Here is a 225,004-nt window from a genome sequence, read left to right on the forward strand (position 1 = left end):
GCTTCGGCTTCGGCTTCGGCTTCGGCTTCGGCTTCGGCTTCGGCTTCGGCTTCGGCTTCGGCTTCGGCTTCGGCTTCGGCTTCGGCTTCGGCTTCGGAAAGGGCGTCTTCTACGGGTGCGGCGGCGTCAAGCGACGCCTCTTCCCGCTGCGATGTGAATGCAACCGTTTCCTCGGTTTTGGGGTCCTCTACCGGCTTTTGTTCGGATTTTTTCTTACGAGCCACCGCAGTATTCCCCTTATCGAATCCAATTTCACAAGAATAACAGGCTCGTCTAAGTTAGTCGGTGGTCTCGCTGCCCTCAACCCGCATCGCGTGTTTCACAAGCTTTTTAACTGCTTTCCGCATTTTCCTGGGCGTCGGCTCTTTGGCAATCTTCAGCCGGGCGTAGTCCAGTGAATTAAGGGGTTCGGCGGTCGCCTGACTGATTGCAGCCAGCCACAAGGGCGCCGATCCGGTCCAAATATCGGCAAATTGTCGCGCCGTTCTGGGCGAAAACAAAGGCGCGATCACCGGCAAATTGCCATCTGCAGCAGCCCTTGCCTGCGGTGTCAACGGTAACAGGCGTTGCTGATACACCGCCTGCTCGCGCACGGTCAGGCCCGACTCGGTCAGGCGGGCGGCGACATCGCCCCGGCTATGCTCACCCCGCAAATGCAGCAGCGGGCTTTCGGGCCTGAGCTTCAGCAGGTTCGCCACCAACTCCTCTGCGGTGGCCCCGACCATCTGCGCATCCCACCCCGCACCCTGGGCCGTGCCCGTGGTGGCGGGGCCCACGCAAAATGCCGGCATGTCCCGCGACAGGTTCATCGACATGGCAGCATTCACGCCGTTGGCCGAGGTAAAGATCAATCCACGCACGCCAGTGGTATCAATGCTGATCGGCAGAGGATTGATTTCCAGGATCGGGGAATAGATGACCTCAACCCGCGATCTGGTGCGGGTTGGCAGCTGCGCGACAAACCGTTCCGAGGCCGCACGCGGGCGAGTCATCAACAAATACAACGGTCGGCGCCTTCCGCCTTGGGATTGTTTGCATCCGCGCAGGGTGATACCCCGCATGTCAATCATGGTGTAACGGATCAGGCCAATGGTGCAAACACTTACCGTCCTCGGGTTGGAAAGCAGCTGTGACGACACAGCCGCCGCCGTGGTGCGCCAAACCCAAGGGTCGGGGGCCGAGGTGCTGGCCTCGGTCGTCTATGGCCAGACCGAATTGCACAGCGCCTATGGTGGCGTCGTGCCCGAGATTGCCGCCCGCGCGCATGCTGAAAAGCTGGACACATGTGTGGTGCAGGCGCTGCAGGATGCGGCTCTGACATTGGGCGAAATCGATGCGATTGCGGTCACTGCCGGGCCCGGCCTGATCGGCGGCGTGATGTCTGGCGTCATGTGCGCCAAGGGGATCAGCGCCGCGACCGGCCTGCCTCTGATCGGGGTGAACCATCTGGCGGGGCATGCGTTAACGCCACGCCTGACCGATGGGATCGCCTTTCCCTATCTGATGCTGTTGGTGTCGGGCGGCCATTGCCAATACCTGATTGCCCATGGACCGGAACGGTTCACCCGCCTGGGCGGCACGATCGATGACGCTCCGGGTGAGGCATTTGACAAAACCGCCCGTCTGCTGGGCTTGCCGCAGCCCGGCGGCCCGTCGGTCGAGGCCGAGGCGAAGGGCGGCGACCCGGAGCGATTCCGCTTTCCCCGCCCGCTGTTGGATCGACCTGGATGCGATCTGTCCTTTTCGGGATTGAAGACGGCGCTGATGCGGATGCGTGATCAAGTTGTTGCTGAAAAAGGCGGCCTGACCCGTCAGGACCGCGCCGATCTTTGCGCCGGGTTTCAGCAGGCCATCGTCGACACGCTGGCCGTGAAAACCCGCCGTGCGATTGATCGATATCTGGACGAAAACCCCTCGGACCCGGTGATCGCCGTGGCCGGGGGTGTTGCGGCCAATACTGCGATTCGTTCCGCGTTAGAGACTGTTTGTGCGGAAAAGGGTACTCGTTTCACCGCGCCACCCCTGGCGCTGTGCACCGACAACGCGGCCATGATCGCCTATGCGGGGATGGAGCGGTTTCGCGCCGGTGCCCGCGACGGTCTGGACCTGACCGCCCGCCCCCGCTGGCCCCTGGACCAGACCAGCCCCGCCATGCTGGGCGGCGGCAAAAAAGGGGCCAAGGCATGAGCGTTTCTGTCCTTGGGTCCGGCGCATTTGGCACCGCGCTGGCGATCTCGCTGGCTGGAAATGGGCCGGTCGCACTGTGGGCGCGGAATGCAGAACAGGCACAGTTGATGCAAAACATGCGCGAGAACGCCGCGCGCCTGCCGAATATGCCCCTGCCGGACGGAATCACGGTGACCTCTGACATCGCGCAAGCGGCGGAAAATGAGACACTGCTGATCTCAGTTCCTATGCAGAAACTGCGCGGGGCGCTGACCGATCATGCCGATGTGCTGGCCGGGAAAACGCTGGTTGCCTGCTGCAAAGGGATTGAGCTGTCAACGGGGCTGGGGCCGATCTCGGTCATCCGGCAGACCATTCCTGACGCGCGCCCGGCGCTGCTAACCGGGCCCAGCTTTGCCGATGACATTGCGCGCGGGCTACCCACAGCGCTGACGTTGGCCTGCGCCGATGACGCGCACGGGCTTCAGCACGATCTGACAACGGCCAACCTGCGCCTTTATCGCACCACCGATGTGATCGGGGCTGAACTGGGGGGCGCGTTGAAAAACGTTATGGCCATTGCTTGCGGTGCGGCCATTGGCGCGGGGTTGGGTGACAGCGCCCGCGCGGCCCTGATGACCCGCGGATTTGCCGAGATGCAGCGCTTTGCCCTGATGCGCGGGGCGCAGCCCGAAACGTTGATGGGGCTATCGGGGCTGGGCGATCTGGTGCTGACTTGTTCATCTGAGCTGTCGCGAAATTATCGTTTTGGCCTGAGTTTGGGTCTGAATCGGGACTTTGACACCACAACGACCGTCGAAGGCGTCGCCACCGCGCGCGCCATGGCCGACATCGCCAAGGCCGAAGGGCTGGACATGCCCATCAGCGCCACCGTCGCCGACCTGAGCCACGGCGCATACAGCGTCGCGCAAGCCATCGAAACCCTGCTCAACCGACCCCTGAAGGAGGAATAACATGCTCATCGCCCTCATCGCCCGTGACAAGGACGGCGCGCTGCAAACTCGGCTGGACAACCGCGCCGACCATCTGGCCTATATTGAGGAAACCGGCGTTGTTGCGCAGGCGGGTCCGCTGTTGGACGGCGACGCCATGATCGGCTCGCTGATCATCCTTGAAGTCGAGGACATAGCCGCCGCCCAAACCTGGGCCGACAATGATCCCTATGCCAAGGCAGGTCTGTTCCAGTCCGTCGACCTGATCGCGTGGAAAAAGGTCATCGGCTGATGGCATATTGGCTGTTCAAATCCGAACCCTCAACCTGGAGCTGGGACCAGCAGGTGGCCAAGGGGGATGCGGGCGAAGAATGGGACGGCGTGCGCAACTATCAGGCGCGCAACTTCATGCGTCAGATGGCCATTGGTGATCGCGGGTTCTTTTACCATTCGCAAAAAGACAAGGCGATCGTGGGCATTGTCGAGGTCTGCGCCGAGGCGCATCCTGACAGCACCACCGATGATGACCGCTGGGACTGCGTGGACATCAAGGCGGTGCGGGCGTTCTCAAAACCCGTCACGCTGGATCAGATCAAGGCCGATGAACGGTTGGCCGAGATGGCGCTGGTCAGAAACTCTCGCCTGTCTGTGCAACCGGTTGGCGACGCCGAATGGCAGGTGATCTGCGCTTTGGGCGAAACTGATCCTGAATAAAAAGGGAAGGTTCCGACGGATGCAGAACCTTCCCTACCCCCGCGTGCTCCCAACTCACCACACGCGTATGGAAATCTCTGGTTCTGACCGTCCTGGTCACACTGTGACACTAAGCGAAATCTGGCCAGCACTTCAAATGCCAAGTGCTTAAAATTGAAAACGCCCGCGTAGGGAGCGCGGGCGTTTTATACCGGGCTCAGCCGTAGACCGATTCTTTGCCGAAATGTTTGGTCAGCATGTAATAGACCACGGCGCGATACTTGTTGCGTTCGGACATACCATAGGTTTCCAGAACCGATTGGATCGCTTCATCCAGTGCCGGACCGTCGGACAGACCCAGTTTCTTGATCAGAAAGTTGTTCTTGACGGTCTCAAGTTCTCCTTCCTGCGTGGCTGCAACGGTGGACGCGTCGGCATCATAAATCGCCGGGCCACAGCCGATGGTGACCTTGGTCAGCAGGTCCATATCGGCGTCCATCCCGCATTTTTCTTTCAGATCTTCTGCATATTTGGCGATCAGCTCGTCGCGTTTACCCATAAAATACACTCCAATAGTGCAGCCCAGGCTGCGTTTGTCCAAACCTTCAAAAAGGTGCAGGCAGGTTAGTCACATGCAGACATTCAACAAAGGGAAAAATCCCGAATTTTCCCACTAAGCGGATTTCCGTGCGTCAGGCCGGGGTTGAAACGCGAGGCTGGCCAGTTCGGAAAACGCCCTGACTTTGCGTCCGGGCGTCGCGTTGCCTGCATGCACAAATGAAATCGGCGCGTCCGGGGATCGCAAGATACCGGGCATGATTTCGCACAGAGTGCCGTTCTCCAACTCACGCTGAACCGCCAGCCTTGATTTGACCGCCAGACCCAGACCCTGCACCGCCGCCTCGGTCAACATGTCCGAGTTTGACACGGCGATACCACGCGGGATGGAAAATTGCGCTGTCCGATTTGGCCCATCCCGCAAATCAATCCGGGTTTGCCAGGGCAGGCAGGCCCAGCGCATCAGCCGCAGATCCTCAACCGATGCAGGGCGGCCATGTTTTTCACAAAAAGACGGGGCGGCGCAGATGATGCGGTCATTGTCGCTCAGCTTGCGGGCGCGCAGGGTGCTGTCGGCCATCTGCCCCACCCGAATGGCGCAGTCGATCCCTTCATCCACCAGCGAAACATAGCGGTCCACGGCCAGAAACTCGACCGAGAGGTCCGGGTAACGGGTCTGAAACCCATCCATCAGCGGCATCACAAAGCGTGATAGTATCCACGGCGACAGCGTGACCCGCAAATGCCCCCGCACGGCACCTGTACCACTGCCAGCGTCCAGTTCGGCCTCGCGCAGGTCGGCCAGAACCGGTTCGATCCGATCCAGAAAGATCACCCCTTCGTTGGTCAGCTGCACCTTGCGGCTGTTGCGGTGGAAGAGTTTGAGGTTCAACACCTCTTCCAGCTTGGTGATACGGTGACTGACGGTGGCGGCAGAAATACCCAGCGCCTTGGCCGCCGATCCAACCCCACCGGTTTTTGCGACCGAGACAAAAGTCAGCAGATCATTCATGTGATACATTCGAAAAATCCTAACACTGGTTTCAGAATTGAGCCAGTTATCGTGAAAAATTTCAAATGGTATCTGCTCTGAGATTGCCAGAGGAGGACCTGATGAAATCGCTTTACGCAGCCACATGCGCGCTTGCGCTGGCCCTGCCCGCCGCGGCGGCCGAGTTGGAAACCTATCTTGAGTTCGAAAAGGCCATGCCTCCGGGCAATCTGGCCATTGGCCCGGATGGGCGCATGTTCATGTCGGTGCACGAATTCTATGGCCCCGAATTGCGGGTGGTTGAGGTCATGCCCGATGGGTCCACCAAGCCTTACCCAACCGAAGACTGGGCGCGCGCGCCCAACGATGATGCGGACGGGCTGAACGGTGTTCTGGGTCTGCGGGCCGACCGCGATGGCATTCTGTGGATGCTGGACGGTCAGGGCGAAAACCAGACCGGGCGCGTTGTCGGTTGGGACACCAATACCGAGACGCTGCATGCGATCCACTACATCGGTGCGCCCGTTGCGCGCCCGACCTCGTTCCTGAACGATCTGGCCGTGGATCGCGATCACGGGGCCATCTACATCTCGGATACGGGCGACGGTCAGAACTCGGCCATCATCGTTGTCGATCTGGAGACAGGACGCGCCCGGCGGGTTCTGGAAGGCTCAAAATATACGATTCCAGAAGATACACCGATGGTCATCGACGGGCGCGAAATCACGCTGGGCGGCAATCCGGCCAAGATCGGCATCAACCCGATCACCGTCGATCCGACCAATACATGGGTCTATTTCGCCCCGATGACGGCCAGCGCGATGTATCGCATCCCCACCGCCGCGCTGCTGGATGAAAGCCTGTCAGATGCCGATCTTGAGGCAAAGGTTGAACGCTATGGCGACAAGCCAATCTCGGATGGTTCGACCGTGGATACCGGCGGCAATGTCTATATCACCGCGATGACGGACAATGCGCTGGGTGTCACCAAGCCGGATGGCAGCTATGAAGTGTTGTTCCAGTCGGATGATGAATTGCCGTGGCCGGACGGGTTCTCGATCGGTGCGGATGGGTATGTCTACGCCACAATTAACGAGTTGCACCGCTCTCCCGTTCTGAACAAAGGCGAGGATGCTTCAAAGGGCATCTACAAGATCGTCCGGTTCAAATCTCTGTCTGACGCCGTCAGCGGACGCTAAGCGACCCCCCGGCCCTGTTGATGCGGGGTCGGGATACCTATCGGCAATAGCCCCAACCGGGCCCTTGCAGATGGAAATGATCCGCGTGCAGGCGGTTGAAATTCGGGCCCAGCACAACGCGGAACCAGTCGCAGGCCCCCTGCCCGATCTGGTGCAGAAAATCCGCCTCGGGCCCCGACGTGGACCAATCCCGCAACAGGCTGAGCGCGCGCCCATCGGCCAGCTGCACACCTATAATGTCAATCGAATCTGCCGTTGCATGGCTGCTCCAACCGCTATTTGCGCCCTGCGTGGTGCGCATGCGGCGGCAGTTATAGCTGCCCAGATGCCGCAGAGCACTGACTTCGGTGCCCAATACCTCGCGCGCGGCGGGTTGGACCACATGGTTTTCCCACATGACCAAACGCAGTGCCGTGGTGCAGCGGGTCTCAACCCCCCGCAGATTGGCGCGGACCAGCCCGGACAGCAGACCGCGCCCGGCAATGCCGCAGTTCTGGTCAACCACCAGATCATCCATCTGCGAAAACGCGGCACCTGCCTCCGACAGCGTTGCCCGGCACAGCCCCTCATCCGCCAGTGCGCGGTTCAGTTGATACGCAGTGACAGGGGTAACCGGCGCGGTCACGGACAGGTCCCGCAATGGGTTCCAGTGGTCAGGGACCGGAGAGTTCGAGTGCGACAACAGCAGATACCCGCCAGACCCAACAAGAAATAGAAATACGATGATTGAAAAGAAAGACGCCGCCAGTTGCGTGAACCGGCGGCGTCCTGAACGTTTGGTCATACCCGTTCCGCAATCAATAGCGGTAATGCTCGGGCTTATAAGGGCCTTCGGGTTTCACGCCGATATAGGCCGCCTGTTCGTTGTCCATCTTGGTCAGCTTCACGCCGATGCGGTCCAGATGCAGGCGGGCAACCTTTTCATCCAGATGCTTGGGCAGGATGTAGACGTCGTTTTCGTACTCGTCACCCTTGGTGAACAGCTCGATCTGCGCCAGAACCTGGTTGGTGAAGGACGCCGACATCACAAACGACGGGTGGCCGGTGGCGTTGCCGAGGTTCAGCAGACGGCCCTCGGACAGCAGGATCAGACGGTTGCCCGAGGGCATCTCGATCATGTCCACCTGTTCCTTGATGTTGGTCCATTTGTGGTTCTTCAGGCTGGCCACCTGAATTTCATTGTCGAAGTGACCGATATTGCCGACGATGGCCATGTCCTTCATCTCGCGCATATGCTCGATGCGGATCACGTCCTTGTTGCCGGTGGTGGTGATGAACACGTCCGCCGTGGCAACTTCGTCTTCCAGCAGAGTGACCTCGAACCCGTCCATGGCCGCTTGCAGCGCGCAGATCGGGTCAACTTCGGTCACTTTCACACGGGCACCGGCACCGGCCAGCGACGCAGCCGAGCCTTTGCCAACATCGCCATAACCGCAGACCACGGCAACCTTACCGGCCAGCATGGTGTCGGTGGCGCGGCGGATACCGTCGACCAGCGATTCCTTGCAGCCGTATTTGTTGTCAAACTTCGACTTGGTGACGCTGTCATTCACGTTGATCGCGGGGAACGGCAGGTGGCCTTCTTTAACCAACTGATACAGACGGTTCACACCGGTGGTGGTTTCCTCAGAGACGCCTTTGATCTGATCACGCATCTTGGTGAACCAGCCGGGGCTTGCCGCCATCCGCTTGGCGATCTGCTTCTTGATCACCTCTTCCTCTTCCGAGCCCGGAACGGGGATGATGTCCTCGCCCGCTTCGGCGCGCGCGCCCAGCAGGATGTACAGCGTTGCGTCGCCGCCATCGTCCAGGATCATGTTCGGGCCTTCGTCGAACAGGAAGGATTTGTCCAGGTAATCCCAATGCTCTTCCAGCGTCTGGCCCTTGATGGCGAAGACGGGAATGCCAGCCTCTGCAATCGCGGCGGCAGCGTGGTCCTGGGTTGAGAAGATGTTGCACGACGCCCAGCGCACATCCGCGCCAAGCGCAACCAGCGTTTCGATCAGAACGGCAGTCTGGATGGTCATGTGCAGCGAGCCGACGATGCGCGCCCCTGCCAGCGGCTTGCTTTCACCGTATTCTGCGCGCAGGGACATCAGCCCCGGCATCTCGGTTTCGGCAATATCCAGTTCCTTGCGGCCGAAACCGGCCAATGAAATGTCTTTGACGATATAGTCCCCGGCCATCAGGTACTCCATTCCGGTAAATCTTGGTCCGGGTTGCCCCTAACATCCCTTTGGGGACGTGGCAACGCAGATGGCCGGAAACGGGATTTTATGCCGCCCTTCTTAGCTAGGCGTGCCTTCTACCTTGATCTTGGGGATCGCTTCGAAAAAATCGGTGCCAACGGCAACGATACAACTCAGGCCGTTCGCATGGGTCACCAAAACGGTATAGCTTCCCGTTTCCTCAGAGGTCCAAACCTCCATCACCGATTGTCCGCTGCGCGATTTCTGCAATCCACCAAATGCCAGCTGTTCCGAGTAGCTTTCCTGCAATTTGGCGATCACATGTTCACGCTGCGCACATTTCTGCTGCTGAGCAAAAGCCGGAGGGGCAGTGGCGGCCATTCCAAAGGCCAGGGCAATTCCAAACAAACGCTTGAACATAGCAAGCTCCTTTCGATACGCGTTACGTTCCGAGAGGGGCACACCGGGAGGAGCATGCGCCCCCCTCAGCACTTGATGTCGGTATCACCGCGCCCTTGTTCAAAGCACGAATGCTCAAGAAAAAGTTGGCAGCCGGTGATCTTGACGGGTAAACCATATCACAAAATCGCGGCACAATCGCGGCTGTTGAAACGGGGCATGGCATAATGGCAACACAAACCAGAGCATGGCAAAGGATGCTGTCTGGCCGAAGGCTGGACTTGCTGGACCCCACCCCCGTGGACATCGAAATCGAAGATATTGCGCATGGTTTGGCCTTTGTAGCCCGCTGGAACGGCCAGACGGCAGGGGATTTCGCCTATTCCGTGGCCGAACATTCCTTGCTGGTCGAAGAACTGTTCGGCCGCATCGCCCCCAAAGCGCCGGTCAAATGGCGCCTGGCCGCTTTGTTACACGACGCCCCCGAATACGTGATCGGAGATATGATCTCTCCGGTCAAATCCGCCGTGGGCCCGGACTATGGCGCGTTGGATGATCGGTTGGCGGCGGCAATCCACATCCGGTTTGGCTTGCCAGCTGCGGTGCCGAAAACGATCAAACGTCAGATCAAAAAGGCCGACAGGATCAGCGCCTGGATGGAGGCCACCCAGATCGCGGGCTTTTCCGAGGCCGAGGCGTCCAAGTTCTTTGGCCGTCCGGACAAGGCCGTGATGGAGGGGTTGAACATCGTGTTACGCCCACCGGTCGAGGTTCGGCGGGCGTATACAGAAAGGCACGCGGCCCTATTGGCCGAGCTTTAGCCGAAGACGTAGAAACACAGCTTGTTGCCGTCCAGATCACGGGCGTAGGCCCCATAGAAAACGTCGGGAACGCGCTGACCGGGCTCACCCTCGTCTGAGGCACCCAGGCTGATCGCTTTTTCATACATTGCCTGCGCGTGTTCTTTCGAGTCGGCTGCAAAAGCCACCATCGTGCCATTGCCCGGCGCGCAAGCCTCGCCATCATAGGGTTCGCACACCGCCAGCATCGGGGCGTTCGGCTGATTTCCGATAAACGCAATACGTCCCGCATCCAGCGTCACCTTGGCATCCCGGTCCGACAGCAGATCCGTATAGAATTTCTTGGCGCGCTCCATATCCGACACGCCGATGGTCACATAGCCGATCATTTTGGGGTTCCTGTCTTGTTAAGGGCTTTTACGTGGCAAACAGTTGGGTTCTTGATGCAGAGGTGCAAGTCACGAAGCTGTGACATGAGACAAACGGATGTGTATCTAAAAGACGCTCGAAATCAGCAAATAAAATCCTGCCAGGATCAAGACCATCAGCGTTAGCAAGCCCCAAAGACGATATGCAAATTTAAGACGGTCGGCTTGTAGCTCTATGACATTCACAACCTGCAATGACGGCCGCTGGCGTTCGTGTTTCACCAGGCTGGTAAAGAGAGCGCTCATCCCGTGGAAAACACCGACAACACAAAGGGCAGCACACAACATCAATCCGAACGCACTTGCCGCCACGCCGACAAATGTCCACGGTTTGTCAAACGCGTTGAACACCGTCACGGAAACAGAAGCCAAGCCGAACAGAGCGGTCAAACACCAAACCAAGGCGCCTACGCGCTCTAACGCTGTTTCCGGAGACGATTTGGCGAGAAATTGTAGCACCGTCGCTAGCGACTATTTTTCACCGCGGGCTGCGTTTCGCCAAAATCCGCTGCAAGGTCCGGCGGTGCATGTTCAGCCTGCGGGCGGTCTCGGATACGTTCCGGTCGCACAACTCATACACCCGCTGGATATGCTCCCAGCGCACGCGGTCGGCGCTCATGGGGTTTTCCGGCGGAGGGGGCAGTTCGTCGCCCTTCGCCAGCAGCGCATTGGTGATGTCGGTGGCGTCGGCGGGTTTCGATAGGTAATCCGTTGCGCCGATTTTGACAGCAGCCACAGCGGTGGCGATGGCGCCATATCCGGTCAGAACCACAACCCGGCTGTCGGGGCGCTTTTCTCGCAGTACTTCGACCACATCCAGCCCATTTCCATCCTCAAGCCGCAAGTCAACCACGGCATAGGCAGGCGGGCGGGCGATGCTGATGGCGCGGCCCGCGGCGACGGACCCGGCTGTTTCAACCTCGAACCCGCGTTTTTCCATGGCTTTGGCCAGACGTCTCAGAAACGGCTCGTCATCATCTACCAGAAGCAGGGATTTATCCGCGCCGATAACCAGGTCCGAGCTGTCCGCCATTGTCTGTTCTTTCTGCTATTTCACGCCTTTGGCCTGACATGAGTAATAGCAGCGCCATGCCAAAGGTCAAATCTGTCATAGCTTGTCGAGGAAACACCCAACCTTGTCCGCCATCTGCTGGGCGGTGTCATTGCGGTTGAAGAATTCGATGAACCCCTGCTCGGGTGTCACGAGATAGGTAAAGGTGGAATGATCCACCAGGTAATACTCGTCGCTTTTGTCATGGGCCTTGTAATAGGTCTTGTAGGCCTGGCTGGCGGCCTTGACCTGCTCGGGCGAGCCGGTTAGCGCGATGGTCTTGCCACCCAGGTTGAAGGCGTAATCGTCCACCACCTCGGGCGTGTCGCGATCCGGGTCGATTGAGATGAACAGGGGCGTGACAGACTGTCCGCCCTCGGCCAGAATATCCACCGCCTCGGCGTTGCGCGACATGTCGAACGGGCAGACATCGGGGCAGAACGTGTAGCCGAAATAGACCAGCGTGGGTTCGGTGATCACGTCTTTGTCGGTCACCGTCTCACCCTTGCCGTTGATCAGCTCAAACGGGCCGCCAATGGCTGCAGTGCCGCCTGCGATCTGGGATGACCGGCATTGTGCAAACTGATCGTCGGACCCCGCGCCGCGTGTCAGCAGCCACATGGCCCCCACACCAATGGCCAGAGCAACTGCAGCAAGAATAGCGTAGAGACGGACCATCACATCAATCCTGATATCAGAGGGGTTGTTGATCGTTTCGGCCGGGACACCTATCAAGATAGACAGCCGATGCAACAGGACATAGTGGATCGATGGCCAATTCCAATATCACATTTTGGCGCGGGCAGGAACGTAGCAGCTGGATCAGGCTGCGCACGCTGATCCTGTTGCGCTGGGTGGCCATTATTGGCCAGTTCACAGCAATCACCGTGGCGCAGCAATATTTTCACGTTCAGCTGGAACTGGCGCTGTGTTACCTGGCCATCGGCGTCTCGGTAATGGGGAACATGACGGCCATTTTGCTGTTTCCACAGAACAAGCGTCTGACCGAGTTCGAGAATTTTCTGATGGTGCTGTTCGACCTGACTCAGCTGGCCATACTGCTGTATCTGACCGGCGGCCTGAACAACCCGTTTGCCCTTCTGCTGCTGGGTCCGGTAACGATCTCGGCGAATGTCATGAGCACGCGGTCAACCCTGATTGTCGGAGCGGTTGCGATTGTGTTGACGACCCTGTTGGCCGAATTCCATCTGCCTTTGCGCACTGACGCCGGACAGGCACTGGACATTCCCGAGTTGCTGCTGTTCGGCAACTGGGCTGCGATCATCATCGCGATTGTGTTCATTGGCGCTTATTCCCACCGGGTCAGTTCCGAAGTGCAATCCATGTCCGAGGCGTTGGCGGCCACCCATATGGCCCTGGCCCGCGAACAGAAGCTGACCGATCTGGGTGGCGTCGTCGCTGCCGCTGCGCATGAGCTTGGCACACCGCTGGCCACGATCAAACTGACCAGCTCCGAGCTGATAGAAGAGCTTGACGACCGCCCCGACCTGAAAGAGGACGCGGCCCTGATCCGCGAACAGGCCAATCGGTGCCGCGACATTCTGCGCGATATGGGCCGGGCCGGCAAAGACGACCTGCATCTGCGGCAGGCCCCTCTGTCCACGGTTATTCACGAGGCGGCCGAACCTCATATCCATCGCGGCAAGACCGTCCATTTTGCCGAAGGGCCTGCCGGGGATGGCGATGTGCAACAACCCTCGATCCTGCGCAAGCCCGAGATCATTCACGGGCTGCGCAACCTGATCCAGAACGCAGTGGATTTCGCCCGCGCCAATGTCTGGGTCGAGGCCGAATGGACCACCGATCAGATCATCATCAAAATCATGGATGACGGGCGCGGTTATCCGGCCCATATGATCGGCCGGATCGGCGATCCATTCATGCGCCGTCGCCGTGCCGAAAAAGACCAAAAAGCCCGCCCGGAATATGAAGGGATGGGGCTGGGGCTGTTCATCGCAAAGACCCTGCTGGAACGCAGCGGTGCCGATCTGAATTTTGCCAACGGGTCGGACCCCTATCAGAACCTGTGCGAAAACCCTGAACGCCGGGGTGCTATTGTGCTGGTGACATGGCCACGCAACCTGGTGGACGCCCAGACCGGAGATACCCCCGTCCCGTCAGGGGAAAACCAGCGTATTCTGGTCTGATCTGCTCAGGTGCGGGTTAAGACACCGTTAACCATTAAGGCGCATAAATCCTGACCATAACACAGGTACCGAGGATCGCATGGTCGACTGGATTATTCTGGCCGCAATCAGCCTGGTCTCAGCCAGTCTGGCGGTGCAATGGCTGTTGCCCCGCCGCAGACACAGGGGTGATGATTTCGGTTTATCCGCCCCGGCATCCCTGCATGATGCGGTCTTTCTGTTCGACGATGACCGGCTGATCAGCCACTCCGACATTGCGCTGGAAGGATTTGAATCTGTCCGCAACTGGACGGATTTGCGCCGCCTGCTGCAGCGCGACTTTCCCTCGTTTCCCGAGGGCCCTGATCATATCCGGCGTGAGGGGACACTGATCATTCCGGCCATCGACTGCACTGTCGAGCGGGACGTTCTGTGCGAATGGATCGATGGTATCGTCCGTGTGCAATTGCGCCAAAGCTGCCACGCACCGGGCTCAGCCCGGCTTGAGGCGCAGGACCCGATCCGCCTTGCGATGGAACAAGCGCCCTATCCCGTCTGGATGCTGGATCACCAAAGCAATGTCAGGTGGTGCAACGCGGCCTATGTCTCATTGGTGAGAAAGGTACGCGGACAGGACACTGATCTGACTGCCCCGCTGTTCACCGGCGCGGATGGCGACGCCAGATTGGGAACAAAGACCCGCATCTCGATTACGTCTGAAAACAGCGATAACAAGCTGTGGTTCGATCTGAATCTGGTGGAACATCCCGAAGGCCACCTGTGCTATGCGGTTGATATAAATGCAATTGTCGCAGCAGAAACAGCCCAGCGCAAATTCGTGCAAACCATGACGAAAACCTTTGCGCAATTGTCCATCGGGCTGGCGATATTCGACCGGAACCGGCAATTGGCTTTGTTCAACCCGGCGCTGATCGACCTGACCACCCTGCCCCCGGACTTCCTCAGCTGCCGCCCAAGCCTGTCCAGTTTCTTTGACCGGCTGCGCGATCAGCACATGATGCCCGAGCCCAAGAACTATCGCAGTTGGCGCAGCCAGATGAATGATCTGCTGGAGGCGGCCGAAGACGGAAATTATCAGGAAACCTGGTCGCTGCCATCCGGGTCCGTCTATTCGGTCAGCGGACGCCCGCATCCCGACGGGGCCGTGGCCTTTTTGTTCGAAGACATCACCGCCGAGATTACCCTGACGCGCCGGTTCCGGTCAGAGATGGACCTGATGCAATCGGTGCTGGACAAGCTGGCCGATGCCATTGCCGTCTTTGGCGATGATGGAACGCTCGCCTTTACCAACCACGCCTATCAAAAGCTGTGGGGCGACAGCGACGAGACCGGGTTTGAACCTGAATCGGTGCTGGATGTGACACGGCGCTGGAGGGAACGCTGCGCCGCAACGCCCATGCTGGGCGAGGTGCGCGATTTTGTCGAAATGCGCGACAACCGGGCAGAATGGTCAGGCCATCTTACAATGCGCGACGGCACCGACCTGACCTGCATTGTCAGCCCTATGCAGAACGGCGCGACGATTGTGCGTTTTAATGTCAACGACATTGAGTCGATACAACAGATCAGCGCCTGAACCGGGTTGCAGCCGACCGGGGCTAAGGCCATTGTGGCGCCATGACGCTGCACACCCGTTCTATCACTCTGACGTCGCCCGAAGACACTGCTGATTTGGCCACCCGGTTCGGGGCCGAATTGCGCCCCGGCGACGTGATTTTGCTTGAGGGTGAGATCGGCAGCGGCAAGACCCATTTCGCCCGCAGCCTGATCCAATCCTTGATGCCCGTGCCCGAAGACGTGCCATCGCCCACCTATACGCTGGTACAAGCTTATGACACGCCAGAGGCCGAGATCTGGCATTGCGACCTCTATCGTCTGAGCGCGGTGGAAGAGATCGAAGAACTGGGCCTGTCCGAGGCATTCGAGACCGCCATTTGCCTGATCGAATGGCCGGACAAGCTGGGGCCGTTGACACCGGACACCTCACTGAAGATGAGCCTGAAAGCAGACCCTAACACAATGGAAACACGCCATTTGACGCTGTCCTGGTCCGATCCGAAATGGACCCAGAAACTGGAGCGCGCCGCATGACAAACCGGACCGTGCTGGCCCAAGCCCTGATTGCACAGACACCCTGGGCCAATGCAGGCCGCGCGCCTTTGGCCGGTGATGCCTCGAACCGTCGGTATGAGCGTTTGACTGACCCGGAAACCGGGCGCACGGCGGTTTTGATGGATTCCCCGCCGGGCAAGGCCGAACCGGTCGCGGCATTTGTCCGCATGGCGCATCATCTGCGTTCGGTCGGTCTCAGCGCACCCGAGGTTTATGCCGAGGATACGGAAAACGGGTTCCTTCTGTTGGAAGATCTGGGCGACGACCTTTTTGCCCGTGTCCTGAAACGCGACCCAAAGGCCGAAAGACAGCTGTATGAGGCGGCGACGGACGTTCTGATTGCACTGCACAAGGCACCGATCCTGTCCTTGCCTGCCTATGACTCAGCAATGATGAGCGAGCTGGCGGCGCTGTCCTTCACCAAATACGCGCAGGCGGTTCAGGGGCAGCACGACGTGGATGCCCGAGAGCGGTTTGAGCACCGGTTTTCGGATATTCTGCATCAGGAAACCTCGGGCCCCAAAGTGGTGATCCAGCGCGATTACCATGCCGAGAACATGATCTGGCTGCCGGACCGCGCCGGGATCAAACGCGTGGGCTTGCTGGATTTCCAAACGGCCATGCTGGGCCATCCGGCCTATGATCTGGTGTCGATGCTGCAGGATGTGCGCCGCGATGTCTCAGCCGGGACCGAGATGCAGATGGTCAACCGCTATATCGCTGCAACCGGGGTGAATGATCACGACTTCCGCACCGCCTATGCGGTGTTGGGCGCACAGCGGAACTTGCGGATTCTGGGTGTGTTTGCCCGGTTGGCGACAGAATACGGCAAGCCGCATTATATCGATCTGGTTCCGGCCACATGGGCACATCTGATGCGCGATCTGGACCACCCCGCGCTGGTGGGTGTCGCGGATCTGCTGCGCGATGCCCTTCCCGCACCGACCCCGGACAATCTGGACAGGCTCAGACAGGCATGACCCAACACCCTGACGCCGTAATGCTGTTCGCCGCAGGGTTCGGCACCCGCATGGGCGCACTGACCAAAACCCGCCCCAAACCGCTGATTGAGGTTTCGGGTCGCCCCCTGATCGACCACGCGCTGGATTTGGTGGACGATCTGGACCCGGCGCGGGTGGTGGCCAACCTGCACTATCTGCCCGATCAGCTTGAGGCGCATCTGTCCCCCAAAGGCGTGCTGCTGTCCCGTGAAGACCCCGAGATCCTAGAGACCGGCGGTGGGCTACGCGCAGCTTTGCCTTTGTTAGGGTCTGATCCGGTTTTTACACTGAACACCGATGCGATCTGGTCTGGCCCGAACCCTCTGACCCTTTTGCGCAAGGCATGGAACCCCGACCGAATGGACGCCTTGCTGATGTGTATACCCACCGCGCAGACCATCGGGCACACGGGACAGGGCGATTTCACCGCCGATGCCAAAGGGCGCATCACCCGTGGCGGTGACCTGATCTATGGCGGGGCGCAAATCCTGAAAACCGACGGGTTGTTGGCCATTCCGGATAAGGCGTTTTCGCTAAACAAACTATGGGATCAGATACATAGCCGCGGCCGCCTGTTTGCCGCCATCTACCCCGGTCGCTGGTGCGATGTGGGCCGTCCCGAAGGGATCGCGCTGGCCGAAGGGCTGATCGCGGATGTTTAGGCCCGGCGCCACCCCTCGTGTCTTTGCCGTCCCGCCCGGCTCGGATTTCCCCAAAACGCTGGTTGAGGGGCTGCGCCAGCGCAGCGCTGCACACCCGCCCGAGGCTTTGGCGCAGGTGCAACTTGTGGTGAACACCCGCCGCATGGCCCGCCGCGTGCGCGATCTGTTTGATCAGGGTCCGGCCTGCCTGTTGCCGCGGCTTTCGCTGGTGACCGATCTGGGCGACAGCGTCGATCTGGCGCAAATTCCACCCGCGATCCCGGCCCTGCGGCGCAGGCTGGAACTGACGCAGCTGATTGCCAAGCTATTGGAACAACAGCCCGATCTGGCGGCGCGGTCCTCGCTGTTTGATCTCTCCGACAGCCTTGCCGCCCTGATTGATGAGATGCAGGGCGAAGGCGTCTCGCCCGATGCGATCCGGCAGTTGGACGTCAGCGACATGTCGGGCCATTGGGCCCGCGCGCAGGCGTTTATCGGAATTGCCGATCACTTTGTCGACTCGGGGCCCGATGCGCTGGACGCACAGGCGCGACAGAGGCGGGTGGTTGAAAACCTGATTGAGCGCTGGCAGGAAACCCCTCCGCAGCACCCGGTGATCCTTGCGGGTTCAACCGGGTCGCGGGGCACCACCCTGATGCTGATGGAGGCCGTCGCCCGCCTGCCCCAAGGCGCACTGATCCTGCCCGGGTACGATTTCGATCAGCCTGATGCCGTCTGGCAGCGTCTGGATGAAGCGCTGACCTCGGAAGATCACCCGCAATACCGGTTCCGCAAGCTGATGACCCGGTTGGGGATGGACCCCGGACAGGTAGAGCCCTGGACCGGTGACCCGGCCCCTTCACCCGCGCGTAACCGGCTGATTTCACTTGCATTACGCCCTGCCCCAATCACCGACGCGTGGATGTCCGAAGGCCCGCAGCTAACCAATCTGGACGGTGCCACCCAGGACCTGACACTGGTTGAGGCGCAATCGCCGCGGGCCGAGGCACTGGCCATCGCCCTGCGTCTGCGCGAGGCGGCGGAAACCGGCCAGACCGCCGCGCTGATCACGCCCGATCGGATGCTCACCCGTCAGGTCGGCGCCGCGCTGGACCGTTGGAACATCCTGCCCGATGACAGCGCGGGCCTGCCGCTGCAACTGTCTCCGCCGGGCCGGTTCCTGCGCCACGTGGCGGGGCTGTTTACCAAACGGCTTGAGGGTGAGGCGCTGCTGACCCTGCTGAAACACCCTCTGTGCCATGGTGGTGACGACCGGGGGGCGCATCTGCTGCACGCCCGCGATTTGGAACTGGATTTGCGGCGGCATGGCCCACCATTCCCCGACAGCGCCAGCCTGACCGCCTCCGCCATCCGAAAGGAGGTGCCCGAGGGCTGGGTGCGCTGGCTGATCACCCATTTCTGCGATCAGCAGATCACGGGGGACTTGCCTCTGTTCGATTGGGTCACACGTCTGCGCAATCTGGCCGAGGCGATCTCGACCGGCAGCGCAGGCGAAATCAATCCGCTTTGGGACAAGAACGCAGGCCAAAAGGCGTTGTCTGTCCTGACCACGCTGGAGGATGAGGCGCAGCATGGCGGCCCCATGACCGCCCGCGATTTCGCCGACCTGCTGGGCGCGCTTCTGGCGGGCGAAGAGGTCCGCGACCGTGACGCGCCGCATCCGCATATCATGATCTGGGGCACGCTTGAGGCGCGGGTGCAGGGTGCCGATCTGTTGATTCTGGGTGGTCTGAACGAGGGCAGCTGGCCCGAGGCCGCCGCGCCTGACCCTTGGCTGAACCGGCAAATGCGCGACAAGGCCGGGCTGCTGCTGCCCGAACGCCGCATCGGTCTGTCGGCCCATGACTTTCAACAAGCCGTCGGCGCGCCCGAGGTTTGGCTGACCCGCGCGACCCGGTCCGATGACGCCGAAACGGTGCCATCGCGCTGGCTGAACCGCTTGACGAACCTGCTGCAGGGCTTGCCGGGGCAGGGTGGTCGTGACGCCCTCTCGGCCATGCGCAGCCGGGGTCAGACCTATCTGCGCTGGTCCGAACAGCTTGAGGCCGCACCCCGCATTGACCCTGCGCCGCGCCCATCGCCGCGTCCGCCTGTCGCGTCGCGCCCGCGTCGCCTCAGCGTGACCGAGATCAAACGCCTGATCCGCGATCCTTACGCGATTTACGCAAAACATGTGCTGAAGCTGCGGCCACTGGACCCGTTGGTTCAGGCCCCGGATGCGTTGCTGCGCGGGATCGTCATCCATGAAATCCTTGAACATTTCGTCAAGGACAGCGTATTGGACAGCGCCTTGCTGACCCGCGAAAACTTTCTGAAACGGGCCGAAACCCTATTGGATCAGCATGTCGCCTGGCCCACCGCGCGCAAGCTGTGGCTGGCGCGGCTCGAACGGATCGCGGATGATTTCCTGGTCGCCGAAACCGCCCGACGCGGGGATGGCGGGCCGGTGGCGTTCGAGGCCGCAATGAAACTGGTGCTGTCACCGCTGGATTTCACCATCGCGGGACGGGCTGACCGGATTGATCACAACAGCCGGGGCGCTTTGCGGATCGTGGATTACAAAACCGGCACCCCTCCGACAGAATCCCAACAGGCCAAGTTCGACAAACAATTGCTGATCGAGGCTGCAATGGCCGAGCAAGGGGCCATCGAAGGGATTGACCCGATTGCGGTGGCCGAGGCCATTTTTGTCGGCATGGGCGGTACCTATAAAGAGGTCGCAGCCCCCCTGGCCAAAGAACCGCCCGACAAGGTTCTGGCCGAGTTGAAAGAGCTGATTTCTGCCTATTTAGAGCCTGATCAGGGCTTCACATCCCGCCGGATGCTGCACAAAGACACGGACATTGGCGACTACGATCACCTCGCCCGGTTTGGTGAGTGGGACCGTACAGACGCATCCGACCCCGAGGTGTTGAAATGACCGCCCGCAATGATGCGACCGAGCGGCAGGTGCAAGCCGCGCGCCCCGATGCCTCAACCTGGTTGGCGGCCAATGCGGGGTCCGGCAAAACCCGCGTTCTGACCGACCGGGTGGCGCGTCTGCTGCTGGGTGGCGTGCAGCCGCAGCATATCCTGTGCCTGACCTACACCAAAGCCGCCGCCAGCGAGATGCAGAACCGCCTGTTCAAACGGCTGGGCGAATGGGCGATGTTGGGCGACGATGCACTGCTGGCGCAGCTGACCGATCTGGGCGTGCCGGGTGTGATCGACCCCGAGCGTCTGGCGCAGGCGCGCACCCTGTTTGCCCGCGCGATTGAGACGCCGGGCGGCTTGAAGATCCAAACGATCCATTCCTTCTGCGCCTCGCTTCTGCGGCGCTTTCCGCTTGAGGCCGGGGTCAGCCCGCAATTCTCGGAAATGGAGGACCGCGCCGCCGCCCTGTTGCGCGAGGAAATCGTTGAGGATTTTGCCGACGGGCCTCAGGCCGGTTTGATCGAAGACGTTGCGCGGTTCGTCACCGATACCGGGTTCGACAACCTGACGACCGCCATCACGCATAAACGCAACCTGTTTGCGCAGCCGCTGGACTGGCCCGATCTGCTGCAACGGTTCGACTTGCCTGACGGGTTTGACGAAGACGCGCTGAAAGCCCGCGTGTTTCTGGGGGGTGAGGTCGACCTGATCCGCGCGATCCTGCCTGCGCTGACGGAAAGCGGCGGCAACAACGCCAAGGCGGCTGCGAAACTGGCTGCGTTTTCTGAAGCGAGGATCAGTAGCCTGCCCCTTTTGGAAAGCGTGTTCCTGACCGGCAAAGCGGCAAAAGAACCCTTTACCGCCAAGATCAACAGCTTTCCGACCAAAGCTCTGCGCGAAGGGGCGCTGGCCGGGCAGATGCCTCAGCTTGAGGCGCTGATGTTGCGCATCGAGGCCGCGCGTGAGCAGCGATTGGCGCTGGTCGCAGCGCGTAAGACGCATGTCTTGCACCGCTTTGCCGCGGCCTTCCTGCCGGAATATGAGCGGCGCAAACAGCTGCGCGGATGGCTGGATTTCGACGACCTGATCCTGCGCGCGCGGCAGGTGCTGAACGACCCGGCGGTGGCCGAATGGGTGCTGTACCGGCTGGATGGCGGCATCGATCATATTCTGGTTGATGAGGCGCAAGACACCAGCCCCGACCAATGGGATGTGGTCGAAAAACTGGCGCAGGAATTCACCAGCGGGGAAGGGGCCCGATCCGGGGTTGAGCGCACGATCTTTGTGGTCGGTGACAAGAAACAGTCGATCTATTCCTTTCAGGGCGCAGACCCGGCGGCCTTTGACCGGATGCAGCAGGAATTTGGGCGCAGGCTGGCGGAATCAGGCTCTAAACTGTGGGATTCGACGCTGGAATACTCGTTCCGATCCTCCAGCGCGATCCTGTCTCTGGTGGATATTCTGTTCGAAAACCGGGCTGAGGCCGGGTTCCACAAGGACAGCCAGCACCGCGCGTTCAAATCCGATCTGCCCGGTCGCGTCGATCTGTGGCCGGTCGTTGAAAAGGTTGAAGACGACGAGGACGGTGACTGGACCGATCCCGTCGATCGCCCCGGCGCGCGGCATCACACTGTTATTCTGGCCGAGAAGGTGGCGCACTCGATCAAAGACATGATCGACCGTGGTGAGACGATCCCCGAGGATGACGATAGACCCGGTACTTTCGTCCGACGAAGGGTGCAGCCGGGGGATTTTCTGATCCTCGTGCAGCGCCGGTCCGACCTGTTTGCCGAGATCATCCGTGCCTGCAAAGCCCTGCGCCTGCCCATTGCCGGGGCAGACCGTCTGAAAGTGGGCGCGGAACTAGCGGTTAAAGACCTTGCCGCGCTGCTGAGCTTTTTGGCCACACCCGAAGACAGCCTGTCGCTGGCCACCGTTCTGAAATCACCGCTGTTTGGCTGGACGGAACAGCAATTGTTTGATCTGGCGCATCGCCGGCAGGAGCAATTCCTGTGGGCCGCACTGCGCAGCCGGGCCGACGAATTCCCCGAAACACTGGACATCCTGAACGATCTGCGCGGCCAGATCGACTTTCTGCGCCCCTATGACCTGATCGAACGCATCCTGACCCGACATGATGGGCGGCGCAAATTGCTGGGCCGTCTGGGGGCTGAGGCTGAGGACGGGATCAACGCGCTGCTGTCTCAGGCACTGGCCTATGAGCGCACGGACATACCCAGCCTGACCGGGTTTCTGGTGTGGATGCAGACCGACGATCTGGAAATCAAACGCCAGATGAGCGGTGTCGGTAACATGATCCGGGTGATGACGGTGCATGGATCGAAAGGGTTGGAAGCGCCGATTGTGATCCTGCCGGATACGGGCAAACGGCAGGCTCCGCGCGATGCTGAGATCATGGTGGGTGAGGGGACACCGCTGTGGAAAGTACCTGCTGATGCCTCACCCGCGCTGATCGCCCAAGCCCGGACCGAGGCACGCGCGCGGGAAGAGAATGAGCGGCTTCGATTGCTTTATGTGGCTCTGACACGGGCGGAAAAGTGGTTAATTGTGGGTGCTGCAGGGGATGTCGGCAAGGACGGAACCAGCTGGTATCAGATGGTTGAGGCCGCGATGGCGCGGGCAGGGGCCGTTCAGTTGCCGGACGAAGACACCCGGCGCTTGTCGCATGCGGATTGGGATGCCCTGCCACTGGTTGAGCATAGCGAGGCTGAGGTGACTGAGGTCCCGCTGCCAGACCATTTCCAAACGCCCGCTGCTGTACCCGACACCGCGCCTGAAACGCTCAGCCCGTCTGATCTGGGCGGGGCGAAGGCGCTGCCGGGGGATACCGGTCAGGATGAGGAGGCCGCCAAGCTGCGCGGCACACGCCTGCACCTTCTTTTGGAACACCTGCCCGCAGTCGCGCGGGACCAATGGCCCCAGCTCTGCGCCCGCGTTCTGCCGGATATGCAGGAACCCGAACGGCAGGGCCTGCTGGCCGAGGCGCAGACCGTGCTGACCGCCGATCACCTGCAACCCGTTTTCGCCGCAGGCACGCTGGCCGAGGTTCCGGTCACAGCCGACCTCAATGGGCGGCGTATGCATGGGATCATCGACCGGCTGATTGTGTCTGAAACCGACGTACAAATCATTGATTTCAAATCAAATGCAACGGTGCCCGATCGCCCCGAAACCTGCCCCGAAGGTCTGTTGCGTCAGATGGGGGCCTATGCGCAGGCACTGGCGCAGATTTACCCGGGGCGTAAGGTTCGCACAGGGATATTGTGGACCCGAAACGCCGACCTCATGTGGTTGCCACACGATCTTGTGACGGACGCGCTGGCCCGAACCCAGATACCTTGACCTTGCACCGGACCGCCCCTACGTTCTGTTCCCGAGTTAGCCCCATTCAGGAGACAGAATATGTCGACCGTAGCAGTAACCGACGATACCTTTGACGCCGAAGTCAAGAATTCCGACATCCCCGTTGTTGTCGACTTCTGGGCCGAATGGTGTGGCCCCTGTAAGCAGATTGGCCCCGCTCTGGAAGAGCTGGCCGCTGAATACGGCGACAAGGTGAAAATCGCCAAGGTGGACGTGGACAGCAACCCGAACTCGGCCGCGGCCATGGGTGTGCGCGGTATCCCGGCGCTGTTCATCTTCAAGGACGGTCAGGTTGTTTCGAACCGCGCAGGTGCCGCCCCCAAGGCAGCGCTGCAAAGCTGGATCGACGAATCCATCTGATCCGCCCGGATCACCGAATACCAAAGGCGTCCGATTCCGGGCGCCTTTTTTGTCGAATTGCTTGGATCGGTAATTTATCCAAAAACTATTTGACAGACAACTAAACATGGAGTCTAAAAGTAATTGCAAATCCTGATTCGCAACGCGTTTCAGAAAAAGGGCGTCACGTCAATATTTGATGTGGCGCCTTTATTGTTTTTTTGAATATGTGCCAAATATCCCCGTTTTTGATCAAACACCACAACATATTGTGGCCTAACCAAAATGTCTGTTGACTCGCGGAATATGGCACAATTATGTTCATGGTGCCTGCAAGCATTGTAGGTGGAGACGTGTTGCGAATCAGGATTTGCACCCTTGTGACACGTCTCCTCACTTAAATTAAGGAGACTGGTCATGAGCTATCATGCCACAAGAAAACCTATTGGAACAACCGCGCGGACAGGGGAGAAGTGCCCAGAAAGCGGCGTGTGGAAATCAATGGACTCGCCATCGACTACTGCACCTATCGCTAAAGGCAACGTGATGCCTCCGCATAACCGCAAGGCAGTTACCTGGAAGCTTATCCAGCACGCGTAAATCGCTCCAAGAGACAAAGGCGTCCGCTTTCGGGCGCCTTTTTTGATGTGAGTGTCAGACCAAAAAGAAAAAGCCGCTCGAACGAGCGGCTCATCTTTTGCGGTGGTTCCGATAGTTGGATCAGACCTTGTTGATGTCCGCGCGGCACAGACCGATATCATCCAGTTGATGATCAGACAGTTCGGACAACAGGGCGCGTGTCTTGCGGGTTTCATTCCACTCAGCCGCTTTTTCAAAAGCTGCGGTGAACGCGTCCACTACATGCAGGATGGTAGCTGCTCCGAGTGGCGCATGGATATTTGCGGTGGTTGCCATTTGCGCATTCCTTAAAACTGAAACAGCCGACCCTTCGTCGGTTGCAGGTCTCATTTAGAACCAAGGGCTGAGTCCCACAATTGCTAGTCCAACAGACCCGATCTGCGATTCCTGCATATCTTTTAAGCAGTTTGTGAACTGTTGCGCTGACCCCCGGTCCGGCCCATATAGGGTGCCAGCGAAGAACGGAGGCCCCCATGGCAGACAGCGATTTTCCCGGTTGGCACGGCACAACGATCATTGGCGTCAAAAAGGGCGGCCAGGTGGTGATTGCCGGCGACGGACAGGTCAGCCTGGGCCAGACCGTGATCAAAGGCACCGCCCGCAAGGTGCGCCGCCTGTCGCCCGGCGGGTTCGAAGTGGTCGCAGGCTTTGCCGGATCGACAGCGGACGCCTTCACCCTGCTGGAACGGTTGGAGGCCAAGCTTGAGGCCACGCCCGGCCAGTTGGCCCGCGCCTCGGTCGAATTGGCCAAGGACTGGCGGACGGATAAATACCTGCAAAAGCTTGAGGCGATGCTGATCGTCACCGACGGCACCGATCTGCTGGTGATCACCGGCGCAGGCGATGTGCTGGAACCCGAACACAACGTGGCCGCCATCGGCTCGGGTGGCAATTTCGCCCTGGCCGCCGCCCGCGCGATGATGGACAGCGACAAGCCCGCCGAAACCGTGGCGCGTGAGGCGATGGCGATTGCGGCCGATATCTGCGTCTATACCAACGGCAATCTGACGGTTGAGAGCATATCAGGCTAGCAACGCTTTTATCTCTTTGCCTTTCCAACGCAATTGCATCCCGATCAGTCCCAGTATCGCCGCAAGGATGACGATGTAATAGGGCACGCGGATGTCGATGCTCATCAACCCGCCTCCGATCAGGGACATCACACCGCCCGCAAGGCAGAACACGGCTGTGGTCACCCCCATGACCCAGCCCTGATCGGTTTCACTGACCGCGGATGAGAACAGGCCCAGCAGGGTCGGGTAAGACACGCCGAAGAAGAAGTAGAAAAAGAAAACGGGGACGTAGCTCAGCACCCCGCTGGGGCTGAAGGCAAAGCCGAATCCGCAGATCACCATGACCACCAGCGAGGCAAAGATGATCTGATGCTTGCTGAACCTTTCCTGCGCCGGTTTCACAAGGAATGTGCTGGAAAAGGCCAGCGCAAAACCGATCACCACCATCGCCATGCTGCCGCCGATGACCCCGTAGCCCCAGGCGCTGGTCAGGAAATTGTCGACGAACACGTAGAAGGTGACATTGGCGATCATGAACAACGCGTAAACCGGCAGGATTTTCAACACCATCGGATGTGACCGCACCGCGATCAGGCTGTCGGTGATGTCGCGGGGGCGGAACACAAACGCGGCCCGCTCGGACCGGGTATCTTTAAAGAAAACCATCACCATGAAAATGGCGACCAGTACCAGAACGAAGGCCCCGTAAAACGGTGTTTTCAACGTGGCGAAACTGCCCAGCAGGTTGGCGTCGGACAAGATCGCGCCAATCAGGGGTCCACCAACGAGGCCAAAGCTGACGCCGGTAATGATATAGCCCATGTTGCGGTCGCGGTCGGCATCATCGGTGCTGCCGTCAATCATCGCCGCTTGCGCAATGGGTTGATTGCCTGCGGTGAATCCCGTGATCGACCGGCCAACAATCAGCAGCAACAGACTGTTGATATACAGCGCCGCGATTGTCAGCGCATAGCCGACCAGCGCCCCGCCCAGACAAATCAGCAGGGCATTCTTGCGCCCAATCGAATCTGACACTTTCGAGACATAGACCACCCCCAGAAACCAGGACAAAAAGAAGCACCCGATCACCAGACCGTAGTACAGATGCCGCGTGCCCATGCCTGTACTTTCTGGCAGAAACCCGGATTTTGTCTCCATGATCAACGAATTGATAATGGGAAAAACCAGACCCTGACCCAACAGGTCGACGAACACCACAAACAGCAGAGTGATCTTGGCTAATTTTGTCATGTCCGCGCTCCTGACCCTCAAAGCGTTGAAAACACTGTACCAGAGGGCACGCGTTTCACCTATGGAAAGCATTTGCAAACCGGATGGGGCATTGCTAACCAACGTGGCCGCTGTTGTTTTCACTCTCGCGGTGACTACCTAAGCCGAACCGCTGATCGAAAGGACCCAACCCGTGACCGACCTGACCCCGCGCGAGATTGTCTCGGAACTGGACCGTTTCATTATCGGTCAGAAGGATGCAAAACGCGCCGTTGCCGTCGCGCTGCGCAATCGCTGGCGGCGCAAGCAGCTGGCAGACGATATCCGCGATGAGGTCTATCCCAAAAACATCCTGATGATCGGCCCCACCGGTGTCGGCAAAACCGAGATCAGCCGCCGTCTGGCGAAACTGGCCCGCGCGCCCTTTGTCAAGGTTGAGGCCACCAAGTTTACCGAGGTCGGTTACGTTGGTCGTGACGTGGAACAGATCGTGCGCGATCTGGCCGATGCAGCAATTATCCAGACCCGCGAATATATGCGCGAGGACGTTAAGGCGCGCGCGCATCAAGCCGCTGAGGATCGGGTGATCCAAGCTATCGCGGGCGAGGACGCCCGTGAAGGCACACGCGAGATGTTCCGCAAAAAGCTGAAAGCCGGAGAGTTGGACGACACGGTGATCGAACTGGAACTGGCCGACACTTCAAACCCGATGCCGATGTTTGACATGCCCGGCCAGCCCGGCAGCCAGATGGGGATGATGAATCTGGGTGATATCTTCGGCAAGGCGTTCGGCGGGCGGACCGTCAAGAAACGCATGACCGTGGCCGAAAGCTATGACGCGCTGATCGGGGAAGAGGCGGACAAGCTGCTGGATGACGAAACGGTCAACCGCGTAGCGCTGGAGTCGGTCGAACAGAACGGCATCGTCTTTCTGGATGAGATCGACAAGGTCTGCGCAAGATCCGATGCGCGTGGCGGCGATGTCAGCCGCGAAGGGGTGCAGCGCGACCTGCTGCCCCTGATCGAGGGCACTACCGTCAGCACCAAGCATGGCCCGGTCAAAACCGACCATATCCTGTTCATCGCCAGCGGAGCGTTCCACATCGCCAAGCCCTCGGACCTGTTGCCGGAACTGCAGGGGCGTCTACCGATACGGGTAGAGCTGCGCGCCCTGACCGAAGAGGATTTCGTGCGCATCCTGACCGAGACCGACAATGCCCTGACCCGCCAGTACACCGCGCTGATGGGAACAGAAGAGGTCACGGTCAGCTTTACGGATGACGGCATCGCAGCCCTTGCCAAGATCGCGGCGGATGTGAACCAAAGCGTCGAAAACATCGGCGCGCGGCGGCTTTACACCGTGATGGAGCGCGTGTTCGAAGAGCTCTCGTTCACCGCGCCCGATCAGGCCGGGGCGGACATTACCGTCAACGCGCAATTCGTTGACGACAATCTAGGCGAACTGACCAAATCCACTGACCTGAGCCGTTACGTTCTGTAACACGGGCCAGCTGGTTTTTGCCGCTACTTGCCCCGAACATCTCTGGACGTGGGGCCAGAAATCGATAGCTTGGCGCAAAATCATTCATAGGTGTTTTGTGCTGCGCTATTTGATCGTTTTGATCCTGTCCCTGTCTGTGTCGGCCTGCGTCGACCGGACAATCACGGAAACCGTGCCGTCGGCTGTAAATATCGGTACGCCGATCACCGTGTTCGCCAGCACGACCCGCGCGCGCGAGGCGGATGGAGCCTATGGATTCCAGCGCGGTGACTCTCTGCAATTTTTAGAGACGCAGGTCTCGATCCCGCCGTCGCACACGCCCGGAACCCTCAGGTTTTCCTATGCGGATCCCGACCCGCAGAAGGAATTTGTTCTGGCAGACATCCAGCAGCTAAGTGGCCCTCAGGGACTGCAAGAGCATCTGCGCGGGCAGGATGACGTGACCATCTTTGTGCACGGCTATAACTCGACCCAGACGGAAACCATTTTCCGTGCCGCGCAGCTGTCGCATGACATCGGGCTGCCCGGATCGATCCTGGTGTATTCCTGGCCCAGCCGGGCAACCGGATATGGCTATGCCTACGATCTGGACAGTATGCTTTTTGCCCGCGACGGGCTGGAGCAAACCATCCGCGAGCTGAAATCCATGGGGGTCAAACGCGTGGTTCTAGTGGCGCATTCGATGGGCGGCGCCCTGTCGATGGAGATGATGCGACAGGCCGAGTTGCAACAGCCGGGTTGGTCCAACAGGAATATCGAAGGCGTGGTGCTGATCTCACCTGATCTGGATGTGGATTTGTTCCGATCACAGATGAAACGGATTGACACGCCGCCCGATCCATTTGTGGTCATGGTGTCGCAGAAAGACAAAATCCTGAATATCTCGGCCCGCCTGCGCGGCACAGCCGAGGGCGAAAGGCTGGGCAATATCAGCTCGGTCGATGATCTGGCCGAGTTTCCGATCAATGTACTTGATACCACGGCTTTTAACAGCGACGCGGAATCTTCACATTTCGTGGCTGCGACCTCGCCGGCCTTGTTGGCGATCTTGGGTTCGGTCCGGCGGGTCACGGGCACGTTCGGGTCCGACGAGCGGCGTGGAATCGATGTTCTTGTCCCACCGAGTCAGCGCAACCCTGATGGCGCGACCGAAATTGTGCTGACCGAAACAGGGGACGCCGAGGTGATTAAACCATAGCCGCCGGGTCTACCGGGTCCGCCGCAGATAGACGTAATAGGCGCCGTCGCCACCATGGCTGATATGAGCGGGCGTCACCTGCAGCACCGCCTGCGCCAACGGCGGGATCGACAGCCAATGTGGCACCTGATTGCGCAACACCCCGCGCGGGGTGGGGATGGGGCCGGGTTCGTCACGATCCTTACCCTTGCCCGTCACCACAAGGACCAGCCGCTTGCCCTGCGCCTGCGCGGTCAACACGAACCGGATCAGGGTGGGGTGGGCCGTGTCCACGCGCATGCCATGCAGGTCCAGCTTGCCCTCGGGTTTCAGCTTGCCGCGCTTCATCCGCCCGAACGCCTTGGTGTCCATCTGCACCGGGCTGGCACGCATCCGGTCCGTGACCGAGGGCTGCAAACCATGCCGCGCCGGTTTGGTGGGCGCGGTTTGCCCAACTTCGAACCCCTCAAGCCGGAATTTCGGAGTTTTTGTTGGCTTGGGTTTGGGCAGGGTGGTCGGATGCACCGACTGCGGCAGTTCAGGGTGCATGCGTTCGGCTTGTTTGGCGACCTTGCGCCACAGCTCGATCTCTTCTTCGGTCAGTTTGCGCCGGGTCATCAGAACTCATCCGGGATCAGGGCATAGGCGCGCTGGATCGGCAACAAAAGAACCATCCGGCCCGGGTCTTTCAAACGTCCGGCAGCCTGACCTGCCGCATCGCCGGTGCCAAAGAAAATATCCGCCCGTTGCGCCCCCTTGATGGCGGACCCCGTGTCCTGTGCGATCATCAACCGGCGCATCGGGTCCTTGCCGTCTTTCTCAACCCAAACCGGGGCACCCAACGGTGTATAGGCCGGATCGGCCGCAATGCTGCGCATGGTGGTGACGGACCGGTTCATTGCACCCAACGGTCCGAACTCGGGCGCAACGCGGGAAACTTCGCGAAAGAACACGTAAGAGGGGTTGTGAAACAACAGCTCTGCCCCGGCTTCGGGGTTCTTGCGCACCCATGACTTGATCATCTGGGCACTGACCTGATGGGCCGCCAACGCGCCCTGACGGATCAGCTCGGACCCGATCGAGCGATAGGGGTGCCCGTTCGCCCCGCCATAGCCCACCCGCAAGGCCCCGCCATCGGGCAGCCGAATACGGCCCGAGCCCTGGATTTGCAGAAAGAACAGCTCAACCGGGTCATCGACCCAGGCGATCTCAAGTCCGCGCCCGGTCATCGCATCACCCGTCAGGATATCGCGACGGCTGAGCCATGGCCCCTCGGCCCGTGCCTCGGGTGGCATTTTATAAATTGGGTATTTGTAGCGGTCCGTCCGCGTGCGCGAACCATCCAGTTCCGGTTCGAAATAGCCGGTAAACAGCGCATCCTTGCCGTCCTGAACCAGAACCGGGCGAAAGAACAGCTCAAAGAAAGACCGGGCGGCATCGGGTTCATAAGTCCGCGCCACACCACACAGGGCGCGCCAATCCGGGTCGTCCAGATCCCCGCAGGTGTTCAAAAAAACCGAAAGGGCCGCCCCGTGATCATCGGCGGCCCAGCCCTCAAGGTCGTCAAAGGTCAGGATGGATCGCGTCGCCTCGGCATTGGCAGAGGTTGCCATCACAGCCCCCAGCAAAAGCGACCGAAGCGCGCCAATCATGCGTCCGTGGCAACAAGCAGCCAGTTCGGATCGTCACTGCCCATGACACGGGCAAAGGTCCAGCTGTCCTTTTGGCGTTTGACGGTGTTCGGGTTGCCTTCGATGATGTCGCCGCCGCGATCGCGCACGACCGAGGTCAGCTCACCAACAAACCGCATGGTGATCTCGGCCTGGTTGGTGTCCTTGTCGAACTTCGCATCCGCCACCGTGGTTTCACGAACACCGATGAACTCGGCCTCAATGGTCAGGCCCTGATCTTCGCGGTCTGCGACGACAGAGACAAAGGTGTCGAACACCTCTTCCGACAGGAAAGGCTGGATTTCATCCAGGTTCCCTTTTTCGAACCCCATGACGATCATCTCGTAAGCACCGCGCGCGCCCTGCACGAATTCGCTGACCGAAAAGCTGGGCTCAACCCGTTTCATCGCCGCCAGGGTCTGCGCCTGTTCGCTGTCTTCGGCGACATGGTCGGTGATGTCATGATCCGGGCCGCCATCGATCACCTCAAACCCGCGGCGGGCGTTCTGAGTATCGGGCTGCTGCTGAACGGGAGGTTTTTCAAAACCTTCACGCGTCCCCAGCACGCTTTTCAAGCGCAGGATCAGGAAAACGGCAATTCCGGCCAGGACCAGCAACTGGATCATCGGTTCGTTCATTTCATCCTCTTTTCAGACCGTGGCTTTGTATACACGGCCTCTTGCCACTATGTAGGTGACAGTTTGTGGCAAGTCCACCGCCCGGTCCCCGTTAAAGGATAACGCAAATGTATCTGTTCTTGGCATTTTTGTTGGTGCCCATCATCGAGATCGCCCTGTTCATCCAGGTTGGTGGTCTGATTGGCCTGTGGCCAACGCTGGCAATTGTGGTTCTCACAGCCATTATGGGCACTGCATTGGTCAGGACACAAGGTCGCATGGCGCTGGCCAACCTGCAGCGATCCTTTGCCGAACTGGACGATCCGACCGAACCCCTGGCGCATGGGGCCATGATCCTGCTTTCGGGTGTGTTGCTGCTGACGCCGGGCTTTTTCACAGATGCCATTGGTTTTGCTTTGCTTATCCCCGGCATCCGCGTCGCGGTGTTCCGCTATCTGAAATCCAGGGCCACCATCACCGGGTTTCAAATGGGTACCGGCGCGCAGTTTCGCACCGGACCGCAATCCTATGACGATGACGTGATCGACGGAGAATTTACCGAGGTCCGCCCCAATCGCGACCCCTCAAAGCCCTCCAAATGGGTCGAAGGCCCGTGACCTGCATTGAGGTACCGCGCCCAACTTGCTAAGCAATGGCAAATTTCATTTTTGGAGTAGATCCATGGCCGAAGAAAACGCTGCGGAAAACACCGCAGCCCAAGCAGCCCCGCAGGTTCAAATGCGCGTTCTGGGACAATTCATTCGTGATATGTCCTTTGAAAACGTGATGGCACAAAAAGGTGTGTCCGGTGATGTTCAGCCCGAAATCGCAGTTCAGGTGAACCTGGACGCGAAAAAACGCCCGGTCGAGCATCAGTACGAGGTTGCCGTCAAACTGAACCTCAAATCCAAAGCCAAGGGCATGGAAGACGTCCTATTCCTGTGCGAGATCGACTATTGTGGTCTGTTCCACATCGAAGGTGTGGCCGATGACCAGCTGCACCCGTTCCTGATGATCGAATGCCCGCGCATGTTGTTCCCGTTCCTGCGCCGCATCGTCAGCGACATCACCCGCGACGGTGGCTATCCGCCGGTCAACCTGGACAATATCGATTTCGTCGGTCTCTATCGCAACGAATTGTTGCGCCGCCAGGCCGAAGCCCAAAAAGCCGAAGCCTAAGGGCTTTGACGACCCGCGCCGGGACAGGTCTCAGGCGCGGGTCCACAGGGCGTTTTCGCCCAGTTTCTCAACAAATGCCTCATGCGCTGCGCGTTCATCCTCGGTGATTTTCGATGCAAGAGGTGTCGGACGCGCCGTGGGACGCCAGTCATCCTGACCGCCTGCGCCCGATGACGCGGATGTGGACAGGCCGAAATCCGGCTGCCGCCCGCCGATCAGTTCCAGATAAACCTCGGCCAGAATTTCCGAATCGAGCAAGGCCCCGTGCAGCGTCCGGTTCGAGTTGTCGATATTGAACCGCCGGCACAACGCATCCAGTGACGCGGGCGAGCCGGGAAAACGTTTGCGCGCAATGGCCAGCGTATCCAGTGCCTGATCCATGGGAATCTGCGGCAGACCCAACCATCTGAGTTCCGCATTCAGGAATTTCATATCGAAGGAGGCGTTGTGGATCACCAGCTTGGAATCCTGAATAAAATCCAGAAAGCCCTGACCGACCTTGGCAAAAACAGGTTTGTCCTTCAGCGTCACCTCACCCTTTTCCGGCGGGCGCGGGTTGTCCAACAGGTCCGGGCCGATTCCATGCACGCCGAACGCCTCTTCGGGCATGGACCGTTCGGGGTTGATATAGACGTGATAGGTCTCACCGGTGGCCACGTGGTTCCACAATTCGACCGCGCCGATTTCGACAATCCGGTCGCCGCTTTCGGGATCAAACCCCGTGGTTTCGGTATCAAGTACAATCTCACGCATCTGCCATCCCCGCCCGTATCTGCCTGACCACATCCTGCACCTGCGCGCGGGCATGGTCCAGCGTATCCGTCACGATCACAAAATCCGACCGCGCGCATTTCTCGTCATTCGGCATTTGCTTGGCGCGGATCTGTTCGAACTGTGCCTCGGTCATCGTACCCCGCGCCATCACGCGGCGTTTTTGTTCCCCAGCCGTTGCCGACACACAGGCAACCGCGTCCATCGCCGCGTCCCCGCCCGTTTCAAAGAGCAGAGGGATGTCGAACACCAGAATATCCGCCGTCGCCGTCTCACGAAACGCAGCACGGTCCGCCGCCACCAATGGGTGCACGATCGCTTCGATCTGTTTCAACGCCTGCGGGTCTTGCGCGATGATCCGTTTCAGCGCGTCGCGGCTGACGGCCCCGTCGACAATCGCATCGGGAAAGAGGGCGCGCATGGGTTCAACAGCGGCCCCACCCCTTGTATAGAGCCTATGCACAGCCGCATCCGCATCCCACAGCGCACAGCCTTCGGCGACGAACATCTGCGCCGCGGTGCTTTTGCCCATCCCGATTGAGCCCGTCAGACCCAGCGCAAAGCTCATCCCAATACCGCCGCGCGCAGATCATCCGTGACCTCGGGACGCACACCGAACCAGCGTTCAAATCCGGGCACCGCCTGATGCAACAGCATGTCCAACCCGTTGACGGTGGTACAGCCTGCCTGTTCGGCCACCTGCAGCAGCTGCGTTTTCAACGGCGCATAGATCAGGTCGGTCACAACCGTGCCGGGCTGCAACCCATCCAGCGGCACCCGCAATTCCGGCTGCCCCTGCATTCCCAGTGACGTCGTGTTGACCACCAGTTCAGCCTGATCGACCACATTCCCGGCCCGCACCCAGTCAACCACGGTGATGCGGTCACCAAACTCCTGTTGCAGATGATCCGCGCGGGACCGGGTTCGGTTGGTCAGCAGAATCTGGGGCACGCCCGCCTCAATCAACGCCTGCAACACGGCGCGCGCCGCACCGCCCGCACCAAACACCACCGCAGGACCATCCGTTGGCACCCAATCCGGCGCGCCAGAATGCAGATTCTGCATGAATCCGTAGCCGTCGGTGTTATCCGCATGGATCGACCCGTCATCCTGAAACACCAGCGTATTCGCCGCCCCGATCTTTTTCGCCCGGTCCGAGACATGATCCGAGATGCGCAAAGCGGCCTCTTTATGCGGGACAGTCACATTGGTGCCGACAAACCCGGCCTTGGGCAGGGTGCGCAGAACGGTTTCCAGATCTTCCGGGGCCACATCCATCGGAACGTAATGCCCGGCCAGCCCATAGGTTTTCAGCCAATGCCCATGCAATTGCGGCGATTTGGAATGCGCAATCGGGTGCCCGACCACTCCGGCCAGAGGAATACGGTTCTTGCTCATTGATCGATCACCCCTTTGACGGCCAGATAATTCAGCAATTCCAACAGGGGCATACCCAAGACATTAAAATAGTCGCCGTCAATGGTGGCGAACAGGCGGACGCCTTCCTCTTCCAGCTTATAAGCGCCCACCGCGTGCCGGATGCTGTCCCAATTGCGGGTCACATAATCGCGCAGATACGCGTCCGAGCTGGCCCGCATCCGTAGACGCACCTGACCGACATGACGCCAGATCGGCTCACCGTCCTGATAGATCACCGCAGCCGACAGCAGCATATGCCGCTTGCCCCGCATCGCCTTGAGCTGCGCCAGCGCGTCTTCGGGCGTTTCGGGTTTCGACAGCAGCTGCCCGTCGAAATCCAGCACCTGATCACACCCCAACACCATCGCGCCTGGGGATTTATCGCTGATCTTGCGCGCCTTCATCTCGGCCAGGGCATCGGCAATGTCACGAGGCGCTGCGCCCTCGGCCAGCAGCGCGCGCTTCATGGTATCCTCGTCCACGCGCGCCACCTGAACGGAAAACGGCACGCCTGCGTTTTCCAGCAACTGTGCGCGGATGGATGAGCCTGAGGCCAGGATGATGGGGACAGACATGTGGACAACCCCGTGTGCAAATCGTTGAGCGTTCCTGAACGGTTTGTATGGTTTTCAGATTGACACGCAACCCCGGGATTTTCGCGCAAAACTTCCCTGAGTCGCTCAAACGCTGTCCATCCGGGACAAGGATAAGTCGGAAAGGTGGGAAAACCGCGATCTCCACAGATACCCCAAGATTTGTCCCCAGAGGTATTCAGGAATTCACAAAATAAGTATTTGTTTTATATATGAAATTTATCCCACTCACAGAATCACTCTTCCCACGCCTGAAAAAGTCCACCTGGGGAAAACACATGTGTAAAAAAGTAATCCACGGATTTTGTTCACCCTACAAAACCATCTTCCTTTTTCTTTTCTTATTTTTTTATTAGGGAGAGTTCCGAGCAACGCCCGGAGCCAGCATGACCGATCTTCTTTTCACGATTTACCCATGGGTGAAGTCCGTTCACATCATGGCCGTGATCTCATGGATGGCCGGCCTGTTCTATTTACCGCGTCTGTTCGTCTATCACGTCGAAAAAGCCCAAAGCGTCGATGGGGCTGAGACCATTTTCTATGAAATGGAAGAAAAGCTGCTGCGGGTAATCATGCGCCCGGCAATGATCGTCGCATGGGCATGTGGTCTGATCATGGTGTTCACGCCGGGCATCGTCGGATGGGATTTTGCGTGGCCCTGGGTCAAGGGGGCGGGCGTGATTGCCATGACCTGGTTCCATCATTGGCTAATGGCACGGCGCAAAGACTTCTTTGAGGGGCAAAATAAGCTCACTGGGCGGCAGTATCGCATGATGAACGAGGTTCCGACCATTCTGATGGTTGCCATCGTTCTGGCGGTCGTTCTGAAGTTCTAGGCACTTTACGTTTTCAGAAAGAAATAAGAATCGAAACGCGCGTTCGAGCGTAGCGAGAGGCAGCGTGTTTCGATGTCGATGAAACGTAAAGTGCTTTGAGGGGCGGTTTGACTCTGACGGCTGCGGCGCTTATGTAGGTGGCAACACGCCCGTCCGGGCGGCGTATCTTCCGTACTGAAATTCCACTTCGTGCCGCGCTGTCTGCGGTGAAGGTATATATCATGACAACTGAAGCTTTGAATCTGGCCGATCTGAAAGCCAAAAGCCCCAAAGACCTTTTGGCGATGGCCGAAGAGCTGGAAATCGAAAACGCCTCGACCATGCGCAAGGGCGAGATGATGTTCCAGATTCTGCGCGAACGCGCGGATGAAGGCTGGACCGTCGGTGGCGATGGTGTGCTTGAGGTTCTGCAGGACGGGTTTGGGTTCCTGCGCTCGCCCGAGGCGAACTACCTGCCGGGCCCGGATGACATTTATGTTTCGCCCGACATGATCCGTCTGCATTCGTTGCGCACCGGGGATACGGTCGAAGGTGAGATCAAGGCACCGGACGATAACGAGCGTTACTTTGCGCTGACCAAAGTCACGATGATCAACTTCGAGAATCCTGAGAAGGCCAAGCACAAGATTCTGTTCGACAACCTGACGCCTCTGTACCCCGATGAGCGTCTGAAGATGGAGATCGAGGATCCGACCATCAAGGACAAATCGGCACGCGTGATCGATCTGGTTGCGCCCATCGGTAAAGGCCAGCGGTCGCTGATCGTGGCACCGCCGCGGACGGGTAAGACGGTGATCCTGCAGAACATCGCGCATTCGATCGAACAGAACCACCCCGAATGCTATCTGATCGTCCTGCTGATCGATGAACGCCCGGAAGAGGTGACGGACATGCAGCGTTCGGTGAAGGGTGAGGTTGTGTCCTCGACCTTTGACGAACCGGCGACGCGCCACGTGGCTGTGTCGGAAATGGTGATCGAAAAGGCCAAGCGTTTGGTGGAACATAAGCGAGATGTTGTTATCCTTCTCGACTCGATCACAAGACTTGGTAGGGCCTTTAACACTGTGGTGCCATCCTCAGGCAAAGTTCTGACCGGTGGTGTGGACGCGAACGCGCTGCAACGGCCCAAGCGATTCTTTGGTGCGGCGCGGAATATCGAAGAGGGTGGTTCGTTGACCATCATCGCGACTGCTCTGATCGATACCGGCAGCCGGATGGACGAGGTGATCTTTGAAGAATTCAAGGGCACCGGTAACTCGGAAATCGTTCTGGATCGCAAGATTGCGGACAAACGCGTGTTCCCGGCCATCGACATCCTCAAGTCTGGTACACGAAAAGAGGACCTGCTGGTCGACAAGGGTGATCTGGCCAAGACCTTTGTTCTGCGCCGCATCCTCAACCCGATGGGCACCACCGACGCGATCGAGTTCCTGCTGTCCAAGCTAAAGCAGACCAAGACGAACGGTGAGTTCTTCGATTCGATGAACACCTGACACAGGTCTTAATCCAGGCGAGGCCTTCGAATGGATACGATATTCGCCTTGGCCAGCGCGCAAGGCAAAGCCGGGGTGGCGGTCATCCGCCTCTCGGGTCCTTTGGCGCATTCCGCTGCGGTCCAGCTGACCGGTAGCCCGCTGCCGCCACGTGGCATGCGGGTTCGGTCCTTGCATGCGGCCGACGGATCACGGTTGGATGATGGGCTTGTTCTGACGTTCGAAGCCCCGGCCAGCTTTACCGGTGAGCACGTGGCCGAGTTGCAAATCCACGGAAGTACGGCTTCGGTCAATGCCGTGATGCGGTGCCTATCCGAAACGGAAGGGTTGCGTCTGGCCGAGCCCGGGGAATTCACGCGTCGCGCGCTTGAGAATGGCAAGATGGATTTGACTCAGATCGAGGGCCTGGCCGATCTCATCGATGCTGAAACTGAAGCGCAGCGCAAACAGGCGCAGACCATTCTGGCTGGAGAGCTTGGTGGATTGGCCGAACGCTGGCGTCGTGATCTGATCCGCGCGGCATCCCTGTTAGAAGCGGTGATCGATTTTGCCGATGAAGAGGTTCCGACTGACGTGACGCCCGAAGTGCGCCAATTGGTGACGGGCGTGATGCGGGACCTGCAACACCAGGCAGAAGGTGTGAAAATTGCAGAGCGCATCCGAAACGGGTTCGAGGTTGCCATCGTGGGTTTGCCAAACGCCGGCAAGTCAACTTTGCTGAACGCTTTGGCAGGGCGTGAGGCGGCTATCACCTCCGAATATGCCGGAACGACCCGCGATGTGATCGAGGTTCGTATGGATCTTGGCGGCCTGCCAGTTACTTTGCTGGACACTGCCGGTTTGCGCAAGACCGAGGATCACGTTGAAAGCCTTGGGATCGAACTGGCCCGCAAACGCGCTGATGCAGCAGACTTGCGTGTGTTTCTGACGGAAGACCCTTTGGAATTGGGTGTTCAGATGCAGGACGGGGATATTCAATTGTTGCCGAAAGCCGACCTTCGCGAAGATGTTGAAGGTGGGATTTCTGGTAAAACGGGGCAAGGAATTGATCGCCTGATCAACCACATATCGCGTGTTCTGGGCGAACGATCCACTAGCCATGGTATTGCAACACGCGAAAGGCATCGTGTTTCGTTGATCGATGCGCGGAATGCGCTGAACACCGCCATGACAGTTCTGGAATCGGGTCCAGACCTGTATGATATCGCAGCCGAAGAACTGCGCACGGCGATCCGCGCCCTTGAAACTCTGGTCGGCAGAATAGGTGTAGAGGATCTGTTGGATGAGATTTTCTCTAGCTTCTGCCTTGGTAAGTAAGGAGTGTTTCACGTGAAACATTCAGATTTCGATGTAGTGGTCATTGGGGCTGGACATGCGGGCACCGAGGCCGCGCATGCCGCCGCGCGGATGGGAGTTGCCACGGCTTTGGTCACGCTGTCCGCATCAGATATCGGGGTGATGTCCTGTAACCCGGCCATTGGGGGATTGGGAAAAGGCCATTTGGTCCGCGAGATCGATGCGCTGGATGGTGTTATGGGGCGCGTTGCGGATCGCGCGGGTATCCAGTTCCGTTTGCTCAATCGTCGTAAAGGTCCCGCGGTGCAAGGACCCAGAACCCAAGCTGACCGCGCTTTGTATCGCGCTGCAATGCAAAGTGAGACCGAGAAACAAGAAAACCTCTCGGTGATCACCGGCGAGGTTACTGATTTCCTGATGGATCAAGACCGCGTCGCAGGCGTTGAACTGGCGGACGGGTCTGAGATCCGCGCAAGGGCAGTTATTCTGACATCCGGGACCTTCCTGCGCGGGGTGATCCATATCGGAGATGTGTCGCGTCCTGGTGGTCGGATGGGCGATCGTCCCTCGGTTAAGCTGGCCGAACGGCTTGATAGTTTTGCGTTGCCTTTGGGGCGTTTGAAAACGGGGACACCACCGCGGCTTGATGGCCGCACAATTGATTGGAACGACCTGGAACGTCAGGACGGAGATGACGATCCAACGCTCTTTTCCTTCCTGTCGACAGAGGTTGTGGCCCCTCAGATTTCCTGTGGCATAACGCATACCAACGCGCGGACACATGAAATCATCGAACAGAACCTGTCTCGGTCTGCAATGTATGGCGGTCATATAGATGGGGTGGGACCGCGATATTGTCCTTCAATCGAGGATAAAATTGTCCGCTTTGCGGAAAAGGACTCCCATCAGATTTTCCTGGAACCAGAAGGGGTCAATGACCATACCATCTACCCCAATGGAATTTCGACTTCCTTGCCTCAAGATGTTCAAGAGGCGTACGTCCAGTCGATCAAAGGGCTGGAAAAGGCAGAAATTTTACAACCGGGTTACGCGATTGAATATGACTACGTCGATCCTCGTGTCCTGACGTCGTCGCTGTCTCTTCCAAGTGCTCCGGCACTATATCTTGCTGGCCAGATTAACGGAACCACAGGATATGAGGAGGCAGCGGCCCAAGGGCTTGTTGCGGGTTTGAACGCAGCGCTTGCGGTTCAGGGCCGTGATCCTGCCCACTTTACGCGAGCAGACAGCTATATCGGCGTGATGATCGATGATTTGACCACCCGCGGGGTTGCAGAGCCATACCGCATGTTTACTTCAAGGGCTGAGTTCCGCCTGTCTCTCAGGGCAGACAACGCAGATCAGCGCCTGACGCCTCTGGGGATTGATCTGGGTTGCGTTGGGCAGCGTCGTGAAACCGTTTTTCTAGCTAAAATGGGGAAGCTGGCGACCGCCAAATCCCATCTGACCGAAAAGACCCACACTCCGAAAGAGATCCGCGCGGTTGGAATAAGCGTCAATCAGGACGGAAATCGCCGGGACGGTATGGCGCTATTGGCCTTTCCGGACGTTTCCTTCAGTGACCTGATTCCTCTTCTTCCAAACCTGGCAGATGTCGAAAGTGACATAAGACTGCAAGTAGAGCGGGATGCTTTGTACGCCAACTATATCGAGCGCCAGAAAAAAGACGTCGAAGCGATGAAACGTGACGAATCCTATGAGATTCCGCAGGATTTCGACTATTCAACGCTAGAAGGTCTGTCATCTGAAATGAAACAAAAGCTGTCACTTGCGCGGCCGCAAAACATTGCTCAGGCCGGGCGTGTTGAGGGTGTAACCCCGGCGGCTTTGACCTTGCTTCTTGCAAAATTGCGACGAGAGCAAAAGGTGCGCAAGGCATGAACTCCGGTGTTTTTGAGAGTTTGGATGTTTCACGTGAAACATTTGATCGGCTCACGACGTATGTGGAATTGGTGAAACGCTGGAACCCGAGGATAAACCTGGTTTCGCGCAACAGTTTGAACGATATCTGGAACCGCCACATATTGGATTCTGTACAGGTTTATCGTTGCGCAGCTACCTTCGATAGCTGGGTTGATCTTGGCAGCGGAGGCGGCTTTCCCGGTATGGTTTGCGCGATATTGGCCATCGAAGACGCCCCGTATGCGCAGTTTACCTTTGTTGAAAGCGATCAGCGTAAGTCTGCATTTCTCAGGAACGTTGCGCGCGAATGTGGTGCGCGATGCACTATTATCTCCAGACGAATCGAGCAGGTGGAGCCTTTGGGCGCGGATATCCTTTCGGCGCGCGCCCTTGCTGATCTTAAGACGCTTTTGTCATTTTCCAGCAGGCACTTAGCTGAAAATGGAACCGCCCTGTTGCCAAAAGGTGCAAGCTGGAAAAAAGAGCTGGATGAAGCGCGGGAAGAATGGAATTTTGAATGCGAGCCGATTACAAGTTTAACTGAACCCCAAGCAGTTATCCTAAGGATCAAAGGAGTATCGCGTGGTTGATCTGTCTCGTCCCTCAGGGCCCCGGATAATTGCGGTTGCCAATCAAAAGGGTGGGGTGGGTAAGACAACAACAGCGATCAATCTGGCTGCGGCACTGGCTGAGGCAGGAAGCAGGGTTTTGGTTGTTGACCTGGATCCACAGGGGAATGCCTCGACGGGGTTGGGTGTCGAAGACCGAGACTGGACGACATATGATCTGATCCTTGACGACGCGCCGCTTGAAGCCGTGGTGCAAGAGACTGAGATCGACGGCTTGTTTGTTATACCAGCCACGGTTGATCTGAGCTCGGCGGATATTGAGCTTATTTCAAACGAAAAGCGCAGCTATTTGCTGCATGATGCACTACGCCAGACGGCAATCGACCAATTTGACCTTGAATTTGTGCTGATCGATTGCCCGCCGTCTCTGAATTTGCTGACCGTAAACGCTATGGTTGCTGCGCATTCGGTGCTGGTCCCGCTGCAAAGTGAGTTTTTCGCTCTGGAAGGTTTGTCGCAACTCATGCTGACGATTCGAGAGGTTCGCCAGACGGCGAATCCCGACCTTAGAATCGAAGGTATTGTGTTGACCATGTATGACAACCGCAACAACTTGTCCCGTCAGGTCGAAAAGGATGCGCGTGACAATCTGGGTGAGATGGTATTTAAGACGAAAATACCCAGAAATGTGCGGGTCAGTGAGGCGCCGTCTTACGCTTTGCCGGTTCTGCAATATGACTCGGGGTCGTTGGGGGCGATGGCATATCGGCATCTGGCGCGGGAAGTGATTTATAAAAACAAGAATATTGCCGCTTGACCGGCAATGAGGAGGGCACCGTGGTGGCCAAAAAATCAAAACCAAGAGGGTTGGGTCGCGGTCTATCCGCGTTGATGGCGGATGTAACGCAGGAGTCCGAGGGGATAATCCCTTCGCAACCGCGTCGTCCGGACATGAAGGTTCCGATTGAAAAACTGCGCGCCAATCCCAATCAGCCGCGCCGGACCTTTTTGCCCCAGCAGTTGGACGAACTTGCTGCCTCGGTTAAAGAAAAAGGCATTATCCAGCCTTTGATCGTTCGAGAAATCTCGGGTGGCGACTACGAAATCGTTGCTGGTGAGCGGCGGTGGCGTGCAGCACAGATGGCGCAGCTGCACGAAATCCCGGTTATCGTTCGGGAATTCGACGACACCGAGGTTTTGGAAGTCGCGATTATCGAAAACATCCAGCGCGCGGATCTGAATGCCGTGGAAGAGGCTGCCGGTTACAAGCAGTTGATGGACCGGTTCGGGCACACGCAAGAGAAACTGGCCGAAGCTCTGGGCAAAAGCCGCAGCCATATTGCCAATCTGCTGCGGTTGTTGTCGCTGCCGATGGATGTCCAGACATTGGTGATCGAAGGAAAGCTGTCGGCAGGGCATGCGCGCGCGTTGATTACGGCGGAAAACCCGTCTGAACTGGCGAAGATCGTTGTGCGCGATGGTCTTTCGGTTCGTGCGACCGAGGCATTGGTCAAGAAACAGCAGGCTGATCCGGTTAAATCGGCGCCAAAGTCCAGAAATCTGGATGCGGGCAAGGATGCAGACACGCGCGCGCTTGAAAAAGACCTTTCGGCTATTCTGGCGATGAAGGTTGTGATTAACCACAAACCAGGAACGGAAACCGGGCAGGTGGTTCTGACCTATGAAAACCTGGATCAACTCGACGATCTGTGTGCCAAGCTCAGCCGTTAGGGCGAGTCCAGATAAAGATCATCACCGCGCCTAATACCAACGCCTGAATGATCAGAACATGGGACGGCAAACCCAGTACCAAAGACAACGCAAACACGGCGGCGACCGAGACGGTAGCCGCCTTTTTTGCGCCCGGTCGGATCGCGCCATGGGTCTGCCAGTCAACGATCATCGGGCCGAAGGTGCGATGGGTGATCAACCAATTGTGCAGACGGGATGAGGATCGGGCAAAGAAAAACGCGGCCAGCAGCAGGAATGGCACCGTCGGCAACAGGGGTAACACAATACCCACCACCGCCAAACCGACGCAGATCAATCCAAGAGCGGCCCAGATATATTGCATCGTCTAATCCAGCAACTCTCGGATCACCGCATTCAGAACGGCGCGCCCGTCCTTTGTGGCGATCAGCCTGCCACCGGTTTGCTGCACCATCCCGATCTCCCCTAACTCAGCCAGTTTGTTTGCGGGAAGGGGATGATCGGCTAAGGCATTGAATCTATCAATATCTAGTCCTTCGACAATCCGTAGCCCCATCATCAGGTATTCTTTTGTCTGATCTTGCGTACTAAGCGCCGACCGCTCTTTTTCTCCGGCCCCTGTGCTAACAGCATTTAACCACGCTGTTGGCGACAGGTAGGTTTCTGTCGCCAGTTTGCGTCCGTTCAGGGTGACGCGGCCATGTGCGCCGGGCCCGATGCCGACATAGTCGCCATAGCGCCAATAGATCAGATTGTGCTGAGATTCTGCCCCGGGCCGCGCGTGGTTTGAGACCTCATAGGCGGGCAGGCCGTGCGCCTCGCAGATCTCTTGTGTGGTCAGATACATGTCGGCGGCGTGGTCATCCTCGGGCAGGCCGCGTAGTTTTCCGATGGCATAGCGGTCGCCAAAGGCGGTGCCTTCCTCGATGGTCAGTTGGTAGAGCGACAGGTGGTCTACGGCCATCGAAAGGGCCTCGGTCAGTTCCGCCTGCCAATCCGCGGGCGTTTGGTGTTGGCGGGCGTAGATCAGGTCAAAGCTGACGCGATCAAAGCAAGAGCGGGCGATATCGAACGCGGCGCGGGCCTCGGCAACGGTATGAATGCGACCCAGGCGGCGCAGGTCTTCGTCATTCAGCGCCTGCACCCCCATGGAAATCCGGTTGACCCCGGCATCGCGATAGGCGGCAAAGCGCCCGGCCTCGACCGAGCCGGGATTGGCTTCAAGCGTGATTTCCATGTCATTGGCCGGTCGCCACAGCGCGCGGGCCTCGTCAATGACAGCAGCAACGGTTGCGGGCTCCATCAGGGACGGGGTGCCGCCACCAAAGAAGATCGTGTTCAACACCCGATCCGGGGTTTCCGCGGCTGAGCGCCGCAATTCGCTCAGATAAGCGCTAAGCCATTGTTTTTGATCTATATTACGAGAAACATGGCTGTTGAAATCGCAATAGGGGCATTTGGCCTCGCAAAAGGGCCAATGCACGTACAGGCCAAAGCCCCAGTTGCGCCAATCATCCGCCAAAGCAGCCTTTCACGAACATCTCCACCGCGCGGCCGCGATGGCTGATCTTGTTCTTTTCCCAGCGATCCATCTCGGCAAAGGTAATGTCATAGCCGTCGGGGACAAACATCGGGTCATAGCCAAACCCGCCTTCGCCGCGAATGGGCCAGACCAGATGGCCGGGGGCGATGCCTTCGAACACCTCGTCATGACCGTCGGGCCAGGCCAGCACCAGAGTGCTGCGGAATTGTGCTGTGCGCGGGTGCGGGGCGTTCTTGGCCTCCAGCTCAGTATGCGCGCGGGTCATGGCCATCAGGAAATCGCGGCCATTGCCGGTTTCGGCCCAATCGGCGGTGTAAACACCCGGCGCGCCGTCCAGCGCATCGATGGTGATCCCGGAATCGTCCGACAGGGCAGGCAGGCCGGTCGCCTTGGCTGCGGCATGTGCCTTGATCCGGGCGTTGCCGACAAAGGTATCCTCGGTTTCTTCCGGTTCGGGCAGGTTCATTTCGCCCGCGCCAATCACGGTCACACCAAAGGGCTCAAGCAGATGCGCCATCTCCTCGAGCTTGCCTTTGTTATGCGTGGCGAACAGCAGCCTGTCGCTGTCGAACTTACGGGTCATGCGGTCGCAGCCTTTTGCGCGGCGGCCAGTTCGCCCACGCCTTTTTCGGCCAGATCCATCAGCTGATCCATCTGCGCGCGGCTAAAGACCGAGCCTTCGGCGCTCATCTGCACTTCGATCAGCTTGCCCGATCCGGTCATGATGAAGTTGCCGTCCACGCCGGCCTCGCTGTCCTCGGGGTAGTCCAGATCCAGAACCGGCTGACCGGCATAGATACCACAAGACACGGCAGCCACCGGATCGACCAGAGGATCGGAGATCACATCGCCCGCTTTCATCAACTTGTTCACCGCCAGACGCAGCGCAACCCAACCGCCGGTGATCGAGGCGCAGCGGGTGCCGCCATCGGCCTGAATCACATCGCAGTCGACGGTGATCTGACGTTCACCCAAGGCAACGCGGTCCACACCGGCGCGCAGGGCGCGGCCGATCAGGCGTTGGATTTCCACGGTGCGGCCGCCTTGTTTGCCGCTGGCGGCCTCACGCCGCATCCGGGTGTTGGTGGCGCGGGGCAGCATGCCGTATTCGGCGGTGACCCAACCCAGGCCGGAACCTTTGATAAAGGGCGGTACGCGATCCTCGATCGTGGCGGTGCACAGCACATGGGTGTCGCCCATCTTGATCAGGCAGGAACCTTCGGCATGTTTGGTAAAGCCCGTCTCGATTGAAACGGCGCGCATTTCGTTTAGATCACGTCCTGAGGGTCGCATGGAAAATCCTTTGTTGGCTGGGTTGGGGATAACTCTCAGTGGCGTTACGATGCAACCCCGATTGACCTTTCATTTGCCTGCGATTTAATGACGACCCAGCAGGGGGCCGCCGATGAGCGAAGCAAGCAAAATTCTGAATGAGATGAACGACCGCTCACGCGAAGTGTTCCGGCTGATCGTCGAAAGCTATTTGGAAAGCGGTGAGCCGGTGGGCAGCCGCACCCTGACCCGCACCCTGTCAGAGAAAGTCAGCGCCGCAACCGTGCGCAATGTGATGCAGGATCTGGAGTTTCTGGGCCTGCTCGACAGCCCTCATGTATCAGCGGGCCGGATTCCCACGCAGCAAGGGCTGCGGATGTTTGTCGACGGGCTGCTTGAGGTCGGTGATCTGGGCGCGGATGATCGGCAGAAGCTGGACCAGACATTAGGCTCTAACGCAGGCGATGTGGGGGGGATGCTGGATCGTGTGGGATCGGCTTTATCACACGTGACACAAGGCGCCTCGCTGGTTCTGACGCCCAAGCACGAGGCCGAGATCAAGCATATCGAGTTCGTCTCGCTGGGCCATGACCGTGCGTTGGTGGTTTTGGTGTTCTCGGACGGTCACGTGGAGAACCGACTGTTCTCACCTCCGCCGGGGCAAACGCCCAGTTCCATGCGCGAGGCAGCGAATTTTCTGAACGCACTGATCGAAGGCCGGACGCTGAGCGAAGTGCGTCGTCAGATGCTGACCCAAATCGATGCCCGCAAGCAAGAGATCGATGTGCTGGCGCGGGAAATGGTCGAAAGTGGCATGGCGGCTTGGGACGGAGACGGGGAAGACTCGGCCCGTTTGATCGTGCGCGGACGGGCGAATCTGTTGAATGAACCGGGTCAGGCCGAAGAGTTGGACCGAATCCGCACCCTGTTTGACGATCTGGAACGCAAACGTGACATCGCCGAATTTCTGGAATTGACCGAAGAAGGCGAGGGTGTGCGCATTTTTATCGGGTCTGAGAACAAACTTTTCTCACTTTCGGGTTCCTCTTTGGTGGTGTCTCCATATATGAACGCTGATCGTAAGATAATCGGTGCGGTTGGGGTCATCGGACCCACACGTCTGAACTATGGGCGGATCGTACCGATCGTGGATTATACGGCGCAACTGGTCGGCAAGCTGATATCCGACCGGAGCTAGAGGGTAAGAGATGGCAGAGCCCAAGAACGAAGATTTTCTGGACGATATCGCAGCCGCTGAGGCCGAAGAACTGGCGGAAGAGATCGCGGAATTCAGCGATGAAGCGCTGGAGCTGGATGAACTGCGTGCCGAGCGGGACGATTACAAAGACAAATTCATGCGCGCGCTGGCGGATGCCGAAAACGCGCGCAAGCGCGGCGATAAGGCGCGTCGGGATGCGGAACAGTATGGTGGCTCGAAACTGGCCCGTGACATGCTGCCGGTTTACGACAACATGAAACGTGCGCTTGAGGCGGCCACCGACGAACAGAAAGAAGTGGCTGCCGGTCTGCTTGAAGGTGTTGAGCTGACCATGCGTGCGCTGAAGGATGTGTTTCAGAAACACGGGATCGAGGTGATTACCCCGGAAGTGGGGGATCGCTTTGACCCGAATGTGCATGAGGCGATGTTTGAGGCCCCGGTGCCCGGTACGCGCGCAGGGGACATCATTCAGGTCTCGGCCGAAGGGTTCATGCTGCATGACCGTTTGCTGCGCCCGGCACAGGTTGGCGTATCGTCGACGCCTGCGAGCTGATTGGCCTCTGCGAGGCCAAGCCTCCGGCGGCCGTATTTTGAACAAGAAGAAGGGGCGGTCAGTTTTTGGCCGCCTCTTTCAGTTTGTAGATCAGGTCGAGCGCGTCGCGGGGGCTGAGCTCATCCGGCAGGATGTCGTCCAGCATGTCCGTGACAGGGGAGGTTTTTGGCGCTGGGGGCGGAGGCGGCGGTGCGGCGGAGAACAGTGGCAGGTCGTCGATCAGCGCCTTTTGCTTGCCGCCTTCGCGTTCGGTTTTCTCTAGTTGATCCAGCACTACGCGGGCGCGATCGACGACCGAGGCCGGGAGGCCCGCCAATTGCGCGACCTGAACGCCATAGGACCGGTCGGCAGCACCCTTGTGGACCTCGTGCAGGAAAATGACCTCACCTTCCCATTCCTTGACGGCGACAGTGGCATTGTCGACGCCTGTCAGTTTCCCGGCCAGTGCGGTGAGTTCGTGGTAATGCGTTGCGAAAAGGGCGCGGCATTGGTTTGCGGCGTGCAGGTGTTCCAGCGTGGCCCAGGCGATGGAGAGGCCGTCATAGGTGGCTGTTCCGCGCCCGATTTCGTCCAGAATGACAAGCGCACGGTCGTCGGCCTGGTTCAGAATAGCGGCGGTTTCGACCATTTCTACCATGAAGGTCGAGCGGCCACGCGCCAGATCGTCCGAGGCTCCGACACGGCTGAACAGCTGGCTGACAACGCCGATATGAGTCTGTTCGGCGGGGACGTAGCTGCCCATTTGTGCCAGCAGTGCAATCAGGGCGTTTTGGCGCAGGAATGTGGATTTACCGGCCATGTTGGGACCGGTCAGCAGCCAGACCGCGGCACCCTGATCGGCGCTGAGGTCGCAGTCATTGGCGATGAAGGCATCACCCGATTGCTGGCGCAGCGCGTGTTCAACGACCGGGTGGCGACCGCCTTGGATATTGAAGGCGCGCGAGCTGTCGACCTGGGGGCGGCACCAGTTTTCACCGCGCGCAAGATCGGCAAGTGCTGTGGTGAGATCCAGTTCTGCCAGCCCGCGGGCAGCTTGGTTCAGGCGGGCGGCGAGGGCGAGAACCTCGTCAGATAGCCTTTGATAGAGCCGCTTTTCGATCTCCAATGCCAGATTTCCGGCGTTCAGGATGCGGGTTTCGATCTCGGACAGTTCGACCGTGGTGAACCGTACCTGATTGGCGGTGGTCTGGCGGTGGATATAGGTCTCACTGAACGGTGGGTTCAGCATCTTCTCGGCATGGGTGGCCGTGGTTTCGATGAAATAGCCCAGCACGTTGTTGTGCTTGATCTTCAACGAGGTGATGCCGGTATGTTCCGCGTATTTCTGTTGAAAGCCTGCGATGACGGATCGGCCCTCGTCGCGCAGGGTGCGGGCCTCGTCCAGTTCCGCGTCAAACCCGGGCGCGATGAAGCCACCGTCGCGGGCCAGAAGGGGTGGTTCGGCCACAAGCGCCTCGTCCAGCAGGTTTAGCAGGTTGTCAAAGCCAACGAGGTTTTGCAGGGCGGTCGCCAGCAGAACCGGCAGGTCCTGACCCTCGCAGAGTTCGGCGATTGCGGCGGCCTGGGTCAGCCCGTTGCGGATGGCGGCCAGATCGCGCGGGCCGCCACGTTCCAGGGACAGGCGGGACAGGGCGCGGTCCAGATCGGGGGTTTTGCGCAGGGCCTCGCGCAGATCCGAGGCGATCAGGCTGTCTTCAGCGGCGAAATTCACCGCATCCAGTCGGGCGTGGATCACATCCAGATTGCGTGAGGGGCTGGAAAGGCGTTGTTCCAGCAGGCGGGCGCCCCCCGGTGTTACGGTGCGGTCAATCACCGACAGCAATGATCCGGCGCGGCCCCCGGACAGGGATCGGGTCAGTTCCAGGTTGCGGCGCGTGGCGGCGTCGATCTGCACCACGCGATCCTCGGATTCCTTCAAAGGCGTCTGCAGCAGGGGCAATTTGCCTTTCTGCGTGATCTCAAGATAGTCGATCAATGCGCCCATGGCGGACACTTCGGCCCGGCCAAAGGACCCGAACGCATCCAAAGCGCCCACGTGAAACAACCCGCAGATGCGTTTTTCCGCCGCCGTGCTGTCGAAACTGGCGCGCCCGATGGGGGTCAGCGAAATACCCAGATCGCGGGTGGTTTCGTTCAGTTCCCGCTCCGCCCCGTCGGCCACGATCAGCTCGGACGGGGCCAGCCGCGCCAGTTCCGGGCTGAGCCGAACGGATGTCAAAGGCATCACGTGAAACGCGCCGGTGGAAATATCGGCCCAGGCCAATGCGGCCTCATCCCGAACCTCGGCATAGGCGGCCAGAAAGTTGTGGCGGCGGGCCTCAAGCAGGGCGTCCTCGGTCAGTGTGCCGGGGGTGACCAGACGCACAACATCGCGCCGAACCACTGATTTAGAGCCTCTTTTCTTCGCCTCAGCCGGGCTTTCCATCTGTTCGCACACGGCCACGCGGAACCCTTTGCGGATCAGGGTCAGCAGATATCCCTCGGCGGCATGGACGGGGACGCCGCACATGGGGATGTCCTCGCCATTGTGTTTGCCGCGCTTGGTCAGGGCGATGTCCAGCGCCTCGGCCGCGTTGACGGCGTCCTCGAAAAACATCTCGTAGAAATCGCCCATGCGGTAAAACAGCAGCGCGTCGGCATGGGCGTCTTTGATTTCGAGATATTGCGCCATCATCGGCGTGACTGTGGACAAGGCTGTTCCCTTCTGGCGTATTCCGGCGCGACCTTACAAATCCGGCGGCTGCGACGAAAGGCGAAATCTATTGTCGTTGAGGCTGAGGCGGGCCTAGGCTAAGACGCTAAGGCCCCAACTTGCAAAGAAACGACATATTCCATGCCCAAAACGAAGATCACCAAAGAAGAAGCGCTGGCCTTTCACCTGGACCCGACCCCCGGCAAGTGGGAGGTGCAGGCCACCGTCCCGATGACCACCCAGCGCGATCTGTCGCTGGCCTATAGCCCCGGTGTGGCGGTTCCCTGCGAGGCCATCGCTGAGGCGCCCGAAACAGCCTATGACTATACCAACAAGGGCAATCTGGTTGCGGTGATTTCGAACGGGACGGCGGTTCTGGGTCTTGGCAATCTGGGCGCGCTGGGGTCGAAACCGGTGATGGAGGGGAAATCCGTCCTGTTCAAGCGGTTCGCGGATGTGAATTCGATCGATATTGAACTGGATACCGAAGACCCGGACGAATTCTGCCGCGCTGTGCGTCTGATGGGGCCGACCTTTGGTGGGATCAACCTTGAGGACATCAAAGCGCCCGAATGTTTCATCATCGAACAGCGCCTGAAGGAAGAGATGGACATTCCCGTCTTTCACGATGACCAACATGGCACGGCGGTGATCTGTGCGGCGGGGCTGCTGAACGCGCTGCATATCTCGGGCAAGAAGATCGAGGATGTGAAGATCGTTCTGAACGGCGCAGGGGCTGCCGGGATCGCCTGTATCGAATTGCTGAAATCGATGGGCGCGCGGCATGAGAACTGCATCGTGTGCGACACCAAGGGCGTGATCTATCAGGGCCGCACCGAAGGGATGAACCAGTGGAAATCGGCGCACGCGATCACCACCGAATTGCGCACGCTGGAAGATGCCATGAAGGGCGCGGACGTGTTCCTGGGTGTCTCGGTCAAAGGGGCGGTGACGCAGGATATGGTGGCCAGCATGGCCGACAACCCGGTGATTTTTGCCATGGCGAACCCCGATCCCGAGATTACGCCGGAAGAGGCACATGAGGTGCGTGTGGATGCCATCGTCGCCACCGGGCGCAGCGACTATCCCAATCAGGTGAATAACGTTCTGGGCTTCCCCTACCTGTTCCGCGGCGCTTTGGATATTCACGCCCGCGCGATCAATGATGAGATGAAGATCGCCTGTGCCCATGCGCTGGCCAATCTGGCGCGCGAGGATGTGCCGGATGAGGTCGCCATGGCCTATGGCAAATCGCTGACCTTCGGGCGCGATTACATTATTCCCACGCCGTTCGATCCGCGCCTGATCCACCGCATTCCGCCCGCCGTTGCCAAGGCCGGGATGGATACCGGGGCTGCGCGGCGTCCAATCATCGACATGGACGCCTATGAGCTGAGCCTGAAATCCCGCATGGACCCGACCGCCAGCATCCTGCGCGGTCTGAACGCCCGCGCCCGCGCGGCGCAAAGCCGGATGATCTTTGCCGAAGGCGACGATCCGCGCGTATTGCGTGCGGCGGTGACCTATCAGCGCTCGGGCTTTGGTAAGGCGCTGGTTGTCGGTCGCTCGGAAGAGGTAAAGCAAAAGCTGGAAGAGGCCGGTCTGGGCGATGCCGTGCGCGAGCTTGAGGTGGTGAACGCCGCCAGAACCACGCATCTGGATGCCTACAAGGACTTTCTCTATCAGCGGCTTCAGCGCAAAGGGTTTGATCGCAAGGATATTCACCGGCTGGCGGCGCGGGACCGGCACGTGTTTTCATCCCTGATGCTGGCACATGGGCATGGCGATGGTCTGGTGACCGGGGCCACACGCAAATCGGCGCATGTGCTGGACCGGATCAACCATGTGTTTGATGCGGATGCGACGCATGGGGCTGCTGGTGTGACAGCCTTGTTGCACAAGGGGCGGATCGTGCTGATCGGGGACACCCTTGTGCATGAATGGCCCGACGAAAACGATTTGGCCAATATCGCAGAACGTTCCGCCGCCGTGGCCCGCCATATGGGGCTTGAGCCACGTGTGGCCTTTGTCAGTTTCTCGACCTTCGGCTATCCGGTGTCGGAACGGGCCGAAAAGATGCACCGTGCGCCTGCGGTTCTGGACCAGCGCGGCGTGGATTTCGAATACGAAGGCGAAATGACCGTCGATGTTGCCCTGAACGTGGATCAGCAGGCCAGCTATCCGTTCCAGCGTCTGACCGGTCCCGCGAATATCCTGATCGTTCCGGCGCGCCATTCGGCGTCGATTTCCACCAAGCTGATGCAGGAAATGGGCGGAGCGACTGTGATTGGCCCGATCCTGTCGGGCATCGACAAGCCGATTCAGATCTGTTCGACCGTGTCGACGGCGAATGACATTCTGAACATGGCGATCCTCGCCTCCTGCGATATTTCGGGCAAACCATGACGATCTGGAATCTCGGCTCGATCAATGCGGACATGATCTATGACGTGCCGCATCTGCCCGGACCGGGTGAGACGCTTTCGGCCAATCGTCTGGATCGGTTTCTTGGGGGCAAAGGCGCGAATATGTCTGTCGCCGCCGCCCGTGCCGGTGCGCGGATTGCGCATATCGGGGCCGTGGGTGCAGATGGGCTGTGGGCGCGGGATCGGTTGACGGAATATGGCGTGGACACGCGCCATATCGCGCAGGTGGACGTACCCACGGGTCATGCGATTATCGCGGTGGATGCCAAGGGTGAGAACAATATCATCCTGTTTCAGGGTTCGAACCACGCGATCTCGGACGATCAATTGGGGCAAGCCCTGTCATCCGCGTCGCAGGGCGATCTGCTGGTGATGCAGAACGAAACCAACCTTCAGGTCGAGGCTGCCCGCATGGGGCGCAAGATGGGCCTGACCGTCTGTTACGCCGCCGCCCCGTTTCAGGCCGACTCTGTGCAGGCCGTTCTGCCCTATCTGGATTTCCTGATCCTGAACGAGGTTGAGGCCGAACAGCTGCATCAGGCCACGGGCCAATCGGTGAGCGATCTGGACATTGCGCATGTCATCGTCACGCTGGGCGCAAAGGGCGCGCGCTACTACCATGGGGGGGAGGTATCCGAGTTTGCCGCCCATAAGGTGCAGGCCGTGGATACGACGGGCGCGGGCGATACGTTCACCGGTTATGTTTTGGCTTGGATGGATCGTGGGATGCCGATGGCGCAGGCGATCCTGCAAGCAAATCGTGCCGCGGCCTTGATGGTCACGCGGCACGGGACTGCTGATGTGATCCCCGACCTCAAAGAGGTGCACGAGGCGCGGTTCAGTTAAGAGCCGACAAAAGGTGCGTCGCCGCCCCACAGCTGCTTGACGCGCGCGTCGCGGCCGCAGGCATTGCGATAGGCTTTATAGGCGTTCTTCTGACGCTTGGGACCAAAGCGGGTGAAGACCAGCTTTTCGCCCTTGTAATAGTCCTGGTGATATTCCTCGGCCGGATAAAACGCCCCTTCCTGCAGGATTGGGGTGACCACGGTCTGCCCAAGGGCGCGCTGGGCATCAGCCTTTGCTGCCTCGGCCAGGGCCTTTTCCCCAGCGTTAGAGACGAAAATCGCCGTGCGATAGCTGTTTCCCCGGTCGCAGAACTGACCGCCTGCATCCGTGGGATCGACCGAACGGAAAAACATGCTCAGCAGGGTTTCACGGGAAACGCGGGCCGGGTCAAAGGTGATCTGGACGGCCTCATAGTGGCCGGTGCCACCCTTGGACACCTGATCATAGGTGGGGTTGGCTGCCTTGCCGCCGGTGAAACCGGACACGGCACCAATCACGCCGGGTACGGATTCGAAATCGGATTCGACACACCAGAAACAGCCTCCGGCAACCGTCAGGGTCTCGGGTCCGGCGGCGGGCGCGGGGGCCGCGCGCAGCAGCGCCGCGATGGTGATCAAAGCAAAAAGAAGCGTCGGTTTGACGTAGTCGAGATAAGCGATGCGTGTCATGGCAGGTCTCCTTCTGAGATCAGGCTGCCTTGTCTTTTCCCCCGGCGCAATCGCCTGACATGGTTTGTCACGGGGTGGTGAGACGAGTTTATCCCAACAGCTGACCCAGCTTCATCGCCACACCCATATTTCCCGAAATCTTGAGCTTACCCAACGCAACCCCGGTCATCGGGTTCAGCTTGCCGGTCAGCAGTTTCGTCAGATTGTCCTGCGAAATGCGGATGGTGCAATCCGCGTCCTGATCCTGTGTGGTGGCCTGATTATTGGCCAGAACGATGACCCCGTCATCGCCGCAATCGAATTTCAGCGAGCCGTCAAAGCTTTTGCCGTTCAGACCCTTTTGAATGCCGTCCGCGATGTCCTGCAACATGGTGTTCCTCCTCAGTTGACCTTTGGGTAAAGGCAACCGGGCGGGGCGGGCAAGGGTGACCCAACTGGAACTGACGCAGAGATGAAAAACCCCGGCGTTGCGGGCCGGGGTTTTTTAGAATGCTATCGCGTTACTTCGACAACCGCTTGTCACGCGCCGCCAGCAGTTTCAGGCGCAGCGCGTTCAGTTGGATAAAGCCCGCCGCGTCTTTCTGATCATAAGCGCCGGCGTCTTCCTCAAAGGTCACGTGTGCCTCGGAATAGAGCGAGTGATCCGACCAGCGGCCCACGGTCGAGGCCAGACCTTTGTACAGTTTCACACGGACGGTGCCGGTGACATGTTCTTGCGAGCGGTCGATGGCGGCCTGCAGCATCTCACGTTCGGGCGAGTACCAGAAGCCGTTATAGATCAGCTCGGCATATTGCGGCATCAGCTGGTCTTTCAGATGCATCGCGCCGCGGTCCATGGTGATGGATTCGATCCCACGGTGTGCTTCCAGCAGGATGGTGCCGCCGGGGGTCTCATAAATGCCGCGCGACTTCATACCGACGAACCGGCCTTCGACCAGATCCAGACGGCCAATGCCGTGCTTGCCGCCATATTCGTTCAATTTGGTCAGGATGGTCGCGGGGCTCATCGCCTCGCCATTGATGCTGACCGCGTCGCCTTTTTCGAAACCGATCTCGATGAATTCGGGCGTGTTCGGCGCGTCTTCGGGGTGGACGGTGCGCTGATAGACGTAATCCGGCGCCATATCGGCGGGGTCTTCCAGAACCTTACCCTCGGACGAGGTGTGCAAAAGGTTCGCATCGACCGAGAACGGCGCCTCACCACGTTTGTCCTTGGCGATCGGGATCTGGTTCTGTTCGGCAAATTCCAGCAGCTTGGTGCGGCTGGTCAGGTCCCATTCACGCCAGGGCGCAATGACCTTGATGTCGGGGTTCAGGGCGTAGGCCGCCAGTTCGAACCGAACCTGATCGTTGCCCTTGCCGGTCGCGCCGTGGGACACGGCATCGGCACCGGTGGCCTCGGCAATCTCAACCAAACGTTTCGAGATCAGCGGGCGCGCGATGGAGGTGCCCAGCAGGTACAGCCCCTCATACTGCGCATTTGCACGGAACATGGGGAAGACGAAATCGCGGACAAATTCCTCGCGGATGTCCTCGATATAGATGTTTTCGGGTTTGATCCCCAGCAGCTCGGCCTTTTTACGGGCGGGTTCCAGTTCCTCACCCTGACCCAGATCGGCGGTGAAGGTGACAACCTCACAGCCATATTCGGTCTGCAACCATTTCAGAATGATCGAGGTATCAAGGCCACCGGAATAGGCCAGAACAACTTTCTTGGGCGCGGACATCTGACTTCCCCTTATGCGTAGAACGCTTGGCCCCTAGCGGGTTTTGAAAGCGGGGGCAAGTTATCTGCGTTGACGCTGGGCGGGAATTGCGGTGAAACAGGCTCAAAGAGAACAATGATTGGTTGAAGGGGCAGTTTTTCAATGTTGGGCTGGCAGATTTTTGTTCATTCCGTGCGGATGGTGTTTGGAAACCTCAAGCAGGTGCTTCAGATCACAACGGGCCCTGCACTGGTTGCAACTGCGGTGATCATTGCGGCGTTTTTTGTTCTGGATATTCCGCTGGACGAACTGGGCGCGCAGACCGGAGATTTACCGTCCACAGCCTCAACCGGATCGATTGTTCTGTTTGTGATCTGCCTGATCATTGTTGGCTTTGTGACTACGTTCTGGATCGCTGTGTCCTGGCACCGCTTTATTCTGCTTGAGGAATACCCCCGCGGCATTTTCCCGACCTTCCGGTTCGACAGAATCCTAGCCTATTTCGGACGGCTTCTGTTGCTTGGGCTATTGATGGGACTTGCCTTTATACCAATCAGTCTTGTTGTTTCGATAATCGGCGGCGTATTGGCATTGGCGATTGCCGCGGTTTACGCCATCTTTTTGGTCGCTTGCTTTTACCGACTGTCCATCATTCTGCCGGCGGCAGCCATTGGAAACCCGCTGTCTTTCAGCGGCGCCTGGAGCAACACCGAGGGCACAACCGGGGCTATCTTAACGCTGCTGGTCGTGAACTTTCTGTTTCAGTTTGTGATACAACTGATCTTTACGGCACTTGCCTTTATCCCGGTATTGGGCATTTTGCTGACCTTGTTCTTTGGAACCCTGGTTCTGCCTCTGGTCAATGTCAGCATCCTGACCACGATGTTCGGCGTATTTGTCGAAAAACGCGAACTCAACTGATGCGTACACAGATGTATTCCTTGCTCTTTTAGTCAGGATCGGCCAGTGAACGGGTCATGACTGATTTCATGACCCGTGCCCGCGCTGCCGAACAGGCGATGCGCTCTGTGTTTCCGGCAACGCCGTTGCAGCGGAATGCCCATCTGTCTGATCGGTATGGGGCTGACATCTGGCTCAAACGCGAAGACCTCAGCCCGGTGCGGTCGTATAAAATCCGCGGTGCGTTCAATGCCATGCGCAAGCAGCAGGGTCAGGACCTGTTCGTTTGCGCCAGCGCGGGCAACCATGCGCAGGGTGTGGCCTTCATGTGCAGGCATCTGGGCGTGAAGGGCGTGATCTTCATGCCAGTCACCACACCGCAGCAGAAAATCCAGAAAACCCGCATCTTTGGTGGCGACAATATCGAAATCCATCTGACCGGAGACTATTTCGATGACACCTTGGCCGCTGCCCAAGCCTGGTGCGCACAGCAGGGCGGGCATTTCCTGTCGCCTTTTGACGATGAGGATGTGATCGAAGGTCAGGCATCACTGGCGGTTGAGATCGAAGAACAGCTGGGCAAACTGCCCGACCACGTGATCCTGCCGGTGGGCGGGGGCGGCATGTCCTCGGGTGTGGCGACGTGGTTCGGGGATCGTACCCATTGCCTGTTTGTCGAACCAAAAGGCGGCGCCTGCCTGCATGCGGCAATGGCGGCGGGGCATCCGGTGGCGCTGGATCATATCGACAATTTCGTCGATGGCGCTGCGGTTGGAAAGATTGGTGCGAAACCGTTTGAGCTGCTCAAGGATCGCCATCTGTCGGACGTGCATGTCCTGTCCGAGGATCGCATCTGCACCACGATGATTGAGATGCTGAATGTCGAAGGCATCGTGCTGGAGCCCGCAGGTGCGTTGGCGATTGAGGCGCTGGGCGACATCCAAAGCTTTATCCGTGGCAAGACTGTGGTTTGCCTTACATCGGGCGGCAATTTCGATTTCGAACGCCTGCCCGAGGTCAAGGAACGGGCGCAGCGCTATTCGGGCGTCAAGAAATACTTCATCCTGCGCCTGCCGCAGCGCCCCGGTGCGCTGAAGGAGTTTCTGGGCATTCTCGGCCCCGAGGATGACATCGCCCGGTTCGAATACATGAAGAAATCGGCGCGCAATTTCGGCTCGGTCCTGATCGGGATTGAAACCCGCAAGCCCGAGAATTTTGCCCGCCTGTTTGCCCATCTGGACGAGGCCGGGTTTACCTATACTGACATAACCGAAGATGAGACGCTGGCGCAGTTCGTGATCTAAGCCAGATTTGTACCTTTTTCGGCCAGAAACACGGTGCGGGATTCGTCATAGATTTGCAGCAGGGCGGTCAGATCAACCTCGGCCGCCTGTCCTGCAGCGGCGTGGCGTTCCGCATCCTGACACAGTTTGGAAAACCGGTCGAACCCAAGGCTGAGTGCGCTGCCTTTCAGAAAGTGCATGTTCTGCTCGAACTCAAGACGGTTGGTATCGCCGTGTACCCTGTCGATGGTTTCCTGCACTTCGTCCAGAAAAATCTCAACCACCTCGTCGAACTCGCTGGCACCAACCTCATCCCTGAGCTGTCTGACCCTGGACCAGTCGATCATGTTCGGTGCCTCCACAGATATCGCGATGTGACTTGCATAGGCCGCGCTCGGTAAAGGTCGGGTTAAACCACGACAAAAGACGCCTTCACGGGATGTTAAACCGCTGCGCGCTAGGGTCGCTGCGATCAGAAAACGTCGCAGTGCAGAGGGTACAGGTGACACAGGGCAGTCAGGCAGAGGCCAGGTCCGATCTGGATTTTGGTGCGATCCAAAAGGTGCTGGTCGTCGATGACAGCCGCCTGCAAAGACGGATTCTGGTGGCCTCGCTGAAAAAGTGGGGTTTTGAGGTGCTTGAAGCTGACACTGGCGAGGCTGCGATCGAAATCTGTGCTGACAATCCGCCGGATCTGGTGGTCAGCGATTGGGTCATGCCGGGGATGAGCGGGCTGGAATTCTGCCGCGCGTTCCGGGCCATGGACAGCGACCAATACAGTTATTTTATCCTTTTGACCTCAAAAAGCGAAAAGCAGGAGGTGGCCAAGGGCCTTGACGCCGGTGCCGACGATTTCCTGATCAAACCACTTGAGGCCGATGAGCTGCGCGCGCGCATTTCGGCAGGCGCGCGGATTCTGGATATGCAGCGCGAACTGTCCGAGAAAAACCGCATGATCGAAACCGCGCTGAAGGAATTGCGCGTGGCGCATGATGCCATCGACAAGGATTTGATTCAGGCGCGCAAGATTCAGGAATCGCTGGTGCCGGAACTGACGCGCGACTTTGGAAAATCCCGCATAAGTCTGTTACTGAAGCCCTGCGGTCACATTGGCGGCGATCTGGTGGGGATGTTTTCCCCCGGGGTGAACCGGGTTGGCTTTTACAGCATCGATGTGTCGGGCCACGGCATCACCTCGGCCATGATGACGGCGCGTCTTGGGGGGTATCTATCCAGCAGCCACTTTGATCAGAACGTGGCCATGGAAAAGCGGTTCGACAAGTTCTATGCGCTGTTGCCGCCGGAACAGGTGGCGGAGATGCTCAACTGTCGCCTGATGGCCGACGCCGGCGTCGAAGAGTATTTCACGATGGTCTACGCCATTATCGACCTGCGCAACGGGCATCTGAAAATGGTGCAGGCCGGGCATCCGCATCCTCTGGTGTTGCGCTGCGATGGCCGGACCGAGTTTCTGGGCGAGGGCGGGCTGCCCATTGGGTTGTTGCCGGATGTCTCGTTTCAACGGATCGAAACCTATCTGAAACCCGGTGACCGGCTGTTGATGTATTCCGACGGATTCACCGAATGCAGCCTTGCGGGCGGTGGGTTGCTTGAGGAGGACGGCCTGCGCCAGATGGCCATTGATTGCGCGCCGGGCCGCCACGGGACTGAGTTTCTGGATGATATGTTCTGGCGCCTGACCCAGGCCATGGCCCCCGGTACGGGCATGGATGACGACGTTTCAGCCGTGTTCTTCGAGTATAACGGGACTTAAAGTCCGTTCAGGTGCCGCGTTGCAAAATGCCGGTCACCCGCATTGCCCAACATCTCGACCGCATCGGCGGAATGCATCCAGATCGCATCGTGAAACGGCTCGGACGGGGGGCCAAGACGGCGTATGGGGCGGGCGCGGTAGATCAGGCAGACCTTTTCGGCCCACAGGTCGTATTCCGGCATGAAGGTAAACCGCCGAAACGCACCGATCCGCTGCGGGTCGGCAATGGACCAGCCGGTTTCTTCGAACACTTCGCGATGCAAGGCGGTGATCGGCGATTCTCCGGGATCGATCCCGCCGCCGGGCAGTTGCAGGTCGGGTCCGGGTTGGGTCTGGCAGGTCAGCAACAGGTGCCAGCCGCGCGGCAGCAAAGCATAAACGCCCACACGCCTGATGTATTTCCGACCCTTTTGCGGGGTTTCACCGAACCGCCTTATCATGTATGGCCCCTTACAACCCGAAGTCTTCGACCTATATGCTGGCGGTATGCCAATCTGTGGCGTGTAAGGAAACCCCATGTCTCTTGGAACCAAAATCGCGTGGGACGACACCGTCCTGCCCTTTCAACTTGATCTGTCGGATATGCGCGGCCGCGTGGCCCGTCTGGATGGTGTGCTGGACGGCATCCTGAAACAGCACGACTATCCCGAAAAGGTCGAGGCGCTGGTGGCCGAGATGGCCCTGCTGACCGCGCTGATCGGGCAAACGATTTCGCTGCGCTGGAAACTGTCGCTGCAGGTTCAGTCCAAAGGCCCGGTGCGGATGATCGCAACCGACTATTACGCTCCTACGCAAGAGGGCGAACCGGCCCGCATCCGCGCCTATGCCAGCTTTGACCGCGAACGCCTGACCGATGGTGCGCCGTTTGATCAGGTGGGCGAAGGCTATTTCGCCATCATGATCGATCAGGGTGAGGGCACGCAGCCCTATCAGGGGATCACCCCGCTGGCCGGAGGGTCGATCAGCGCCTGTGCCGAGGCGTATTTTGCCCAGTCCGAACAGCTGCCCACGCGCTTTTCGCTGAGCTTCGGCAAATCGACCGAGCCGGGTGTCGGTGAACACTGGCGTGCGGGTGGGATCATGTTGCAGCACATGCCCAAAGCTTCGCCCTTTGCTGCAACCAGCGAGGGCACTGGCGACATTTTGACCGCCGATGATCTGGTCGATGGCGACGAAGGTGAAAACTGGGGCCGCGTCAACATCCTGTTGGATACGGTTGAGGATCTGGAGCTGATCGGGCCGTCCATTGCGCCGACCGATCTGCTGGTCCGTCTGTTTCACGAGGAACAGCCACGGGTCTATGACGCGCAGCCCGTGCAGTTCGGCTGTACCTGTTCCGAGGACCGTGTGCGTCAAAGCCTGTCGATCTATTCGGCGAGGGACATCGAAAAGATGACTACGCCCGAGGGCGACGTGACCGCCGATTGTCAGTTCTGCGGCGCGCATTACGTGCTGGATCCCAGCACCGTGGGTTTCGATGCGGATAACGCCTGACCCAACTGAACAGCTGCGGGCGGCACTTGACCGCCCGGGCCGCGGGTCCAGCGATTTTGACCTGAACCCAGACACTAAACTGCCGGAAAACCGCAAGCTGCGCCCGGCAGGGGTGCTGGTGCCGATCTTAACCACTAGCGAGACGCCGCGTGTGATACTGACCAAACGGTCCTCGGCTTTGAAACATCACCCTGGCCAGATCGCCTTTCCCGGCGGCAAGCAGGATGAGGGCGACGCCGATGTCACCGCCACCGCCCTGCGCGAGGCGCAGGAAGAGATTGGCCTGCCACCCGACCTGCCCGAGGTTCTGGGGCATCTGCCGACCCATGAAACCGTCACTTCGTTCAACGTGACCCCGGTTGTGGCGATCCTGCGTGCGCCGTTTCAGGTGATCCCGGAACCCGGCGAAGTGGATGAGGTCTTTTCGGTTCCGCTTGCACATGTGCTTGATCCTGCGAATTATATCGTTGAATCGCGCCGCTGGCGGGGTCAGAAAAGATATTATTACACAGTGCCGTTCGGTCCTTATTACATCTGGGGCGCGACGGCCCGGATGTTGCGGGGACTGGCCGCACAGGTGAGTGAATGACGCAAATTACAGAAGCCTGGATCACCGATCCGGCCACACAAAAGGTCTGCGCAGCCTTGACCGAAGCCGGGGCGCAGGCGCTGTTTGTGGGCGGCTGCGTGCGCAACGCCCTGCTGGGCGCGCCGGTCTCGGACATTGACATTGCCACCGATGCCCATCCTGAACGGGTAATGGAATTGGCGCAGGCAGCGGACCTCAAGGCCATTCCCACGGGGATCGAACATGGCACCATCACCGTGGTCAGCAACGGTGCCCCGCATGAGATCACAACCTTTCGCCGCGATGTGGAAACCGATGGCCGCCGCGCGGTTGTGGCTTTCTCTGACAAGGTGGAAGAGGACGCAGCGCGCCGCGATTTCACCATGAACGCGATTTACGCCCGGCCCGACGGGTCTGTTCTGGACCCGCTGAACGGTCTGCCCGACCTGCAGGCGCGACGCGTGCGGTTCATTGGCACGGCTGAAAACCGCATTCGCGAAGACTACCTGCGCTCATTGCGGTATTTCCGGTTTCATGCGTGGTATGGCGATGCCGAGGCCGGGTTCGACCCGGATGCGCTGGCGGCGATTGCGGCCAATCTGGATGGTTTGGTGCAGCTGTCACGCGAACGGGTGGGGGCTGAGTTGTTGAAACTGCTGGGCGCACCGGATCCCGCGCCCTCGGTCGCGGCCATGCGGCAGGCGGGGGTTCTGGCGCAGGTTCTGCCGGGGGCCGAGGACCGGTCACTGGCGCCTCTGGTCGCGCTGGAGGATCAGGCCGGGGTTGCGCCCGATCCGATCCGCCGCTTGGCGTCGATCGCCACGCCCGAGCATGCCAAGACCCTGCGCCTCAGCAAGGCACAATTGCAACGCCTGACCCGGATGCGGGATGAGGCCACGGGCACCGCCACCATCGCCGAGCTGGGTTTCCGCTATGGTGAAGAGGGCGGAATGCACGAAACTCTGCTGCGCTGCGCCCTGCTGGAACAGCCCTGGTCGGAACAGATGCGCCAGGACCTGCGCACCGGCGCTGCGGCGGATTTCCCGGTGCAGGCCACCGACCTGATCCCCGATTTCACCGGCCCCGCGCTGGGCAGAAAACTGGCCGAGCTTGAGGCCCGCTGGATCGCCTCGGGCTTTTCCCTGAACCGCGACGATCTGCTGAGCCCTTGATGCGAAGTCTCAAAAGGGGATGACAAAACCATTTCTTTGTGGTTACGTGCGCCTATCCAATGAACGGAGGGATGCGAATGTATTACGGGATCTGGTTCGGCTAAAGCTGGAACACGTTGACCCGTAGGGGTGGTGTTCTGGCGCCATCTTTCTTCGCATGACTAATTCTCTGCTCAATCGGAGCACTCTCCATGTTTCGCTATTTCGAAAACCTCGTTGACCCTTTTGTCGCCTATAAGGAAACCGACACGCCGCCGACGCGGCTGTGGCCCTTTATGCTGGACTATTCCCAGCCCTTTAAGCTGGTGTTCTTTTGGGCGGCGCTGATTTCCGTCGTCGTCGCGGCGGTTGAAGTCGGGCTGATCTACTATATGGGCCGGGTTGTTGACCTGTTGTCAGGCTCGCCTGCCGAGGTCTGGCAGGACCACGGGACCGAGCTGATCCTGGTGGCGGTGTTCGTATTGTTGCTGCGGCCACTGTTGCATGTGATCGACGTGCTGCTGCTGAACAACACGATTCTGCCGAACTTTGGCACCCTGATCCGGTGGCGGGCGCATAAACATGTGCTGCGCCAGTCTGTGGGCTGGTTCGAGAATGACTTTGCCGGTCGCATCGCCAACCGCATCATGCAAACGCCGCCCGCTGCGGGTGAGGCAGTGTTTCAGGTGTTCGACGCGATTTCATTCTCGCTGGCGTATTTGATCGGCGCGGCGATCCTGCTGATGGCGGCGGATCCGCGCCTGCTGTTGCCCCTGCTGATCTGGTTCGCGCTGTATGCGCTGCTGGTGCGCTGGACGGTGGCACGGGTTGGTCCCGCGTCGCAGGCGGCATCCGATGCGCGATCCGCTGTGACGGGCCGCGTGGTGGACAGCTATACCAACATCCATTCCGTCAAAATGTTCGCCCATGACGCGCAAGAGCTGGACTATGCCCGCGAAGCGATTGAGGAAACGCGCCGCACCTTTCAGATCGAGATGCGGATTTTCACCATCATGGACGCCGTTCTGGTCACGCTGAACGGTCTGCTGATCGTGGGTGTGGTCGGCTGGGCCATCGCCCTGTGGATGCAGGGCAGTGCCTCGGTTGGTGTGGTTGCGGCGGCCACCGCGTTGACCTTGCGGTTGAATGCCATGACCGGGTGGATCATGTGGGCACTGACCAGTTTCTTCCGTCAGCTTGGCGTCGTGGCCGAGGGGATGGAGACGATTGCCCAGCCCATCGATCTGCTGGACGCGGCGGATGCCAAGCCTTTGCAGCTGGCCAAGGGACAGATCGATATTCAGGATCTGTCGCATCACTACGGGCGCAAGACGGGTGGTCTGGATCACATCAACCTGACGATCAAACCCGGTGAGAAAATCGGTTTGATCGGGCGATCCGGTGCGGGGAAATCGACCCTAGTAAAGCTACTTTTGCGGTTTTACGACGTGGAACAGGGCGCGATCCTGATCGACGGTCAGAACATCGCCCATGTCAAGCAGGACAGTTTGCGCAGCCACATCGGCATGGTTCAGCAGGACAGTGCGCTGCTGCATCGGTCGGTGCGCGACAACATCCTGTATGCTCGTCCCGATGCCTCTGAGGACCAGATGATCGCCGCCGCCAAACAGGCTGAGGCGCATGAGTTCATCCTAGACCTGCAAGATCCGCAGGGGCGCACCGGGTATGATGCGCATGTGGGCGAACGCGGCGTCAAGCTGTCGGGCGGCCAGCGGCAGCGGGTGACGCTGGCGCGGGTGATCCTGAAAAACGCTCCGATCCTCCTCTTGGATGAGGCGACATCCGCCCTAGATTCCGAGGTCGAAGCGTCAATTCAGGAAACTCTTTACGGCATGATGCAAGGTAAAACCGTGATCGCCATTGCGCACCGCCTCAGCACGATTGCGCAAATGGACCGCATTCTGGTCATGGATGGCGGTCGGATTGTGGAACAGGGCGGCCATGCCGAACTTCTGTCCCAAGGCGGGCTTTACGCGCAGTTCTGGGCGCGGCAATCTGGGGGCTTCCTGAACCCGGAGGCCGCAGAATGAGGGTTGCTGACCTCATAAACCCGTTCAAAAATGTTGAAACGCCCCCGCCACAGACGCTGGGGGCGTTTATTCGCTGGGCCTTGTCGGGCGCCTGGCCAATGCTGTTTGTCGCGGCGTCCTTCTCGGCCTTTGCTGGCGCGATGGAGGCGGGCACGGCCTGGATTTTGGGCTTTGTCATCGACATCGCGACCTCCAGCGGCCCCGAGGCGTTTTTGTCGGGCGATAATCTGTGGATGATCCTTGGTGCGGTGGCGTTTTTCATGCTGATACGCCCTGTGCTGTTCGGCCTGTCCTCGCTGTCGAACAATTACATCGTGATGCCCAACATCGCGCCGCTGGTTTTGGCCAAGCTGAACCGCTGGACGCTGGGCCAGTCGGTCACCTATTTCGACGATGATTTTGCCGGGCGGATCGCGCAAAAGCAGATGCAGACGTCAAACGCGATGTCCTCGGTCGTGTCCGAAGTGATCAGCGCCATTGTGTTTGCGCTGGCCTCGTTGGTGGGGTCTTTGCTTTTGTTAGGGTCTATTCATCCGCTGGTGATGCTGCCCTTTGCGGCGTGGCTGGTGCTGTATTTCATGCTGGTGCGCTGGTATCTGCCGCGCATCCGCAAACGATCCGCCGCGCGGGCGGGGGCGCGGGCGATGGTGTCCGGTCAGGTGGTGGATACGATCACCAATATCAAAACCGTCAAACTGTTCGCCCATTCCGAATTCGAGGATAGCGCCGCCCGCAATGCCATGGTCGATCTGCGGGAAAGATCGCTGGATTTTGGCCGTCTGTCCGCCAGTTTCCGGTTCATCCTGATGACGTTGGCGGGCGTTTTGCCGGTGCTGCTGCTTGGGGCCACGCTGTGGCTGTGGCAGGCCGGGTCTGCCACTCCGGGCGATGTGGTGGCCGCGGGCGCTGTGTCGATCCGTATCGCGCAGATGACCGGCTGGGTCAGTTTCACGCTGATGGGGCTGTATGCCAATGTGGGTGAGATCGAAAACGGCATGAAAACCCTGACCAACCGCGAACGGGTCGAGGATGCCCCAGATGCAACCGATCTGATCGTGTCCGAAGGCCGCATCCGGTTTGACCATATCAGCTTTGCCTATGGGCGCGATGTGGGCGGGGTGTCCGACGTGGATATGGTGGTTCACCCCGGCGAGAAACTGGGCATTGTGGGCGCGTCGGGTGCGGGGAAATCGACCTTGGTTTCGCTGCTCCTCAGGCTTTATGACAGTGAAAAAGGCGCTATTCGCATCGATGATCAGGATGTCACGCGGGTCCGGCAGGACAGCCTGCGCCGTCAGATCGGCATGGTTACGCAGGAAACCGCTATGTTCAATCGCTCTGCGCGTGAGAATATCCTCTATGGCCGTCCAGATGCCTCTGAGGATGAGATGATCGCAGCCGCGCAAAAGGCCGAAGCGCATGAGTTCATCCTTGGCCTGCAAGACGCCCATGGCCGCAAGGGCTATGACGCGCATCTTGGGGAGCGTGGCGTGAAACTCAGCGGTGGGCAGCGGCAGCGGATTGCCCTGGCGCGCGCCATTCTGAAGGATGCGCCGATTCTGGTGCTGGATGAGGCGACCTCGGCCCTGGATTCCGAGGTCGAAGCCTCGATTCAGACCGCGCTGCACCGGGTGATGCAGGGCAAGACGGTGCTAGCCATCGCGCATCGCCTCTCCACACTCAGCGAGATGGACCGGATCGTCGTGCTGGATCAGGGCCGTATTGTTGAGGCAGGGACCCATGACGCCTTGCTGGAGCAAGGCGGGCTTTATGCCCGGTTCTGGCATCGCCAATCGGGTGGGTTCATTCAGGCCGAGGCGGCAGAATAAGGGACCTTTGCATTTCCGGCCAATGTAGCACCGGAATGCGCGTTCGACCGAAGGGAGAGGCAGCGTATTTCGATCCAATATAGATGCAAAGGACCCATAGGGCTTTTGTTGTGCGCAAAGCCCCGGTATCAGGCCCCTTATGACACAGCAGTACACGATAACCCGCCTTGGTCATCAGGGCGACGGCATTGCCGATGGCCCCGTTTACGCCCCTCGTACCCTGCCGGGTGAGGTGGTCAGCGGCACATTGCTGGGTCAGTTTCTGCAGGACATACGGGTTGAAACCCCATCCGATCAGCGGGTGAAGGCACCGTGTCGCCACTACAAAGCCTGCGGCGGATGTCAGTTGCAGCACGCGGCTGATGATTTCGTCGCTGGCTGGAAAGTCGAGGTGGTGCGCAACGCGCTGGCCGCGCAGGGGCTCGATGCCCCGATGCGGCCCATTCACACCTCGCCCGACCGGTCCCGCCGTCGGGCAACAATTGCGGTGAGGCGGACGAAAAAGGGAACGCTTGCGGGGTTTCATGGCCGGGCTTCGGACACCATCACGGAAATCCCCGATTGCCACCTGCTGCATCCCGATCTGATAGAAGCCATTCCCGTGGCCGAAGCGCTGGCGCTGTTGGGCGGCAGCCGCAAAGGCGTGCTGGCCGTGACGCTGACCCTGTCCGACGCCGGGCTGGATGTGTCGGTCAAAGGCGGCAAGCCGCTGGACGGCCCGTTGGAACTGGCCCTGGCGCAAGCGACCGAGAAACACGGTCTGGCCCGGCTCAGCTGGGAGGGTGAGGTGATCGCCATGCGCCACGCCCCGGTTCAAAGGTTTGGCGCGGCCAATGTGGTGCCACCGCCCGGGGCTTTCCTGCAGGCCACGAAGGACGGAGAACAGGCTCTGTTACAGGCGGTTTTGCAGGCAACGCAGGGCGCAAAGCGGATCGTCGATCTGTTTGCAGGATGCGGAACCTTCTCTCTGCCCCTCGCTGCCGGTGCCGAGGTGCACGCGGTTGAGGGTGAGGCTGCGATGACAGAGGCGCTGGATCAGGGCTGGCGTCGCGCGCAGGGCCTCAAGAAAGTCACGACCGAGGCGCGCGATCTGTTCCGCCGCCCCCTGATGCCGGATGAGATGAAATCCTTTGACGCCGTGGTCATCGACCCACCCCGTGCGGGCGCCGAGGCGCAAATCACCGAACTGGCGCAGGCGCAGCGCCCGGTGATTGCCTATGTTTCCTGCAACCCGGTGACCTTTGCCCGCGATGCAAAAACGCTGGTTAACGCAGGTTACACCCTTGAATGGGTACAGGTGGTGGACCAATTTCGGTGGTCGTCACATACCGAACTTGCCGCACGCTTTGTCTTGGGGCCCGCATCATGAGCAGACAGGAGAAGATCCAAATGGGATTGAGCCACCGCCTCTTGGGCATCATCGAAAATCCCGTTTTTGGCCGGTTTATCACCGGGGTCATCATCTTCAACGCCATTCTGCTGGGCATGGAAACATCGCCCACGATAATGGAGGCTGCAGGCCCCCTGATCGTCACCCTGGACAGCCTTTGCCTTGCGATCTTCGTGGCGGAAATCGCGATGAAACTGGTCGCGACGGGTCGGCGGTTCTTTACCAATGGCTGGAATATCTTTGACTTTATCGTCGTTGGCATCGCGCTGATCCCCAGTGCGGGCGGGCTGTCGGTGCTGCGGGCCTTGCGTATCCTGCGGGTTTTGCGCGTCATCTCGGTGGCACCCCGTCTGCGCCGTGTGGTCGAAGGGTTCATTTCGGCCCTGCCGGGGATGGCCAGCGTGTTCCTGTTGATGGCGATCCTGTTCTACATCGGGGCGGTGATCTCGACCAAGCTGTTCTCAAACAGTTTTCCCGATTGGTTCGGCGATCTGGGCCTGTCGGCCTATACGCTGTTCCAGATCATGACGTTGGAAAGCTGGTCCATGGGCATCGTGCGCCCGGTGATGGAGGTCTATCCTTACGCCTGGCTGTTCTTTGTGCCGTTCATCATGGTTACCACCTTTGCGGTGGTGAACCTGTTGGTGGGTCTGATCGTGAACTCGATGCAGGATGCCCACCACGCCGAGGACGAGGTCAAGACCGACGCTTATCGGGATGAGGTTCTGGAACGGCTGGAAAGCATCGAGCGTCGCCTGACCGAGCAATCACACAGCAAAAAGTGATTTCAGTTTTTTCAGATTCTGGCATAATGCTGAAAAAAAAAGAGCAGGCAGTGAAACTATGGATCGTCGAGCATTTGGATTGGGTGCTGTGGCAACGTTGGGCCTTTCGGCCTGCGCCTCGGCTAACCCTCGTATTCTTACCTATGATGGCCCCGAGGTGACCTCATTGGTCATCAACAAGGGCGCGCGGAAGATGTATCTTCTGCACAACGAAACCATTCTCAAGGAATACAAGGTTGATCTGGGCTTTGCCCCGAACGGGACCAAAACCAAACGTGGGGATGGCCGCACGCCCGAAGGCACCTATCTGATCGACCGCCGCAACCCCAACAGCCGCTATCACCTGTCGCTGGGTATTTCCTATCCGAATTCGCAGGACGTGGCGCAGGCCAAGGCGGCTGGTGTTGATCCGGGGGGCGACATCTTTATCCACGGTCAGCCCAATCGCCGCAAGGAACGCAAGCGCGCGACCAAGACGCCGGACTGGACCGCAGGATGCATCGCCGTCAAAAATGACGAGATGGAAGAGATTTACGCGATGGTTGGCCGGGGAACCCTGATCACGCTGCGCCCGTAATCGGTTTCCAGTCTCCAAACCCAAACTGCATATAGTCGCGCTGGTAGGTGTCTACCGCCAGCGCCTCAAGCTGTGGGTCGTAAATCTCGCCAAGGGCGAAGGGCGCATCCGGGGCGCAAATCCGTGGCGTGGGCGGGGTGACGTGACCCAGGCGCTGCGCCAGTTCAGGCAAGGCTGTTGCGATCTCATCCTCGCGCAGAATCTGGTCGGGCAGCGCAAATGAGGCCATGCCTTCCAAAATCTGCGACTGGCTGGCCCAGACCCCATCCACCCGCACCGGGGTTTGCCCGGCCAGGTTCTGACGCAGAAAGGTCAGAAAGGCCGTAAACGCCTCATAGTGTTGATCTACCGGGTAGTTGTCCTTGCGCAGCTGGCCGGGGATCGGCAGCTTGAACCGGTTGCGCAGCATATTGCGGATTTTCACATAAGCCCCAGGTTCGGTGCTGAGGATTTGAGAGCAAAACGCCGTATGCGCCCGTGCCAGCGGATGCCTTAGAACCGTGAACCTGCGATGCCCCGGATGATCCTGCAGCCAGCGCCGCATCTGTTTGCGGTTTTGGTTGGTGATCAGCCTGTCATGCCCGACCTTGTCCAGATCGGCCAGCCATTGACTGACGGCCCCTTCGACCCCGCCGCGAATGGGCAGATACATCAGCGGCGTTTCAGGGGATGCGATATAAGTCGCCACAGCCGGACCCCGTCTGGGTTCGAAATTCGGGATACGGTGCAGATTGAAACTGTCGATCTGCGCCAGTGCCTGCTCGGCCTCCTCCGGGTTGGTGACTTTGGTTAAAACCGGCTCGGGGTTTTGGGGCTTGATCGTATCGTCGATCGCGGACAGCCGGGATGAGACCCCCAACCAGTCTGCCAGCCCATTCAAAACCCCCAGATTGGTCAGGTCGTCATAAGCGATGTGGAAGGCAGTTTGCCCGGTGGTTTGCAACGTGTTGAGCGCCAGCAGTTGAAAACCCTGCTGCTGGTCCAGGTATCGCTCAAACTCGGGGCCATCAAATTCAATCTGCGCTTCGCGGCGGCGCTTGATGTTTTTTAACTGCCACTGCTTGGTTTCGCGCGCGATCTTGAGCGAGACATAACTGTCCAGCGGATTGCGCGTCAGAATGATCTTGGCGCATCTTGGATCGTTCAAAACACACTCTAACACACGGGGATCATGGCCATCAAAGAAGCGAAATCCATTGATTTCACCGGGGGCGGATTTGATCGCCTGCACGAGCTTCATCGGGTCCTCATCGCGTTCGTCAAGCGTGACGCCCAGCAGATCCTCGGATTTGAGGCGACCTATGAAATGGGGGTTGAATGCCTCACCATGGCTGGTGACACCGTCCAGCGCGTTCAGGTTGAACTCCAACAGGTTTGATCCTGTGCGCATCGCGGCAAGAACGACGAAATAATCGAATTGTGACGCCATGAGGGGTTACTGCACCAGATAAGGTTTCTTGAAGGGACGCACGCGCGGGCCGAACACATCGTCAGCCGGAAAATCGCCCATCAGATAGGGGTGCATCCCCTGGTTTTTCAGGTTTTGCAGGAATTTCCCAAAGCCCGACAGATCAACCATGACCGGCGCTTCGATCAGATTATTGGGGTGACGGGTTCCGATCTCGTCAATGACAGTTTGCAACGGCTCCATCGGGGATTCGACAAACTCTGCCAGCGACCAGATGCGCACCCGGGCTTTGGTCCAGACCGAGTTCAGAACCTCAAGCTGTTTGGTCTCAATCCGTTGCAGGCGCGCGGCCTCAACCCGGATATCGGCAAAGTTCATGTTCGACCGGAACAGCGGAATTGCCCAGGCACCGGTTATGACCGAGATTTGCGCATTCCTGTCGCGGGCCAGGAACCAGTTGATCTTTTGCGTGTCCCACGGCCCGAACTGAAAGCACTGCCGCTCACCCCGTGTGTTCCAGATCAGGTTCGAGACAAAGGCCGTGGGGTTATAGTCGCGCAGAACCGCACAATCGCTGAGCGCGCCGTTGGTGATCGAAACCCCTTGGGCAAATTCAGCACGGGCGGGGCCGAACAGATGCCCATGCACCCGGGCACCTGTGGTTTCCTCCAGCCAGGGCTCAAAACCCTCAAACAATTCGGCAAAGCCCTGAAACACCGAATAGGGGGATGAGGTCAGGCCGTTTTCGCTGCCGTGACGCGGAAACCGGCTTTGCATGTAAAGGCCATCGCGACCTTTGGTGCGCCGCTCAACCGCTTTGGAAAAGACCCGGTCGATTTTTCCGGGATTCGGCTCGGTCGGGTGCATGGCGCTGTTCTGGTCGGTCAAAAAGGCCTGATACAGCCTGTCGGCCTGCGGCCAAATCTTGCGAGCGACGAAACAGTCGGACCGGCGCAGCAATTGCAGGTGGTCGTCGTAAAAGATATGCGGTCGGCCCTGATAGTCGAACTTGGACAGGGTCAGCGACCGGCTTTCGATATGGGTTGAGTACAGCCGGGCAAGGGTTTGGAAATAGCTTTCATCCGGTATCCAGACACGCCGGAAATAGCGGTCATAGGTCTTGCGCTTTGGGTCCTGTAGAATGGCCGACAGGGTTTGACGGGTCAGGCACCACCACTGACTGCCCATATGCGGGATCAGGTCATCCGGAATCTTGCGCCGCATCCCAAGCGCACGCTGTAGTTTTACATAAGCATCAAACAGTTTGCGGCTTCTGCGCCAGGAAAACGGAAAGCGCAGGGTAAAGCGTTCGTGATCTAGCCCGCCAATGGTCCAGCTGACATCTGCAGTCGTAGCGCTCTCGATGAAGTCAACGCGCGGTCGGTCGGCCAGGTATTCGATCAGCTCGCCCACCGGTCGCAATGGCAGACATGCGCCTGAGGACAAGTATACATGGTGGACATCCGGAAACTCGTGCAGCATCTGCTCCGCCGCGGCTTGTGAGGCTGCGACGATACCCCAGCTGCCCCATTCACAGCTATGCCGGTCCGACATCCGGATCAGCGGATCATCCGCGCACGAGGCCGCAAACTCTGCATAAACACGCGCGGGCACTTTGCGATCCACATGGATCACCACCGGACAACCCGAGGCCGTCCAGTGGCGCGCCACCTGCTCGGCCCGGTGCAGCGCTGTGTGCACCAGCATGACGATGCCCAGACTGCTCATGCCCAGTTTCCTTTGGACATCAGGCCCAGAATCTCAAGCTGCCGCCAGTTGATGAATTTCTCGGACTGTTCGCACCAGAACACAGGCTTGTCCTCAAGCCCGTCGGCATAGGCGCGGTACTCGCCGGATCGGCGGTAATGCTGGCGGCGGTGCATTTCCTCGGCGGCCTTGTCGGCCAAAGTGCTGATCAGCTTGGCATGCAGCAAGGCGCCGCTGGCTTTCTCACCGCCCCAATCGTCATAGACCTGATTCAGCCCGCGCGGCAGCAGGGCATGGGTTGAGCTGACATAGACATAGCGCTTGTCCCATTTGACCAGGGGAATCTTGTTAAGTGCGGGCGCCTTTGACGGGGTGTCGCGGAAAAACACCCGTGCGCGCGGTCCGCCCTGAATCCACAGGTTCTTGTAGTCCGGGTTCTTGGTGATCATGTAATTGCCCGCATCGAACCAGCGGGCAATCTGGAAAGGGTCCTGACCCTCGTGATACGGTTCGGCATCCACGGGCCCTTGTGGATACATGTCGATCAGCATGGTGCCGAAACTGCGTACCGCGCATCCATCCAGCCAATCGGTCAGGGCACGGATCGGGCGGGTATCGCAGAAAGGATAGATAAAGAATTCATCCGGATCGACGGTCAGAACCCAGTGCCCATGGGCGTGTTTGCGCAGCAGGTAGTTTGACCAGTCCAGACCAAACGAGGCCTTTTTGTAGCTGGCTTTTGCACACCAGACTGATGCATCAGGCTGGCTGGCCAGATATTCGCGCGAGCCGTCATCGCTGTTGTTGTCGACAAACAGGAAATGGTTCACCCCAAGCTTGCGGTAATAGTCCAGAAAATAGGGCAGGCGGATTTTTTCGTTCCGCAGAACGCTCATCAACAATACGTCGTCGGGTCGGATATCGCCGGTCCTGTCGGACACCGGTTTGAGTTGCCGCCGTTTGTACACGCAGCGCGCAAGACGGCGCTTGCGCCGAAGCCTCATCCGATATGAATCCAACAGGCTCACGCGTCTGCTCTACCTTTTTTGTTACGCGAGCATGCCCGGGGGCTGGACGATCCAGAGTGGTGCCGGGCAATTGCCGATTTATGCCATTTTTACATCTTTGATGGCAACGCCTTTAAAAGTCGTTAGCCAGATATGCTGCTTTTCAGTCAAGTTTCCCCATCAGTCCCATCCGCTGCAGTTGGGCCCAACCCTCATAGCGCACGGATTTTTGCGTCCACATCGTCGGACGGTTTTCGATTGCATCATAGTATGTCGCAAATAGGTCCGGATCATGAAAATGCTGGCGTCGCGCTTTGTCCGCGCTGGATTTTCCAATCACATCGGGCAGGAACTTTGTGTGCAGCAGGACGCCGGATTGGGCATCCTGATCCGGGCCGTCATAGGCCGCGTTCAGGTGTCGGGGCAGGGCGGAATGGCATGAATTCACGTAGGCATATCGCCGCGACCACCGGATCAAAGGGATTTTGTTCAAGGTCGGTGAATGGCGCGGCTGGTCGGCAAAAAATACCCTCTCACGCGCGCCACCCTGTAGCCACAGATTGCCCAGCGGGCTTTGCCGTTGCGCGCGGTAAGGGCCGGGATCGAACCAGCCTAAAACCTCGGTCGGGTCGGTCTCGGGGTCATAGTCCTGCGTTCCCAGCGGCCCTTTGGGATAAAGGTCCAGCATCAGTGCACCAAAACCGATCCGGCCTTGTTGGTCCAATGCTGCGGTCAGGTCTTGCAGGGATCGGGTGTCATGATCGGGATAGATCAGCAACTCATCGGCATCCACCATCAGGGTCCAATGACCGTGGCCATAGCGCATTTGCAACCATGTCAACCAATCCAGCCCAAACCGCGATGCGCGATAGCTGGCGGGCGTCTGCCACAGTGATACATCCGGTTGGTCGCGCAGAAACGCGGCCGTGCCATCATCGCTGGCGTTATCCACCATCAGAAAGTGATCGACGCCCAACCCGCGATAGTGGCGGAAGAACCACGGCAGACGGGTGGTTTCGTTTCGAAGCGTGGTAAAGGCCAGAATGGCACCGGGTTTGATTTGCCCCGTTCGGTCATTCAGGCAGGTCAGCTGATGGCGGCTGCGGAAAGACCGCCACAACAGCCGCCGCCGTTTCAGGCGCAACCGGTATTTTTGTACCCACCCGATGGGGGGAAGAGGGTCGGTTGCGGGGCTTCTCACCGGCGGCTCACTTCTCGTAATTGCCGTTCTGGTGCCAGCGCCAGGCGTCGCCGATCATCGTCTCTAACGTTGATCTTTTTGGCTGCCAGCCCAGCTCTTGCCCGGCGCGGACGGACCCCGACACCAGCTTGGTACAGTCGCCCGCGCGGCGGGGGCCGATGGAATAGGGCACCTCGCGGTTGGTGACGGATTTGGAATGGCCGATGACCTCCATCACCGAAAAGCCCGAGCCAGTGCCCAGATTGAACACGCGGCTGCCTTTGCCTTGTTCCAACCAGTTCAGACCCAGCACATGGGCGTCAACCAGATCGCAGACATGCACATAGTCGCGAATACATGTCCCGTCGGGCGTGTCGTAGTCGGTGCCAAACACGGTCAGCCCGTCGCGCTTGCCGTCAATCGCGTCCAGCATCAGTGGGATCAGGTGCGTCTCGGGGCGGTGGAATTCCCCGACCTCGCCCTCGGGGTCGGCCCCGGCCACGTTGAAATAGCGAAAGATCACATGGTTCAGACCGTAAGCGGCCTGAAAATCACGCAGGATGTCTTCGATAGCTCGTTTCGAAGCGCCATAAGCGTTCAGCGGCTCCTGCGGAGTGTCTTCATCCAGCACCACATTGTCATGCTCGCCATAGGTGGCGCAGGTCGATGAAAAGACAAAGTTCAGGCACCCGGCGGCCACGGCGGCCTCGATCAGAGACAGCGAGCCGGTGACGTTGTTGCTCCAGTATTTTCCCGGTTCGGACATCGCCTCACCCACCTGGCTGAGGGCGGCGAAATGCATCACAGCGGCGGGTTGGTATTTGGCGAAAACCTCATCCAGACGGGCGCGGTCCAGCAGGTCGCCCTGTTCAAAGGGGCCAAATTTCACCGCGTCCTGCCAGCCGGTGATCAGGTTGTCATAGGTCACAGGCGTATAGCCCGCCTGCGCCAGCGCCTTGCAGGCATGCGATCCGATGTATCCGGCACCGCCGGTGACAAGAATGTAAGTCACTTTAACGTCCAACTTTCGAAATCCGGCGCATCCGGTCCACTGGGGGTAAACACGCCGCTAGGAATATTATTCAGTCAAGGCCCATCACGGCCATCATCGCCTCAAGCTTGGGCACGTCCTGCGGGTTGTTCAGCTCCCAGAACTGGCGGCCTTTGGCTTCGACCTCGACGCACAGAACTTTGCGCCCGTTTTCCATGAAACGCAGCTGTTCCAGCCCTTCCAACTGCTCCAACGGGCCGACGGGCCATGTGGGATAGGCAGCCAGCGCATCGGGGCGGTAGGCATAGACGCCGACGTGGTGGAACACGGGGGTGTCGTCATCCGCACCATAGGTTTGCGCCGTATATGGCACGACCTCTTTCGAGAAATACATCGCGCTGTGGTCGGCGGCGAAGACGGCAGTTGTACCGCCGACGCGCCCGTGTTTGCGATCATTCAGCAGACCGTTCAGCGCATCGCCGTCACAGCGTAGAACCGGCGTAGCCACCCCCGCGTCAGGCGCGGCCCGCAGGCCCGCGATCAGGTCTTCGACGAACCAATGCGGCGTCAGAGGCGCGTCGCCCTGCAGGTTGACCACGATGTCATAGCCCGCGCCCAGATTTGCATGGGTTTCGGCGCAGCGTTCGGTGCCGTTCTGGCATGTGTCCGCGGTCATCACGACCTCGGCCCCGAAACCTTCCGACGCCGCGCGGATGCGGTCGTCATCTGTGGCTACAACCACCTTGTCCACGCCTGCGACCGAACAGGCCGCGCGCCACGACCGTTCGATCAGGGTCATCGCTTTGCCACTGGCCCCGGTCAATGGCACCAGAGGCTTGCCCGGATAGCGGGTCGAGGCGTAACGGGCGGGAATGGCGATCAGAACGGACATCAGGCCTCCTTCAACTCAACACCCGGAGCGTAGGCGATAAAGAACGGGTTTGCATATGCGTCTTTGCCGTAGCGCAGCGGCGTGTGGTCATCAAAACGCACGACATCGCCACCTGCACCGGCCAGAACGGCGTGACCAGCGGCCGTATCCCACTCCATAGTGCGGCCCACGCGGGGATACAGATCGGCCTCGCCCGTAGCGACCAGACAGAACTTGAGCGACGAGCCCGCGCTTTTGCTGTCTTTCACCTGATATTTGTTGATGTAGTCCTCGGTCGCCTGATCCCGGTGCGATTTCGACGCCACGATCATCAGCGCCGAATTGTCCGGTTTAGAGACTGATATCGGTGTCACCTCACCCGCTTGTGCCTTGTCCAACGCGCCAGTTTCCTCGACCGATTGACCATCGGCCTGCGTGTAGAACATGCGCCCCTTGGCCGGGGCATAGACCACGCCACGGGTCGGTACACCATTTTCCACCAGCGCGATGTTTACCGTGAAATCGCCGCGGCGGTTGATGAATTCCTTGGTGCCGTCCAGCGGGTCGACGATCAGGAACGTGTCGCCTTTTTCGGAATGCGAAGCGGCCTGTTCCTCGGTCACCAACAGGATGTCGGGGAAAGCGGCGCGCAGCCCGGCTGAAATCAGCGCATCTGCGGCTTCATCCGCTTCGGTCACGGGGCTGGCATCGGATTTGACTTTGACGTCGAAATCATCTGCCTCATAAATCTCCATGATCTTATCCCCCGCTTCCAGGGCCAGACGTCGGATGACAGGGATGAGGGCGTCGTAGGTCACAAAAATGCTCCGTTCCTGTGGTTTGTTGATAGAATATCCTGACGGCCTTATGATGCGCGGGTTACGGATCGGCAAGAAATTCGTGGCAGGATGCAGGCGAAAAAACGGGAAAGACGCTTCGGGTGTATCAGTTTAAGCGAAACCAATCTCTGCTGGGCGGTGCGTTCACAACGCTTGAGCTGATTTTTCACGCGGTTGTTCGAAACATTCGTTCAAGCCACAGCAATGCATTGCTGGCGATTCTGATCAACATTCTTCAGGTTCTGGTCATGGTTGCAGTGTTTTACGCGATCATGTCCTTTATGGGACCGCGTATTTCCCGCGTCCGGGGCGAATTTATCCTGTATTTGCTGTCGGGTGTCTTTCTTTTCCTGATGCACATAAAATCCGTCTCTGCTGTTGCCGGGGTCAGCACAGGTGGCAATCCGATGATGCTGCATTCACCAATGAATATGATGGTGATGTTGTTGGCGACCGCGTTCGCAACCCTATACACACAGATTATGACGGTGTTCATCATCCTCAGCCTGTACAGCGTGATCGTTGCGCCGCTTGAGATACAGGATCCGGGCGGCGCGTTTGGCATGATGATCCTGTCTTGGTTCACCGGATGTTCGGTCGGTATCGTGCTAATGGCCCTGACACCCTGGTTTCCGACTGCGGCCACCATCATCAGTAACATCTATCGCCGCCTGAACATGATCTTTTCGGGTAAGATGTTTTTGGGGAATGCGCTGGGCGGGGCCACGTTGGCGATGTTTGCCTGGAACCCACTGTTCCACATTATTGATCAGTGCCGCGGCTTTGTGTTTCGGAACTACTTTCCGCGAAACTCCAGCTGGGAATATGCGCTATGGGTGGGTCTGGCGCTGTTGCTGATCGGCTTGCTGGGCATTTTCTTTTCACGCCAGCACATCTCTCAAAGCTGGAGCGCGCGGCGCTAGTTTGCCACACGCAGGGTCAGGTTGATCCGTCCGCCTTTTGGCAAAAGCTTGGACGATCCGAACCGGATACGGTCAACACCGTGATAGGTCAGCCGCGCCGGTCCGCCCATGATCACCACATCACCCGAGCTGAGCCAGATCGACTCGGTCTTGCCGCCGCGGGTCTGGTTGCCGATGCGAAACAACGCGTCATCCCCCAGTGAGATTGACAGGACGGGCCAGGAAAAATCGGCCTCATCCTTATCCTGATGCAACCCCATTCGGGCCCCTTCGCCGTAGTAGTTGATCAAACAGCAATCGGGATCGCGTTCCGTGCTGGCAAGGTTGCGCCAAAGGTCCAGGATGGGGGCGGGGATCGCGGGCCACGCCGCGCCTTTGGGATGCTGCGGCTGATACCGATACCCGGCCCGGTCGGTGACCCACCCCAATGCCCCGGCCGAAGTCATCCGTACCGACATTTCCTTGCCCGAAGGCGTGATCGGGCGAAACAGCGGCGCGGTTTTCAGAATCGGACGCAACAGGTCAATCAGACGGGCCTGCGCTGCGCCATCCAGATACGCTTTGTGAATGTCAAACCCGCGTAAATTCAGCCGCGCCATCCAAGATTCCCCGATCCTTGCCAAAACCTTGCCGAAAAAGGCCACAGATTCCCGAAAACCTGCGATTTACAACGCTTGCAGGCCATTCGTCCCGCCCTTATATACGCCGGGACGCGCGACGGTGTAGGGCCCTTGCGCAAATCAGATCGGGGCCGGGTGCCATAACGGGTTCGGACCTCGGACATCGCCTTGAAGAGAAAGGGATTGAACATATGGGAAAAGTAATCGGGATTGATCTCGGGACCACCAACTCGTGCGTGGCCATCATGGACGGCTCGCAGCCGAAGGTCATCGAAAATGCCGAAGGGGCGCGGACCACGCCCTCGATCGTCGCCTTCACCGAAGATGAGCGTCTGGTCGGTCAGCCTGCAAAGCGTCAGGCGGTCACCAACCCCGACAACACGATTTTCGGCGTCAAGCGCCTGATCGGTCGTCGTGTGGATGATGCCGAAGTCGAAAAAGACAAGAAAATGGTGCCGTATGCCATCGTCGATGGCGGCAATGGCGACGCATGGGTTCAGGCCCGTGGCGACAAGTACTCCCCAAGCCAGATCTCGGCCTTCACTCTGGGCAAGATGAAGGAAACCGCCGAGAGCTATCTGGGTGAGGAAGTCACGCAGGCCGTCATCACGGTTCCGGCCTATTTCAACGACGCACAGCGTCAGGCCACCAAAGACGCCGGTAAAATCGCCGGTCTCGAAGTGCTGCGGATCATCAACGAACCGACAGCGGCGGCTCTGGCCTATGGTCTGGACAAAGAAGAAACCCAAACCATCGCGGTTTATGACCTTGGTGGCGGTACTTTCGACGTGACCATTCTGGAAATCGACGACGGTTTGTTCGAGGTCAAATCGACCAACGGCGACACCTTCCTGGGTGGTGAAGACTTTGACATGCGCATCGTCAACTATCTGGCGGATGAGTTCAAAAAAGAACACGGTGTCGATCTGTCTGCGGACAAGATGGCCCTGCAGCGTCTGAAAGAAGCTGCTGAAAAAGCCAAGATCGAGCTGTCCTCGACCTCGCAGACCGAAATCAACCAGCCGTTCATCTCGATGGGCTCGAACGGTCAGCCGCTGCACATGGTCATGAAACTGACCCGTGCCAAGCTGGAATCGCTGGTCTCGGACCTGATCAAGAAGTCGATGAAGCCCTGTGCGGCTGCTCTGAAAGACGCGGGTCTGTCGGCCAGCGACGTGGACGAGGTTGTTCTGGTTGGTGGTATGACCCGGATGCCGAAAGTGATCGAAGAGGTCACCAAATTCTTCGGTAAAGAGCCCCACAAAGGCGTGAACCCGGACGAAGTGGTTGCCATGGGCGCCGCCATTCAGGCCGGCGTTCTGCAAGGCGACGTCAAAGACGTTGTTCTGCTGGACGTGACCCCGCTGTCGCTGGGGATCGAAACGCTGGGTGGCGTGTTCACCCGCCTGATCGACCGCAACACCACCATCCCGACCAAAAAGTCTCAGGTCTTCTCGACCGCCGAGGATAACCAGAACGCCGTGACCATCCGGGTGTTCCAGGGTGAGCGTGAAATGGCCGCGGACAACAAGATCCTGGGTCAGTTCAACCTCGAAGACATCCCGCCCGCACCGCGCGGCATGCCTCAGATCGAGGTGACTTTTGACATCGACGCCAACGGCATTGTCTCGGTTTCGGCCAAGGACAAAGGCACCGGCAAAGAGCAGAAGATCACCATCCAGGCATCGGGCGGTCTGTCGGACGAAGATATCGACAAGATGGTCAAGGACGCCGAGGAAAACGCCGAGGCAGACAAGGAACGCCGCGAGCTGGTGGATGCCAAGAACCAGGCCGAAAGCCTCATCCACTCGACCGAGAAGTCGATGGAAGAGCATGCCGACAAGGTCGATCCGACCACCATCGAAGCGATCGAGCTGGCCATTGCCGCGCTGAAGGATGAGCTGGAAACCGAGAATGCCGACAAGATCAAGTCGGGCATCCAGAACGTGACTGAGGCCGCGATGAAGCTGGGCGAGGCGATCTACAAGTCGCAGTCCGAAGAGGCGGATGACGAACCGGCCGCAGCAGATGCCGCGCCGGGCGATGATGACATTGTCGACGCCGAATTCGAAGATCTGGACGACGACAAACGTAACTAACGGGTAACCGGGCCAATTTGGGCCGGTCCGCTCGCCGGGCCGGCCCGATTACGTTGAGGCAGAAGGAAACACTGATGTCAAAACGCGACTACTATGATGTGCTCGGCGTATCCAAGGGCGCATCAGCGGACGAGATCAAAAAGGGTTTTCGCAAGAAAGCCAAAGAGTTGCATCCTGACCGCAACAAGGACAACCCGGATGCCGAGGCGCAGTTCAAAGAGGCCAATGAGGCCTATGATGTGCTGCGCGATGCGGACAAAAAGGCGGCCTATGACCGCTTTGGCCATGCTGCGTTCGAAAATGGCATGGGCGGCGGTGGCCGTCCCGGCGCTGGATTTGGCCAGGGTGATTTCTCAAGCGCCTTTTCGGACGTGTTTGACGATCTGTTCGGCGATTTCATGGGTGGTCAACGCGGCGGTGCCGGTGGCGGACGTCGCGCCGCGCGTGGCTCGGACCTGCGCTATAACCTGCGTGTGACGCTGGAAGAGGCGTTCTCGGGCCTGCAGAAAACCATCAGCGTACCTGCCGCCGTGGCCTGTTCGGCCTGTGATGGCACGGGTGCCGAAGGCGGCGTTGAGCCTGTTACTTGTCCGACTTGTTCCGGTATGGGCAAGGTCCGCGCGCAGCAGGGATTCTTTACGGTTGAGCGCACCTGCCCGACCTGTTCCGGCCTGGGTCAGATCATCAAGAACCCCTGTAAATCCTGCAACGGTGCGGGCCGCGTGGAAAAAGAACGCGCCCTGTCCGTAAACATTCCCGCCGGTGTCGAAACCGGAACCCGCATTCGCTTGGCGGGTGAGGGTGAGGCCGGAATGCGCGGTGGCCCTCCGGGTGATCTCTATATCTTTGTGGAAGTCTCGGATCACAAACTGTTCGAACGCGACAGCGTGAACCTTTACTGCCGCGTGCCGGTCAGCATGGCCAAAGCAGCATTGGGCGGTTCGATCGAGGTTCCGACCATCGACGGCGGTCGCGGCCGCGTGCAAATCCCGGCCGGCAGCCAGTCAGGTCGCCAGATGCGCCTGCGCGGCAAAGGTATGCCTGCGCTGCGCGGCGGTGGCATTGGCGACATGTTCATCGAACTGGCCGTCGAAACGCCGGTGAACCTGACCAGCCGTCAGAAAGAACTGTTGAAAGAGTTTGATGATCTGGGCGAAGATAACCACCCGGAATCCAAAAGCTTTTTCTCATCCGTCAAATCCTTTTGGGACGGTATGAAGGGCTGAGACGCCGGGTAGGGGGCTCTGCCCCCGCCGCCCTGCGGGCGACTCCCCCGGGATATTTATAGCCAGATGAAACAGGGGATCCGCACTTCATCTGGCTGAAAATATCCCGGAGCGCGAGGCAGAGCCTCGCAAAATCCCCTTGAATATTTTCACTGCGCCTGAGATGGTCCGCCCAACCGTTGGGGTGCCTTGATCAAAGGGCTGAGAGGCGTGAATGCGCTAACCCATCGAACCTGATCCGGGCAATACCGGCGTAGGGAACGGTCTAGCGCGAACAGACGTTTTCCATGCTGCGTTGCCCATTGATGATGGAGCAACGATATGGCGCATATTGCCCTGACTATTGCGGGCTCGGACAGTGGCGGCGGGGCCGGGATACAGGCGGACCTCAAGGCGATGTCTGCCCTGGGTGTCTATGGTGCCAGCGTGATCACCGCCGTAACCGCGCAAAACACGCAGGCTGTGACGGCGGTGCATGGGATACCGCTTGATGTGGTCACGGCCCAGATCGATGCGGTTCTGACCGATCTGAACGTGAACGCGATCAAGATCGGTATGCTGGCAACGCCTGAAATTATCCAAACGGTTGCGGATGCGATTGCCGGGTTTGAAGGGCCTGTCGTGTTGGACCCGGTGATGATCGCCAAGTCGGGCGACGCCTTACTGGCGCAGGAAGCGGTTCAGACATTGCGGGATGTCCTGCTGCCTCGGGCCGCCGTGTTGACCCCCAATCTCCCCGAGGCCGCCTGCCTGTTGGACTGCCGTGTCGCGGAAACACCCGAACAGATGATTGATCAGGGCCTGGCCCTGTGCGCCTTGGGGGCGGGTTCGGTGTTGATGAAAGGCGGCCATGGGCGTGGCGAGATTTGCTATGACCTGTTGATCGAGCCCACAGGGCTGGTCGCTGAATTCACGGCCCCCCGGCGCGCAACGCGAAACACCCACGGCACGGGCTGCACGTTGTCCTCGTCTATTGCGGCAGGACTGGCGCAGGGGCTTGGGTTGGTTGACGCCGTTGGTCAGGCGCATCGCTATCTGCAGGGGGCGATCGCCCGGGCGGATGAGTTGAAGATTGGCAATGGTCACGGGCCGGTTCATCACTTTCATCAGGTTTGGCCTGCGTGACGGTCTGGTCGGTCTTAGGCGCGGGCGTCGCAGGTCTGGCCGTCGCGACCGAGCTGGTGTCTCGGGGCGCGAAGGTACAGGTCTTTGATCCTGCTGGCCCGCCGGGTCCGCATGGGTGCTCGTGGTGGGCCGGGGGCATGCTGGCCCCGTGGTGTGAGTTCGAAAGCGCCGAGGAGCCTGTTTTGCGTCTAGGGCAGACCGCGTTGGAGTGGTGGGCAAGGCACACTTCGGTTCAGCGGCGCGGAACACTGGTTGTGGCCAACCCGCGTGACTTACCCGACCTGCGCCGTTTTGGGCGCCGGACCGAGGGGTTTGGCGAGGTTGAATCCCACGAAATAGCCCAGTTAGAGCCTGATTTGCATGGCTTCACCAAGGCGCTGTATTTCGCAGATGAGGCGCATCTCGACCCGCGTCAGGCGTTGCGGGACCTGTACGCTCACCTGCTGAACCACGGTGTCGAATTTCATCGCAAGCTCGCCCCGGCGCGGCTGGAAAACGCGATTGATTGTCGTGGGCTGCACGCGCGCGAGGTGCTGCACGATCTGCGCGGCGTGAAGGGTGAGATGCTTGTGATCCGCTGCCCCGATGTCTCTCTGACCCGGCCTGTACGTCTGCTCCACCCCAGGATGCCGCTGTACATCGTGCCACGAGGCGAGGGCATCTACATGCTGGGCGCCACGATGATCGAAAGTGAGGACAGCAGCCGCATCACTGCGCGGTCGATGCTGGAATTGCTCAGCGCGGCCTATGCGCTCAACCCCGCATTCGGAGAGGCCGAGGTGCTGGAGATCGGCGTCGATCTGCGCCCGACCTTTCCCGACAACCTGCCGCGTATTCGGCGGCTGGGGCGCACGATCTATGCCAATGGCCTGTACCGCCACGGGTATCTGCTGGCCCCGGCGCTGGCGCAGGGTGTGGCGGATCTGGCGCTGGACAACAAACATTCGGAGATGGTCGATGAAGATCGTGCTTAATGGTGAACCCCAGGAAATTCAGGCTCTAACATTAGCGGAACTGCTGGTGGAACGCGGAGTCTCGGGGCGGGTCGCAACGGCGGTGAACGAAGAATTCGTACCGTCGAGCCTGCGTATTGCCCACAGATTGGCAGATGGCGACCGGGTCGAAATCCTTGCGCCGATGCAGGGGGGCTGAGGATGAAACAGTTTTACGGCACCGAATTGCCTAACCCGCTGATGCTGGGCACGGCGCAATATCCCAGCCCTGCCATTCTGGAACAGGCGTTTCGCGATAGCGGCGCGGGTGTGGCCACCGTCTCACTGCGCCGCGAATCCGGGGCGGGGCAGACATTCTGGCAGATGATCCGCGATCTGGGCGTGTTGGTTCTGCCGAACACCGCCGGGTGCCATACGGTCAAAGAGGCCGTGACCACCGCCCATATGGCGCGAGAAGTGTTCGACACAAAGTGGATCAAGCTGGAGTTGATCGGCCACACGGACAGTCTGCAACCGGATGTGTTCCAACTGGTCGAGGCCGCACGCATTCTGACCGAGGACGGGTTTGAGGTTTTTCCCTACACCACCGACGATCTGATCGTGGGCGAACGTCTGCTGGCGGCTGGGTGTGAGGTGCTGATGCCCTGGGGCGCGCCGATTGGCTCGGGGCGGGGGTTGAACAACGAATACGCTTTGCGCGCCATGCGGGCAGAATTTCCTGATGTGCCGTTGGTGATTGACGCGGGCATTGGTCTGCCCAGCCATGCCGCGCACGCGATGGAGCTGGGCTATGACGCCGTTCTGCTGAACACGGCTGTCGCGCGGGCGGGTGATCCTGTGGCCATGGCGCGGGCCATGATGCAGGCGACCCTTGCCGGGCAACTGGCGCATCAGGCCGACCCGATTGAGGCGCGCGATATGGCCGAGCCCTCGACCCCCGTGATCGGAAAGGCGTTTTTGTCATGAGATTGGATCGGTTCTACCCGATCTTCGATCATTCCGACTGGTTGCGGCGGATGCTGCCCCTTGGGGTCAAGCTGGTGCAGTTGCGGATCAAGGATCAGCCTGACGCGGTGGTGCGCGAACAGATTGCTTTGTCGCGTGATCTGTGCCGCCAGCATGGTGCAGTTCTGGTGGTCAATGACTACTGGCAGGCCGCCATTGAGGCCGGATGCGACTGGATTCATCTGGGGCAAGAAGATTTGGATGAGGCCGATCTGAACGCGATCCGCAAGGCCGGGCTGAAACTGGGCGTCTCAACCCATGATGACGACGAACTGGAACGGGTACTGGCCATGGACCCCGACTATGTGGCGCTGGGTCCGGTCTATCCGACCATTCTGAAAAAGATGAAGTGGGAGCAGCAGGGCCTGCCCCGCGTCACCGAATGGAAGGCGCGCGTGGGCGACATCCCCTTGGTCGGGATCGGCGGCATGAGCGTTGAGCGCGCGCCGGGTGTGTTGCAGGCGGGCGCGGATATCGTCTCGGTCGTGACTGACATCACGCTGAACGCGGACCCCGAATCCCGTGTGCGCGAATGGATTGAGGTCACGCGATGAGCCGTTATGCCCGCCAGACGATCCTGCCCGAACTGGGTGCAGACGGGCAGGGTCGCCTGTCCGCCGCACGTGTACTGGTGGTGGGCGCGGGCGGATTGGCCGCCCCGGTCCTGCCGTTGCTGGCCGGGGCTGGGATCGGGCATCTGACGATCATGGACCGGGATGAGATCGCCCTGTCAAACCTGCACCGGCAGACGTTGTTCACGCCGTCTGACTGTGGCCGCCCAAAGGCCGTGGTCGCGGCTGAACGTTGCCGCGCGTTGAACGATGAGTGCGATATTGTTGCCGAAGAACAGGCTCTAACTAGTGCGAATGTCACTGAATTTGTTCAGCAAGTCGATCTAGTTCTGGATTGCGCCGACAGCTATGCGGCAAGCTATACTCTGTCTGACACCTGCCTTGCCCTTGGCAAACCTTTGATTAGCGCCTCGGTGCTGGGGCTGACCGGCTATGTGGGCGGGTTCTGCGGTGGGGCTCCGTCATTGCGGGCTGTGTTCCCCGACGCGCCGGACAGCGGTGCCAGTTGCGCAACGGCCGGTGTGCTTGGCCCGGTTGTCGGGATCATGGGTGCGATGCAGGCGCAGATGGTGCTGAACTTGATCCTTGGCCTGCAACCCTCGCCCTTGGGTCAGATGGTGCAGTTTGACGCGCGGACCTTTCGCAGCACCACGTTTCGTTTTGATGGCGCCCCGGAGCCTGCACGGCATTTCTCATTCCTGTCTGCTAACCAATTGCGCGCGGACGATGTGATCGTCGAACTCCGCAGCGCAGAGGAAGCGCCTGAACCGATCCATCCCAACGCGCGGCGCACGACTACTGCAAACATCAAAACAGAGCCTAATAAGGATAAAAGGCTAGCACTTTGCTGCGCCACTGGCCTGCGGGCCTGGCGCGCGGCAGAAGAATTGCAACCGGATTGGCCGGGCGAGATTGTCCTCGTCGCGGCCTCAACCTCGTGAACGAAAAGGACCCGCGAGATATGAAGAAACTGATGACAGCCATCGCCCTGCTGGCCGCCGCGCCTGCCTGGGCCGAGGATAAGATGACCGTTCTGCTGGACTGGTTCGTCAACCCCGATCACGGCCCCATCATCGTGGCGCAGGAAAACGGGTATTTCGCGGATGAGGGGCTTGAGGTTGAAATCATCCCGCCTGCCGATCCGTCGGCCCCGCCGCGCCTTGTGGCCGCCGGTCAGGCGGATTTGGCGGTGTCCTATCAGCCCCAGCTGCACCTGAAAATCCACGAAGGCCTGCCCCTGAAACGCGTTGGCACGCTGGTTGCCACGCCTCTGAGCTGCCTGCTGGTGCTTGAGGACGGGCCGATCAAAACACTGGCCGACCTTAAGGACAAAAAGATCGGCTTCTCGGTCGCTGGTGTCGAAGAGGCAGTGCTGTCGGCCATGTTGAACACGCATGGCGTCGCGTTGGATGATATTGAATTGATCAACGTCAACTTTTCGCTCTCGCCTTCTTTGATGAGCGGTCAGGTGGACGCGGTGATCGGGGCCTTCCGGAACTTTGAACTGAACCAGATGGATATCGAAGGTGTCGCGGGCCGCTGCTTCTATATCGAGGAAGAAGGCGTGCCGCCCTATGATGAGCTGATCTATGTGGCGAACCCGGACACGATGGACGCCGACAAAGTGGCGCGTTTTCTGGCCGCGACCGAAAAGGCGACTCAGTTCATCGTGAACAACCCGCAGGAAAGCTGGGAGGTTTTTGCCAGCACCTCTCCCGAGTTGCAGGATGAACTGAACGCCCGCGCCTGGGTCGACACGCTGCCCCGTTTCGCCCTGCGCCCGGCGGGGTTTGATGCCGGTCGCTATGCTCGGTTCGAGGCATTCCTGAAAGACAGTGGCATGATCGACAGCCTGAACCCGGTCAGCGACATCGCCATTGATGTGACCGCGCAATGAGCGGATATGGCAAAGCTTTCGCGCTGATGCGCGACGCGGCGCAGGGGCCGTGGCGGGATTATACCCGCCACGCCTTTGTCCAAGGGTTGGGGGATGGAACCCTCCCGCGCGCCGCGTTCCTGCATTATCTGCGGCAGGATTACGTGTTCCTGATCCATTTCTCGCGGGCCTGGGCGCTGGCGGTGGTGAAATCGGAAACGCATGCGGAAATGCTGACGGCTGTGGGCATGGTGAACGCATTGGTCGCCGAGGAAATGCAGCTGCATATCGGCATTTGCGAAGCGGCCGGGATTTCGCAGGAGGAGTTGTTCGCAACCCCAGAACGGGCCGAAAATCTGGCCTATACGCGGTTCGTGCTTGAGGCCGGGTATAGTGGAGATTTGCTGGACCTTCTGGCGGCCCTGGCACCCTGCGTCATGGGCTATGGTGAGATCGGCGCACGGCTCGCCTCTGAGGCCACATCAGAGACCTATCGCGACTGGATCAACACCTATGCCAGTGATGACTACCAGGGCGCATGTCAGGCGGTTGGAGATCTATTAGATTCGGCTCTAACACGGCGAATTGGGGTTGAATTTGAAGCCTCTACGCGTTGGGACCGTCTATGCCGGACCTTCCGCACAGCAACCGAGCTTGAGGTCAATTTCTGGCAGATGGGCCTGACCCCGTGACGCAAGCGCCTGACCTGACCATCAGCGGTTCAGCCACAATCAACGGCGCACCTTTGTTCGCGCCGTTGACCCTGACCCTTGCGACGGGGCAGTGGACGTGCCTGCTGGGCGGGTCAGGTGTGGGGAAAACCACCGTTCTGCGCCTGATTGCCGGGCTGGAGACGGGCGCAGACTTCAACGGGCAGATCGTCGCCAGTGATGCGCAGCCAGTCCCAAACCGGGTCGCTTACATGGCGCAGGATGACCTGCTGCTGCCTTGGGCGACGGTGGCGCAGAATGTGTCTCTGGGCGCACGTCTGCGGGGCGAAAGACCCGATCTGGTCTGCAGGGACCGTCTGATCGAACGGATGCGGTTGCAGGACCATATGGGCAAGAAACCCGGCGAGCTTTCAGGCGGCCAACGCCAGCGCGTTGCCTTGGCGCGCACGTTAATGGAGGATCGCCCGATTGTTTTGCTGGATGAGCCGTTCTCGGCCCTTGATGCCAGAACACGCGCTGACATGCAGGACCTTGCGGCCGAGGCGCTGGCGGGACGCACCGTCTTGCTGGTGACCCATGACCCGGCCGAGGCCGCGCGGTTGGGCCAATCCATCGTGGTGATGACCGCGCAAGGCTTGACTGCGTGCAATCCACCCTCAGCCCCGGCCCCGCGCCATGTGGATGATCTGGAAACGCTGGAAACGCAGGGCGCGTTGCTGCGTTTGCTGAGAGAGGCGGCATGAAACTTCTTTCGGGCCTTGCAGCGACCGTCTTTGCCGTCGCGCTCTGGCAGGCGATTGTCAGCCTGACGGGCTTGCCCAGGTTCATACTGCCCGGCCCGGCTTTGGTGGCCGAAACATGGTGGCAGAACCGCTGGTTGATTGCCGAACACACATGGATCACGGCGGTCGAGGTGGTGATCGGTCTGGCCGTCGGCACGGTGCTGGGCGTGATCACCGCGTTACAGCTGGCCAATTCGCGGGCCGCGCGGGTGTTGGTGCAGCCCATGCTGGTCTTTACTCAGGCGCTGCCGGTCTTTGCGCTGGCGCCGCTGTTGACGCTGTGGCTGGGCTATGGGTTGTGGTCCAAGGTCGCGATGGCGGTTCTGATCATCTATTTCCCGATCACCTCGTCCTTCTTTGACGGTTTGATGCGCACGCCGCCGGGTTATCTGGACCTTGCCCGCACCATGCAGGCCAGCCCGCGCGCTGTGCTGTGGCATATCCGCATTCCGGCGGCGCTGCCCTCGCTGGCATCCGGGATGCGGCTGGCGGCGGTTTATGCGCCGATCGGGGCGGTGATTGGTGAATGGGTCGGATCGTCCAAAGGACTTGGCTATCTGATGTTGTTGGCCAATGGGCGCGCCAAGACCGATCTGATGTTTGCCGCGATGCTGACCTTGGGGGTATTTTCCATCCTGCTGCATCTGACCATTCGCCGCGCCACGGTGCGCATGGCGGGTGAGGGGCGTTAACCATTCGGAAACCGATTCTGCGTCAGGGTGAGGCCATGACCAAAGACGCCTTTGCCGAAGCCCCCATGCTGTTTGAAACGGATGAAGCGCCCGCGCAGCCGCTGCCGTCTGGTCGATTGCCCTCCTATATCAAAGACCACCGCAAGCGGTTGCGCGAAAGGTTCATGTCCGGCGGGTCTGCCGCGATGCCGGATTATGAGCTGTTGGAGCTGGTCCTGTTCCGATCGATCCCCCGGCAGGATGTGAAACCGTTGGCGCGGGCGCTGATGGACACGTTCGGGGATTTCAACCGGGTGTTGACCGCGCCCGAGGAACGGCTGCGTCAGATCAAGGGCGTGGGCGATACGGTGATCACCGATCTGAAAATCCTTGAAGCCTGCGCCCATCGCATGGCCCGCGCACGGGTGATGCAGCGGCATGTGATCTCGGGCTGGGATGCGTTGCTGGATTACTGTCACACTACCATGGCCCATCGCGAGACCGAGCAGTTCCGGGTGTTCTATCTGGACCGCAAGAACGTATTGATCGCAGATGAAGAACAGGCCAAGGGCACCGTTGATCACGTGCCGGTTTACCCGCGAGAGGTGGCGAAACGGGCGTTGGAGCTGAATGCCTCGGCCCTGATTTTGGTACATAACCACCCCTCGGGCGATCCGACTCCGTCACAATCGGATATCGACATGACCAACCGGATACAGGATGCCTGTCTGGCGCTGGGGCTGACACTGCATGACCATCTGATCATCGGCAAATCAAATGAGCTGAGCTTTCGGTCTGAAGGGTATTTATAGGGGGCGTTGCCCCCTCTTGGCCTTGCAGGCCAATTCACCCCGACCGTATTTTGAACGAGAAGAAGATGGGGTTATTGCACCCAGACCTCGACCCGGCGGTTGATTTTGCGGCCCCATTCGGTGTCGTCACAGGCCATGGGCATTGCCTCGCCAAAGCCGTCGACATCCAGTGCGATACTCTCGGGGATGGCGGTTTCCACGGCGGCCAGAACGGCGTTGCGCACGGTCTTGGCGCGCAGCAGGGAAATCCGCGCGTTTGAGGCGGCGGCCCCGTCACCATCGCTGAACCCTACGAAAAGCAGTTTGCGGGCGTCCAGGGTTCCGGCCTCAAGTTGTTGCGCCAAGTGCAGGATGTTGGAGCGGGATTGCGCATCGGGGCGGGAGGACCCGGCCTCGAACCGGAAGGACAGAGACAGGCGCGACAGGGGGCGTAGGGTGGTGACCATGCGTTGCAATTCGTCCAACCCCACCTCGGACCCGCCAGAGGCGACGGCATTTGCAAACCGGTTGCCCTGCTGGTCGATGGGCAGGGTTTCGGGGGCCTGATCGACAAAGCCTGCGTCACGGATGGCCAATTGCGCCCCGGGGCTTTGGGTATAGGCCAGGAACTGGCGGGCGATCCGGGGCAGCCGGCGGTCGGGCAGGTACAGGAACATGGGCGAGGTCAGGGGGTAATCCTCGGTCTTGATCGATTGCCTGTTGGCGATCAGAGCATGGCCGCAACCCCCCGCCAATGGCAGGGCGCGGGCCGCGCCCGCCTCGGCCTGACTGGCAAAGCCAATGGCAAAAGGGTCATCGGCCACCTTGCGTACCAGATCGCTGCTGCGCACGTGCCGGGTGACCTGGGCTGTCAATGTGGCATTTGCGGGTCTCAGCAAGCGATCCTCGATATCTTGCGCCAGCCCGGTTTCAGCATCCGGAAGATGCAGCGCAATCGGGGCGTCCGGCCCCCCGAGGGCAGACCAATTGTCGATCTCGCCCGACAGCACAAGGACCAGATCGGCCAGCGATATGTGTGGCAAAGGATTGTCCGGGGCCACAACAGGCACGAGGGCATCCAGCGCCACCACCCGAGACCGGCGGGGGTGGTTCAGATCGCCCAGACCAGCTGCGAGGGCGGCGTCATTTTCCGTCGACCGGACCTCACGCATGGCCATGACGATATCGGCTTTATCTGCGATCAGATCGGCAAAGCCACCGCTGGTGGTGCCAATATCAAAGAAAAACCGTCCAAGGGGGCTGGCGCGACCGTTTTGATGCAGCTCGTAGACCGAACCGGTGCTGTCGTGTTCAACTGTCAGCCCCTCATGCCGGGCAAACGCCTTTAGCAACGCAGGCATGACAGTTTCGGCCATTGCGGAGGCGCCGGACAGGCGCAGTTCGGCCACGAAATCCGTCAGGCTGGGGCAGGCCGGACCGTCGCAGGTCACGCCGGAGCCGTCGACCGTCAGCTCACCGAATTGCGTATCGACGCGGTAGAATTCACCATCAAAGCCCAACAGGGTACCTGTCACCTCAACCTTGCCATCATGCGAAGTCAGGGTGATATCCTGCGCCTGCAGGGGTGTTGTGGATACTGCCGTCAACAGTGCAGCGGCGGCCACACGGAAAAATGTCATAGAGGGTCAAGCCTGCCTGCGGTTTTATTTGGCCGCGATTGTCAGGTTTTGAAGCAGATTATTCAACACCAGAAACTCACCTGTTTGCGCGCAATCCGGAAAGCTGATGGTCAGGTCGCGTGATTGCAGGCTGCGATCAGTGCCCAGGTGCAGGGATTGAACGCTGAGGTCACGGCCGCAATTGGCCTGGGTCACCTGCGCTTCGACCGTCAGTTGTATCTGGCCTGATTGGTGAGACTGCGCAATCGGGAAAGAGTATATCTCAAGGTTGCGGGCATCGCTTAACGTGCTGTTCGACAGGCGCACCACGTTGCCCGCGCCGTCGTCGGACCCGGCTGAGACATGACCCGCCTCGCCATAGCTGGCGCCGAATTCCAGGGCATGGATCTGCAGATCGGTCTCACCCTGCCATTGCAGGGCTACGCGGGAATACTGGCTGATGTCGGGGATGTGAGTGGTGGCGACGGTGCCTTTCTGATCCTCGGGTGAAATCAGAAAGATCGCGTATTCCGACAGGGCTGGTATCGTCAGGTCGAGCGTACCGTTTGCGTCTGCCTGTTGCGTGACCGTCAGGCCGCTGTGATGCACATCGATGCGTTGATGGCCATGGCAGGGGGCTTTGACGATCAGACGGGCGCTGCCACCCGGGGCGGCATGGGCACGCGCGCTCAGCTTGCAATCGGTGTGGTCAGAGGGGGCGGACCGATTGGGTGTTAACCTGCGCTGAACCGCCGTACCGTTTGCGTCACTGTCCGGGGCGGGGGTCGCTGAGGTCAGAACAATATCCTCAAGCCCGGGAACGACTGCGTTCGGGTCCGTGGTCGCAACCTCAGTGCCCTGCGTTTTGTCCGACCACGCAGGGATTCCATTCTGCATCAGGTAACCAATAGCCAGCGCGCAAACGACAGTGCCGCCGGTGGTCACGTAGTTCTTTATGACAAACAAGACACCCTCCCCAGTTGAAGGAGCGAGTCGCATATTGATCATGAAACACGGCCAATATGTGGCCGTGGCGGGGACTCAATGTGTCTGATTTGTGCCTGACGTTAGGTCAGGCGACCGTGGCAATGCTTGAATTTTTTGCCCGATCCGCAAGGGCAGCGGTCATTGCGGGACGGGTTGCCCCATGTGTCGGGATCGTTCTCGTCAAAGCCGGGCAGCGGGTCACCCGAAGCTTCGGCCTCGGCCACAGCCTCGGCGCGGTCAGTGGCCTGTTCCACCGACTTTTGCGCCTGCTCTTGCTGCGCCTGCATCTGGGCCAGCATCTCGCGCTGCTCTTCTTCGGTCAGCGGACGCACGCGTGACAATTGCTGAGTCACGGTTTCGCGCAGAGAATCCAGCATGCTTTCGAACAGCTGGAAGCTTTCGTTCTTGTATTCGTTCAGCGGATCGCGCTGGGCGTATCCGCGGAACCCGACGACCGAGCGCAGATGCTCCAGCGTCAGCAGGTGCTCGCGCCATTTGCTGTCGATGGTGTTCAGCAGAACCTGCTTTTCGATGTTGCGCATGTTTTCGGGGCCAAAGGCAGCGGCCTTTTGCGCCATCATCTCATCTGCGGCGTTGACCAGACGCTCACGCACCTGTTCGTCATCCACGCCTTCTTCGGCGGCCCAGTCCTGAACTGGCGCGTCGATGGTCAGCTTGTCCTTGATCGCCTCGTGCAGGCCATCCGTGTCCCACTGATCGGCATAGGATTTGGGCGGCATGTATTCGTCGATCAGATCGTCGATCACCTGTTCGCGCATGTCCGACACGATCTCGGACAGATCATCGGCAGACATGATCTCACGCCGTTGGCTGAACACCACTTTCCGCTGATCGTTCATCACGTCGTCAAATTTCAGGACGTTCTTGCGCATGTCAAAGTTGCGGCCTTCGACCTTGGATTGCGCGCGTTCCAGCGATTTGTTCACCCAGGGGTGGACGATCGCCTCGCCCTCTTTCATGCCCAGCGTAGTCAGGACCTTGTCCAACCGTTCCGAGCCGAAGATACGCATCAGATCGTCTTCGAGGCTGAGGTAGAACACCGTCCGCCCCGGGTCGCCCTGACGGCCCGAGCGGCCGCGCAGCTGGTTGTCGATGCGGCGGCTTTCGTGGCGTTCAGAGGCCATCACATATAGGCCACCGGCGGCCAGCACCTTTTCTTTCTCTTCGGCGTGGTTCGCTTCTTCCGCGGCGCGCAGCTCGGCGGGGTCGGCCTCGGGGTTTTCGGCCAGCGCCTTGAGGACTTTCATCTCGACATTGCCGCCCAGCTGAATGTCGGTGCCGCGACCGGCCATGTTGGTGGCGATGGTCACCGCACCCAGACGGCCCGCATCGGCGACGATCTGCGCCTCTTGCTCATGCTGGCGGGCGTTCAAAACATTGTGTTCGATACCCTCTTTCTGCAGCAAATGGCTCAGCAGTTCGGATTTCTCGATCGAGGTGGTGCCCAGCAGAACCGGCTGACCTTTTTCCTGCGCCTCTTTCGTCTGTTCGATCATCGCACCGTATTTCTCGCCTGCGGTGCGATAGACCTGATCGTCTTCGTCCAGACGCGCGATTGGCTTGTTGGTCGGAACCTCAACCACGCCCAGACCGTAGATTTCGGCAAATTCCTCGGCCTCGGTCAGCGCGGTGCCGGTCATGCCGCCCAACTTGTCATAGAGGCGGAAATAGTTCTGGAAGGTCACGCTGGCCAGCGTCACGTTCTCGGGCTGAATTTGCACGCCTTCCTTGGCCTCGATGGCCTGATGCAGACCTTCGGACATGCGGCGGCCCGGCATCATCCGGCCGGTGAATTCATCGATCAGAATGACGTTGCCGTCGCGGACGATGTAATCCTTGTCGCGCGTGAACAGCTTATGCGCGCGCAGGCCCTGATTGACGTGATGCACCACCGTGGTGCTTTCGGGATCATAGAGCGAATGCCCCTCGGGGATCAGCCCGGCTGCGATCAGCTGCTGTTCCAGAAACTCGTTGCCTTCATCGGTAAAGGTCACGTTGCGCGACTTTTCATCCAGCGTGAAATGATCATCCGCCAGCGTCGGGATCAGCGCATCAATCGCGGTGTACAGGTCCGAGCGGTCCTGAGACGGGCCCGAGATGATCAGCGGCGTCCGCGCCTCGTCGATCAGGATCGAGTCAACCTCGTCCACAATCGCAAAGTTATGATATTTCTGGTAAATCTGATCCAGATCGGCCTTCATGTTGTCGCGCAGATAGTCGAACCCAAGCTCATTGTTGGTGGCATAGGTGACGTCGCAGCCATAGGCAGCCTTCTTTTCGGCATCGGGCTGGCCCGACCAGATCACGCCGGTGGTCATGCCGAGGGCGGCAAACACCTTACCCATCCATTCCGAGTCGCGCTTGGCCAGGTATTCGTTCACCGTGACGACGTGCACGCCCTTGCCGGTCAAGGCGTTCAGATAGGCGGGGAAGGTGGCGACCAGCGTCTTGCCCTCACCCGTTTTCATTTCCGAGATGTTACCCTGATGCAGGAAGGCGCCGCCCATCAGCTGCACGTCAAAGGCGCGCAAACCCAGCGCGCGTTTGGCACCTTCGCGGACGTTGGCAAAGGCCTCGGGCAGCAGGTCGTCCAGGCTTTCGCCGTCCAGCGCGCGTTTGCGCAATTCTTCGGTCTTTTCGATCAGACCTTCGTCAGTGAGCTTTTCGAACTCGGGCTCCATCGCGTTGATCTTGTCGATCAGGGGGCGGGTCGCCTTGATCTTGCGGTCGTTCGGTGTTCCGAACACCTTTTTGGCGAGCGTTCCGAGTCCCAGCATGTTCACTCCAGCGGATCTGTTCTTGTCTTGGTTGCGACAGGCTTGCCCACCTTGCGCGCAACCCATAGATACGGGGGGAGAAAGGCGGCCCTGTCCAAGGCTTCAAAGCGATGTAAGCGGCAGGTTCCAGAGTGTCAACGCTGCGCCCTGTCGCGGCAAACAAATAGGATGATTCCATGCCCAAAGGCCTCACTTTTCTGCCATCGCTGGCGTTTGCTGCCGTGATGGCCCTGCCGCTGGCCGCCGAAACCCAGCCCGATCCAAGTGCTGTTGTCGCCCGTGTGAACGGTGAAGAGATCACGCTGGGTCACGTCATCGCCACCGCTGCGGCGCTGCCGGAGCAATATCAGCAGATCGAGGATGACGTGTTGTACGAGCTGATCCTGGACCAGTTGATTCAGCAGCAGCTTCTGGGTCAGCAGCAGGACGCATTGAACACGCTCAACACGCTGGCCATTGAAAATGAAACCCGGTCGCTGCGCGCGGTGCAGACCGTCAACACCCTGATCGAATCCGAACTGACGGATGAGGTGATTCAGGACGCCTATAACGCAGAATACGCGGATTTCGAAGGTGTGGATGAGTTCAACGCCAGCCATATCCTTGTGGAAACCGAAGATCAGGCCAAAGACCTCAAGGCCCAGCTGGATGATGGCGCCGATTTTGCCACGCTGGCCAAAGAGCATTCGACCGGCCCCTCGGGCCCCAATGGGGGTGAGCTGGGCTGGTTCGGCACTGGCCAGATGGTGCCTGAATTTGAGGCCGCCGTGCTGAGCCTGGAAAAAGGTCAGGTCTCGGACCCGGTCAAAACCCAGTTCGGCTGGCACGTTGTCACCCTGAACGACAAGCGCAAATCCGAGGCCCCCGCGCTGGAGCAGGTGCGCGCCCAGCTGACGCAGACCCTGCAGCAGGACGTCATTCAGGCCCGCATCGATGAACTGACCCAAGCGGCCGAGATCGAACGCCCGACCCCCGAAGGCGTAGGCCCCGAGGCACTGCGTCAGATCGAGCTGATTCAGGAGTAAACCCCGTGGCCACGATTACCAAGGTCTCTCCGCTGGCCCCGGCGGGCTTTCCCGACTTGCCTGCCATAGATGGTGTGCGGTTTGCCACGGTTGAGGCAGGCGTGCGCTATCAGGGTCGCACGGATGTGATGCTGGCGGTGCTGGATCCGGGCACATCTGTGGCGGGTGTGTTCACCCGCTCGGCCACCCGCGCCGCGCCCGTGCTGGATTGTCAGGACAAGATCGGCGGGGCCAGCGATGGCCCGGCGGCCGTTCTGGTCAATTCCGGCAATGCCAACGCGTTCACCGGGCATTACGGGCAGACCTCGGTCGCCGAGGTGACACAGGCCGTGTCCAAAGCCACCGGCGTTCCGGTCGGGCGGGTCTTTACCGCCTCAACCGGCGTGATCGGTGAGCCGCTGCCCCATGACCGGATCGTTTCGCAGCTTGAGACGCTCAAGGCTGGCCTCAGCCGTCACGCCATCGAAGACGCGGCGCGGGCGATCATGACCACCGACACCTTCCCGAAAGGGGCCAGTGCGCAGGTCGAGATTGATGGCAAAACAGTCTCTATTGCGGGGATTGCCAAGGGTTCCGGCATGATCGCGCCGGATATGGCGACGATGCTGGTTTACATCTTCACCGACGCGCAGGTCGAGCAATCGGCGCTGCAGGCGATGCTGGGCGCGCAGACGGATCGCACGTTCAACTGCATCACGGTGGACAGCGATACCTCGACCTCGGACAGCTTGCTTTTGTGTGCTACGGGTGCCTCGGGCGTGGATGCCACCGGAAACGCGGGTTTTGCTCAGGCGCTGGAAACGGTGATGCTGGACCTTGCGCAGCAAGTTGTGCGCGACGGTGAAGGCGCCACGAAGTTCGTAGAAATTCGTGTGACGGGTGCCGCCACGGATGCCGACGCCAAGGTGCATGGTCTGGCGATTGCCAACTCGCCCTTGGTGAAAACCGCGATTGCGGGCGAAGACCCTAACTGGGGCCGCGTGGTTATGGCCATCGGCAAATCAGGGGCGGCTGCGGATCGCGACCTGCTGAGCATTTCTTTCGGCGATATTCTGGTGGCCGAAAAAGGCTGGGTCAGCCCCGATTACCGCGAAGAAGAAGCTGCCGCATACATGAAAGGTCAGAACCTTGTGATCGCAGTCGATCTGGGGCTGGGCGATGGCGCATCCACCGTTTGGACCTGCGACCTGACCCACGGCTATATCGAGATCAACGCGGATTATCGTTCATGAAGACCGTTCTGGTGTCGGCCGTCGCCCTGATCGATGTCGAAGGCCGGGTGTTGCTGGCGCAGCGCCCGGAGGGCAAGTCCATGGCCGGTCTGTGGGAGTTCCCGGGCGGCAAGGTCGAACCCGGCGAAACCCCCGAGGTCGCCCTGATCCGCGAGCTGGAAGAGGAACTGGGCATCAACACCTGGGCCTCCTGCCTTGCACCGCTGACCTTTGCCAGCCACAGCTATGAAGACTTCCACCTGTTGATGCCGCTCTTTGCCTGCCGAAAATGGGAGGGCATTCCGCAGTCCAAAGAAGGACAGGCGCTGAAATGGGTCCGCGCGAATGACCTGCGGAACTATCCGATGCCGGCGGCGGACGTCCCGCTGATCCCGATTTTAAGGGATTGGTTGTAAGTGGACTTTAGATCAAGGGTTTGAGCAGTCCCCGCATTGGTTGCGTCACACGCAAATACCGCCGTAAACAGTGCTGAGGCTTGAAACGCTTGCGCCCTGAGTCTCCCAATGAACACGCCAAACGAATGTGCAAAGAAACCGGGGTTTCTCAAAAACGGCAAAGTTATTGTCTGTATTGACTGCAAATCCCTGGGCCTCCAACCGTGAGGTGAGCTCGTCTTCAGAGATAGGTAGTTGAAATTCGGCTTTTACACGCCGTTCAAACTCTTGCTTTGCTTCTGAAAAGCTGTTGGGCAAGTTTCTTCCGATTTCTGGTGGGATTGGAAGTGGAGGAAACAGCAGTAAGTAACCTGCGCAAATCACCAATGCAAAAAAGAAGAGACCAAGTAGAAGTGCTTTCTTCAACATTAGTAGCTTAGAACTTTCTATAAAATGATAATGGCGCCACGTTGCGTTGTTTTTGTCTATTTAACAAGTGCTTGGTAGTTTTCTACCAACTAGAACAAGCTCTTTTTGGGTATTTGGTATTCGGATGCTGTGTCTCTTTCTCTTCCAAAACAGCCGCCCTTACCCCTGTTACAATTCGTAAGAATTGAGAAAACATCAGGCAAAACTTGACGCTGATCGTGCCTCTGTCTCTTAATCGGGGCATTGGCGTTCGGGCCTGACCCGAACCCGCCATTTCCGGCCCGGGGAGGGGTCGGGTGGGGAGGAGAGAAAGATTGGCTCAGACGCAATCGGGCGCTGAAGGGTTGGACTCCCTTCCGGCGCTGCTACACCGCAATGCGACGCAGTTCGGGGACGCTCCGGCTTATCGGGAAAAGGAATTCGGGATCTGGCAAGGCTGGACCTGGGCGCAAACCGCCGCCGAGGTGCGCAAGCTGGCGCTGGGGTTTCTGGAGATCGGCGTTGAAAAGGGCGACCACATCGCCGTCATAGGCCGCAACCGTCCGGCGCATTACTGGTCGATGGTGGCCGCGCAGATGGTGGGCGCAGTTCCGGTGCCGCTCTATCAGGACTCGGTTGCCGAAGAGATGGCCTATGTTCTGGAACACTGCGGCGCGAAATACGTCGTCTGCGGTGATCAGGAGCAGGTCGATAAGGTCATCGAGATTCAGGAGAACCTGCATCAGGTCAAACACATCCTCTATACCGACAAACGCGGGATGCGGAAATATGACCACAGCCAGATGAACGCGCTGGACGACATCATGGCCGAGGGCAGCGCGGGTCACGCGCGGTTCGATGCCGAGTTGGATAAGCGCATCGCGGCGCTCACTTATGACGATACCTGCGTGATGCTCTATACCTCGGGCACGACCGGAAAGCCCAAGGGTGTGGTGCTGTCGAACCGCAACGTGATCGAAAGCGCCAAGAACTCGGCCGAGTTCGACCATCTGACCCGGAATGAGGACATCCTGTCCTATCTGCCGATGGCCTGGGTGGGCGATTTCATCTTTTCCATCGGTCAGGCTTATTGGTGCGGGTTCTGCGTGAACTGCCCCGAAAGCGCCGACACGATGATGACGGACCTGCGCGAGATCGGGCCGACCTATTTCTTCGCTCCGCCGCGCGTGTTCGAGACCCAGCTGACCAATGTGATGATCCGGATGGAAGATGCGGGCAAGCTGAAGAAGCGCATGTTCCGCCACTTCATGGATCACGCCAAGAAGGTGGGCGGTCTGCTGCTGGACGGAAAACCGGTCGGCGCCATGGACCGGATGAAATACGCGCTGGGCAATATGCTGGTCTATGGGCCGCTCAAGGATACGCTGGGCTATGGCCGCTTCCGTGTTGGCTATACGGCGGGTGAGGCCATCGGGCCCGAGATTTTTGATTTCTACCGCTCGTTGGGCATCAACCTGAAACAGCTATACGGCCAGACCGAGGCGACCGTGTTTATCACCGTGCAGCCCGATGGCGAGGTACGTGCGGATACGGTGGGTGTACCTGCGCCTGCGGTTGAGCTGAAGATCGACGAGAGTGGCGAGATCCACTATCGCTCACCCGGTGTGTTCGTGGAATATTACAACAACCCGGATTCAACCGCTTCGACCAAGGATGCCGAGGGCTGGGTGGCCACGGGCGATGCCGGGTTTATCGAGGAAAACAGCGGCCATCTGCGGATCATCGACCGCGCCAAGGATGTGGGCAAGATGGCGGACGGGTCGATGTTCGCACCCAAATATGTCGAGAACAAGCTGAAATTCTTTCCCGACATTCTTGAGGTCGTGCTGTTCGGCAATGGCAAGGATCGGTGTGTGGCCTTCATCAATATCGACCTGACCGCGGTGGGCAACTGGGCCGAGCGCAACAATGTCGCTTATGGGTCTTATCAGGAACTGACGGCGCATCCGCAGGTATTGGACACCATTCGGTCCCATGTGGAAGAGGTGAACAAGTCTGTTGCTGCGGATGAGATGTTGTCAGGCTGCCAGGTGCACCGGTTTGTCGTGTTGCACAAGGAACTGGATGCGGATGATGGTGAGATGACCCGGACCCGCAAGGTGCGCCGCGGGTTTGTGGAAGAGAAGTTCAGCGACATTATCGCAGCGTTGTATGACGGATCCGAGAGCGTCTCGACCACGACCGAAGTGACTTATGAAGACGGGCGCAAAGGGTCGATCTCGGCCACGCTGCAGATCGTGGACGCACCGGTTGTGCCGGTCACACAGAAGATGGCGGCAGAATGATGGGGTGCCGAGCGCCGCTCGACCTTGCGGTCATCGCCCCGCCCGCCATCCCGTTTTTGTGCAGCTCAGGGAGGGGCTGATGCTGGATAATTCCGAAGGATATGTCACCGAAGACGGCCGTAAGATCGGCGGTGTGGTGATGGAGATGAAGAACATCACCCTGCGCTTTGGTGGTGTGGTGGCGATCAAGGATATTTCGTTCGACATTCGCGAGGGTGAAATCCGCGCCATTATCGGGCCGAACGGGGCGGGTAAGTCCTCGATGCTGAATGTAATCTCTGGGTTTTACGTCCCGCAGGAAGGCGAGGTCTGGTTCCATGGTGCCAAGCGCCCGCCGTTGCGCCCGTATGAGGTGGCGCGGCAGGGGATAGCGCGGACCTTCCAGAACATCGCTTTGTTCGAGGGTATGAGCGTTTTGGACAACGTGATGACCGGTCGGCTGAACTATATGAAGACCAACATATTCCAGCAGGCGTGGTGGAAGGGTAAGGCCGAGGCGGAAGAGGTGGAAAACCGCGAGGCGGTGGAAAAGATCATCGACTTTCTGGAGATTCAACATATCCGCAAAACGCCTGTGTCGCGCCTGCCTTACGGGTTGAAGAAACGGGTTGAACTGGCTCGTGCTCTGGCGGCGGAACCCAAGCTGCTGCTGCTGGATGAGCCGATGGCGGGCATGAATGTCGAAGAGAAAGAGGACATGAGCCGCTTTATCCTCGATGTGAATGATGAGTTTGGCACGACCATCGCATTGATTGAACACGATATGGGCGTGGTGATGGACCTGAGTGACCGGGTTGTCGTGATGGACTACGGCAAGAAGATTGGCGACGGCACACCGGATGAGGTGCGCAGCAATCAGGACGTCATCGACGCCTATCTGGGGGTGAGCCATGACTGATCCAGGCGCAACGCTGAGAAAATTCGTCGAATTTTCTTGTGCCGACCAGACCGAGCGGAGGATGTGCAATGCCTGAACAACTCGTATTTGCGATGGAAGTGATCCTCAACGGTCTGATGGCCGGGGTGTTGTATGCGCTGGTCGCGCTGGGCTTTGTGCTGATTTACAAGGCCTCGGGGATTTTCAATTATGCGCAGGGGGTTATGGCCCTGTTTGCGGCGATGACCCTGGTGGGGATCATGAATGGTCAGGTGCCCTTTTCCCATTTGATCAACGCCACCTTTGGCACTCATATCCACTATTTCGGCTGGAACGTGCCTGCGCTGTTGGCGATTGTTCTGACGATGGCGGTCATGGTCTTGCTGGCATGGGCTGTGCAGCGTTTCGTGATGCGCCATCTGGTGGGGCAAGAGCCGATCATCCTGTTCATGGCAACCATTGGTCTGGCCTACCTGCTTGAGGGCGTGGCCGACCTGATGTGGGGGTCCGAGATCAAGACGCTGGATGTGGGCCTGCCGCAGGGCATCAACCTGTGGATCGATGAAAGCACATTCAACATCTTTGGTTATGGCTTCTTCATCGACAATCTGGACATCGTGGCGACGGTGATTGCGGCGCTGCTGGTGGCTGCGCTGGTCGCGTTCAGCCAGTACACGAAACAGGGCCGTGCGATGCGCGCGGTGGCGGATGATCATCAGGCGGCATTGTCAGTGGGGATCTCACTGAACTTCATCTGGGTGATGGTCTGGTCGGTGGCCGGGTTTGTGGCCTTGGTCGCGGGGATCATGTGGGGCACGAAATCGGGTGTTCAGTTCTCGCTGTCGCTGATCGCGCTCAAGGCACTGCCGGTGCTGATGTTGGGCGGCTTCACCTCGATCCCCGGTGCCATCGTGGGCGGGCTGATCATTGGCGTGGGAGAGAAGCTGTTCGAGTTTGCCATCGGGCCGCTGGTGGGCGGCGCGACCGAGAATTGGTTTGCCTATGTGCTGGCCTTGATCTTTCTGGTGTTCCGGCCTCAGGGGCTGTTCGGCGAGAAAATCATCGAGAGGGTTTAGCGGGCATGACCAAACTCATCGCCATCATCAACGTCATCTCGTGGGCCGGGTTCTGGGCGTTTGGATATATCGCCCTCACCTCGGACGATCTGACTGACGGTCAGCTGACCATCGCCGCGATTCTGGCCTTTGCCGGGCTGATCATGGGCATGCTGGCCTATCTGAAACTGGTCCGCGCGTCCGAGGCGAGCGGATATGCCAAAGGCTCAAACCAACTGGACACTGAGGCCCGGAACCGGGCGCAGGAACAATGGGGAAAGTAAGACATGTTCTATCGTGAAGCCGGGGATTTCAAAACCTCGTACATTGATGACAGCCAGACCTTCCCGATCAAGTTCGACCGGTACCGGTACTATGTGGTGCTGGCGGTGGCGTTTGGGATCGTCCCGTTTCTGATCAACGATTATCTGGCCAATGCGCTGCTGCTGCCGTTCCTGATTTATGCAATTGCCGCTATCGGGCTGAACATTCTGGTGGGCTATTGCGGGCAGGTCAGTCTGGGGACCGGCGGGTTCATGGCGGTGGGGGCTTATGCCTGTTACAAGCTGATGACCGCCTTCCCCGATGTCAGCATGTTCATTCACGTGATTTTGGCAGGCGGGGTCACGGCCCTGGTCGGGGTACTGTTTGGCCTGCCAAGCCTGCGGATCAAGGGGTTCTATCTGGCGGTGGCCACGCTGGCGGCGCAGTTCTTTCTGGTGTGGCTGTTCAACCGGGTGCCGTGGTTCTACAACTATTCGGCCTCGGGTCAGATCAACGCGCCTGAACGGGACGTGTTCGGCATCATCATCACTGGCCCGAATGCGCCTGCCTGGGCCACCTATCTGTTCTGCCTGATCTTCCTAGCCTTATGTGCCGTGATCGCGCGTAACCTGACGCGCGGCACCACGGGTCGGACATGGATGGCGATCCGTGACATGGATATCGCCGCCGAGATCATCGGAGTGAACCCGTTGAAGGCGAAACTGACTGCCTTTGCCGTCAGTTCCTTCTTTGTTGGCATCTCGGGCGCGCTGTTCTTTGCGGTCTATCTGGGCGCGGTCGAGGTCGGAGAGGTCTTTGGCATTCAGAAGTCTTTCCTGGTGCTGTTCATGATCATTATCGGCGGATTAGGGTCTATTTTTGGCTCATTCGCGGGTGCCGCCTTTCTGGTTCTGCTGCCGGTGGTGCTGAAAGTTGTAGGCGCCGACTGGCTGGGTTGGCCCACGGATATTGTGGCGCATCTGAATCTGGTGGTGGTCGGCGGGCTGATTATCATGTTCCTGATCCTTGAACCACATGGTCTGGCGCAGCTGTGGCGCGTGGCGAAAGAGAAACTCAGACTCTGGCCGTTCCCGCACTAAGGGGCCGGTCCAATCAGATAACGGGCAGTACAAGCCCGAACGTAACATCGGATCAACCAAGGGAGGAGACACCCGATGAAATTGAAACTGGCAACCATGGCGCTGGGCGCCTTGATGGCGGCAGGTCCGGTCATGGCCGACCTTGTATTTCCGTCGCTCAGCTATCGGACCGGGCCTTACGCGGCGGGTGGTATTCCCTTTGCGGATGGCTACGCGGACTATTTCACCCTGCTGAACGAACGCGATGGTGGGATTGGCGGCGTTGCCGTCAGCGTGCCCGAGTGTGAGACGGCCTATAACACCGAAAAAGGCGTTGAGTGCTATGAGGCAACCAAGGACAGCGGCGCGCTGGTCTATCAGCCTCTGTCGACCGGGATCACCTATCAGTTGATCCCCAAACTGGCCGTCGACAAGATCCCGATGCTGACTTCGGGTCTGGGCCGGACCTCGGCCAAGAACGGGTCGGTGTTTGAATGGGTGTTCAACTTCCCGGCCAACTATTGGGATGGCGCATCCGGTGCGATCAACCACATTCTGGACCTGAACGATGGTGACATTTCGGGCAAGAAAGTCGCGCTGGTCTATCACAACTCGGCCTATGGCAAGGAGCCGATCCGCACGCTTGAGGAACTGTCCGAAAAGCACGGTTTCGAATTGGTCGCCCTGCCGGTTGATCACCCGGGTCAAGAGCAGAAATCGCAATGGCTGCAGATCCGCCGGGATCGTCCCGACTATGTGCTGATGTGGGGCTGGGGCGTGATGAACCAGGTTGCGGTGCAAGAGGCCGCGAACATCCGCTTTCCGATGGAAAACTTTATCGGTGTCTGGTGGTCGGGCTCGGAAAACGACGTTTTGCCCGCGGGTGAGGCCGCCAATGGATACAAGGCGCTGACCTTCCACAATGTGGGATCTGACTATCCGATCTACGAAGACCTGCAGGCTTATGTCTATGACAAAGGTCTGTCGGCAGGGGCCGGGGATCAGCCCGGTACGGTTCTGTACAACCGGGGTGTCTATGCCGCGATGCTGGTCGCAGAGGCCGCCAAAAAGGCGCAAGAGATGCACGGCGTGGCCGAGATCGACTCGTCAATGATGCGTGACGGCATGGAAGCTCTGGTCATTGATGAGGCGCTGATGGCCGATCTTGGCCTGCCGAACTTTGGCCCCAGCTTCTCGGTCGCCTGTAACAATCACGGCGGTGACGGCCTGGTGGGTGTGACCCAGTGGGATGCATCTTCGAAAACATGGTCGCTGATCTCGGACTTCAAGCAATCGGATCAGGATGTCATCCAGCCGCTGATAGATGCGGACTCGTCTGCTTACGCATCCGAGAACAACATCGAACCGCGCTGCTGATCGCAGTGACTTGAACACCGGGGCGGCGGGTTGCTGCCGCCCCGACCCCCACAGTCGAACGAGGACACGCGCTGATGTTGGATGCAGCACAAACCACCGACGTACAGACCGAGACGCTGCTTGAGGTCAACAATATCGAGGTGATCTACAACCACGTCATCCTGGTTCTGAAAGGTGTCAGCCTGACCGTGCCCAAAGGGGGCATTACCGCGCTGCTGGGCGGCAACGGGGCCGGTAAGACGACCACGCTCAAGGCGGTGTCGAACCTGCTGCATTCCGAACGCGGCGAGGTCACCAAGGGAACGATCACCTATCGTGGCACCAGCGTACATGAAAGCGATCCCGCCGATCTGGTGGAAAAGGGCGTCATCCAGGTGATGGAAGGTCGCCATTGTTTCGAGCATCTTACGGTCGAGGAGAACCTTCTGACCGGCGCCTATACCCGCAAGGATGGGAATGCCGCGATTCAGCAGGACCTTGAACTGGTCTACACGTATTTCCCCCGTCTCAAGGAACGCCGCCGGTCGCAGGCGGGTTACACTTCGGGCGGTGAGCAACAGATGGTTGCGATGGGCCGGGCGCTGATGTCGCGGCCTGAAACGATCCTGCTGGACGAGCCCTCGATGGGTCTTGCACCGCAGCTGGTCGAAGAGATTTTCGGCATCGTGAAAGATCTGAACGAGAAAGAGGGCGTGTCCTTCCTGCTGGCCGAACAGAACACCAATGTGGCGCTCAGGTTCGCGCATTACGGCTACATCTTGGAATCGGGTCGGGTGGTGATGGATGGCCCCGCAGCTGACCTGCGCGAAAACCCGGACGTCAAGGAATTCTATCTCGGCATGTCCGACGAAGGGCGCAAAAGCTTCCGCGATGTGCGCTCGTACCGTCGCCGCAAGAGGTGGCTGTAAGCGGATGGAGGATCTGGTCATGACCAAGTATTACGACGCGCTCGAGACCCGTTCAGCCGATCAACGCGCCGCCGATCAGGCGCAGGCGCTGCGGGTGCAGCTTGAACGGACGCAATCTGCGCCGGGATTTCAGGCGCATCTGGCCGGGGTCAGCATCGATGACGTCCAGTCAGTTGCCGATCTGGTGAAACTGCCGGTGCTGCGCAAGTCCGATCTGGCGCAGGCTCAGGCCACGCGGCCTCCGTTCGGGGGGTTCACGGTCACGCCTGCGCGGCATTTCCACCATGTGTTTCAATCTCCGGGGCCGATCTATGAACCCGGCAGCATCGATCCCGACTGGTGGCGCATGGGCCGCTTCCTGCATGCGGCGGGCATTGGTCCGGGTGACATCGTGCATAACTGTTTCGGCTATCACCTGACCCCGGCGGGGATGATCTTTGAAAGCGGCGCGCGGGCGGTTGGGGCCGCCGTGCTGCCCGCAGGTACGGGACAGACCGAGCTGCAGGTGACCGCCGCGCGCGATGTAGGATGCTCGGCCTATGCCGGCACGCCGGATTACCTGAAGGTCATTCTGGACAAGGCCGATGAGATGGGCGTTGCCCTGAATTTCTCGACGGCCGTTGTTGGTGGCGGTGCACTGTTCCCGTCGCTGCGTCAGGAATATGCAGATCGTGGGATTTCCTGCCTGCAGTGTTATGCCACCGCTGATCTGGGCAATATCGCCTATGAAAGCCCCGCGATGGAGGGGATGATCATAGATGAACATGTCATCGTTGAGATCGTCACCCCCGGCACCGGAACCCCCGTGGCCGAGGGTGAGGTGGGTGAGGTCATCGTGACCTCGTTGAACCCTGACTATCCGCTGATCCGCTTTGCCACGGGCGATCTGTCGGCCATCATGCCCGGGCACTCGCCCTGTGGCCGCACCAACGCGCGGATCAAGGGATGGATGGGCCGGGCCGACCAGACCACCAAGATCAAGGGTATGTTCGTGCGCCCCGAACAGGTGGCCGCGCTGGTCGACAAGCACGAAGAAATCGTCAAGGCCCGCGTCATCGCCGCCCGTCAGGGCGAGATGGACACCATGACCGTTCAGATCGAAAGCCCCCGTGGCGATGACATGGCCTATGCCAAGTCCGTGGCCGAGGTTCTGAAACTGAAAGGCGCGATCGAGGTGGTGGCCCCCGGCTCGCTGCCCAAGGATGGTCTGGTGATCGAAGATCAGCGGGTTTACGAGTGATGCCAAACGGGTCTGCGGCAGAAAGTGCCGCAGATTTGTTCGCCCGCCCACTGGTGTTTCTTAGCGTTTTGGTCAATTAAAGGCGGACCTTGCGCCTTTGGCTGATACACGCGGAAACATGGCCGATATCGAACTTTCAGAACACGGAACGCGCGACCGGGGTGCGTTTGGCTCTCGACTGTTGGCTGTCGTGGCTTGTCTGGTGGCTGCGGCCTGTTTGCTGCCGATGGTGGCGGTTGTGCTGGCGGCAGTGACGGGCGGAACGGATACGATCTCGCACCTGCTTGATACGGTTTTGCCGCGTTACGCGCTGACGACGGCTATTCTGGTGGTGCTGGTGGCCGCTGGCACCTTTGCCATCGGTGTGGGTGCCGCGTGGCTGGTGACGATGACCCGCTTTCCCGGTGTGCGCCTTTTTGAGGTGGCACTGGTTCTGCCGCTGGCCTTTCCGGCTTATGTGCTGGCCTATGCCTATACCTTCGTGCTGGACCATCCCGGAATCGTTCAGGCGACTTTGCGGGACGTGACCGGCTGGGGACCGCGCGGCTATTGGTTCCCCGAGATACGCTCCACCGAGGGTGCGGCGGTGATGCTGATCCTTGTGCTGTATCCTTACGTCTATCTGCTGGCGCGGGCGGCGTTCCTGCAACAAAGCGCCACGGCCTTTCTGGCCGCAAGGGCGCTGGGCAAAAGCCCCTGGCTGGCTTTCTGGCAAGTGTCGTTGCCAATGGCGCGCCCGGCGATTGCAGGGGGTGTTCTGCTGGCCATCATGGAAACCATCGCCGATTTCGGCACCGTGGCCTATTTCGGTGTGCAGACCTTTGCCACCGGTATCTATACAAGCTGGTTTTCGATGGGTGACCGGGCGGCGGCGGCGCAGCTGGCGCTGTGCCTTTTGGGCTTTGCACTGGCCATTGCGGTGATTGAACGGACCCAGCGGGGCAAGGCAAAATACTATCAGGCCGGCAAAAGCCACGCAGCACTGCAGGTAACAGAGCTGACGGGCTGGAAATCTGCGGTGGCCCTGTGCCTGTGCGGCGTGCCGGTTCTGTTGGGGTTTTTGCTGCCGGTGTTCATTCTGGTGCAAATGGGGCTGGAATCCGAACAGAACCTTCTGTCGCGGCGTTATGTAGGGTTCATCCAGAACTCGTTGATTCTGGCGGGAACGGCGGCGGTGATCACGGTTTTTGCGGCGATCTGCGTGGGGTTCTTTCAGCGGTTGCGACCGGGGCGGGCGGCGGCTACGGCGGGTTACATCGCGCGGTTGGGCTATGCGGTGCCGGGTGGGGTGATTGCGGTTGGCCTGATGGTACCGTTTGCCAGCTTTGACAATGCGTTGGATGCGTGGATGCGGCAGACATTCGATGTTTCCACGGGGTTGCTTGTCACCGGTTCGATCTGGCTGCTGGTCGCGGCTTATATGGTGCGCTTTCTGGCCGCCGCGTTGAGCGCCTATGAAGGCGGTCAAAGCACAGTGCACGCCAATATGGATGCCGCCGCGCGATCGCTGGGGCAGACGCCGCTGGGCACGCTGCGCCGGGTGCATCTGCCGATCCTGACGCCCTCGTTGCTGACCGCGCTGCTGATCGTCTTTGTCGACGTGATGAAAGAGCTGCCCGCCACGCTGATCATGCGTCCGTTCAATTTTGATACACTGGCGGTGCAGGCCTATCGGCTGGCCTCGGATGAGCGGCTTGAGGGGGCGGCGGTGCCCTCGCTGGTGATCCTTGCCGTGGGGCTGTTGCCGGTGATTCTGATCTGTCGTCAGGTCGGGCGGCGTTAGCAAAATACCACACCCCGGTCTGCGCGGGCTTGATTCAAACGCATTTTCCGGCAAGGCTGAGGGTATGAACATGCAGCCTCCCAGCCGGTTTTCTGCAAACTCGGCCCAGATGCCCGTCGCATTCAACCGGCACGAGATGTCCCATATCCTGTCCGTCTATGGCCGGATGGTCGCCGCCGGAGAATGGCGCGATTACGGAATTTCCAACCTGCGCGACATGGCCGTGTTTTCCATTTTTCGACGCACCGCTGAGCATCCGATCTACCGGGTCGAGAAACACCCCCGCCTGCGGCAAAAGCAGGGGATGTATTCCGTGGTCGGGATGGATGGGCGCATCCTGAAACGCGGCCATGACCTGCGCACGGTGCTGCGGGTACTGGAACGCAAGCTGATCCGCCCGGTCGATCTGGATTAGAGCCGCTTGTGACTGGTCACTGGCCCGTCACCCTGATCCAGAATACGCGCGATGGCCTGATCCATCGGCTCGAACGTGACATCCATGTGATAGGCGTTGGCATGCAGCAGCATGTTGTCCCCATAGACCCAGGCCACGTGACCCTTCCAGAACAGAAGATCACCGCGCTTTGCCTCAGCCCCCTGAGGCAGGGTTTGCCCCAGTTCCCGTTCCTGATCGCCGCTGTCGCCGGGGCAGGGCATCCCGCAGGCCAACAGCCCCGCCTGCACCAGACCCGAGCAATCCAGCCCGAACCGGCTGTTACCACCCCACAGATAGGGGGTGCCCAGAAACAGCTCGGCCACGGAAACCGGGTCGGACAGGTGCACCGTTTTCCGCTTGGCATGCACGGCGGGGACAAACCCAAGCTCGGTTTCCAGAAATCTGTCATGCGTGGCCAGAACCCGGATACGGCTGCCAAAGCTCAGTGATACACGGTCGGCGCTTTTCATATCCGGCTGCGTATAAGCGTGGGTCGCAGGCGCGGTGATCCAGTGTGTGTCGGCCACCGGGTCCGCCAATTGGTCCGTCTGCACCCAGCCGGAATAGCCGTCTTTGTCTGCGGTGATACGGCTCCAAACGTTCTGCGCCTTGGTCACAGTGACGGTGTCGCCGAACAATAGCTGCCGGTCCCGCGGGCCGTCGGGACGGCGCAGTAGGTCCACCACCGGGTTTATGATGCGCTGCCCTGTCATAGCTTCAACAACTCGGGCAGGGCGGTTAGCACCGCGCGCGGGCCTTGGCCAAGCCCGCCTTTGCTGCGCCCCGGGGCTTTGCTGGGCTGCCACGAATAGATGTCGAAATGCATATAGCGGCAATCGCCTACAAACCGGCGCAGGAACAGCGCCGCCGTGATTGACCCCGCAAACCCGCCCGAGGGGGCATTGTCCAGATCGGCAATGCCCGGTTCGATCATCGCCTCATAGGGGGCGTGAAAGGGCATCCGCCAGACCGGATCCGCGGCCTGTTGCCCGGCCTTTGACAGCGCCTCGGCAGCGCTGTCATCATCGGTGTAGAACGGCGCAAGATCGGGGCCGACAGCCACCCGTGCCGCGCCGGTCAGCGTCGCCATCGAGATGATCAGGTCCGGCGCGCCCTCGTCCGCCAGCGCCAGTGCATCGGCCAGAACCAGCCGCCCTTCGGCATCGGTGTTGTTGATCTCAACCGTCAGACCCTTGCGCGAGGTCAGAATGTCGCCGGGGCGAAACGCGTTTCCGGCCACCGCGTTTTCAACCGCCGGGATCAGCACGCGCAGTTGCAGCGGCAGGTTCAGCGCCATGATCATCCGCGCCAGACCCAGCACATTGGCCGCCCCGCCCATGTCCTTTTTCATCAGCGCCATCGAATTCCCGGGCTTAAGGTTCAGCCCGCCCGTGTCAAAACACACGCCTTTGCCGACCAGAGTCAGCTTTGGCCCCGCACTGCCCCAGTTCATTTGGATCAGGCGCGGCTCTTGCGCGGCGGCGCGGCCAACGGCGTGGATCATCGGGAAATTCTGGTCCAGCAGCGCATCCCCCCGGATCACACTGCACGATGCGCCAAACTCCTGCGCCAATGCCTCGGCCGCGCTTTGCAGCTCGTCGGGGCCCATATCTGCGGTGGGCGTGTTGACCAGATCGCGGGTCAGGGCCTCGGCCTGGGCCAGAACCTCAAGCCGCGCAGCATCGATACCTTCGGGCGCGACAAGACGGGCCTTGGCAGCGGATTGCGTGGCGTAGCGGTCAAACGCATAGCCGGTCAGCAGCCAGCCCAGACACTCGGTCTCTAACGCCTCAGCAGGGACGCCGGATGCAATGTGATAGGCGCCTTCGGGCAGAGCCTCTGCCGCGGCGGCCAAGGGAAACCGTTTCCGCGCGCGCGCCGTTTCCGCTCCGTATCCGGCAACGGCAAACTCAGCCTGCCCATCCGGCCCGGGCAGCAGCGCAACCTGCCCCATCGCTCCGGTGAACCCATTCAGGTTGAGCCATTTTGCCACCCCATCCGGCTGGCCGTTCAACCAGTCATCCAGATCGGGCTGGGCAATAACATGCAGCGGCAGAGAGGGTTCAGAGCTGGGCGCAAAGGACAGGGTCATAGGAGTCTCGGCTGGTTCAATACGCGCCCAGCCTAGCCGCCCACGACCTGTCCGCAAGCCCCGTCAGACAGAAAGATCCTGCTGATCCCAGATCACGGTCAGCGATTTCTCACCCACCCGGATCAGGCGCGACAGGGTCGCCCCCGTCGCCACGGCGTCGCCCGCATCCACGGTCTGCGCCACGTCGCCCGCGACACGGGCCAGGGCAACCATGCCGATCTGCTCGGCAATCGCCACCAGCGAGCGCGCGCATTTGCGCAGGCCAACCCAATCGCGTTGCCGCCAGTACCGTTCGCAGTTCGACAGGCGCACGGCCAGTTCCTCGACCGTGCGACACAGCACGTCCAGCGCGTTCTTGTCGCCCAATTGACGGTACAACGCGCTGAGTTGATCCGGGTCCAGACGCACGGATTCCTTGTGTTCAAGCGTCAGTATCTTTTCCACCACATTCACCCCAATTCTTTACGCCCCCACGGCATAGTCCGAGTTAGACTGTCAATTCCTTTGCAAAACCTTGCTGGTACACTGGATAATTGCTCGAATTTTCCGCGAATTCGGGATAGAGCAGCCGTCAGCGACGAAAAGAAGGGCACAGAATGGAACACGCCAAACCTTTGCCGGGATATCTGGTCAAGCGGTATCACGGCTGGAAAGCCACCACCTATTCCGAAAATCAGGTCTGGTATCGCCGCCTTGCCACCGAAGGTCAGCGCCCCCGCGCGATGGTGATTTCCTGCTGTGACAGCCGTGTGCACGTGACCTCGATGTTTGGTGCGGATCAGGGCGATTTCTTTATTCACCGCAACATCGCCAATCTGGTCCCGCCCTACCTGCCGGACGGGGATCACCACGGCACCAGTGCTGCCATCGAATATGCCGTGACCGCGCTGAAAGTGGCGCATCTGATCGTTCTGGGCCATTCGCAATGCGGCGGCGTTCAGGGCTGTATCGACATGTGCAAGGGGCAGGCCCCGCAGTTGGAAGCCAAAGAGAGCTTTGTTGGCCGCTGGATGGAAATCCTCAAACCGAAATTCGACCTGGTTGCCGATGTCGAAGACAGCGTCGAGCAGGCGCGCCAGTTTGAGCGTTATGCGGTTGTGGCCTCGCTTGAAAACCTGATGACCTTTCCGTTTGTGTCATCGGCTGTTCAGGATGGCTCGCTCAGCCTGCATGGGTTGTGGACGGATATCGGTGAGGGCGGGCTGGAATGCTACGACCCGCAGGACAAGAAGTTTGTCGTTGTGTGATCGGGGCTTTGGCTGAGGGGGCATAACGCCTCTGATTTTGGAAGGGTTTTTGGTATAGTCGCTGCAAATGGATTTGCTTTAGGGACTTACCATGCGATTTCTGAAACGTGTTTTCCTTGGATTGATTGTGCTTATCGCGTTGGTGGTGGGCGTGTCATACTTGCTGCCCGGTCAGGCGCAAGTGTCGCGCAGCATCACCATTGCCGCCCCGCCGGCTGCGATCTTTCCCTACGTGAACTCAATGCAAGAGACCGAGAAATGGTCCCCCTGGCTGGCCCGTGATCCGCAGACGCAGCTGTCCTACAGCGGCCCTGAGGCGGGCGTTGGCAACACGCTGAACTGGAGCTCGGAGAACCCGCAGGTCGGGACAGGCTCGCAGCAGATTATCGAAAGCGTGCCGGATCAGGCGGTCAGAACCGCGCTGGATTTCGGGCCCATGGGTACTGCTGTTGCGTCGTTCGATCTGGTGCCGGATGGCGGTCAGACTCAGGTGACATGGGGGTTTATCTCCGATTTGGGTCTGAACCCGATGGCGCGCTGGATGGGGCTGATGATGGACGGTTGGGTCGGCGGCGATTATGAACAGGGCCTGACCAATCTGAAAGAACTGGTCGAGGCCCAAAGTTAGTCCTCTGATCCTATTGGGCGTTTGCAGCCGCCGGTTCGGGAAAGCGTGCGCGTGTGCGGTTGGCAAAGGCCACCAGCGACAGCATCACCGGAACCTCGACCAGAACGCCCACGACGGTGGCCAGCGCCGCGCCCGAGTTCAGGCCGAACAGGCTGATGGCGACGGCGACCGCCAGCTCGAAGAAGTTCGAGGTGCCGATCATGGCGCAGGGGGCCGCGATGCGGTGGGGCACTTTCAACGCATAAGCCGCGCCATAGGCCAGCGCAAAGATGCCATAGCTTTGGATCAGGATCGGAACCGCGATCAGGACAATGACCATCGGCTTGGCCAGAATGGTCTGTCCCTGCAGTCCAAACAGGATGACCACAGTGGCAATCAGGCCCAGCACGGACCACGGCTTTACGCGGGCCGAGAAGGCCTCAATCGCCTCAGCCGAGCCCAGCTTGCGCCGGGTGATCAGCCCTGCGATCAGGGGCAGTACCACGTAGAGGACGGTGGCCAGCACCAGGGTCTGCCACGGCACCGAAATATCTGTAACCCCCAGCAGCAGTGCCACGATCGGGGCAAAGGCCACGACCATGATCAGGTCGTTGACCGAAACCTGCACCAGCGTATAGGTCGCGTCGCCCTTGGTCAGCTGCGACCAGACAAAGACCATCGCGGTGCAGGGCGCGGCCCCCAGCAGGATCAGACCAGCGGTGTATTGCGCCGCGTCTTCGGGCCGAATCCACGGGGCAAAGACATGGTCAAAGAACAGCACCGCCAGAAACGCCATGGTGAAGGGTTTGATCAGCCAGTTCACGATCAGCGTCACGATCAGGCCCTTGGGCTGTCGCGCCACACCTGCAACGGCTCCGAAATCAACGCCCACCATCATCGGATAGACCATGGCCCAGATCAGCACGGCCACCACAAGGTTGATGCTGGCCAGTTCCGCCGAGGCGATCAGCCCGACCAGACCGGGGGCGGCCAGACCAATCAACACGCCTCCGACCATGGCAAGGGCGACCCAGACGGTCAGGTAACGTTCGAAAATGCTCATGTATACGCCTCAGAGGTTTGATCTGTGAGTTTGCCAGAGGTCAGCGCGGCCAATGCGACCATGATCGCGGCGGTGCCCAGAACCAGCGGCAGGCCGCCAAGCTGATAGGTCAGCCCCGACAGAACCGTGCCCACCAGACGGCCGGTGGCATTGGCCATGTAGTAGAACCCGACATCCATCGTGACACGTTCAGATTTGGTGAAGGCGAGGATCAGATAGGAATGCAGGGATGAGTTCACGGCAAAGATCGCCCCGAACACCAGCAGCCCCAGAACCAGCGTGACCGTCAGCCATGTTTGCGGGCCCGAAGACAGCAGTACCGCCACTGTCAAAACGGCAGGCACGCAGAACAGGGCGGCGGCCCAAGTTCGGGCGGCGCGGATCAGGTCGCCCTCGGACCTTTCGCTGGCACGCAGGATTTTGGGGGCGCTGGCCTGAATCGCTCCGTACAGGATGATCCACAGCGCCATGAAGCTGCCGATCATGAAAAAGGCGGCGCGGTTGCCGGCCTCGGTCCCGTCCGACAGGACGGCGTAGAAATAGATCGGGATGCCGACCACAAACCACACATCCCGCGCGCCAAACAGAAACACCCGCGCCGCCGACAACCAGTTCACGTTGCGCGATTTTGAGAAAACCTCGGAGAACTTTGCACCTTTGCGGCCCCGGGGCAGGCCGGGGGGCATGAACAGGATAACCGCCCCCAGGATGACCGCCAAAACCACCGCCATGACCAGAACGGCCCAGGTGAACCCCAGCGTTGCCAACAGTGCCGCCCCAAGCAGAAAGCCCAGACCTTTCACCGCGTTCTTGGACCCGGTCAGAACCGCGACCCAGCGAAACAACCCGCCGCCCTCTGTGGGGGCCAGCAGCTTCACGGCGGATTTCGACGACATCTTGGCCAGATCCTTGGCCACGCCGCTGGCACCCTGCACCAGCATGACAAAGGTCACCGAGGCGCCAATCGCCCAGTTAGGGTCTAATTGCGTCAAGGCCAGCAGCGCCAGAACCTGCAATCCAAGCCCGGCATAAAGCGTCGAGGTCAACCCGAACCGCGCCGCGATCCAGCCCGCTGCAAGGTTCGTCACCATTCCAGCGATTTCATACAGCACGAACAGATAAGCCAACTGAACCGGCGAGAAGCCCAGCGTATGAAAGTGCAGCAGCACCAGCATCCGCAAGGCTCCGTCGGTCAGCATAAAGGCCCAATAGGCCGCCGTGACCGCGATATAGGCCGACAGCCCCTCGGGCCGGTGTTCTTCACTTGTCACGTGACCAAACCTGCGTTGCGATGCGTTGAAACTCCCGCACGCCAAGGGCACCTCGAGCTCGTGCTTTGGAACCAGGAACGCTCAACCTAGCTCGTACCGCTTCCATCGAGGCTTTCCAGATCGCAGTCGCTTCCAATTCTTCATCCATCAGAACGAGAGCCACCGAGTCGCAGGGAGCGTCTGGTTTAATAGTACCAAGGCGCTGCCCTGGCTTTGAATCTGGCAAAATTACCCGCCCCTTTATTTGAATTCGCTCTCCATCCTGTCGCGTTGCATCGTACCCTTCTGTTCGAGCTGGCGCTAACTTCAGTTTAAGAATGTTAGCGGCATGGAATTCAGCAACTTCGCCAGCGACTCCGAGAGGTTTCCCGGTTAGTCGGCGATACTCCGAAGCAATTTTCTTAGCTTGCACCAAGAGTTCCATTGTCCGCTTAACCCTTGTCACAGCGAGGCCCCAACCATCAGCGCCACGTCCACCAGACGATGCGCATAGCCCATTTCATTGTCATACCACGCGTAGATTTTCACCTGCGTGCCGTTCACCACCATGGTCGATGGCGCATCCACGATCGAAGAGCGTTCGTCATTGGTGTAATCGGTCGAGACCAGCGGGCGGGTCTCATAGCCCAGAATGCCCTTCAGCGGGCCTTCGGCGGCGGCTTTGAAGAACCCGTTGACCTCTTCGGCGGTGGTTTCGCGTTCCACCTCGAACACGCAATCGGTCAGCGAGGCGTTCAGCAGCGGCACCCGCACCGCATGGCCGTTCAGCCGACCTTTGAGTTCGGGGTAGATCAACGTGATCGCTGTGGCCGATCCGGTCGTGGTTGGGATCAGAGAGTTCAGGGCCGAACGCGCCCGCCGCAGGTCTTTCGCGGGGCGATCCACGATGGTTTGGGTGTTGGTCACGTCATGGATCGTGGTCATCGATCCGTGGCGGATGCCCAGATTTTCATGGATCACTTTCACAACCGGGGCCAGACAGTTGGTCGTGCACGACGCCGCCGTGACGATCTGGTGCGCAGCCGGGTCATAGGTGTCGTTATTGACGCCGATGACGATATTTGCCGTTGGGCCGTCCTTGACCGGGGCCGACACAACGACCTTTTTCACGCCCGCGTCGAAATACGGGGCCAGCGCGGCCTGGGTCTTGAACACGCCGGTGCAGTCGATCACCACATCGACCCCGTCCAATGGCAGGTCCTTCAGGTCTTTGGTGCCGATAAAGGGCAGGCGGGTGCCGTTGATGGTCACACTGTCCGCATCATGGGAAAACGCCGCGTCCCAGCGACCGTGGACGGTATCAAACTCCAGCAGATGCGCGTGCATCTCAGGGTCGCCCACCCCGTCATTGATCCAGGCGATGTTCGCGCGCTTTTCCAGTAACGGTTTCAGGGCCAGCTTTCCCATCCGGCCCAGGCCGTTCAGTGCATAAGTAGTCATTATTCTTCCTCGACAGACGTTCTGCCGATGTCATCGACAGCAGATTGCAATGCGATCCGGTCGAGGCTCTCGACCGGCAAAGACGTAAACGCCTGAATCCGACGCTTGAGCGCGCCATAGGCGTTCTGAAAGGCCAGGCTTTTTTCGGCATCGGTGCCCTCGGCCTTGACCGGATCTTCCATGCCCCAATGACCGCTGATCGGCTGACCTTCCCAGGCGGGGCAGTCTTCGTTCGCGGCCTTGTTGCAGACGGTGAACACGAAATCCAATTCCGGCGCATCCGGCCCCGAGAACTCGGATACGTTTTTCGAGCGCAGGACCGATGTGTCATGACCCTTGTCGTCCAGAACCTGCATCGCAAAGGGGTTCAACTCGGAATAGGGTTGGGTTCCGGCGGAGTAGACGTTGAACCGATCCCCCGCGATGTCGCGCAGCAGCGATTCCGCGAAAATGGACCGCGCCGAGTTGCCGACGCAGATGAATAGGACGTTGAATTTCCGATCTGTCATTGGGGCGTTTCCTTGATCAGGGGGCATGCAGATATCAGGGCGACCACGGCAGCAATCATTCATCAGAAAACCAAGCATGTGCTGCACGTGCTTCATTTCAACGGAATAGCGCAGAGAGGTGCCGGACCGTGCCTGTGTCACCAGCCCGGACCGCTGCAGCGCGTTCAAATAGTTCGACAGGGTGCTGGGTTTGATCCCTAGCTCAGCTGCCAGTTCACCCGCGGGCACGGTGTCGGGAAACCGTCGCATCAACATGCGAAAGACCGAAATACGCTGAGGGTGGCCAAGGGTCGCCAGCTGATCTGCAATCTGTTCTATCATATTTCATGAAATATGGAAATAAAGGGAGCGTCACAATCCCCAATCCCCGCTGTTACAAAAAATTCGCAATCGTAGCGGTGGTCAGCCTCAATACGGCGCGATCACGCCCATTCCCCACGCCCAAGAAACCTGCTTGGCACGCATATGCCATCGTTGATCAACTGCGGTGGCAGTGTTCAGATATGCATTGTGGTGAAATTCCGGTTCATCCGGTTTGTCGAAGAACCAGATTGCAACGACCCGTTTTGCGAGAAAAGTGGTGTCTCAAGAGGGACTCGAACCCCCGACCTTGTCCTTACGAATGCGGCGGGCTAGCGTCCAACCACATTGACTTTAAAGCATTTTATGTAATCGCGTATCAGTGTTGCAAGGATATTACACGTTTTCCTGACCGAGACGAGCCGCATACCACGCATGGACGTTTTAGAAACCCAGAATGAGATCACCTCTGGATTGAAAGCAATGTTCCAGCTACCACTGTCTCAATTATTTCATACCGACGGAGCTACGCGCCGATGGCTACTGCGACCACAGCAAAAAAAGACAAAATACTGGACGATTTCGAAGAAGAATTTGATGATATCGAAGGCATCGAGGGTGGAGTCGCTCGCCCAACCGAAGAATTAGTTATCGGCATGGTTGGAGCTGTGGGCGCTGGAGTTACGACTGCGGCCCATATCTTGAAAGAAAAGTTAGACAAAGAGTATGGGTATGAAGTCACGATACTAAAGGCAAGTGACCTTATTCGGGACAATGCTGACAAAACAGCCACGCCTAACCCTTCTGCAGTGGGCGCAACCCGCATTAAGGACTTGCAAAAGGTCGGCACCGAACTTCGCGATAAGTTTGGCGAGGAGTACGTATCTGCAAAAGCCGTTGAGACTATTGCCATTCACCGAAGTGCCAGGGGTGGGTACGACGAAAGCACAACAGTGCCTCAGCCAAAGCGTCTTAGACAAGCAACAATCATCGACTCGCTAAAGCATCCAAAAGAAACGGAACTTCTTCGGAACGTGTATGGTGGGATGTATTGGCAGTTTACCGTGTTCGCGCCTGAGGCGGTTCGAGAAGCTAGATTGAAGTCCCAAGGAATAGAAAAGGACGACTTGGCGGGGATTTTTACTCGCGACGAGAATGACCGAGAAGGAGACCACGGACAAAAAGTGAGCAAAACGGCTTACCTGTCCGACTTTTTCATTCGGAACGATGGTCAAAATGATGAGCGCCTAAAGGTTGTTACGGATAGGTTTCTTGAGGTGATTTTCAACATCTCTGTCCACACTCCAACCACTGATGAAGCCGGTATGTATGCCGCAGTTTCCGCGGCGAGTAAGTCTGCATGTTTGTCTCGGCAAGTGGGCGCCGCAATATATTCCGAAAATGGTGAGCTTCTCAGTGTAGGTTGGAATGACGTTCCAAAAGGTGGTGGTGGCCTTTACTCAGCGAATGACAAAAACAACGATCACCGTTGTTTTAAGTGGGGTGGAAAACTATGCCACAATGATCGGAAGAAAGAAAATCTATACAATAAAATCTACGAACAATTGGAAGCAGAAGGCCTGTTAGCTAAAGGTGTCGACTTAAATCAGCTACGAAGGCAGTTGGTAAAAACCCCGTAAAGGACCTTATTGAATATAGCCGGTCCATACATGCCGAAATGGAGGCAATTGTATCTGCTGCGCGAGCGGGAAAATCCGGGATGGTTGGGGGTACTCTGTATACAACAACTTTTCCCTGTCACAATTGTGCAAGGCATATTGTCGCCGCCGGAATCAGCAAGGTTTACTACGTTGAACCCTACGCCAAGAGTCTTGCATTGGAACTCCATGCTGACTCAATTGCAGTCACCGAAGATGAGCAAGACTTGTGTTCGTTCCTCCAGTATGAAGGCGTAGGGCCTGACAGCATCCTAAAACTCTTCCATCATGGAGTGGAGAGAAAAAGCGGTGGAAAGGCGTTAACCAACGACAAGGAAACAGCCCATCCGATCCTTCCACCCCCAATGGATGGATTCACAACTCACGAAAAACGCGTTATAAGACGTTTAGAGAGCATCGAAGGCCAACCTACTGAAGACCAAGCTGGATAGAAAATGGGCAGTGATCAATCCAAACGTAGGAACCAACGCGAATTCATGTTCGTATTTTCTTCTGATCAGAAGAGGTCCAACTCTCCAACAGAAGATGCCCAAGCCGATGCTCCGAAACATTCAAGTGGCGTTAGACTGAAAGAAGACGAGGCCAAGGACGTGCGTCGCAAGCTGATTGATCAACTCCGAGAGTTTGGTTGCTGAAAATGGTGCCGCATGAGGGACTTGAACCCCCGACCCATCGCTTACGAAGCGATTGCTCTACCAGCTGAGCTAATGCGGCAGCGACACGTCGTTTAAACGCGCCAATCCTCGTTGTCCAGTGTCCTGACGGACTGATCGCGACTTGAATATCTCGGACGCTAAAGCCGCTTTTGGCCAAGTTTGCAAATCGTACCCATCGCTGCGGGTTCGCAGCCAGCCAAGGGCAAACTATATTAACCGAGTTACGCAGTTCCGGCTTTGCGGACCAAAGCCGACGTTCACTTCATCTGCAACAGCTATCGCCCACTTGGATTGGTGGACACGGAACAGTGGCGTAAGAACAGTATACACAACAGTCGCCTTCCAACGGCTTCAAAACTGTTTTGCACGCCTTGCATTCGTAGAGCCACTGGCAGGCATCCGTTGGCATTTCTTCGGTTTCGCTGTGCCCACACTTTGGGCAAGTCAGTGTGCTTTCAAGCACTACAGTTTGGTCCGTCATTGTCTCACATCTGCATAATCAGGAAATCGTTGATCCGGGCCTCATAGAACACGACAATCCAAGCTAATCCGGTCATCGCGGTCGTTCCCCAAAGCCACCATTTCAATTTTGGTAGTGACCCGCGCTGATAAGACACCAGCCAAGATACCGCGACAAACCCGGTCGAAATCGCGAGCACGTAGTAGCTTGCCGCTGCAATCTTGCCAAAGATTGCTATCCAACTGCCGCCCAAACCCAGCAACATCATCGTCATGGGCATTACACAGCAGGTCGCGACGCCAAGCGCGGACAGTGATCCTATGTAACTGAGGCTAAGGTACTTCTGCATTTCATTCCTCGGTTGTGATTGTTGCCACGTCTGCGCAATCATCTATAACTCCTGTAGCAACTACAGGATCAAGGTGGGAAATCTCACATGTTTGCGATTGGGGAAGCGTCTCAGCAAAGCGGTGTCGGCATCGAAACTATCCGCTACTACGAACGCGAAGGGATCGTGCCGAAGCCGGAGCGGGCATCAAACAACCGGCGCATGTACTCCACGCAGGATATTGGACGGCTTCGGTTCCTAAAGAAGTGCCGTGACTTGGGTTTTCCTCTTGCCGACGCGAAAACGCTTCTAGGACTGTCTGAAGGCGATAGCGAGGATTGCCGCTCCGTTAAGGACATGGCCGAACACCACGTTCTTAATGTACGCGAAAAGATAAGCGAACTTAGGCGTTTGGAAGCGGCATTGACTGAACTTACGGCCAACTGTGACAGCGGGAATGTCTCCTGCCCAATGCTCTCAAAACTGCGCACCTTGTAGTGGATTTGGGCTCAGAGCAGCAGTTTGTCGCGCTTCACGTTTGCGGCAGATCCCAGCCCCACAGCAGACATAGGCAGCTTGTTGCGGCTGCTGAGAACAGCCGCACACCACTGGTGGCGATCTGCGGATGTGCAACTCGTTGCGGACGCACAAAGTTCACCTTATGAGGGTTTCTGAGGCCCGTGCCGCTGAGTGTGCGCTTTGCTACGGTTTGAGCGGCTGTCAAATAAGGAAGAATCGGCGTGTCGAATTTGAACGGAATTAGTTCTGAGATAGCTACCATTTTGGCCGAAAAACCCGCGGCACCGTTCCTTTTTCTGGGATCAGGTTTTTCTATAGGAACCGTACCGTTCGTACCGAGACAGGTCCCAAAATCATTTCTCAAGGCCTCAAAAGATGGCTGTGGCGACGGTTCCAGCGTCACGCCTGACCTGACAGCCTCAGCAAAGACTCAGTGTCCAGCCGCACATATGGGCTACCAGACACCATCGTCTCCAACTCCTCCAATGAACATTCAGTCAGGTCACGTGGCCCAGTGTTGGTGACTGGTTCGGGACGTTTGGGTGGCACCCACCCGAGCCGGTCTAGCACGTCCCGTGCGGCCTGCAAGCGAAGTTGAGGGCTGGGCGCAGCATTCTGCTGGGCAACGCGGACCATCAGAACAACAGTTCTTGAAACTCAAGCCACGCCTCCCCATCCCTGTAAGTCTTCGAGTATTCGACCCTGCTGTTGTTGCCGGTTGTCCAAGTCGCACGGCCGATGCACGTGACTTCCTTAGGCGACTGAGACTCAGTCGAAATGTTCACGATGTCTCGAATGGCAACGCCATTGTTTTGTGAGGCATGGCTTTTTGACAGTGTGATGATCTCGTCCTGAATGCTCTCGCAGTCCAGATTGCCGACCTCAATATCCATTTGCCTCAATAGATCAGTCACCATCTCCATTGGGTTTGGTGGCTCGCCTTGAGACAGCCAGTTCAGCCCAAAGGTAAAAACAAAGCTAGTTGCCAAGAAACCGGTCACCACTTTCACAAATCTAAAGGCGGTGCTGGAGGTGGAATCGTTATCATCCTCAAACTGCAATGGGGCTCCGCAGTGGGGGCAAGACGCAGCGAGGTCTGAAATTTCAGCTTCGCATTCATAGCAGGTTGTTAGGGCCATTGTTCACTACTCGTTTTGTATATCTAGTTGATTTGTTGGTTCGAGTCAGGGGTTTCTGCGAATGTGCCGTGGCGCTCTTGGATCGCACTTTCAGCGGGGTGCAGAGCTTGAGGTTTGATCGATGTCGGCCCAGCACAAGTCTGCATTGTGACTTGTGCTCGGCCATCTCGTTGGTCAGTGGCTACTTGGCGGACAAAATCATCGCCATGCCAATCAGTGGACCTAGTATGAACTGGATTGAGCAGATTACGCGGAACCACCCGCTAATCTTATGACCGTTGGTCTTTAGCTGTATTCCACTGCGGAACATTGATTGACCAAAATAGAAACAGACCATCATGGCGACCGCGCCGATTAAGAACTTCATTTCGTATCCTGTTTTAATAGGGAGTTTTTAGAAGGTTCGGGCCAGATAAAGACCGGCAAGTTTGGAGGTCTATTGAAGGACCATCGCTGCGCAAACCTGCGAAAAATCAGGATAGATAGGATCGGACCCGCGTTTTTGCCCGGTCTGCACACCGAATTCGATCATCTTATCCATGCATGGAGCGATGCGTTCCGCGATCATCTGCAACTGTCCGGATTGGATCAGGTGCTGTACTTGAGCGTCGGAAGGAATCAAGGCTGTGAAATAGTTTGCTGCAGAAGCAACTTTGATCTGGCGGGTCGCTTGTCTCCAATCGGCGATCTGTGCGTCAAACGATAGGTAGTTTGACAGCCAACTTGGCAAGCCAACACTCTCCTCAGGCTCATCGGCTTCACCAAATATGAGACCTTGTGCGGAACCAGCAATGATGAAGTCGAGGAAAGAGGCGACAACCAGCCCGTACATCAATGGTGCCACAACGTACCGATATGTAAACAAAAACGGGAACAAAAAATATGCGTATAATTTCAAATGGTTATGGTGATTTTTATGAATTTTTCGGTGTTATCTTGCGACGTTAAGACGAAGAAATTAACAAGTTGCAACGTTGTAAAAAATATTTTTCCATTTTACGATGTTATTGCGTCTAAAGTTTTCCGAAACAACTTGTTTCGAGTGGAGTGATTCAGATGGCTGCATCCCAAAAACGTCCAGAGCGAGCTACCAGCGAAGAACTCTATTTGTTTGAGACCCATATGAAGGACGTTTTCTCTCTGAAAGAGTGGAAATTCGTCGAACCAGCAAAAATTAAACTCAAGCTGCCTAAGCGCAAACGCCACATCCGAAGTGCACTTAACGAAATTCGTCGCGAGATTGTGGGGGTCGTTGAACATTTTCACGCTGAAGGAAACGCAATCGGCCAATGCTACATGTATCAACCCAAGAACGTACTGAAGCAATTTTCTTATCAACTAGCGGTTGGGTGCCAGGAAAAGGCTTTAGAAAGTGAGCTAAGAGAGTTTTGGGACGACTATCTGCGATCCTTGGGAAAACACGTTCAAAGGAATCCGAAGCAAAAAGGTGCATCTAGACTTCATTACCTGTGCTTGCTTGGGCTGGACCCTAATGGATCATGGACAGGTTCAGGGGAGGTTTCCCGACTAGCGCGCCAATTGCACTACGCGCAAACACAAGGTGTTCCATCTAAGTTCTTAGTTGGCTTCACTTACCAAACTGGTGGGCAAGTAGTGAGCTTAGAAAGAGTTAAAGAAGAAGACGAAAGGAGGAGCGCTGAAAGAAAAAAACGAAAGAGAAAGGAAGCGAAGAGAAAGGCAAAGGCGGAGAAGGCGAAAATTAGAGAAGCAAATAAGGATGAATGGGGTTAAGAGTTTTTGCCGGTTCTCACTAGTGAGAACCGGCATATGGATCAATACTCAGTAGACAGCAATACCGCCATGTACCTTGTCGTCAGTTGTGGGTCAGTGGGGTCAGGTGACTCGTCATCAAGGTCTTTGTTGTAATAGTTGATTTCCCATTCAATGGTTCGATTGTTGACCTTGATTGAACCCACATCATGTTCACCGCCAGCTTCTACACTTTTGTCGCCCGCATCCCCGGCAAGCTGTTTCATGATCGCGTCAACGGTAGCTCTCCCAAGAAGATGTATTCCCATAGAGATCATGACAATGCCGCCTTCCCCGGTTTTCCGGAAATGATCGTTCAAAACTTGGTTCTTCTGAGTGGGGGACATGTCCGCTGTCAGTTTGACATGCGAAGAGATTTTGCTGTCCGTCATGGAAAGCTCCTGTGCTTTTGAGATTTTTGATTGTTGTGAGGACGTACAGGCGGGCACAGCTTCGCTTTTTTCAGCGTAGCCATTCAAATTATCTGTGCTCTTTTGGAAGTTGCACGCGACAGTCAATTGCCGTTCTGCACATTGTCAGTGTACCAAAAACTCTTTCAAATGTCAAAAAGCATCAAAATAACAATGCCTTAAGAGGTCGCCAAAAAAGGAAATTCATGCCTTCAAAGAAACGGTTTTCTACACGTTTCTACGTCAATCTATGCCGCGTGGTTGCTAGGTGGTTGCTGTAGGCGTGAGAAATTCTCGCCTATTCTTGCTAACCCTTTGAAAAAAGTGGTGAGCCGTGCAGGATTCGAACCTGCGACCCACTGATTAAAAGTCAGTTGCTCTACCAACTGAGCTAACGGCCCACTCTTTTGTCTGGATCTTGTCGATCCGTGGCGCTCTCTAAGCCAATTCCCCGGCCGGGTTCAAGCCCTTATTTCGCGCCTCGCTTCGCCTTCACTTAACTCGTGTCCGGCGTCCCGATAGGCGGCCTAATTAGGCAGGTGGCGCGGGGGGGTCAACCCCTTTTTTCAGGAATCTGCGCCGCAGGGTGGATTCCTTTCCAACACGGGGTTATATGCGCGCCATGCAACGAATACTGACCTCCGGTTTGCCCTTCATGAAGATGCACGGGCTGGGCAATGACTTTGTCATTGTCGATGCGCGCGCGCATGGCGTGCAGATTACGCCTGCGTTGGCCAAGGGAATCGGCCACCGACAATTCGGTGTGGGTTTCGATCAGCTGGCGGTGATCGAAAACGGCGATTCGGACGCGCATCTGGTGTTCTTCAATGCGGACGGGTCGACCTCGGCCGCCTGCGGAAATGCCACACGCTGTATTGCCAGATTTCTGATGGAAGAAACCGGCAAGTCCGAGCTGACCCTGACCACCGAACGCGGCACGCTGTTTGCGCGCGATGCCAGCGGTGGCCTGACCTCGGTCAATATGGGTCAGCCACAACTGGAGTGGCAGGACATCCCGCTGGCCGAAGAGGTGGATACGCTGGAGCTACCAATCGAGGGCGGGCCAAGCGCCACCGGTATGGGCAATCCGCACTGCACATTTTTTGTCGAGGATGCCGAAGCGATCCCTCTGGCTGAGTTCGGCGCGCGCTATGAATACCACCCGCTCTATCCGGAACGCACCAATGTGCAGGTGGCGCAGGTCATCGGCCCGGATCACATCCGCATGCGCGTCTGGGAGCGCGGTGTGGGTATCACTCTGGCCTCAGGGTCTTCGTCCTGTGCCACCGCCGTCGCCGCCGCGCGGCGCGGCCTGACCGGGCGCACGGTGCAGATCGAACTGGATGGCGGCACCATCTGGATCGACTGGCGCGAGGATGGCGTCTGGATGACCGGACCCACCTGTCACGTGTTCTCGGGCACTCTAACGCACGAATTCCTGGAAACTCTGGGATGAGCGCCCCCAAATTCACCACGCTGGGCTGCCGCCTGAACGCCTATGAGACCGAGGCGATGAAAGAGCTGTCGCAGCAGGCGGGTCTGTCCAACGCCGTGGTGGTGAATACCTGCGCCGTGACCGCCGAGGCCGTTCGTAAGGCCCGGCAAGAAATCCGCAAGTTGCGCCGCGAAAACCCTGATGCGCGCCTGATCGTGACCGGCTGCGCCGCCCAGACTGAGCCTGAAACCTTTGCCCAAATGGATGAGGTCGACGCGGTTATCGGCAACACGGAAAAGATGCAGCCCGACACCTGGAAGGGCATGGCCGCCGATTTCATTGGCGAGACCGAGGCTGTGCAGGTCGATGACATCATGTCCGTGACCGAAACCGCAGGCCACCTGATCGATGGGTTCGGCACCCGGTCGCGTGCCTATGTGCAGGTCCAGAACGGCTGTGATCACCGCTGCACCTTCTGCATCATTCCCTATGGCCGGGGAAATTCCCGAAGCGTCCCCGCGGGCGTGGTGGTGGATCAGATCAAACGGCTGGTGGATCGGGGCTATAATGAGGTGGTTCTGACCGGCGTTGACCTGACCTCATGGGGCGCCGACCTGCCCGCACAGCCCAAGCTGGGCGATCTGGTGATGCGCATCCTGAAATTGGTGCCGGACCTGCCGCGCTTGCGGATCAGCTCGATCGACTCGATCGAAGTGGATGAAAACCTGATGCAGGCCATCGCGACCGAGCCGCGCCTGATGCCGCACCTGCACCTCTCGCTGCAGCATGGCGATGATCTGATCCTGAAACGGATGAAACGCCGCCACCTGCGCGATGACGCGATCCGTTTCACCGAAGAGGCGCGCAAGCTGCGTCCCGACATGACCTTTGGTGCCGACATCATCGCGGGTTTCCCCACCGAATCCGACGCCCATTTCGAAAACTCGCTCAAACTGGTGGCCGAGTGCAACCTGACCTGGCTGCACGTCTTTCCCTATTCCAAACGCGAAGGCACCCCGGCGGCCCGCATACCGCAACAGGTCAACGGCAATATCATCAAAGCCCGCGCCGCCCGCCTGCGCACCGCTGGCGAGGCGCAGGTTGCAAAACACCTGAACGCGCAACTAGGCAAAACCCATCACATCCTGATGGAAAACCCGCATATGGGCCGCACCGAACAGTTCACCGAAGTCACCTTCGATACCTCACACCCTGAAGGGCAGATCGTCACCGCCACGATCACGGATCACACCGATAGCCAACTCAAAGCCTGATCCGCCCTTCATCTGGCCAAAAATATCCCGGGGATGAATTGGCCGCAGGCCAAGAAGGGGCTGGCCCCTTCCCCCCAAGCAACAAAAAAACCCCGCAGCCATATGGCGCGGGGGTTTTCAATTCAGACGGCGAAAGACCTTAGTCTTTGCGCTTGCCTTTCACACCAGCCCACAACCGCTTGTTGACCAGATACAGCAGCACCGACAGAACCGACAGGAAGATGACGCCGACAAAGCCGGAATACTTACGTTCCATCATCTTCGGCTCAGCCGTCCACATCAGGAAAGCGGCGATATCTTCGGACATGGCCTCAACCGTGGCCGGGTGGCCATCGGCGAATTCGACCTGATCATCGGACATCGGCGGCGCCATCGAAATCCAGCCTCCGGGGAAGGCTTTGTTCTCATATAGGATGGTGCCTGCCTCTTCCTTTTCCTCACCGGTATAACCATCCAGCAACGAGGCGATGTATTCCGCACCGCCCATGCCTTTGAAGAACTGGTTGATCCCCAGACCATAGGGCCCGTGGAAACCCGCGCGGGCCTTGGCCATCAGGCTCAGGTCCGGTGCGCCAACCCCGTTATTTGCGGGGAAATGGTCGGTCGGGATCGCCGGGCGGAAATCGTCCTGCTCGGGGTCGAAAACTTCGAAGTTTTCTGCCGAATAGGCAATGACTTCTTCTTCGGAATAGCCCAGGTCTTCCAGCGTGCGCAGGGGCACATATTGAAGGCCATGGCAGGCCGCGCAGACCTCGGTATAGATCTGCAGGCCGCGCTGCAGCTGGTTCTTGTCCCAGGTGCCAAACGGCCCTTCGAACGAAAAGTCGAAGTCTTCGATGTGTTGCTCACCGCCACCTGCCGCAAAGGTCGAGGCGGGCGCAAGGGCCAGGGCAAACGCGGCACCGATTGCAAGTTTCTTGAACATGTTTCCGGTCCCTCTTCTTACTCGGCCGGCGTGGCATCGGCGTCAGCCTTGCCATAATGCGCGTTGAAGTCTTCTTCGATGGTCTCAGGCGGGGTCAGAGGTTTCTCGATCACACCCAGGATCGGCAGGATCACGAAGAAATAAGCGAACCAGTAGGCGGACGCGATCAGCGAGAAGGTCGCATAGGGCTCCTCGGCGGGCATCGCACCCAGCCACATCAGGGCAAAGAAGTCGATGACCAGCAGGTAGAACCACCATTTGAACATCGGACGGTACTTGCCGGAACGCACGGTCGAAGTGTCCAGCCACGGCGCCAGCGCCATCGCCAGAATTGCGCCGAACATCGCCAGAACACCAAAGAACTTGGCGTCGATGATGCCGCCGGTGATGAAGCTGGCGAATTGCACAACCCAGACCTCACCGGTGAAGGCGCGTAGGATCGCGTAGAACGGCAGGAAGTACCATTCAGGCACGATGTGTGCCGGTGTGACCAGCGGGTTCGCCTCGATATAGTTGTCCGGGTGGCCCAGATAGTTGGGCATAAAGCCGACAACCGCCCAGAACACGACCAGAATGACGGCCAGCGCGAACAGGTCCTTGATCACGAAATAGGGCCAGAACGGCAGGGTGTCTTTCTCGGCCTCGGCTTTCGAGCCACGGCGCACTTCAACACCTGTCGGGTTGTTGTTGCCAGTGGTGTGGAAGGCCCAGATATGCACGATCACCAGCGCCGCAATCACGAACGGCAGCAGATAGTGCAGCGAGAAGAAGCGGTTCAGCGTGGCGTTGTCCACCGCCGGTCCGCCCAGCAGCCAGGTCTGGATCGCCTCACCCACAAACGGGATCGCGCCAAACAGGCCGGTGATCACGGTCGCACCCCAGAAGGACATCTGACCCCAGGGCAGAACATAGCCCATAAAGGCAGTGCCCATCATCATCAGGTAGATCAGCATCCCGATGATCCACGTGATTTCACGCGGCGATTTGTAAGAGCCGTAGAACAGGCCACGGAAGATGTGGATATAAACCGCAACAAAGAACAGCGACGCGCCGTTCATGTGCAGGTAGCGCAGCATATAGCCGCCGTTCACGTTGCGCATGATGTGTTCGATGCTGGCAAAGGCCAGATCAACATGCGGGGTATAGTGCATCACCAGAACGATGCCGGTGACGATTTGCAACGCCAGACAGAAAGTCAGGACGATGCCCCAGATCCACATCCAGTTCAGGTTCTTGGGGGTGGGGATCATGAGCGTGTCGTACAGCAAGCCGACGATGGGCAGGCGGCTGTTCAGCCACTTTTCGCCATTTGTCTTCGGCTCGTAGTGATCGTGGGGAATTCCGGACATAAGTTGGGTCTCCCTTAGCCGAGTCTGATGGTGCTGTTGTCGACCCATTCCGCCGGGGGAACAGGCAGGTTTTCAGGTGCGGGGCCTTTGCGGATACGGCCGGCCAGATCATAGTGCGATCCGTGGCAGGGGCAGAACCAGCCGCCAAAATCGCCGGCATCGCCCAGAGGCACACAGCCCAGATGCGTGCACACGCCCATCTGTACCAGCCAGGCGCCGGGTGCCTCACCTTCGGGCGAGGGCATCACGCGGTTCGCGTCTGTCGCAGGCGCATCAGCGGGCTGGTTAAAGTTGCGCGCCAGCGGATCGGGCAGCGCGTCAACGCCTTCGGCGTCCTGCTGCTGCGCTTCGGCAATCTCGGCGCCGGTGCGGTGACGGATAAACACGGGTTTACCCAGCCACTTGACAGTCAGCTGCGTACCCGGCTCAACGCCGCTCACGTCCACACGGATCGAGGACAGCGCCTGAACATCGGCTGATGGGTTCATTTGGTTGACGAGGGGCCATACGGCTGCACCTGTCGCAACGACACCTGCGCCGCCAGCGACGTAGTAGAGGAAATCTCTGCGGGTGCCTTCGTGGTCTTCAGCGTGGGACACGAGGTTATCTCCGATTTTCTGGCGCCCGCGAACGGGCATATAGCTCGCGCACCGCACGAATGCGGCGTCTTAAATGAGGTATCTATCGGGGGGAAATCGGTTCGTCCAGCGGTCATAGGCGCGCATTACGCCGCATGTAGCCATTCAATTCGCAACGAAACGGATAATTTTCAAGCTGTCGCAGCGCAGAAACAGCAAAAAACCGTAAAATCGACCCCGTTGCGGGCGACGTGATTCGCCCTGCATCCGGCCTGCATTGAGCGAGTCGCCCGACCTCGCGCCGCTGCCCCCAACTCCCACGGCCAGCACATATTTCTGACGATGTTCTGCCACGTTGTTTTCACCTTTCAGCATATCCGTGTCCCAAAAAATACTGCGTCAAAAATACATATTTTATAACAGCTTAAGCAGGTTTGAATCCGATTGAACTTGGGGCCGAAATCTACGAATGGCCAAAAGACTCCCAACCTCAGTAGGACGTTTTCCATGCTCAAGATCATTCCAACCGTTCTGACAGTCACGATTGCTTTCACATCGCAGGCTTTGGCCATTGGCGATCCGGTTAAGGGTGAAAAGCTGTACAATCGCTGCTCGGCCTGCCACGCGATCATCAAAGATGGCCAGGTTTTGGTCAAAGGCGGCATCACCGGACCGAATCTATACGGTGTCGTCGGCCGCGTCGCCGGATCCGAGAACGACTACCGTTACGGGAGCGAGCGTTTGCCCATCGGGATGTTCACCGACGACATGATCCGCGCGGGCGACGAAGGGCTGGTCTGGACACAGGAAAACATCGCCGCCTATTCGAAAAACCCGATCGGTTTCATTCAGGAATTTCTGGATGACGAAACCGCGCGCCCGAACATGAGCGTAAAGCTGAAAAAAGGCGCGGATGACATCGCAGCCTACCTGGCCACGTTCAGCGCAGACTAAGACCGGAAAACGCGCTGGCCCTGCCGGTCACGGCCAGCGCCAAAACCATCAACCCTCAGGACGGGTGGCCACCATGCTGGGCCGTTCGCCAAACGTGGCAAACCAGCTGGCAAGCGCATCGTTTCCCTTGCGCCAGCCCCGCGCATCGTGGCGCAAATCCAGATAGCCCAGCGCACAGCCCACAGCCACCTGTCCCATATCCAGCGGCCCAGACAGATGCGCCATCCAGCGCTGGTTCAATGCAGCGCAGGCGCGTTCGATCTTGACCCATTGCGCATCGACCCAATCCTCCCATTGCTTGTCCTCGGGACGCAGCCGGGCCTCATAGGTCATCAGCAAGGCCGCATCCAGAATTCCATCCGCCAGCGCCTCAAGCGTCAGAACATCCCAACGCGCCGCGCCTTCGGGGTACAATCCCGCCCCGGCCCGCGCATCCAGAAAGGCGCAGATCACCCGGCTGTCAAACAGGGTCGGGCCATCCGGGCGTTCCAGCGCAGGCACCTTGGTCAGCGGGGCCTTGCCCAACAGCGGGGCTGCCGGGGAAACCGGTGTGCTGGCAACGGTTTCCAATTCGATATCCTGTAACTGGTCGGTTTCATGCAGCAAAACCATGACTTTGCGCACATAGGGTGACGTCGGACTGTGATAGAGTTTCATTCGCAGGCTCCTTGTTTGGGCCGACCTTACAACACGACCCGCAAAACAAAACCGCAAATTCCCGTGCTCGGGATCTCTTGCAGTCGCGCCCACATCTTGGCACTGTCGCCGCGTTCTCAGGGCGGGGCGAAATTCCCCACCGGCGGTATGCGGGCTGCGACCCGTAAGCCCGCGAGCGGTCTCGTATCATTCGGGATGACAAGCAGATCTGGTGAGAGACCAGAGCCGACGGTTAAAGTCCGGATGAAAGAGAACGTGCAGCGCGCCACCCGGCACGGCTGCTCGTGATCGCCTTGGGTGACGTGTCTGTTTACGTAGGAGATCATGATGACACACACCCGCTATGCTTTCGTCAAAGCCAACTGGCATTCCGATATCGTTGACCGCGCGCTTGAGGGCTTCCAACAGCTTATCCCGGCCGACCAGATCGACGTCTTCGACGTGCCCGGCGCGTTCGAAATGCCCCTGCTGGCCCGCGATCTGGCCCAAACCGGACGCTACGCGGCCATCGCCTGCGCCGCTTTTGTCGTGGATGGCGGCATCTACCGGCATGATTTCGTGGCACAGGCCGTGGTCGATGGCCTGATGCGCGCCGGAATGGACACTGGGATACCGGTCCTGTCCGTCTCGCTGACCCCGCACCAATATCAGGAAACCGACCACCACAACGCCATCTACCGCGACCACTTCGTCCAAAAAGGGCGCGAGGCTGCGCAGGCCGCACTGATGATCACGGAAACACGCCAGAAACTCAAAAGCGCGTCCTAGATACTTCTTCTTGTCGCAAATACGGCGGGGGTGAATTGAGCCAAAGGCTCAAGAGGGGGCTGGCCCCCTCCCTTGCTTTACCGAAATCCGCTTGAGGCCAAAGGCTCTCCCCGCTAATCACAACGCGCAAAGGAGCACGCCCCATGTCGATGAACAGCTTTGGACACCTCTTCCGCGTCACCACCTGGGGCGAAAGCCACGGCCCCGCTTTGGGCGCCACCGTTGACGGCTGCCCGCCGGGCGTGACCATCGACGCAGGGATGATTCAGCACTGGCTGGATAAACGCAAACCGGGCCAGAACAAGTTCACCACCCAAAGGCGCGAACCGGATCAGGTGAAAATCCTCTCTGGCGTGTTCGAAGGTCAGACCACCGGCACCCCCGTCCAGCTGATGATCGAAAACACCGACCAGCGTTCGAAAGACTATGGCGACATCATGGACAAGTTCCGTCCGGGCCATGCTGACATTACCTATTGGCAGAAATACGGCATCCGCGACTATCGCGGCGGCGGGCGCAGTTCAGCGCGTGAGACCGCATCGCGCGTGGCCGCAGGCGGGCTGGCGCGTGAAGCAATCAAGCAGATCGCACCCAACGTGCAGATCACCGGCTATATGACCCAGATTGGCCCCCACAAGATTGACCGCGCCAATTTCGACTGGTCGCAGATCGAACAGAACCCGTTCTGGACGCCCGATGCGCAGGCTGCTGACGACTGGGCCGCCTATCTGGGCGACCTCCGCAAATCCGGCAATTCGGTCGGCGCAGTGGTTGAGGTCGTGGCGCGCGGCGTCCCTGCCGGGCTTGGCGCGCCGATTTACGCCAAGTTAGACACTGATTTGGCGGCCGCGATGATGTCGATCAACGCGGTCAAGGGCGTCGAGATCGGCGAGGGCATGGCCGCGGCTGAACTGACCGGTGAGGCGAACGCGGACGAGATATTCATGGGTCAGAACGGACCGCAATACAGCTCGAACCATGCAGGCGGCATTCTGGGTGGTATCTCGACCGGGCAGGACATCGTGGTGCGGTTTGCGGTGAAACCGACCTCGTCGATCCTGACCACGCGCAAGACGATCACCAAGTCCGGTCAAGAGGCAGAGATCATCACCAAAGGCCGCCATGACCCCTGCGTCGGCATCCGCGCCGTGCCGGTGGGTGAGGCGATGATGGCCTGTGTCGTTCTGGATCACCTTCTCCTGCATCGCGGTCAGATCGGAGAGAATCGTGGACGGATCGGCTGATCTGCGCACCCGTCTGCGCGCCGTGGTGGCGCAGCGTATGGAAACCGATCCCGCCCATGACCTGGCCCATCTGGACCGCGTCTGGGTGAATGCGCAATCCATTGCGGATGGACAGACAGACATGCCGGTGCTGATGGCCGCCAGTTATCTGCACGATCTGGTGAACCTGTCCAAAGACGACCCCGACCGCCATCTTGCATCAAGACGGTCCGCCCAGGAATCAGAGCCTATTCTGGGGAAACTCGGCTTTTCTTCGGACCAGATCGGGGCCATCCGGCACGCGATCGAGGCGCATAGCTTCTCGGCCAATATCGCCCCCGAAACGCCCGAGGCCCGCATCCTGCGCGATGCCGACAGGCTGGATGCATTGGGCGCGATCGGCATTGCCCGGAATTTCTCGGTCTCGGGCGCGCTGGGGCGTGCGCTTTATGATCCGGCAGACCCGTTTGCTGCAAACCGGCAGCTAGACGACCTGACCTATTCGCTGGACCACTGGAAGGTAAAGCTGCTTGCCTTGCCCGCGGACATGATGACTGAACGTGGCCGGGTCATCGCACAGGCCCGCGCAGACCGCATGATCCGCTTTCTTGAGGAATTCGCGGATGAAATCGGCAGCCCGCTGCCTCAAACCTGGGTGAACCAGCCGCCCGAGCGTTGATCTTTCCCCCTTAAACACGCAGGCTGGCGCCGATGGCAAAATCCTTAACATCGCATCGACCTCTTCTGGCCGTCGCGCTCAAACTCAGTGCGTTGCTGCTGTTCACGGTCATGCAGGCGCTGGTAAAGTCCCTGTCCGATGAGTTCCCGCCCGGAGAGCTTGTGTTCTTTCGGTCGCTTTTTGCCGTACCTGTCATCATCGCGTGGCTTGGCTGGCGGGGTGAGCTGTCGCAGGGCCTGGTGGTCAGAAAACCCATGGGGCATTTCTGGCGCGGCGTTCTGGGCACCAGCGCAATGGGTCTGACATTTACAGGTCTCAGCCTGCTGCCACTGCCAGAGGTGACGGCAATCGGCTATGCCACCCCGATTTTCACCCTGATTCTGGCCGCGATCATGCTGGGGGAACGCATCCGAATGATCCGCATCGGCGCTGTTGCCATCGGGTTGCTGGGGGTTCTGATCATGCTCTGGCCCCGGTTGGGGGGCAATAACATGGATACGGCAGCCACGATTGGAGCGCTTTGTGTCCTGGTCGCGACAATCGCCCGAGGGTTTGTTCAGATCCATATCCGGCAATTGGTTCAGGTTGATCACCCGGCCGCAGTTGTGTTCTATTTTTCGATCACGGCGACCCTCATGTCGGCGCTCAGCGCGTTTTGGGGCTGGGCAATGCCAACATGGGAACAGGCTCTGATATTGATAATTGTTGGGCTTATTGGCGGGATCGCGCAGATACTCGTGACCAGTTCCTACAAGTTTGGGCAGGCGTCCATGCTTGCCCCGTATGACTATTCGACCATGCTGTTTGCCGTCTTTATTGGCTATGTCTGGTTTGATGAGTTGCCGACGGCGGTCATGCTGGGTGGTGCGGCGCTGGTGATCGCGGGCAATGTCATGGTGATCCTGCGCGAACGTCAGTTGGGATTGGAACGGGGCAAGGCGCGGTCAGCAAAGGACCTCAAAGCCTGATCTTTACCTTTGCTGAACTTCGCCTAGGTTGGGCGCAACATAATGAAAGGTTCCCTCGATGAGCGACGCGCAGGATCACAAGGAAAAGATGCAAAAGGTGCAGGCCCAGCACCGCAAAAAAGTGTCCGAGGCCGTCGACCCGGACCGTGGGCTGGTGCTGATCAACACCGGCAAGGGCAAGGGCAAATCCTCGGCCGCGTTTGGCGTGGTGATCAGGGCATTGGGCTGGGGTCAAAAGGTCGCCGTTGTGCAGTTCATCAAGGGCAAATGGAAAACCGGCGAGCGCCGCTTTTTCGAAGAACGCGATCTGGTGACGTGGCACACAATGGGCGAAGGGTTCACCTGGGATACGCAAGACCGCGAGCGTGACATCGCCGCCGCCAATGCCGCCTTTGACAAGGCCCGTGCGCTGATGGCCAGCGGTGAATACGACCTTGTGGTTCTGGACGAGATCAACATCGCCCTGCGCTATGAATACCTGTCGGTCGAACAGGTGATCGATGGCCTCAATGAACGCGCGGACAAGACCAGCGTGTTCCTGACCGGGCGCGATGCCCCGCAAGCGCTGCGGGACTATGCCGATCTGGTCACTGAAATGACCGAGGAAAAACACCCGTTTCAGGCCGGGATCAAAGCGCAGCGCGGCGTCGATTACTAAGCGCGTCAAGGGATCGTTTCCGAGGCGGCGGCGAACCCTCACATATCAGAACGCTAAGTTCGCAAACCGCCTCGAAATCCGGCGCTGGATGCGCTTGCATCTGGCGTTGCGATATATCTGACTAATTTAGTCAGTAATTGCAACTGCGAAAACCGCGCCCCAGAAACTCCCTTGGGGCGCGGCGTGGTTGACGGTCAGATTCCTTGCGGCTGGGGGTCCAGTGTGACTGACCATAGCTCGGTATCGGCGCGGTCCATCAGGCGCACGGTCATCTGTTGGGTCGTCCCATCAATATCGACCAGTCCAAAGAATTGCAGACCGGCGCTGGGGGGCAGGTTTGCGCCTTGCTCTTTGGTCGGTGCTTTGACGAATTTCACCTGCGGCCCAAAGGTGCCGTCCAACGCGTTGGGGCCAAAGGTTCCGGCATGCAGAGGGCCCGAGACAAACTCCCAAAACGGCTCAAAATCCTGAAATTGAGCCGTATTAGGGTCATAGTAATGCGCGGCGGTGTAGTGCACATCAGCGGTGAACCAGACCGTGTTTGTGATCCCTTCGGTTTTGATGAAACGCAGCAGGTCAGCGATTTCCAACTCACGCCCTTTGGCCGGGCCACTGTCACCATTGGCAATCGCTTCGGCCCCCATCTGATCATTCCAGCGGTCCCAGACGATCAGACCGATGGGCATGTCCGAGGCGATTACCTTCCACGTGGCTTGTGATGCGGCCAGCTCGCGTTTCAGCCAGGCCAGCTGCGTGGCCCCCAGAATGCGGGACTGATCGGTGATCTCATCCTCCATCGAGGCACCGTTTGGCCCGCGATAGCTGCGCAGGTCCAGAAAGAAAACGTCCAGCATCGGACCGTATGAGATTTTGCGGTAGACGCGGCCGGGTTCTGCGGGGGTGATCCGCAGCGGCGTCATCTCATGAAAGGCGCGTCCGGCGCGGGCCTGCAGCGCATGCACCGATTTCTCGGTGTAGCGATCGTCAGAAATCAGGTCCTTGGCGTCGGACCAGTTGTTGACCACCTCATGATCGTCCCATTGAAAGAAGGTCGGGCAGACCGCGTTCATGGCGCGCACGTGATCATCCATCATATTGTATTTCCACTGGGCGCGGAATTCGTCCAGCGTTTCGGCCACCTTGCGCTTTTCGTCGATCAGGGTGGTGTTTTTCCAGATCAACTGGCCGTCTTTTTCCACCTCATCCTGCATCGGACCGTCCGCATAGACGGTGTCGCCGGAATGGATGAAGAAATCGGGACGGTGCTGCGCCATGGTGGCATAGGTGCGCATCCCGTCATCATCGATGCCCCAGCCTTGCCCGGCGGTATCCCCGGACCACGCGAACCGGATATCCCGGCGTTGGGACGGAGCAGTGCGGAATTGGCCAATAATAGGCTCTGATACGGCATTAATGTCGCTCAGATCGGCAGCCACGAAGCGATAGAAGATGTCCTGATCCGAGGGCAGACCGTCGACCAGCCGCTTTACCGCCATGTCGCTGTTCGGAATGGCATCCATGGCCGGCAATTGGCGGGCGTCGGCAAAGCTCTCGGTGGTTGAAACCTCCATCATCACCCGCGCGGGGCGGTCGGTGCGGGTCCAGATCATGCCGGATGTCATGTCCACATCGCCCGACTGCACCCCATGGGTGAACACGGGGCGCGATGCGGCACGGCTGAGGGCAGGCATAGCAAGGGATGCGGCGAAAGCGGTGCTGCCGGCCAGAAAGGCGCGGCGATTGGGGCGAAGGATTCGGGTCATGTGGGCTCTCCTGTCTGGTGGCCGGGTGCAGCCACGGGATGGGTGAGCGGCAGTGAGCCGCCTGTTTGTAAAACAAGCGGCTCAGATTCTTGAAAGTATCACGATGATATTGTGATACCTGTGGATAAGTGGCTCAGGCGGTCACGCCTTCTTCGGGCGAGCTGAGCGAGATAACGGCGACCACCGCCGCGCCGTTCAGCCAGTAGTATATCGCATCCAGCCCCGAGAACCCAAGCAGGCTGGGCGCGGCCAGAAACGTAACGCCCACAATCAGGTCAACAGCCAGGTGAAGCTTGTAGGGCAGCACCCGCCAGATCCCCAGATGGTGGTCCGTCAGCACGGTCAGCACAAAGGCCGCAACCCCGGTGACCACGGACAGCCACAAGGCCAACGGGTTGGATTGACCCAGCCCAAGCAAAAAGGGCAGGCCCATCAGCGCAAAGGCAACAGGATAGTCCAGATAGGCGTGGATATTGCGGGTAACAAAGCGAAGAGACATGGGGGTTCCTTTCCTTGAATGGGATGACTCCAAACTAGGCAAGGACCATGGAACGTTTAATTCTGCATCGTTCGGCAGATATTGCAGATCGTCCAGAATTGTCGGGCGATCAGTGCATGGACCGATAGGCCGCCGGTGACAGCCCGACCTGTTTCTTGAACACCCGCGAAAAGGCGGCCTCGGACGCATAGCCGACCTCGGCCGCGGCGTCGGCCACGTTCCAGCGCGCCTCGGTCAGACCATGGCAGGCGATCTGCATGCGCCAGTCGGTCAGGTATTGCATGGGCGTGGCCCCCATCTTTTCCGCGAAAAGCTGCGCAAAGGCCGTGCGTGACATCCCGGCCTCACGCGCCAGCGATTCGACGCTCCAATCCTGTGCGGGGGCCTGATGAAACGCGGTCAGCGCGCGGGAAATGCGCGGATCAGCGAACCCGGCAAGGGCCGACTGGCTGGGGCTTTGATGTTCCAGATGGGCGCGGATGGCCTGCGCGAACAGCACCTCGGACAGTTTCAGCGCGATCAGATCACCGCCGATCCGGGCGCCGTTCACCTCGGACCCGATCATGCGCAGGGTCGCTTCGATCCAGGCCCCGGCCTCTTCACCGTAGTTTTCGATCAGGATATAGGGCGGCAGCCGGTCTATCAGCATATGGCCGGTTCCCTGACGCCCCGGCGGGCCGGTGAACGAGAAATGGCCGCAGATCAGCTGCGTATCGCGGCTTTTGTCCTCGCCCCCATAGATCAGTACACCATCACCCTGATAGCCCGACTCCTCCAGCACCTGTTCCAGTGGCAGCGCATCGACCGGTTTGACCTCATTGCACAGCAACGCATGGGCTGCGCCATGCGGGATCAGGATCAGATCGCCCTGCTTCAATCGAAGGGTTTCCCCTGTGTTAGAGACATAAACCTTCAGCTCACCGCGTTGGACAAAGTGAAACCGCGCCACGTTTTCGAACGCAGGCACCTGCACACCAAAGGGCGGCGTAAAGGACGTGCGGAAATAGAACGTGCCCCGCAGGGACAGGCGGGTCAGGATATCGCTGAGAAGGTCCAACATGCCGCCCAATCTAAACACACCTGCCCATGCGTCCAGTTGCCGGGACGATCTGCACAAAAGATTGAACGTCAGGCAAAGAAAAACCCCCACGAAACGCGAGGGTGTGATTTTTGGTGATCGATGTGGATCAGGCGCGGACCATCGCCTCGTACTCGGCAGCGATGTCGCGGGTGATGTCACCCACTTCGAACGTATAGTCGCCGATCTGCCCGACCGGGGTGACCTCGGCCGCGGTGCCGGTCAGCCAGCATTGCTCGAACTCTTCCATTTCCTCGGGTTTGATGCGGCGCTCGTGCACGGTGATGCCTTTGTCTTTCAGCATCTGGATCACGGTCTGGCGGGTGATTCCGTTCAGGAAGCAATCGGCCAGCGGGGTGTGAACCTCACCATCTTTGACAAAGAACACGTTGGCCCCGGTGGCCTCGGCCACGTAACCGCGATAATCCATGAACAGCGCGTCCGAACAGCCCTTGGCCTCGGCCTTGTGCTTGGAGATGGTGCAGATCATGTAAAGGCCCGCCGCCTTGGCATGAACCGGGATGGTTTCAGGGCTGGGGCGTTTCCATTCGGCAATGTCCAGCTTGGCACCCTGCATCTTGGCATCGCCGTAATAGGCGCCCCAGGCCCAGACGGCCACAGCCATTCGCACCGGGTTTTTCGCCGACGCGACACCCATATCATCGCCCGACCCGCGCCAGACCAGAACGCGCACATAAGCGTCCTGCAAACCGCTGGCCTTGAGGGTCTCTTCCTTGGCGGCCTCGATCTCGTCCAGCGAATAGGGCATCGGCATGTCCAGCGCCTCGGCCGAGGCGATCAGGCGCTCGGAATGCTCGCGGCTTTTGAAGATTTTGCCGTTATAAGCGCGCTCCCCCTCGAACACGGACGAGGCATAGTGCATGGCATGAGTCAGGATGTGCACATTGGCGTCGCGCCATGGCACCAGCTTGCCATCCAACCAGATGACTCCATCACGATCATCATATCCCGACATGCGAAACCTCCTGAACCGGGTTGAACTTTCCAATTATTGCGCCAATTAAGTCCGATGCGGACATAAAGTTGCGCAAAAACTGCGATTCGATACCTCTCCACTCTTGGAATGTCAACAACGCTGACATAAACTTGGAGCCGAGCAACAGATGAGGCAAACCATGTCTGATACGCGCCCCGCCCAAGTCTTTGGCGGTGAAAGCCTTTTGTTCCTGACCGACGAACAGCTTCGGCAGGGGATCGAGGCGATGTTTTTTGCCTATCGCGGATTTACCGCCGACCCTGACCGGATTTTGACGCAGCTGGCCTATGGGCGGGCCCATCACCGGGCGATTCACTTCATCAACCGCGCGCCGGGCACCACGGTCAACAACCTGCTGGCCATTCTTGGGGTGACCAAGCAATCGCTGAACCGCGTGCTGCGGACCTTGATCGAGGACGGGCTGGTCGAAAGCCGTGTGGGAACGGCAGACAAGCGCGAGCGCCATCTGTTTCTGACCGAAAAAGGCAAGGCGCTTGAGGCGCAATTGTCCGAGGCCCAGCGCGTTCGGATGCGGGCCGCCTACAAGGATGCGGGCCCCGAGGCGGTATCAGGATTTCGTAAAGTGCTTGAAGCGATGATGGATGCTGATATGCGTCATGCTTATAAAAAACTGCGGGATACGACCTCATGAGCGATATGGATGCCCATCTGCTGATCGTTGACGACGATGAGCGTATTCGAGATCTGCTCAAGAAATTCCTGATGCGCAACGGGTTTCTGGTCACGTCGGCCCGCGATGCCGCCCATGCGCGGCGGGTGTTGTCGGGGCTGGATTTCGACATGATCGTTCTGGATGTGATGATGCCGGGCGAAGATGGCGTCAGCCTGACCAAGACGCTGCGCGAAACCCATAGCACGCCGATCCTGCTGCTGACGGCACGGGGTGAGACCGAACACCGGATTGCAGGGCTTGAGGCGGGCGCGGATGACTATCTGGCCAAGCCGTTTGAACCCAAGGAACTGCTGCTGCGGATCAATGCCATCCTGCGGCGGATGCCGGAAACGCCGGCGCAAGAGACGGCGACCAAGATTCTAAATCTCGGCCCAATCCGCTATGACGTGGAACGTGGTGAGATGTGGCAGGGTGAAGACCCCGTGCGCCTGACCGCGACCGAAAGCCAACTGATGAAGATCTTCTCGGCCCAGCCCGGTGAGCCGATCAGCCGGGCCAAGCTGGTTGAGGATTTGGGTCGCGACAAGGGTCAGGCGCAGGAACGTGCGGTGGATGTGCAGATCACCCGTTTGCGCCGCAAGATCGAGCAGGACCCGAAGCAGCCGCGTTACCTCCAGACCGTTCGAGGGGCGGGGTATATGTTGGCGCCGGATTGATTTGGCCGCTGCGCGGCGGTTTTATGCCTTCGGCGAGGATATTTTTAGCCAGATGAACAGGGGACCCCGATGAAGACCGCCCTTTTGACCCATGCCGATTGTCTTGGACATGTGACACCGGACGGGCACCCCGAGCGCGTGGCGCGGCTTGAGCATATCCTGCATGCGCTGGAAGATCTGGACCTGAGCCGCAAGACGGCCCCGATGGCGGCGGATGATGATCTGCTGCGCGTTCATCCAGAAAGCCATATCGAGGATATCCGCCGGTCTCGGCCGTCTGACGGCTTTCAGCAGATTGACGGCGATACGTTTTTGTCCCCCGGCTCGGTCGATGCGGCGTACCGCGCGGCAGGCGCGGTGGTTCGGGCGGTTGATCTGGTTCTGGGGGGTGAGGCACCAAATGCGTTTTGCGCCATCCGCCCGCCAGGCCATCACGCCGAGACGGATACGGCCATGGGGTTCTGTCTGTTCGGCAACGCAGCGCTGGCGGCGAAACATGCGCTGGACCATCACGGGTTGAGCCGGGTCGCGGTGGTGGATTTCGATGTGCATCACGGCAATGGCACGCAGGATTTGCTGTGGGAGGAGCGGCGCGCCTTGGTGGTCACGAGCCAGCAGATGCCGCTGTGGCCGGGATCGGGGCGCCCGGACGAAACCGGCGCCTTTGAGACTGTTTTGAACATCCCTCTTGCCCCCGGCACCGGCGGGGCCGAGATGCGAGCTGCCTATGAAACGCAGGTCTTTCCCCGGCTGCGCGCCTTCAAGCCCGAGTTGATCATCATCTCGGCCGGGTTCGATGCGCATCAGGACGATCCGCTGGCCAATCTGAACTGGTCCACCGGCGATTTCGCCTGGCTCACCGCCGAGCTGTGCGGGATTGCCGATGAGGTTTGTCAGGGCCGTATCGTCTCGACTCTGGAAGGCGGGTATGATCTGAACGCATTGGCACAGGCCACCCGCGCCCATGTGCAGGAATTGATAAAGGCAGCGCAATGACTGAGACCCCCGTCGATCAGATGACATTCGAACAGGCGATGAAAGAGCTGGAGGCCGTGGTCGGTCAGCTTGAACGCGGTGATGTGGCGCTGGATCAGTCCATTGCGCTGTATGAGCGCGGCGCGGCGTTGAAAAAGCGCTGCGAGGATGAGCTGAAGCGGGCCGAGGAAAAGGTGGCCGCGATCACGCTGGATGCCAATGGTCAGCCGACCGGGACGACCCCTGTCGAAGGTCAGTAAATGTTTCGCGAAAGACTGGCGCAGGATGCGGCGCGGATTCAGGATCAGTTCGATCTGGTTCTGGGTGCGCTGGACGATCTGGATGTGACGCAGGCGATGGCCTATGCCACGCAGGGCGGCAAACGGCTGCGTGGGTTTCTGGTGTTGGAAAGCGCGCGCCTGCATGGCGTGGACATGGACCGTGCCATCTGGCCTGCGGTCGGGATTGAGGCGCTGCATGCCTATTCTCTGGTCCATGACGATCTGCCCTGCATGGATGATGACGATCTGCGCCGGGGGCGGCCAACGGTTCACGTGAAATGGGACCAAGCCACCGCCGTTCTGGCCGGGGATGCCCTGCAAACGCTGGCGTTTGAGCTGTGCGCCCGGCCCGAGGTTGGGCCTGCGGATGTGCGGGCCGAGCTGGCGCTGACACTGGCCAGGGCCAGCGGGGCGCAGGGCATGGTGCTGGGTCAGGCGCTGGATATTGCGGCTGAGACAGCTGCGACGCCGCTGACGTTGGAACAGATCACTCGGCTGCAAGCGGGCAAGACCGGGGCTTTGATCGAATGGTCGGCCTGTGCGGGCGCGCGGCTGGCGCAGGCCGATCCTGCGCCGCTGCACCGCTATGCCAAGGCGCTTGGCCTGGCGTTTCAGATCGCCGACGACATTCTGGATGTTGAAGGGGATGCGGAAAAGGCCGGCAAACGCCTGCAAAAGGACGCCGAGGCCGGAAAGGCCACATTTGTCTCGCTTTTGGGGCTGGAGGCGGCCAAGGCGCGCGCCGCTGATCTGGTGGATCAGGCCTGTGGGGCACTGGACAGTTACGGCGCAGCGGCCCATGTCTTGAAGGACGCCGCCCGCTTTGTCATCGCCCGGGACACCTGATCATGTCTGACCGCCCCAAAACGCCCCTGCTGGATCTGGTGAACAGCCCTGCCGACCTGCGTCAGTTTTCCGACACGCAATTGCATCAGGTGGCGCAAGAGCTGCGCGCCGAAACGATCTCGGCGGTGTCGGTTACAGGCGGCCATCTTGGGGCCGGTCTGGGTGTGGTTGAGCTGACGACGGCGCTACATGCCGTTTTTGATGCGCCCCGCGACAAGATCATCTGGGATGTGGGGCATCAATGTTACCCCCACAAAATCCTGACCGAACGGCGCGACCGCATCCGCACCCTGCGGATGAAAGGGGGCCTCAGCGGATTCACCAAGCGCAGCGAAAGCCCTTATGACCCCTTTGGCACCGCCCATTCCAGCACCTCGATCAGTGCGGCGCTGGGTCTGGCGGTGGCGCGCGATCTGGGCGGTGAGACCGCCGAGGGGATCGGCGATACGATCGCCGTGATCGGCGATGGCGCGATGTCGGCAGGCATGGCGTTTGAGGCGATGAACAACGCGGGCGATCTGAAAAAACGTCTGATCGTCATCCTGAACGACAACGGTATGAGCATTGCGCCCCCGGTCGGCGCGCTGTCCACTTATCTGTCGCGGTTTTATACCGAGGCCCCGTTCCACGATTTCACTGCAGCGGTCGAAGGTGCGGTATCGATGATGCCCAAACCCCTGCGCGCCGGTGCCAAGCGGGCCAAGGAGCTGCTGAAGGGCATGGCGCTGGGCGGCACATTCTTTGAACAGATGGGCTTTTCCTATATCGGCCCGCTGGACGGCCACGATATGGGTCAGCTGCTGCCGGTTCTGCGGGCTGTCAAAGACCGGGCGACCAGTCCGATCCTGATCCATGTGATGACCCAAAAGGGCAAGGGTTATCCCCCGGCCGAGCAAGCCTTTGACAAGGGCCACGCAACCGAAAAATTCGACGTTGCAACCGGCAAGCAGAAAAAGGCGCGCCCCAATGCGCCGTCTTATACTTCGGTCTTCAGCAAGACCCTGCTGGATCTGGCCAGCCGCGATGACAAGATCGTCGCCGTGACCGCCGCGATGCCCGACGGCACCGGGTTGCGGCAATTTGCGGAACGCTACCCCTCGCGCTGTTTTGACGTGGCAATTGCGGAACAGCATGGCGTGACCTTCTCGGCCGCGCTGGCCGCGGGCGGGATGAAGCCGTTCTGCGCGATTTACTCGACCTTCTTGCAGCGCGGCTATGATCAGGTGGTGCATGATGTGGCCATTCAGGGCCTGCCGGTGCGCTTTGCCATCGACCGGGCCGGTCTGGTGGGTGCCGATGGCGCGACCCATGCCGGATCATTCGACATTGCCTATCTGGCCAATCTGCCCGGCATGGTGGTGATGGCCGCCTCGGATGAGGCTGAACTGGTGCATATGGTTGCGACCGCAGCCGCGCATAATGATGGCCCGATTGCGTTCCGCTATCCAAGGGGCGAAGGTGTAGGCGTTGAGCTGCCCGAAGAGGCCGAGGTGCTGCCGATCGGCAAGGGCCGCCTGATCCGAGAAGGGGAACGGGTGGCGCTGCTGTCCTTTGGTGCGCGTCTGGCCGAGGTTCAGAAAGCCGCCGAACTGCTGTCGGCCCGTGGGATCACCCCCACCATCGCCGATGCACGTTTTGCCAAACCTCTGGACCGCGAACTGATCCTGAAACTGGCCAACACGCATGAGGCGCTGATCACCATCGAAGAAGGTGCCATCGGCGGGTTCGGTAGCCATGTGGCGCAGGTGCTGGCGGATGAGGGGGTTTTTGATCGCGGATTGAAATATCGCTCAATGGTGTTGCCGGACGTGTTTATCGATCAGGCAAGCCCGGCGGATATGTACGCAACCGCAGGTCTGAACGCGGAACAGATCGCGGCCAGGGTGGTATCTGTTCTGGGGCTGGATCCGGACTGAGCATTGCCTCAGCGTCCGGCTGCACCTTTGAGCTGGGCTGCGATCAGCAGGCGCTGAATATCCGATGTGCCGCCCAGCGTGATGGTTCCCGCCATATCGCGCAGCATCCTTTCCGCCTCACCCGTCAGATAGCCGTTGGCCCCCCGGATGCGCTGCGCCTGTTGGGCGTTTTCCAACAGCGCCTCGGCCACGTTCAGCTTCACCACCGCCGGGGTCATGCGGTTTTGAACGCCCGCGTCGGTTTCCCGCGCCGCATTCTCGATCAGCAACCGCGCAACCTCATGGCGCATCTGCATGTCGGCCAGCCGGTTGGCGACGGTCTGGTTGTTGATGATGGGCTTGCCGTTGGGCGCACGGTCCCGCGCAAACATCACCGTCTCATCCAGCTGCCGCTTCATCGCGCCGATATGGCCTGAAAAGATAAAGCTGCGCTCCCAGGCGATCGACTGAGTGAAGATCGCGTGCCCTGCACCTTCTGCGCCCAACAGGGCAGAATGGGGGAGTTCGACGTTCTCAAACCTCAGTTCGCCGGTGGGTACGGTGCGGTGGCCCGATTTGTCATAGGGCGCGCTTTTGGACACGCCGGCTGTATTGAGATCAACCAGAAAGGCCGACATGCCCCAGGCCCCAAGATCGGGATTGGTGATGGCAAAGACCTGCGCGACATCCGCCGCAGGGGCCATCCCGATCCAGATTTTCTGACCGTTCAGCACATAGCCATCCGCCGTTTTCTGCGCGCTTGTGCGAATGCCGGTCACATCCGATCCGCTGTTTACCTCGGTCACCGCATGGGCGCACAGGATCGACCCATCCACCAGACCGGGCAGCCAGGTGTCTTTCTGCGCGTCGCTTCCGAAGACCATAATGGACTGCTGCATTGCCCAAAGCTGACCGCTGAGCCCCAGCAACATGCCGTTGTCGCGACAGCCTTCGCCCAGCGCATGCAGCGCCTGCACGGCGTCCAGAAAGCTGCGTCCCTGACCGCCAAATTCCTGCGGGATGATCAGACCCAGAACACCCGCCTGCGCAGCTGCGGTCCAGAGGGGCCGCCAATCCGCTGCGTCCTGTGCCCCGCGCCGGTCGCGGGCTTCGACATCAACGCTCAGCACCTCTTGCCCAAGGGTGCGGAACGCCTCGCATGTGTCATGGATCGATCGCATCGGATGCACCCTGTTCAGGTCGGTTGAAGGGTTGTCAGAAACTGCGACAGCTGCTGCACGCTGCTGAAGTTTTCAAAGGTGATCTGATCTGTTGGGATCTGGACCTGCATCTCGGTTTCCAGAAAGGCGACCAGCGTCATAACCCCAAGCGAATCCAGAATACCGGACACCAACAGCTCATCACCCGGGTCAACCTGCCTGCCGTCCAGAATGGTTCCTGAGATGAAATCTGCAATCTTCTGCTGGGTCATTCCGGTCACCTGTCCAACTCTTCAAGGGTTCTGCGATTGATCTTGCCCGTGCTTGTCTTGGCAAAGGCAATTCGGGCCTCAAGCGTATCGGGCACCATATATCCCGGCAGTTTTGTCTGCAGGAACGCTTTCAACTCGGCCATGGTCAGGGTCTGATCATCGACCAACGTGACAAAGCCCAGAATGCTGGACCGGTCCGACGATACGGTAACCGCGGCCTCGGACACAGCGGCATGAGAGGCCATCACCAACTCGATCTCATCCAGCTCAACCCGGTAGCCGCGTATTTTGGCCTGACGATCCTCGCGCCCCAGAAAGACCCAGCGCCCGGCTGCGTCCTGATCGACCCGGTCGCCGGTCCGGTAATACCGCTGCCCGTCTACCTGCACAAAAGAGCGTTCGTTCTGATCGGGTCTGTTCCAATAGCCGGTCATCATCGAAGGCGACGCCACCAGCAATTCCCCATCCTCGGCCCGCAGAAACCGGGCGTGGTCCATCGTGTGGCCAATCGGGATCGGCATATCTGCCGGGTGATCCTGCGGGACCGTATATTCCGAGACCTGGTTGACCTCGGCCGGGCCGTAAGAGTTTGAAATGCCCGCCCCGAACGCGCCGCGTAACATCGGCAGCGCCGATGGTGGCATCGGCTCCCCCCCATAGATCAACCATCTGAGGCGCGACACATCCCGCTTTTCCAGCGCGCCACGCTCACACAGCTGAACAAAGGTATAGGGCACGGAACTCCAGATCGTGCCGCCGCTTTCCTCCAGCAGCTTTGCGAGGCTGGCGGGAAACAACAGCGCCTGTTCGATCACCAGCTCGGTCGACGCACCAACCATGGGGGGCGTGAAAAAGTCAGCCAGCGAGAAATCGAAATGCAACGGCACGGTGTTAAAGAACACGTCATCGGGCCGTAATTTGTAGTGCCGCAACCAGGCATGGGCAAAGGCGCTGCCCGACGCGAATGTATGGCAAATGCCTTTGGGCACGCCGGTCGAACCCGAGGTAAAGATGATATAGGCCAGATCATCCCGCCGGTTCTCATGGACGCGGATGTCTGACGCGTCGGGATCGGGCATCAGACAGGTGCAACCCGGCACCTCAACCCCGATCACGGTGACATCGTTCATGGCCGCAATTTTGGCTACCAAAGCGGCCGATTTCGGGGCGCCTATTACAGCAGAGATTTCGCAATCCGCGATGATATGGTTCAGCCGTTCGGGCGGCGCTGTCGGATCCAGCGGCACAAATGCGGCCCCGACCATCCAGATCGCGTGAATCGCGATTGGCATCTCAAGCCCTTTGTACAGAGCCAGCGCAACCCGATCACCGGGCGATACACCAGCTGAACGAAGCGCGGACGCCATCGCCTGCGCTTTGGTTTTCAGTTCAAGGTAAGAAATGACCTCACCATTGCAGCGAAATGCTGTGCGGTCGGGCCATTTTTCCGCCGCCTGCGCCAGACATTTGTCAATATCGCCGAATTCAATGTCAGTCTTCAATTGGCCACTCCAGCGATCTGTCAAACTCCCAGAGGGGCGCGCGGTGCCCGTTCCGAGGTCGGGATCACTGTCTTTCCCTCTCGCTCACGATACTGTGTGTTCGTTTTGATCGGGGGTTTGGATCACTCATGATCCAAAAACGGGCTATTTGGGGGGGGGAAACACGCCAATCTGTCCTGATAGGTTCAGTTCCGAGACTGCAGAGTGCGTTGTGGCGCCCACGGGAGGATTCGAACCTCCAACGATCCGCTTAGGAGGCGGGTATTCTATCCAGTTGAATTACGCGGGCGTCTTTAAGCTTCATGTCGTGTCGCATTGCGGTTGTCAATTTACGGCGCGTCCCTTTTGCGGCCAAGCCAAAATTTTTCCCGACTGTGGCAGGGTGGAAATTGTGGTGGCCCCCTTTTGACAGCTTATGCAACGCTTTCTGCGGCTTGATCTTTTCACGGTTGTTATGGCGGTCTGACAACAGTTGTAAATTGCGTCCTGTTCACGCTACCATTCGTGGAAACAACACTGCAGGTGCCCTTTCGTGACTACAGATACCAAACGCCCGCTTACCCTTCGTGATGTGTCAGAAGCGTCGGGGGTTTCCGAGATGACGGTCAGTCGCGTGCTGAGAAACCGGGGCGATGTATCGGATGCCACCCGCACCCGCGTTCTGGCCGCCGCGAAAGAGCTGGGCTATGTGCCCAACAAAATCGCCGGAGCGCTGGCATCCAGCCGGGTGAATCTGGTGGCGGTGATCATTCCATCGCTGTCCAATATGGTGTTCCCCGAGGTTCTTACAGGCATCAACCAAGTGCTGGAAGACACCGAATTGCAGCCGGTGGTCGGTGTGACAGACTATTTGCCCGAGAAAGAGGAAAAGGTCCTGTATGAAATGCTTTCGTGGCGGCCGTCAGGTGTGATCATCGCCGGGTTAGAGCATACCGAGGCCGCGCGCGCCATGCTGGATTCGGCTGGCATTCCGGTGGTTGAGATCATGGATACCGATGGCAAACCCGTCGATGCGATGGTCGGTATTTCGCACCGCCGTGCGGGGCGTGAGATGGCGCAGGCGATCCTGAAGGCGGGGTATGAACATATCGGCTTTATGGGCACCAAGATGCCGTTGGACCACCGGGCACGCAAACGGTTCGAAGGTTTTACCGAAGTGCTGGGCAAAAACGGGATCGAGATCGAAGATCGCGAGTTCTATTCCGGCGGTTCGGCTCTGGCCAAGGGGCGTGAGATGACGCAGGCCATGCTGGAACGCGCACCCGATCTGGATTTTCTGTATTATTCCAATGATATGATTGGGGCGGGCGGTTTGTTGTACCTGCTGGAGCAAGGCATTGATATACCGGGTCAGATTGGCTTGGCGGGGTTCAACAATGTCGAACTGTTGCAGGGCCTGCCGCGCAAACTGGCCACGATGGATGCCTGCCGGCTTGAGATCGGGCGCAAAGCGGCTGAAATCATTGCCGCACAATTGGCCGACCCAGAGGCCGAGGTTGAGACCCGTGTAACCCTGACACCCAAGATCAGCTATGGTGACACACTCAAACGGCGCTGATCCGTGGCGCTGAGGCGGCTGGACAACAAGACAGCCCGTGGCATCTTTATGGATCGTCACGCGTTGGCCGAGCCGCCCTCTGGCGGGTCCAAAGGGGCTGATCTGCTGGATTTGATCCACCGGCTGGGTTTTGTACAGCTCGACAGCATCAACACTGTGGCCCGTGCCCACGATATGATCCTGTTCTCGCGCCGACCCTCGTATCGGCCCGACAACCTCAAACATCTGTATGAGCGTGACCAAGCCCTGTTCGAACATTGGACGCATGATGCGGCCATGATCCCGATGGCGTTCTATCCGCATTGGCACCTGCGGTTTCAACGCGATGCTGAACTGCTGAAATCCCGCTGGAAGAACTGGCGCAGGGACGGGTTCGAGCAGCGGTTTTCAGACGTTTTGCAGCATATTCGCGATCACGGGCCGGTCTCTTCCTCGGATGTAGGAAAGGATGAAAAGAAAGGGTCGGGGGGATGGTGGGATTGGCACCCGTCCAAGACAGCGCTTGAGTTTCTGTGGCGGTCCGGGGCGTTGACGGTTGTGGGCCGCAGCGGGTTTCAGAAACGCTATGACCTGACTGAGCGGGTGATTGAAACGCATCTTTGCCCCGGCAACATGAGCTGTGATGCCGAGCAGACCGTGGATTGGCTGTGTCATGCGGCGCTGGATCGGTTGGGGTTCGCGACCTCAGGTGAATTGGCAGCCTTTTGGGACACCGTCGAGGCGGCGGAGGCGAAAGACTGGTGTGAAAAGGCTCTAAAACAGGGAAAACTGGAAGAGATCGAGGTTACCTGTGCCGATGGGCGCACACGGAAGCTTTTTGCCCGCCCGGACCTGAGCGAGACTGACCTGCCGCAATCAACGGGTCGTATTCGTGTCCTCAGCCCGTTTGATCCCATGCTGCGCGACCGAAACCGGGCCGAGCGTTTGTTTGGCTTTCACTATCGGATTGAGGTCTTTGTGCCCGCAGCTAAGCGTATCTATGGCTATTATGTCTTTCCCTTGCTCGAAGGTGACAAGCTGATTGGCCGGATCGACATGAAGGCCCGTCGTGATCGAGGGGTGCTGGAGGTCAACGCGCTGTGGCCGGAACGTTCCATTCGCTGGTCACCTGCACGCACCAAACGGTTGCAATCCGAATTGGACAGGGTCCGTCGGTTTGCCGGGTTGGACGATGTACAATTTGTATCGGACTGGATGAAAGACCATATTTAGGGTCTATTCCGGCGCTGTGAGGCTAAGTTTTACGGGCTCCAGCCCATCGATCGCGCCTTCGATCACATCGCCAGCTTGTGTGGGGCCGACGCCTGCCGGGGTACCGGTCAGGATCAGGTCGCCGGGGCGCAGATGGTAATAGCCGGACAGGTGGCTGATGATCTCATCGATTTTCCAGATCAGCTCACTCAGCGTGGCGTCCTGCCGGGTGTCGCCATTTACGCTCAGATGAATGCGGGTTGTGTCCTGTGGCGCCCAGTCGGTGGCTGGTGTCAGCGGGGCAAAGACGGCCCCGCCCTCAAGATCCTTGCCCAGATCCCAGGGGCGCTGCTTGTTCCGCTCGCGGATTTGCAGATCGCGACGGGTCATGTCCAGTGCGCAGCCATATCCATAGACGGCCTGCTGGGCCTGCGCTGCGGTTCCATGAAAGATCGGTGCGCCAATGGCGACAGCCAGTTCCATTTCGTGGTGATAATTCTCGGTGCCCGGCGGATAGGGAAGGGTTGCGCCGGTCAGAACGGCATTGGCGGCGGACTTGGTGAAGTAAAACGGCGCTTCGCGGTCGACCTCATGCCCCATTTCGGCGGCATGGGCCGCATAATTGCGCCCAACGCAGAAAATCCGCCCGACCGGGTAGACCAAATCCTTTCCGTGCACCGGAATCTCAAGCGGCTCGGGAAGAGAAAACAGACGATCAGGCATGGCGGCCCCCTTTGGTGTCAGCCTGCGCGCATCGTAGCGGCGCAGCCCAAGGGGGCAAGCATGTTCCATACGATATGCGCCCGCGTTACCGGTCAGGATCGCAGGGTTCTGTCACGTCTCAAGATCGCGCAGGTCGTTCAGCAGATCCAGCAGGGCCTCATGGCGTTCGGGCCCAAGTTTGGCGCGCAGGTCCTCGGCCAATTGGACGGTGACCTGGATGTTATCCCGAACGATCTGCTTGCCTTTCGCTGTGATATCAACAATTTGCCGGCGCTTGTCGCAAGGATGCGTTTGCCTGACGACCAGCCCTTTGGCTTCCAGCTTTTGCAGGATACGGGTGAGGCTGGGCAGCAGCAGACAGGCTTGTTCAGCCAGATGTGTCGGCTCCTGCGGCCCTTCTTCGTCCAGTACGCGCATGACGCGCCATTGCTGTTCGGTGATGTCCACATCAGCCAGCATTTTGCGAATAGGACCCATGACCCGTTCCCGCGCCCGAAGCAAGGCAATGGGCAGTGAGCGTGACGTCAATGGTGCTTCATTGGTCATAAGAAAGTGTCGCTGAAAACCGTTGCCGCTGCAATGGTTCTGCCCGTATCTCGCGGTTTTTTGACGGTTTTGTAATATGTTAGACTCTAACTGGTCGCTGTTAGCGCTGCCAGTCCGGGCCCAAATGGCCGTGCGTCGAAAAACCCTAACCCCGCATCGCGGCAGCGGCCTGCGCGTATCCGCCCGAGGCCCCATCGACGAAATGCACGTGATCGTCTCGCATGGCAGAGGGTACAAAACAGGTCATCATCGCCTCATCCTGCGCGTGCAGACCATAGCGTATCTTTCCTTGCCCGCGCGCCTGTTCCAGCATAATCTCGATCTGGGCCAATGTGGCTGGGTCGCAATCCAGCGTCATCTTCAACCCATCGTCGAACTTGCGAAAATCGGCATTGCGGCTCACGGCGTTTTTGTAGTGTTTAGGGTCGAAATTACCCAGTTGCCTTTCGGTTTTGAACAGTACCGCAATCAGCAGATTTTGCCCCAGCAGCTTTAGCTTTTGGCCCAGCAGGCTGCGCCCGGCCCGCGACACGCGGGCGTCCAGATCGACGTCGGGGGGCGGCCAGCTTATGGGCGGGCCATTTTCTGGCACCGGGTGGCCGGACCGTTCCAACCCGTCCGAGGCGGACAGGACCGATTGCGCCAGATCGGCAAAGTCGCTTTCGGTGGCTTTTGCGGTGGGTTGCACCACCAAAGACACGATCTGGCCATGGCGGGCCTTGCTGTTGGACCAGCGACAGGACAGGCCCATCAGATCGGGCAATGCGCCGGGCTCGGCGGCGGGAACCTCAAAAGCACCGGCCTTCATCTGCGTTTCGGCCCAGACCAGACCACCGCCCGCAAACATCGCGTAATCCACCCCGTCCGAGGGCGCATAGCGGGCCACGCGCAAGTCGCGACCGGCTAGCCGGATTTCCGATACCGGCACCAAGGCTGCGCGCAGGTTGATGGTAAATTCCTGCCCGGCCCATTGCCGCAGATCGGCCAGAACGGTGCGCGCGGTGTCCACTGCACTGGCAGGCACGGCAAATCCGGCACCGTCACCGCCGAAGACATAAGGAAATTCCTGCCCTTTCAATGCGTTGATCATGGCTGAGATGACCGCAGCGCCCACCATATTCACGGTTTTGTAGCGCCCGCGCGCGATCTCACCGGTCGAGTCGACAATATCGGCCACACCCACGGCCCAGTCATCCGGCACGGCAGCGAACCGCGTCGGTTGCGCAAGCAAGGTAAAGTCCCGCTGCAGCGGAAGGCTGTCATAAAAGGCGGCCTGGGCGTCTTTCATCGGCACCTCGGGGTGATGGGTAACACAGTAAATAGACCAGATGTGAACTCTGTCCGCTAAAAACAGTATAGCACACACGCTTGTGTGGAACACCTCGGCGTGCCAAGCATTCCTGCGCGGCGGCGGAAAAGGGGACCGTTCATGAAGGCAGGTTTGGTGGTCTTGTGCCTGGGCTATGTGCTCAGCCAGTTTTTTCGCGCGTTTTTGGCCGTGCTCAGCCTGGATCTTGAGCGTGACATCGGCGCGACGCCCGAGGATCTGGCCTTTGCGTCGGGCCTTTGGTTTCTGGTCTTTGCCGCGATGCAACTGCCAGTGGGATGGGCTCTGGACCGGGTTGGCCCGCGCGCAACCTCCGCCGCGCTGCTGCTGGTCGGAGGGGCAGGCGGTGCCGCCCTGTTTGCCGTGGCGAGCACGCCGTTTCATATCGCACTGGCCATGGGGCTGATCGGCGTTGGCTGTTCGCCGGTTCTGATGGCGTCTTACTATATCTTTGCGCGCGAATACCCGCCCGCGCGGTTCGCGACCCTGGCTGCGGTGATGCTGGGCGTCGGGTCTGTGGGCAATCTGGTGGCCTCCTATCCCACGGCGCTGGCCGTTGAGCTGATGGGATGGCGCGCGACCATGTGGGTTCTGGCGCTGTTTTCCGCCGTCATCGCGCTGGGTATCTGGGCCACGGTTCATGATCCCAAACGCGTCGAGACCGAACATCGCGGGTCCGTTCTGGACCTGCTGAAAGAGCCCGCCCTGTGGACGATCCTGCCGCTGATGCTGGTGGCCTATGCGCCCTCGGCCGCCACGCGCGGATTGTGGGCCGGGCCGTACCTCAGCGATATGTTCAGCCTCAGTACAACTCAGATCGGGACGGCCACGCTGATCATGGGGGCGGCGATGATTGCCGGGACTTTTGTCTATGGCCCACTTGACCGGCTGCTGGGCACGCGGAAATGGGTGATTTTCGGCGGCAATGCGCTGGGCGCTGCGGCGCTGGCGGTGCTGTGCCTGTTCATCGACAACGCGGTTTGGCTGTCGATCGTGCTGATTTCTCTGATCGGATTTCTGGGGGCCAGCTTTCCGGTCATCATGGCCCATGGCCGGGCCTTCGTGCCCCCGCATCTGGTGGGGCGGGGGGTGACGCTGTTGAACCTGTTTGGCATTGGCGGTGTGGGGCTGGCGCAGTTTGTCACCGGCCGGGTCCATGCCGCCACGGTGGACATCAGCCCGACCGCGCCCTACACAGCGATATTCGGCTTTTTTGCCGTCACCCTCGCGATTGGCTGCATCATCTATCTGTTCAGTCGCGACAGTACCGACTGACCCCGACAGGAGAGCGCAATGGCAGAGATCGAAGTTCTGGCGCCGAACCTCAAACACAGCCTGTCAGGTGTAACGACAACCGTTCTGCGGCTGCTGCCCATTCAGGCAAAGATGATCAATATCCGCGCCACGGGGCCGGGGCTGCCGGAGGATATTCCGCATATTCGCCTTTGGAAGACTCTGTTTTTGCCCAACAAGACCCCGATTGTGTGGCATGCGCGGCGCAATACTGAGATGCTTATGGGGCTGGTGCTGCGCGCTGTGTTCCGGCGTAATTACAAGCTGCTGTTCACCTCAGCCGCGCAGCGCGATCATTCGGGATTTACCAAAAGCCTGATCTCAAAAATGGACGCGCTGATTGCAACGACACCGCAGGCGGCCTCGTTCCTGCAGCACCCCGCGACGGTGATCATGCACGGGGTGGACACGCAGATTTTCCACCCCGCACAGGACAAAGCCGCCCTGCGTGCGCAGTTGGGTCTGCCGTCCGGTACGCTGATCGGGTGTTTTGGCCGCATTCGGCCCCAGAAAGGCGTCGATCTGCTGGTGGATGCCGCCCTTCAGGTGCTGCCCGATTTCCCCGATGCGCAGATCATCTTTACCGGCAACGCAACCAGTGAATTTGAGGGGTTTCAGCGCGAACAGGAGGCCAAGCTGAAACAGGCTGGGCTGTCTGATCGCGTGCGGTTTCTGGGGGAACGCCCCTGGGATGAGATCGTGCAAACCTACCGCGCGCTGGACCTGTTCGTGGCCCCCGCCCGCCACGAAGGGTTCGGCCTGACCCCGCTTGAGGCGATGGCCTCGGGCGTTCCGGCCATTGCGTGCCACGGCGTCGGGGCCTTCAGTGCGCAGATCAGGGATGGCGAAACGGGACGTCTGGTGGAAAAAGACAACGCGGATGCGCTGGCCGGTGCCCTGCGCGATATGCTGAGTGACCCAGACCATTTGCGCGCCGCAGGGGTCGCCGCCCGCAAGCATGTGGAACAGAATTTCCGAATCGAAGGCGAGGCGGAAGAGATCGTAAAGGTCTATCGGTCCCTGTTGGCACAGGGCTAGGAACGCTGAAACGCCTCAAATCGCCGTCATAGGTCGGATTATGGTGCGTTTGCTCTTTTTTCTTTGCGGCAACGCAGCTAAGAACGCGCGTCCTTAACTTTGGAGACATGAAATGGGCTATCGCGTCGTTGTCGCCGGCGCCACGGGTAACGTGGGCCGCGAAATGCTGAACATCCTGGCGGAACGCCAGTTCCCCGTTGATGAACTTGCCGTGCTGGCAAGCCGTCGTTCGCTGGGAACCGAGGTAAGCTTTGGCGACAAGACACTGACGACCCAGGACATCGACACCTTTGACTTCACCGGCTGGGACATGGCGCTGTTTGCCATCGGCTCGGACGCGACCAAGGTCTACGCGCCCAAGGCGGCTGCGGCGGGTTGTGTGGTGATCGATAACAGCTCGCTCTATCGCTATGACCCGGACATTCCGCTGATCGTGCCGGAGTGTAACCCGCAAGCGATTCACGACTACAAGAACAAGAATATCATCGCCAACCCCAACTGCTCGACCGCGCAGATGGTTGTGGCGCTGAAACCGCTGCATGACCGCGCGCGGATCAAGCGCGTGGTTGTCTCGACCTATCAGTCGGTTTCGGGTGCCGGCAAAGACGGCATGGATGAGCTTTGGGATCAGACCAAAGCGATCTACAACCCCACGACTGAGGTTGAGCCGAAGAAATTCCAAAAGCAGATCGCTTTCAACGTCATCCCGCAGATCGACGTCTTCATGGAAGACGGATCGACCAAGGAAGAGTGGAAGATGGTGGTCGAGACCAAAAAGATCGTCGATCCGTCGATCAAGGTCACAGCCACCTGCGTCCGCGTTCCCGTTTTCGTTGGCCATTCCGAGGCCGTGAACATCGAGTTCGAGGAATTCCTGGACGAAGACGAAGCCCGCGACATCCTGCGCGAAGCACCGGGCATCATGGTGATCGACAAGCGTGAGGCTGGTGGCTACGTCTCGCCCATCGAATGCGCGGGCGATTTCGCCACCTTCATCAGCCGTATCCGTCAGGATTCGACCATCGAGAACGGTCTGAACCTGTGGTGCGTGTCCGACAACCTGCGTAAAGGTGCCGCCCTGAACGCGGTGCAGATCGCCGAATTGCTGGGCCGTGAGGTTCTGAAAAAAGGCTGAAGATCAGCCACCGCATCATGACCAAGGGCCGCCTGTAAGGTGGCCCTTTTTCTTTGCGCGGATTTACGTGCCACAACCCGGATGTTGACAGGGATCAGAGAAAACACATTAAATTTAATTGATACTTGCATAATAGCCAAAACCGAAAACGCATCAAAAGCTTGCTCGGGCCGCGTTTCAAGGACCCGGATTTCGCCAAAGACAGTGATCGGCACGCCAACTCATTTCTGAAAAAGGAACTCTCTTATGTCACACCTGTCCACGGCGACTATCATGAATGATCTGATGAATGGTGAGCTGAGAGCGGCGCATCTCTATTGGCAGGCTGGTGCCTGGTGCGTGGAACGCCATCTGGATGGCTGCGCCGAGCTGTTGCTGGCCCATGCGGATGAAGAGCTGACGCATATGAAGAAGATGCTCAACTATCTGGTGGATTGCGAATGGCCGATCCAATTCAAAGAGCTGCCGGAACCCAAGGTCGAGACGAATTCGGTTCAGGAATTGTTCCAGATTATTCTGGACCACGAAAAAAAAGTGACGGACGGCATCAATTCCGCCGTCAAGGCGGCGCAGGCCACTGATGACCACAGCACCTTTGAGTTCCTGCAATGGTTCGTCATGGAACAGCGCGAAGAGATCAAGACCTTTCAGGGTATCATTGATCGTATCAACCTGATCGGCGACGGTCCGCACGCCCTCTATTACATTGACAAGGAGGTCGCCGAGATTTCGGCGTCGATGGCCGGAGGGGACGCGGCAGTTTAGATCGCAAAGCGCGCTGGAATGGTGTCAGAGCGCTATTTGCGCGCTCTGGCGGTGCGGAACAGAAGCAAAAAGACGAACACGGACCCGATGGATGTTGTCACGATCCCGACGGGCAGTTCCTGCGGGGCCAGAAGCAACCGGCTGAGGATGTCGGACCCTGTCAGCAGCGCCGCGCCCACGATGGCGGCCGTGGGCAGCAGGCGTTTGTGCAGCGGCCCCGCAATGCCGCGTGCGATATGCGGCACCATCAGGCCCACAAAGCCGATCACACCCGCGACGGAAACGAAAACAGCCGTGGCCAGTGCTGCGGCAAAGAACATGCTGAACCGCAACCCCTGCACCGGGACACCCAGGGTCGAAGCGGTCAGATCCCCGGTCAACAGCGCATCCAGCCAGCGGTTGCGGTACAGCGAATAGGACAGGATCAGGACCAGACCGGCGCAGACCAGGGGAAACGTCTCCCACCGGGCCAGGCCCAGACCGCCCAGCATCCAGAAAATCACCGAATGCGCGGCGCGGCTGTCGCCTGCGAAGATCAGGTAATTGGTGATGGCCGAGAACAGAAAAGACACCGCCAGCCCGGCCAGAATCAGCTTTTCAGGCGCGCTTGTGCGCAAGCCATGCACCAGCGCCAGCACGATCCCAGAGGCCACAAGCCCGCCGCAAAACGCCGCCAGCGGTAAGGTCCAGAACCCCAGTATGTCTCCGGTCACAGTGATCACGAACACCGCCCCCGCCGCCGCGCCTGAGGACAGGCCAAACAGAAACGGGTCAGCCAGATCGTTGCGCGTGGTGGTTTGCAGGACGACGCCGACAATGCCCAACCCGGCGCCGATGACCGCCGCGAACAGGGCGCGGGGCAGGCGCAGGTCAAAGACGATGCGATGCAGCGGGGACATATCCCCATCCGTCAGGCCGGTGCCCAGCAAGACCGCCTGCAACGCATCCGAGGCGGGGATGGGCGTGGTGCCGTAGACCGTGGAAATCAGCAAGAGGGCGGCCAGAATGACCGCCCCCAGCACGAGCATAACGCCCAATCGGGTCATATCAGTTGAGGCCCGGGTGCATTGCCTTGGCCATTTTCGAGATCGCCTCGATATTTGCCGGTCCGGGGGTCAGTTCCTCGTACCGCAGGCCGATCCAGCGTTCGTTCTTGACCGCGTCAGTCTGCGACATCACCGGATGTTCCTGCAGGAACTTGAACGTATCCGCCGCGCCATTGCCGGTCTGATAGTCCAGCAGCACCAGGAATTCCGGGTTCGCGGCGGCCACGGCCTCCCACGAGGTGCGGCCCCAGCTGGTGTCCATGTCATGGGTGACATTCTCACCACCCGCAGCTGCAATCATCGCGTCGGGGATGGCGAATTTGCCAGCGGTAAAGGGCGCATCTGCCGGGCCGTCCAGCAGGAAAACGCGGGGTTTGGCGACATCGGCGGTTTGCGATTGAATCGCGGCCAGTTCCTCTTTCCAGCCAGCGACCAGCGCCTCGGCCTTGTCTTCGACATGCATGACGGTGCCCAGACGCAGAACGTCGTCAAACAGCAGGTCCATGCTGGCCTCGGGGCGGTCCTTGTCCAGATGCACGCAGCTTTCCGTCAGGATCATGGTCTTGATGTCAAAGGGTGCAAGCGTGTCGGGGGTCACGTCACCGCCCGGCTTCATGCCGTAGTACCAACCGGCAAAGAACAGATCGGGCTCTACCGCGACCAGGTTTTCAACGGTCGGGTATTTCGGGGCCAGCTCAGGGATGTCACCGCGCAGAGTGTCAAACTCGGGGCTGGTTTTGTACCAGCCGGTGATGCCGGTCAGGCCCACGATCTTGTCCTGCAGACCCAGCGCAAAGGCCATGTCGGTCATGTTCATGTCATGCACGACCAGACGCTCGGGCTGGGTTTCAAAGACCAGCGGTTCGCCGCAATTGTCGACCGTGACCTCATGTGCCGAGGCACCGCCCGCAATGGCAGCCACCATAGCCGCAGACCAGAGATGTTTCATATAGAATAGTTCCTTGGGTTAAGTTGAAATGGGTGTTCTTCGGATATCCAGCGCCGGGATCATCCGGCCTTCGTGCTGAAAGCACAGGTAATCCACGCCAAACGTGTCGCGGACCTTATCTGCGGTCAGCACCTCGGCGACGGTTCCGAAACTAGTCAGGCGTGTGGATTTCATCAGCGCCACATGGGACGCAAATTCGGGGATCATGACCAGATCGTGGACGATCATCACCACCGTGATCCCCAGCTCGGCCACCAGCGACAGCATCCGTCCCTTGGCGTCCGGGTCCAGATGGTTGGTGGGTTCGTCCAGAAACAGCAGGGACGGATTCTGGGCCAGCGCGCGGGCGATATGCGCCCGCTGACGCTCACCCCCGGACAGTTGCGCCATGCGCTTGCCCGCCAGAGCGCCAAGATGGGTCAGGTCGAGTATCCGGTCCAGTTCAGCCGCGTGTTCAGCCGCAGACCGGTCGGCCCGGATCGGGATCTGGCCAAGGGCCACATAGTCGCGCAGTTCCAGCCGTCCGTCGGGGTATTCCTGCTGGCTGACAACGGCGATCATGCGGGCGCGTTCGGTGGCCGACATCTGTTTCAGGCTGCGCCCGCCGACGCGCACATCGCCCAGAACCAGATCAGCCGCACCGCATAGCAGGTTCAGCAGCGTTGTCTTGCCTGCCCCATTGGGCCCCGCAATGGCCAGAATTGCCCCTTTGTCCAATTCGAACGAGACGCCCTGAAGCAGGACATCCCCGTTCAGGGCGTAATACTCCAGGTCTTCAGCAACCAAAAAGGGAGGGTGAGTCATGGTCGCCCTCCAAACTCCAGTCGCGGCATGCGGGACAGCGTCTTGGTATAAAGCGCCCGAGGCCGGTCCGTTGCGCTGGTCCAGCCATCAACGCTTTGCTGGTATTGATGGGCAAAGGTGGCCAGCGCGTCGATGTCGCGCTGCGTGCGGATGTCGCCGAACAGGTATTGCGCCTTGCCCACCGCCTGAAACCCAACCGTTATTGGCCGGGCACAGCCTGCCATACAGTCCACGGTGCGCACCGCAAACCCCACAGGCAGCTTATCTGCAAGCGCTGTTTGAATGGCCTCTGCGCTCAGTTCACCTTTGCAGGTCGTGCAGATCAGAATGACATGATCAGATTTTTCCGACATCCTCAGGCCCGCCCGTCAACAGCGGCCACAGAGTGTATCGATCGTCGAAACACGCGCCAGTCGTGTCATCATAGCCTCCTTCCAGGACGCCCCGCCCCGGGTTGGTTGAACATATGATGGCAGGTCTCCTGACTTGCGGGTCGTGGCTTTGCCATCCTTCCCAGCCGCCGGGCCAGTGGATATTTGGCATTGCTCACCGCTTACAGTTGCGGGGGCAGTTACGGATTTGGTGCCAGATGGCAAACCGCACCGTATTCCCTTTCTCTTCCCCTTGCGGGGAACCATCGTCAGATGGACTGCCCCAGTTCCTGCGATGGGTCAATGATAAAGTTCTCAGTTTGACAGTTTCCGGAGTGGGCGGGCGCAGATAAACTCTGCGCGTGCCCGCGGAAAGAGGCTGGAATGATCCCGTCTGATCGGTACAGTCGGGACATGCGCAATTGGGTTCACATTCTGGCCTTGTTGGCCCTGGGCTGGTTCGGCACTGCGGCCGCATCGGGCCAGGTGTTGGATTGGTCTGAACTGCCAGATCCCGCTGCCCAGAATTACGAGGACCCGTTTCGCGCCCTCACGCCCGAACAGTTCGATGATGTCATCTTTGCCCTGCGCCTGCGGGGCAGGTTGCAACAGGGTGCAGGCAGCGACGAAGAGCGCCGGAAATGGCAGATGCTTTTAACAGAAACCGAGGCCGCCCTGACCGCCGATGAAATTGATGTGGATTGGCTGCTGGATCAGGTGCAGGCGGTCACGCAGCGCCGGGATCATGCAGGATCTGCGGGCAATCCCGATCTTGATGGCCAGACCGTCACGCTGATGGGGTTTGCCATCCCTGCGCCGCCGGATGCAGATGGGCAGAGTGTCGTCTATCTGGTGCCGCAAAGCGGGATGTGCAGTCATCTGCCCGCGCCGCTGCCCAATCAGATGATCCGGGTCCGGTTGAATGTCGACTGGACGCCCAGCCATGTCCATCAGCCCGTTCGGTTGACCGGAACGCTCAGCATTGATCCGTCCGCGCAAAACGTGATGGTTGTTGACGGGATCATGCCCATGCGCGCGACGTTCCTGCTGGAGTCCGATCACGTCGAAACCCTGACCGTGCAGGAGGAGCAGTTGAACTGGACCCAAAGCACCAAGGATCACTTCCGCAAGGCAAACCGGCGCAAAAGTGGTGGCGCGCAAACTGCGGACTAAGGGTTGCGTCCCAGCGTTTTGTTTATTTGACAAAGCCCCGCGCGCCGTTACCCTGAGACATCTTTTTCGTGTATGAGTAACGTGGTTCGCGCCTCGCCCGAGGCCGTGGTTGAACAGATGAAACGCATTGACCTTGCACAGGTTGCGTCCCGGCATTGGGATGTTGTGATCGTTGGCAGCAGCTTTGCGGCAATGTTCTTTGCGCATGGTTTACCGCCCGATCTGGATGTGCTGATCGTCGAACAAGGCGGCATGCGCCCCCATGATGCGCAGCTGCGCGATGGCTGGCGACCGGGCGAGCCGATCACACAGCGCAACACATCCGGTTTGCGCAAGGACTGGCTGAGCTTTATCACTTTTGGCGGAAACTCGAATTTTTGGTGGGGGGATACGCCTCGGTTCCATCCTGATGATTTCCGTTTGCGCAGCCGGTTTGGTGTCGGGATGGACTGGCCCTTTGGGTATGAGGACATGGTCCCGTATTATGAACGTGCCGAAACCCTGATGGAGATCGCAGGCGGCGGGTCTGACCATATTCTGCCGCGCGACAAACCCTTTCCGCATCCTCACCACATACTATCGCGCGCCGATCAGGTGCTGCAGGCCCATAGCAATGCGTGGGTGCCGCTTCCGACCGCGCGGGCAAACGGGGGGACGCGCCCGACATGTTGTGCAAATGGCGTCTGCGGCATTTGCCCCATCGATGCAAAATTCACGATCCTCAACGGGTTTGAGCATCTTGCGCATCCCCGCGCCCATTATGTGCTTGAGACCGAGTTCCGAGAGATTGTCCTTCAGGGTGGGCAGGCCACCCATGGGGTGCTGCGCGGCCCGGATGGTAAGGACATCCAGGTTCAGGCCAGTGTCTTTGGGCTGGGGGCCAATGCCATTTTCAACGCGGCAATTCTGTTGCGGTCCGGTGTGACGTCTCCGGCGCTGGGCCGGTATCTGAACGAAGAGGCCTCGCAAACCGTTGTGATCGATACGGCTACGCTGAAAAACTATTTTGGCGGAACGTCCGAGACGAGCCACGGCTATCACTTTTATCACGGTATCGACCGCTCCGAGGCGGCGGCAGTGCTGATCGAAAGCTCGAACGCGCCCGCCAATATCCGTGAGGAACCGGGTAAATGGACCAACCGTCTGGTCCTGACCCTTGTGGCCGAGGATCTGCCCGTCGCTGAAAACCGCGTTCTGCTGGAAGGTGACGCGCCGGTGATCGAATGGACGGGCCACCACTCTTATGCTTTCCGCGGCCTGCAACGCGCGCTGGATGGGTTGCCCGACATAATCCCCGATGCGCTGGATAAAATGAGCGCCGGGCGCATCCAGCCTTCGCAGGCGCATATTCAGGGCACGCATCGGATCAGTACGGACCCCGCCGAGGGGGTGGTGGATGACTATCTGCGCCTGCACGAGGCCCCGAACGTCTTTGCGCTGGGCGCCGGGGCGTTTCCGACCTGCTCACCGGCCAACCCGACCCTGACCCTGTCGGCATTGTCGCTGCGCGCAGCCGGGGTGGTGCGATGAAACTGTCGAGACGCAGCGTATTGTTGGGGGGTGTGTGTCTGGCGGCAAGCGCGGGCGGGCTGGCGTTTGCCCTGCGACCGGGCGGCGTTGCAGCCCATGCTTCGGAGGTCATCGCGCGTGTCTACGGGGCCGAAATCGCAGCCCACCCCGCCGCGCAGGAGTTTTGCACGGCCTATGAGGCTTTTGTGATCGCCAAAGGTCTATCAGGTCAGGCGGTCAACACTGTCTTCAACCTCCGAGCCGGGTCGCTGCCTTATATTGCTGATGAGACCAAGAAAATGAGCCGCTCTATTGTGCAGAAATTCGCGACCTCGACCAATGTTGTGCTTGCACATGAATTGGGGATCGAACTGGAGTTCGTGGGAATTTTCCACCCGGTGGAAAACAGTTGCAGCAACCAACTGTCCTATCTTGGGTTGGTCTGGGCCGATTCTGTCGCCAGCGCCGGGTAGTCGGCGTTGTTTCAGGCCGGGGTTCTTTCATCCGGCTGGGCTGGCTGTTTGTCTGACAACCGTTGCGCAATTTGCGCCAGGGCTTGCCGCCGATCTGTCATGGCTGCCGTTTCGGGCAGGTTCAGATGGCCCAGAATGTCGGCCCACCGGTGCAGCCAATCGTGTTTCTGCAACGCGTTTTGCAGGTTGATCCGACGCATACGATCTTGTTCCGCCGGATCATCCAGGATTGAGACGATCCTTTCGACGGCGCGATCGGGGTCTTCCGGCAGGCGCAGAACTGACTCGGGCCAGTCGAAATAGCGCGTGTAATCCTCGGTCTCGGGGGCATAGCCCACTTGGATGGCCCCGCCGGCAAGACCTTCGACATGGCGCGGGCCCCATGCGATGTTGCCTTTTTTCTGGTCGTCATGGCCGATCTTGGCGATATCCACCATGAAAAGCTTGGAATGCTGAACCAGATTGGCCAACAGGTCGCGATGCACCTTGTGCTGCGCCGTTGTGGGCGGCTTGGTGGCAGAATCGTACAGATAAAACCCCTGCCGATCTGCGATTATCTTCAACAGGCGATCATGCAATTCGGGGCGCCTGCGACCCATGCAATACAGGTCAATGGGCCGATCCACATACAGGTTGCGTGGGGCGAACCGCACCATATCCGCAGCACCGGGCAGGTGAATGACAGGTTTTCCAGTGATCCGGCGCAACGCTTCGCAGGATTCTGCAAAGGCGCTGGCGATCAGGTCAAATTTGGACAGGGACCGGATCAGCGGCAGGTGTTGATCGATGCTGCTGGTCCAGACCTCTTCCAGCACACAGACCGCAAGACCGCAGCGCGCGCGCCAGTCCGGCACCGCATCCAGCGCCAACAGTTCCAGCGGCTTTTGCGCGTTACAAAAGAACAGATCAAAATTCCGGGTCAGAGGCGATTTCTGCACCCCCGAAGGCCAGTATTGAAACAAATCGCTGCGCCGTGACAGCCACCGTTTCGGATTGAAGGGCAGAGTGCCGTTTTGCCGTGGCGCGCAAATCTCGGCCGTTTCAATCTCGGCAATGACGTCTTCGAATTCGAACCCCGAACACCGCGATACGTTGTCATTCAGATTGCGCTGCGAAAACATCAAAACGCTACGTTCAGGCGGGGCAGATGCGGTCACATGCATATCCTCAAACAAATAAATCACCGCGAAATACACATGTGCGGTGCCGGCTTTTTAACAAATTACGCACGGTTCTGCGCCAGCACCTAGGGGATTCCTGCGGGACGGGTCGAAAACCGTGGAAACCAAGCCGATTGTCTGATTAGTTTTTGGTATTGCCCTTAGATGCCAATACGGGCGCAGCGCATCTTTCGTTTCGCTGCACCGTGGCGTGATTTGTGATCGGGGGCCTGCGTGTGGTTAAATGGTTGCGGTCGACAAAGGCGGTTTATTTTAATGATTTTCACAGAAACACATCTGCCGGGGGCCTATGTGGTCGACCTGCAGGAAATCTCGGATGATCGTGGATTTTTTGCCCGTGCCTTCTGCGCAGATGAGTTTGAAAAACACGGGCTGAAACCGGCAATCGCCCAGATAAACCTTTCGTTTAACGAGAAAAAAGGCACGCTGCGCGGATTGCATTACCAGCAGGCCCCGGCGCATGAGGCCAAGTTCATGCGCTGTATCACCGGCGCGATTTACGATGTGATCGTGGATATGCGCCCCGACAGCGCGACCTATTTGCAGCATTTCGGGATTGAGCTGTCGGCCGAAAACAGGCGCGCGCTCTATGTGCCCGAGATGTTTGCGCATGGCTATCTGGCGCTGAGCGATGGCGCGCAGGCGTACTATTCCGCCAGCGCATTTTACACCCCGGGGGTCGAGCGGGGGATTCGATACGATGATCCTGCCTTAAGTATACAATGGCCCAAACCTGTAACGATTGTTTCTGAAAAAGACGCGAACTGGCCCCTGCTTCATCCCTAGGCCCTGTCGCGATTCCAAGGAAAGACGGCTGTCCCATGACAAATACAAAGGAAGAAAAGACAACAGTGATGGTGACCGGGGGCGGTGGGTTCATCGGTCGCGCAATCGTGACGGTGCTGGCGCGCAATGGGCACCGGGTGGTTGCGACATATCGCTGTGACCCGCCTCCGAAAATCTATGGCGATGTGCATTGGGTTCGGGTTGATGTGACCAATGCCTCGGATGTTGGGGCCATTATCCATCTGCACCGTCCCAGCCATCTGATGGCTCTGGCCTGGTACATGGGGCCCGACAACCAGCAATCGCTTGAGAATTTTCGCTGGTTGCAGCATTCGATCGATCTGATGTTTGCCTTTGCGGAAGCGGGCGGCAAACGGGTGACCTTTTGCGGGTCCTGTATGGAATATGACTGGTCCGGGTCGGACAAGCTGCGCGAAGGGCAGACCCCTTTGAACCCGGCCACCGAATATGGCGGGGCCAAGGCGGCCATGTTCACGGCCTTTGGCCCCATGTGCAAGGCGTTGGATCTGTCGGGGGCCTGGGCGCGGCCCTTTTTTCTCTATGGTCCGGGGGAAAACCCGAACCGGCTGGCCGCAGATGTCATCCGCGCCCTTTTGCAGGGGCAAGAGGCGCTCTGCACTCATGGCAAGCAAAAACGCGATTTCCTGCATGTGGGGGATGTCGCCACCGCGATGACGGCCCTGATGTTCAGTGACCTGACCGGCGCGGTCAATATCGGCAGTGGCGCGGCAATCCCGCTGGCCGATCTGATCCACGAGATCGGCCGCCAGACCAAGGCAGAAGACCTGATCCGTCTGGGCGCGCGCGAGGCCCGCCCCGGTGATCCGCCGCTGGTCGAAGCGGACACCACCCGCCTGCACGACGAATTGGGTTGGAGCCCGAGATACACATTGAAAACCGGTATTGCGGACACCATCGCCTGGTGGCGCCGCGAGTTAGCAAGAGAACGTTGATATGAGTGACCAGAAGATCGTTATCCTAGGCTCGGGCATGTCCGGGTTGGGGGCTGCCCATCACCTGCACGGGGCGGGTGTATCCAGCCGGATGTATGACAAGAACGCCTTTCCCGGCGGTCATACGGCAACTTTTGCCCATGACAGCGGGTTCATCTTTGACGACGGGCCGCATATCTCATTCTCGAAAGACCCGCGGTTTCAGGAACTGTTCGCCGAAAACGTGGGCGGGGCCTATGAAAAGCTGCAGGCTTATGTGAACAACTACTACCACGGGGCCTGGGTGAAACACCCCGCGCAGGCCAATCTGCACAACCTGCCGGATGAGCTGAAAACACAGTGCATTCTGGATTTCATCGAAGCGTCCAAGCAAGAGGTTGTGGAAAAACCCGCCAACTACCTGGAATGGCTGATCTCGGTCTTTGGTGAGACGTTCGCGACCCATTTCCCTGCTGTCTACGGCAAGAAATACCACACCGTCGATGCCGATCAGATGAGCACGGTCTGGATGGGGCCGCGCCTTTATCGACCCTCGATGGATGAGGTGATCCGCGGCGCGATCTTTGCCGAGACGCCGGATGTACACTACATCACCGATTTCCGCTATCCGACCGATGGGGGGTTCATCTCATACCTCAAGCCGTTTCTGGAAAAGACCGATCTGCATCTGGATCACAAGGTCGTCGCGATCGACCCCGAGGCGCGAAGTGTTACCTTTGAAAACGGTGTGACCGAACAGTACGAGCACCTGATTTCCTCAATCCCGCTGCCTGATCTGGTCCCGATGGTCAAAGGCGCGCCGGACCATGTTCGCGCGGCGGCGTCCAAGCTGGCCTGCACCACCTGTGTGACGGTCAATCTGGGCCTTGCGCGGGATGATTTCACGCCCGCCACATGGACCTATATCTATGACGAGGACATCGTTTTCACCCGCCTCAGCTTTCCGCATAAAATGTCGACCAAAACCTGCCCGCCGGGCTGTGGGTCTATTCAGGCGGAATGCTATTACTCGCACAAATACCGCCCGTTCACCGGGTCTCCTGACGATCTGATCCAGCCGGTGATCGACGATCTGGTGAGGATCGGACTGATCGAAAAGGATGAGGAAATCCTGCACACCGATGCGCGGCTGATCACCCATGCCAATATCATCTTTGATCTGGACCGCGAACAGGCGCTGCCGATTGTGCACGACTGGCTGGATCAGATCGGCATCCACTATGTGGGCCGCTTTGGCGAATGGGGCTATCAGTGGACCGATGAGGCCTTCAAATCCGGCGAGCGCGGTGCGCGCACCGTGTTGGACCGGATCGGGGCGACAGTTTAAGCGACGGGTTGGGTCCGGCGAAAATCCTGATCCAGCTGGTTTTCCTGTAACAGCGCCTCAAGCTGCGCAAGACGCTTGTATTTCCGGCCCTCGAAATCCTCGACCTTCAGGTCACAGGCTTTGACCGCATCAAAGATTTGCTGCGCGCCGCGCACGGCGTCCCATTGCGGCGCGAACCCCGGAATGGATTTCTCGATCTTGGCGGAACTCACACGGTAGGACCGGTTATCGGGCCCGGCGTCAGCGGCATAGTCGATCTTTGCGCCGGGCACCGTGTCGGCCACGATCTCGGCCAGATCGCGGATTTGATAGTTATTCTCGGTCCGGCAGACATTGAACGCCTCGCCGGAAATCGCCTGTGGATCGGCTTGCAAGGTGGCCAGAAAGGCGCGGGCCATATCCTCGACATGGATGATGGGCCGCCACGGGGTGCCGTCCGACATCATCAGGATACGGCCCGAGGTATAGGCATGCGCGATCAGGTTGTTCAGCACGATGTCGAACCGCATCCGGGGGCTGGCCCCGTAAGCGGTGGCAAAACGCAGGAAAGTGGGGGTGAAACTGTCATCGGCCAGCGGTTTCAGGTCACGTTCGGCCAGAACCTTGGAGACGCCATAGTCGGTCTGCGGGTTCAGCTTGCCGTCTTCATCTACGAAATCCTCACCCGCGCGGCCATAATTGGAACAGGACGAGGCAAAGACAAATCGGGACACACCTGCCGCCTTGGCCTGCTTGGCCACATGCACGGTGCCTTCGTGGTTGATCTGCTGGGTCAGGCCCGGGCGCAATTGGCCCAGCGGGTCGTTGGACAGCGCGGCCAGATGCACCACCGCGTCAAACCCGGCCAGATCATCTGCCGTCAGATCGCGAATGTCCTTGCCCAGATTGGGAATATCGGGAACCGCCCCGCCGGGGGCGAAATCGGCCCTGTCAAAGAGATTTATATCGCACCCAGTCACCCGGATTCCCGCCTCGGCCAAGACCGGGGCGGTGACCGTCCCCACGTAGCCGAGATGACCCGTTAACAGGACGCTCTGAATGTTCCCATGTTGCCCACGGACGGTTGCCATTTTTCCACATCTCCTCAAGCCGGCGTTTGTCCGCCAAATGATCCATGCAATACCAGAAACCGGGATGGCGATAGGCCATCAGCTCACCCATTTCCATCAGCTTGGGCAGGGGGCCTTCTTCCCACATGATCTCGTCGCCATTCACGCTGGCGACGGCGTCAAACACGCCGGGCTCCAGAATGAAAAAGCCACCATTGATCCAGTCGGCGGCGGTTTCGGGTTTCTCCATAAAGCCTTCGACAAGCCCATCCTCGCGCACTTGCAGATGGCCAAAGGTGGTCAGCGGGCGCACCATTGTGATCGTGGCCAGCTTGCCGTGTGAGCGGTGAAAGGCGATCAGCGCGTCCAGATCGACATTCGACACACCATCCCCATAGGTCAGCATGAAGGTTTCATTGCCCAGATAGGGTTGCAGCCGCGCCAGACGCCCGCCGGTCATCGTATCCATGCCGGTATCGATCAGATCAACGGTCCAGGGCGGCGTCTGATCTTCGAACGCGCCGTTGGAATAGTCGGGCTCGCCAAACAGCTCACGCTGGTTGAAATCGATGCGCAGATTGCCCTGATACTGGCACAGGTTCGAGATATAGCGCTTGATCAGGTCACCCATATAGCCAAGCGCCAGCACGAACTCATGATGCCCATAGGCCGAGTAGTGCTGCATGATATGCCACAGAATCGGGCGATTTGCGATTTCAACCAGGGGCTTGGGGCGAACGCGGGTCTCTTCGATCAGGCGCGAGCCTTTGCCGCCTGCAAAAATGGCTGTTTTCAATAGTGCCTCCCCAAGAAACTGGTAACCAAACAAAAGCAAAAAACTGGGTATTCTTGAATTCGACACCACCGGGGCCGCTGCTGTCAATCGTTTGGGCACACCTTGGGGTAGAAAACCCGTGAATTCCCCAAAGCGGGCTAAGCAGTCGGCGCAGGTTGACCTGTCATTCCGCCTGACGGGCCCCTGCCCGGATCTTCGGTAGAGGTCGCGGCGCGGGCGTTGACGCTGTGCTTTACGGCCCGCGCAACAAGGTTCATCTTGGCGACATAGGCCACAAAGAACATCCAGCTGATATCCAGTCTGGACAGCAGGGTGCTTTCGGTGATGTTGGCAAAAATATAGGTCATCATCAGGGCCATTGTGCACACGATGGGTGTGCGATCCGCCACAAAGCGCAGGCTGAGGAAGGCGGAAAAGAAAAAGCGCACAATGGCCGTGAACAGCAGGACCACACCGATAAACCCGGTGTTCAGCCAGGTCTCGATCAATCCGTTATGCGAATAATGCGGCGCGAAGCCCAGATTCGATTTATTGGATAAAATCGCCAGTCGGCTGGAATCGGGGTTCCAGAAACTGCCATAGCCCCAGCCCAGCCAGAACCGATCCATGACATAGGGCCATGTCAGCTCCCAAATCGGGATTCTCTCGGACAGGGTCGGTTTGCGGCCGACCAATGCAAACAGGGGGTCCGCCATGGGCGAGGCCAGCAAAAACGCGATTGTGCCGACCAGCAGTACCGAAAACAGGATATAGCCAATGGCCCATGTCATCTCGAACCGGGGTAGGATCCAGCTGATCATAAGGGCGGTCATCGAAATCAGCCCCACCGCCTGCGAGGTCCGCGATTCCGAGGCGATCAGCAGCAGGATGGCCACGACCAGCGTCACCTGAAACATCAGCTTCAGCTTGCCCGACACCTGACCAATGGCATAGGCCGAGGTCAGCAGGGCCATGATGCACACAGCGCCCAGCGCATTCTTGTGCAAAAAGATACCGTTCCAGACATCGCCCCAAGGTGGAATGCCACGCGCCTGAGGCAGGGTCGCGATGGCCCCGACATTCAGCGCCATGATCAGCGCAAACGCCGCCGCCATGAACAGCAGTAACCCCCTGAGCGACATCAGGCTGCCCAGAACCAGGGCAAAGCCTGTTGTCACGACCAAGGGAACGCACCGTTCCGCAGCATAGGCCGGACGGTCGCTGAGGGTTGTGGACAACATCGCCCAGATCACCAGAACGGCCAGTTCTGGCGCGGCAAAGAACCCGCGAATGAAGTGCCGGTAATAAAGCGTGGTGATTGCCAGCACCGGCAGCAGCAGCAGGATTGAGATTTTGTTGGCCAGACTGTTCTGCCACAGCACGATCGGAAACAAATCCGTTCCAACGCAGACGGTCAGAACCAAACATATCGCCAGCACGATATGCCGAAATGCGGGGCCCGAGACATGCGCGTTCGGGCCGTTCTGAGTCAAAGTCGTCATAACAAAACCAACTGGCCAGCAAACTGACATCCGATCGGGTGCGCCAAATCGGACGAGTCCGGAAAATACGAATGCCTCAAGCCTAGGGCCCAGGCGCCGCGTTGTCTATCTGGGAGGCAGGTCTGGCATTTTCGATCCGTGTGAAGACCAGCTCTGCCGGAATAATCCTGTCACAAATGCCTGTGATGCGGTACGGCTATGGATCAGGCGCGATGGGTTTTGCGTTTGGGTTGCCTGCGTGGCCGGTGTCTTCACGGCGGCGCGACGGAAGTTGATATGTGTAACGAGTGTTCAGGGCCCATTCTTGGGCCGGTTTTGGGTGTAGGTTTCGATTTGCCGATTTTGGGAAACAATCCGCGATGACTTGGTTTTTTGTCCCCAGAATGCTCTCGGCATTTATTGCCATCGTGATTCTGATCGTTCTGACCCGCGTTCTGGGTGCAGCGGATTTCGGGCGCTATAACCTGACGGTTTTGGCGGGCATGCTGCTCTATTCCTTTTCTTTCAACTGGTTGGCCGTTTCGGTGGGCCGTTTTCATCACGCGCCGGAATTTCAGGGCAAGACGATAGCGACGGTGTTGGGGGCCTCGGCCTTGCTGGCGCTTTTGTTGATCTGCCTCGCCGTTGCGGCACATGCGCTTTTACCCTCGGGTTGGGTCGGCAGTTTCTATTTGGCCGTGCTTTTTTGCACCAGCCACGCGATGTATGAATTGGGCACTGTCTGCTTGCGCCAGTACAAAGAGGGCCCGAGATTTGCCGCCGTTACCCTGTTGCGTCAGGCACTGGGCGTGTCTCTGGCCGTGGCGTTTGTGCTGAATGGCGGCGGCTATGCCAGCGCAGTGATTGGCATGTCGCTGGGGGCGGCGATCACCGGCGCATATGCGCTGCTGCGTGCGGTTCGACGGTCTGGCATCACCCTGCCCGGCCTTGCGACGCTCAAGGTCTTTTTCCGATTCGGGTTCCCACTGGCTGCGGTGGCCTCCAGCGCGTCTTTCTTTGCGATGCTGTCGCAATCGTTGCTGGCCTATTTTGCCGGGTTGGAGGCGGCAGGGTATTTCGCGGCGGCGCAGACGCTTGCGTCAAAAGCGTTGCAATTACCGATGACAACATTGTCGCGCGTGGTGGCCCCCAGCGTGTTCGAGGCGCATGAGACCAACGGCGCGGCCTCATCCGATGCGGTGCTGGATCGGTATTTCTCGTTCCTGATCCTGATTTCGATGCCCATCGTCGTGGCGCTGATCTGTGCGGCGAATGTGTTCACCAACCTGCTGTTTGCACCGGAATTTGCCAGCAAAACGGACCTGTATCTGAGACTGCTCGCCCCTGCGGCGTTTGTCATCGGGTTGCAGGGTGCCTTTTTCAGCTATGCGTTCATGCGGTCGAAAATGACGGCGCTGCAGCTTGGGATCAGCATCGGATCTTTGATCGTGCATGCCGTGCTGTCTTTCCTATTGGTCTACACGTTCGGGGCACCTGGTGCGCCCTGGGCATTCCTGCTCAGTGGCGGCGTCAGCTTTGCGGCCTATTACATCATCGGGCAGCGGGTCGATCCGTTGCGCGTGCCTGGTCCTGAATTGTCAAAGGCAGCGATCGGGGCTTTGGCCTATGCGCCGTTCGCGATTGCGGCTGGGATGGCCTCGAATCTGGTGCTGCAGTTTTTGCTTTTGGCGGGGGGGCTGATTTTCATGGTCGCCGTCCTGATCGGGGTCCGGCAGGTCGCTGCGGTTGCTTTGTGGAAGAAAGCGCGCCATTGGGCAGTTTAAAGCCGAAATTGATTTCGAATTATTTATTAATTAACAGAATGTTAATCTCGTATCGGCAAATTTCTTCGCACTAGGTGGTGCCAAATTGCCGATCGGTCCTAGATTTTATGGAACGAAAGACACATGTCTCGTGGTTCAAAACCAATGGTGTTAAACTGAACCCGATCTTCTTGATGAGTTTCTTTTTCGGGTCCCTGACCCTGACGAGTACACGCTGAGAGGGTGCTGCCCAAAAACCGACACAATACTGCGCAAGGGTTATGCAGGTGCGTCAAATGCGGAAAGACAAAACCGAGCTAGGTCTGAGATGATAATTGTGTATTTGCTGTCGGGCCCAGTGGCCGCCGCGCTTTTGATCGTGGCATTGATCGCCTCGGGGGCCAGTACGGGCGCGGCTGTTGCCGGTGGCCTTATTGCCGGCTTTTTGGCGCCGGCCGTTATTGCGGGACTGCATTTGCTTTTCAAAAGCAAACTGCGCCTGAAACTGGACAATAAACTGTCGGTCGAAACCGAGCAGTAATTGGTATCCCGGCATGTCGGAGTGAAACGCGCAAAGCGGATTTAATCCGACAGAAATCGTTGCCAATACAAAGTTGTGAAAAAAGCAGCATTGCGTTTCACAATGCCGTTTCACCTCCATGATGTCTGAACAAAAAAGTTGTCTGGTTGGGCAATAAGTGCGAAGATATTTTCAGGGCAGAACCCGGCCTCTTTCTTTTTACCGAGTCGGGAAAATAATTTCGGGGCAACGGAAGTCAGGGCGTTGCACCTGAAATCTGTTGAGCAAAGCAAGTTTTGAACTCACGGGCCGCGCCTTTTTTCATGGGTGCAAACGCATGTGGGGATGTGAAGCGATACCTGAGTTCCGGGTGCGTTGTGAGTAGTCAGTGAGTGAGTTTTTGGGGGTCATTATGAACCACAACCGAGGTTCTTTTCCTATTGAAGAGACCGAAATTTATAATACCAATCAAAGCTTTATTTCTAATTCGGAAGATCACTCCAAACTGGAAAGCTTTTACGTGGCCAAAGGCAAGCGTCTGCTGGACATTTGCCTGGTCCTGATCGGTGCACCTTTTGTCTTGCCGCTGATGCTGTTGGTTGCGCTCTGTGTTCGGTTGGATGGGGGGCCTGCGATCTACAAGCAGAAACGCGTGGGCTTTGGCGGGCGCGAATTCGCCTTTCTGAAATTCCGCTCGATGATGATTGATGCTGATCAGATTTTTCAGGATCACATCAGGGAATGCCCCGCCGCGGCCGCCGAATGGCAGGCGCGCCAAAAGCTTGAGAATGATCCGCGCGTCACAAAGATCGGGCGGTTTATCCGCGCGACCTCGCTGGATGAGCTGCCTCAGCTTTGGAACGTTTTGATGGGGGATATGAGCCTGGTCGGCCCGCGCCCCATGTTGCCACAGCAGCAATCGATGTACCCGGGCGTGGACTACAACCTGCTCAAACCCGGGATCACCGGCTTATGGCAGGTGTCCGAGCGCAACGATGTCGAGTTTTCGGACCGCGCCATTTTCGACAGTGAATATGCGCGGAAAATCAGCCTGGGGCTGGACCTCAAGATACTGTTTCAGACGGTTGGGGCCGTGTGCAATCGCACGGGTCGCTGAACGACACATCGCAACCCTTGAGAACAGAGGGATGTTACGATCATGGAAGACGTGAAAAAAACCGCCTTTAGCTCAGTGCCCAAATGGTTTGGGGGCTTGGTTCCGATGCGCAACTTCTGCGCCGCTGCCCTGGCGCTGGGGGTCTTGTCCGCGCCCGTCGCGGCCGATTACAAGCTTGCGCCGGGGGATCAGTTGCGGGTGTCGCTGACCGGGCTTGAGGGCCTGTCTTTCGACGCTATCATCGACGCCCATGGCAACGTCAATCTGAAATGGCTGGGCCATTTCGAGGCCCAGGGCCTGCTGGCGGATGAGCTTGAGATGCTGGTACGGCAGGATGCGGCCGGGAAGATCGTCAAACAATACAATCAGAACGGTGAGATTTACATCATTCAGCTGGATGGTGACGAAATCGAAGTTGCGCGTAACGGATACCGGCCCATCATTATCGGCGGTGATGTGGCGCGTACCGGACAGATCGATTTCCGCCCCGCCATCACCGCGCGCGAGGCGGTGGCGCTGGCCGGTGGGGTCAGAAGCATGCTGTTGGCCGATGATGTCACTGTCGATCCCATTCAACTACTGCGCTGGCAGACCACCTATGGACAGGCCGCGCTGCAACACGCGCAGGCGATGGTGCAGGTCTGGCGAACAACGTCCGAGTTGCGTCAACACCTAGAGTTAGAGCCACCGGCGCAGGGCCAGGTCTCGGTCTCTGCTTCGGTGCTGGATGAGCTGATCTCGGAACAGATGCGGATTCGTGCGGTCAATCAGGAAAACGAAGCCGGTGAGCGTCAGTATTTCGAGGATGCCGAAGATCAGGCGGAAAAGCGCATTGAAATCCTGAAGGAACAGGAGGTTGAACTGGCCAAGGCACTGGCCGCGGATGAGGAAGAAGAAGAACGGGTCATCAGCCTGGTGGAACGCGGCCTGACTGCGGGGTCCCGTCTGGCCGATACGCGGCGGACCACGGTTCTATCGGCCACCCGCTTGCTTGAGGTCGAAGAGGATCTGGCCACAACAAATCTGGTTTTGACCCGCCTCAGACGGGATCAGGAACTGTATGAACAGGAACGATCCCTGCGCCTGTTGCAACAACGCCGCGAGGCCCATCTGGCGCTGCGGGATGCCAGCCTCCAGATGGATACGATCGCAAAATACCTTGCAGGCGCATCCAGCGAGATCGGAACCGAGAGCCTGATCAGTGACATTGATTATACGGTGACGATCTTCCGGGTTGTTGACGGCCAGTTGCAAGAGCTGCGGGCCGACAAGCTGACCCAATTGTTGCCGGGCGACAGTATCGAAATCTCGGTTGAACAAGTGACCGAGCAGACGTCGCAACTGACGGAATGAAGGGATGAGAATACCGCCCTGACGGGCGCATGTTCGGGCCAGGTTCTCTTTGACCTTCGCATTTTGATTGGCCCCAGAGTTTACGAGTTTCAATGGCTTATCTAAAAACGCAATCCAGTCTGTCTACCCCTGTCTCTGAGATGAGAACGCTAAAGGCCGTTCTGCTGGTTTTCTGTTTTGCCTTCATGCAAATGGCCCCTGCGGTGATCAACGGCTATCCGTTCATTTTCTTTGATACGCGGGGATACAACAACGCGGGCAAAGCGGTGGTGCAGACCGTCGCCGGAAAGCTGGGCAGTGAGACTGTGCAGGTCCCCCAGACGCAGGACAGCCAACCTGCGACCGCTGGGGCGGTAGAGGACAAAACCAAACGTGCAATTCCCATGTCACGCTCGCCCTATTATGGGGTCTTTGTCTTTGCCTTCCTGCAATCCAACGCATTTTTGCTGGCGCTGCTGCAATCTTTGATCGTTGGCTATGCGGTCTGGCTGGTTGTGCGAAAAATATGTACTGAGAACCCGGCGACACCGTATCTGATTGGCGGTGCGATCTGTGCTATTGCGACGCCGCTGCCCTATTTTTCAACCTACGCCATGCCAGATGTGTTTGCGGCGCTGGTGCCGGTGTGTCTGTTCCTGCTGTGCTTTGCCAAACGCGACCTGAATGTGTGGCAAATGGTCTTTTGTTGGGTCACGCTGACGGCCTCGGTCGCCTTTCACAACAGTCATATCCTGTTGATCTTTGGTTTGCTCGCGCTGCTGGCGCTTATGGCGCTGTGGCCGCAAATACGGCCTGTTCTGTCGGGATGGGTGCTGTCTGTTTTGGCGTTTGGGACGGGCATCGCCGCGGTGTTTGCCTTTGCTTTTGTGTCCTATGCGGTCTTTAACAGCTGGCCCCAAAGCCTGCCATTTCTGACCGGCCGGGGGATTGAGGACGGCCCGGTCGCCGCGTTGATCGCCGAAGAATGCGGCGGGCATGATTTTGCCATTTGTCAGGCAGGGCCATTGGACAATACGGATTCGCAATATTTTCTGTGGGACCGGAACGGGTTTTACCAAACTGCGGATGAAGCAACCAAACAGCGGCTCAGCGCCGAGGATGCGACCGTGTTCCTGACCGCAGCGCGTACCTATCCGGGGATGCAGCTGCTATCGTCGCTGAAAAACACGGCCGAGCAATATGGAATGTTCGGATTGTATGAATTTCAAACGGCTGAACGCGTCATAACCGACAGCGCCCCCCATTACATGACGGAACGTGCGTTCTCAGACTACGCCCAGTCGCGGGCTGTGACAGGGCAGTATCCGTTCGAATTCTTGTCAGCCGTTGTCTACGTCGCGGTCGCACTAAGCGTGCTAGGGGTGGCCCACGCCTTTCGATGGCGGGCCGTGTCAAATACCGCACTGGCGTTGGTGGTGCTGATCTTTGCAACGCTGGTAATGAATGCGGTCATCTGTGGCGTGCTGTCCGATCCGCACCACAGGTATCAGGCGCGGGTTATCTGGTTGCTGCCGTTCCTGGCCACGTTGCTGGTGTTTCAGACAGCGCAGGTCAGGTCGCGATCTCAGGGTCAGGAACCTAAGGGTTTGGCCCCGGGTATTGCAGATAGCTAAGGCGCCGGGCCTCGCGCCTGCCGCGCGAGACTGTGTCCAGTATCAGCGCGCATGCGACACAAACCACGGTGATGACAAACCCCGACAAAGACGCAAAGAGCGAGGGAAAACGTGCCACTTGGCTGGTTTCGATGAACTCGAACAGCACCGAGAGGAATACCAGAAAGGACGGCACGAATATCACCCCGGCCAGCGTCAGGAAGAACAACATCGGGTTCTCTTCCTTGACCAAAAAGCTGATCATGCGCAGGATTTTGATCCCGTCCCCGTAGGTCGAAAGTTTCGATTCCGAGTTTTCGGGCCTGGCCCTGTAGTTGATCGGTACCTCGTCGATGGGCAGCCGCAATTGCAGGGCATGCACGGTCAGTTCGGTCTCGATCTCAAAGCCGCTGGACATGCTGGGAAAGCTTTTGACAAACCGTCGGCTAAAGATGCGATAGCCCGACAGCATATCGTTCAGGTTCTTGCCGAAAAACACCCGCACCATCGAGGTGAGCAGCCGGTTGCCGAATTTATGCCCCCGGCGATATGCGGCCTCATCCGAATGTTGTCGCGCGCCGTTCAGCATATCCAGATTCTTGCTGCGCAATTGATCGACCATGTCGCGCACGGTGCTGGCGTCATAGGTCGCGTCCCCATCGGCCATCACATAGATATCCGCTTCGACATCGGCAAACATGCGACGCACCACGTTGCCTTTACCCTTGTTGGCCTCGGACCGGACGATTGCGCCTGCCTCGGTGGCGACCTTTACGGTCTGATCCGTCGAGTTGTTGTCAAACACATAGATCGCGGCTTCGGGCAGGGCTGTTTTGAATTCCGTGACTGTTAGGCCAATCGCTGCTTCTTCGTTGTAGCAGGGTAAAATCACCGCAATCCGACACTGGGCGCCAGAGCTGTCAGTCTCCGTGGAAAAACCGGGCAGGTCAGAGGTTTCGTTTTCCTTCAACAAGGTCTTTTCCTTCCAACCCAAACAATCTTAACATCACCAATGCGTTTGAAATTACCAGAAATTCAGACCTGTCAAAAGAAAAACCCGATGACTTGCTTTTGATGAAAAACCTTGTTTCAGAGTATATGAAAGTATTGGAGTTTGCTGTCAGTTGTTTCCACGATGTTGTCTTCACAGTTCTTGAAATTCGCAATTGTGGGTGCGGTGGCCTTTGTGGTGGATGCCGCATTGCTGATGATTGCTATTCAAGGGCTGAACTGGCCCCCCGAGGGCGCGCGCATCCTGTCCTTTCTGGGCGCTGTGACAACGACCTGGTATTTGAACCGAACTTTCACCTTTGCCACACAAGCCGCGCCCAACGTTTCGGAGTTTGTCAGCTATGTGCTGGCGATGAGTTTCGGACTGGCGGTGAATTACGCGGTTTTTGTCGCCGTGATCCGGTTGAATGACATTGCGGGGACCTATCCGGTGCTGGCCCTGGTGCCTGCAACGCTGGCTGGGATGGTCATAAACTTCCTGTTTTCGCGTAGAATTCTGGATGCAAAGGATCGTCCGGAATAGGCGCTTATTCGACTTGTGCGGTGGCGATGTGCTTGGTCAGTTCTTCACGATCTGCCGCGCTTAGCAGCCAATCGTCTTCGGCCCCGCTGGCCATGCCCAATTGCGTGATATTGGGGCGTGATACGCCCAGCAGTTTTCGGACCTGATCGCGGTATTTGAAACCGACAACGCCTGTCACCGCGCCGCCCGCCGCGAAACCGCCAACGCCGAACAGCAGGCTTCTTCGGGTTAACCTGTTAAACCTCATTGATCCCTCCCAGTTTGTCGCCCAGCCGCGCGGCCAAAGCCATGATCGTCAGCGTCGGATTGGCATGCCCGACCGACGTGAACATCGATGAGCCCGCAACAAAGAGGTTCTGATATCCGTGCACCCGGCAGTCGGCATCTACGACGCTGGTTTTTGGTGATGTACCCATCCGGGTGGTGCCCATCGTGTGGCCTCCGCCAGAGACGCCAAAGATGATTTCGTCATTCGACATGCGCAGCCGCCCGGTATCGGCGGTCATCAGCCGTTCGCCCAAAAGCTCAAGAAACGTGTCTACGGCGCGGAAAACGCGCCCGCCGACATGGAAACTGGTGCGCAATTTATGCAGCCCGGCCGGATCGGTGCCCGACCGCAGGGTGACGCGGTTTTCGGGATCGGCATCCATTTCGGCCCGGACAATGATGCCGTAGGCCACAGCGTCGTCGCCCCATTTCTCGGCAAACATGGCTTCAACAGAGTCATTGGGATTAAACCGGCTTGGGTACAGCGCGGCCGAAACCTCAAGCGCGCCCAGTTGTTCATACAGCGCGTCGTCCGGTTCAAGCAGATCAACGCGAACCCCGAAATCGTCTGGTAAGTCAGGCAGCCGGAAGGCACCACTGCCGATCAACTTGGCGCAATCGGGAAAATGCGGATGCTCCATCAGATAGCGCCCGACCTGATCGGTCTCATTGCCGACGGCAGGCCCGTTTTCCTGGTAAGAGCTGAGCAGAATTTGTGCGTTCCCCATCGCCCCGGCGGCCAGAACGACCGTCTGATCCGCCCGCAGATCGATCTTTTTGACATCACCGCCGGGCATATGAACCGAGATCGCCTCAACCCCGTGCCGGTCATCGCGGGGATATAGCCGGTTCAGCGTCGTCCCAAGTGCCAGATCGATATTGGGCATCCGATCATAGCGCTGCGGCTCGCGGATCAGGCGCAAGGGTTCCTCGGTAGAAATCGGGCGGTAGACAAAGCCGGGCTCAAAGCCCGCTGCATATTCCAGAAAAGGCTCGGTTCGGTTCAGAAGATCGGCTGCGATCTTGTAATAGGGGGCAAGGTCCTGGGCCGTGATTGGCCATTGGCGAAAGTTGCGTTCGATCATCGTGCTGCAATAGCCAGCCCAAACTGCCGAGGTTCCCCCCATCGCGCGCACCCAATGCACGGGCCAGTGAGAGCCGTCCAAATGCCCGCGGCCGGTTATATCTGCAAAGTCGGATTGAACAGACCCGTCATATTCGGTTTGCCCGGTTTCCAGCAAGATCGCGCTTTTGCCCGCCTCTGCTAGACGCTGCGCCATGGCATAGGCCGCAAGCCCCGAGCCCGCTACGATCACATCGTATTTGCTGAAATTTGCTTCCCCTGCTGAAACCTGCACACTGATAACCCGACACAAAAAACAAAAAAGAATCACGTTCTGAGAATATCATATTAAGTGATTTTTTGCGTAATTTGCGTGACGCTGTGGCGGCAGGGGCCTTTAAACAAGACCGCAAAGCCCTTTAGCCAAAGTTGGGATCGCCATAGAGCCGCGCTTTTTTCAGATCGACGCGCGTCGCAACCAGCGCCGAAGCCCGCACGCCTACATTCTCCAACTCGCGCAGGGCCCGGTACATCGTGTTCTTGGTGGTGCTGTTCCAACGCGAAAACAAAAGCACCCGATGCGAAATCTGTGACAAATAGGCGGATTCTACAGCCGATAGCAGCGGCGGCGTATCCAGCAGGATCACGTCATACATGTCCGACAGCGTGAACAGCAGATCAAGGAAAGCTTGCGAACACAGGAAATCCCCGGCCAGCGCCTGTTGGCCATCCTCTTGGCTGCGGATCAAGGGCAGGATGTCCAGCCCTTCCTGCGGGCTGCCCACCACGTAATTGAGTAGAAAATCAGGGTCTGTTTCGGCGTGTTTCAGCGCCTCTGGCGTCATGCGGGAATAGACGCGATAGGCGGATGTGACCGTATCGCAATCGATGATCAACGTGCGGTAACTTGCCTTGGCACTGACCGCACCCAGCAACAGCAGGGACGAAGATTTCCCCTCATCCGCTTCGGCCGAGGCGCTGGACAGGATCACGCATTTCCCCTCGGACGTCAGGTGCTTGGGCCGGTTCGAAAAGACGTAATTGGATTGCGCCGCCGCCGGTTCAGTCTGACCTTGGGTGACGCGCAGTCCCAAATCGCTGCTGGCCAGCAATTTGCGCCCGAAATGCTGCAATTCGGGGTCCAGCTTTCCCTCATGGGCAAAGAAGGTTTCAAAGGGCGGCTCATCCCTGATCTCAGGAAGGATCGCCGACAGTTTGACGCCTGACGCAGTTTCGAATTCCTGAGTGGTCCGCAGCCGGGTTTGAAAAATTTCCCGTGCGACAGTCCAGATCAGCCCCAGAAATACGATGGCGAACATGACGCTGATCGAGGTTTGCGACCGCTTGGGTTCGGACGGATCGACAGCGGGGCGGGCCCGTTCAATAACATGCGCGCCGGCGTCTAGATAATCGCCCTGTTCCGCCCGGCGCCCCAATTGCGAGACGAAATCACGATAGATGGCTTCGGTCACCAGAATCTCATTCTCGATCCGTTTGGTTACGGAATCGTGCTGAACCTGACGGGCCTGCTGTTCCTTGAACGTGTCGATGTTTTGTTCCAGCGTCACCAGTTGGTTCCGAAACTGATCCATTTTACGGTCGGCGGATTGCTGAACGGCGTCCAGCGCCGCAACGGCATCCGCATCGCTGATATCATTGGTTGAGCTGCGCGACAGCAGACCGGCTTGCGCGGCATAGTCCACGGCCTGCTGCAGCTCACCCTGATCACGCAAAAGGTTGATCGTGCCGGTTTGCTCTTCCAGCATAACAAGACTTTCATTGGTCAGGGCCGAGCGGCGCTCTGCCTTGATTCGCTGCGCCTTGATGGTCGCGTATTCATCCGGGGAATAGGGCGTTTCGATAGAATGGGTCTCAAGACCTGAGCTGAGCTTGTTCAGATCCTCGCGCAATTGGCCGATCCGGATGGTCAGCCAATCCTGCGATTGCCCCAGCGCATCGCGCTTCATCTTGGTCAGAACCGTCAGGTATTCCGAGGCCAGACTGTTGGCAATCTGCGCGGCCTTCTGGTTGGAGCGCGACGTGACGCGGATTTCATAAACGGCCGAGGTGTCGCCCACCTGTTCGATGCGGCGGGCCCTGAGCAGGCTTTCAACGGCTGAATCCCTGAGCAGCTCCTCTTCGCTGCGTCCGCCTGTGCTGTCGGCCTCATCCTCGCCGCCCTTCAGCAGGTCAACCACCCCGTTCTTGACGCCGCGCAGCAGTGCAACGGGGGACAGGTTCAACCCGGAGTCGTCGCCCGCGAATTCGGAATCATTCTGCAAATTCAACCGCAGGACCACGCTTTCGATCAGGTCTGTCGACCTTAGCAACTGCAGTTCGCTCTCCAGTGAGGTCAGAGACAGCGGCAGCCCGGACACCTGCGGCGTGAACTGCGTTTCCGTCTGAACGCGGGTCTCGATCATGACCTTGGCCACAGATGTGAACCGGGTGTCAGATGTGTAGGTGAAGATATAGGCCAACAGCCCGCCGCCAAACGCCAAGGCCAGAATCGTCAGGATGGACCGTCTGATGGCCCATGCGACATTGGACAGCATTCTAAGCTCGGGGTCGCCTACGGATCCGGGTCCCGGACCCGATAATTCTACGTCTAGCCCTCGGCGGTACTGATCAGTCATCACTCATAACAACGTGTGGCACAGTTAACATTCACACAGGCCCGGTCACCAATGCGCAGGACAAGACTACATCAGCATTGGTCAGGGGCGGGCCAGAAAAACTCAACAATAGATCAAGCAAACCACAATTGGCCGTGAAAAGTAAGCGAGTTTGCGGGGAATTCTGAAAATACGGGCAGAAATCGAAACAATCCGTCGTGAATGCGATGAATTTCCTAGTACGAATCGACGGGCCTGTTAACCTGATCGGGCGTTTGTTTTCTGTACCCAGTTGGTTTTTGTATGAACAAGATTGTGGAAAAGCGTCTGCCGCATGCTTTTGTCGGAGGCATGCCAGTAGCAATCGCAGGCGCTGATGAACTGACCCAATTGATGGTAGAAGACGCCCAATTGCGGCAAAGCGGCAAGCTGAAGCGGGCCGTGACTGTATTTGATTCAAACGCGCATGCAATCTCGTCCTATGCCAGTGACGAAAAGTTTGCCCGGGCCATCGATGCGGCCGACATTGTACATGCAGACGGTCAGATCGTGGTGTGGGCGTCGCGCCTGTCTTATGGCCAATACGGTGTGCCCGAGCGTACGGCAACAACCGATTTTATCCACTCTGCGGCCAAGGTTGCTGTCGAAAACGGGTTGAGTTTCTACCTTTTGGGTGGGGTTGAAGAGATCAACCGCGATTGCGCAGAAAAGCTGACGCAGATGTATCCCGGCCTTGTCATTGCGGGGCGGCGAAACGGCTATTTCGATGCGTCTGATGAGGATGCTGTCGTCGCAGACATCAATGCCAGCGGCGCAGACATTCTGTGGGTCGGGCTTGGGAAGCCGAAGGAACAGTTTTTCTCGGCCCGCGTCGCTGACAAGCTGGATCATTGCGCCTGGATCGTCACCTGTGGTGGGTGTTTCCACTATATTGTTGGCGATTACCCGCGCGCGCCGGGCTGGATGCAGACCATCGGGTTAGAATGGTTTCACCGCGTCCTGACAGGCCCGCGCTATCTGACGTGGCGCTACATGCGGACCCTGCCGCATGCGCTGAGCATTGTGCTGAGGAAAGACGTCCCCAACCGGCTTGGCCGCAGATAATGCGGCGCGGCCAGGGCAGGCAAAGGATTTGAACAAAACCGCCGCCGGAATGGCGCGGTCTGAAAGGGTATTTGGCGTGAGTAAGGTTGAGTTCATTGGCATTGGTGCGCAGAAGGCGGCGACGACATGGCTGCATCATGTCCTGTCAGATCATTCCGGCGTGACCACGGCGGACGCCAAGGAACTGAACTTTTTCACCGCGAACTATGACCGTGGCTATATCTGGTACGAAAGCTGTTTTGCCGAAGGCCCGGACGGCACGATCAAGGGCGAATGCTCTCCGACCTATTTCTTCAGTCAGGACGCCCCTCAGCGGGCCCGGGATTACAACCGCGACCTCAAGCTGATCTGTATTCTGCGCGACCCGGTTGAGCGGGCCTATTCCAACCACCTGCATGAAATCCGCAAAGGGCATATCGCATCTTCGATCTCGTTCGAGGATGCGCTGTCGCAGAACCCGGCCTATGCGCGTCAAAGCCAGTACAAACTGAATCTGCAGCGCTGGCTGGATTGTTTTGATCGCAGCGCGCTGCTGTTGCTGTTTTCCGAGGACATCGCTGAGGACCCCGGGGGCACCTATGATCAGATTTGCAGGCATCTTGCGATTGCCCCCGATCACGTCCCGGCGTCTTTGGCGGAACGCCATCATGAGACCGTCACCTATCGCAACCCGGCGGTACAGCGCACTTTGCGGCGTGGGGGGGACATGATGCGCTCCATCGGGATGCGCGGGGCGGTGCGTACCGTCAAATCTCTGCCCGGGTTGAAACAGGCCCTGTCGCTTAACCGTCAGCATCTGAAAACACGGGTCGCCCCGCCCACCGGAGAGACGCGCCAAAAACTGACCGAGCTGTTCACGCCGGACATGGAATATGTGGCGCAGGTGACAGGCCGTGCGGATTTGCCCTGGCAATCCTGGCGCGCATGCAGGGGCAATGTGTAAGCCATGCGACTGACTCAGGTGTCACGCACCCTTGGCGATATGCGCCTCAACCAGACGGGACAGATCGTCCGCCGCCTGCTGGGTGTACGGTATCTGGCCATTGAGGATTTCCTGCCGCCGATTGCCCCGGAGCAGGGCGCGCGGCTGGCCGAATTGGCGCGGCGCGCGCGGGGGGATGTGTGCACACCCATCCTTGTGCTGGGCGTCATGCCGCGCTCGGGCACCAATTTCATCCGGGATCTTCTGGCCATGCACCCGGATGTGGCCGCCGATGCCGGGCGGCTTTATGAATTTCCGCTGCTGCATGCAGCCAAGGATGCGGCGGCGTTTGGGCGCGATTTCCTCAGGTATTTCCCGCGTAACGAAGAAGTTCTTGGCAAGTATGACCTGCTGGCGCTGCTGTCGGGCGCCTGGTTTCGCGAGCTTCAGGCCGGCGCGCCGGGCAAACATATCCTGCTGAAATGCCCGCATGTGCATAACCTGACACTAGCCCCGTACATCTTTCCCGACGCCCGGCTGATCCTGTGCCTGCGCGACGGGCGCGATGTGGTGGATTCGTCGCTCAGGACCTTTTCGCGCTATTCGCTGACCCGAAAAACCTTTCGCCAGCTGGCCCATGAATGGCGTCTGGGGGCCGAGGCGATCACCAGTTTTGCCGAGGGCGGCGAGAATGAAAACGATGACACGATGGTGGCCCGCTATGAGGATGTCGTCGCCGATCCAAAGCATTTCGTGACCGAAGTGCTGGCCCATACCCAGCTGTCGCCCGAAACGTTCCCGTGGGACAACGTGGACAACCTGCCGGTGCGCGGCTCATCCCGATCGGCTGCGGGGAATGAGGCGCGCTGGCAGCCACAGGCGAAATCGTCGGATTTCAACCCGGTCAAGCGCTGGGCCGCGTGGTCAGATACGGAAAAAGCCCGGTTCGACAAACTGGCCGGGCACGCGTTGGAGCTTGCCGGGTATGAGCGGTAATGGCCCCAAACCCAATGGCCCGCATGTGGCCGTTTGCGTGGCTACCTATCTGCGTCCTAAGGGGCTGCGGGCGCTGATCGACAGCCTGAATGCGCAGAAACTGGGCCGGACGGGCGCGCGGGTGACTTTGGTGATCGCCGACAACGCGCCGCATGCCCCGGCGAAGGATAGTCTGGGCGGTATTCAGCATCTGTCCCGCTGGCCCGTGATCTATGTGACCGAGGATCAGCGCGGCATCGTTGCGGCCCGCAACCGAACCCTGTCCGAGGTGCCGCAAGACGCGGATTTCATCGCTTTCCTTGATGATGATGAGGTGGCAAGCGACACCTGGCTGGCCGAGATGCTGAAGACCATCGCTCTGCCCGATACGGTCGCCGTGCAAGGGACGGTTGAGCCGCGCTATCGCCAGCCACCGCCCGATTGGGCCGAGGCGCTGAACCTGTTTCGCATGGGCCCTTATGAGCAGGGTGAGGAACTGAATGCGGCGGCCACCAACAACGCGATGGTGCGGGCCTCGGTCATCCGGGATCGCTGGCTCAGGTTCGATCCGCGTTTCAACATCACCGGCGGCGAGGATGAAGAGTTCTTTACCCGTCTGCGCATGGGCGGCGGCACGATCCGCGCGGCGGCAAAGGCGCTGGTCTGGGATGATGTGCCGGAAAACCGCGCAAGCCTGCGTTGGCTACGGCGGCGTTGGTTCCGTATGGGCAACACCCTGAGCCGGATTGCCCTGATCCGCCGCACGGACGTCGGACTGCGAGTGCTTAAAAGCGTGGGCGCGATGGGGTGGGGGGCTGTGACCTGCCTGTGCCTTGGATTTGGGTCGCGCGCCAGATGGGTGCGCGGGTTTCTGGAACTGTGCCGGGGCGCGGGCATGATGGCCGGGCTGATGCGGGTCGAGTTCGCGGAATACAGCAGTGCCGCGGTACAGGTTGACCGGGTCGGAGGGCGCTGAAATGGAGCATGCCGTCTTTTCCATCATCATTCCCGCCCGCAATGCAGAACGCTTTGTGGACGAAACGCTCGACTCTGTGTCGAATCAAAGCTTTTCGGGTTTTGAGGTGATGTGCATTGACGACGGATCGACCGACGGCACGCGCGGGATTTTCGAAAGCTATGCGCAACGGGACCCCCGGTTTCGTCTCATCGATGGTCCGGCAAAAGGGGTCAGTGCGGCGCGAAATCTGGGTCTAACACAGGTTAAAACGCCGTTTGTGTTGTTTCTGGATGCGGATGACCTGCTGCACGGCGATGCGCTTCAATCCTATTATGACGCGCTGACACATAGTGATGCGGTCGCTGCGGTGGCGGGTGTTCAGCGTATGGATATTGATGGCACCCCGATGCGGGGGGCTGACAACCGGGCACTGGTGCCCGCGCAAAACCAATTGGACGCGCTGTTGCGCAAGAACTTTGTAGTCAATGGCGGGGCGCTTGCGCTCAGGACCAATGCGGCCCGGCAGGCCGGGGGGTATGACGAAAGCCTGATCATGGCCGAGGATTGGGAATTCTGGTGCCGCGTCGCCCTGCTGGGCGATTTTACCGTGGTCGCAGGACCGCCCCTGTTAAACTATCGACAGGTCGCGAGCGGAGCCAACCATCAGGCCCGTGGCCCAGTTTTTGCCCTTCGGGTGCCGGGGTTGCAGAAAGTGGCGGCCAACCCCGATATGCAGGCCCGGTATGGCCCACGGTTGCGCGGCCTGCTCAGAGCCCGGCAGATCGACATGTTCTGGTCCGGCGTGCGCAATCAGTACCAATACGGGCGCAAATCCACCGCCTTGGCCGAGGGGTTGTGCGGCGCGGTGCTGTATCCCGACAGCCTGCTGCGGCCCAAATTGATCTGGCGGTTTCTGAAAAGCCTGGATCGCAGCGCGCAACAGGCCACCGCAACCCCGGCAGACAGCGACAGGAGGCACTGAGTGATGAGGATTTCCCGACGTGCGCTATTGCTGCAGGGAACGACGCTGGCACTGTCTGTTCCGGTTCTGGGGACGATGGGTTTTGCAAACCCTGCCCCGGACATCGCTGTGGGATTCATGGGGGACAATATCCTGCAACTGACGGTGATCGACACGCTGTTTGAGGTTTCGCAGGCCGCGCCTGTATCCCCGTTAGACGATCGCAGTTGGTCGCCTGATCCGTTTGACAGCTTTGGATCGCTGGGTCGGCTGAACGGGGTTGAGGGGTATTTCTCGGGCGATGCAAACCCCTCGCAACCACAAGGTTTCACGCCGTGGCCCAAGATCGTCAGCGGAAGCCAGAGGTCCGGCTTTGACGCAAGCGCCTCGGTGTTTCAGCGCGGCGCGCCTGTGGATCAGCCGGGCGAGTGGCGCGTCACGATCGACGGAGCGGCAGCCAAAACTGTGTCCGTCTATCGCAAATCCGTTCCGATCGGAACGGTCGCCCTGGCCAAGCGTGAATGGGACAGCACCAAACGGCACAACCTGACGCTGGTTCTGGATCGGGCGATCCCCGATGGGGCGCAGATCACGGTTGAGGGGCCCTCGGTCCCGGTGCTCAGCCAGCGCAAGTCATCCGATCTGTTCACTGAGGCGATACATGTCTGTCAGGCGGGGTATCCGCTGCGGGGGCCCAAAAAAGCCTATGTCGGCGCATGGCTGGGACATGATGCGGCAGACCAGCCCGGAAGCACCGACGCGCTGTTGTCAGAACAAACCCGCTGGACCCTTCTGTCGGCAAGCGATGGGGCCCAGCTGCGTCAGGGGCGATTGACGCTGACCAAAGCCGGGGCAGAGCCGCATCAGAAGGGACGAAACTACAACGGCTGCGATGTCTATGAGGCCGACTTCTCAGACCTGGACACCGAAGGTAATTATGTTTTGCAGGTCGAAGGGCTGGGTCGGTCCTTTGCCTTCCGCGTCTCCCCCGCCCCTTATGCCGAGGCTTTGCGTTTGGCCGCGCGGTGGTTTTTCCACCAACGATCCGGCTGCGCGATTACCGCCGCCTATGGCGAAACCCACACCCGCCCGCGCAATGGCCACCCCGAGGATGGCCTGACCGTCTGGCAAACAGCGGCTCAACTGGGCCCCACCGGCGAAGGGTATGGGAAAGACAGCGCAACGCGCCTGTTGTCCGAGCAACCCGTGGGCGTGACCGGGGTCGCGGGTATTCCCGTCTCGGCCCGGGCGCAGGCCAACCCGGATGCGTGGGGCGGATGGCATGATGCGGGCGATTGGGACCGGCGTATTCAGCATATGGATGTGGTCTTTCAAATGGCCCATCTGGTCGAGATTCTGGATCACACGCGGTCCCTGCACCTGAACCTGCCCGAAAGCGGCAAGCCTTTTGCACATCCGGATGTACTGGCGCGCAAGGGGACGGATGATCGGGGCGATGGCATAACCGTCCTGCCCGATCTGATACATGAGGCGCTGTGGGGCATTTCCCTGTGGCGGCGGACGCAGGGCGCGGATGGGTCGATTATAGGTGGCGTGGAATACTCTAACCCGGGGATTTTTGGTTCAGTCTCATGGAATCCGGTGCAGATCGCCTACGCCTATGGCCCCGAGGATTGGGCCGCCTACAATTTTGCGATCAGCGCGGCCAAGCTGGGTCACGTTATCAAACAGACCTGCGGCGATCCTGTTCTGGGCGATGCGCTGATAGATGAGGCGCTGCGGGCCTGGCGCTGGGCCGAACAGGATGCCCGCGCCAATGCGAACAAACAGCAGGACGACAAGGCCAAAGCCATCGTGGCCCGTGCCCGCGTGGCGGCCGCGGCGGTTCTTTATCGGGCCAGCGGCGATGTTGCGGCCCGCGATGTGTTTGAGGGGAACAATGCCTTTGTGCCACGTTCCGACAAGCCAGCGGCGGGGGTGAAAAAGGGCAACTACCCCAACGCGTCGCTGGAATACGTGTTGGCCGCACGGGATGGGCAGCTGACAGACCCTGAGATTGTTGCCGCCATCGAGGGTTGGACCCGGTATCGCGCCAAAAGGGCGGGACGGATGGGGGCTGATTATGGCCTGCACAGCACTGACACCTATCCCTGGGGCCGCGGCTGGCTGCGGTTTGGCCCGGGTTCCAACTGGAGGGCGAGCGAATATGCGATGTATCTGACCGCAAGCGACGAGCTTGATCCGCAGATGTCGGATGCGGTGGCCGAAGGCATGTGGTTCGGACTGGGCTGCAACCCATCCAACACCAGCTTTGTTCAGGGGTTGGGTTATCGCGATTTTGCAGACCCTCTTTTGCTGGACGGGCGCGGATTGCCGCCGATCCCCGGCCAGATCAGCTTTGGCGTGGCGGGTGGCAAGATGCACAAATGGGAACTGCGCAAGACCGAGGGCGCGATTTACCCGCCTGATCAAGACAATTGGCCCGTTTACGCGCAGATTTTCGAAAGCCGCAGCATAGTGATCTGCGCCGAACACGGTATCAAATCCAACGCGTTGGAATGGCTGGTGGCCTGTGCGCTGGTCAATCGCGACCCGCCGGACCCGTCGCAATAGCCCCTCTTTGGGACGGCGCAGCCTTGAAGGCCGGGTGACTCACCCTTTATCACTTAAATGTCGGTAGCTCTTTCTTGCCCATACGGTCTTGGATAAGACGGGGCAGGGCAACCAAGCCCCTTGCTGCGCCAAACAATCAGGAGCGTATCCATGACCAGTCTCCGTTCGGTCCTTGCCGCCAGCCTATCTGTGTTGCCTGCGCTGGCAGCGGCCCAGACGACCGCAAACACCGGGGGGCTGCAGATCGAGCTGAACGCCGTCGAAACCGTCGAGAACGCATGCCGCCTGACCTTTCTGGTCGAAAACCAATCGGATACGTCGATTGATACGGCCAATTATCAGGTGGTGATCTTCGATGAGGGGGGCGTTTTTGAACGGCTCACCCTGTTTGGGTTCCGCGACCTGCCGGCCGGGCGGCCTCGTGTGCGCCAGTTCGATGTGCGCGACATCGCATGTGACAGCCTTGGGCGTGTTCTGTTCAACGGCCTCAGCGCCTGTACCGTCGGTGGTGCCGACAGCACTGCCTGCGACGCGACCCCGACCCTGACCACCCGAACAGAAGTGGAGCTTTTGGGATGAGCTTTCTGGACGCCCTGCGCGAAATTCTGGCCCTTGGCGGGCCTGTGGTTGCCATCCTGATCGCCATGTCCGTGGTGACGCTGGCGGTCACGATTTACAAACTCTGGCAATTTGCGGTCTCGGGCGTTGGCCGCCACCGCGTTCTGACACAGGCGCTTGAGGCATGGGATGCCGGGGACAAACAAACCGCCCGCGCGCGGCTGGCGAAAAGCCACAGCTATCTGGCGCCGCTGGTTGGCGTTGCGATGGATGCCCCCGATGCGCCCGGTCTGGACCAAAGGCTGGATGCCGAGGCGGGGCTGGCGTTGGCCGGGTTGGAACGCGGCTTTCGCCTGCTTGATACCGTCGCGCAGCTGGCCCCGTTGCTGGGCCTGTTCGGCACGGTTCTGGGTATGATCGAGGCATTCCGCAGCCTTCAATCCGCCGGGTCATCCGTTGACCCCTCGCTGTTGGCGGGTGGTATCTGGGTGGCGCTGGTGACCACCGCGGTGGGCCTGGCGGTTGCGATGCCGACCTCGATGGTTCTGTCATGGTTCGAAAGCCGCACCGCGCGCGAGCGGGTCTTTGCAGACAAGGCGCTGCGCACCGTTCTGGTGCCCGGTCAGGCGATCCCGCTGGCGCAGGATGATCAGACCATGGCGGCCACGCCCGGACATGCGTAACCCGGCACCCTTTGTCAGACGGCGCATGGCGATGACACCGCTCATCGACGTGATCTTTTTGCTGTTGCTGTTCTTCATGCTGACCTCGACCTTTTCCAAATTTGGTGAGATCGAGCTGAGCAACGCCACCGCAGGTACCTCATCTGGTGGGACACCACAGGCCCGCGCCTTTGTGCAGCTGGGGGTGGACCGGCTGGTGCTGAACGGAACCCCCGTGACGCTGGAGGAACTGACAGCGCAGGTGACCACCGGGCAGGTGCTGGTTAGCCTGGACCCGGACACCACGGCGCAGAATGTGGTGGATCTGCTGGTCGAACTGCGCGGCCGCGACGGCCTGAGCGTGCTGGTGCTGGAATGATCCGTCAGACCCGCCCCCGCGCCCGGCGCGATTCTACTATTGCGTTGATCAACATCGTCTTTCTGATGCTGATCTTCTTTTTGATTGCGGGCACTGTGGCCACGCCGTTGGACCCGGATCTGGACCTTGTGGACACGTCCGAGTTGGACGGGCGCGAGCCGCCGGATGCGCTGGTGTTGCATCAGGACGGGACGCTTAGCTTTCGCGGTGCGCCGATCCAGCCCGAAACCTATATGGCTGGGCGTGAGCCGGGGCCCGTGCGTATCGTGCCTGACCGCAACGCCCCGGGCATTCGCCTGATGGAGGTGACCGGTGAGCTGCGCCGTCTGGGTGCGCTGTCGGTCTTTGTCGTAACCGAGAAAGCGCTGGAATGATCCGGGGCTCGGTCTATATCGCGCTGCTGGCCGCGCTGTTGTCGCTGATCCTGCACCTTATGGGCCTAAGCTTGACCGCCCCCAGTCTTGTGCAAGAGCAGGGGGCAGACGGATCCACGGATTCGGTCGAATTGGGCAATAGCTTTGAAGACCTTGTCGATACGGTCGCCGAACCGGTTGAGCCTGAGGAACAGGACGCCCCCGAGCCAGAGGAGCCACCCGAGCCCGAACCGGAACCCGAGCCTGAGCCGGAAGCGGCTGAAATTCCCACCAGCGAGGTGCATGTCGCGTCCGATGACCCGCAACAGACCTTTGCGCCTGACACCGGCACCTCAGAGGTGGTTCAGCCCGTATCGCCGGACCCGGTCGAGGCGGAAACGCCCCCCACCGAAGACACAACCGAGGGCGACGAAACCGCCAGCGATGAGGTTGATGAAACCCCCGATGTTGAAACGGCTGAGGTCGCCGAGACGCCCGAAGGCTCACCTGAGGCGACCGAGCCGGTTGCCGACCCACCCGCCGCGCCGGAACCCCAGGAGGTTGAGCAACTGGCCGCCCTGACCGAACCGTCGGAGACGCCTGAACCATCCGCCACAGCGGTCGTGCCGTTGGACTCTGAGGCGGTCGAGGCGATTATCCCTGCCGTCCCGGCTGAGGCCGTTCCGCAGATCGAAGACAGCTCTGAAGGGTCCGAGCTGGCGGTGGCCTCGTCCATCCGCCCGCAACTGCCAGATCGACGCCCACAACCCGAAGCCCCCGGCGTGCTGAGCGGGTTGCGGGATTTCAGCGATCTGCGTTTTCCAACGCGAGAAGTTGAATCGCCCCTGGCCACCTATGCGCGCCGGGGCGTAGATGCCTTTACCATAAGCGACAGCGGCACGCGGTCCGGCGGGCGCGGGCCCGGAAACTCGGACAGAACCAATTATGCGGGTGAGGTTCTGGTGCATCTGAACCGCGCGCCGGTGGTCTATACATCGGCGCGGGGCGCAGCGAAGGTGTTTTTTGAGATCAATCCGGATGGGACCCTTGCCTGGGTCGATGTGGTCGACAGCACCGGCACACCCGATGTTGAACGCGCCGCCAAGGCGCAGGTCGAAGCCGCGTCACCTTTTCCCAAACCCCCCGGAGGTGTCAGCCGCAAGCTGACTTTTGTGTACAGCAGCAGATGAATTGTCTGTTGCGCCGGTCCGTCTGGCGTTTGCCATGTCAAAAGTTGGACCCGAACCAGAGCGCAAGTGCATCCGACTTAAACTGTCAGGAATTCGAAGTTTAAAGAGGCGCTTGAATTTTTTGTCATCACCTTTTTGTCACTGAGGGTGATTGATGCACAAGTATTTGTAAAATAACTAAAATTATATGAAGCAAATATGACGCAGTGCAAATTCGCAACGCCTGATTTCGGCAAAAATCTGAGTCCACGTAACGGGCGTTGCTGTTGCTTTCGATTTGCCCGATGACGCGTTCAGCCACAGTGTGTGGCGACACTCCTCTCACAATAACCTTATGGATTAACCATGAAAAAGCTTCTTTTCGCATCGACTGCGTTGTTTGCGACAGCCGGTATGGCTGCTGCTGAATCTGGTGTTAACTTCAGCGGCTACGGTCGTTTTGGTATCGGCTATGTTGAAGACCGCACCGGAACGGTAACCAACTTCACATCGGGTGGCGCTGCAGCGGGCACAGCCACCGTCGACACCGACGACGCGATCCTCGTTTCGCGCTTTCGTCTGAACCTTGACGGTTTCACCGAAACCGATGGTGGCGTTCGCTTTGAAGGCCGTGTTCGTCTGCAAGCTGACGAAAACAGCGGCAACGGCGAAGCCAACACTGCTGGCCTGAACGGCGCACGCTTCTCGGTCATCTACGGTGGTCTGCGTGTTGACGCGGGCAACGTCTCGGGCGCCTTCGACAACCTTGGCGATTACTTCGGTAACGAGCCCGGCCTTGAGGAATTCCTGGGCCAGTATGTTGGTGTGAACTACGAGTTCCTCGAATACAGCTCGACCGGTGCAGGCGCGCAGGCTGTCTTCTTCCAATATGATGCGGGCGACCTGTCCTTTGGCGGTTCTTACGACCAGCAGACAGTGGCCGTGAACGGTAACGCAACCGATGCAGACCGTTGGGACGTCTTCGCGTCCTATTCGTTCAACAACTTCACTGCCTCGCTGGTTTATGGTGAGACCGACAGCTTTGGCTCGATCGACAAGCAAAGCCTGACCGTTCTGACACTGGGTGCAGAATTCGAAGACTTCTACGGCACGCTGTTCCTGGCGGACGATGATGTCGCCGATGACGACGAAAACGGCACCGCCTATGGCTTCTCGGTTGCTTACAACGTTGGTGCAGCAACCACGCTTCAACTGGTTTACGGTGACGGTAACGCTGACGGCGACACCCGTAACATCGGCGTTGGTGCCATCTATGATCTGGGTGGCGGCACAACACTGCGGGGCGCTGTGGGTCAGGTCAAAGAAGGCGAAGCGGACAGCTTCATCCAGTCCGACTTTGGTGTTTGGTTCAACTTCTAAGCTGAGCTGATCCAAAACGGCTAAAGGGCGGGTTTTCGGACCCGCCCTTTTTCATGTGTTATTTCTTTTCAAAGAACAAAATGACCTCACCCAATCGCACACCATAGCGTGAGACATAGGCGCGGTTCAGCAGGCGATCATCGCTTAGCAACCACATCCAATCATCGAAATTCACCCGCATGGTGCCGTCCTTGACGGGCAAATCGATCTTGTATTTCCAGTTGAACGTATCGCCCCGTTCAACCCCGCTGGCGGTGCCCAGTATGCCGGGGGCGGTGCCGGTCCAGGTGTCCGCGCCGGTTTTGGTCAGGGTCCAGATGCGCTGTTCGGTGGCGCCGTCATCATAGACGAAATCCTCGACCAGGGTCAGCGTTTCACCATCCCAGGTGCCGTCAATCTCGACCGTGAACCGGCGGGGGACATTGCCCAGAACATCCTGAAACTGACCGTAGGCGACGGTTTTGCCTTCAAAGAACTCTTCAAGGTTCAACTGCCGGTCGGACAGGAAGGTCTTGGGCACGCGCGGCTTGGCCGAACAGGCGGCCAGAGCGATCAGTCCCAGTACGGCAAATGCTGCGATCAGGTAACGGCGCGGGGTCATTGCAGCGTCCGTGTCTCGGCCGTGGCGTCGTAGCCGTTTGAGCCGCTGACATGTGCCGCCTTGACCTCGGGCGCGGGACGCATTGTGGCGACCAGTTCGGCAACCTTCAGGCCGAATTTGCGCATTTCAGAGCGATTCATGATCACGCCGCTTTCGGTCAGATACATCCAGTCAGTGACATCCAGCGTGTGCCCGCCCGAATCCTTGGGCAGGATGATCCGATAGGTCAGCTTGACGGTCGAGCCCGAGATCGTCCCGTGCCCTTCGCCCACGATGTCATCTGCCGTGGCAGTAAACGTATTGCCGGTGCCCAGCGTCAGATACCATTTGCGGGTCATTTGTTTGCCGTTGGAATAGGTGAAGTACTCGGCCAATGTGCCGGTGTTTCCGTCCCATTCCCCCACCATGCGGGCGACAAAGCTGTTGGTCATCTTGCCATTGGGGCCATAGATCAGCCCTTCGGACAGAATCTCGCCGTTCAGGTTTTCCTTCATTTTGAACGCGGGCCCGGTGCCGGAATAGTCGGCAGGGGTTTGCGACCGAAAGCTGAGGAACCGGCGCTTGGCGATGATCAGGGTCAGGATGGCAGTCAGAAGGATGGCTAGGATCGTCATTCGGCTGAGACCTCCGTTGGCAGCGTCAGGACCAGCCCGAACGCGCCGAGTTTCAGGATGCAGGGCAGCACGGCATAGGCGAAGGTGAGTGTGCGTAGCGCCTCGGCCGAATTGGCTTGCCCCGGTGTGAATCCACTGCGTTCCAGCAGCGGCAGTGTGAAAAAAGCGGCCAGCGCAAGGCCCAGCTTGCCCGCAAATGACCAGATGCCGAAGGCGGCGGATGCGTTCAGCCCCGCCCGGGTCAGCACGACTGAGAACATCGCAGGCAAAACCACCATATCGGCCCCCAGCGCCGCGCCCGATGTCACACAGATCAGGGCAAACCCGGCCAGATTTCCGGTGGCCAAAGTTGCAGCGCCAACAAAGCCTGCTATCGCCAAGGGCATGGCGATCATCAGAGTCTGTTTCGGGCCAATCCGGTTGCTGAGCCGCGCCCAGAGCGGCACGCTCAGCCCGGCGCTGAGGAAAAACAGGATCAGCAGCGGGCCGGCTTTACCCGGCAGTTGCAACCGATCTTCGACAAAGAACAGAAACAGGGTTGAGGTGATCGCCACAGGCAGGCTGTTGACCAGCGCCAGTAACAGAAGACGCAGCGCGCCTGCCTGCCCAAGCCCTGCAAATGACAGGCCCTGTCCGGTGATCGGAACCCGCCGCCAGATAGGCACCGTCATCACCAATGTAAGAACGGCCAGCAGACCCAGAAACATCCCGAACGCCGGATAGCCTTGCGCGCTGGCCCCCAAGGCCACGAACAGGGCGGGGGCGCTGGCGGCCAAAATGACGCCGGTCAGTTGCCCGCCTTCGCGCCATGCTGCCAGCGTCATCAGCTCTTTGGCGTCGGCCTGTTTGGCCAGCGTTGCGCTGCGTCCATAAAGAAGGATCGTGCCAAGGCTGTAGGCCGAGAATAAAAGCACCAGAACAGACACTAATGCAGCGATACTTGCGCCTTCAGGCAGTCCAAACAGCAGGGGAAACCCGACGGCCAGTCCAAGGGCGGCCGCTGCGGCAAAGGCCAGCTGCGCGCCGGGCCAGCGGTCGATGGACCAGCCGATCAGGGGATCTTGCACCAGATCGACAATGCGGATCAGCAGCAATACGGTTCCAATTGCGCCCAGCCCAATACCAAGGTTAACGGCGGCAAAGCGCGGCAGATGGATATACAGCGGTATCCCCGCCGCAGCCAACATTAGGGCATACAGACTGACCCGTGGGTAGAGCATCACTGCCCTCGCAGCTTTTGCGTGAAGGCGGCCGATCGGGTGTTGTCCCCCAGAAAAACCGACATAAAGCTTCGTTTGATCCCCGGATAGGACATCGTGCAGGTCTTGCTGCCGTTCAGCCAGAAGGACACTTTGTCAGGCCCCTCGGACACCGCCAGATAGCGGTCGCCTTTCTTAACGGCCTTGAAGCAGACCTGCAGTTGATCGCGCACAGGGGCGGACCGGCCAATGCGCTGCATCTCGTCCAGGGTCGAGTTGATCAGCGCCTTTTGCGAGATGTTGCGGCGGTACTGCAGCTGCAGGCCGAAATCCTCGTTCCAGTTAAAGGCCGCACCCCCCGGCGTATACAGCGTCGCGTCATACACAGGCAGCCCGAGATAGCGATAGGTTGCCGTACCGCGCAGTTGCGGGTTGTTCAGCTCATCCAAACCGGGGGCTGCCAGCACCCCCGAAGGGACCAGCAAACAGATCGACAGCAACGTCGGGCGCAGAATGGTAGCTTTAAGCCGAAGCAGGCAGGACCGGGTCTTTTGCAAGAATGCCATTGTCAGCTCCGAGTGTGTGCGGGGTGCCGTTCAAGCGCTCGACCACATGCATCGCGCTGGCAATCCCGTCTTCGTGAAAGCCATGCCGGTTATACGCACCGGCAAACCATGTTCGGTTCTGTCCCTGCATCTCGCGGATTTGCCCTTGTGCCTTCAGGGCGGCCTTGTCGAACACCGGGTGGGCGAATTCGACCTGGTCATAGATTTTATCCGCAGGAATATCCGAGGATGCGTTCAGCGATACGAACATCGGATCGCTGTCCGGGATGTTCTGTAGCCGGTTCATCCAATAGGTGACGCCAACATTCCCCGCTTGCGAGCGATAGGTCCAACTGGACCAGCAGGCGCGCCGGCGCGGCATCTGGCGCGGGTCGCAATGCAGGATGGCGGTGTTGGGTTGATAGCGAATAGACCCTAACGCGGCTTTTTCGCCCTCGGTCGCGGCATCACCCAATATGGCCAGCGACTGGTCGGAATGGGTGGCCAGGATGATCTCATCAAACAGATCGGCCTGTCCCTGACTGTGGACAGTGACGCCTGTTTCATCCCGCTGAACGTGGTCAACGGGCGCGGCCAGCCGAATCTCGCACCCCCGCGCGCGCAGGGCGGCGTCGATGCGGCGGACATATTCGATGCTGCCGCCTTTGACGGTGTACCACTGATGCTGTTTGGCGCGGCCACTGGCCAGCAGGGCGTGATTGCGGAAGAACTGCACCAGCGATCGGGCGGGGAACTGATCCACGAACTCAACCGGGGTGGACCAGATCGCGCCGCACATGGGCATCAGGTAATTGTGGCGGAACCAGTGGCCAAGGCGCAGTTGATCCACAAGCTCTCCGATGGTGGTGTCATCATCCTGCGCGGCCTCGGGGGCCTCTTTACCAAAGCGCAGGATGTCGGCGATCATCTTGTAATAGGCCGGACGCGCGAGGTTGCGTTTCTGCGCAGTCAGGGTGCGCAGGTTGTTCAGCCCGTATTCGATGCGGCCATTGTCGATGGTGGCGCCAAAGCTCATCTCGGATTTTATGACGGGCACGTTCAACTCATCAAACAGCGCGGTCAGGTACGGATAGGTCGCATAGTTGAAGACGATAAACCCGGTATCCACGGGCTGATCCCCGTTCTTGCCCGCCATGACGGTGCGGGCGTGACCGCCCAGCCGGGGCTCGGCCTCGAACACGGTTACGTCGTTGTTTTGTGACAGGTAGTAAGCTGCGGAGAGACCCGAGATGCCTGCGCCTATGACTGCGATTTTTTTCCGGACGCCCCGGGATTCGTCGAACATTCAAGCCTCGTTATGTAACGTATTACAATAAGATACGCAGAATAGGCTGGGGTGGATCAATCGGGTTAGTGGTTTTTCAGTTTTGCACTATGTTGTGACCTCTGATTACAGGCTGCGTTTGTCTGCGCTGCGTGATCCACGGAACCAGCAGGGCCGTAATACAAACACACAAAACGGAAACGGCCCTTGAATGAGCAGCTTTAACGGAAAAACCTATTGGATCATCGGCGCCAGCGAAGGCTTGGGCCGGGCGCTGGCCGTGGCGTTGGCCCGTCAGGGTGCCCATCTGATCCTGTCCGCGCGCAATGCCGAGCGTCTGGCCGAGATCTGTGGGACGCTGCCCAATGCGCGTGCAATTTCGATGGATGTGACTGATTTAGACTCTATTCGAGCGGCTGTGGCCGAGACCGGAGAGATTGAAGGTCTGGTCTATAATGCAGGTGCCTATGATCCCATGCGCGCGGGTGAATGGGACACCGATGCCGCCTTGCGGATGGCCGATGTGAACTATCTGGGCGCTTTGCGTGTGCTGGGTGAGACCGTGCCCGCGCTTGTCAAAGCGGGACGGGGAGAGATAACGCTGATCGGCTCGTTGGCTGGGTATCACGGCTTGCCCGCAGCGATTGGCTATGCGTCCAGCAAAGCGGCGCTGGTGTCATTGGCCGAGACGATGCGGCATGATCTGGCAGGGTCGGGGGTTACGGTGCGGATCGTCAATCCGGGCTTCATCAAGACCCGCCTGACCGAAAAGAACAGTTTCAAGATGCCCATGCTGATGACACCCGAGGATGCCGCGGATCGCGTGGTCAAGGCGATGTCGCGCCGTCGGTTCCGTACCGATTTCCCCGCGCCGTTTTCGTGGGTCATCCGGTTGATTGATTATCTGCCGGATTGGCTGGTTTACCGTGGAAAATAGACCCTAATTAGCGCTTTTCAGCAAAACTTCCCCTGACAGAACCAGCCTGCGGACATGGTGCCGCCGTGGCCGTAAAACAGCCACAACCGCTCGCCCTGTTCGGTCACCACCACCCAGTAATCGCGCACGCCGCTGCGCCAGTTCGGATCGTCCAGCCACCATTCCGGTGCGATCCGTTCCGGGCCGGTGGCCTGCGCCAGTTGCCAGTCGCGCCCGCGCCAGCGGAATGTGTCGGGCACGTCCGGGGTTTCGGGGGCCATCACCGGTTCAGGCTGCCACATCTGCAAGGGGCGCGGGCGGGGCGATACGGGCCAGTCGCGCGCGGGTTCTGACCACGCCGCCGCCAGCACCTGCGCGGTTTTCTCGGGGATATGCGAGGCCGCCGGATGCCGCCTTGTGATCGCGTCCAACCCGACCCGCGCACCCAGTTTGGCCGTAAGGTCCTCAACAGCAGTGTTGCCCTCCAGCCGGTTGCGCACGGCACGGCGCGCCTCGGCATGGCCGGCCATGGTGCGGGCGTGGATGGGCTCGGTCTGGACCGCTTCAAGCCGTAACATATCGATGCCATAGCCCGCGTCGATCTGGTCAACTTTCATCTCTAACAAAGGGCGAATACGGTGTTTGTCATAAGTCGGACGGGCCAGTCCGACCTCGATGATCTCAGCCGCCTGATCGGCGCGATGGGCTTCCAGCCGCAAGGTCCGCACGCCGCGTGCTTTCTCTTCAAGCTTGGTGCAGAGCGTCGGTAGCACCCGGTCGATGGCGGCCATCACATCCTCGGTCAGGCCGATCGGGTTGGGCAGGGTCATCCGCACCGCAAAGTGATGCGGCGGTCGGGCGGGCGAGACCGGCTCGGGCGCGCTGCCCATCGCCTGATCCAGCCGCAGCACCAGCCCACGCCCAAACCGCCGCGCCAGCGATGCGCGGGGCTGCCCTAGTAGATCGCCGATCCGGCGCAGGCCCAGACGGTTCAACTGCGCGACCACCTGATCTTCCAGCCGCAGCGCCGCGATGGGCAGGGGGCTGAGCGCGCCATAGGACTGCCCCGGCGCCGCGATCCGTGCGCCACCGCCCAGGGCCATCACCTGCGGCGCGGCCCCGCCCTTGGTCCAATGCCGCCGCTTACTGGCACGAGCGCGGGTGGCGCGTGCCTCTTGGCTGATGGCGTCGCCATTGCGGTCGGACACGGCCTCTTGTCCCGCATACCGCGCCAGCGCCCAGGCCGCCCCCAACGTGTCGGCGATGCCCATCTGCACGCTGAGCCCCATATCGGCGCAGTCGGTTTCCAGCACGTTCAGCAGCGCCTGTTCCCCGCCGAACAGATGCGCGCAACCCGACAGATCAACGACCAATCCGTCGGGGGCCTCTTCGGCCACCCACGGGCTGAACTTGCCCGCCCAGCGGCGCAGAGCAGTCAGGAACGCCGCCTCGGCCGGGGCGTTGCGGGGGCGGGTCACAAGGCTGGCGCACATGGCATGGGCATCGCGCACCGGCTGGCTCACATGCAGCCCAGCGGCCTGCGCCTCCGCGTTCAGTGAGGTGACCACCTGCATATTCGCCTGCTCAGCCACCACAGCCAAAGGTCCATCCTGCAGCCCCCGCGCAGCGCGGATCAGCCGTTCAGCCCCCAGACGGGGAAACCACAGTGACAATATTCGGCGTTTCGGCATCGGCAGACATCAAAATGTTCCCATTTTGTTCTTACTTGAGAATCACCTGCCGAGTCCACGCCTACCCGCAGGTGAGCCGCTGAATGACCCCGGCCTCATCGACAAATACATTCAGTCGGTCGATGCGGTAATCCTGTGTGGCCAGATCATCCGGCCCAAGCACCCGCGACCGTTCGGGCAACGCGGATTGAATAGTTGAAACCGGCTGGCCGATGGAATTGGCAACGCCATCCCCTTCGCAAAAGACCAGATCGACGGGGGCGACCTCGGGGGCAAGGCGGGTCTCTTCCGGGGCGGGGGGTGTTTCGGCGCAGGCGGCCAGCAGGATCAGGGGTGGGATAAAACGGCGCATTGGCGCTCCTTTTTCCGGCAATGTCGTTTCTGTAATATCAAATCCTTAGCCGATCTGTCACCAAAGCGCAGTTGAAAACACCCTGCTTTTGGCGCAGGGTCGGGGCAAATAAGATTGGGAGACAAGCACCATGCGCACCCGTGCCGCCGTCGCCGTTCAGGCAGGCAAACCTTTGGAAGTGATGGAGGTGAACCTCGAAGGCCCCAAGGCGGGCGAGGTTCTGGTGGAAATCAAGGCCACCGGCATCTGCCACACCGATGAATTCACCCTGTCGGGTGCCGACCCCGAGGGGCTGTTCCCCGCGATTCTGGGCCATGAAGGCGCAGGTGTCGTGGTTGAGGTCGGCCCCGGCGTCACCAGCCTGAAGCCCGGCGATCACGTGATCCCGCTTTACACACCGGAATGCCGGGAATGCGAATACTGTCTGCACCCAAAGACCAACCTGTGTCAGGCAATTCGTGAAACGCAGGGCAAGGGCCTGATGCCCGACGGCACCTCGCGCTTTTCGACGCTGGATGGTGATCCGATCCTGCACTACATGGGCTGCTCGACCTTTGCGAACCACACGGTTCTGCCCGAAATCGCGCTGGCCAAGGTGCGCCCGGACGCGCCCTTCGACAAAATCTGCTATATCGGTTGTGGCGTGACCACCGGCATTGGCGCGGTGATCAACACCGCCAAGGTGGAAATCGGCAGCCGCGCCATTGTGTTCGGTCTGGGCGGTATCGGTCTGAACGTCATTCAGGGCCTGCGTCTTGCCGGGGCTGACCAGATTGTCGGCGTCGACTTGAACCCGGCCAAGGTCGAGATGGCGACCAAATTCGGCATGACCGATTTCGTGAACCCGGCTGAGGTCGAGGGCGATCTGGTCCCCTATCTGGTCAACCTGACCAAGGGCGGCGGCGATTACACCTTTGACGCAACCGGCAATGTGGGCGTGATGCGCGCCGCGCTGGAATCGGCGCATAAGGGCTGGGGTGAGTCGATCATCATCGGCGTGGCACCTGCGGGGGCCGAAATCTCGACCCGTCCGTTCCAGCTGGTCACCGGCCGCTCGTGGCGCGGGACGGCCTTTGGCGGTGCGCGGGGCCGGACCGATGTGCCCAAGATCGTCGACTGGTACATGGACGGTAAGATCGAGATCGACCCGATGATCACCCACACCATGGGTCTGGACGACATCAACCACGGGTTCGACCTGATGCATAAGGGCGAAAGCATCCGTTCGGTTGTGGTCTACTAAGGTTTTAAACCTGCGACTTTGAGGAACGGCGCGCGGATTGGCGCGCCGTTTTTCATTTCCCCGGCCGCGATGCGCCGGTGTCGGACCGGGGCGAGCGGACCCTCAGAACCGGGGTATTGACCGAGGATGTATTCGCCCGGGCCTCGCGCCAGACCACATAGACGCCCGAGGCGATGATTATGCTGGCCCCAACGGCGACCCAGCCATCGGGCCGCTCGTTGAAAAACACCATGCCGAACAGGGTGGCCCAGATGATCTGACTGTATTGGCTGGGGGCGACCACGCCTGCAGGCGCGGCGCGATAGGCCAAAATGATCAGGTGTTGCGCGATCACTGAGAATACGCCGACCAAAGCCATCATCGCCAGATGCAGCAGCGACGGCGGTTGGTAGACGGCAGGCTGCAGCAGGCTCATCACCAGAATGGCCAATAACATGGGATAGAGGATCAGCACGGCTGAGCGTTCCTCATTCCCGATTTTGCGGACCAAAACAGACCCTAACGCGCTGGAAAACGCGGCGGTCAGGGCGGCGAGGTGACCCAGGGTGATGTCTGTGGCCCCCGGGCGCAGGACGATCAGAACGCCGATCAGACCCACCCCTACGGCGGCCCAGCGCTGGGCGCGCACCACCTCTCCCAAGATTGGAATCGACAGGACGGTGACAAACAGGGGGAAGGCAAACAGCAGAGAATAGACCTCGGCCAGTGGCAGGGCCGAGAAGGCGTAGAAGGCGCAGACCATGGATGTAACCATCAGGGCCGAGCGCAGCAGCACCAGCCACGGGTGATGCGGCAGGAAGTTGCCTGTTGTCCGGTCGGTCAGGATCGTCACTGCCATTGGAACAAAGGAAAACAGCGTGGCGAAAAAGATGATCTGCATCACCGAGTATGTGCCGCCCAGCACTTTGATCAGCGCGTCATGGCTGGCAAAGACGGCAAAGCCCGCAAACGCATAGCCAAGACCCCGAAGGGTGGAGTTCTGAGTGCTCATGGATCGGCCTCGGGTGATGTGTCGGTGTAGGGGCGCAGCGCAAACGGGGCTGTCTTACCCTCAAGTAAACCCATTTGGCCGACCCGCATAGCCCCTATTTTACCGCTAACATCGCAAAGCCGCCATGACCCGTGATCATCGCAGCAATGGCGGCGCGTCCTTGGGCTGGCGCGCGGATTGCACACCTGCCTTCATGCCCACCCCGATCCGCCGGGCCAGCGCAACCCAGGGGGTGGCCGTTTCCGGGGGCAGGGTTTGGGTGGCGACCTCTTCGAACAGGTCCAGCCAGTGGGCGAACATCTCGGGCTTCACATCCGGCCGCTCGCTATGGACCCGCTGCGGATTGCCGTCATAGCTGCGCTCAAACAGGATGGCGTTGCGCCAGAAGGCGGCGATCTTGTCCTCATGCGCGGGCCAGTCGTGGACATGTTTGTTGAACACCGGTCCCAGCACTGTGTCCGTGCGCACGCGGGCATAAAAGGCGCGGACCTGCGCGTTGATCTGGTCCGGTGTCACGGGAAAGCGCGGCGGCAGGGTGGGGCGGGTCATATGCGGTCCGTTTTCGACTCTGTTTCTGGCGGATACCCGGTTCGGGCGTCATGCAACAGGTGTGGTTTTGTCGCGCGGCTCAGGCGTCAGTAGGTGCCGGATCAGGGCGACGGGATGCGCCTTCAGGCTAAGGCGGGTGGCCACGTAATCCTCGACCACCTGTTCGCCCAGTGTCATCTGCGGCAGATAGGCTGCGGGTTCATCCAGCGCCTCGCCCTCCAGATCCTGCGAGAACAGGGGCAGGGGCTTGGCGGTGGCGATCGCCTTGGCCTGCCACAGGGCTTCGCGCCGGGTCAGGTCGCAGGCGGCAAAGGCATCAGCCTCGGCCAGCCGCTCGATGACGGATGGCCCCAGCCCTGCGCGTCGCCAGACGTCATCGACCTGGGTGTAGCCATTGCCCCGCGCGGCGGTCAGCCAGCTGGCGTCTTCCTCGCTCAGGCCCTTGATCTGGCGGAACCCCAGCCGCAGCGCCAGCCCGCCGCGCCCGTCGGGTTCCATGACATTGTCCCAGAAACTGGCATTGATACAGACCGGGCGCACCTGCACCCCGTGTTCGCGCGCATCGCGCACGATCTGGGCAGGCGCATAGAACCCCATCGGCTGTGAATTCAGCAGCGCGCAGGCGAAAATCCCCGGATGGTGGCATTTGATCCAGGCTGAGGCATAGACCAGCAGGGCGAAACTAGCCGCATGGCTTTCGGGGAAGCCGTAAGAGCCAAAGCCTTCGATCTGCGAAAAGCAGCGCTCGGCAAAATCCTGTTCATAGCCGTTCCGTTCCATCCCGCGCAGGAACAGGGAACGGAATTCGCTGACATTGCCGTGCTTCTTGAAGGTGGCCAGTGACCGCCGCAGCCGGTCCGCCTGTTCGGGAGTGAACCCCGCGCCCACGATGGCGATCTGCATGGCTTGTTCCTGAAACAGCGGCACGCCCAGCGTTTTGCTCAGCACCTCGCCCAATGCGTCCGAGGGGAAGCTGACCTCCTCTTCTCCGTTCCGGCGACGGATATAGGGATGGACCATGTCACCCTGAATCGGGCCGGGGCGGATGATGGCGACCTCGATCACCAGATCATAGAAATTGCGCGGCTTCATCCGGGGCAGGAAGTTCATCTGTGCCCGTGATTCCACCTGAAACACGCCGATACTGTCGGCCTTGCAAAGCATGTCATAGACCACTGGGTCCTCAGGCGGCAGGGTGGCCAGCGTATAGTCGGTGCGGTGGTGCTGCTGGATCAGGTCGAACGCCTTGCGAATGCAGGTCAGCATCCCGAGGCTGAGGACATCGACCTTGAGGATACCAAGCGAGTCGATATCGTCCTTGTCCCAGCAGATGACCGTGCGGTTTTCCATCGCGGCGTTTTCGATGGGGACAAGTTCGTCCAGACGCCCCTCGGTGATAATGAAACCGCCCACATGTTGCGAGAGGTGACGGGGAAAGCCATCGATCTCATATACCAGTGATAGAGTCTGTTTCAGGCGGCGATCCTCGGGGTCAAGGCCGATTTCGCGCATCCGTTCGGCCTCAAGCCCCTTGGCCGAGAAGAACCCCCAGAGCTGCGAGGACAGGGCCGAGATCGTGTCTTCGGTCAGGCCCATGGCGCGCCCGACCTCGCGGATGGCGCGCTTGCCGCGATAGTGGATCACGGTGGCGCACAGCCCCGCGCGGTGGCGGCCATAGCGGTCGTAAATATGCTGGATTACCTCTTCGCGGCGTTCATGTTCGAAATCCACGTCAATATCGGGCGGCTCGTCCCGCGCCTCGGAGACGAAGCGTTCGAACACCATCGTGCCCAGCTCGGGGCTGACCTCGGTGATGCCGAGGCAGTAGCAGACGACGGAATTGGCCGCCGACCCGCGCCCCTGGCACAGAACATCGCGGGACCGGGCGAATTTGACGATATCCCGGACGGTCAGAAAGTAGGGTTCGTATTTGAGCTTGCCGATCAGGGTCAGCTCATGCGCCAGCATCTTTTTCGCCTTCTCCGAGGCCCCCGCCGGATAGCGCCAGTTCAGCCCCTCATGCGCCAGACGGTGCAGGCGTTGGGTCGGGGTTTCCTGATCGTTGCCTTCGCTGGGATATTCATAGCGCAACTCATCCAGTGAGAATTGCAGCTGTTCGCTGAGGACATGGGCGCGGGTGACGGCCCCTTCATGGTTTTTGAAGATGCGCCGCATTTCGGCCTCGGACCGCAGGCGTTGTTCACCATTGGCCAGCGCATCCCGGCCCAGATCATCCACCTTGCGGCGCAGGCGGATGGCGGTCAGGACATCACCCAGTTTGCGGCGGGTGCCGTGGTGCATCATCGGCGCAGCACTGGCGAGGGTCGGGATGCCGAGTTGCCGTGAATCAGTCTCTAATTCGTGAAAATATATACTATCGGCGCCATCGTACCGAGGGTGCATCAACAGATGCATCCGTCCCGCAAAGCGGCGCGTCAGCTGTTGCGCCTGTGTCCGCCATGCGCCCGCGCCGCCCTGCGACCGGGCCGCTTGTGGCCAGAGGAGCAGGTGGAGACCGTCGGAAAACTCCATCAGGTCCGACAGATGCAGGATGCAGTCGCCTTTCTCAGCCCGCAGGCTGCCCTTTGACAGGATGCGGCACAGGTTGCCCCAGCCCTGCCGGTTCAGGGGCAGGGCGGTGACGGTGGGCGCGTCGGTAAAAATCAGCCGCGCCGCCGGGATCAGGCGCGGCACCGCGTGGATCGGGTATGAGGGCGGTTTCGGGATGTGATCGGGGCAGGGCGGGCCGATGGATGTGTTCTGCGCCTCCCACTCCAGCCGTTCACGCACCTTGCGGGCGATCTCGCGCCCTTGAGTATGGGCGCGCACGATCCCGGCGACCGAGTTGTCATCGGCAATTGCGATAGCGGGCAGGCCCAGCGTCACGGCACGCTGCATGTATTCCTCGGGGTGCGAGGCCCCGGTGAGGAAGGTGAAATTCGACGTGATCGACAACTCGGCATACATGGCGAATCCTTATTATATTCACCTTTTGTTCTTTTTCGAGTCCTTTGCGCAGGAAACGGGTCGCCTGAGGTCATCGCGACGGGCAGGGTGATCAAAAAAGGAGAGACATCATGCAGAAAATATCCGCCCTTCCCACAGATCAGGTTCAGGCCTATCGCAACGGCGCACCGGACGGCTATGGCAACCCGCCCGAGCATGCGATTTCGAACGGTGAGGGGAACCCGTGTCGTCACTGCCTGACTTACATTCCGAAGGGAAAAGAGATGCTGGTTCTGGCGCACAGGCCCTTTCCCAGAACGCAGCCATTTGCCGAAACAGGACCCATATACCTTTGTGCAGAGCCTTGTCAGCGTTATGAGGGACCTGCCGATCTGCCCGAGGCACTGACCGCATCGCCCAACTATCTGATCAAGGGATACGGTACAGATGACCGGGTTGTTTACGGCACCGGGGTCATCACGCCACAGGCGCAGTTGCGCGCAGCGGCAGAGACCATATTCGCGCGTGATGACGTGGCTTACATCCATATCCGATCAGCGCTGAACAACTGTTACCATGCGCGGATCGACCGTGCCTAAAGCTTGACCCGGTGCATGCCGCGACGGGGTTGGTCCTGATCATCCATCGGCGCGTCGTCGACGCGTGAAGAGGTCAGGGCGAGGAAGACATCCTCAAGATCGGCCTCTTCGGTGCGGACGTCGCGGATGCGGATGTTCGCGGCGCGCACCGATTCCAGAACCTGCTCGGCGCTGGTGAGGGCGCTGCGATATTGCAGCACGACACTGCCATCGTCGCGCAGCGTGGCCTCGACCCCCTCGGATGTGGGCAGATCAGTGACCGGCGCGTCGGGGACGATCACCATGGTGCGGCTGTCCATGCGGTTCAGCAAATTGGCGGTGCTGTCCTGCGCGATCTTTTCGCCGTGGTTGATGATGGCGATCTCGTCGCACATTTCCTGTGCTTCTTCCAGGTAATGCGTGGTCAGGATGATGGTCATGCCCTGTTCGTTCAGCTTGCGCACATTGGCCCACAGCATCTGGCGCAGCTCGATATCCACCCCCGCAGTAGGTTCGTCCAGAACCAGAATCTTGGGATGATGCACCAGCGCCTTGGCCAGCAGCAACCGTCGCCGCATGCCGCCTGAAAGGGTGCGGGCATAGGCTTCGGCCTTGTCGGCAAGCCCGACCAGTTCCAGAATCGCGTCACTGCGGCGCTGCGCCTTGGGTACACCATACAGACCGGCCTGAACCTCCAGCGCGCCGCGCGGGGTGAAAAACGGGTCCAGGTTCAGCTCTTGCGGCATCACACCGATAGCGGCACGGGACTGGCGCGGATGCTGATCCTGATCGAATCCCCAGATCGACACATTGCCCGCGCTTTTGACCACCAGACCGGCAAGAATGTTGATCAGGGTTGATTTCCCGGCCCCGTTAGGGCCCAGAAGACCAAAGACCGACCCGCGTGGAACCGTCAGATCAATGCCTTTCAACGCATGTTTTTCGGGCTGGCTTTTGCCGCCACGATAGGTTTTGCGCAGTCCCTCGATCCTGATTGCCGCATCACTCATGTGGCTCTTGCCCCCGGTTTACTCATCGCTCATAAAAGCACCTAAACCATGCCCGCGAGGCCGACAACCAATGAAGGATCGCCAGCCGTGACCATCGAAGCGCCGGAAACCAGGATCGTCGAAACCACCCGTGTCGCCTGCGACGGCGGCGAGGGGGCCTTGGGTCATCCCCGGGTTTGGCTGCAGATCCCTGAAGATACCGGCTGGGTCGAATGCCCCTATTGCGATTGCAAATACGTTCTGGCCGACAAAGACTAAAAAAACCGACACAAATCTGTTACACATGCTTCTCCTGCCGGAAGAAAGAGTCTAAATCCGGCGGGCTGGTTTTGTGATTTCAGGATGTGCTTCAGGTGTTCTTTCCACTGCAGACATTGCACCTTTCAGATCAGGAGCTTGTGGCCAAAGGCGGCCACAGAAACGTCTATGCCTGCCCCGAGCAGCCTGAGTTGCTGGTCAAGGTGACACGGCCACGGACACGGCGGAACCGGTCTTTTGCGAAACGCGTGGTGCGGCGTATGCTGCCGGATTCGGCGTTTCGCAATGCGCTCAAGGAAATTGAGTGTGAGATGAAAGCGGCGCTGAAAAGCGGTCTGGATATCTCGAACATGCCGCTGGCGCGGTCCTTTGGCATCGTCCAGACGGATGTCGGGCCGGGTCTGGTGGTTGAGCGGATTTGTTCGGAAGACGGCGCGCTTGCGCATGATCTGTTGTCCATCTGCAAGCAGCATGCGCTGACCGATGCGGTACTGGATGAGCTGAACGTGTTCGTGCGCAAGCTGTTCGAATTTCAGATCGTGGGCCGGGATATTCATGCGCAGAACATTGTCCACGGCATGCGGGATCAGGTGCGCATGTTCTTTCTGATTGATGGCTATGGTGAACGGAACCTTGTGCCACTGCGTACGCTCAGCCGTCGATTGAATGATCGGTCTCTGAACAAGCAGATGCAGTTGATCGCAGAGCAGACCGGGCTGATCTGGGACAAAACCGACCGCGCCTTTCGTATGGCCTAGATCGCTAACGGTTTATGCCTTTTCGGGCACAGCCGCGCCCTGACTGTCCCAACGATCCCCCTTTGCCAAAATCTCGCCGCGATTGTCGTGATATGCAGGAGTGCGGCCAAGAGAGGGGAGTGCAATGACGGATGTTTCTGACACGGATACTGCCAGCCCGGTCTTTGGATGGATCGGGTTTTGCGTTGCGTCAGCTGCGATGTTTGCGGCGCTGTTTGTGTTTTGGGCCGGGCCGTTTGCGCCTCAGCAGTCCGCCGGGGTGTCGCTGGGTGAACTGGCGGCCGAGCTGGGTAAATCCACCTTGCGCTCCGCGGCTGGGTTGGACCAACCCGATCCCGTGGCGCGGACCCGCGACATGGATGATTTTCTGCGTATCGGTGTGGCCATGTTGGGCGGGCTGGCTATCGTTGTTTCGGTGATCGGTATCCTGCGCCACGAAAAGCGGCGCCCGGCCATTGCCGGTGTTGTTATCGGCCTGGGTGCGATCCTGTTTCAGTTCTTTGCTTTTGCTTTTTTCGCCCTGCTCGGCGTGATGGTGATCATGGCCCTGCTGAACAGTTTCTCGGACGTGTTCAGCGGGCTGTTCGGTGGATAGATGGTGACCTAAACAACCGTAGACGGAAGCCTCTAGAAAAGTATGTTCAGGTAGATGGCGGCGGTTATCAGCTGACGGGCTTTGCGATGTTCCGGCAGAGCGCTGCGGTGTCTATGTTCCCAAACTCATCCAGCAAAAACTGCTCCACGTTATGACCTGTCCAAACGCGCAATGGTTCTCCGTTGCTCATGAATCCCGTCCCGGACGCAGTGCCCGTTTCAGGGTGCTGATAGGTGAAAAAGGCCCTGCCGGTCAGGTCATTGTCACAGGTGATCTTGGCCTCGCCCAAACCGAAGGTGCCTTTTGCCGTCCATTCGCCATAGCATGCAAACTCGGCGCTGCTTTGACCCGCGAAGGTGCCCGAACTCCAGCCTATTGCGCGACCGGAAAAATAGATGCCGCCTTTGCCAAGGCAGGCCAGAATCGGCACGCAGTTGGACGCGTTTGTTTGATCCGAAACACAATCCTTCGGAAGCTTGGGGCCTGAATATGCCGGAGCGCCGACAAGAGTGATTGCGGTCAACAGCGGGATGGCGGATAAAATGCGCTTAACGAACATGATCAGCACTGTAAGGGGCGCGCCACCATGAGCAAGAGTGAATTTGGAAAAGGGTGTCACCTGCATCTGATCGACGGATCGGCCTTTATTTTCAGGGCTTATCACGCACTACCGCCGCTAACCCGCAAATCTGACGGGCTGCCGATCGGGGCCGTGTCGGGGTTCTGCAACATGCTGCAGAAATATGTCGAAGGAAACGCCGGACCCGATGCGCCGACCCATGTGGCGGTGATCTTTGACAAGGGCTCGCACACGTTCCGCAACGACCTCTATGACCTTTATAAAGCCAACCGCGAGGCGATGCCCGAGGATCTGCGCCCGCAGATGCCCCTGACCCGCGAGGCAACGCGCGCTTTCAATATCGCCTGCAAAGAGCTTGAGGGGTACGAGGCCGATGACATCATCGCCACGCTGGCCGTTCAGGCGCGCGCGGCAGGCGGGCGGGTGACCATCGTCAGCTCGGACAAGGACCTGATGCAGTTGGTGGGTGACGGCGTCGAAATGCTGGACGCGATGAAGAACAAGCGCATCGACCGCGACGGGGTGGTTGAGAAATTCGGGGTCGGCCCCGAACGTGTGGTCGATGTGCAGGCTCTGGCAGGTGACAGCGTCGATAACGTGCCGGGCGCGCCGGGGATTGGGGTCAAGACTGCGGCCCTGCTGATCAACGAATACGGCGATCTGGAGACCTTGCTTGACCGCGCCGAAGAGATCAAACAGCCCAAACGTCGCCAAACCCTGATCGAAAAGCGCGATCAGATCGAGCTGTCGAAAAAGCTGGTGCAGCTGGACGAAAATACTCCGCTGGATTTCACGCTGGATGATCTTGAGGTGAAAGACCCCGACGCCGAAACCCTGCTGGGCTTTCTGGCGGATATGGAGTTCCGCACCCTCACCAAGCGCATTGCCGACAAGCTGGGGACCGAGGCGCCGGTGATTGCCGACGCGCCCGCGCCGGTCGCTGAGGTGGAAGAGGCCGAGGCGCTGCCCTTTGATGCCACGAAATACGAATGTGTTCGTGACGCGGGGGCGCTGCAAAAATGGATCGATCAGGCCTATGAGCGGGGCTGGGTGGCTGTTGACACAGAGACCACGGGCCTGAACGAAATGATCGCTGATCTGGTTGGTATCTCGCTGTGCATTGAGGCCGGTGAAGCCTGTTACATTCCTCTGACCCACCGCGATGGTGCGGCGGATGATCTGTTTGGCTCGGACGCGCTGGCCGAGGGGCAGATGCCGCTGGATGAGGCTCTGACCCTGCTGAAACCGCTGCTTGAGGACGCGTCGATCCTGAAAATCGGGCAGAACATGAAATACGACGCCAAGATTTTCGCGCGCTATGGCGTGGATGTCGCCCCCATCGATGACACGATGCTGATGTCCTATGCGATGCATGGCGGTGAGCATGGGCATGGCATGGATACCCTGTCGGAACGTTATCTGAGCCACACGCCCATTCCGATTAAACCGCTGCTGGGTTCGGGCAAATCGGCGATCACTTTCGACAAGGTGCCGATTGATGAGGCCACCGCTTATGCCGCCGAGGATGCGGATATCACCCTCCGCCTGTGGAAGCTGTTCAAACCGCAACTGCATCAGGTGCAGGTAACGACGGTTTATGAAACGCTCGAACGTCCTCTGGTGCCGGTTCTCAAAGAAATGGAGATGCACGGCATCAAGGTTGACCGCGATGTCCTCAGCCGCATGTCCAACGCGTTTGCGCAGAAAATGGCCGGGTTAGAGGCTGAAGTTCACGAATTGGCTGGTGAGAACTTCAACGTCGGCTCGCCCGCGCAGCTGGGCGAGATTCTGTTCGACAAGATGGGTCTTGAGGGCGGCAAGAAGGGCAAGACCGGGAAATACTCGACCGGGGCCGACATTCTGGAAGACCTCGCCACAGAACATGAACTGCCCCGCCGGGTGCTGGACTGGCGGCAGCTGTCCAAGCTTAAATCGACCTACACGGATGCGCTTCAGACCCATATCAACCCGGACACGGGGCGGGTGCATACGTCTTATTCGATCACCGGGGCGAACACAGGGCGTCTGGCCTCGACCGATCCGAACCTGCAAAACATTCCGGTGCGCACCGAAGAAGGCCGCCGCATTCGCGAAGCGTTTATCGCCGAGCCGGGCAATGTGATGGTCAGCCTGGACTATAGCCAGATCGAGCTGCGCATTCTGGCCCATATCGCCGATATTCCGGCGCTGAAACAGGCATTCGCGGATGGTCTGGACATTCACGCCATGACCGCGTCCGAGATGTTCGATGTGCCGCTGGACGAGATGACGCCCGAGATCAGGCGTCAGGCCAAGGCGATCAACTTTGGTGTGATCTACGGGATTTCCGGTTTTGGTCTGGCGCGGAACCTGCGCATTCCCCGCGCCGAGGCGCAGAGTTTCATTGACCGGTATTTTGAGCGGTTCCCGGGTATCAGAGCCTATATGGACGACACCATCGCTTTTGCGAAAGAGAACGGATATGTCCAGACGCTGTTCGGCCGCAAAATCCATACGCCCGAGATCAACGCCAAAGGGCCGCATGCAGGATTCTCGCGTCGGGCGGCGATTAACGCTCCGATTCAGGGGACGGCTGCGGATGTGATCCGGCGCGCGATGGTGCGGATGCCGGATGCGATCGACGGGCTACCTGCAAAGATGCTGTTGCAGGTGCATGACGAATTGCTGTTCGAAGTGGCCGAAGACGCAGTAGATCAGGTGATCGGCGTGGCGCGGGACGTGATGGAAGGGGCCTCGGACCCTGCGGTCAAGCTGGACGTCAAGTTGAGCGTGGATGCAGGCCAGGGGGCCAACTGGGCCGAGGCGCATTGAGGCAGGCGCTGCTCATCAGGCCCGGCGGGCCCTCTTCGCAGCGGGTCAGTCCGTGGGACTGACCAGGCGGTTGACCACACGTTGTACCGTGGGGCCCAGCAGCAGGATCACGGTGAAGGCGATGGGCCAGCAAAACCCCCAGGACGCCATCCAGTCACCCAGCGTGGTGGGCCCAAACCCGATGGCCTTGACCGTCGCGATACCGGTCACGATGCAGGACATCAGGCCGGACATGATCAGGCTGAAAATGGCGCGGGCGTAACGGGCAGGGATCATATCGGGCATCCTGATTGTCGCGATGCGTTCACCTGCCTGATTTTGCCCAAAAAGACCAGAGCTAGCCCCGCATCCACCCCAGGCTGTCGGTCGTGCGGGGCGTCGATGGGGTATACTCGGCACTGACCCAGTTGATATAGCCCGCAGCCTCCATCGCGGAGAACAGGTGCTTGAAATCGGTGACCCCCCGACCGGGTTCCGAGCGATCCGGGGCGGCGCCGATCTGGGCATGCACCACCCGCGTATGAAAGCGTTCCCAAACGGTATGGGCGTCGCCGTGGATCATATGGGCGTGGAAGCTGTCATATTGCAGACCGACATTGGGGCGGTTCACATGGTCCAGCACCTCGGCTGCCAGATCGTAATCATTCAGGAAATAGTCGGGCTGGGACACCGGGTTGAGAGGCTCGATTGTGAACTGTTGGTCCGGGGCATAATCCGCGGCCCATTGCAGGTTCCGCACAAATGTATCCCGCGCCTCGGGGCCTGAGGCATAGCCTGACATGATGTGGATTAGCGCAGGTTTCAGCACACCAGCATAGCGCATCACACGGCGGATGTCGGATTGAAACCGTGCCTCACCCCCCGGAACGGCGGCATACCCAGGCTCACCCCCGGTATAGTTGGGTGGCGGGGCGTTGATCAGCACCAATTCAAGCCCGTTGGCCAGCAATGCGCGGCGGGTTTCCTTGGCGGCCAGATCATAGGGGAACAGAATCTCAACAGCTTTGAAGCCCGCTTCGGCGGCGGCCTGAAACCGTTCAAGGTAGGGAAGCTCGGTAAAGAGCAGCGAGATATTGGCGGCGAATTTGGGCATGCGGGGTCTCGGGGCGATTTCATGCTGACCTTAGCGGCAGGCTGACTTGGGTGAAAGAGGACCAAAAACGACAGATTGTCGAAAATCGACCAGAATGGTCGTTTCAAATCAACGACCCTCAGAGCCAACGCGGCGAATCAATTCCGATCCCCGTTCAACAGAAGGTTTGGCCCCATGGCGATGAGCCCTGACCCCGCGCGCGGGAACACCCTTTCTGTGTCTGCCGGACGCAGCCCGGTTTTGACTGGCAACGGGCTGGCGGTCGCCTCGATGCTGACCTGGGCGGCGGGGTTTCCGGCGGCTGAGGTGCTGTTGCAAAGCTGGCCGCCGGTTGCGCTGTTTGTGGCGCGGCTAGGGCTTGCGGTGGCGGTCATGGTGCCGATCTGGATCCTGATCGACGGGCCCAGCCGGGTTCTGGGGGCGCGGTGGGGCCATGCGCTGATGGTCGGCGGGGTTCTGGGTGTGGCCATGTTCCTGATCATTCTGGCGCAAAAGTTCACGGACCCAGTGACTGTGGCGATCATCGCCTCATGCGCGCCGCTGTTTGCAACTGTGATCGAGCTGGCGACGGGGGCGCGACGTCTGCGGTGGAATTTTGCGCTGGGCGTCATGGTGTCAATCATCGGGGGGCTGATTGCGACCAGCGCGCTGGCTCCGGCGCAATTGGGGCTGGGGGCCCTGTGTGCAATCGTGTCGACCGCCTTGTTCTGCTGGGCCAGCATGGCAACCGCGCGCGATTTTCCCGAGCTCAGCCAGACCGGGCGCAGTACGATTACCTTTGCGGGCGGGCTGGTCGTGGCCTTGATGCTGTTCTTTGGTGCCAGGCAGATGGGCATGCAGGTCATGCCGACCATCGCGTTTGATGTGCAGCAGGCCGGAATGCTGATGATCTATGCGCTGATCTCAATGGGGTTGAGCCAGGTGTTCTTCATCGCCTCGATTGGCAAGATCGGGGTGGCCCTGACCTCATTCCACATCAATATTGCGCCATTTTACGTGATGCTGATCATGCTGGCGATGGGGGATGAGTGGAATTGGACCCGCGCGCTGGGCGCGGGGATTGTTGCTGTGGCCGTTGTGCTGGCGCAGGATCGCCGCGTGGCGCGCCCGGCCTAATCGGGCAGGGCGTCAGACTGGATCAGCGGGAAAAACTGTCCCCCGGACCACACGCCGAACCAGCCATCGCGGTGGGTGGCAATGTCGACAAGGCGATAGAAACTCTTGCGGTCGATCCGCGCCTCAAGGTTTGTGCGAACCAATACATAGGGTGACGGCTCATCTGTTTCGGGATCGATGACAATTCGGATCGGATGGTCCGGCCCGGCCAGCGCGGTGTCGCCAACATGTGTTGTAAAGATCAGGTTCTGCGCCTCGCCCGTGCCCTCTGCGTCGAAATCGACGGCCACAAACGGCGCATCGTCGACAGTGATTCCCACCTTTTCGACCGGGGTCACCAGATAGTATTTCCCGCCTTCTTTCTTAAGAATTGAGGAAAAAAGCTTCACAAGCTCGAACCTGTTGATGGGCGACCCTAAATAACTCCAGGTGCCATCTTTGGCGATGCGGATGTCCAAATCGCCGCAAAACGGAGGATTCCACAGGTGAACAGGGGGCAAACCCTTGGTTTTGGCCGCTTTGACTGATGCAGCCAGGCCATCAGGGGAAGGTGTCACAGCTTTTTGTCCGCTCATTGCTTTTGCCATTTCCTCTCAGCGCGATACACTCAACTTATAATAGTCCACGGAAGGGAAAGTCATGACCGAACCTGCCGACCTCGTGTCCGAGATCGAAGCGCTGGAAACCAAACTACAAGAGGCCAAGGCCTCGATCACCCGCCGCTTTATCGGACAGGAACGGGTCGTGGACCTGACGCTGACCGCGTTGCTGTGTGGCGGGCATGCGCTTCTGATCGGCTTGCCCGGTCTGGGCAAGACGCGGCTGGTCGAGACGTTGTCGACCGTGATGGGCCTGCATGGCAACCGTATCCAGTTCACGCCCGACCTGATGCCCGCCGATATTCTGGGGTCCGAGGTTCTGGACACGGCCGAGGATGGCTCCCGCCATTTCCGGTTCATTCAGGGTCCGATCTTTTGCCAACTGTTGATGGCGGATGAGATCAACCGCGCCAGCCCGCGCACCCAGTCGGCGTTGTTGCAGGCGATGCAGGAACGCACGGTGACTGTGGCGGGTGAGGATCGGTCGCTGGGTGACCCCTTCCACGTGCTGGCCACGCAGAACCCCATCGAACAGGAGGGCACCTATCCCTTGCCCGAGGCGCAGCTTGACCGGTTCCTGGTGCAGATCGACGTGGAATACCCGGACCGCCAGACCGAGCGTGATATTCTGCTGGCGACCACAGGCGTCGAAGAAGAAGAGGCGCATGAGATTTTCACCAAACAAGAGCTGCTGGCCGCGCAGGTTCTGCTGCGCCGGATGCCGGTGGGGGAGTCCGTGGTTGAACTGATCCTCGATCTGGTCCGCGCCTTCCGCCCCGAAGAGGCCGGCGTGTCCGAGCGCGTTGCTGAGACCGTTGCATGGGGCCCCGGTCCCCGTGCGGCGCAGGCGCTGATGATGACGGTGCGCGCGCGCGCGATGCTGCAGGGGCGGCTGGCGCCCAATGCCGAGGATGTGCTGGACATGGCACGCCCCGTTCTCAGCCACCGGATGGCGCTGAACTTTGCGGCACGGGCGCGGGGTGACAGCCTTGCCGATCTGATCGAAAGCACCGCCGCAGGTCTGGCCCGCACCGAGGCTGCGGCGTGAATGCCGCGCTGACCCTTCGCGAAAGGTCCGAGGCCGAGGCGTCCCGGTTCCCGCCCCTTTTGGCACGGGCCGAACATCTGGCCGGAACCGTCCTGCTGGGCGATCACGGGCGCAGACGATCCGGTCTGGGCGATGATTTCTGGCAATACCGCCCGGCGCAGATCGGTGACAGCCGTCGTATGATCGACCATCGGCGGTCGGCCCGTGGGGATCAGCAATTTGTGCGCGAACGCGAATGGCAGATCGCGCAATCGGTGATGATGTGGATTGATCAGGGGGCATCCATGCGGTTTGCCTCTGACAAGACGCTGCCCCCGAAAGCCGACCGGTCGCGTCTGTTGGCGCTTGCTATCGCCATTCTGCTGGTGCGGGGCGGCGAGCGTGTTGGTCTAACCGGAACCACCTTGCCGCCCCGGCGGGGCAATGCGCAGATCGTGCGGCTGGCGCAGGCCTGGTCCGAGGATTCCGAGACCGACTACGCCCCGCCCGAACACCGCGCGATGATCCCCCATGCGCGGGCTGTGTTCATATCCGACTTCCTTGGGTCGCTGGACGAGGTTGAGCTGGCCCTGACCAAAGCCGCAGATCGCGGAGTCCGGGGTGTGCTGCTGCAGGTGCTCGACCCCAAGGAAGAGACATTTCCCTACCGTGGTCGCACCATTTTCGAAAGCGTCGGTGGGTCTGTGCGGCATGAAACGCTCAAGGCTGGAGAATTGCGGGATCGCTATCTTGAGCGGCTTGCCAAGCGCAAGGATGCGCTGACCCGGTTGTGTCGCGCCACAGGCTGGCAATTGGGCCTGCACCATACCGGTGACAGTGCACAGGCGGCTCTTTTGTGGCTCTATCGCGCGCTGGATGGGGGAACGCGATGACGGTTTTGGCGGGCATCGGCTTTACTGCACCATGGGTGCTGCTGGGTCTGCTGACCCTGCCGATCTTGTGGCTGATCCTGCGCGCCGTGCCACCTGCGCCGATCCGACGTTTGTTCCCTGCCGTGACGCTGTTGTTGGGTCTGAAGGATGAAGAGAGTGTCTCGGATCGGACCCCGTGGTGGCTGTTACTGCTGCGAATGCTGGCCGCGGCGGCGATTATCATTGGGTTGGCCGGACCGGTCCTGAACCCGTCCCGCGATCAGACCGGAACGGGCCCTTTGCTGCTGCTGCTTGATGCCAGCTGGGCCGGGGCCACGCGCTGGTCCTCAACCCTCGATCAGATCGATGCGCAATTGTCCGAAGCCGGGCGCGCAGGCCGCACCGTGGCCATCCTGAGCCTGACGGAGCCTGAACAGCCGGTATTCCAAGCCGCAGAAGCGTGGCGCGGACGTTTGCCCGGTTTGACCCCGACACCATGGCAACCCACCGAATTGCAGATCGATCAGGCAGTGGCCGCTATCGGCCAGTTGGACGGTGGCTTTGACACCCATTGGTTCAGCGACCGTTTGGCCTTTGAAGGGCAAGACCGCGTTCTGGCAGCACTCCAAGCGCGCGGGGCAGTCACTGTCTATCAGGCCGCAACACCGGTTCTGGGCCTGCTGCCCGCCGCTTATCAGGATGGCGTGATCCAACTGACCGCTCAGCGGGCCGAGGCCGGACCTGCCGACAGCATGACCGTTTTGGCGCAAGGCCGCGACCCCGCCGGAGTGATGCGGGTTTTGCAATCGGTCGAGTTGGAGTTTCCTAGTGGTGAGACACTGGCGCAGGTAGACCTGGCGCTGCCATCTGAGTTGCGCGCGCGGATCACAAGGTTTGAGATTCAGGGCCAGCGCTCTGCCGGCGCCTTGACCCTGACCGATGACAGCCTGCGCCGGCGTGAGGTGGCGCTGATTGCGGGCACGCTGAATCGCGAAGGGCTGGAGCTGCTCTCGCCCCTGCATTACCTGACGCAGGTTCTCAGCCCGACGGCGGATTTTGTTGAGGGCGGCTTGCTGGAAGTTCTGCCCGCCAATCCCGACGTGATCGTTTTGGCCGATGTGGCAAAGCTGTCAGATGGTGAGCAATCGGCATTGACAGAATGGGTTGAGCAGGGCGGTTTGCTGCTGCGTTTTGCCGGGCCGCGTATGGCGGCCAGTGATCTGGGCCGGGATGCCGAAGACACGCTGTTGCCGGTGCGCTTGCGCAGCGGCGGCCGTTCGGTCGGCGGTGCCATGAGCTGGGGTGAGGCCAAGGGACTGGCTCCGTTCCCCGAAGGCTCTCCCTTTTTCGGATTGCAGGTTCCGGGGGATGTAACGGTGACCACGCAGGTCATGGCGCAACCAGACCCTAACTTGGCGGATCGGGTGATTGCGTCGCTCTCGGATGGCACGCCGCTGGTGACGCGCAAACCGCTGGGCTTGGGGCAGGTCGTTCTGTTTCATGTGACCGCAGATGCGGAATGGTCCAGCCTGCCCCTGTCGGGCCTGTTCGTTGAGATGCTGGATCGGCTTGCCGTGGCCTCAGCCGCCAAGACCCGTCAGCAGGATCAGTTGCAGGGCACCACGTGGGAGCCTGTTCAGGTCATGGATGGCTTTGGCACCCTGTCCGATGCGGGCAACCTGGCCGGAGTGGACGGGGCAGAGTTGCTTGGTGGCGCGATTGGCCCTGATCTGCAACCGGGGCTTTATGAAAGCGGCAAGCAGAAACTGGCGTTGAACGTGCTGTCCGACGATACCGTCCTCAGCCCCGTTAGCTGGCCCTCGGATGTACCGATCAAGGGGCAGGAGGTCAGTACGGAAACCCCGATCGGGGGGCTGCTTCTCAGCCTCGCGCTGGTGTTGCTGACCGTCGATGTGCTGGCCTCGCTGGCCCTGTCCGGGCGCTTGGGTCTGGCCAAGGCGGCAGCCGTTGCGCTGGGCGCGATGCTGGTTGCGCCGCAGGGTCAGGCGCAAACGCCCGAGGATACGCAGTTTGCCCTGACGGCCACGCAGGAACTGGTGCTGGCCCATGTGCTGACAGGCAATGCACAGGTCGACGACGTGGCCCATGCGGGCATGCGGGGGTTGGCGCAGACGCTGTTCTATCGCACCTCGGTCGAACCTGTGGACCCGATGGGCGTCGATCTGGAACGGGATGAGCTGGCATTCTTTCCGCTGCTCTACTGGCCCGTCACGCCGGATCAGCCGCAGCCCTCGGCCGAGGCCTATGCCAAGCTGAACGCCTATCTGCGTTCGGGCGGGATGATCCTGTTTGATACGCGCGACGCGGATGTGGCGCGGTTCGGGGCCTCCAGCCCCAATGGTCGCAAGCTGCAACAGCTGGCCGCCCCTCTGAATATCCCCGCGTTAGAGCCTGTTCCACGTGATCACGTGCTGACCCGTGCGTTCTACCT

Annotated in this window: 226 protein-coding genes, 3 tRNA genes, 1 pseudogene and 3 riboswitches (1 of these 233 cut by a window edge); of the genes and pseudogenes, 129 read left to right on the forward strand and 101 right to left on the reverse strand. The window is 59.4% G+C overall.

The annotated features are described in order from the left end of the window. Together ACR0J5_RS10080 and ACR0J5_RS10085 are read right to left on the reverse strand one after the other, a co-directional pair. Positions 1 to 224, reverse strand: a pseudogene (locus ACR0J5_RS10080) (hypothetical protein); the annotation flags it as partial. 54 nt (positions 225 to 278) lie between these two features. Continuing rightward, positions 279 to 992, reverse strand: coding sequence for a uroporphyrinogen-III synthase (locus tag ACR0J5_RS10085; RefSeq protein WP_480652915.1), 714 nt, complete (start codon positions 990 to 992; stop codon positions 279 to 281). Positions 993 to 1,089: 97 nt separating this feature from the next. Here ACR0J5_RS10085 and tsaD point away from each other — a divergent pair, with 97 nt between their 5' ends. From tsaD to ACR0J5_RS10105, 4 genes are read left to right on the forward strand one after another with little or no spacing between them, the layout of a single operon-like run. Continuing rightward, positions 1,090 to 2,187 (forward strand): tRNA (adenosine(37)-N6)-threonylcarbamoyltransferase complex transferase subunit TsaD, encoded by a 1,098-nt coding sequence (gene tsaD, locus ACR0J5_RS10090; protein ID WP_480652917.1) that lies wholly within the window; start codon positions 1,090 to 1,092, stop codon positions 2,185 to 2,187. Beyond that, positions 2,184 to 3,140: an NAD(P)H-dependent glycerol-3-phosphate dehydrogenase gene (locus ACR0J5_RS10095; RefSeq protein ID WP_480652919.1), complete on the forward strand. Its 957-nt coding sequence runs from the start codon at positions 2,184 to 2,186 to the stop codon at positions 3,138 to 3,140. Before tsaD ends, ACR0J5_RS10095 begins: the two co-directional genes overlap by 4 nt. A gap of 1 nt (position 3,141) precedes the next feature. Continuing rightward, the gene (locus ACR0J5_RS10100; protein WP_480652921.1) at positions 3,142 to 3,411 is read left to right on the forward strand and encodes a YciI family protein; all 270 of its coding nucleotides are present in this window, start codon (positions 3,142 to 3,144) and stop codon (positions 3,409 to 3,411) included. Beyond that, positions 3,411 to 3,833: an EVE domain-containing protein gene (locus ACR0J5_RS10105; protein WP_480652923.1), complete on the forward strand. Its 423-nt coding sequence runs from the start codon at positions 3,411 to 3,413 to the stop codon at positions 3,831 to 3,833. Before ACR0J5_RS10100 ends, ACR0J5_RS10105 begins: the two co-directional genes overlap by 1 nt. 196 nt (positions 3,834 to 4,029) lie before the next feature. Here the strand turns inward: ACR0J5_RS10105 and ACR0J5_RS10110 are convergent, their stop codons facing one another. Further along, entirely contained in the window at positions 4,030 to 4,371 is a 342-nt protein-coding gene (locus ACR0J5_RS10110) for a DUF2853 family protein (RefSeq protein WP_480652925.1), read from the reverse strand. A 114-nt stretch (positions 4,372 to 4,485) separates the two neighbouring features. Continuing rightward, a complete protein-coding gene (locus ACR0J5_RS10115) occupies positions 4,486 to 5,382 on the reverse strand; it encodes a LysR family transcriptional regulator (protein ID WP_480652926.1) in 897 nt (298 codons plus the stop codon). 101 nt (positions 5,383 to 5,483) lie between these two features. On the opposite strand from ACR0J5_RS10115, the gene ACR0J5_RS10120 reads away from it, so the two are divergent. Next, complete coding sequence (locus ACR0J5_RS10120) at positions 5,484 to 6,560, forward strand: L-dopachrome tautomerase-related protein (protein ID WP_480652928.1); 1,077 nt, start codon at positions 5,484 to 5,486, stop codon at positions 6,558 to 6,560. A 37-nt stretch (positions 6,561 to 6,597) separates the two neighbouring features. Here the strand turns inward: ACR0J5_RS10120 and ACR0J5_RS10125 are convergent, their stop codons facing one another. The 3 genes from ACR0J5_RS10125 to ACR0J5_RS10135 all read right to left on the reverse strand — a co-directional run bounded on the left by ACR0J5_RS10125 (position 6,598) and on the right by ACR0J5_RS10135 (position 9,169). Further along, positions 6,598 to 7,344, reverse strand: coding sequence for an extensin-like domain-containing protein (locus tag ACR0J5_RS10125; protein WP_480652930.1), 747 nt, complete (start codon positions 7,342 to 7,344; stop codon positions 6,598 to 6,600). Positions 7,345 to 7,357: 13 nt separating this feature from the next. Next, complete coding sequence (gene ahcY / locus ACR0J5_RS10130) at positions 7,358 to 8,746, reverse strand: adenosylhomocysteinase (RefSeq protein WP_480653917.1); 1,389 nt, start codon at positions 8,744 to 8,746, stop codon at positions 7,358 to 7,360. 102 nt (positions 8,747 to 8,848) lie between these two features. Further along, positions 8,849 to 9,169 (reverse strand): hypothetical protein, encoded by a 321-nt coding sequence (locus tag ACR0J5_RS10135; RefSeq protein WP_480652932.1) that lies wholly within the window; start codon positions 9,167 to 9,169, stop codon positions 8,849 to 8,851. Positions 9,170 to 9,375: 206 nt separating this feature from the next. On the opposite strand from ACR0J5_RS10135, the gene ACR0J5_RS10140 reads away from it, so the two are divergent. Beyond that, positions 9,376 to 9,969 (forward strand): HD domain-containing protein, encoded by a 594-nt coding sequence (locus ACR0J5_RS10140; RefSeq protein ID WP_480652934.1) that lies wholly within the window; start codon positions 9,376 to 9,378, stop codon positions 9,967 to 9,969. On the opposite strand, the gene ACR0J5_RS10145 is transcribed toward ACR0J5_RS10140, so the two are convergent. From ACR0J5_RS10145 to ACR0J5_RS10160, 4 genes are all read right to left on the reverse strand, one after another. Then, the gene (locus tag ACR0J5_RS10145) at positions 9,966 to 10,337 is read right to left on the reverse strand and encodes a VOC family protein (protein WP_480652936.1); all 372 of its coding nucleotides are present in this window, start codon (positions 10,335 to 10,337) and stop codon (positions 9,966 to 9,968) included. The two genes, ACR0J5_RS10140 and ACR0J5_RS10145, sit on opposite strands and share 4 nt — an antisense overlap. Before the next feature lie 105 nt (positions 10,338 to 10,442). Then, positions 10,443 to 10,748: a hypothetical protein gene (locus ACR0J5_RS10150; protein ID WP_480652937.1), complete on the reverse strand. Its 306-nt coding sequence runs from the start codon at positions 10,746 to 10,748 to the stop codon at positions 10,443 to 10,445. A 106-nt stretch (positions 10,749 to 10,854) separates the two neighbouring features. Then, positions 10,855 to 11,409, reverse strand: coding sequence for an ActR/PrrA/RegA family redox response regulator transcription factor (locus tag ACR0J5_RS10155; RefSeq protein ID WP_480652939.1), 555 nt, complete (start codon positions 11,407 to 11,409; stop codon positions 10,855 to 10,857). A 75-nt stretch (positions 11,410 to 11,484) separates the two neighbouring features. Beyond that, the gene (locus ACR0J5_RS10160) at positions 11,485 to 12,105 is read right to left on the reverse strand and encodes an SCO family protein (RefSeq protein ID WP_480652941.1); all 621 of its coding nucleotides are present in this window, start codon (positions 12,103 to 12,105) and stop codon (positions 11,485 to 11,487) included. A gap of 92 nt (positions 12,106 to 12,197) precedes the next feature. Here ACR0J5_RS10160 and regB point away from each other — a divergent pair, with 92 nt between their 5' ends. The 8 genes from regB to trxA all read left to right on the forward strand — a co-directional run bounded on the left by regB (position 12,198) and on the right by trxA (position 24,027). Further along, the gene (regB, locus tag ACR0J5_RS10165) at positions 12,198 to 13,595 is read left to right on the forward strand and encodes a sensor histidine kinase RegB (RefSeq protein WP_480652943.1); all 1,398 of its coding nucleotides are present in this window, start codon (positions 12,198 to 12,200) and stop codon (positions 13,593 to 13,595) included. 79 nt (positions 13,596 to 13,674) lie between these two features. Next, positions 13,675 to 15,171 carry a PAS-domain containing protein gene (locus ACR0J5_RS10170; RefSeq protein ID WP_480652945.1) on the forward strand — a complete coding sequence of 499 codons (1,497 nt, stop codon included), beginning with the start codon at positions 13,675 to 13,677 and terminating at the stop codon, positions 15,169 to 15,171. Between the two features lie 41 nt (positions 15,172 to 15,212). Next, on the forward strand, positions 15,213 to 15,686 hold the full coding sequence (tsaE, locus tag ACR0J5_RS10175; RefSeq protein WP_480652947.1) for a tRNA (adenosine(37)-N6)-threonylcarbamoyltransferase complex ATPase subunit type 1 TsaE: 474 nt from the start codon (positions 15,213 to 15,215) through the stop codon (positions 15,684 to 15,686). Further along, the gene (locus ACR0J5_RS10180) at positions 15,683 to 16,687 is read left to right on the forward strand and encodes an aminoglycoside phosphotransferase family protein (RefSeq protein WP_480652949.1); all 1,005 of its coding nucleotides are present in this window, start codon (positions 15,683 to 15,685) and stop codon (positions 16,685 to 16,687) included. The genes tsaE and ACR0J5_RS10180 overlap by 4 nt, the downstream gene beginning before the upstream one ends. After that, complete coding sequence (locus tag ACR0J5_RS10185) at positions 16,684 to 17,370, forward strand: nucleotidyltransferase family protein (protein ID WP_480652951.1); 687 nt, start codon at positions 16,684 to 16,686, stop codon at positions 17,368 to 17,370. Before ACR0J5_RS10180 ends, ACR0J5_RS10185 begins: the two co-directional genes overlap by 4 nt. Continuing rightward, positions 17,363 to 20,290, forward strand: coding sequence for a double-strand break repair protein AddB (gene addB, locus ACR0J5_RS10190; protein WP_480652953.1), 2,928 nt, complete (start codon positions 17,363 to 17,365; stop codon positions 20,288 to 20,290). Before ACR0J5_RS10185 ends, addB begins: the two co-directional genes overlap by 8 nt. Further along, positions 20,287 to 23,646 carry a double-strand break repair helicase AddA gene (gene addA / locus ACR0J5_RS10195; protein WP_480652955.1) on the forward strand — a complete coding sequence of 1,120 codons (3,360 nt, stop codon included), beginning with the start codon at positions 20,287 to 20,289 and terminating at the stop codon, positions 23,644 to 23,646. The genes addB and addA overlap by 4 nt, the downstream gene beginning before the upstream one ends. A 60-nt stretch (positions 23,647 to 23,706) precedes the next feature. Next, entirely contained in the window at positions 23,707 to 24,027 is a 321-nt protein-coding gene (trxA, locus tag ACR0J5_RS10200) for a thioredoxin (RefSeq protein ID WP_298382016.1), read from the forward strand. Positions 24,028 to 24,726: 699 nt separating this feature from the next. On the opposite strand, the gene ACR0J5_RS10205 is transcribed toward trxA, so the two are convergent. Beyond that, positions 24,727 to 24,921, reverse strand: coding sequence for a DUF1127 domain-containing protein (locus ACR0J5_RS10205; protein ID WP_480652958.1), 195 nt, complete (start codon positions 24,919 to 24,921; stop codon positions 24,727 to 24,729). A gap of 197 nt (positions 24,922 to 25,118) precedes the next feature. Here ACR0J5_RS10205 and hslV point away from each other — a divergent pair, with 197 nt between their 5' ends. After that, the gene (gene hslV / locus ACR0J5_RS10210) at positions 25,119 to 25,676 is read left to right on the forward strand and encodes an ATP-dependent protease subunit HslV (RefSeq protein ID WP_480652960.1); all 558 of its coding nucleotides are present in this window, start codon (positions 25,119 to 25,121) and stop codon (positions 25,674 to 25,676) included. On the opposite strand, the gene ACR0J5_RS10215 is transcribed toward hslV, so the two are convergent. Continuing rightward, the gene (locus ACR0J5_RS10215) at positions 25,668 to 26,909 is read right to left on the reverse strand and encodes an MFS transporter (protein ID WP_480652962.1); all 1,242 of its coding nucleotides are present in this window, start codon (positions 26,907 to 26,909) and stop codon (positions 25,668 to 25,670) included. The two genes, hslV and ACR0J5_RS10215, sit on opposite strands and share 9 nt — an antisense overlap. A 172-nt stretch (positions 26,910 to 27,081) precedes the next feature. Between ACR0J5_RS10215 and hslU the strand changes: the two genes are divergently transcribed. Then, the gene (gene hslU / locus ACR0J5_RS10220) at positions 27,082 to 28,389 is read left to right on the forward strand and encodes an ATP-dependent protease ATPase subunit HslU (protein ID WP_480652964.1); all 1,308 of its coding nucleotides are present in this window, start codon (positions 27,082 to 27,084) and stop codon (positions 28,387 to 28,389) included. Positions 28,390 to 28,486: 97 nt separating this feature from the next. Next, positions 28,487 to 29,587: an alpha/beta hydrolase gene (locus tag ACR0J5_RS10225; RefSeq protein WP_480652966.1), complete on the forward strand. Its 1,101-nt coding sequence runs from the start codon at positions 28,487 to 28,489 to the stop codon at positions 29,585 to 29,587. Positions 29,588 to 29,596: 9 nt separating this feature from the next. On the opposite strand, the gene ACR0J5_RS10230 is transcribed toward ACR0J5_RS10225, so the two are convergent. The 3 genes from ACR0J5_RS10230 to ACR0J5_RS10240 are packed head-to-tail and all read right to left on the reverse strand — an operon-like array spanning position 29,597 to position 31,874. Further along, a complete protein-coding gene (locus tag ACR0J5_RS10230) occupies positions 29,597 to 30,184 on the reverse strand; it encodes a Smr/MutS family protein (protein ID WP_480652968.1) in 588 nt (195 codons plus the stop codon). Further along, complete coding sequence (gene mltA, locus ACR0J5_RS10235) at positions 30,184 to 31,218, reverse strand: murein transglycosylase A (protein WP_480652970.1); 1,035 nt, start codon at positions 31,216 to 31,218, stop codon at positions 30,184 to 30,186. The genes ACR0J5_RS10230 and mltA overlap by 1 nt, the downstream gene beginning before the upstream one ends. Continuing rightward, positions 31,215 to 31,874, reverse strand: coding sequence for a Tim44/TimA family putative adaptor protein (locus ACR0J5_RS10240; RefSeq protein ID WP_480652972.1), 660 nt, complete (start codon positions 31,872 to 31,874; stop codon positions 31,215 to 31,217). Before ACR0J5_RS10240 ends, mltA begins: the two co-directional genes overlap by 4 nt. Before the next feature lie 107 nt (positions 31,875 to 31,981). On the opposite strand from ACR0J5_RS10240, the gene ACR0J5_RS10245 reads away from it, so the two are divergent. Both ACR0J5_RS10245 and secB read left to right on the forward strand, forming a co-directional pair. Continuing rightward, positions 31,982 to 32,470: an FxsA family protein gene (locus ACR0J5_RS10245; RefSeq protein WP_480652974.1), complete on the forward strand. Its 489-nt coding sequence runs from the start codon at positions 31,982 to 31,984 to the stop codon at positions 32,468 to 32,470. A gap of 64 nt (positions 32,471 to 32,534) precedes the next feature. Further along, on the forward strand, positions 32,535 to 33,032 hold the full coding sequence (gene secB / locus ACR0J5_RS10250) for a protein-export chaperone SecB (protein WP_480652976.1): 498 nt from the start codon (positions 32,535 to 32,537) through the stop codon (positions 33,030 to 33,032). Between the two features lie 30 nt (positions 33,033 to 33,062). Here the strand turns inward: secB and dnaQ are convergent, their stop codons facing one another. From dnaQ to ACR0J5_RS10270, 4 genes are read right to left on the reverse strand one after another with little or no spacing between them, the layout of a single operon-like run. After that, a complete protein-coding gene (gene dnaQ / locus ACR0J5_RS10255; RefSeq protein WP_480652978.1) occupies positions 33,063 to 33,785 on the reverse strand; it encodes a DNA polymerase III subunit epsilon in 723 nt (240 codons plus the stop codon). Further along, the gene (gene coaE / locus ACR0J5_RS10260) at positions 33,778 to 34,371 is read right to left on the reverse strand and encodes a dephospho-CoA kinase (protein WP_480652979.1); all 594 of its coding nucleotides are present in this window, start codon (positions 34,369 to 34,371) and stop codon (positions 33,778 to 33,780) included. Before coaE ends, dnaQ begins: the two co-directional genes overlap by 8 nt. Next, a complete protein-coding gene (locus ACR0J5_RS10265; RefSeq protein ID WP_480652980.1) occupies positions 34,368 to 35,201 on the reverse strand; it encodes a shikimate dehydrogenase in 834 nt (277 codons plus the stop codon). The genes coaE and ACR0J5_RS10265 overlap by 4 nt, the downstream gene beginning before the upstream one ends. After that, a complete protein-coding gene (locus ACR0J5_RS10270) occupies positions 35,198 to 35,797 on the reverse strand; it encodes a Maf family protein (RefSeq protein ID WP_480652981.1) in 600 nt (199 codons plus the stop codon). Before ACR0J5_RS10270 ends, ACR0J5_RS10265 begins: the two co-directional genes overlap by 4 nt. 404 nt (positions 35,798 to 36,201) lie before the next feature. On the opposite strand from ACR0J5_RS10270, the gene ACR0J5_RS10275 reads away from it, so the two are divergent. The 7 genes from ACR0J5_RS10275 (at position 36,202) to ACR0J5_RS10305 (ending at position 43,663) form a co-directional block, all read left to right on the forward strand. Continuing rightward, positions 36,202 to 36,651 (forward strand): CopD family protein, encoded by a 450-nt coding sequence (locus ACR0J5_RS10275; protein WP_480652983.1) that lies wholly within the window; start codon positions 36,202 to 36,204, stop codon positions 36,649 to 36,651. Positions 36,652 to 36,872: 221 nt separating this feature from the next. Continuing rightward, positions 36,873 to 38,144: a transcription termination factor Rho gene (gene rho / locus ACR0J5_RS10280; protein ID WP_170326120.1), complete on the forward strand. Its 1,272-nt coding sequence runs from the start codon at positions 36,873 to 36,875 to the stop codon at positions 38,142 to 38,144. A 30-nt stretch (positions 38,145 to 38,174) separates the two neighbouring features. Next, the gene (gene mnmE, locus ACR0J5_RS10285; protein WP_480652985.1) at positions 38,175 to 39,461 is read left to right on the forward strand and encodes a tRNA uridine-5-carboxymethylaminomethyl(34) synthesis GTPase MnmE; all 1,287 of its coding nucleotides are present in this window, start codon (positions 38,175 to 38,177) and stop codon (positions 39,459 to 39,461) included. A 12-nt stretch (positions 39,462 to 39,473) separates the two neighbouring features. Next, the gene (mnmG, locus tag ACR0J5_RS10290; protein WP_480652987.1) at positions 39,474 to 41,342 is read left to right on the forward strand and encodes a tRNA uridine-5-carboxymethylaminomethyl(34) synthesis enzyme MnmG; all 1,869 of its coding nucleotides are present in this window, start codon (positions 39,474 to 39,476) and stop codon (positions 41,340 to 41,342) included. Further along, on the forward strand, positions 41,339 to 41,953 hold the full coding sequence (rsmG, locus tag ACR0J5_RS10295; protein WP_480652989.1) for a 16S rRNA (guanine(527)-N(7))-methyltransferase RsmG: 615 nt from the start codon (positions 41,339 to 41,341) through the stop codon (positions 41,951 to 41,953). Before mnmG ends, rsmG begins: the two co-directional genes overlap by 4 nt. Next, on the forward strand, positions 41,946 to 42,749 hold the full coding sequence (locus ACR0J5_RS10300) for a ParA family protein (protein ID WP_480652991.1): 804 nt from the start codon (positions 41,946 to 41,948) through the stop codon (positions 42,747 to 42,749). Before rsmG ends, ACR0J5_RS10300 begins: the two co-directional genes overlap by 8 nt. Positions 42,750 to 42,769: 20 nt before the next feature. Continuing rightward, the gene (locus tag ACR0J5_RS10305) at positions 42,770 to 43,663 is read left to right on the forward strand and encodes a ParB/RepB/Spo0J family partition protein (protein ID WP_480652993.1); all 894 of its coding nucleotides are present in this window, start codon (positions 42,770 to 42,772) and stop codon (positions 43,661 to 43,663) included. On the opposite strand, the gene ACR0J5_RS10310 is transcribed toward ACR0J5_RS10305, so the two are convergent. From ACR0J5_RS10310 to rph, 4 genes are read right to left on the reverse strand one after another with little or no spacing between them, the layout of a single operon-like run. Further along, positions 43,653 to 44,006, reverse strand: coding sequence for a YbaN family protein (locus ACR0J5_RS10310; RefSeq protein ID WP_480652995.1), 354 nt, complete (start codon positions 44,004 to 44,006; stop codon positions 43,653 to 43,655). The genes ACR0J5_RS10305 and ACR0J5_RS10310 overlap by 11 nt on opposite strands. Before the next feature lie 3 nt (positions 44,007 to 44,009). After that, complete coding sequence (gene hemW, locus ACR0J5_RS10315) at positions 44,010 to 45,164, reverse strand: radical SAM family heme chaperone HemW (protein WP_480652997.1); 1,155 nt, start codon at positions 45,162 to 45,164, stop codon at positions 44,010 to 44,012. Further along, a complete protein-coding gene (rdgB, locus tag ACR0J5_RS10320; protein ID WP_480652999.1) occupies positions 45,154 to 45,768 on the reverse strand; it encodes an RdgB/HAM1 family non-canonical purine NTP pyrophosphatase in 615 nt (204 codons plus the stop codon). The genes hemW and rdgB overlap by 11 nt, the downstream gene beginning before the upstream one ends. Continuing rightward, positions 45,765 to 46,478 carry a ribonuclease PH gene (gene rph, locus ACR0J5_RS10325; protein WP_170412685.1) on the reverse strand — a complete coding sequence of 238 codons (714 nt, stop codon included), beginning with the start codon at positions 46,476 to 46,478 and terminating at the stop codon, positions 45,765 to 45,767. Before rph ends, rdgB begins: the two co-directional genes overlap by 4 nt. Before the next feature lie 112 nt (positions 46,479 to 46,590). On the opposite strand from rph, the gene hrcA reads away from it, so the two are divergent. Beyond that, complete coding sequence (hrcA, locus tag ACR0J5_RS10330; RefSeq protein WP_480653002.1) at positions 46,591 to 47,655, forward strand: heat-inducible transcriptional repressor HrcA; 1,065 nt, start codon at positions 46,591 to 46,593, stop codon at positions 47,653 to 47,655. Positions 47,656 to 47,665: 10 nt separating this feature from the next. Beyond that, a complete protein-coding gene (locus tag ACR0J5_RS10335) occupies positions 47,666 to 48,229 on the forward strand; it encodes a nucleotide exchange factor GrpE (RefSeq protein WP_480653004.1) in 564 nt (187 codons plus the stop codon). Between the two features lie 58 nt (positions 48,230 to 48,287). On the opposite strand, the gene mutS is transcribed toward ACR0J5_RS10335, so the two are convergent. Beyond that, the gene (mutS, locus tag ACR0J5_RS10340; protein ID WP_480653919.1) at positions 48,288 to 50,903 is read right to left on the reverse strand and encodes a DNA mismatch repair protein MutS; all 2,616 of its coding nucleotides are present in this window, start codon (positions 50,901 to 50,903) and stop codon (positions 48,288 to 48,290) included. A 159-nt stretch (positions 50,904 to 51,062) separates the two neighbouring features. Between mutS and ACR0J5_RS10345 the strand changes: the two genes are divergently transcribed. Both ACR0J5_RS10345 and ACR0J5_RS10350 read left to right on the forward strand, forming a co-directional pair. Continuing rightward, positions 51,063 to 53,327 (forward strand): NADP-dependent malic enzyme, encoded by a 2,265-nt coding sequence (locus ACR0J5_RS10345; protein WP_480653006.1) that lies wholly within the window; start codon positions 51,063 to 51,065, stop codon positions 53,325 to 53,327. Continuing rightward, on the forward strand, positions 53,324 to 54,193 hold the full coding sequence (locus ACR0J5_RS10350; protein ID WP_480653008.1) for a ribokinase: 870 nt from the start codon (positions 53,324 to 53,326) through the stop codon (positions 54,191 to 54,193). The genes ACR0J5_RS10345 and ACR0J5_RS10350 overlap by 4 nt, the downstream gene beginning before the upstream one ends. Here the strand turns inward: ACR0J5_RS10350 and msrA are convergent. The 3 genes from msrA to ACR0J5_RS10365 form a co-directional block, all read right to left on the reverse strand. Beyond that, positions 54,190 to 54,861 (reverse strand): peptide-methionine (S)-S-oxide reductase MsrA, encoded by a 672-nt coding sequence (msrA, locus tag ACR0J5_RS10355; protein WP_480653010.1) that lies wholly within the window; start codon positions 54,859 to 54,861, stop codon positions 54,190 to 54,192. The two genes, ACR0J5_RS10350 and msrA, sit on opposite strands and share 4 nt — an antisense overlap. 88 nt (positions 54,862 to 54,949) lie before the next feature. Next, the gene (locus tag ACR0J5_RS10360) at positions 54,950 to 55,231 is read right to left on the reverse strand and encodes an SCP2 sterol-binding domain-containing protein (protein WP_480653012.1); all 282 of its coding nucleotides are present in this window, start codon (positions 55,229 to 55,231) and stop codon (positions 54,950 to 54,952) included. A 130-nt stretch (positions 55,232 to 55,361) separates the two neighbouring features. Beyond that, the gene (locus ACR0J5_RS10365; protein ID WP_480653014.1) at positions 55,362 to 56,588 is read right to left on the reverse strand and encodes an argininosuccinate synthase; all 1,227 of its coding nucleotides are present in this window, start codon (positions 56,586 to 56,588) and stop codon (positions 55,362 to 55,364) included. 177 nt (positions 56,589 to 56,765) lie between these two features. Here ACR0J5_RS10365 and ACR0J5_RS10370 point away from each other — a divergent pair, with 177 nt between their 5' ends. Further along, the gene (locus ACR0J5_RS10370) at positions 56,766 to 57,488 is read left to right on the forward strand and encodes a hypothetical protein (RefSeq protein ID WP_480653921.1); all 723 of its coding nucleotides are present in this window, start codon (positions 56,766 to 56,768) and stop codon (positions 57,486 to 57,488) included. A 56-nt stretch (positions 57,489 to 57,544) separates the two neighbouring features. Beyond that, positions 57,545 to 58,771, forward strand: coding sequence for a threonine ammonia-lyase IlvA (gene ilvA / locus ACR0J5_RS10375; protein ID WP_480653016.1), 1,227 nt, complete (start codon positions 57,545 to 57,547; stop codon positions 58,769 to 58,771). On the opposite strand, the gene ACR0J5_RS10380 is transcribed toward ilvA, so the two are convergent. Beyond that, a complete protein-coding gene (locus tag ACR0J5_RS10380; RefSeq protein WP_480653018.1) occupies positions 58,768 to 59,097 on the reverse strand; it encodes an Hpt domain-containing protein in 330 nt (109 codons plus the stop codon). The two genes, ilvA and ACR0J5_RS10380, sit on opposite strands and share 4 nt — an antisense overlap. 155 nt (positions 59,098 to 59,252) lie before the next feature. Between ACR0J5_RS10380 and ACR0J5_RS10385 the strand changes: the two genes are divergently transcribed. Next, positions 59,253 to 60,524 carry a PP2C family protein-serine/threonine phosphatase gene (locus tag ACR0J5_RS10385; RefSeq protein ID WP_480653020.1) on the forward strand — a complete coding sequence of 424 codons (1,272 nt, stop codon included), beginning with the start codon at positions 59,253 to 59,255 and terminating at the stop codon, positions 60,522 to 60,524. On the opposite strand, the gene ACR0J5_RS10390 is transcribed toward ACR0J5_RS10385, so the two are convergent. Beyond that, positions 60,521 to 60,964 (reverse strand): NUDIX hydrolase, encoded by a 444-nt coding sequence (locus ACR0J5_RS10390; protein WP_480653022.1) that lies wholly within the window; start codon positions 60,962 to 60,964, stop codon positions 60,521 to 60,523. The genes ACR0J5_RS10385 and ACR0J5_RS10390 overlap by 4 nt on opposite strands. A 76-nt stretch (positions 60,965 to 61,040) precedes the next feature. On the opposite strand from ACR0J5_RS10390, the gene hslO reads away from it, so the two are divergent. The 8 genes from hslO to ACR0J5_RS10430 all read left to right on the forward strand — a co-directional run bounded on the left by hslO (position 61,041) and on the right by ACR0J5_RS10430 (position 70,369). After that, positions 61,041 to 62,018: an Hsp33 family molecular chaperone HslO gene (gene hslO, locus ACR0J5_RS10395; protein WP_480653024.1), complete on the forward strand. Its 978-nt coding sequence runs from the start codon at positions 61,041 to 61,043 to the stop codon at positions 62,016 to 62,018. Next, positions 62,002 to 62,607, forward strand: coding sequence for a CoA pyrophosphatase (locus tag ACR0J5_RS10400; protein ID WP_480653026.1), 606 nt, complete (start codon positions 62,002 to 62,004; stop codon positions 62,605 to 62,607). Before hslO ends, ACR0J5_RS10400 begins: the two co-directional genes overlap by 17 nt. Next, positions 62,604 to 63,758: a CCA tRNA nucleotidyltransferase gene (locus ACR0J5_RS10405; RefSeq protein WP_480653028.1), complete on the forward strand. Its 1,155-nt coding sequence runs from the start codon at positions 62,604 to 62,606 to the stop codon at positions 63,756 to 63,758. The genes ACR0J5_RS10400 and ACR0J5_RS10405 overlap by 4 nt, the downstream gene beginning before the upstream one ends. Positions 63,759 to 63,949: 191 nt before the next feature. After that, a complete protein-coding gene (locus ACR0J5_RS10410; protein ID WP_480653030.1) occupies positions 63,950 to 65,788 on the forward strand; it encodes an ABC transporter ATP-binding protein in 1,839 nt (612 codons plus the stop codon). Continuing rightward, positions 65,785 to 67,617 (forward strand): ABC transporter ATP-binding protein, encoded by a 1,833-nt coding sequence (locus ACR0J5_RS10415; RefSeq protein WP_480653032.1) that lies wholly within the window; start codon positions 65,785 to 65,787, stop codon positions 67,615 to 67,617. Before ACR0J5_RS10410 ends, ACR0J5_RS10415 begins: the two co-directional genes overlap by 4 nt. Before the next feature lie 139 nt (positions 67,618 to 67,756). After that, positions 67,757 to 68,986, forward strand: coding sequence for a class I SAM-dependent RNA methyltransferase (locus tag ACR0J5_RS10420; protein WP_480653034.1), 1,230 nt, complete (start codon positions 67,757 to 67,759; stop codon positions 68,984 to 68,986). A gap of 20 nt (positions 68,987 to 69,006) precedes the next feature. Then, positions 69,007 to 69,792 (forward strand): ion transporter, encoded by a 786-nt coding sequence (locus ACR0J5_RS10425; protein WP_480653923.1) that lies wholly within the window; start codon positions 69,007 to 69,009, stop codon positions 69,790 to 69,792. Between the two features lie 58 nt (positions 69,793 to 69,850). Continuing rightward, a complete protein-coding gene (locus ACR0J5_RS10430; protein ID WP_480653036.1) occupies positions 69,851 to 70,369 on the forward strand; it encodes a L,D-transpeptidase family protein in 519 nt (172 codons plus the stop codon). Here the strand turns inward: ACR0J5_RS10430 and ACR0J5_RS10435 are convergent. The 7 genes from ACR0J5_RS10435 to cysQ form a co-directional block, all read right to left on the reverse strand. Then, positions 70,353 to 71,798: a nodulation protein NodH gene (locus ACR0J5_RS10435; RefSeq protein WP_480653038.1), complete on the reverse strand. Its 1,446-nt coding sequence runs from the start codon at positions 71,796 to 71,798 to the stop codon at positions 70,353 to 70,355. The two genes, ACR0J5_RS10430 and ACR0J5_RS10435, sit on opposite strands and share 17 nt — an antisense overlap. A 6-nt stretch (positions 71,799 to 71,804) precedes the next feature. Further along, complete coding sequence (locus ACR0J5_RS10440; protein ID WP_480653040.1) at positions 71,805 to 73,505, reverse strand: DUF5927 domain-containing protein; 1,701 nt, start codon at positions 73,503 to 73,505, stop codon at positions 71,805 to 71,807. Next, complete coding sequence (locus ACR0J5_RS10445) at positions 73,502 to 74,488, reverse strand: glycosyltransferase family 2 protein (RefSeq protein ID WP_480653042.1); 987 nt, start codon at positions 74,486 to 74,488, stop codon at positions 73,502 to 73,504. The genes ACR0J5_RS10440 and ACR0J5_RS10445 overlap by 4 nt, the downstream gene beginning before the upstream one ends. Positions 74,489 to 74,654: 166 nt before the next feature. Further along, positions 74,655 to 75,635, reverse strand: coding sequence for a glycosyltransferase family 2 protein (locus tag ACR0J5_RS10450; RefSeq protein WP_480653043.1), 981 nt, complete (start codon positions 75,633 to 75,635; stop codon positions 74,655 to 74,657). A gap of 64 nt (positions 75,636 to 75,699) precedes the next feature. Further along, on the reverse strand, positions 75,700 to 76,683 hold the full coding sequence (gene galE, locus ACR0J5_RS10455) for a UDP-glucose 4-epimerase GalE (RefSeq protein WP_480653045.1): 984 nt from the start codon (positions 76,681 to 76,683) through the stop codon (positions 75,700 to 75,702). Positions 76,684 to 76,753: 70 nt separating this feature from the next. Beyond that, positions 76,754 to 77,554: a 3-deoxy-manno-octulosonate cytidylyltransferase gene (locus tag ACR0J5_RS10460; protein WP_480653047.1), complete on the reverse strand. Its 801-nt coding sequence runs from the start codon at positions 77,552 to 77,554 to the stop codon at positions 76,754 to 76,756. Then, entirely contained in the window at positions 77,554 to 78,351 is a 798-nt protein-coding gene (cysQ, locus tag ACR0J5_RS10465; protein WP_480653049.1) for a 3'(2'),5'-bisphosphate nucleotidase CysQ, read from the reverse strand. Before cysQ ends, ACR0J5_RS10460 begins: the two co-directional genes overlap by 1 nt. A gap of 122 nt (positions 78,352 to 78,473) precedes the next feature. On the opposite strand from cysQ, the gene ACR0J5_RS10470 reads away from it, so the two are divergent. Further along, a complete protein-coding gene (locus ACR0J5_RS10470; protein ID WP_480653051.1) occupies positions 78,474 to 79,295 on the forward strand; it encodes an ABC transporter permease in 822 nt (273 codons plus the stop codon). Here the strand turns inward: ACR0J5_RS10470 and ACR0J5_RS10475 are convergent. Next, the gene (locus ACR0J5_RS10475) at positions 79,292 to 79,894 is read right to left on the reverse strand and encodes an alpha-ketoglutarate-dependent dioxygenase AlkB family protein (RefSeq protein ID WP_480653053.1); all 603 of its coding nucleotides are present in this window, start codon (positions 79,892 to 79,894) and stop codon (positions 79,292 to 79,294) included. The two genes, ACR0J5_RS10470 and ACR0J5_RS10475, sit on opposite strands and share 4 nt — an antisense overlap. A 212-nt stretch (positions 79,895 to 80,106) precedes the next feature. Between ACR0J5_RS10475 and dnaK the strand changes: the two genes are divergently transcribed. The 13 genes from dnaK to radC all read left to right on the forward strand — a co-directional run bounded on the left by dnaK (position 80,107) and on the right by radC (position 91,707). Next, positions 80,107 to 82,014: a molecular chaperone DnaK gene (gene dnaK, locus ACR0J5_RS10480; RefSeq protein ID WP_480653055.1), complete on the forward strand. Its 1,908-nt coding sequence runs from the start codon at positions 80,107 to 80,109 to the stop codon at positions 82,012 to 82,014. A 74-nt stretch (positions 82,015 to 82,088) separates the two neighbouring features. Next, positions 82,089 to 83,240, forward strand: coding sequence for a molecular chaperone DnaJ (dnaJ, locus tag ACR0J5_RS10485; RefSeq protein ID WP_480653057.1), 1,152 nt, complete (start codon positions 82,089 to 82,091; stop codon positions 83,238 to 83,240). A 170-nt stretch (positions 83,241 to 83,410) separates the two neighbouring features. Then, positions 83,411 to 83,517, forward strand: a riboswitch (TPP riboswitch). Positions 83,518 to 83,561: 44 nt separating this feature from the next. Beyond that, positions 83,562 to 84,365, forward strand: a complete 804-nt coding sequence (thiD, locus tag ACR0J5_RS10490) for a bifunctional hydroxymethylpyrimidine kinase/phosphomethylpyrimidine kinase (RefSeq protein ID WP_480653059.1) — start codon at positions 83,562 to 83,564, stop codon at positions 84,363 to 84,365. Further along, positions 84,362 to 85,339, forward strand: a complete 978-nt coding sequence (locus ACR0J5_RS10495; RefSeq protein ID WP_480653061.1) for an FAD-dependent oxidoreductase — start codon at positions 84,362 to 84,364, stop codon at positions 85,337 to 85,339. The genes thiD and ACR0J5_RS10495 overlap by 4 nt, the downstream gene beginning before the upstream one ends. Next, on the forward strand, positions 85,323 to 85,517 hold the full coding sequence (thiS, locus tag ACR0J5_RS10500) for a sulfur carrier protein ThiS (protein WP_480653063.1): 195 nt from the start codon (positions 85,323 to 85,325) through the stop codon (positions 85,515 to 85,517). The genes ACR0J5_RS10495 and thiS overlap by 17 nt, the downstream gene beginning before the upstream one ends. 2 nt (positions 85,518 to 85,519) lie before the next feature. Further along, complete coding sequence (locus ACR0J5_RS10505) at positions 85,520 to 86,284, forward strand: thiazole synthase (RefSeq protein WP_480653065.1); 765 nt, start codon at positions 85,520 to 85,522, stop codon at positions 86,282 to 86,284. After that, positions 86,281 to 86,877, forward strand: a complete 597-nt coding sequence (locus ACR0J5_RS10510) for a thiamine phosphate synthase (protein WP_480653066.1) — start codon at positions 86,281 to 86,283, stop codon at positions 86,875 to 86,877. Before ACR0J5_RS10505 ends, ACR0J5_RS10510 begins: the two co-directional genes overlap by 4 nt. Beyond that, complete coding sequence (locus ACR0J5_RS10515) at positions 86,874 to 87,836, forward strand: ThiF family adenylyltransferase (protein ID WP_480653068.1); 963 nt, start codon at positions 86,874 to 86,876, stop codon at positions 87,834 to 87,836. Before ACR0J5_RS10510 ends, ACR0J5_RS10515 begins: the two co-directional genes overlap by 4 nt. 20 nt (positions 87,837 to 87,856) lie before the next feature. Next, positions 87,857 to 88,792, forward strand: a complete 936-nt coding sequence (locus ACR0J5_RS10520; protein WP_480653070.1) for an ABC transporter substrate-binding protein — start codon at positions 87,857 to 87,859, stop codon at positions 88,790 to 88,792. Further along, positions 88,789 to 89,463, forward strand: coding sequence for a thiaminase II (gene tenA, locus ACR0J5_RS10525; RefSeq protein ID WP_480653072.1), 675 nt, complete (start codon positions 88,789 to 88,791; stop codon positions 89,461 to 89,463). The genes ACR0J5_RS10520 and tenA overlap by 4 nt, the downstream gene beginning before the upstream one ends. Next, positions 89,460 to 90,185: an ABC transporter ATP-binding protein gene (locus ACR0J5_RS10530; RefSeq protein ID WP_480653074.1), complete on the forward strand. Its 726-nt coding sequence runs from the start codon at positions 89,460 to 89,462 to the stop codon at positions 90,183 to 90,185. Before tenA ends, ACR0J5_RS10530 begins: the two co-directional genes overlap by 4 nt. Next, positions 90,182 to 90,916, forward strand: coding sequence for an ABC transporter permease (locus tag ACR0J5_RS10535; protein ID WP_480653076.1), 735 nt, complete (start codon positions 90,182 to 90,184; stop codon positions 90,914 to 90,916). The genes ACR0J5_RS10530 and ACR0J5_RS10535 overlap by 4 nt, the downstream gene beginning before the upstream one ends. A 35-nt stretch (positions 90,917 to 90,951) precedes the next feature. Further along, complete coding sequence (gene radC / locus ACR0J5_RS10540) at positions 90,952 to 91,707, forward strand: RadC family protein (protein ID WP_170355664.1); 756 nt, start codon at positions 90,952 to 90,954, stop codon at positions 91,705 to 91,707. Positions 91,708 to 91,778: 71 nt separating this feature from the next. Here the strand turns inward: radC and ACR0J5_RS10545 are convergent, their stop codons facing one another. The 3 genes from ACR0J5_RS10545 to secA form a co-directional block, all read right to left on the reverse strand. Beyond that, complete coding sequence (locus tag ACR0J5_RS10545; protein ID WP_480653078.1) at positions 91,779 to 93,326, reverse strand: phosphate ABC transporter substrate-binding/OmpA family protein; 1,548 nt, start codon at positions 93,324 to 93,326, stop codon at positions 91,779 to 91,781. Between the two features lie 24 nt (positions 93,327 to 93,350). Next, positions 93,351 to 94,271: a hypothetical protein gene (locus ACR0J5_RS10550; protein ID WP_480653080.1), complete on the reverse strand. Its 921-nt coding sequence runs from the start codon at positions 94,269 to 94,271 to the stop codon at positions 93,351 to 93,353. 101 nt (positions 94,272 to 94,372) lie between these two features. Beyond that, a complete protein-coding gene (gene secA, locus ACR0J5_RS10555) occupies positions 94,373 to 97,090 on the reverse strand; it encodes a preprotein translocase subunit SecA (RefSeq protein ID WP_480653081.1) in 2,718 nt (905 codons plus the stop codon). Between the two features lie 176 nt (positions 97,091 to 97,266). Between secA and ACR0J5_RS10560 the strand changes: the two genes are divergently transcribed. From ACR0J5_RS10560 to mutT, 3 genes are read left to right on the forward strand one after another with little or no spacing between them, the layout of a single operon-like run. Next, positions 97,267 to 98,115, forward strand: coding sequence for a peptidylprolyl isomerase (locus ACR0J5_RS10560; RefSeq protein ID WP_480653083.1), 849 nt, complete (start codon positions 97,267 to 97,269; stop codon positions 98,113 to 98,115). 5 nt (positions 98,116 to 98,120) lie between these two features. Continuing rightward, positions 98,121 to 99,347, forward strand: coding sequence for a bifunctional glutamate N-acetyltransferase/amino-acid acetyltransferase ArgJ (gene argJ / locus ACR0J5_RS10565; RefSeq protein WP_480653084.1), 1,227 nt, complete (start codon positions 98,121 to 98,123; stop codon positions 99,345 to 99,347). After that, entirely contained in the window at positions 99,344 to 99,742 is a 399-nt protein-coding gene (mutT, locus tag ACR0J5_RS10570; protein WP_480653086.1) for an 8-oxo-dGTP diphosphatase MutT, read from the forward strand. Before argJ ends, mutT begins: the two co-directional genes overlap by 4 nt. Positions 99,743 to 99,787: 45 nt before the next feature. Here the strand turns inward: mutT and ACR0J5_RS10575 are convergent, their stop codons facing one another. Then, positions 99,788 to 100,150, reverse strand: coding sequence for a hypothetical protein (locus tag ACR0J5_RS10575; protein ID WP_480653088.1), 363 nt, complete (start codon positions 100,148 to 100,150; stop codon positions 99,788 to 99,790). A gap of 314 nt (positions 100,151 to 100,464) precedes the next feature. Between ACR0J5_RS10575 and ACR0J5_RS10580 the strand changes: the two genes are divergently transcribed. From ACR0J5_RS10580 to ACR0J5_RS10625, 10 genes are all read left to right on the forward strand, one after another. After that, complete coding sequence (locus ACR0J5_RS10580) at positions 100,465 to 102,435, forward strand: AMP-binding protein (protein WP_480653090.1); 1,971 nt, start codon at positions 100,465 to 100,467, stop codon at positions 102,433 to 102,435. 79 nt (positions 102,436 to 102,514) lie between these two features. Beyond that, positions 102,515 to 103,333 carry an ABC transporter ATP-binding protein gene (locus tag ACR0J5_RS10585; protein ID WP_480653092.1) on the forward strand — a complete coding sequence of 273 codons (819 nt, stop codon included), beginning with the start codon at positions 102,515 to 102,517 and terminating at the stop codon, positions 103,331 to 103,333. Between the two features lie 68 nt (positions 103,334 to 103,401). After that, positions 103,402 to 104,388, forward strand: coding sequence for a branched-chain amino acid ABC transporter permease (locus ACR0J5_RS10590; RefSeq protein ID WP_480653094.1), 987 nt, complete (start codon positions 103,402 to 103,404; stop codon positions 104,386 to 104,388). A 5-nt stretch (positions 104,389 to 104,393) separates the two neighbouring features. Continuing rightward, entirely contained in the window at positions 104,394 to 104,651 is a 258-nt protein-coding gene (locus ACR0J5_RS10595; protein ID WP_480653096.1) for a hypothetical protein, read from the forward strand. A 3-nt stretch (positions 104,652 to 104,654) separates the two neighbouring features. After that, a complete protein-coding gene (locus ACR0J5_RS10600; RefSeq protein ID WP_480653098.1) occupies positions 104,655 to 105,731 on the forward strand; it encodes a branched-chain amino acid ABC transporter permease in 1,077 nt (358 codons plus the stop codon). 75 nt (positions 105,732 to 105,806) lie between these two features. Then, the gene (locus ACR0J5_RS10605; protein WP_480653100.1) at positions 105,807 to 107,087 is read left to right on the forward strand and encodes an ABC transporter substrate-binding protein; all 1,281 of its coding nucleotides are present in this window, start codon (positions 105,807 to 105,809) and stop codon (positions 107,085 to 107,087) included. A gap of 74 nt (positions 107,088 to 107,161) precedes the next feature. Further along, positions 107,162 to 107,995: an ABC transporter ATP-binding protein gene (locus ACR0J5_RS10610; RefSeq protein WP_480653102.1), complete on the forward strand. Its 834-nt coding sequence runs from the start codon at positions 107,162 to 107,164 to the stop codon at positions 107,993 to 107,995. A gap of 19 nt (positions 107,996 to 108,014) precedes the next feature. After that, a complete protein-coding gene (locus ACR0J5_RS10615; protein ID WP_480653104.1) occupies positions 108,015 to 109,235 on the forward strand; it encodes a phenylacetate--CoA ligase family protein in 1,221 nt (406 codons plus the stop codon). A 118-nt stretch (positions 109,236 to 109,353) separates the two neighbouring features. After that, positions 109,354 to 111,018 carry an ABC transporter permease gene (locus tag ACR0J5_RS10620; RefSeq protein WP_480653925.1) on the forward strand — a complete coding sequence of 555 codons (1,665 nt, stop codon included), beginning with the start codon at positions 109,354 to 109,356 and terminating at the stop codon, positions 111,016 to 111,018. A gap of 64 nt (positions 111,019 to 111,082) precedes the next feature. Further along, positions 111,083 to 111,433, forward strand: coding sequence for a DUF2794 domain-containing protein (locus ACR0J5_RS10625; protein WP_480653106.1), 351 nt, complete (start codon positions 111,083 to 111,085; stop codon positions 111,431 to 111,433). On the opposite strand, the gene ACR0J5_RS10630 is transcribed toward ACR0J5_RS10625, so the two are convergent. The 3 genes from ACR0J5_RS10630 to ACR0J5_RS10640 form a co-directional block, all read right to left on the reverse strand. Continuing rightward, positions 111,430 to 112,167, reverse strand: coding sequence for a C40 family peptidase (locus tag ACR0J5_RS10630; protein WP_480653108.1), 738 nt, complete (start codon positions 112,165 to 112,167; stop codon positions 111,430 to 111,432). The two genes, ACR0J5_RS10625 and ACR0J5_RS10630, sit on opposite strands and share 4 nt — an antisense overlap. Next, positions 112,164 to 113,546 (reverse strand): leucyl aminopeptidase family protein, encoded by a 1,383-nt coding sequence (locus ACR0J5_RS10635; RefSeq protein WP_480653110.1) that lies wholly within the window; start codon positions 113,544 to 113,546, stop codon positions 112,164 to 112,166. Before ACR0J5_RS10635 ends, ACR0J5_RS10630 begins: the two co-directional genes overlap by 4 nt. Positions 113,547 to 113,609: 63 nt before the next feature. Then, positions 113,610 to 113,999 (reverse strand): hypothetical protein, encoded by a 390-nt coding sequence (locus tag ACR0J5_RS10640; RefSeq protein WP_480653112.1) that lies wholly within the window; start codon positions 113,997 to 113,999, stop codon positions 113,610 to 113,612. Positions 114,000 to 114,142: 143 nt separating this feature from the next. Between ACR0J5_RS10640 and ACR0J5_RS10645 the strand changes: the two genes are divergently transcribed. Both ACR0J5_RS10645 and ACR0J5_RS10650 read left to right on the forward strand, forming a co-directional pair. After that, positions 114,143 to 114,793 (forward strand): carbonic anhydrase, encoded by a 651-nt coding sequence (locus tag ACR0J5_RS10645; RefSeq protein WP_480653114.1) that lies wholly within the window; start codon positions 114,143 to 114,145, stop codon positions 114,791 to 114,793. A gap of 91 nt (positions 114,794 to 114,884) precedes the next feature. Next, the gene (locus ACR0J5_RS10650; protein WP_480653115.1) at positions 114,885 to 115,421 is read left to right on the forward strand and encodes an SRPBCC family protein; all 537 of its coding nucleotides are present in this window, start codon (positions 114,885 to 114,887) and stop codon (positions 115,419 to 115,421) included. Between the two features lie 10 nt (positions 115,422 to 115,431). Here ACR0J5_RS10650 and arsB read toward each other — a convergent pair whose 3' ends face one another. From arsB to ACR0J5_RS10675, 5 genes are read right to left on the reverse strand one after another with little or no spacing between them, the layout of a single operon-like run. Next, positions 115,432 to 116,463 carry an ACR3 family arsenite efflux transporter gene (gene arsB / locus ACR0J5_RS10655; protein WP_480653117.1) on the reverse strand — a complete coding sequence of 344 codons (1,032 nt, stop codon included), beginning with the start codon at positions 116,461 to 116,463 and terminating at the stop codon, positions 115,432 to 115,434. Continuing rightward, positions 116,460 to 117,734: an organoarsenical effux MFS transporter ArsJ gene (arsJ, locus tag ACR0J5_RS10660; protein WP_480653119.1), complete on the reverse strand. Its 1,275-nt coding sequence runs from the start codon at positions 117,732 to 117,734 to the stop codon at positions 116,460 to 116,462. The genes arsB and arsJ overlap by 4 nt, the downstream gene beginning before the upstream one ends. Beyond that, on the reverse strand, positions 117,724 to 118,158 hold the full coding sequence (locus ACR0J5_RS10665; protein ID WP_480653121.1) for a DUF6998 domain-containing protein: 435 nt from the start codon (positions 118,156 to 118,158) through the stop codon (positions 117,724 to 117,726). The genes arsJ and ACR0J5_RS10665 overlap by 11 nt, the downstream gene beginning before the upstream one ends. A 17-nt stretch (positions 118,159 to 118,175) precedes the next feature. Beyond that, the gene (locus ACR0J5_RS10670) at positions 118,176 to 119,174 is read right to left on the reverse strand and encodes an ArsJ-associated glyceraldehyde-3-phosphate dehydrogenase (protein ID WP_480653123.1); all 999 of its coding nucleotides are present in this window, start codon (positions 119,172 to 119,174) and stop codon (positions 118,176 to 118,178) included. Continuing rightward, a complete protein-coding gene (locus ACR0J5_RS10675; protein WP_480653125.1) occupies positions 119,174 to 120,004 on the reverse strand; it encodes an arsenate reductase/protein-tyrosine-phosphatase family protein in 831 nt (276 codons plus the stop codon). Before ACR0J5_RS10675 ends, ACR0J5_RS10670 begins: the two co-directional genes overlap by 1 nt. A 515-nt stretch (positions 120,005 to 120,519) precedes the next feature. Between ACR0J5_RS10675 and ACR0J5_RS10680 the strand changes: the two genes are divergently transcribed. Both ACR0J5_RS10680 and ACR0J5_RS10685 read left to right on the forward strand, forming a co-directional pair. Further along, positions 120,520 to 121,623 carry a hypothetical protein gene (locus ACR0J5_RS10680; protein WP_480653127.1) on the forward strand — a complete coding sequence of 368 codons (1,104 nt, stop codon included), beginning with the start codon at positions 120,520 to 120,522 and terminating at the stop codon, positions 121,621 to 121,623. Between the two features lie 8 nt (positions 121,624 to 121,631). Continuing rightward, a complete protein-coding gene (locus ACR0J5_RS10685; RefSeq protein WP_480653927.1) occupies positions 121,632 to 122,093 on the forward strand; it encodes a deaminase in 462 nt (153 codons plus the stop codon). A 207-nt stretch (positions 122,094 to 122,300) separates the two neighbouring features. Here the strand turns inward: ACR0J5_RS10685 and ACR0J5_RS10690 are convergent. From ACR0J5_RS10690 to ACR0J5_RS10700, 3 genes are all read right to left on the reverse strand, one after another. Then, positions 122,301 to 122,376: transfer RNA gene (locus ACR0J5_RS10690), tRNA-Thr, on the reverse strand. A 204-nt stretch (positions 122,377 to 122,580) separates the two neighbouring features. Continuing rightward, positions 122,581 to 122,799 (reverse strand): GDCCVxC domain-containing (seleno)protein, encoded by a 219-nt coding sequence (locus ACR0J5_RS10695; protein WP_480653129.1) that lies wholly within the window; start codon positions 122,797 to 122,799, stop codon positions 122,581 to 122,583. 4 nt (positions 122,800 to 122,803) lie between these two features. Beyond that, on the reverse strand, positions 122,804 to 123,169 hold the full coding sequence (locus tag ACR0J5_RS10700; protein ID WP_480653131.1) for a hypothetical protein: 366 nt from the start codon (positions 123,167 to 123,169) through the stop codon (positions 122,804 to 122,806). Between the two features lie 45 nt (positions 123,170 to 123,214). On the opposite strand from ACR0J5_RS10700, the gene ACR0J5_RS10705 reads away from it, so the two are divergent. After that, positions 123,215 to 123,604, forward strand: a complete 390-nt coding sequence (locus ACR0J5_RS10705) for a MerR family transcriptional regulator (RefSeq protein WP_480653133.1) — start codon at positions 123,215 to 123,217, stop codon at positions 123,602 to 123,604. Positions 123,605 to 123,638: 34 nt separating this feature from the next. Here the strand turns inward: ACR0J5_RS10705 and ACR0J5_RS10710 are convergent, their stop codons facing one another. The 3 genes from ACR0J5_RS10710 to ACR0J5_RS10720 form a co-directional block, all read right to left on the reverse strand. After that, positions 123,639 to 124,028: a hypothetical protein gene (locus ACR0J5_RS10710; RefSeq protein WP_480653135.1), complete on the reverse strand. Its 390-nt coding sequence runs from the start codon at positions 124,026 to 124,028 to the stop codon at positions 123,639 to 123,641. A gap of 232 nt (positions 124,029 to 124,260) precedes the next feature. Beyond that, complete coding sequence (locus tag ACR0J5_RS10715) at positions 124,261 to 124,686, reverse strand: hypothetical protein (RefSeq protein ID WP_480653136.1); 426 nt, start codon at positions 124,684 to 124,686, stop codon at positions 124,261 to 124,263. Positions 124,687 to 125,200: 514 nt separating this feature from the next. Further along, positions 125,201 to 125,596, reverse strand: a complete 396-nt coding sequence (locus ACR0J5_RS10720) for a hypothetical protein (protein ID WP_480653138.1) — start codon at positions 125,594 to 125,596, stop codon at positions 125,201 to 125,203. 224 nt (positions 125,597 to 125,820) lie between these two features. Here ACR0J5_RS10720 and ACR0J5_RS10725 point away from each other — a divergent pair, with 224 nt between their 5' ends. Further along, the gene (locus ACR0J5_RS10725; protein WP_480653140.1) at positions 125,821 to 126,516 is read left to right on the forward strand and encodes a hypothetical protein; all 696 of its coding nucleotides are present in this window, start codon (positions 125,821 to 125,823) and stop codon (positions 126,514 to 126,516) included. Between the two features lie 41 nt (positions 126,517 to 126,557). On the opposite strand, the gene ACR0J5_RS10730 is transcribed toward ACR0J5_RS10725, so the two are convergent. Beyond that, positions 126,558 to 126,926: a DUF3768 domain-containing protein gene (locus tag ACR0J5_RS10730; protein ID WP_480653142.1), complete on the reverse strand. Its 369-nt coding sequence runs from the start codon at positions 126,924 to 126,926 to the stop codon at positions 126,558 to 126,560. A 343-nt stretch (positions 126,927 to 127,269) separates the two neighbouring features. Further along, positions 127,270 to 127,345, reverse strand: a tRNA-Lys gene (locus tag ACR0J5_RS10735). 212 nt (positions 127,346 to 127,557) lie between these two features. Here ACR0J5_RS10735 and dapF point away from each other — a divergent pair. Continuing rightward, positions 127,558 to 128,400 (forward strand): diaminopimelate epimerase, encoded by an 843-nt coding sequence (gene dapF / locus ACR0J5_RS10740; RefSeq protein WP_480653144.1) that lies wholly within the window; start codon positions 127,558 to 127,560, stop codon positions 128,398 to 128,400. Then, positions 128,397 to 129,653, forward strand: coding sequence for a tRNA (N(6)-L-threonylcarbamoyladenosine(37)-C(2))-methylthiotransferase MtaB (gene mtaB, locus ACR0J5_RS10745; protein ID WP_480653146.1), 1,257 nt, complete (start codon positions 128,397 to 128,399; stop codon positions 129,651 to 129,653). The genes dapF and mtaB overlap by 4 nt, the downstream gene beginning before the upstream one ends. Positions 129,654 to 129,792: 139 nt before the next feature. Here mtaB and ACR0J5_RS10750 read toward each other — a convergent pair whose 3' ends face one another. The 4 genes from ACR0J5_RS10750 to ACR0J5_RS10765 form a co-directional block, all read right to left on the reverse strand. Next, on the reverse strand, positions 129,793 to 130,578 hold the full coding sequence (locus ACR0J5_RS10750) for a cytochrome c1 (RefSeq protein WP_480653148.1): 786 nt from the start codon (positions 130,576 to 130,578) through the stop codon (positions 129,793 to 129,795). A 17-nt stretch (positions 130,579 to 130,595) separates the two neighbouring features. Then, positions 130,596 to 131,927 (reverse strand): cytochrome b, encoded by a 1,332-nt coding sequence (petB, locus tag ACR0J5_RS10755; protein ID WP_480653150.1) that lies wholly within the window; start codon positions 131,925 to 131,927, stop codon positions 130,596 to 130,598. 14 nt (positions 131,928 to 131,941) lie between these two features. Further along, positions 131,942 to 132,526 carry a ubiquinol-cytochrome c reductase iron-sulfur subunit gene (gene petA / locus ACR0J5_RS10760; protein WP_480653152.1) on the reverse strand — a complete coding sequence of 195 codons (585 nt, stop codon included), beginning with the start codon at positions 132,524 to 132,526 and terminating at the stop codon, positions 131,942 to 131,944. Between the two features lie 144 nt (positions 132,527 to 132,670). Continuing rightward, complete coding sequence (locus tag ACR0J5_RS10765) at positions 132,671 to 132,880, reverse strand: hypothetical protein (RefSeq protein ID WP_480653154.1); 210 nt, start codon at positions 132,878 to 132,880, stop codon at positions 132,671 to 132,673. A gap of 132 nt (positions 132,881 to 133,012) precedes the next feature. Here ACR0J5_RS10765 and ACR0J5_RS10770 point away from each other — a divergent pair, with 132 nt between their 5' ends. After that, positions 133,013 to 133,459, forward strand: a complete 447-nt coding sequence (locus ACR0J5_RS10770) for a c-type cytochrome (protein WP_480653156.1) — start codon at positions 133,013 to 133,015, stop codon at positions 133,457 to 133,459. A 48-nt stretch (positions 133,460 to 133,507) separates the two neighbouring features. On the opposite strand, the gene ACR0J5_RS10775 is transcribed toward ACR0J5_RS10770, so the two are convergent. Then, complete coding sequence (locus ACR0J5_RS10775; RefSeq protein ID WP_480653158.1) at positions 133,508 to 134,116, reverse strand: glutathione S-transferase; 609 nt, start codon at positions 134,114 to 134,116, stop codon at positions 133,508 to 133,510. A gap of 108 nt (positions 134,117 to 134,224) precedes the next feature. Continuing rightward, positions 134,225 to 134,375, forward strand: a riboswitch (FMN riboswitch). Between the two features lie 68 nt (positions 134,376 to 134,443). On the opposite strand from ACR0J5_RS10775, the gene ACR0J5_RS10780 reads away from it, so the two are divergent. The 5 genes from ACR0J5_RS10780 to cobO all read left to right on the forward strand — a co-directional run bounded on the left by ACR0J5_RS10780 (position 134,444) and on the right by cobO (position 138,412). Then, on the forward strand, positions 134,444 to 134,884 hold the full coding sequence (locus ACR0J5_RS10780) for a 6,7-dimethyl-8-ribityllumazine synthase (RefSeq protein ID WP_480653160.1): 441 nt from the start codon (positions 134,444 to 134,446) through the stop codon (positions 134,882 to 134,884). 143 nt (positions 134,885 to 135,027) lie between these two features. Further along, positions 135,028 to 136,128, forward strand: coding sequence for a chorismate synthase (gene aroC / locus ACR0J5_RS10785; RefSeq protein ID WP_480653161.1), 1,101 nt, complete (start codon positions 135,028 to 135,030; stop codon positions 136,126 to 136,128). Next, complete coding sequence (locus tag ACR0J5_RS10790) at positions 136,112 to 136,786, forward strand: HD domain-containing protein (RefSeq protein WP_480653163.1); 675 nt, start codon at positions 136,112 to 136,114, stop codon at positions 136,784 to 136,786. Before aroC ends, ACR0J5_RS10790 begins: the two co-directional genes overlap by 17 nt. A 32-nt stretch (positions 136,787 to 136,818) precedes the next feature. Beyond that, on the forward strand, positions 136,819 to 137,754 hold the full coding sequence (locus ACR0J5_RS10795; protein ID WP_480653165.1) for a DMT family transporter: 936 nt from the start codon (positions 136,819 to 136,821) through the stop codon (positions 137,752 to 137,754). A 58-nt stretch (positions 137,755 to 137,812) separates the two neighbouring features. After that, positions 137,813 to 138,412, forward strand: coding sequence for a cob(I)yrinic acid a,c-diamide adenosyltransferase (gene cobO / locus ACR0J5_RS10800; protein WP_480653166.1), 600 nt, complete (start codon positions 137,813 to 137,815; stop codon positions 138,410 to 138,412). A 194-nt stretch (positions 138,413 to 138,606) separates the two neighbouring features. Here the strand turns inward: cobO and ACR0J5_RS10805 are convergent, their stop codons facing one another. The 4 genes from ACR0J5_RS10805 to ACR0J5_RS10820 form a co-directional block, all read right to left on the reverse strand. Next, positions 138,607 to 140,175 carry an alkaline phosphatase D family protein gene (locus ACR0J5_RS10805; protein WP_480653168.1) on the reverse strand — a complete coding sequence of 523 codons (1,569 nt, stop codon included), beginning with the start codon at positions 140,173 to 140,175 and terminating at the stop codon, positions 138,607 to 138,609. A 133-nt stretch (positions 140,176 to 140,308) separates the two neighbouring features. Then, a complete protein-coding gene (locus tag ACR0J5_RS10810) occupies positions 140,309 to 140,674 on the reverse strand; it encodes a hypothetical protein (protein ID WP_480653169.1) in 366 nt (121 codons plus the stop codon). A gap of 109 nt (positions 140,675 to 140,783) precedes the next feature. Next, entirely contained in the window at positions 140,784 to 141,734 is a 951-nt protein-coding gene (locus tag ACR0J5_RS10815) for an AraC family transcriptional regulator (protein WP_480653171.1), read from the reverse strand. A 127-nt stretch (positions 141,735 to 141,861) separates the two neighbouring features. Beyond that, complete coding sequence (locus ACR0J5_RS10820) at positions 141,862 to 142,728, reverse strand: branched-chain amino acid aminotransferase (RefSeq protein ID WP_480653173.1); 867 nt, start codon at positions 142,726 to 142,728, stop codon at positions 141,862 to 141,864. A gap of 160 nt (positions 142,729 to 142,888) precedes the next feature. On the opposite strand from ACR0J5_RS10820, the gene ACR0J5_RS10825 reads away from it, so the two are divergent. The 6 genes from ACR0J5_RS10825 (at position 142,889) to dxs (ending at position 148,117) form a co-directional block, all read left to right on the forward strand. Further along, positions 142,889 to 143,401: a MarR family winged helix-turn-helix transcriptional regulator gene (locus tag ACR0J5_RS10825; protein WP_480653175.1), complete on the forward strand. Its 513-nt coding sequence runs from the start codon at positions 142,889 to 142,891 to the stop codon at positions 143,399 to 143,401. Continuing rightward, positions 143,398 to 144,099, forward strand: a complete 702-nt coding sequence (locus ACR0J5_RS10830; RefSeq protein WP_480653177.1) for a response regulator — start codon at positions 143,398 to 143,400, stop codon at positions 144,097 to 144,099. Before ACR0J5_RS10825 ends, ACR0J5_RS10830 begins: the two co-directional genes overlap by 4 nt. A 69-nt stretch (positions 144,100 to 144,168) precedes the next feature. Then, positions 144,169 to 145,095, forward strand: a complete 927-nt coding sequence (locus ACR0J5_RS10835; protein WP_480653178.1) for a histone deacetylase family protein — start codon at positions 144,169 to 144,171, stop codon at positions 145,093 to 145,095. Next, a complete protein-coding gene (locus ACR0J5_RS10840) occupies positions 145,092 to 145,334 on the forward strand; it encodes an exodeoxyribonuclease VII small subunit (protein WP_209195839.1) in 243 nt (80 codons plus the stop codon). The genes ACR0J5_RS10835 and ACR0J5_RS10840 overlap by 4 nt, the downstream gene beginning before the upstream one ends. Continuing rightward, positions 145,335 to 146,201, forward strand: coding sequence for a polyprenyl synthetase family protein (locus tag ACR0J5_RS10845; RefSeq protein ID WP_480653180.1), 867 nt, complete (start codon positions 145,335 to 145,337; stop codon positions 146,199 to 146,201). Positions 146,202 to 146,203: 2 nt separating this feature from the next. Next, complete coding sequence (gene dxs / locus ACR0J5_RS10850) at positions 146,204 to 148,117, forward strand: 1-deoxy-D-xylulose-5-phosphate synthase (protein ID WP_480653182.1); 1,914 nt, start codon at positions 146,204 to 146,206, stop codon at positions 148,115 to 148,117. An 8-nt stretch (positions 148,118 to 148,125) separates the two neighbouring features. On the opposite strand, the gene ACR0J5_RS10855 is transcribed toward dxs, so the two are convergent. The 4 genes from ACR0J5_RS10855 to ACR0J5_RS10870 form a co-directional block, all read right to left on the reverse strand. Beyond that, complete coding sequence (locus ACR0J5_RS10855) at positions 148,126 to 149,277, reverse strand: acyl-CoA dehydrogenase family protein (protein WP_480653184.1); 1,152 nt, start codon at positions 149,275 to 149,277, stop codon at positions 148,126 to 148,128. 14 nt (positions 149,278 to 149,291) lie between these two features. Beyond that, positions 149,292 to 149,528, reverse strand: a complete 237-nt coding sequence (locus ACR0J5_RS10860) for an acyl carrier protein (RefSeq protein WP_480653185.1) — start codon at positions 149,526 to 149,528, stop codon at positions 149,292 to 149,294. 5 nt (positions 149,529 to 149,533) lie between these two features. Then, complete coding sequence (locus tag ACR0J5_RS10865) at positions 149,534 to 151,030, reverse strand: amino acid adenylation domain-containing protein (protein WP_480653187.1); 1,497 nt, start codon at positions 151,028 to 151,030, stop codon at positions 149,534 to 149,536. A 212-nt stretch (positions 151,031 to 151,242) separates the two neighbouring features. Beyond that, positions 151,243 to 151,319 (reverse strand) — tRNA-Arg (locus ACR0J5_RS10870). A gap of 243 nt (positions 151,320 to 151,562) precedes the next feature. Between ACR0J5_RS10870 and ACR0J5_RS10875 the strand changes: the two genes are divergently transcribed. Both ACR0J5_RS10875 and ACR0J5_RS10880 read left to right on the forward strand, forming a co-directional pair. After that, a complete protein-coding gene (locus tag ACR0J5_RS10875; RefSeq protein ID WP_480653189.1) occupies positions 151,563 to 152,588 on the forward strand; it encodes a LacI family DNA-binding transcriptional regulator in 1,026 nt (341 codons plus the stop codon). A 3-nt stretch (positions 152,589 to 152,591) separates the two neighbouring features. Next, positions 152,592 to 153,800: a winged helix-turn-helix domain-containing protein gene (locus ACR0J5_RS10880; protein ID WP_480653191.1), complete on the forward strand. Its 1,209-nt coding sequence runs from the start codon at positions 152,592 to 152,594 to the stop codon at positions 153,798 to 153,800. Between the two features lie 3 nt (positions 153,801 to 153,803). On the opposite strand, the gene ACR0J5_RS10885 is transcribed toward ACR0J5_RS10880, so the two are convergent. From ACR0J5_RS10885 to ACR0J5_RS10895, 3 genes are all read right to left on the reverse strand, one after another. Next, on the reverse strand, positions 153,804 to 154,502 hold the full coding sequence (locus ACR0J5_RS10885) for a fumarylacetoacetate hydrolase family protein (protein WP_480653193.1): 699 nt from the start codon (positions 154,500 to 154,502) through the stop codon (positions 153,804 to 153,806). Between the two features lie 111 nt (positions 154,503 to 154,613). Continuing rightward, positions 154,614 to 155,048: a homoprotocatechuate degradation operon regulator HpaR gene (hpaR, locus tag ACR0J5_RS10890; protein ID WP_480653195.1), complete on the reverse strand. Its 435-nt coding sequence runs from the start codon at positions 155,046 to 155,048 to the stop codon at positions 154,614 to 154,616. A gap of 145 nt (positions 155,049 to 155,193) precedes the next feature. Next, complete coding sequence (locus tag ACR0J5_RS10895) at positions 155,194 to 156,336, reverse strand: DUF3095 domain-containing protein (RefSeq protein ID WP_480653197.1); 1,143 nt, start codon at positions 156,334 to 156,336, stop codon at positions 155,194 to 155,196. Between the two features lie 141 nt (positions 156,337 to 156,477). Between ACR0J5_RS10895 and ACR0J5_RS10900 the strand changes: the two genes are divergently transcribed. The 4 genes from ACR0J5_RS10900 to ACR0J5_RS10915 all read left to right on the forward strand — a co-directional run bounded on the left by ACR0J5_RS10900 (position 156,478) and on the right by ACR0J5_RS10915 (position 160,606). Then, positions 156,478 to 157,650 (forward strand): MFS transporter, encoded by a 1,173-nt coding sequence (locus tag ACR0J5_RS10900; RefSeq protein ID WP_480653199.1) that lies wholly within the window; start codon positions 156,478 to 156,480, stop codon positions 157,648 to 157,650. Between the two features lie 18 nt (positions 157,651 to 157,668). Beyond that, a complete protein-coding gene (locus ACR0J5_RS10905; RefSeq protein ID WP_480653201.1) occupies positions 157,669 to 158,706 on the forward strand; it encodes a glycosyltransferase family 4 protein in 1,038 nt (345 codons plus the stop codon). Between the two features lie 112 nt (positions 158,707 to 158,818). Next, a complete protein-coding gene (locus tag ACR0J5_RS10910; RefSeq protein ID WP_480653203.1) occupies positions 158,819 to 159,841 on the forward strand; it encodes an aspartate-semialdehyde dehydrogenase in 1,023 nt (340 codons plus the stop codon). 273 nt (positions 159,842 to 160,114) lie between these two features. Continuing rightward, on the forward strand, positions 160,115 to 160,606 hold the full coding sequence (locus ACR0J5_RS10915) for a ferritin (RefSeq protein WP_480653205.1): 492 nt from the start codon (positions 160,115 to 160,117) through the stop codon (positions 160,604 to 160,606). Positions 160,607 to 160,638: 32 nt separating this feature from the next. On the opposite strand, the gene ACR0J5_RS10920 is transcribed toward ACR0J5_RS10915, so the two are convergent. The 4 genes from ACR0J5_RS10920 to ACR0J5_RS10935 are packed head-to-tail and all read right to left on the reverse strand — an operon-like array spanning position 160,639 to position 163,758. Then, positions 160,639 to 161,652, reverse strand: a complete 1,014-nt coding sequence (locus ACR0J5_RS10920) for a FecCD family ABC transporter permease (RefSeq protein ID WP_480653207.1) — start codon at positions 161,650 to 161,652, stop codon at positions 160,639 to 160,641. A gap of 1 nt (position 161,653) precedes the next feature. Continuing rightward, positions 161,654 to 162,601, reverse strand: a complete 948-nt coding sequence (locus ACR0J5_RS10925) for an ABC transporter substrate-binding protein (RefSeq protein WP_480653209.1) — start codon at positions 162,599 to 162,601, stop codon at positions 161,654 to 161,656. A gap of 18 nt (positions 162,602 to 162,619) precedes the next feature. Continuing rightward, complete coding sequence (locus ACR0J5_RS10930) at positions 162,620 to 163,405, reverse strand: ABC transporter ATP-binding protein (protein ID WP_480653211.1); 786 nt, start codon at positions 163,403 to 163,405, stop codon at positions 162,620 to 162,622. Next, positions 163,402 to 163,758 carry a DUF1636 family protein gene (locus ACR0J5_RS10935; RefSeq protein ID WP_480653213.1) on the reverse strand — a complete coding sequence of 119 codons (357 nt, stop codon included), beginning with the start codon at positions 163,756 to 163,758 and terminating at the stop codon, positions 163,402 to 163,404. The genes ACR0J5_RS10930 and ACR0J5_RS10935 overlap by 4 nt, the downstream gene beginning before the upstream one ends. Positions 163,759 to 163,859: 101 nt before the next feature. Next, a riboswitch (cobalamin riboswitch) is annotated at positions 163,860 to 164,059 on the reverse strand. Positions 164,060 to 164,160: 101 nt separating this feature from the next. On the opposite strand from ACR0J5_RS10935, the gene ACR0J5_RS10940 reads away from it, so the two are divergent. From ACR0J5_RS10940 to ACR0J5_RS10950, 3 genes are all read left to right on the forward strand, one after another. Beyond that, a complete protein-coding gene (locus ACR0J5_RS10940) occupies positions 164,161 to 164,949 on the forward strand; it encodes a DUF3299 domain-containing protein (RefSeq protein ID WP_480653215.1) in 789 nt (262 codons plus the stop codon). Between the two features lie 72 nt (positions 164,950 to 165,021). Further along, positions 165,022 to 166,479: a GMC oxidoreductase gene (locus ACR0J5_RS10945; protein ID WP_480653217.1), complete on the forward strand. Its 1,458-nt coding sequence runs from the start codon at positions 165,022 to 165,024 to the stop codon at positions 166,477 to 166,479. After that, complete coding sequence (locus tag ACR0J5_RS10950; protein WP_480653219.1) at positions 166,476 to 166,931, forward strand: hypothetical protein; 456 nt, start codon at positions 166,476 to 166,478, stop codon at positions 166,929 to 166,931. Before ACR0J5_RS10945 ends, ACR0J5_RS10950 begins: the two co-directional genes overlap by 4 nt. 11 nt (positions 166,932 to 166,942) lie before the next feature. Here the strand turns inward: ACR0J5_RS10950 and ACR0J5_RS10955 are convergent, their stop codons facing one another. After that, positions 166,943 to 168,088, reverse strand: coding sequence for a glycosyltransferase (locus ACR0J5_RS10955; RefSeq protein WP_480653221.1), 1,146 nt, complete (start codon positions 168,086 to 168,088; stop codon positions 166,943 to 166,945). A 279-nt stretch (positions 168,089 to 168,367) separates the two neighbouring features. On the opposite strand from ACR0J5_RS10955, the gene rfbC reads away from it, so the two are divergent. Genes rfbC through ACR0J5_RS10970 form a run of 3 tightly spaced genes read left to right on the forward strand, consistent with a single transcriptional unit; the run spans position 168,368 to position 171,199 of the window. Continuing rightward, positions 168,368 to 168,898 (forward strand): dTDP-4-dehydrorhamnose 3,5-epimerase, encoded by a 531-nt coding sequence (gene rfbC / locus ACR0J5_RS10960; protein WP_480653223.1) that lies wholly within the window; start codon positions 168,368 to 168,370, stop codon positions 168,896 to 168,898. Between the two features lie 35 nt (positions 168,899 to 168,933). Continuing rightward, complete coding sequence (locus ACR0J5_RS10965; protein ID WP_480653225.1) at positions 168,934 to 169,872, forward strand: NAD-dependent epimerase/dehydratase family protein; 939 nt, start codon at positions 168,934 to 168,936, stop codon at positions 169,870 to 169,872. Position 169,873: 1 nt separating this feature from the next. Further along, the gene (locus ACR0J5_RS10970; protein WP_480653227.1) at positions 169,874 to 171,199 is read left to right on the forward strand and encodes a protoporphyrinogen/coproporphyrinogen oxidase; all 1,326 of its coding nucleotides are present in this window, start codon (positions 169,874 to 169,876) and stop codon (positions 171,197 to 171,199) included. Here the strand turns inward: ACR0J5_RS10970 and ACR0J5_RS10975 are convergent. From ACR0J5_RS10975 to ACR0J5_RS10985, 3 genes are all read right to left on the reverse strand, one after another. Further along, a complete protein-coding gene (locus ACR0J5_RS10975) occupies positions 171,196 to 172,203 on the reverse strand; it encodes an NAD-dependent epimerase/dehydratase family protein (RefSeq protein ID WP_480653229.1) in 1,008 nt (335 codons plus the stop codon). The genes ACR0J5_RS10970 and ACR0J5_RS10975 overlap by 4 nt on opposite strands. Continuing rightward, on the reverse strand, positions 172,130 to 173,044 hold the full coding sequence (rfbF, locus tag ACR0J5_RS10980) for a glucose-1-phosphate cytidylyltransferase (RefSeq protein WP_480653231.1): 915 nt from the start codon (positions 173,042 to 173,044) through the stop codon (positions 172,130 to 172,132). Before rfbF ends, ACR0J5_RS10975 begins: the two co-directional genes overlap by 74 nt. A 137-nt stretch (positions 173,045 to 173,181) precedes the next feature. Further along, a complete protein-coding gene (locus ACR0J5_RS10985) occupies positions 173,182 to 174,525 on the reverse strand; it encodes an O-antigen ligase family protein (protein WP_480653233.1) in 1,344 nt (447 codons plus the stop codon). A gap of 359 nt (positions 174,526 to 174,884) precedes the next feature. On the opposite strand from ACR0J5_RS10985, the gene ACR0J5_RS10990 reads away from it, so the two are divergent. The 5 genes from ACR0J5_RS10990 to ACR0J5_RS11010 all read left to right on the forward strand — a co-directional run bounded on the left by ACR0J5_RS10990 (position 174,885) and on the right by ACR0J5_RS11010 (position 180,870). After that, positions 174,885 to 176,288: an oligosaccharide flippase family protein gene (locus ACR0J5_RS10990; protein WP_480653235.1), complete on the forward strand. Its 1,404-nt coding sequence runs from the start codon at positions 174,885 to 174,887 to the stop codon at positions 176,286 to 176,288. Positions 176,289 to 176,625: 337 nt separating this feature from the next. Then, a complete protein-coding gene (locus ACR0J5_RS10995; RefSeq protein WP_480653237.1) occupies positions 176,626 to 176,808 on the forward strand; it encodes a hypothetical protein in 183 nt (60 codons plus the stop codon). Between the two features lie 391 nt (positions 176,809 to 177,199). Next, a complete protein-coding gene (locus tag ACR0J5_RS11000; RefSeq protein ID WP_480653239.1) occupies positions 177,200 to 177,904 on the forward strand; it encodes a sugar transferase in 705 nt (234 codons plus the stop codon). Positions 177,905 to 177,946: 42 nt separating this feature from the next. Next, complete coding sequence (locus ACR0J5_RS11005) at positions 177,947 to 179,257, forward strand: polysaccharide biosynthesis/export family protein (protein ID WP_480653241.1); 1,311 nt, start codon at positions 177,947 to 177,949, stop codon at positions 179,255 to 179,257. A gap of 140 nt (positions 179,258 to 179,397) precedes the next feature. Then, on the forward strand, positions 179,398 to 180,870 hold the full coding sequence (locus ACR0J5_RS11010) for a hypothetical protein (protein WP_480653243.1): 1,473 nt from the start codon (positions 179,398 to 179,400) through the stop codon (positions 180,868 to 180,870). Here the strand turns inward: ACR0J5_RS11010 and ACR0J5_RS11015 are convergent. Continuing rightward, a complete protein-coding gene (locus ACR0J5_RS11015) occupies positions 180,836 to 181,822 on the reverse strand; it encodes a glycosyltransferase family 2 protein (protein ID WP_480653245.1) in 987 nt (328 codons plus the stop codon). The two genes, ACR0J5_RS11010 and ACR0J5_RS11015, sit on opposite strands and share 35 nt — an antisense overlap. Positions 181,823 to 182,002: 180 nt before the next feature. On the opposite strand from ACR0J5_RS11015, the gene ACR0J5_RS11020 reads away from it, so the two are divergent. Next, positions 182,003 to 182,383: a GtrA family protein gene (locus ACR0J5_RS11020; protein ID WP_480653247.1), complete on the forward strand. Its 381-nt coding sequence runs from the start codon at positions 182,003 to 182,005 to the stop codon at positions 182,381 to 182,383. 4 nt (positions 182,384 to 182,387) lie between these two features. On the opposite strand, the gene ACR0J5_RS11025 is transcribed toward ACR0J5_RS11020, so the two are convergent. From ACR0J5_RS11025 to ACR0J5_RS11035, 3 genes are all read right to left on the reverse strand, one after another. Next, on the reverse strand, positions 182,388 to 182,630 hold the full coding sequence (locus ACR0J5_RS11025; protein ID WP_480653249.1) for a hypothetical protein: 243 nt from the start codon (positions 182,628 to 182,630) through the stop codon (positions 182,388 to 182,390). Beyond that, on the reverse strand, positions 182,620 to 183,966 hold the full coding sequence (locus ACR0J5_RS11030) for a GMC oxidoreductase (protein WP_480653251.1): 1,347 nt from the start codon (positions 183,964 to 183,966) through the stop codon (positions 182,620 to 182,622). Before ACR0J5_RS11030 ends, ACR0J5_RS11025 begins: the two co-directional genes overlap by 11 nt. Before the next feature lie 166 nt (positions 183,967 to 184,132). Further along, on the reverse strand, positions 184,133 to 186,268 hold the full coding sequence (locus tag ACR0J5_RS11035; protein ID WP_480653253.1) for a GumC family protein: 2,136 nt from the start codon (positions 186,266 to 186,268) through the stop codon (positions 184,133 to 184,135). Positions 186,269 to 186,679: 411 nt separating this feature from the next. On the opposite strand from ACR0J5_RS11035, the gene ACR0J5_RS11040 reads away from it, so the two are divergent. From ACR0J5_RS11040 to ACR0J5_RS11095, 12 genes are all read left to right on the forward strand, one after another. Continuing rightward, positions 186,680 to 187,432: a WecB/TagA/CpsF family glycosyltransferase gene (locus ACR0J5_RS11040; RefSeq protein WP_480653255.1), complete on the forward strand. Its 753-nt coding sequence runs from the start codon at positions 186,680 to 186,682 to the stop codon at positions 187,430 to 187,432. Positions 187,433 to 187,508: 76 nt separating this feature from the next. After that, complete coding sequence (locus tag ACR0J5_RS11045; RefSeq protein ID WP_480653257.1) at positions 187,509 to 188,375, forward strand: sulfotransferase domain-containing protein; 867 nt, start codon at positions 187,509 to 187,511, stop codon at positions 188,373 to 188,375. A 3-nt stretch (positions 188,376 to 188,378) separates the two neighbouring features. Continuing rightward, on the forward strand, positions 188,379 to 189,350 hold the full coding sequence (locus ACR0J5_RS11050; RefSeq protein ID WP_480653259.1) for a sulfotransferase family protein: 972 nt from the start codon (positions 188,379 to 188,381) through the stop codon (positions 189,348 to 189,350). Beyond that, positions 189,340 to 190,305 (forward strand): glycosyltransferase family 2 protein, encoded by a 966-nt coding sequence (locus ACR0J5_RS11055; protein ID WP_480653261.1) that lies wholly within the window; start codon positions 189,340 to 189,342, stop codon positions 190,303 to 190,305. The genes ACR0J5_RS11050 and ACR0J5_RS11055 overlap by 11 nt, the downstream gene beginning before the upstream one ends. A gap of 1 nt (position 190,306) precedes the next feature. Continuing rightward, positions 190,307 to 191,269, forward strand: coding sequence for a glycosyltransferase family 2 protein (locus tag ACR0J5_RS11060; RefSeq protein WP_480653263.1), 963 nt, complete (start codon positions 190,307 to 190,309; stop codon positions 191,267 to 191,269). Positions 191,270 to 191,272: 3 nt separating this feature from the next. Further along, positions 191,273 to 193,822: a glycoside hydrolase family 9 protein gene (locus tag ACR0J5_RS11065; RefSeq protein WP_480653265.1), complete on the forward strand. Its 2,550-nt coding sequence runs from the start codon at positions 191,273 to 191,275 to the stop codon at positions 193,820 to 193,822. 150 nt (positions 193,823 to 193,972) lie between these two features. Beyond that, positions 193,973 to 194,401 carry a hypothetical protein gene (locus ACR0J5_RS11070; RefSeq protein WP_480653267.1) on the forward strand — a complete coding sequence of 143 codons (429 nt, stop codon included), beginning with the start codon at positions 193,973 to 193,975 and terminating at the stop codon, positions 194,399 to 194,401. Then, complete coding sequence (locus tag ACR0J5_RS11075) at positions 194,398 to 195,063, forward strand: MotA/TolQ/ExbB proton channel family protein (protein WP_480653268.1); 666 nt, start codon at positions 194,398 to 194,400, stop codon at positions 195,061 to 195,063. The genes ACR0J5_RS11070 and ACR0J5_RS11075 overlap by 4 nt, the downstream gene beginning before the upstream one ends. Beyond that, on the forward strand, positions 195,056 to 195,421 hold the full coding sequence (locus ACR0J5_RS11080; RefSeq protein WP_480653270.1) for an ExbD/TolR family protein: 366 nt from the start codon (positions 195,056 to 195,058) through the stop codon (positions 195,419 to 195,421). Before ACR0J5_RS11075 ends, ACR0J5_RS11080 begins: the two co-directional genes overlap by 8 nt. Continuing rightward, entirely contained in the window at positions 195,418 to 195,795 is a 378-nt protein-coding gene (locus tag ACR0J5_RS11085; RefSeq protein WP_480653272.1) for an ExbD/TolR family protein, read from the forward strand. The genes ACR0J5_RS11080 and ACR0J5_RS11085 overlap by 4 nt, the downstream gene beginning before the upstream one ends. Next, entirely contained in the window at positions 195,792 to 196,964 is a 1,173-nt protein-coding gene (locus ACR0J5_RS11090) for an energy transducer TonB family protein (RefSeq protein ID WP_480653274.1), read from the forward strand. The genes ACR0J5_RS11085 and ACR0J5_RS11090 overlap by 4 nt, the downstream gene beginning before the upstream one ends. A 345-nt stretch (positions 196,965 to 197,309) precedes the next feature. Continuing rightward, a complete protein-coding gene (locus tag ACR0J5_RS11095; protein WP_480653276.1) occupies positions 197,310 to 198,323 on the forward strand; it encodes a porin in 1,014 nt (337 codons plus the stop codon). 58 nt (positions 198,324 to 198,381) lie between these two features. Here ACR0J5_RS11095 and ACR0J5_RS11100 read toward each other — a convergent pair whose 3' ends face one another. Genes ACR0J5_RS11100 through ACR0J5_RS11120 form a run of 5 tightly spaced genes read right to left on the reverse strand, consistent with a single transcriptional unit; the run spans position 198,382 to position 202,588 of the window. Continuing rightward, the gene (locus tag ACR0J5_RS11100) at positions 198,382 to 198,924 is read right to left on the reverse strand and encodes a DUF3833 domain-containing protein (protein WP_480653278.1); all 543 of its coding nucleotides are present in this window, start codon (positions 198,922 to 198,924) and stop codon (positions 198,382 to 198,384) included. Next, positions 198,921 to 199,538, reverse strand: coding sequence for a DUF3833 domain-containing protein (locus ACR0J5_RS11105; protein WP_480653280.1), 618 nt, complete (start codon positions 199,536 to 199,538; stop codon positions 198,921 to 198,923). The genes ACR0J5_RS11100 and ACR0J5_RS11105 overlap by 4 nt, the downstream gene beginning before the upstream one ends. After that, on the reverse strand, positions 199,535 to 200,758 hold the full coding sequence (locus tag ACR0J5_RS11110) for an MFS transporter (RefSeq protein WP_480653282.1): 1,224 nt from the start codon (positions 200,756 to 200,758) through the stop codon (positions 199,535 to 199,537). The genes ACR0J5_RS11105 and ACR0J5_RS11110 overlap by 4 nt, the downstream gene beginning before the upstream one ends. Continuing rightward, positions 200,758 to 201,303: a hypothetical protein gene (locus ACR0J5_RS11115; RefSeq protein ID WP_480653284.1), complete on the reverse strand. Its 546-nt coding sequence runs from the start codon at positions 201,301 to 201,303 to the stop codon at positions 200,758 to 200,760. The genes ACR0J5_RS11110 and ACR0J5_RS11115 overlap by 1 nt, the downstream gene beginning before the upstream one ends. Then, positions 201,260 to 202,588 (reverse strand): NAD(P)/FAD-dependent oxidoreductase, encoded by a 1,329-nt coding sequence (locus ACR0J5_RS11120; protein WP_480653286.1) that lies wholly within the window; start codon positions 202,586 to 202,588, stop codon positions 201,260 to 201,262. Before ACR0J5_RS11120 ends, ACR0J5_RS11115 begins: the two co-directional genes overlap by 44 nt. Positions 202,589 to 202,778: 190 nt before the next feature. Here ACR0J5_RS11120 and ACR0J5_RS11125 point away from each other — a divergent pair, with 190 nt between their 5' ends. Further along, positions 202,779 to 203,504, forward strand: a complete 726-nt coding sequence (locus tag ACR0J5_RS11125; RefSeq protein ID WP_480653288.1) for an SDR family NAD(P)-dependent oxidoreductase — start codon at positions 202,779 to 202,781, stop codon at positions 203,502 to 203,504. 17 nt (positions 203,505 to 203,521) lie between these two features. Here the strand turns inward: ACR0J5_RS11125 and ACR0J5_RS11130 are convergent, their stop codons facing one another. Together ACR0J5_RS11130 and ACR0J5_RS11135 are read right to left on the reverse strand one after the other, a co-directional pair. After that, complete coding sequence (locus tag ACR0J5_RS11130) at positions 203,522 to 205,174, reverse strand: DUF6504 family protein (protein WP_480653290.1); 1,653 nt, start codon at positions 205,172 to 205,174, stop codon at positions 203,522 to 203,524. A gap of 61 nt (positions 205,175 to 205,235) precedes the next feature. Continuing rightward, positions 205,236 to 205,526: an I78 family peptidase inhibitor gene (locus ACR0J5_RS11135; RefSeq protein ID WP_480653292.1), complete on the reverse strand. Its 291-nt coding sequence runs from the start codon at positions 205,524 to 205,526 to the stop codon at positions 205,236 to 205,238. Positions 205,527 to 205,656: 130 nt separating this feature from the next. Between ACR0J5_RS11135 and ACR0J5_RS11140 the strand changes: the two genes are divergently transcribed. Beyond that, the gene (locus ACR0J5_RS11140) at positions 205,657 to 206,769 is read left to right on the forward strand and encodes an S-(hydroxymethyl)glutathione dehydrogenase/class III alcohol dehydrogenase (protein ID WP_170564185.1); all 1,113 of its coding nucleotides are present in this window, start codon (positions 205,657 to 205,659) and stop codon (positions 206,767 to 206,769) included. A 52-nt stretch (positions 206,770 to 206,821) separates the two neighbouring features. Here ACR0J5_RS11140 and ACR0J5_RS11145 read toward each other — a convergent pair whose 3' ends face one another. The 3 genes from ACR0J5_RS11145 to ACR0J5_RS11155 all read right to left on the reverse strand — a co-directional run bounded on the left by ACR0J5_RS11145 (position 206,822) and on the right by ACR0J5_RS11155 (position 211,276). After that, entirely contained in the window at positions 206,822 to 207,760 is a 939-nt protein-coding gene (locus ACR0J5_RS11145) for a DMT family transporter (protein ID WP_480653295.1), read from the reverse strand. 135 nt (positions 207,761 to 207,895) lie between these two features. Continuing rightward, entirely contained in the window at positions 207,896 to 208,309 is a 414-nt protein-coding gene (locus ACR0J5_RS11150; protein WP_480653297.1) for a group III truncated hemoglobin, read from the reverse strand. 48 nt (positions 208,310 to 208,357) lie between these two features. After that, a complete protein-coding gene (locus tag ACR0J5_RS11155) occupies positions 208,358 to 211,276 on the reverse strand; it encodes an error-prone DNA polymerase (protein ID WP_480653299.1) in 2,919 nt (972 codons plus the stop codon). Between the two features lie 110 nt (positions 211,277 to 211,386). Between ACR0J5_RS11155 and ACR0J5_RS11160 the strand changes: the two genes are divergently transcribed. Further along, positions 211,387 to 211,854, forward strand: coding sequence for a DUF1203 domain-containing protein (locus tag ACR0J5_RS11160; RefSeq protein ID WP_480653301.1), 468 nt, complete (start codon positions 211,387 to 211,389; stop codon positions 211,852 to 211,854). Here ACR0J5_RS11160 and ACR0J5_RS11165 read toward each other — a convergent pair. Continuing rightward, positions 211,851 to 212,843, reverse strand: coding sequence for an ABC transporter ATP-binding protein (locus tag ACR0J5_RS11165; RefSeq protein ID WP_480653303.1), 993 nt, complete (start codon positions 212,841 to 212,843; stop codon positions 211,851 to 211,853). The genes ACR0J5_RS11160 and ACR0J5_RS11165 overlap by 4 nt on opposite strands. Before the next feature lie 87 nt (positions 212,844 to 212,930). Between ACR0J5_RS11165 and ACR0J5_RS11170 the strand changes: the two genes are divergently transcribed. From ACR0J5_RS11170 to ACR0J5_RS11180, 3 genes are all read left to right on the forward strand, one after another. Beyond that, positions 212,931 to 213,101 carry a zinc-finger domain-containing protein gene (locus ACR0J5_RS11170; protein ID WP_480653305.1) on the forward strand — a complete coding sequence of 57 codons (171 nt, stop codon included), beginning with the start codon at positions 212,931 to 212,933 and terminating at the stop codon, positions 213,099 to 213,101. A gap of 95 nt (positions 213,102 to 213,196) precedes the next feature. Continuing rightward, a complete protein-coding gene (locus ACR0J5_RS11175; protein ID WP_480653307.1) occupies positions 213,197 to 213,859 on the forward strand; it encodes a YrbL family protein in 663 nt (220 codons plus the stop codon). Between the two features lie 124 nt (positions 213,860 to 213,983). Continuing rightward, entirely contained in the window at positions 213,984 to 214,454 is a 471-nt protein-coding gene (locus ACR0J5_RS11180) for a hypothetical protein (protein ID WP_480653309.1), read from the forward strand. A 67-nt stretch (positions 214,455 to 214,521) separates the two neighbouring features. On the opposite strand, the gene ACR0J5_RS11185 is transcribed toward ACR0J5_RS11180, so the two are convergent. Beyond that, on the reverse strand, positions 214,522 to 215,013 hold the full coding sequence (locus tag ACR0J5_RS11185) for a hypothetical protein (protein ID WP_480653311.1): 492 nt from the start codon (positions 215,011 to 215,013) through the stop codon (positions 214,522 to 214,524). 27 nt (positions 215,014 to 215,040) lie between these two features. On the opposite strand from ACR0J5_RS11185, the gene polA reads away from it, so the two are divergent. Then, positions 215,041 to 217,845, forward strand: a complete 2,805-nt coding sequence (gene polA / locus ACR0J5_RS11190; RefSeq protein WP_480653313.1) for a DNA polymerase I — start codon at positions 215,041 to 215,043, stop codon at positions 217,843 to 217,845. A 45-nt stretch (positions 217,846 to 217,890) separates the two neighbouring features. Here the strand turns inward: polA and ACR0J5_RS11195 are convergent, their stop codons facing one another. Both ACR0J5_RS11195 and ACR0J5_RS11200 read right to left on the reverse strand, forming a co-directional pair. Further along, positions 217,891 to 218,121, reverse strand: a complete 231-nt coding sequence (locus ACR0J5_RS11195) for a DUF2798 domain-containing protein (RefSeq protein WP_480653315.1) — start codon at positions 218,119 to 218,121, stop codon at positions 217,891 to 217,893. A gap of 61 nt (positions 218,122 to 218,182) precedes the next feature. Then, positions 218,183 to 218,938 carry a hydroxypyruvate isomerase family protein gene (locus ACR0J5_RS11200; RefSeq protein WP_480653317.1) on the reverse strand — a complete coding sequence of 252 codons (756 nt, stop codon included), beginning with the start codon at positions 218,936 to 218,938 and terminating at the stop codon, positions 218,183 to 218,185. Positions 218,939 to 219,118: 180 nt separating this feature from the next. On the opposite strand from ACR0J5_RS11200, the gene ACR0J5_RS11205 reads away from it, so the two are divergent. Continuing rightward, complete coding sequence (locus ACR0J5_RS11205; RefSeq protein WP_480653319.1) at positions 219,119 to 220,054, forward strand: DMT family transporter; 936 nt, start codon at positions 219,119 to 219,121, stop codon at positions 220,052 to 220,054. Here the strand turns inward: ACR0J5_RS11205 and ACR0J5_RS11210 are convergent. Beyond that, positions 220,051 to 220,629 (reverse strand): DUF1285 domain-containing protein, encoded by a 579-nt coding sequence (locus tag ACR0J5_RS11210; RefSeq protein ID WP_480653321.1) that lies wholly within the window; start codon positions 220,627 to 220,629, stop codon positions 220,051 to 220,053. The two genes, ACR0J5_RS11205 and ACR0J5_RS11210, sit on opposite strands and share 4 nt — an antisense overlap. Before the next feature lie 64 nt (positions 220,630 to 220,693). On the opposite strand from ACR0J5_RS11210, the gene ACR0J5_RS11215 reads away from it, so the two are divergent. The 3 genes in view from ACR0J5_RS11215 to ACR0J5_RS11225 are tightly spaced (each overlapping or abutting the next) and all read left to right on the forward strand, a layout consistent with a single transcriptional unit that may run on beyond the window. After that, positions 220,694 to 221,701 carry an AAA family ATPase gene (locus ACR0J5_RS11215; RefSeq protein ID WP_480653323.1) on the forward strand — a complete coding sequence of 336 codons (1,008 nt, stop codon included), beginning with the start codon at positions 220,694 to 220,696 and terminating at the stop codon, positions 221,699 to 221,701. After that, the gene (locus tag ACR0J5_RS11220) at positions 221,698 to 222,573 is read left to right on the forward strand and encodes a DUF58 domain-containing protein (RefSeq protein WP_480653325.1); all 876 of its coding nucleotides are present in this window, start codon (positions 221,698 to 221,700) and stop codon (positions 222,571 to 222,573) included. Before ACR0J5_RS11215 ends, ACR0J5_RS11220 begins: the two co-directional genes overlap by 4 nt. Beyond that, positions 222,570 to 225,004, forward strand: partial view of a DUF4159 domain-containing protein gene (locus tag ACR0J5_RS11225; RefSeq protein WP_480653327.1) — the 5' portion only. Its footprint extends 328 nt past the window's final position; the window shows 2,435 of its 2,763 coding nt (coding positions 1-2,435); the start codon lies at positions 222,570 to 222,572; its stop codon lies off the right edge, out of view. Before ACR0J5_RS11220 ends, ACR0J5_RS11225 begins: the two co-directional genes overlap by 4 nt.

It is taken from the genome of Ruegeria sp. BE1 (assembly GCF_056538885.1).

Coding starts and splice junctions, on each gene's coding strand:
- ACR0J5_RS10085 (WP_480652915.1), bottom strand. CDS start 992: ATGACTCGCCCGCGTGCGGCCTCGGAACGGTTTGTCGCGCAGCTGCCA.
- tsaD (WP_480652917.1), top strand. CDS start 1,090: ATGGTGCAAACACTTACCGTCCTCGGGTTGGAAAGCAGCTGTGACGAC.
- ACR0J5_RS10095 (WP_480652919.1), top strand. CDS start 2,184: ATGAGCGTTTCTGTCCTTGGGTCCGGCGCATTTGGCACCGCGCTGGCG.
- ACR0J5_RS10100 (WP_480652921.1), top strand. CDS start 3,142: ATGCTCATCGCCCTCATCGCCCGTGACAAGGACGGCGCGCTGCAAACT.
- ACR0J5_RS10105 (WP_480652923.1), top strand. CDS start 3,411: ATGGCATATTGGCTGTTCAAATCCGAACCCTCAACCTGGAGCTGGGAC.
- ACR0J5_RS10110 (WP_480652925.1), bottom strand. CDS start 4,371: ATGGGTAAACGCGACGAGCTGATCGCCAAATATGCAGAAGATCTGAAA.
- ACR0J5_RS10115 (WP_480652926.1), bottom strand. CDS start 5,382: ATGAATGATCTGCTGACTTTTGTCTCGGTCGCAAAAACCGGTGGGGTT.
- ACR0J5_RS10120 (WP_480652928.1), top strand. CDS start 5,484: ATGAAATCGCTTTACGCAGCCACATGCGCGCTTGCGCTGGCCCTGCCC.
- ACR0J5_RS10125 (WP_480652930.1), bottom strand. CDS start 7,344: ATGACCAAACGTTCAGGACGCCGCCGGTTCACGCAACTGGCGGCGTCT.
- ahcY (WP_480653917.1), bottom strand. CDS start 8,746: ATGGCCGGGGACTATATCGTCAAAGACATTTCATTGGCCGGTTTCGGC.
- ACR0J5_RS10135 (WP_480652932.1), bottom strand. CDS start 9,169: ATGTTCAAGCGTTTGTTTGGAATTGCCCTGGCCTTTGGAATGGCCGCC.
- ACR0J5_RS10140 (WP_480652934.1), top strand. CDS start 9,376: ATGGCAACACAAACCAGAGCATGGCAAAGGATGCTGTCTGGCCGAAGG.
- ACR0J5_RS10145 (WP_480652936.1), bottom strand. CDS start 10,337: ATGATCGGCTATGTGACCATCGGCGTGTCGGATATGGAGCGCGCCAAG.
- ACR0J5_RS10155 (WP_480652939.1), bottom strand. CDS start 11,409: ATGGCGGACAGCTCGGACCTGGTTATCGGCGCGGATAAATCCCTGCTT.
- ACR0J5_RS10160 (WP_480652941.1), bottom strand. CDS start 12,105: ATGGTCCGTCTCTACGCTATTCTTGCTGCAGTTGCTCTGGCCATTGGT.
- regB (WP_480652943.1), top strand. CDS start 12,198: ATGGCCAATTCCAATATCACATTTTGGCGCGGGCAGGAACGTAGCAGC.
- ACR0J5_RS10170 (WP_480652945.1), top strand. CDS start 13,675: ATGGTCGACTGGATTATTCTGGCCGCAATCAGCCTGGTCTCAGCCAGT.
- tsaE (WP_480652947.1), top strand. CDS start 15,213: ATGACGCTGCACACCCGTTCTATCACTCTGACGTCGCCCGAAGACACT.
- ACR0J5_RS10180 (WP_480652949.1), top strand. CDS start 15,683: ATGACAAACCGGACCGTGCTGGCCCAAGCCCTGATTGCACAGACACCC.
- ACR0J5_RS10185 (WP_480652951.1), top strand. CDS start 16,684: ATGACCCAACACCCTGACGCCGTAATGCTGTTCGCCGCAGGGTTCGGC.
- addB (WP_480652953.1), top strand. CDS start 17,363: ATGTTTAGGCCCGGCGCCACCCCTCGTGTCTTTGCCGTCCCGCCCGGC.
- addA (WP_480652955.1), top strand. CDS start 20,287: ATGACCGCCCGCAATGATGCGACCGAGCGGCAGGTGCAAGCCGCGCGC.
- trxA (WP_298382016.1), top strand. CDS start 23,707: ATGTCGACCGTAGCAGTAACCGACGATACCTTTGACGCCGAAGTCAAG.
- ACR0J5_RS10205 (WP_480652958.1), bottom strand. CDS start 24,921: ATGGCAACCACCGCAAATATCCATGCGCCACTCGGAGCAGCTACCATC.
- hslV (WP_480652960.1), top strand. CDS start 25,119: ATGGCAGACAGCGATTTTCCCGGTTGGCACGGCACAACGATCATTGGC.
- ACR0J5_RS10215 (WP_480652962.1), bottom strand. CDS start 26,909: ATGACAAAATTAGCCAAGATCACTCTGCTGTTTGTGGTGTTCGTCGAC.
- ACR0J5_RS10230 (WP_480652968.1), bottom strand. CDS start 30,184: ATGACCCGGCGCAAACTGACCGAAGAAGAGATCGAGCTGTGGCGCAAG.
- mltA (WP_480652970.1), bottom strand. CDS start 31,218: ATGATTGGCGCGCTTCGGTCGCTTTTGCTGGGGGCTGTGATGGCAACC.
- ACR0J5_RS10240 (WP_480652972.1), bottom strand. CDS start 31,874: ATGAACGAACCGATGATCCAGTTGCTGGTCCTGGCCGGAATTGCCGTT.
- ACR0J5_RS10245 (WP_480652974.1), top strand. CDS start 31,982: ATGTATCTGTTCTTGGCATTTTTGTTGGTGCCCATCATCGAGATCGCC.
- secB (WP_480652976.1), top strand. CDS start 32,535: ATGGCCGAAGAAAACGCTGCGGAAAACACCGCAGCCCAAGCAGCCCCG.
- dnaQ (WP_480652978.1), bottom strand. CDS start 33,785: ATGCGTGAGATTGTACTTGATACCGAAACCACGGGGTTTGATCCCGAA.
- coaE (WP_480652979.1), bottom strand. CDS start 34,371: ATGAGCTTTGCGCTGGGTCTGACGGGCTCAATCGGGATGGGCAAAAGC.
- ACR0J5_RS10265 (WP_480652980.1), bottom strand. CDS start 35,201: ATGAGCAAGAACCGTATTCCTCTGGCCGGAGTGGTCGGGCACCCGATT.
- ACR0J5_RS10270 (WP_480652981.1), bottom strand. CDS start 35,797: ATGTCTGTCCCCATCATCCTGGCCTCAGGCTCATCCATCCGCGCACAG.
- ACR0J5_RS10275 (WP_480652983.1), top strand. CDS start 36,202: ATGACCGATCTTCTTTTCACGATTTACCCATGGGTGAAGTCCGTTCAC.
- rho (WP_170326120.1), top strand. CDS start 36,873: ATGACAACTGAAGCTTTGAATCTGGCCGATCTGAAAGCCAAAAGCCCC.
- mnmE (WP_480652985.1), top strand. CDS start 38,175: ATGGATACGATATTCGCCTTGGCCAGCGCGCAAGGCAAAGCCGGGGTG.
- rsmG (WP_480652989.1), top strand. CDS start 41,339: ATGAACTCCGGTGTTTTTGAGAGTTTGGATGTTTCACGTGAAACATTT.
- ACR0J5_RS10310 (WP_480652995.1), bottom strand. CDS start 44,006: ATGCAATATATCTGGGCCGCTCTTGGATTGATCTGCGTCGGTTTGGCG.
- rdgB (WP_480652999.1), bottom strand. CDS start 45,768: ATGACCCGTAAGTTCGACAGCGACAGGCTGCTGTTCGCCACGCATAAC.
- rph (WP_170412685.1), bottom strand. CDS start 46,478: ATGCGACCCTCAGGACGTGATCTAAACGAAATGCGCGCCGTTTCAATC.
- hrcA (WP_480653002.1), top strand. CDS start 46,591: ATGAGCGAAGCAAGCAAAATTCTGAATGAGATGAACGACCGCTCACGC.
- ACR0J5_RS10335 (WP_480653004.1), top strand. CDS start 47,666: ATGGCAGAGCCCAAGAACGAAGATTTTCTGGACGATATCGCAGCCGCT.
- mutS (WP_480653919.1), bottom strand. CDS start 50,903: ATGATGGCGCAATATCTCGAAATCAAAGACGCCCATGCCGACGCGCTG.
- ACR0J5_RS10345 (WP_480653006.1), top strand. CDS start 51,063: ATGCCCAAAACGAAGATCACCAAAGAAGAAGCGCTGGCCTTTCACCTG.
- ACR0J5_RS10350 (WP_480653008.1), top strand. CDS start 53,324: ATGACGATCTGGAATCTCGGCTCGATCAATGCGGACATGATCTATGAC.
- msrA (WP_480653010.1), bottom strand. CDS start 54,861: ATGACACGCATCGCTTATCTCGACTACGTCAAACCGACGCTTCTTTTT.
- ACR0J5_RS10360 (WP_480653012.1), bottom strand. CDS start 55,231: ATGTTGCAGGACATCGCGGACGGCATTCAAAAGGGTCTGAACGGCAAA.
- ACR0J5_RS10365 (WP_480653014.1), bottom strand. CDS start 56,588: ATGTCCGCGCCCAAGAAAGTTGTTCTGGCCTATTCCGGTGGCCTTGAT.
- ACR0J5_RS10370 (WP_480653921.1), top strand. CDS start 56,766: ATGGTGTTTGGAAACCTCAAGCAGGTGCTTCAGATCACAACGGGCCCT.
- ilvA (WP_480653016.1), top strand. CDS start 57,545: ATGACTGATTTCATGACCCGTGCCCGCGCTGCCGAACAGGCGATGCGC.
- ACR0J5_RS10380 (WP_480653018.1), bottom strand. CDS start 59,097: ATGATCGACTGGTCCAGGGTCAGACAGCTCAGGGATGAGGTTGGTGCC.
- ACR0J5_RS10390 (WP_480653022.1), bottom strand. CDS start 60,964: ATGATAAGGCGGTTCGGTGAAACCCCGCAAAAGGGTCGGAAATACATC.
- hslO (WP_480653024.1), top strand. CDS start 61,041: ATGTCTCTTGGAACCAAAATCGCGTGGGACGACACCGTCCTGCCCTTT.
- ACR0J5_RS10400 (WP_480653026.1), top strand. CDS start 62,002: ATGCGGATAACGCCTGACCCAACTGAACAGCTGCGGGCGGCACTTGAC.
- ACR0J5_RS10405 (WP_480653028.1), top strand. CDS start 62,604: ATGACGCAAATTACAGAAGCCTGGATCACCGATCCGGCCACACAAAAG.
- ACR0J5_RS10410 (WP_480653030.1), top strand. CDS start 63,950: ATGTTTCGCTATTTCGAAAACCTCGTTGACCCTTTTGTCGCCTATAAG.
- ACR0J5_RS10415 (WP_480653032.1), top strand. CDS start 65,785: ATGAGGGTTGCTGACCTCATAAACCCGTTCAAAAATGTTGAAACGCCC.
- ACR0J5_RS10420 (WP_480653034.1), top strand. CDS start 67,757: ATGACACAGCAGTACACGATAACCCGCCTTGGTCATCAGGGCGACGGC.
- ACR0J5_RS10425 (WP_480653923.1), top strand. CDS start 69,007: ATGGGATTGAGCCACCGCCTCTTGGGCATCATCGAAAATCCCGTTTTT.
- ACR0J5_RS10430 (WP_480653036.1), top strand. CDS start 69,851: ATGGATCGTCGAGCATTTGGATTGGGTGCTGTGGCAACGTTGGGCCTT.
- ACR0J5_RS10435 (WP_480653038.1), bottom strand. CDS start 71,798: ATGGCGTCACAATTCGATTATTTCGTCGTTCTTGCCGCGATGCGCACA.
- ACR0J5_RS10440 (WP_480653040.1), bottom strand. CDS start 73,505: ATGAGCAGTCTGGGCATCGTCATGCTGGTGCACACAGCGCTGCACCGG.
- ACR0J5_RS10445 (WP_480653042.1), bottom strand. CDS start 74,488: ATGAGGCTTCGGCGCAAGCGCCGTCTTGCGCGCTGCGTGTACAAACGG.
- ACR0J5_RS10460 (WP_480653047.1), bottom strand. CDS start 77,554: ATGTCCGTTCTGATCGCCATTCCCGCCCGTTACGCCTCGACCCGCTAT.
- ACR0J5_RS10475 (WP_480653053.1), bottom strand. CDS start 79,894: ATGGCGCGGCTGAATTTACGCGGGTTTGACATTCACAAAGCGTATCTG.
- dnaK (WP_480653055.1), top strand. CDS start 80,107: ATGGGAAAAGTAATCGGGATTGATCTCGGGACCACCAACTCGTGCGTG.
- dnaJ (WP_480653057.1), top strand. CDS start 82,089: ATGTCAAAACGCGACTACTATGATGTGCTCGGCGTATCCAAGGGCGCA.
- thiD (WP_480653059.1), top strand. CDS start 83,562: ATGGCGCATATTGCCCTGACTATTGCGGGCTCGGACAGTGGCGGCGGG.
- thiS (WP_480653063.1), top strand. CDS start 85,323: ATGAAGATCGTGCTTAATGGTGAACCCCAGGAAATTCAGGCTCTAACA.
- ACR0J5_RS10505 (WP_480653065.1), top strand. CDS start 85,520: ATGAAACAGTTTTACGGCACCGAATTGCCTAACCCGCTGATGCTGGGC.
- ACR0J5_RS10510 (WP_480653066.1), top strand. CDS start 86,281: ATGAGATTGGATCGGTTCTACCCGATCTTCGATCATTCCGACTGGTTG.
- ACR0J5_RS10515 (WP_480653068.1), top strand. CDS start 86,874: ATGAGCCGTTATGCCCGCCAGACGATCCTGCCCGAACTGGGTGCAGAC.
- ACR0J5_RS10520 (WP_480653070.1), top strand. CDS start 87,857: ATGAAGAAACTGATGACAGCCATCGCCCTGCTGGCCGCCGCGCCTGCC.
- tenA (WP_480653072.1), top strand. CDS start 88,789: ATGAGCGGATATGGCAAAGCTTTCGCGCTGATGCGCGACGCGGCGCAG.
- ACR0J5_RS10535 (WP_480653076.1), top strand. CDS start 90,182: ATGAAACTTCTTTCGGGCCTTGCAGCGACCGTCTTTGCCGTCGCGCTC.
- radC (WP_170355664.1), top strand. CDS start 90,952: ATGACCAAAGACGCCTTTGCCGAAGCCCCCATGCTGTTTGAAACGGAT.
- ACR0J5_RS10545 (WP_480653078.1), bottom strand. CDS start 93,326: ATGACATTTTTCCGTGTGGCCGCCGCTGCACTGTTGACGGCAGTATCC.
- secA (WP_480653081.1), bottom strand. CDS start 97,090: ATGCTGGGACTCGGAACGCTCGCCAAAAAGGTGTTCGGAACACCGAAC.
- ACR0J5_RS10560 (WP_480653083.1), top strand. CDS start 97,267: ATGCCCAAAGGCCTCACTTTTCTGCCATCGCTGGCGTTTGCTGCCGTG.
- mutT (WP_480653086.1), top strand. CDS start 99,344: ATGAAGACCGTTCTGGTGTCGGCCGTCGCCCTGATCGATGTCGAAGGC.
- ACR0J5_RS10575 (WP_480653088.1), bottom strand. CDS start 100,150: ATGTTGAAGAAAGCACTTCTACTTGGTCTCTTCTTTTTTGCATTGGTG.
- ACR0J5_RS10585 (WP_480653092.1), top strand. CDS start 102,515: ATGCTGGATAATTCCGAAGGATATGTCACCGAAGACGGCCGTAAGATC.
- ACR0J5_RS10590 (WP_480653094.1), top strand. CDS start 103,402: ATGCCTGAACAACTCGTATTTGCGATGGAAGTGATCCTCAACGGTCTG.
- ACR0J5_RS10595 (WP_480653096.1), top strand. CDS start 104,394: ATGACCAAACTCATCGCCATCATCAACGTCATCTCGTGGGCCGGGTTC.
- ACR0J5_RS10600 (WP_480653098.1), top strand. CDS start 104,655: ATGTTCTATCGTGAAGCCGGGGATTTCAAAACCTCGTACATTGATGAC.
- ACR0J5_RS10605 (WP_480653100.1), top strand. CDS start 105,807: ATGAAATTGAAACTGGCAACCATGGCGCTGGGCGCCTTGATGGCGGCA.
- ACR0J5_RS10610 (WP_480653102.1), top strand. CDS start 107,162: ATGTTGGATGCAGCACAAACCACCGACGTACAGACCGAGACGCTGCTT.
- ACR0J5_RS10615 (WP_480653104.1), top strand. CDS start 108,015: ATGACCAAGTATTACGACGCGCTCGAGACCCGTTCAGCCGATCAACGC.
- ACR0J5_RS10620 (WP_480653925.1), top strand. CDS start 109,354: ATGGCCGATATCGAACTTTCAGAACACGGAACGCGCGACCGGGGTGCG.
- ACR0J5_RS10625 (WP_480653106.1), top strand. CDS start 111,083: ATGAACATGCAGCCTCCCAGCCGGTTTTCTGCAAACTCGGCCCAGATG.
- ACR0J5_RS10630 (WP_480653108.1), bottom strand. CDS start 112,167: ATGACAGGGCAGCGCATCATAAACCCGGTGGTGGACCTACTGCGCCGT.
- ACR0J5_RS10635 (WP_480653110.1), bottom strand. CDS start 113,546: ATGACCCTGTCCTTTGCGCCCAGCTCTGAACCCTCTCTGCCGCTGCAT.
- ACR0J5_RS10645 (WP_480653114.1), top strand. CDS start 114,143: ATGGAACACGCCAAACCTTTGCCGGGATATCTGGTCAAGCGGTATCAC.
- ACR0J5_RS10650 (WP_480653115.1), top strand. CDS start 114,885: ATGCGATTTCTGAAACGTGTTTTCCTTGGATTGATTGTGCTTATCGCG.
- arsB (WP_480653117.1), bottom strand. CDS start 116,463: ATGAGCATTTTCGAACGTTACCTGACCGTCTGGGTCGCCCTTGCCATG.
- ACR0J5_RS10665 (WP_480653121.1), bottom strand. CDS start 118,158: ATGGAACTCTTGGTGCAAGCTAAGAAAATTGCTTCGGAGTATCGCCGA.
- ACR0J5_RS10670 (WP_480653123.1), bottom strand. CDS start 119,174: ATGACTACTTATGCACTGAACGGCCTGGGCCGGATGGGAAAGCTGGCC.
- ACR0J5_RS10675 (WP_480653125.1), bottom strand. CDS start 120,004: ATGATAGAACAGATTGCAGATCAGCTGGCGACCCTTGGCCACCCTCAG.
- ACR0J5_RS10680 (WP_480653127.1), top strand. CDS start 120,520: ATGGCTACTGCGACCACAGCAAAAAAAGACAAAATACTGGACGATTTC.
- ACR0J5_RS10695 (WP_480653129.1), bottom strand. CDS start 122,799: ATGACGGACCAAACTGTAGTGCTTGAAAGCACACTGACTTGCCCAAAG.
- ACR0J5_RS10700 (WP_480653131.1), bottom strand. CDS start 123,169: ATGATTGCGCAGACGTGGCAACAATCACAACCGAGGAATGAAATGCAG.
- ACR0J5_RS10705 (WP_480653133.1), top strand. CDS start 123,215: ATGTTTGCGATTGGGGAAGCGTCTCAGCAAAGCGGTGTCGGCATCGAA.
- ACR0J5_RS10720 (WP_480653138.1), bottom strand. CDS start 125,596: ATGTACGGGCTGGTTGTCGCCTCTTTCCTCGACTTCATCATTGCTGGT.
- ACR0J5_RS10725 (WP_480653140.1), top strand. CDS start 125,821: ATGGCTGCATCCCAAAAACGTCCAGAGCGAGCTACCAGCGAAGAACTC.
- ACR0J5_RS10730 (WP_480653142.1), bottom strand. CDS start 126,926: ATGACGGACAGCAAAATCTCTTCGCATGTCAAACTGACAGCGGACATG.
- dapF (WP_480653144.1), top strand. CDS start 127,558: ATGCGCGCCATGCAACGAATACTGACCTCCGGTTTGCCCTTCATGAAG.
- mtaB (WP_480653146.1), top strand. CDS start 128,397: ATGAGCGCCCCCAAATTCACCACGCTGGGCTGCCGCCTGAACGCCTAT.
- ACR0J5_RS10750 (WP_480653148.1), bottom strand. CDS start 130,578: ATGTTCAAGAAACTTGCAATCGGTGCCGCGTTTGCCCTGGCCCTTGCG.
- petB (WP_480653150.1), bottom strand. CDS start 131,927: ATGTCCGGAATTCCCCACGATCACTACGAGCCGAAGACAAATGGCGAA.
- ACR0J5_RS10765 (WP_480653154.1), bottom strand. CDS start 132,880: ATGCTGAAAGGTGAAAACAACGTGGCAGAACATCGTCAGAAATATGTG.
- ACR0J5_RS10770 (WP_480653156.1), top strand. CDS start 133,013: ATGCTCAAGATCATTCCAACCGTTCTGACAGTCACGATTGCTTTCACA.
- ACR0J5_RS10775 (WP_480653158.1), bottom strand. CDS start 134,116: ATGAAACTCTATCACAGTCCGACGTCACCCTATGTGCGCAAAGTCATG.
- ACR0J5_RS10780 (WP_480653160.1), top strand. CDS start 134,444: ATGACACACACCCGCTATGCTTTCGTCAAAGCCAACTGGCATTCCGAT.
- aroC (WP_480653161.1), top strand. CDS start 135,028: ATGTCGATGAACAGCTTTGGACACCTCTTCCGCGTCACCACCTGGGGC.
- ACR0J5_RS10795 (WP_480653165.1), top strand. CDS start 136,819: ATGGCAAAATCCTTAACATCGCATCGACCTCTTCTGGCCGTCGCGCTC.
- cobO (WP_480653166.1), top strand. CDS start 137,813: ATGAGCGACGCGCAGGATCACAAGGAAAAGATGCAAAAGGTGCAGGCC.
- ACR0J5_RS10805 (WP_480653168.1), bottom strand. CDS start 140,175: ATGACCCGAATCCTTCGCCCCAATCGCCGCGCCTTTCTGGCCGGCAGC.
- ACR0J5_RS10810 (WP_480653169.1), bottom strand. CDS start 140,674: ATGTCTCTTCGCTTTGTTACCCGCAATATCCACGCCTATCTGGACTAT.
- ACR0J5_RS10815 (WP_480653171.1), bottom strand. CDS start 141,734: ATGTTGGACCTTCTCAGCGATATCCTGACCCGCCTGTCCCTGCGGGGC.
- ACR0J5_RS10820 (WP_480653173.1), bottom strand. CDS start 142,728: ATGTCGGGATATGATGATCGTGATGGAGTCATCTGGTTGGATGGCAAG.
- ACR0J5_RS10825 (WP_480653175.1), top strand. CDS start 142,889: ATGTCTGATACGCGCCCCGCCCAAGTCTTTGGCGGTGAAAGCCTTTTG.
- ACR0J5_RS10830 (WP_480653177.1), top strand. CDS start 143,398: ATGAGCGATATGGATGCCCATCTGCTGATCGTTGACGACGATGAGCGT.
- ACR0J5_RS10835 (WP_480653178.1), top strand. CDS start 144,169: ATGAAGACCGCCCTTTTGACCCATGCCGATTGTCTTGGACATGTGACA.
- ACR0J5_RS10840 (WP_209195839.1), top strand. CDS start 145,092: ATGACTGAGACCCCCGTCGATCAGATGACATTCGAACAGGCGATGAAA.
- ACR0J5_RS10845 (WP_480653180.1), top strand. CDS start 145,335: ATGTTTCGCGAAAGACTGGCGCAGGATGCGGCGCGGATTCAGGATCAG.
- dxs (WP_480653182.1), top strand. CDS start 146,204: ATGTCTGACCGCCCCAAAACGCCCCTGCTGGATCTGGTGAACAGCCCT.
- ACR0J5_RS10855 (WP_480653184.1), bottom strand. CDS start 149,277: ATGCGATCGATCCATGACACATGCGAGGCGTTCCGCACCCTTGGGCAA.
- ACR0J5_RS10860 (WP_480653185.1), bottom strand. CDS start 149,528: ATGACCCAGCAGAAGATTGCAGATTTCATCTCAGGAACCATTCTGGAC.
- ACR0J5_RS10885 (WP_480653193.1), bottom strand. CDS start 154,502: ATGCCTGATCGTCTGTTTTCTCTTCCCGAGCCGCTTGAGATTCCGGTG.
- hpaR (WP_480653195.1), bottom strand. CDS start 155,048: ATGACCAATGAAGCACCATTGACGTCACGCTCACTGCCCATTGCCTTG.
- ACR0J5_RS10895 (WP_480653197.1), bottom strand. CDS start 156,336: ATGAAAGACGCCCAGGCCGCCTTTTATGACAGCCTTCCGCTGCAGCGG.
- ACR0J5_RS10900 (WP_480653199.1), top strand. CDS start 156,478: ATGAAGGCAGGTTTGGTGGTCTTGTGCCTGGGCTATGTGCTCAGCCAG.
- ACR0J5_RS10905 (WP_480653201.1), top strand. CDS start 157,669: ATGGCAGAGATCGAAGTTCTGGCGCCGAACCTCAAACACAGCCTGTCA.
- ACR0J5_RS10910 (WP_480653203.1), top strand. CDS start 158,819: ATGGGCTATCGCGTCGTTGTCGCCGGCGCCACGGGTAACGTGGGCCGC.
- ACR0J5_RS10915 (WP_480653205.1), top strand. CDS start 160,115: ATGAATGATCTGATGAATGGTGAGCTGAGAGCGGCGCATCTCTATTGG.
- ACR0J5_RS10920 (WP_480653207.1), bottom strand. CDS start 161,652: ATGACCCGATTGGGCGTTATGCTCGTGCTGGGGGCGGTCATTCTGGCC.
- ACR0J5_RS10925 (WP_480653209.1), bottom strand. CDS start 162,601: ATGAAACATCTCTGGTCTGCGGCTATGGTGGCTGCCATTGCGGGCGGT.
- ACR0J5_RS10930 (WP_480653211.1), bottom strand. CDS start 163,405: ATGACTCACCCTCCCTTTTTGGTTGCTGAAGACCTGGAGTATTACGCC.
- ACR0J5_RS10935 (WP_480653213.1), bottom strand. CDS start 163,758: ATGTCGGAAAAATCTGATCATGTCATTCTGATCTGCACGACCTGCAAA.
- ACR0J5_RS10940 (WP_480653215.1), top strand. CDS start 164,161: ATGATCCCGTCTGATCGGTACAGTCGGGACATGCGCAATTGGGTTCAC.
- ACR0J5_RS10945 (WP_480653217.1), top strand. CDS start 165,022: ATGAGTAACGTGGTTCGCGCCTCGCCCGAGGCCGTGGTTGAACAGATG.
- ACR0J5_RS10950 (WP_480653219.1), top strand. CDS start 166,476: ATGAAACTGTCGAGACGCAGCGTATTGTTGGGGGGTGTGTGTCTGGCG.
- rfbC (WP_480653223.1), top strand. CDS start 168,368: ATGATTTTCACAGAAACACATCTGCCGGGGGCCTATGTGGTCGACCTG.
- ACR0J5_RS10965 (WP_480653225.1), top strand. CDS start 168,934: ATGACAAATACAAAGGAAGAAAAGACAACAGTGATGGTGACCGGGGGC.
- ACR0J5_RS10970 (WP_480653227.1), top strand. CDS start 169,874: ATGAGTGACCAGAAGATCGTTATCCTAGGCTCGGGCATGTCCGGGTTG.
- ACR0J5_RS10985 (WP_480653233.1), bottom strand. CDS start 174,525: ATGACGACTTTGACTCAGAACGGCCCGAACGCGCATGTCTCGGGCCCC.
- ACR0J5_RS10990 (WP_480653235.1), top strand. CDS start 174,885: ATGACTTGGTTTTTTGTCCCCAGAATGCTCTCGGCATTTATTGCCATC.
- ACR0J5_RS11000 (WP_480653239.1), top strand. CDS start 177,200: ATGAACCACAACCGAGGTTCTTTTCCTATTGAAGAGACCGAAATTTAT.
- ACR0J5_RS11005 (WP_480653241.1), top strand. CDS start 177,947: ATGGAAGACGTGAAAAAAACCGCCTTTAGCTCAGTGCCCAAATGGTTT.
- ACR0J5_RS11010 (WP_480653243.1), top strand. CDS start 179,398: ATGAGAACGCTAAAGGCCGTTCTGCTGGTTTTCTGTTTTGCCTTCATG.
- ACR0J5_RS11025 (WP_480653249.1), bottom strand. CDS start 182,630: ATGAGGTTTAACAGGTTAACCCGAAGAAGCCTGCTGTTCGGCGTTGGC.
- ACR0J5_RS11035 (WP_480653253.1), bottom strand. CDS start 186,268: ATGCTGTCCAATGTCGCATGGGCCATCAGACGGTCCATCCTGACGATT.
- ACR0J5_RS11040 (WP_480653255.1), top strand. CDS start 186,680: ATGCCAGTAGCAATCGCAGGCGCTGATGAACTGACCCAATTGATGGTA.
- ACR0J5_RS11050 (WP_480653259.1), top strand. CDS start 188,379: ATGCGACTGACTCAGGTGTCACGCACCCTTGGCGATATGCGCCTCAAC.
- ACR0J5_RS11055 (WP_480653261.1), top strand. CDS start 189,340: ATGAGCGGTAATGGCCCCAAACCCAATGGCCCGCATGTGGCCGTTTGC.
- ACR0J5_RS11060 (WP_480653263.1), top strand. CDS start 190,307: ATGGAGCATGCCGTCTTTTCCATCATCATTCCCGCCCGCAATGCAGAA.
- ACR0J5_RS11065 (WP_480653265.1), top strand. CDS start 191,273: ATGAGGATTTCCCGACGTGCGCTATTGCTGCAGGGAACGACGCTGGCA.
- ACR0J5_RS11070 (WP_480653267.1), top strand. CDS start 193,973: ATGACCAGTCTCCGTTCGGTCCTTGCCGCCAGCCTATCTGTGTTGCCT.
- ACR0J5_RS11075 (WP_480653268.1), top strand. CDS start 194,398: ATGAGCTTTCTGGACGCCCTGCGCGAAATTCTGGCCCTTGGCGGGCCT.
- ACR0J5_RS11080 (WP_480653270.1), top strand. CDS start 195,056: ATGCGTAACCCGGCACCCTTTGTCAGACGGCGCATGGCGATGACACCG.
- ACR0J5_RS11085 (WP_480653272.1), top strand. CDS start 195,418: ATGATCCGTCAGACCCGCCCCCGCGCCCGGCGCGATTCTACTATTGCG.
- ACR0J5_RS11090 (WP_480653274.1), top strand. CDS start 195,792: ATGATCCGGGGCTCGGTCTATATCGCGCTGCTGGCCGCGCTGTTGTCG.
- ACR0J5_RS11095 (WP_480653276.1), top strand. CDS start 197,310: ATGAAAAAGCTTCTTTTCGCATCGACTGCGTTGTTTGCGACAGCCGGT.
- ACR0J5_RS11100 (WP_480653278.1), bottom strand. CDS start 198,924: ATGACCCCGCGCCGTTACCTGATCGCAGCATTTGCCGTACTGGGACTG.
- ACR0J5_RS11105 (WP_480653280.1), bottom strand. CDS start 199,538: ATGACGATCCTAGCCATCCTTCTGACTGCCATCCTGACCCTGATCATC.
- ACR0J5_RS11110 (WP_480653282.1), bottom strand. CDS start 200,758: ATGCTCTACCCACGGGTCAGTCTGTATGCCCTAATGTTGGCTGCGGCG.
- ACR0J5_RS11115 (WP_480653284.1), bottom strand. CDS start 201,303: ATGGCATTCTTGCAAAAGACCCGGTCCTGCCTGCTTCGGCTTAAAGCT.
- ACR0J5_RS11120 (WP_480653286.1), bottom strand. CDS start 202,588: ATGTTCGACGAATCCCGGGGCGTCCGGAAAAAAATCGCAGTCATAGGC.
- ACR0J5_RS11125 (WP_480653288.1), top strand. CDS start 202,779: ATGAGCAGCTTTAACGGAAAAACCTATTGGATCATCGGCGCCAGCGAA.
- ACR0J5_RS11130 (WP_480653290.1), bottom strand. CDS start 205,174: ATGCCGAAACGCCGAATATTGTCACTGTGGTTTCCCCGTCTGGGGGCT.
- ACR0J5_RS11135 (WP_480653292.1), bottom strand. CDS start 205,526: ATGCGCCGTTTTATCCCACCCCTGATCCTGCTGGCCGCCTGCGCCGAA.
- ACR0J5_RS11140 (WP_170564185.1), top strand. CDS start 205,657: ATGCGCACCCGTGCCGCCGTCGCCGTTCAGGCAGGCAAACCTTTGGAA.
- ACR0J5_RS11145 (WP_480653295.1), bottom strand. CDS start 207,760: ATGAGCACTCAGAACTCCACCCTTCGGGGTCTTGGCTATGCGTTTGCG.
- ACR0J5_RS11150 (WP_480653297.1), bottom strand. CDS start 208,309: ATGACCCGCCCCACCCTGCCGCCGCGCTTTCCCGTGACACCGGACCAG.
- ACR0J5_RS11155 (WP_480653299.1), bottom strand. CDS start 211,276: ATGTATGCCGAGTTGTCGATCACGTCGAATTTCACCTTCCTCACCGGG.
- ACR0J5_RS11160 (WP_480653301.1), top strand. CDS start 211,387: ATGCAGAAAATATCCGCCCTTCCCACAGATCAGGTTCAGGCCTATCGC.
- ACR0J5_RS11165 (WP_480653303.1), bottom strand. CDS start 212,843: ATGAGTGATGCGGCAATCAGGATCGAGGGACTGCGCAAAACCTATCGT.
- ACR0J5_RS11180 (WP_480653309.1), top strand. CDS start 213,984: ATGACGGATGTTTCTGACACGGATACTGCCAGCCCGGTCTTTGGATGG.
- ACR0J5_RS11185 (WP_480653311.1), bottom strand. CDS start 215,013: ATGTTCGTTAAGCGCATTTTATCCGCCATCCCGCTGTTGACCGCAATC.
- polA (WP_480653313.1), top strand. CDS start 215,041: ATGAGCAAGAGTGAATTTGGAAAAGGGTGTCACCTGCATCTGATCGAC.
- ACR0J5_RS11195 (WP_480653315.1), bottom strand. CDS start 218,121: ATGATCCCTGCCCGTTACGCCCGCGCCATTTTCAGCCTGATCATGTCC.
- ACR0J5_RS11200 (WP_480653317.1), bottom strand. CDS start 218,938: ATGCCCAAATTCGCCGCCAATATCTCGCTGCTCTTTACCGAGCTTCCC.
- ACR0J5_RS11205 (WP_480653319.1), top strand. CDS start 219,119: ATGAGCCCTGACCCCGCGCGCGGGAACACCCTTTCTGTGTCTGCCGGA.
- ACR0J5_RS11210 (WP_480653321.1), bottom strand. CDS start 220,629: ATGAGCGGACAAAAAGCTGTGACACCTTCCCCTGATGGCCTGGCTGCA.
- ACR0J5_RS11215 (WP_480653323.1), top strand. CDS start 220,694: ATGACCGAACCTGCCGACCTCGTGTCCGAGATCGAAGCGCTGGAAACC.